The organism is Pararhizobium sp. DWP3-4 (assembly GCF_049898205.1).
In the GTDB taxonomy this organism is placed as follows: Bacteria; Pseudomonadota; Alphaproteobacteria; order Rhizobiales; family Rhizobiaceae; genus Pararhizobium.
In genome coordinates, this window is the sequence record NZ_JAFCXF010000001.1 from 225,580 (window position 1) to 450,290 (window position 224,711).

Sequence of the window (224,711 nt, forward strand, 5' to 3'; positions counted from 1 at the left end):
GACAGCGACGGGATTGCCGATATCGACACGGCGGTCTTCTCGGGTGCCCGTGCCGAATACGACATCGCCTTCAACACCAACGGCACGGTCACAGTCGCCCATGTCGGCGGGTTGGCAACCGACGGTACGGACACGATCCGCAACGTCGAGCTGCTGGACTTCACCGACCAGGACATCTCGCTCCAGGCGCCGACGCTGGATCTGCACGGCCCCTCGACCACCTCGACTACCACAACGGTCGCACAGGCCTATCGCGATACGTTCGATACGGCTTCGCTAAGCAACAGCGATGGCACGGTCAACTGGACAGCGACGCCATGGGTGGAAAGCGGCGATAGTGGCGACGTTACCGCCGGTCAAATCCAGATCGACGCTGGTAACTCCAATGAACTGCGTTTCATTGGCGGTGGCGCCTCGGACGGTGCTTCCATTGCCCGTACGGTCAATCTCAGCGGCCTCACGACCGCTACCTTATCATTCGACTATGACCGCCTGAACGGGATTGATAACATCGACACCGGCGAGACGGTTCAGGTGCAATATTCACAGACGGGATCCTTTGCAGCCGGGAGTTTTACCGTTTTGCAGACGATTACCGGCGCTTCCGGGAACGTTCTCTCGGGGGCGGGGTCGAGTTCTTTCAACCTCAACCTGACGGGAGCGGGGCCGAATTCTGCCATCCGATTTGTCTCATCCGCAATTAATGGCGCGAATGAACGGGTCACTATCAACAACCTCAATATCGCAACGACAACTACAACCACGACAACGGTTCCCGGCACAGCAGGGAACAACTACCAAACCACCTACACCGAAAATGCTGCCGGCGTTGCGATTGCGGTTGCTCCCGTGATCACGGACGACGGTACGACCTTGGCCTCCGCCCGGGTTGTTCTGACCAATGCCAACCCCGGTGACGTCCTGTCGGCGGCCGGCTTGCCGGCGGGCATTACCTCGTCGGTGGATAGTTCGGTTGCCGGACAGATCACCTTGAACCTGACTGGCACATCGTCGATTGCCAACTACCGGACGGCGATCCAACAGGTGCGGTACTCCAGCACGTCGGAGAACCCAAACACGACCGCCCGTGTCATCCAGGTAACGGTCAACGACGGCCTATTGACCAGCAATATCGCAACGGCGACCGTCAACGTCATCGCAACGCCCGACGCTCCAGCGGCCAACAACGATACGGTCATCACCAACGCCCTCCAAAACGAGACCTTCTCCATCTCGCAGGCAGCCTTGCTTGCAAACGACATCGATCCGGAGGGAGCGGCTGTCACCATCACGGCAGTTGGAACGCCGGGCGGCGTATCAGCTCCAGTGCTTGGGGCAGGTGTCGTGACGCTCGCCGATACCGGCGCTGCAGGCGGAGCGTTCGTTTATACCGGAAGCGACGGGACCCTCACGGATACGGCGACCGTCACCATCAACCGTGTCGCCGGCAATATCACCGGCACCGGCGGCGCCGACATCATCGTCGGCAATACGGCGGGCACCACGATCAACGGCGCAGGCGGCAATGACAACATCGATGCCGGCGACGGCGGAGACACCATCAATGGCGGCACTGGGAATGACATCATCGATGCAGGTACCGGTAACGATACGATCACCATGAACTCCACCGACGGGTTTGACCGGATCGATGGCGATGCCGGCACAGACACCTTCCAGTTGGTCGGCAATGGCGAGGCCGAGACCTTCCGCATCTATGCAAAGGCCGCGGCCATTGCTGCGGGGGTTCCGGTCACCGGGGCGGATGCAGAAATCATCATCACCCGCACGGTCGGACTGACCACCACGGTCATTGCGGAACTCGACAATATCGAAGAAATCACGGTCAACGCTCTCAATACGACCGCGAACAACGGCAACAACCCGAACACGCCTGACGGCGGAGCCAGCAATGGTGATACCATCCAGGTGTTCGGCAACTTCAATGCACCGTTCACCAGCTTGAACTTCAGCACGATCACCATCGATGGCAATGCCGGGAACGACACCGTCGACATAACCGGGCTCAGTTCCGAGCACCGGATCGTCTTCCGGTCGAATGGTGGCAACGACACGATTATCGGCCAACTGCGTTCGCAGGATGTGATCGAGCTCGGGGGTACGCTGACTGACTTCGTGACCACTGAAGCCGATGGCAACGTCACGGTCAGCAACGGCGCGAACTCCGTGACGTTCAAAAAACAACAAGCAGGCGGGCCGCAGATCACCGGGGCGGACGACGATACCGATGAGACACCGACGCCAACTCCAAGCGCCGGCGCACCGATCGCCGGCACAGCAAGCGCAGACGTGCTGCTTGGCACCGCAAACGCGGAAACGATCGTAGCTCTTGCAGGCAACGACACCGTTATCGGCGGCGACGGGGCTGACGTCATCAGAGGTGATGAAGGCAACGATTTCATCACGGCAGGTGCCGGCAACGACATGGTGTTCGGCGGTGACGGCGATGATGACATGCTCGGCGGTGACGGCAACGACATGCTGTATGGCGATGCCGGATCGGACCGCGTTTTCGCCGATGCCGGCAATGACATGATCCAGACAGGTGCCGGCAACGACTACGCCTATGGCGGTGCCGGAGACGACATGTTCGTGGCAGCCAAAGCTGACGGCGACGACATCTATTACGGTGATGCCGGCAGCGACACTTTGGACATGTCTGCCATCACCGCCAATCTTACCGTCGATATCGGTGGTGGCTTCATGGGCCAGGGCAGTGCCTCAAGCAATCAGTCCGGCCATGATACCCTCTGGGGCTTTGAAAATGTCGTGACCGGATCCGGGGACGATACGATCGTCGCCAACGCCTCCGTGAACGTCATCGAAGGTGGAGCCGGCAGGGATACCTTCCGTTTCCAATCGGAAGCCAATGCCGATGGGGACACGATCACCAGCTTCCAGGCCGGCGACAAGATCGACCTCAGCGGAACCGACGCTAACAACGGGGTGGCGGGAAACCAGTCCTTCACCTTGATCGCGGGATCGTCACTGAGTGGAGCGGCCCAGCTGGCCGTTACCCATGAAAGCCGATCCGATGGCGACTACACGGTCGTTTCGGGCAGCACCGACAGTGACGGAACGGCGGAATTCCGCCTGAATATCAAGGGAAACCACAATCTCACCAACTCTGATTTCAACTTGTAATCTGCAGCTACCGGCGCGCCGATCATGGTGCGCCGGCCTGCTCGCATCAACTCGAATCGGTGAGTATCATGCGCTCAAAGACACCCCTTACTGGCACGAAACGTAAGAACGCCGAGAAACTGACCCAGAGATTCAAGGGGATATTCCTCTTCCTCTTCATCACGTCCGGCATGATCAATATTCTGGCCCTGACCGGCTCCTTCTACATGTTGCAGATTTACGACCGGGCTTTAACCAGCGGTAGTATTCCGACCCTTCTCGGGCTCTCGATCCTCGCGATCGGGCTTTATCTGTTTCAGGGCTTTTTCGACATCATACGTTCGCAAGTTCTGGTGCGGGTCGGGGCGAGACTTGATGCAAAAATTGCACCGCTTGCCCATCAGGTTGCCATCGACATGCCCCGTTTTGGTTTCTCCACGGCGGAAGCCCTTGAGCGTGGCCGGGACGTCGATACGGTCAGAGGATTTCTCGGCGGCCAGGGCCCGATCGCTTTTTTCGACCTGCCTTGGATGCCGCTGTACCTGATCTTCGTCTACATGCTGCATCCCTATCTCGGGGCACTGACATTTGGCGGCGCATTTATTCTGACCATTCTCACCGTCTTGACCGAGCTGATGACGCGCCGGTGGGCCGCCGCCACGCACAAGTCCGGCATTGAACGCAACGCCATTGCCGATTCAAACACACGCAATGCCGAGGTGCTGAAAGCAATGGGTTTTGCGGAGCGTGCCGTGGGCCGTTTCAATCTTGCCAACCAGGAGCACCTGGCACTGCAAACCCGAACAAACGATATCAGCGGCACCTTTAGCGCTATATCACGCGTGCTTCGGATGGTCCTTCAGTCTGCGGTTCTTGGTCTTGGGGCCTGGCTGACGATCCAGGGCGAAATGTCTGCCGGCGCCATCATCGCGGCCTCCGTTGCCTCGGCGCGCGCACTTGCGCCTGTCGATCTGGCCGTCGGCAACTGGAAGAGCTTTGTCGCAGCGCGAACCGCCTTCAGCCGCCTCAAGGAAACGGTCATTGCATTGGCAGGAAACACCGCCCCAATGGATCTGCCTGCTCCGTCGAGAACGTTGAAGGTCGAAAGGCTCACCGTCGCGGCACCCGGTTCCGGGCGTGTTCTTCTGAGCGACGTCAGTTTCGAAATCGCCGCCGGGCAAGCTTTGGGCATTATCGGCCCCAGTGGCGGCGGCAAGACCACGCTTGCCCGCGCCCTGACCGGCATTTGGCCGCCCCTTCGCGGCGGCGTCCGGTTGGACGATGCGGAATTGACCCAATGGTCGGACAGCTGTCTCGGCCAGCATATCGGCTATCTTCCGCAGGATGTGGCTCTGCTGGATGCAACGGTTGAAGAGAACATTTCCCGCCTTGAAGCCAACGTCGATGCACGGGCGATCGTCGAGGCCGCACAAACCACCGGAATTCATGAAATGATCGTGCGTTTGCCGGATGGCTACCGCACCTCGCTCGGCCCGCAGGGTGCGTCCCTGTCCGCCGGTCAGAGACAACGGATCGCGCTGGCGCGTGCCCTGTACCGCAATCCCTTCATCGTCGTCATGGACGAGCCCAACTCAAATCTCGACGGGGAAGGCGAATCTGCACTGACCCAAGCCATACAAGCGGTGCGGGCGCGCAATGGCATCGCCATCGTCATCGCGCATCGTCCCAGTGCGCTGACCGCCTGCGATCTGATCGCCGTGGTTCAGAATGGCAAGATGGTGGCGTTTGGGCCGAAAAATGAAATCCTGAAACCCGCCGCGATCGGGGATGCCATTGGCCGCCCCGCTGTAACCGCGCGCATGACGTCAAAGGTGTCGGAATGATCGAGGCAAAGGGAACAAAGTCCGTCAAGGAAGACGATCCGCATCAGCGTTACGCCCTGAAGAACGAGGAAGCCTCATCAAGAAGCCCGGCTGCTATCGCGTTGTTTCTGACCGGCTTTGCGCTCTATCTCAAGAGTGCCTTCAGCACCGCGCCGGAGCCTGGAGAGGGCCGTCCAGAGGTTGACGCGCCGCCAGAAGAAAACCTCCCCCCCTCGCAACTGATCACCGGGAGCATCCCCGCGCAGGTGGAGGACAAGGAGCAAGAGCCGCCAATCGAAAAGAAGACAGGCGGCGGAATGCGGGCTGATCGCTTTGAGGGCGAGGCAATCGAACCCGTTGATTCTCAACCTTTCGTATTCCAGACGATTGACTTCCCGAAACCGGCTTTTCAATTGCGCGAGCAGGGGGACCCATTGCCGTCGCTTCGTGCTTCAAACGACAACGCCGCCCCACGGGACGCGGCCGTTGGCTCGCCAGCAACACCATCCTACGCAGACCCCGATGGCGATGACGACGAGCCAGATGACGACCCTGACGACCAAGACGACGATGACGACGATGACGATGAAGATGAAGATGACGACGACGACGGTGTAAGCCCGATCAATGGCGCACCCCGGGTGAACGGTACGCTCATGCTGATGGACGTTTCGGGCTGCGCAGCGGTCCTGATCGGTCTTTCCGATCTCCTGCGCGGTGCGTCGGATCCGGAGGGAACGCCGCTGACAGTCACCGATATCGCCGTCACATCGGGCAGCATCACATCGACAGCAGACGGCTGGCTCTATGATTGGACGGAGCTCGGCCCGGTCACGGTAACCTACCAAATCAGCGATGGTCAGCTCTCCATCGCCCAAACAGCGCATTTTTCGGTTGTCAAAGCTCCTCCGATCATCGGGACGGCAGGCGACGATATGCTCCTGGGTACCAATTGTGGGGACGCCATCGACGGCTTGGCCGGCGATGACAGCATTGACGCTCGGGGTGGGGCCGACACCGTGGATGGAGGAGCGGGCAACGACAATATCGCAGCTGGCGCGGGTGATGACATCATTTTTGCCGGCATCGGAAACGACGTGGTCGTTGGTGGTTCCGGTCACGACCAGATCCACGGTGGCAGCGGCAATGACAGGCTTTTCGGCGATGATGGTCGCGACATCCTGTTCGGCGATGAGGGCGACGACGCCTTGAATGGAGGCGCGGACGACGACCTGCTCTTCGGCGGCGATGGACATGACATGGTTGCCGGCGATGAAGGTCATGATGTCCTGGACGGCGGTACCGGCTCCGACGAGCTGTCCGGTGGAATCGGGAACGATACCCTGCTTGGGCAAACGGGCGACGACAGGGTTGCCGGCGGTGACGGTGACGACATTTTGGTGGGGGGTGCCGACCGGGATCGGGTTGACGGCGGTGCGGGCGATGACACCGTTGCCGGCGATGGCGATCAAGTCGCGGATCTCTATGACGGCGGCGAAGGCTCGGACATTCTCGACTATTCCAGCATGGTGCAGGCCATCCAAATCAACCTGAACACAGGCACGGCATCCGGGCAGGAAATCGGTGAGGACACCATCTGGAATTTTGAGGTCATTCTTGCCGGTCATGGCGATGACAGCGTGATCGGCAGCGACGAGGCCGAACGGATAGAGGCCGGGGCCGGGGATGATTTCGTGGAAGATAACGGAGGCGGCGACGTCGTCGCCGGCGGCGCGGGAAACGATACGGTCTTGGGAGCCGCCGATGGTGCCGACGACCACTATGACGGCCAATCTGGTTTTGACACCCTGGATTACTCCCGTGCGGCGCACGGCGTGGTCATCGATTTTGAAAGCGGGGTCGCAACCGGTTTGGACATCGGCAGTGATGTTCTCATGAGTTTTGAGCAGATCATCGGCAGCGCGCAGGCGGATGTCTTCAGCGTGAATGTTTCAGCTGCGGTCCTTGAGGGCGGCGCTGGTGACGACATCTTCCGGTTCAGCATGCCGGCCGGTTCGTCCAGCGGCGACGTCATCCATCAGATCTTGGATTTCATGGTAGGCGACCGGATCGAAATGTCGCGATATCAGATATTCGAAGAGATCGTCGATAATCTCGAGGACCATTTCGAGGCAGTTTACGGGGTGGACGTCGATGAAGATGCCTTGCCCATCAGAGTGCGGCACGAGGGAACCGACGAACTCGGCCAGACGCTTATCGAAATCGACGCGGACAACGACCTGAAATACGAGATGACAATCAACCTGAGCGGTCATCACGTGTTGATGATCATCGAGGCGGCCTGAGGAAAGTTCGGGGAGGGTGGAGTGAACCAATCAGATAGACGAGATTCCGTCACGCGCGGAGAGGATACGGATGCCGCGTTTCCGGTGGCCTTCCGGGTCATTGCCGGGGCCATGCTCGGCCTTCTGCTGTTTGCAGGCGCCGGCGGATGGGCCGCCACGGTGCAGCTTACCGGCGCCATAGTGGCGTCGGGAATGGTTAGGGTCGAACAGAACCTGAAAGCCGTGCAACACCGGGACGGCGGCATCGTCAGCGAGATCGCGGTCAAGGAAGGTGATTTCGTCCGCAAAGGCGAGATCATGCTGCGGCTTGACGATGTGCAGACGCGCGCTGAACTTTCGATCGTCAAGAACCAGCTCAACGAGTTGATGGCGCGAAAAAGCCGGTTGATTGCCGAACGGGACAACGTCTTCGAGCTGACGTTTCCGGCCGAACTGAATGACGCGATCCGCGCGCTTCCTGCCGTCTTCATGGGAGAGGCGCGACTCTTTCTCGGCAATCGCCAAAATCGCGAAAGTCAGAAAAAACAGCTGCAATGGGGGATCTCCCAGCTGGAAGAGGAGGTGAAGGGCCTGTCTGCTCAACGGTCGGCAAAGCAGGACGAACTCGCACTCGTCAAAACCGAGCATCAGAAGATCACACGCCTTACCGACAAAAATCTGCTGGAAACGTCCCGCAAATACATTATCGACCGCGAAATGGCGAAGATCATCGGCGAAAGCGGTGAGATATACGCAAACATCGCGCGGTCTCAGGCGCGCAAAAGCGAAATCGAACTGCAGATCATTTCCATCGATGAGGCGGCGCGGACCGAGGCGCAGCGTGAGTTGACGACGGTGGAGCAGAAGCTCTCCGAGCTCAACGAGCGAAAGATTGCCGTTGAGGACAGGTTGCAACGCACCGACATCCGTGCCCCCCTGTCAGGAACAGTCAACGAGCTTTTCGTTCATACAATTGGCGGTGTGGTCACCCCGGCGGAAAAACTGGTCACCCTCGTGCCGGCTGATGCTGTCCTCAAGATTCAGGCCCGCCTTTCTCCAACCGATATCGATCAGGTCTTTTCAGGTCAGCCGGTAAAGCTGCGTTTTTCGGCTTTCAACCAACGCACCACTCCGGAGCTTTCCGGGCACATCACCTATGTGTCGGCTGCCACAAGCAATGACCCTGCCACCGGCGAGACCTATTACCTGGCGGATGTTGGAGTTGCCAACACGGAACTGACGAAGCTCGGCGATAACAAGCTCCTACCCGGCATGCCGGTGGAGGTTTTCATTTCCACCGAGGAACGGACGGCGTTCTCGTTCTTGTCAAAGCCGCTCACCGATCAGTTCAGCAGGGCCTTTCGCGAGCAATGAGACCCTAAAGCCTAACGATCTTTAGACAAAGGGAGTAAGCTGGCTACTCCCTTTGTTTGCTGTCTGCCGCGCCAATCCGGTTCCACTATGGCGTTATTGCCTTTTGCCAAGCTTAGCCTCCAGGGTATAAGCACACCTGGGCGGGAAATCAGGATGAAAATCTTCTATACATTGGATTTATGTCGAAGCAGCCTTGCTTGCGCACGAATACCTGAACCGGAAAAAATGACGGGTGTGAGATCATGCGAGCTGCCAGCATGCTGCTGAGCAAATAGTGGAACTGTTCAACCTCGGTATCACCGATGAGTGGAGACTGGTGACAGAAACGGTTTCAAGCCTCCCAAGTCGCGGCCGGCATTGATTTTACCGGTAGTGCGGCTTGATGGACATGGGTGGAGGTGTTGCTGTCGGCGGACGTCAGGTGTGTTTGGAGCGAGGCTGAACCAAGAGATTTTGCGCTGTCGTGGGGCCTATGGAGACACCAGAGCTGCGAAGCGCTTCTTGGTTTGGGTTAGAAGGAACACGGATGTTCTGTCGAACCATATCGTGACAGACGAGCTTTCCATGGCGCGGCATGATGCACTGTGTCCATGCTCCAGCGTTACCGATCCTCCGCCTGACGGCATATGATGGCCATTGGGCAGATGGGGCATCGGCTCGAAGCAGAAAAACCGAGGCTAATCGTCGTCCAGAGAAACGGGAATGACCAGCCCGCGTTTGATGACGCCAAGCGCAACATTGGTGGTGAAGCGGCGGATATTGGCGTTTTCGGCGATCAGCCGGGACATCAGCGCATCATAGGCATCGACATCGGGTGCCGTGACGATCAGCACGAAATCCGATCCGCCGGTGATGTAAAAAGCCTGCTGGATCATCGGCTCGTTCGCCAGCCAGCGGCGCAGCTGGGCAAGCAGTTCCGGCCGTTCCCGCTCGACATCGAGAGCGACGATGAAAAATGTCGGCCGCCCCACCTGTTTGGGGTCCACCACCGCAATGTCCCGCTGGATAATCCCCGTTTCGCGCAGGCGTTTCAGCCGGCGCTGGATTGCGGAAACGGAGAGCGGTACCGCTGCAGCAAGCTGTTCGGCGGTCTGTGATGCATCTTCCTGCACCAGGTTGAGCAAATGTCGGTCGAAGCGGTCGAGGTTCATGCAGGCATATTACAAGCATATTGCGCGGGAAAAAAGCGATCTGGAATTACCTATCGCGGTGAAACGGCGCCGCGCTCCTTTACAACTTGACCGGATGATCCGGGACGTTCGGTCCTTTTTGTGCCGTGGGATTGATGCAAATGAAGCTCCTCTACCAGACCCATTCGCCCTTCGCCCGCAAAACGCTGGTCTTTGCTCATGAGGTGGGCATTGCCGATCAGTTGGTTGTCGAGCATCACGAAACCAGTCCGACAAATGCCAATGCCATTGTTTTCAACAGCAATCCGCTCGGAAAGGTGCCGGTTCTGCTGCGCGACGGCCTGTCGCCGCTGTTTGATTCCGACGTCATCTGCGCCTATTTCGATACGCTGCACAAAGGCCCATCGCTTTTCCCCGAAGACACCGAGCGCAGATGGGCGGCGTTGCGCTTGCAGGCCCTGGCGCAGGACATGGCCTATGCGGGCATCGGCATTCGCTGGGAAACGGCACGCCGCCCCGAGCATCTGCGCTATCCGGAACTGCAGGCCGGCTATGAGCGAAAGCTCGCCGAAAGCTATCGTTGGCTGGACCGGGAAATCCAGAGCGACGAGGCCTTGCACATCGGCCATATCGCCGTAGCAACGACGCTGGACTGGCTCGCCTTCCGCTACCTTCCGTCCTTTCGCGCGCATGCCAATCTTACCCGCTGGTTCGATGCGTTTGCGCAGCGGCCGTCGATGATAAAGACGCCGCTTTCCGGCGAAACGCAGGATTAGAGAGTTATCGGGCTCTCACCCGATCAGCACGAACTTATCGACATCCACCAGCCCCATATCCGAAATCTTCAGATGCGGAATGACCGGCAAGGGCAGGAACGCCAGCTGCAAAAATGGCTCCTGCAGCGTTGCCCCGAGCGCAAAGGCCGCCTGGCGCAGATGATGCAGCGTGTCGCGCACGCTCTCATAGGGTTCAAGGCTCATCAGGCCGGCGACCGGCAGCGAGATTTCGCCGGTGACCTTGCCATCTTCGACGACGACAAAGCCGCCCTTGATCTGGCCGAGCCGGTTGGCGGCCAGCGCCATGTCGTCCTCGTTGACGCCGACGACGCAGATATTGTGGCTGTCATGGCCGACGGTGGAGGCAATGGCGCCTGTCTTCAGCCCAAAACCTTGGACGAAGCCGTTGGCATGGTTGCCGTTGATGCCGTGGCGCTCGATGACGGCGACCTTGATGATGTCGCGGCCAAGATCGACGCCGGCCTGATTGCCGGATGCCGGCAGCTTGTAGCGCCGGTGTTCGGTGATGATCTTGCCGGGCAGCACGCCGATGACCGATGTCTCGCCTTCGGCATAGGGCACGCCGAAATCGGCGGCATTGATATGGCCTGCCTTGACGCTGTCCAAACCAACGGGTGCGACCGGGCGGCGGGTGGCAAACAGCGCATCATCGACGAGACGGCCACCGGCAAACACCATCTGGGCTTTGCAGTTTTCCAAGCTGTCGATCACAACGAGATCGGCGCGCCAGCCGGGCGCGACAAGGCCCCGGTCGCGCAGGCCGAAGGCGCGGGCAGCCGAGATCGAGGCGGCGCGGTAAACGGCGAGCGGTTCGACGCCTTTGGCGATCGCTTCACGGATCATATAGTCGAGATGGCCTTCTTCAGCGATGTCGAGCGGATTGCGGTCGTCGGTGCACAGCGCCAGGAACGGCGACAGGCGTTCCGTCAGGATCGGCATCAGCGCGTGCAGATCCTTGGAGACGGAGCCTTCGCGCACCAGGATGTGCATGCCCTTGCGGATCTTTTCGAGCGCTTCCTCCGCCGTGGTGCATTCGTGATCGGTGCGGATGCCGGTGGAGAGATAGCCGTTGAGATCAAGGCCGCTCAAGAGGGGAGCATGGCCATCGATGTGGCCGCCCTGGAAGGCGTTAAGCTTGGCAAGGCAGACCGGGTCCTTGTGGATGACGCCCGGAAAATTCATGAATTCCGCCAGGCCAATGACCTTCTCGTGGTCGCGGAAGGGCAAAAGCTTTTCGATCGGCAGGTTGGCGCCGGAGGTTTCCAGATGGGTCGCCGGCACGCAGCTCGAGAGCTGCACGCGGATGTCCATGATGGTCTGGCGCGCCGAATCGAGGAAGAACTGGATGCCTTCGGTGCCGAGCACATTGGCGATCTCATGCGGATCGCAGATCACGGTGGTGACGCCATAGGGCAGGACGCAGCGGTCGAATTCATGCGGGGTGACCAGCGAGGATTCGATATGCAGATGCGTGTCGATGAAACCCGGCACGACGATCTTGCCGGTGATGTCGATTTCGGTGGTTCCGGCGTAAGTGCCGTAGGTGCCAACGACGCGATCACCGCAGATGGCGATATCGGAGGCGACGAGGTCGCCGGTGACCAGATCGAAGAAACGGCCGCCCTTGAGCACGATATCGGCCGGAATGCGGCCGGTGCCCTGATCGATCAGCTGTTCGAGTTTTTCGCTCACGGGGTTCTGCCTCTTGGATGCTTGGTCTAAAATACGGTTCGCCGGAGCATAGAGGTTGATCACCGTCATTGCACACCCGGATCCGCCAAATCTTTGATTGCGGCTGTGGATCGTGGCTCTTTGTTACAGATCCGCCTGTTCAAACGAAATCGGGCGCCGAAGCGCCCGATCCGTCATTGGTCGATCTGCTTACTCGGCCGAAACGATCTTGCCGTTTTCCCACTTGTAGAGCGAGAAGCTCTGCGAGGTGAGGTCGCCGGTTTCACCATAGGTGACGTCGCCGATGGCGGTCTTGATCGGCTCGCCGGTCTTCAGGGCAGCGGTAACGGCTGCGGCGTCTTCGGCACTTCCGGCTTTCTCGATGCCGGCCTTGATCACTTCGACGGCTGCATAGGCATTGAGCGTAAAGGCTTCCGGCGGGATATTGGCGGCCTGAAGGGCTGCAACGGCAGCTTTCGAGCTGTCGTTCTTCAAAGCGTCGGCCGCATTGGTGAAGACCGTGCCTGCACCAGCGTCGGCGCCGATGGCCCAGAATTCGGTGTTGGACAGGCCGTCGCCGCCGATGATCTGGATCGGAGCGCCGATATCATGCAGCTGGCGCACCAGAAGACCGGCTTCCGGGTGGTAGCCGCCGAAATAGAGTACATCGACCTTTTCAGCCTTGAGGCGGGTGGTGAGCGCGCTCAGATCCTTGTCGCCCGGTGTCAGGGAGTCGTTGAAGACTTCGGTAAAGCCACCGGCATTCAGTGTCGCCTTGAAGGAATCGGCGAGACCCTTGCCGTAGGCGCCCTTGTCGTTGAGGATGCCGATGCGCTTGTCCTTGAACTGCTTCAGGACGTAAGCAGCGGCGACTTCGGCCTGCTGGTCGTCACGGCCGCAGGTGCGCAGGATGGTGGCAAGGCCACGCTTGGTCAGGTCCGGTGTCGTTGCGGTCGGTGTGACCATCAGGATGCCGTTTTCGGCCAAAACGTCGGATGCCGGCATGGCAACGCCTGACGTGACCGGGCCGACGACAAAGCGGATGCCTTCGCCGACGATCTGGTTTGCTGCCGAAACACCCTGCTTGGGTTCGCCGGCGTCGTCGGCCAGCTTCAGCACGACCTGTTCGCCGAGAATTCCACCGTTCTTGTTGATCTGATCAACGGCAACCTGGGCGCCGTTCTTGACCTGGTCGCCGTAAGCGGCGACGGGGCCGGTCAGCGGCGCGATCAGGCCGATCACGATCTCGGCATGGGCCAGCGGCGCAAAGGCCAGCGAGGCTGCGAACGTGGCGCCCGTCAATGTCTTGAAGTTCATCTTGCTTCTCCTTTTGTGGGTTGGTTCCCCGCAGTGCCAGCGCTTCGGTTGCCGGGCCGGGAGGGTGAAACCTGCCAGCCGAAAAGCAACTCCAGTTCCGTCGAGTTGTCCGTCTTCTGTGAACGGATCGATCCCATGCTTCTCGTCTATGAAGCTCCCCACGATTCCGCAAGGCGATTTTTTGGGCAATGTGCAAAATAATTGTTCAGATATGACGCCAAACGGGGCCGGGACATGTGTCCCAGCCCCGTTTGGTTACCGTTTACGATGGAATATCGTTCGTTTATGCGTTGGCGATCAGCACCTTGCGAATGCCATCGACCAGTTCGTCGATCTCAGCCTTGGTGATGATCAGCGGTGGCGAAAGCGCGATGATGTCGCCAGTGGTGCGGATCAGGTAGCCGCTTTCATAGGCCTTCAGGAAAGCCGAGAAGGCGCGTTTGGTCGGCTCTCCGGCAATCGGCGCGAGCTCGATCGCACCGATCAGGCCGATATTGCGGATGTCGATGACATGCGGGCAATCGCGCAGCGAATGCAGCGCATCGCCCCAGTAGGAGGCAAGCTCAGCGCCACGCGTGAGCAGGCCTTCATCGCGATAGGTGTCGAGCGTGCCGAGCGCTGCGGCGCAGGCGATCGGGTTGCCGGAATAGGTGTAGCCGTGGAAGAACTCGATCATGTGCTCCGGGCCGCTCATGAAGGCATCATGGATTTCGGCGGTGACGAAGACGGCACCCATCGGGATGACACCGTTGGTCAGGCCCTTGGCTGTGACGATCATGTCCGGCATGACGTCGAAATACTGAGCTGCGAACGGCGTGCCGAGACGGCCATAGCCGGTGATGACTTCGTCGAAGATCAACAGGATGCCGTGCTTGGTGCAGATATCACGCAGCTTCTGCAGGTAGCCCTTCGGCGGAATGAGCACACCCGTGGAGCCTGCGACCGGCTCGACGATGACGGCGGCGATGGTCGAGGCGTCATGCAGCGTGACGATGCGTTCCAGTTCGGTCGCAAGATCGGCGCCGTGTTCCGGCTCGCCCTTGGTGAAGGCGTTCTTTTCCGGCAGATGGGTATGCGGCATGTGATCGACGCCGGAGAGCAGCGTGCCGAACATCTTGCGGTTGGAGACGATGCCGCCGACGGAAATGCCGCCGAAATTGACACCGTGATAGCCGCGTTCGCGGCCGATCAGGCGGGTGCGGGAGCCTTGGCCCTTCACCTTGTGGTAGGCGAGCGCCACCTTCAGCGCGGTCTCGACCGATTCAGAGCCGGAATTGGTATAGAGTACGTGTTCCATGCCATCCGGCGCGATGTCGATCAGGCGGTTTGCCAGCTCAAAGGCCTTCGGATGCCCAAGCTGAAAGGCCGGAGCATAATCGAGTTCGCCGGACTGTTCGCGAATGGCCTCGGTGATCAGCGGTCGGCAGTGTCCGGCATTGACGCACCAGAGGCCGGCCGTGCCGTCGAGCACCTGGCGGCCGTCATGGGTGGTGTAGTGCATGTCCTTCGCCTTGACGAACATGCGCGGTTCTTTCTTGTACTGCCGGTTGGCTGTGAACGGCATCCAGAAGGCGCTGAGGTCGTTGGGGGTGGCATTGAGGCGGTTCGACATCATATTCTCCGTGGCACGTACTGTCTGGCGGCCAAATCCAGTGGGTTTCGGTGAATCTTTACCTGATGGTCAAACTAACAGGGCGCTTTTCGGGGTCAAGCTCGGCCTGCGACGGCCAAATGCAGTTCACAAGCATTAACCACGGAGTTTCGCCGCCCGGAAACATTTGGAAACAGGGTTGCATCCAATCTTTTCCGAAGGTTAACCTGTTTGAAGCAGAGTGGCGCCGCGTTCCCGCAACACGCGCTCAGGATAAAGATCTTGCCAAAATTTGCAGCCAGCCTGGCGCTTGCGCTAATCGTCAGTCTTCCAGTGCAAGCAGGCGCGTCCGAGATGATCGCCGATGGTGCCTTTGCGAAAGGCCAGGACGGCTTCTGGGCCGCCGGCGGCGTCGCCCTGGCGCGCGAACGCGGCAAGCTCTGTGTCGATATCGAGGCGGGCGGCAACGCCTGGGACCGGCTGCTCGGTGTCAATGACCTGCAGTTTCAGCCGGGAACATCCTATCGCCTGACAATGATGCTCGAAGCCGGGGATGCCCATACGTTCCCGATCACGATCCAGCGCAATGCGGAGCCGTGGACCCCACAGGCAGCCTTCGATGCGAAGACCAAGGCCGGGAAGGTAGAATTTTCGGCCGTCTTCACGGCAACGGAGAAAGATCCGGCCCAGATCATCTTCCAATTGGGTGGGTCTGAAAAGCCTTGGCGCGTTTGCCTGGATGACGTGGCGATGCGGGAAACAAAGCCCGACAAGACCGCAGCGGCCGCACAAAAAACGATGTACGCGCTACCGGCATTGGTCAATCAGACCGGATATTTTCTCGACGGACCCAAGCGGGCGACCCTTCTGTCGGAGGCTAATGGGCCGCTGCCCTTCAAGCTGGAAGACGGGAACGGCGTTGCGGTCGGCGAGGGAATGACTGCGCCTGCCGGTTTTGACCCGACCGTTAGGGCGAACAGCCAGATCGCCGATTTTTCGGCCTTTGCAACGGCCGGGGAGGGCTACCGGCTGGTCGTCGGCGAGAAGAAAAGCTTGCCGTTTTCGGTTGGCCACGACGTCTATGGCAAACTGCGCGTCGATGCTTTGTCCTGGTTTTATCCGCAGCGCAGCGGCATCGAGATCAAGGGCGATATCGCTGGTGAGGCCTATGCGCGGCCGCCCGGACATGTGCAGCAAAGCCCCAACCAGGGCGATACCAAGGTGACCTGCCTGACCGGCAAGGTCGCCGCCAAACTTTATGGCAAGGACTGGACCTGCGACTACACGCTGGATGTCTCGGGAGGATGGTACGACGCGGGCGACCAGGGCAAGTATGTGGTCAATGGCGGCATCGCCGTGTCGCAACTCCTGAGCACGTTCGAACGCGGACTGGTGTACGGCGACGGCGCTTCGCCTGTGTTGAGCGACAGCCTGTCGCGCATCCCTGAAAACGGCAACGGCATTCCCGATATTCTCGACGAGGCGCGTTGGGAACTCGAGTTCCTGATGAAGATGATGGTGCCGGACGGTCAGCCGCTGGCCGGTATGGTTCATCACAAGGTTCACGATACAAAATGGACCGGGGTGCCGATGCTGCCGCATCTCGATCCGGAACTGCGCGCGTTGCACCGGCCATCGACGGCAGCGACGCTCAACCTTGCTGCCGTGGCCGCCCAAGGCGCCCGGCTGTTTGCGCCCTATGACAGGGAATTTGCGCAGCGCCTGCTTGCCGCTGGCCAAAAAGCCTGGTTAGCCGCCGCCGCCAATCCGGTGCTGTTCGCCCCGGATTCGGATGGGTTGCAGGGCGGCGGCGACTATGGCGACACCGACATCAGCGATGAAACCTACTGGGCTGCTGCCGAACTGTTCATCACCACCGGAGAAGCCCGTTACCTCACCGCACTGAAATCCTCGCCCCATTGGGCAGGCCCGGTCTTTCCCGCCGCTGGTGCCTTCGATTGGCGCAGTGTCGCCGGTCTCGGGCGTCTCGATCTTGCACTCTATGGCGATAATCTTGGCAAGGACGACAAGGCGATGGTCATGGCCTCGGTCGTCGCTGCCGCGAGAAACTTCATCAGCCTGCAGGCAAAGGAGCCGTTCGGGCAGATCTACAAACCGGCCAACAACCGTTACGACTGGGGATCGAACCAGCTCATTTTGCAAAACATGATCGTCGTTTCCGCCGGCTATGACCTGACAGGCGAATTGCCGCTTCTCAATGGCGTGCGGGAAAGCATCGACTACATTTTTGGGCGCAACGCGATGAACACATCCTATGTCACGGGATATGGCAGCGTCTTTGCCAGGAACCAGCATAGCCGCTGGTATGCGCATCAGGCCGACAGCACGCTGCCCAACCCGCCTGTCGGTACACTGGCGGGGGGGCCGAATTCGACGCTGGTCGACGATGTCGCGCGCGCGAAGCTCAAGGGTTGCGCGCCGCAGACCTGCTATATCGACGACATCATGGCCTGGGGCACGAACGAAATGACGATCAACTGGAATGCCCCGCTGGTCTATATCGCGTCTTTCCTGGCGGATGCGCGATGAGCGGACAGACGGGCATCGCCTTTATCGGCACGGGCTTCGTTGCCGATTACTACATGACGACATTGGCCAACCACCCGCAATTGCGGTTGGCGGGTGTCTGGGACATCGACCCCGATCGCTTAAAGCAGTTTTGCACCTACTGGAACATTCGCGCGTATGCCTCCGAAGCAGAATCGCTTTCCGATCCTGCCGTCACCATCATCGTCAATCTGACGACGCCGGAAAGCCATCATGCCGTCAACAGGGCGGCGCTATCGGCGGGCAAGCATGTCTATTGCGAGAAGCCTCTGGCCATGGCGGTAGACGAGGCGCGCGAGCTGCTATCGCTGGCCACGGAGCGAGGCCTTGTCCTTGCCGGCGCGCCAGCCAATGCGCTTAGCGATGCCTGTAACCACTGCGCCGACATCCTCCGCTCCGGCGTCATCGGCACGCCGCGTCTGGCCTATGCCGAAATGGAGGATGGGCCGGTTTTCCGCGACAAGTGGCAGGAATGGCGCAGCCGCTCGGGCGCCAAATGGCCGGCTGTCCACGAGTTCGAAATCGGTTGCACCCTGGAGCACGCAGGCTATGCGGCAAGCTGGCTGGTGTCGCTGTTCGGGCCGGTATCCAATGTTGCGGCCTTTTCCGCGCTGACGTTTCCCAACAAAGGACCGGGAACCGAAAACCTTGTCCTCGGGCCGGATTTTTCCGTTGGCTGTCTGACCTTCAAGTCGGGGCCTGTCGCGCGTCTGACCAGCGGTCTGGCAGCGCCCCGCGACCGGTCGCTGACCATTGTCGGCGACAAGGGTACGATCGTCGTGCGCGACCTCTGGGACAATCGCTCCCCGATCCATGTCGAACTGGCCGGCAGCAAGCGGCCGCTGTTGCATCGGCTGATCGAACGCCTCGAGTGGCAGCTTCAGCGGAAATTCCCGTTTCGCCTCACTGCCGGCAAACCGGTGGCTTATCCGCAGGCAGCGCGGAAGAACACCCTGCCGGCCTATCCGTCGCAAATCGATTTTGTGCGCGGGATCGCAGCGCAGGCGGATGCGGTCAAGACCGGCACGCAGCCGCTGTTTTCCGGCGAGACGGCTTTGCATCTGACGGACATCGTGCTGGCGCTCAACGCCGGCAAGCGGGACTATACGCCAACGGCTCTATGAGGGCGGTCGTGACCGGATGGTCTCGATGATGCCGAGTGCCTCGGCGCTGGCGGTGAGCGGCATCTGCGATTGCTGATGTTGTCCCGCGAGGATGGCGCGGCTGGCAGCCGCGATCTCGAACTGCAATCCATCACCGGGAAAGCCGTGCCGATAAACCGTGAGGCCGGGCAGGGGCAGCCGGCCGGCAATCTTTCCGGCGACGCGCGACAGGCGGCCCGACCCGGACGGTACGGCGAGATGATGGGCGATCGGGTTTCTCGTCAGGATGATCCGGCTTGCCTTCAGAAACGGAGCATCGATCACCAGGCTGCCGGTTTCGCCTTCGATGATGAAACGATTGCTCCCGGTGTGATCGAAGCCGACGGACAGTTTAGCCTGGAAGCCCTCATAGCCGAGCGTAACATCCGCCGACATATCAACGCCCGTGGGGGCAGCCGACCAAGTGCCTGCAACCGTGTGCGGTGAGCCGAACAGCGAGAGCGTGAGCGCGATCGGGTAAACGCCCAGATCAAGCAGCGAACCGCCGCCGAGCGACGGTGCGAAAAACCGGCTATTGCCATCGAAGGTCTTGGCATAGGCAAGTTCGGCGCGGATGCCGGTGACGGCGCCGATCACCTTATCGGCCAGAAGCTGCCGTACGTGGTTGATCGCTGGCAGGAAGACGGTCCAGAGCCCTTCCATCGCAAACGTCTGTTTTTCCGCAGCCAAGTCCGCAAGTACCGTTGCCTGGGCTGCGGTCGTCACCAGCGGTTTTTCGACCAGCACAGGCTTTCCAGCGCCGAGCAGCGTCCGGGCCTGATCGAAATGAGCGGTATTCGGTGTTGCGAGGTAGATGGCGTCGATCAGCGGATCAGCGGCCAGGGTGCCGATATCCGCAATGATGCGCAGTCCGCCGAAGCGTCTTGAAAAAACGGTGGCGGCCTCGAGCGTACGGGAGCACACGGCTACAAGTGCCGCATTGTGCGTCAGCCTGATATCGTCGGCAAAAGTCGTTGCGATGGAGCCCGTGCCAAGCACAGCCCATTTGACGGGGAGTGTGGAAGGCCGATCTTTGGTTGTCATGTTCATGGCGCCGATACTGCAACACCAAGTCTCAAAGGGGCGTAAACGTCACCGAGAGACAGGTCGGGGCCGGCAAGCGGCCCCGATCCGTATCAGGCGGTAAGGCGTTGCGGGATCTTTTCCATCGCGCTGGTTTCGTCGCCGTAGATTTCCTTCAAAGTTTTTAGAACTTTCAGTACTGCATCCGAAGAACTTGAATAATAAATCGTCTGGGCATCTCTACGGGTGGTCACGAGATTTTGGGCACGTAGCTTCGAGAGATGTTGCGACAGGGCAGACTGGCTGAGGCCGACCTGGTTAGCCAAGGCGCCGACTGCCATTTCCTCGTTCACCAGTGAACTGAGAATCAGCAGACGCTTTGGGTTGGCCATAGCCGACAGAAACTCCGCAGCTATTTCAGCCTTGCCGTGTTTCTGAGGAGAGATCGTTTGCATTCCATACTCCATGCGAAGTTCACATCACGCTTGGTTATGAATGTGAATAACTGATAATTAGACGTGATGAATAAAAGGACAACTGCCTACTGCAAGAAATCGGGGTAAAAGGCCCCATATTTAACGGTAAAGTTTTACTAGCGTGGCCCGTAACTCCCCTTTTGATTGCAGCGGCGCGTCATATTCCAGTCGCCTGAGCTGATCGCCGAGCGCTAAATCGACTCCGCCGGCATCAAGGCCACAGATTCGCCAGCCGCTTCCTTTTGCCTTGCAATAGAGTTGCGCATACTTGCTTGCGGCATCGGCATGATCGGAATTCATGTGATCGATGGCGCCTTGCTCCATCGCGGCAAGATCCTTAACCGCCGGAGAACGAATCATCAAATCCTCGCCGGTGAGGACATAAGCGCGGCCAAAGCCGCCATTCATGCTTGCTTTCAGCGGCGCCAGCCTGAAAAACGCGAAATCGGGAAAGTCGACATAGAGTTGCGCTTTCGGATGGCGGCGGATGAAACGTTCGCGAATGCGCGCATGGGCGTCGCCGTCGCGGTCTATTTTTTCCGCTTCACACTGAACCGTCAGGCGCGCATGGGCGAGTGGGTCACCCTTGCCGATTTCGCCCGTCAACAGCGAGCAGCGCCGGTCGGTGGACAGAGCCTGCGTGTGGGCCGAAAGGGCGGAAACCAGGATGACCGGCGTGCCGTCGGTATCGATGCCGACGAGCACGCGGCTGACAAAGGGGAAACCGTCGCTATTTGGCTCGATCACCGCAATGGCGGCACTGCGGGCGGAGCGCAGGATGATGCGGGCAAGCTTGCGCGCCTCATCGTCGGTTTCGCGTAGAACGGAAGGTTTGTCGGCCATCGGATTGCCTCTCGTCTTGAATGCCAAACGCCCGGATGCTGCCGTCCGGGCGTCCCTATAACGACATCTTGATCGCAACCGTCAACTTTTGTTCCGATGCCTCGTCAGGCCTTCCACGACGTTCTGCGCATTGATCGTGCCGATAATGGCGCCGTTATCGACGACGCCGATGCTGCCGGGCTGACGCGACATCGCATCGAGGATGTCGATCAGCGGTGTTGTCGGCTTGGCCGTTGCCGAAACGCCGGCGGCACCGTCATTGCGGTTAACGCCCTCGCTCATCACGTCCATCGCCGTCAGCATGGTGATCGGGTTCATGTGCTGAACGAAATCGGCCACATATTGGTTGGCCGGGTTCTTGACGATGTCCTGTGGGGTGCCGCACTGGATGATCCGGCCGCCTTCCATGATGGCGATGCGGTTGCCGATGCGAAAGGCTTCGTCGAGATCGTGGCTGACGAACAGAATGGTCTTCTTCAGCCGCCGCTGGAATTCCAGCAGTTCGTCCTGAAGGCGGGTGCGGATCAGCGGATCGAGTGCCGAGAACGGCTCGTCCATCAACAGGATCGGCGCACCGGTGGCAAAGGCGCGGGCCAAGCCGACACGCTGCTGCATGCCGCCGGAAAGCTCCTTGACCTGGCGTCCTGCCCATTTCGTCAGGTTGACCAGTTCCAGCTGTTCGGCAACGCGGTCCTTACGCTCCTTGTCCGGCACACCGGCGAGTTCCAGCCCGAAACCGACATTGTCCTCCACCGTGCGCCAGGGTAAAAGCGCGAACTGCTGGAACACCATCGAGACATCGTGCATGCGGAAGTCGCGCAGCGACTTGGCTGATGTCTTGTACGGATTGATGTTGCCGTGGCGGGTCTTGACCTGGACTTCGCCGCGCACCACCGGCGCCAGCCCATTGACGGCGCGCAGAAGGGTGGATTTGCCCGAGCCCGACAATCCCATCAAGACGAGAATTTCGCCCTCGGTAATGGTCAGCGATGCATCGGCGACGCCAAGCACCAGACCTGTCGCCGCCCCGATTTCGTCGCGGGTCTTGCCCTGATCGACCATGGCGATGGCGGTTTCCGGCTTGTTGCCGAAGATGATGTCGACATTCTTGAAAATCACGGCATCGGTCATGCGCCTTCTCCTTCATCGGACGAACGGAACAGGCGGTCGAGAATGATCGCGAGGATGACGATACAGAGGCCGGATTCAAAGCCCATGGCGATGTTGACGGTGTTCAGCGCCCGCACGACCGGAACGCCGAGACCGGCAGCACCGACCAGCGCCGAAATCACCACCATGGACAGCGACAGCATGATGGTCTGGGTAAGGCCGGCCATGATCTGCGGCATGGCGAAGGGCAGCTCGATCTTTCGCAGCACCTGCGACGGTGTCGCGCCGAAGGAAACGGCCGCTTCGACCAGCGAAGGCGGGGTCGAGATGATGCCGAGCCGGGTGAGGCGGATTGGCGCGGGAATGGCGAAGATCACGGTGGCGATCAGACCCGGAACCATGCCGAGCCCGAACAGTACGAGGGCCGGGATCAGGTAGACGAAGGTGGGGATGGTCTGCATCAGGTCGAGGATCGGCCGCATCACGGCATAGACCCAGGCGCGCCGGGCAGCGGCGATCCCCAAGGGAATGCCGACCGCCATCGAAACGAAGCTGGCCGCCAGAACCAGCGCCAGCGTCTCCGTCGTTGCCTTCCAGTAACCGAGATTGATGATCAAGAGCAGACCGAACAGCGTGAACAGGGTGACGCCTATCGAGCGGCGGAACCAGTAGGACAGCGCGGTGACGATCGCTACGACGATCAGCGGATGCGGCGTCTGCAGGACCCAGAGGATCGCATTCACGACACCGGCCAGGATCGCCGAGACCTGGTCGAAAAAGCCGGTGAAATTGGTGGTCAGCCAGGTGAAGAAACTCTTCGCCCAGCCGCCTATGGGGATGCGTCGATCAGGATTGGTTAGCCATTCCACGGGAAAATCGCCTGGTTCTTGGAGCCGATGATAGGAGCGGAAGCGCGTGACATCTGCCTAAACGTGACATGCGCTTAAAAAAGGCGGGGTTTGAGCCCCGCCTTGATCAGCCGGTCAAAGACCGAGTGCTGTCTTTACGGCAGGCAATCCTTCAGCGCCGTCCTTGGTGGTGACGCCGGCAAGCCAGGGATCGATCGCCGCCGGGTTCGCCTTCAGCCACTCGTTGGCCGCCACTTCCGGGTCCTTGCCGTCGTTCAAGATCTTGCCCATGATCTCGTTTTCCATCGGAAGCGAGAATTTCAGGTTGGTGATCAGCTTGCCGACATTCGGGCACTCCGCCGTGTAACCGGCGCGAACATTGGTGAAGATCGTGGCGCCGCCCAGATTGGGTCCGAAGATGTCGTCGCCGCCGGTGAGGTAGGTCAGCTTGAAATTGGCATTCATCGGATGAGGTTCCCAGCCGAGGAAGATCACCGGCTTGCCGTCCTTTTCAGCGCGGGCGACCTGCGCCAGCATGCCCTGCTCGGAGGATTCGACGACTTCGAAGCCCTTCAGGCTAAACGTGTCCTTGTCGGTCATGTCGATGATCAGGCGGTTGCCGTCGTTACCCGGCTCGATGCCGTAGATCTTGCCTTCGAGCTCATCCTTGTGAGCGGCAATGTCCTTGAAGTCCTTGATGCCGAGTTCGGCACCCTTGGCATTCGTCGCCAGCGTGTACTTGGCGCCTTCCAGGTTCGGGCCGAACGATTCGACCGACTTGTCGTTCAGGAAGGGGCGAACGTCGGCTTCCTGCGTCGGCATCCAATTGCCGAGGAAGACGTCGATGTCCTTGTTCTTTAGGGATTGGTAGGTGACCGGAACGGACAGGACCTTGATGTCCGTCTGATAGCCGAGGCCCTTGAGGATCGAGGAAACGGTCGCGGTGGTTGCGGTGATATCCGTCCAGCCGACATCGGCGAAGCGGACGGTGGCACAGCTTTCAGGCTCGGCAGCATAGGCGGATGTCAGCGCGCCCAGCGATACGGCCGCGGTCAGCATGAATTTCAATGTCAGTCTGGTCATCGTGATTATTCCCCTGCCTTTTGATTTTAGCCAATCACCAAATGTCCGCCAATTCAAGCGCCCTGGTGTTGTCCTGAGTGTATTGGGACATTCGCCGGACACGCCCGCCTAAAGCGACGCGGGATGTCGCATTGCCAAATGTTGTGGCGCTTGCCGACGATTTTCTGTGACTTTCGCGTTCGCGCTCTGGCCTTCCTCGCCCGGTCTGTTCATGAACAACCGACAGCATACAGAAGAGGACGCCATGGCAAAACTGTATTTCAGCTACGCCACGATGAACGCAGGCAAATCGACCATGCTCCTGCAGGCGTCGTACAATTATCGCGAACGCGGCATGCGCACGGTGATCCTGATCGCGGCGTTTGATGACCGGGCCGGCCAGGGCCGGGTGTCCTCGCGCATAGGATTGAGCGAAGACGGTATCGCGTTTACGCATGCCGACGACCTTTATGCCCTGGTCGAGCGGCTGCACGCTGAAGAGGCGATCGCCTGCGTTTTCGTCGATGAAGCTCAGTTCCTCGGTGAAGATCAGGTCTGGCAACTCGCCCGTGTCGCCGACCGGATCGGTATTCCGGTGATGGCCTACGGTTTACGCACGGACTTCCAGGGCAAGCTGTTTCCCGGCTCGATGGCGCTGCTCGCCATTGCCGACGAGATGCGCGAAGTCCGCACCATCTGCCATTGCGGCCGCAAGGCGACCATGGTGGCGCGGATGGATGTGGCCGGCAATATCGTGCGCGAAGGCGCGCAAGTCGAGGTTGGCGGCAACGAGAAATACGTCGTCTATTGCCGCCGTCACTGGGAAGACAAGATGAACGAAGCGTGAGGCAGGCTATCGCCGGTCCGGTGCGTCGTGCCATGATGGCGCCATTGCGTCCGCGTTCCGGGAAGCCATCCATGTCTTTGTCTCTGCGTTTCGTTTCATTCAGCCTTTTCCTCTGTCTCGGGACAAGTCTTGCCCATGCCGCCGGCGACGCTGCGGCGGGCGCACAGGTTTTTAGGAAGTGCGGCGCCTGTCACACGGCGACCGAACCGATGAACCGTGTCGGTCCGAGCCTGCAGGGCGTCATCGGCCGCCCGGTCGCGACGTTTGCGGGTTACACCTATTCAAGCGCGATGACGGCTTTCGGTGAAGATGGCAAAGTCTGGGACGAGGAGCGGCTGTCGGAATATTTGATGGCCCCCAAGGCGATGGTGCCCAGCACCAAGATGTCCTTTCCGGGCCTGAAAAAGCCGCAGGACATCGCAGATGTCCTTGCCTATCTGAAGACAGCGGTGGCCAAATAGCGGCGCATCTGCGGCCTGAGTTATCCCTCGAAGTGACTGGCAGTTTAAAATCCGTGGATTGGCCACTTGTGCTTCATTTTACCGCTCCCATTATATAAGCTGATGTCACGACTGAATAATTTGGCTACGCGGCGCGTCTGCACCGGAGCAACGAGGGGGAAAAACCGATGGCGACACTTCAGAATTTTGAGAGCGAAATCGAGAAAACCCGCGGCATCGTCGAGCAGATGCGCGGCAAGATGAACCAGTCGGCTGTCGTGCTCGACCAGTTCGCCAAATCCGACACGAAACTGGGCGATGCCAATTTTGACATCGAGAATGCCCGTATCCAGGATGTCATCAACCAGCAGAAGGTTATGGAAGGCAATATTGCCGACCTGATCATCGGCCTGGAAGACGCCACCAACGCCTTCGGCTCGGAATTCGAGAGCATGAAGAGCTATACCGGCTACGAAAAATTCATCGGCATCTTTTCCAAGCAGAGCGCCCAGCGCATGCGCACCGACCGCGTCCGCAACATGTCGCTTGCGGGCAATCTGCAGGAACTGCTGTCCAAGTCCGACACCATCGTCGGCATCCTGAAGGAACAGAAGAGCGTTCTCGACCAGCGTTACAAGACGTCCGAGGCAAGCCTTTTGCAGGTGATCGAGCGGCGCAAGGCGACGATTGCCAATCTGCAGGAAACCCAGAAGCGCATCGAGGAACTCAACCCGATGCTGATGGACATCGAAAACAGGATCGCCGCCTCGACCGACCAGATCTCCCGCACCCAGCTTGAAGGCGAGCGCTCGGTGCTGGCAACCGAGTATAACGAGAAGCAGGCCAAGGAACAGGAACTGCTGGCGGAGAGCCAGACATACGAGCGTTACACCTCGATGTTCCAGACCTTCGTCGATTCGCTGAACAACCAGATCGCCGCGCAGAACACGCTGATCAACAAGCTGACCATCGATACCGAGCAGCGCATCGTGCTTTACAAGGCACTTGAGGATTCTTTGAAGACGGCGGCCCAGCAGGATGTTGCCCACAAGATCAACACGCTCGGAAGCCAGGTCGATACGGCGGCCGAAGAAACCATGGCCGGCATCGGCTCTGCTTCGCAGCGCCACATCGGCGATCTCCTGGAAATGCACGAGAAGAACATGCTCTCGACCCAGGACATCCAGCGCCGCAAGAAGCTTGCCGACGATGCCTTTGCACGGCGATTCAAGGATGTCATGGACAAGCATAATACGGCGAATTACGTGAAGTCGTGATGCTCCAGATGCCGTCGTGCACCAAAATGGTTGATATGCTTGGCTATCATAGCCGTAGAGCGGTCCATACCTCCCCCTTGAGGGGGGAGGTCGCGCGGAACGCGCGGGCGGGGGTGATCGTCAGGGGCGCCGCAAGGTCACCCCACCCCGGAGCTTCGCTCCGACCCTCCCCCTCCAGGGGAGGGTGGAAACCATGAACGCCGCATCCGAAGGGGCCGTTGGCCAGTATTTCGCCTCGATCCGGGCCGCACTTGGTGGTTTGGAGATTTTCCTGGGGGATCGCAACTCGCCGCTCTACCGCGATACGGTGGTGGGCGAGGTCGTCATTCCCTACCTGTCGCGGCTGAAGGCATCGTTTTCCTGCTGGGAAAACCGCATCGGCTTTATCGAGCAGTTCCGCATCTCGCGGGCTGAAAGTGGCTTTCCGGTGTTCCAGAATGTGCTGGAGCTGGAAAACGACCGGCAATCGGCGGAAAAGCGGCTTGCCGGAATTCCGGTTGCCGATGCGCTGCGTCAGGAAATGGCCGATTTCATTCTGCGGCAGAAGACATTTCCGGCTGAATTGCAGTCGCGCATGGCCGAACGGCTCTATCTCGAACAGATTGGCAAGGGTGATATTTTTTCGCCCTTCATCATGCCCGAGACCATTCGCGTTGGTGTGAACCCCAAGTCCCAGCGGCCCTATTACGTTGTCTGCTGGGGCGCCTTCGATGGCGCCAGCACCTTGCCGATGGTCTATATGTCTGTCATCGAGGATTCGTCGGAAAAGATCGTCAAGCTTCTGGTGACGCCGGACGGCAAGCTCAATCCCGACACGGATATACCGCTGCCGATCGGCGGGCTGCTCAATCCCGATCTCGCCAGCCGTTTCGACGATTTCGCCCTTAAGAACAGCGCCTATTCGCTGACGCCGGTGACGATCGCCACCAATCTCGACAAGGATTTCGAGGAACTGCATCCCAAGCAGGTGCGGCGTATCGTGCTCGGACCGTTCTATTCGGCCGGGATTACCGAGAACAATGCCAAGATCAACGACATCCTCTCCAAGGTCCGCAAGGCGGAAAACGCCTGGCTGTTGACCTGGACGGTGCAGGAGGTGTTCTCCAAGGCCGAGCGGCCGGCCCAGCGCGGCTTCTTTTCTTCGACACCGGCCTCGGAAGAATTCCATATCGACACCGACAATCTCGAGGCGACCCGCATGGGCGTGAGCTCGTACGAGAAACATGCGCTGGTGCCGCACGACGCCTATCAGGCGCTCTATGCCGCCGGCGACGCAGCAACAATCTTCGGCGATTACAAGGTGCACGTGATTTCCGGAAACCAGGTCATCAGCGAGGTCTAGACAATGTCATTGAACGCGGGCTTGACGACGCTGCACGAAGACGATATCGCCAAGCATCAGGCGGTCGCACAGGGGCTGGTCACCCGGCTGATTATTCTTGAGGCGGATGATCCTTCCGCAGGCACGGCTTTGGCCGGAACCGGGCGCCGCTTTGTCTCCACCGTTTCGACCGGCGGTCAGCGCCGCACGCGTGAAGTGGAGCTGACGAAGACCATTCAATCGATCCGCGCTGCAGATCCGCTGTTTTCGCCAGCCCAGCACGCTCTCCTCTACCGCTCCCGCCGGGGCATTCAGGTGGCGCTGGCGGTTGCCGATGTTTTTGCGCGTCAGACCAGTCTGGAAAGCCTGCAGTCGCGCAATGCGACAGCGCCGCTGTCGGGCGAGGACGCAAGCCAGTTCAAGGCGCTTCTGTCGGCATCGGCTTACATCGCCGCTTTCACCTTCGCGGCCTATATCGGCGCGACACTTGCTGGCGAAGGCGAGCCGGTGGAAGACGGAACGGAGCCGGATTTCCTTTTCGATACGCCGCAAGATGCGCTGAAGGGCATGATCTCGGCGCTCGACAAGACGATTGCCGGTGCCCCCGATGACAGCGCCTTGACCAGCCGCGCCCGCGCTTTTGCCCGGCTTGCCATCGAGGGTTTGATCGGCCGCAAGACACGCTTCACCGGACTTACCAGCTTTGAGAACGTTCATATCCGTCTCGATCAGGACGATTTTACGCTGAACGGTTTCGACGTGGCGCCCGGCGCCAAGCGCAAGCCGTTGGTGATGACCTTCAAGAAGCCGGAAGAGATCATCGGTAACCACATCGCCAAGTATCAGGCGCTGAAGCTGGCCAAGATGCTGATGGCCTATGATTTCGACCGGCAGATGAACCCGTTCGTCGAGCTCGGCGGCTTTCTGTTCACCTTCATCGGCGACGGCATGCCCGGCACCGGCAAGACCATCCTCATCCAGATGCTCGCCGGTCTGCTCAATGATTATTGCGAGATCGCCGGCTACGCCTTCCACTACGAGAATTTCGGCGTCGACCAGATTTCATCCTACCAGGGCAAGTCCGGCCAGAACTGCAAGGCCTTCGTCAATAACGTCATCAATCCGCGCGCCATTGGTTTCGGTACGATCGACGATGTCGATCAGGTCGCGGCCAAGCGCTCCGACGACCGCGCGTCTGCCGGACAGCACGAGGTGACGGCGGTGCTGATGGAGAGCTTTGCCGGTGCCTCGACGGTGATACGCGGCAACTGCACCTTCGGCATGTTCTCCAACTATCCGGAAAATGTCGATGATGCGCTGCGCCAGCGTGCCGGTGCCCGCTGGCTGGTCGATGGGCCGCAGTCGGAAGGGGATTATATCGATATCTTCGCCATGCTGGTCGGCAAGAACCACAAGATCCCGCTGGGAGAACACCAGCTGTTTGCCGGTCAGGAGATCAAAAAAGCCGTTTCGCAATCCTATGCCGAACACTCCCGGCCGAAGGAAGAGGGGCTGCTGGCCGTCTGGGAACGGCACGAGAAGCAAGAGGGCAAGATCGAGACGCTGGCCGATGTCGGCTCCTATCTGCACATGATCAAGGAAGCGGAGCCGCGCTTCACCGGCCGGGCGATCAAGAACATCACCGATGCGGTCAAGATGCGGGCTATGGACGTGGACCTGCCCGACGACTGGTTTGCGACGCCGGAAGCTTTCATGCACAAGGCCTATGACGAAAAGAAAGCCATGATCGAGACCCTGCGCGGGCCGATCACGCTCGATATGGTCATGCAGGAGATCAACCGCTACGCCGACAGCGAGTTCCGCTATACCGACAAATCCGACGATGCGGCCGTGACCGACATCATCCGCCGCGAACGCCAGCGGGAGAAGGCGATCCGCGAGATCGAGGCGATGAAGGCCGATGGGCGGTGGTAATATTACATCTCGACCATGGTCAGTCAAAACCTACAATGCTAAGATGGGATACGCGTATCCCATTGAGGTTGAAAAATGACACGTCAGACAGCAATTCGGCTCCCCGACGAAACTTACGAACGGCTTCAGACTCTCGCTGAACGTACAGGTCGCACCGCGACTTACTATATTCGTGAGGCGATCGAGCAGCATCTTGAGGATCTCGAGGATATCTATCTCGCCGAGCAGGCACTTGGAAAATTAAAGCGGGGCGAGATGGGTACTCAAACACTTGAGGAGGTGGAGCGTAGACTTGGGCTGGACGATTGAACTAACCGATGATGCTGTCCGGCAACTTGAGAAACTGGGGCGACCCGAGGCAAAGCGAATACGCGCATATTTACGCGGCAAAGTCGCTTCTCTCGACAGCCCTCGTCTCATTGGTCGTGGTTTGACGGGAAGTGAATTTGGCCATCTGTGGCGATACCGCGTAGGCGACTACCGTATTGTTTGTGAATTGCGCGACAAGCAACTTGTTGTTCTCGTGGTGGAGGTCGGACATCGAAGCAAGGTTTACAAGTGACCTACCAATGATAAGCGGAACTGCATGAAACTCCTCCTCGAAGCCGAACTGATCTATGGACGCCTGCTCGAGATTTCCGAGCCGCATCTGATTGCGCGTTACAACAAGGCACTGCAGGGTTTTGGCTTGCGCCCGACGGCGCTGCCGTCCTTCCAGATCGACATGACCGGGTTTTCGCCGGAAATCGCCGACGAGCTTGGCGACCGCGACTATCTCGATCCCAACCGCGTCAACCGCCGCTTCATCATCATGACGCCGGATCAGGAAGAACTGCCGGTGGTTCATACCAGCTTTTCCAACACCGCCGGCTTGATGCACGAGTTTTTCGGCGCCAACAGGCGTGCGATCAATGCGGTGACGATCAAGGATGCCCTTTACGGCGAAATCGAAGATTCCGTGTCAGTCGTCAACGATATCGACGACCTTTTGTCGATCAACGAAGTGCGGTTTCGCGTTTTGTCGGCCGAAGACATGCTCGGCAAGGCGGCCGAACTGCGCTCGCTCGTCGATCGGCTGAAGACGGTTCCGACAGCCTGGGCCGACGATGCGCTGCTCAACCGGATGGTCGAGCTGGCAAAAGTCACCGGCGATATCCGCGAGAACGCCTTGGTGCCGGACAAGCTGGTGTTTCGCCATGATGCCTTCTGGGCCAATCATTTCGGTGGCGTCTATGTCTTTCTGGATGAAAAGACCACGACGGTGATCTGCGACCCCTCGGTGCCTGGATTTAGGCGTTCGAGACCTTGGCAGGTCGGCTATATCAGCCTGTCCGACCATCAGCGCATCTATGACTTTCTCGCTTCGACCAACCGGCTGCAATTGCCGCAGGCGTCCTGGGTGCAGGATAGCGGCCTCTATCAGCATCGCGCCGACATGGCCCTGCGCAGTTTGGTCAATCAAGCTGACCCGACGGCGGATATCAATGCGATCGATGCAATCTGGCTGCAAACCTGGATACACCGCAATTCGGCACTGGTGTCCTCGGATGGCACCTATCCGTTCCTGCAGACGATGTTGCGTACAGTTTTGGCGTCGGGCAGCATCAAGATGCAGGATGTTGCTCCGGAAAACCGCTTTCTGCTGGTGCGAGCCGCACCAAATCATCCAGACCAATGGCTCACAAACCGGCTGATCTCGCAACTTTGCCCGAGCGATTTCGTCTCCCGCTTCGTCTTTGACAAGCAGGGGTTTTATGCGGCCTATGAACATTACAGCGAAAAGTTCAGGGAATATGTTGTGGCGACACTGACCAGCACATATCTCAGGGACAAGGTGGCGTTCCGAAAACGCCTTTATGGCCTCAAGGAGGATAATACGAATGCTTGATCCGATCGTTGCGTTTTTTCAGCGTGTGTTTGCAGCGATCGGCCGGGGCATTGGCCTGGTGGTGTCCTGGATACTTTTTCCGTTCATGCTCGTTGCCAACTGGTACAGAGGGCGCGCCTGGATCATCAAGGGCCCGATTGGCCTTGGTCTGCTGCTGCTCGTCGCGCTCTATGGCTATTTCATCTGGCAGACCCAGGTCTGGACCAATTTCGATCCGGACTATCCAAACCGGTATAATCTTGCCGAGCGCAAGAATGACGCCGGCCTGCCTGTCAAGGCCGCTGCCGGCCAGACGGCGCCAGCCAATGCCTGCGAGCGCTCTGCTATCGTCGATGTCACCGCCGATCTCATCGACTACAATGTCAACCAGAATGCCTGGATCTCGTCGATGGTGCTCTACAAGGCCGGTCTGTTCGGCATGGATTGGGACCGTACGCCATGGCTCGACAACAAGGCTTCTTTCCAGCGCGGCGTCAATGAAGCGGTGCGCCGCACGACGGTCGAACTGGTCGATTCACTGGTGCGCATGCGCGGCACGTCGGGCATCAATCCGCAGCTGCAGAGCGTGCGCAGCAAGATGCAATACGAGGAAACCAACTGGTATTTCGGCCTGTCGCCCTTCGGCTTTCTAACGCCGACACCGACGCAATATCGCGCGGCCATGGTAGACCTTCGCTCGTTCAACGATCAATTGGCCACGTGTGCTGCAACATTCGATGCGCGCGCCGACAATTTCCTGGAATTCATGGACCGTGTTTCAAGCTCGATCGGCAGCACGTCGGCGATGCTGCGCGAGCGCTCGGAAAACTACGATGGCGGCTGGTTCGACACGCGTGCGGATGACCGGTTCTGGTTCGCCTACGGCCAGCTCTACGGCTATTATGGTATCCTGTCGGCAACCGGCGCAGACTTTGACGGGGTCATCAACCAGCGCGGCCTGGCGCCGATCTGGAATGAAAGCATCAAGCAGATGCGCGCTGCGCTGCGCATCCAGCCGCTGATCATTTCCAATGGCCAGGAAGATGGCTGGATCATGCCGACGCATCTGGCAACACTCGGCTTCTACGTTCTCAGGGTTCGCTCCAACCTTGTCGAAATGCGTGACATCCTGGCGCGCTGAGCCTTTTTTCCATCATGGAGACGGGAGAACGCTGTTCTTCCGTCTTTTTCTTTGGTTTTTCAGAAAATCATCGAATTTCTAAGTTTCCCGGCGTCATTTCCCAACAAAATGATGGAAAGCGTCTTCGGTTCACGCTCATATGCCCTCAGACCAAGAAAAAGGTGGAACGGGAGAGACACCATATGGCCGACGTGAAGTCCGATATCGAAATTGCCCGCGCAGCGACGAAAAAACCGATCCTCGAGATCGGCGCCAAGCTTGGAATTCCAGCCGAACATCTGCTTCCCTACGGTCATGACAAGGCAAAGATCAGCGCCGAATTCATCGCCCAGCAGAAAGGCCGTCCAGACGGAAGGCTGATCCTGGTGACGGCGATCAATCCGACGCCGGCCGGCGAGGGCAAGACGACCACCACGGTCGGCCTTGGCGACGGGCTGAACCGCATCGGCAAGAAGGCGGTGGTCTGCATCCGCGAGGCGTCGCTCGGACCCTGTTTCGGTGTCAAAGGGGGGGCAGCCGGCGGCGGTTATGCGCAGGTCGTGCCGATGGAAGACATCAACCTGCATTTCACCGGCGATTTCCACGCCATCACCTCTGCCCACAATCTCCTGTCGGCGCTGATCGACAATCACATCTATTGGGGCAACGAGCAGAATATCGACATCCGCCGTGTCGCCTGGCGCCGGGTGATGGACATGAACGACCGTGGCCTTCGCCATATCGTCGGTTCGCTCGGCGGCGTTGCCAACGGCTTTCCGCGGGAAACCGGGTTTGACATCACCGTCGCTTCGGAAGTGATGGCGATCCTGTGTCTCGCCACCGATCTGAAGGATCTGGAAAAACGCCTCGGCGACATCATCATCGCCTACCGGCGCGACAAGACGCCGGTGTTCGCCCGCGACATCAAGGCGGATGGGGCGATGACCGTGCTGCTCAAGGATGCGATGCAGCCGAATATCGTCCAGACGCTGGAGAACAACCCTGCCTTCGTGCATGGCGGCCCGTTCGCCAACATTGCCCATGGCTGCAATTCGGTGGTGGCGACGACGACGGCGCTGAAACTTGCCGATTACGTCGTCACCGAAGCCGGCTTCGGCGCCGATCTCGGGGCGGAAAAATTCTTCGACATCAAGTGCCGCAAGGCGGGGCTGAAGCCGGATGCGGCGGTGCTGGTAGCGACAGCCCGGGCGATGAAAATGAATGGCGGTGTCAAGAAGGAGGATCTTGGCCAGGAGAATGTCGAGGCGGTCAAGAAGGGCTGCTCCAATCTCGGCCGCCATATCCAGAACGTCAAGAAATTCGGCGTACCCGTGGTGGTGGCGATCAACCATTTCACGCTGGATACGGAAGCCGAGATCAAGGCGATCAAGGATTACGTCGCCACGCTCGGCACTGAAGCGATCCTGTGCAAGCATTGGGCGGAAGGCTCCGCCGGTATTGAGGATCTTGCCCGCAAGGTCGTCGCGCTGGCGGAGAACGGCCGCTCGCAGTTCTCGCCGCTGTACCCCGATGATATGCCGCTGTTTAAGAAGATCGAGACGATCGCCAAGGACATCTATCACGCCGACGCCGTCATCGCCGACAAGTCGGTGCGCGAGCAGTTGCACACATGGGAAAAGCAGGGCTACGGCCACCTGCCGATCTGCATGGCCAAGACCCAGTATTCGTTTTCGACCGACCCGAACCTGCGCGGTGCCCCGACCGGCCACACCGTGCCGGTGCGCGAGGTCCGGCTATCGGCCGGCGCCGGCTTCATCGTCGTCATCACCGGCGAGATCATGACCATGCCGGGTCTGCCGCGGGTGCCGTCGTCTGAGAAGATCTTCCTCAACGCGGACGGGTTTATCGAGGGGCTTTTCTAGCGGGATATCCGCAGGATTGTCGAGATCCTGCGGGCGTTCCGGACCCTTAGCCGTAGGGGCCGAGGAAGTCGATCTTGCCAACGGCCACGCCTTGGTTGCGCAGGATGTCGTGTGCCGTTGTGACGTGGAAGAAGAAATTCGGCAGGGCAAATTTCAGCACATAGTCATCGCCGGCAAAGGTGAAACTCAGCTTGCCGAAGGTGATGGTAATCTCCCTGGTATCGCTGTCGTCCAGATCGGATGGCTTGACCGTCTCCAGATAGGCGATCGTCTTGGCGATACGTTCGCGCAGGTCGGCAAACGTCTTTTCATCATCGGGAAAACTGGGTGCAGCGACGCCCGTCAGCCGGCCGATGGTATTTTTCGACGTATCGCTGACCCGCTGGATCTGGGCGGACAGGGGCAGCATATCCGGGGCGAGCCGGGCGTTGAACAGGTCGTCAAGCGGGATTTTTTTCTGCGCGGCGTGAGATTCTGCCTTGTCGAGCAGACCGGCGAGCACGTTGAGGCCGCGAATAAAGACGGGAACCGACAGTTTGAACATGGAGACGGGCATGGAAAAATCCTTTGAGCGGAAGCCGTGAGTGGCCCGGATGTCCTGAGCAGATGGGACGTGGCCGAGCCTGGGGCAAGATGCTGCAGATAGTTTTCTGCGGCCATGTCGTCATCAGAGTCGCTATCGGCAGTAACGGTACCCACCCTTGCGCTCGATCACGTCGAAATGCAGATGGTTTTCGTGGGCTTCGTCGCTGCCGGGATCGAGCACGGTTTCGAAATACAGGCAGCCGGTCGCCGTTACGGCACGCTGGAAAGCCCCGGCCAATGTCGAATCCTCGTCGCGCGGCTGGATCTCGATCGATTTTCCGTTCTTGAAGGTGAAGGAAGCGATGTCGATGGCGTTGCCGCGCGCGTGTTCGGAAATCTTTCCGGTCTTGGCGTTGTTGCGCAGGCGGCAGATATAGCTGGATGCCTGGTTGATGGTGGTGAGCTCTCCCTCGCTTTCGAGCGCAACCTTGGCTGCGGGCAGAACCGCATCCTTGGTCCATCGCGCCAGTTCCAACGCCGTTTCGCACCGCATCTTGCCCTCTGGCTTCAAGGCGATCCCTGGAAGTACGATCGACAGCGTCAACGGTTTGTCGATGCCGCAACCCTTGCCGTCGTCGATCCGCGGCTCTTCCTTGAAGATGGCGCCGATGGCTTTCAGGTCGGCAAGGCAAGCTGAATGTTCGTTCTCGTCTTCGGGCTCGATGGTCAGCACGGGCTCTGGTTCCGGCGCCGGTTGAACCGTCGCGGGCTTTGGGTCCACAGGGTTTTCCTCACCGGCTGGCGCCTTCTCGTCTTTCTTTGCTTGCGGCTTTTCCTCCGGTTTGACCGCTGGTATTACCTCGGGTTTCACGTCTGGTTTTTCCTGCGGGGTTGCAACCTTCGCATCCTGGTCGGGTTCAGCCGTGACCGGCTTGCTCTCCGGAACGGGAGCGTTTTCAGGAAGGCCGGCGCCCGCCAAAAGGAGGATCGACAGGAGGGAGGCGAGGAATCGAAGAGGCATGGATGGTCTCCGGTTCTGCCGGAGGCGGCAGGGGTTCGAATTCACAACGCATTTGAACAGGAAAGGGTTGCATTTAAAGCCGCAGGGTGCCGGATCGTTGCCAATTCGAAACACTTGCGGTGAGGAAGTCATAATCTGACAAAAGTAAGACAATTATTTGTTGACAATAAGGGTCATGTTTTTTAACCGATGCATATAAGCAGTCTTCGCGGCTGCTCCCAAATGCTTCAAAGCCAGTACCCAGCCAGCCCGTTGAGCAGAATGCCTCATTAGCCAGCCCGGTGACATTATCAAAGGATTGATCCATGATTACCCGGCATCACTGCGCGGCTCTTTTGGCATGCGTGGCGTTTTCTTCCGCTCTTCTTCCGGCACATATTTCCTTCGCGCAAGACGCAGTTGCCACGACGGCTGCCGAGACGGACGCGGGCACGACCACGCTGAAAAAGATCGTGGTCAAGGGTCCCCGTAGCACGACGACAGCGCCGGTGGGCAGTATCGCAGACACGCCTTTGGCGACCGAAATCGATGAAAAGACCATTGAGGAGAAGCAGGTTACGGACCTGGATGATCTCGGCCGCAGCGTCGATCCGGGTATCAATGCCTCGCGCGCCGATGCCGGTATCAACCTGCGCGGTCTTTCCGGCCCGCGCATTGTGACGGTGATTGACGGCATCCCAATTCCTTATCTCTCCAACAGCGCACGCCAGGGCGCCTTCGCGACCATCAACGCCAACGGCGGCGGCGATACATTTGATTTCTCATCTCTGTCAGCGCTCGACGTGGTCCGTGGCGCGGATTCGAGCCGGGGTGGTTCGGGCATGCTGGGTGGCGCCATTGTGCTGCGGACACTGGAGCCTGAAGACCTTATCGGCGAAGACCGCGATTGGGGTGGGATCGTCAAGTCTGTCTACGACAGCGAAGACGAAAGCCTTTCCGGTTCTATTGCCGGAGCGAAGAAGTTCGGCAACACTTCGGTTCTGTTCCAGGGCGGTTATCGCAAGGGCCATGAGCGTGACAACCGGGGAACTGTCGATAGCTACGGCAATACCCGTACCGAACCAAATCCGGCCGATTTCGATCAGAGCAACTTGCTTTTCAAGGTACGTCAGCAACTCGAAGGCGGCCACCGCATCGGCCTGACGGCAGAAAATTTCCGGCGTGATGCTGATTTCGATCAGAGGACGGAGCAGGGGGCTCCCCGTGCGTATGCCATCGGTAACTACAACAGTTTTGAAGACCGTTCGCGCAAGCGCGTTTCGCTTGATTATGATTACGAGGCATTGTCATCCGACGAAGCCTTCCGCGTTGCGCGTGCTACGCTTTACTGGCAGGAGCTGGAGCGGTCGTCCGGCTCGAATGGCCGCACGACGGCGAATGTGGCCTACGGCCGCGACAATTCGATCAGCAACAAGACCTTTGGCTTCAGCGGCAGTGCTACCAAAGAGTTCGAATATGGCGGTTTCGATCATTCCGTGACCGTTGGTCTGGATGCGGCCCGTTCCAAATGGAACCAGTATACCTGGGCCCTGTGCACGACGACTTGCCCGTCTTTGAACAATCAGTCTGAAATCCCGAATGTGACCAGCACAACTGTCGGTGCTACCATCGAGGATCGTATTTCGATGGGCGAGAGCGCCTTCGCGCTTACACCTGGGCTGCGCTTCGACTGGTTCGACTATGATGCGTCGGCTGGTGGTGGCTTCCAAAACAACTCTGGCGCTGTTTTATTCGGTGCGCCGAAGGATCGTGATGGAGCGCGTATCTCACCGAAGCTGCTCGCCACATATGATGTGACACCTGAAGTCGAGCTGTTCGCCCAATGGTCGATGGCCTACCGTGCTCCGACCGTCGACGAGCTCTACGCCCGCTTCTACAACCCCGGTGGCCGCTATGCCCAGCTTGGAAACCCCAACCTGAAGCCGGAAACCGGCAACGGGATCGAGATCGGTACAAACTTCGAAACCGGTGGTCTGACAGGGCGCGTTGCTGCATTCCACAACACCTACGATAACTTCATCGAAACCGTCACGACCACCAATCCTTCGACGGGGATCATGGAGTTTAAATACACGAATGTGAGCAGCGTCAGAATCTCCGGCATTGAAGCCAGTGCGGTGAAAACCTTCGACAACGGCTTCAACATTCACGGTTCGCTGGCCTATGCCTATGGCAAGAATGAAGACACAAACCAGCGTCAGCGTTCGGTCGCACCTTTCAAGGCGATCATCGGTGCTGGCTACAGCCAGGATACGTTCGGGGTCGATCTTTCGATGACGGCCTCTTCCGCGATGCCGGATGACCGAGTTGCCTCGACCTTCGACGCGCCGGGCTATGGTGTCGTCGATTTCACAGGATGGTGGACGCCGGAGGAAGTTTCTGGCCTTCGTGTTCAGGCTGGTGTCTACAACATCTTCGACAAAAAGTACTTCAACGCACTGGGTGTCCGCGATGTCAATCTGGCATCCGCAGCCTCGCAGCCGCGCGATTTCTATTCCGAGCCGGGCCGGACCTTCAAGGTCTCGTTGACGCAGCGTTTCTAACTTCAGGTTCAAGCCAAAACGTACATCCCGGAAGCGGCCCATCCAGGCCGCTTCCTTTTTCGTGGCTGGTCCGATTGACAAAGTGCATATGCACATATATCTTGGAACGATGAAGCCGCAATCCTCCATCACCACCTGCAACTGCTTTGCCATTCGCCAGGCTGCGCGCTTCGTGTCGCAGCTTTACGAGCGGCATTATGCGCGGGCAGGGATCACGGCGGCGCAGTTTTCGTTGCTGGTCTATATCGCCGAGGCGGGAAAGGCTGGCATGGCTGATATCGCCGAAGCGATGGTGATGGATCGCACGACATTGGTGCGGGCGCTGAAGCCGCTGGAGCGCGACGGTTATGTGGCCAGCGAACCGGAAGGCAAAGGATCGCGCAAGCTGTTGCTGACGCTTTCCGTCAACGGACAACGGAAGCTTTTGGAAGCCGTCGAATGCTGGCACGCGGCGCAGGCAGAATATGTGGAGCTTGTCGGAGCCGAGCGCGCCGACGAGCTACGCCAGATGCTGCTGACCATCCCGTCCGGCAAGGCCGCCTGACGAGTAAAAGCCGGATCTGTTTCCGGCTTTTTAACGAGCAATATTGTGCATATGCACTTGTAGAAGGAAGAAAACGATGTCCCAGAAAATCGAAAATGCCGTTGCTCTCGTCACCGGTGCCAATCGTGGCATCGGCCGCGAATTCGTCACTGAGCTGCTCCGCCGTGGCGCCAAGAAAATCTATCTCGGCGCCCGCAATCCGGCCTCGCTCATAGATCTCGTCGCGCTTGATCCCACGCGCCTGGCGCCGCTCAAGCTCGACGTGACCAATGCTGCCGATGTCGTTGATGCCGCCAAGATTGCAACCGATCTCACCCTGTTGATCAACAATGCCGGTTTTGCTGGCGGGCAGGGGGTTATCTCCGCTCCCGATCTTTCAATCGCCCGGCAGGAAATGGACGTCAACTATTTCGGCGTGCTGACGCTGTCGAAGGCGTTCGCGCCGATCCTCGCCAAGGCTTCTCAGAGCAGCATCGTCAATGTCCTGTCCTTCCTGTCGCTGGTAACGTTGCCATCGGCCGGCACCTATTCGGCGTCGAAGGCCGCAGGTCTTGCCGCCAGCCGCTCGATCCGGGCGGAACTGCTCGCCCAAGGCACGCAGGTTGTCGTCACCATGCCGGTGCAGGTCGAGACCGACATGGGCCGCAGCCTGCCGGAACCGCGCCTGCAGCCGCTGGATGTCGTCAGCGAAACGCTCGATGCGGTCGAGGCCGGCGTAGAGGAGGTTTTCCCGGGCGAACTGACCCGCACCGTCGCCACAGCCTTCGCGGCCGACCCGAAGGGCGTACAGGCGCATATGTCCACCCGGCTACCGGCATAATATGCAAAAGGGCGCGGCGGAAATCGCGGCTCCATTTTTCCGCGCACGCCCGCTTGCACAATCCTCTCTCTCACGCTAACAATTCCGCCATGACACAGGCACGCAACATTGCAATCTGGTGGTGGGCTCGCTAAAGCGGCCTTGACCAGTCATGCGTGATTGAGACGATAAGCCGCCCGGAAGTTTCGAGGCGGCTTTTTTGTATTCGGGCCGCGGGAATGACGGGCCTGAACGGAGCGACAGATGGCGACGACAATTCTTGCAGACGGTGCGGAAGCCTATACCACCAAGGGCGGCATTTCCGTCACCCGCCGGCGGCGCGAGGCCCCTTATGGCGAAGCGATCTCCAGCTATGTCGATAGGCTCGACGAACGCCGGGGCGCGGTGTTCTCCTCCAACTACGAATATCCGGGCCGCTACACGCGCTGGGACACGGCGATCATCGATCCGCCACTGGCCATCTCCTCTTTTGGCCGCGCGCTGTGGATCGAAGCCTATAACGAGCGCGGCGAAGCGCTGTTGGAGATGGTCACGGCGCATCTGGCCAGTGTTGCCGATATCACGCTCGGCACTGCGACGGCGCGCCGTCTCGATCTGACCATCAACATGCCGGACCGGGTATTCACCGAGGAAGAACGCTCGAAAATGCCGACGGTGTTCACCGTCCTGCGCGCCGTCACCAACCTGTTCTATTCGCAGGAAGACGCCAATCTCGGCCTCTACGGCGCCTTCGGCTACGATCTTGCCTTCCAGTTCGATGCGATCGAGCTGAAGCTGAAGCGTCCCGACGACCAGCGCGACATGGTGCTGTTCCTACCGGACGAAATTCTCGTCGTCGATCACTATGCCGCCAAGGCCTGGATCGACCGCTATGACTTCTCCAAGGACGGCAAGACGACTGACGGCAAGGCCGGCGACATCGCTCCCGAACCCTTCCAGACCGTCGATAGCATCCCGCCGCATGGCGACCATCGTCCCGGCGAATATGCCGAGCTGGTCACCAAGGCCAAGGAAAGTTTTCGCCGCGGCGATCTGTTCGAAGTGGTTCCGGGCCAAAAATTCTATGAGCGCTGCGAAAGCAAGCCATCGGAGATTTCAAACCGGCTGAAGGCGATCAACCCGTCGCCCTATTCCTTCTTCATCAATCTCGGCAATCAGGAATATCTGGTCGGCGCCTCGCCGGAAATGTTCGTGCGCGTCTCCGGCCGCCGCATCGAGACGTGCCCGATCTCCGGCACGATCAAGCGCGGCGAGGATCCGATCGCCGATAGCGAACAGATCCTCAAGCTGTTGAATTCCAAGAAGGACGAGTCCGAGCTGACCATGTGTTCAGACGTCGATCGCAACGACAAGAGCCGCGTTTGCGTCCCGGGCTCCGTCAAGGTCATAGGCCGCCGCCAGATCGAGATGTATTCGCGCCTGATCCATACTGTCGATCATATCGAGGGCCGCCTGCGCGACGATATGGACGCTTTTGACGGCTTCCTGTCGCATGCCTGGGCCGTCACCGTCACCGGTGCACCAAAGCTGTGGGCGATGCGCTTCATCGAGAGCCATGAAAAGAGCGCCCGGCTCTGGTATGGTGGCGCCATCGGCATGGTCGGCTTCAACGGCGACATGAACACGGGCCTGACGCTGCGCACCATCCGCATCAAGGAAGGCATTGCCGAGGTGCGGGCCGGGGCGACGCTGCTCAACGACAGCAATCCGGAAGAAGAAGAAGCCGAAACCGAACTGAAGGCATCCGCCATGATCGCAGCGATCCGCGACGCAAAGTCAGCCAACAGCCGTGGCACCGGCCGCGATGTCGCCCCTGTCGGTACCGGCGTCAAGATCTTGCTTGTCGATCACGAGGACAGTTTCGTTCATACGCTGGCCAACTATTTCCGCCAGACGGGCGCGACGGTCACGACAGTACGCTCGCCGGTCTCCGACGAGGTTTTCGATCGGGTGAAACCCGATCTCGTTGTTTTGTCGCCTGGCCCTGGCAAGCCGAAGGATTTCGATTGCAAGGCGACGATCAAGAAGGCGCGCGCCCATGATCTGCCGATCTTCGGCGTCTGCCTCGGGCTGCAGGCACTGGCCGAAGCCTATGGCGGCGATCTGCGCCAGCTGGCAGTGCCGATGCACGGCAAGCCATCGCGTATCCGCGTGCTGGAGCCCGGCATCGTCTTTTCCGGTCTCGGCAAGGAAGTCACCGTTGGCCGCTATCACTCGATCTTTGCCGATCCCTCGACCTTGCCGCGTGATTTCATGATCACCGCCGAGAGCGACGACGGCACGATCATGGGCATCGAACATACCAAGGAACCGATCGCAGCGGTGCAGTTCCACCCGGAATCGATCATGACGCTGGGCGGCGATGCCGGCATGCGGATGATCGAGAATGTGGTGGCGCATCTGGCCAAGCGGGCAAAGATCAAGGCTGCCTGAGCCAGCATGGACGCAGGTTGAAAACCGCTGCGCCCGAAATGGCGCGGCGGTTCTTTTTATGGGACGAAGGAATAAGCGATGGCGACTGAAATTCAGGGAAACAAGGCACAACGCCTGGCGTTCTGGGGCATCCCTCTGGCAATCGCCGTGCTGGGTCTGAAGATGCTTGCCTGGTGGGTGACTGGCTCGGTGGCGTTGCTGTCGGACGGTCTGGAATCGATCGTCAACGTCGTTGCCGCCATCGTCGCCTTCGTCGTCATCGGCTATGCCGCCAAGCCGGCAGATGCCGGACATCCGTTCGGCCACTATAAGGCCGAGTATTTTTCCGCCGTCGTCGAGGGGGTGCTGATTGTCGTCGCGGCCCTGTTGATCGTCGCCGAAGCGATCCCTGCGATCCTGGCGCCAAAGCTGCCGGAAACGCCGGTGCTTGGTCTGGCGATCAACCTTGTGGCCGGTATCATCAATGCGATCTGGGCCTATACCCTGATCCGCGCCGGTGCTGCCTTGCGCTCCCCGGCATTGACCGCCGACGGACATCATATCTTCTCCGATGTCATCACCTCGATCGGCGTCCTCATCGGGTTGGTGCTTGCCATTCTCACCGGTTATGCCGTGCTCGATCCGCTGCTTGCCGTGCTGGTTGCCTGCAACATTCTCTACCAGGGCTGGAAGGTCATTGCCCGTTCGGTCGACGGTTTGATGGATAAAGCCGTTCCGGCCGACGAGGAGGAAGCGATCAAGACGGCGATTGCCGCCAATGCGATGGGCTCTCTCGGCGTGCATGACCTGAAGACCCGCGAGGCGGGCGCGGCGATTTTCGTCGATTTCCATATGGTCGTTCCGGCTGCCATGCCGGTGGGTGAGGCGCATGACATCTGCGACCGCCTTGAAGACGCCATCCGCGAGGTTCATGCCGGTGCCAAGATTGCCATTCACGTCGAGCCGGAAGGCGAAAAGGCCCACGGCATTCGTGTCAAAGTCATCGAAGGATTGAGATCATGACAACAACCGACGTTTCCGGTCTATCGCAACTCGGACAGAATGTAGCGGCACCTCAAAATCCTGAAGAGGCCGTACTCGAGCGCGTTCCGACCAGCCATGCCGGCACGGATTTCGTCGTCCGCTTCACGGCACCGGAATTCACTTCGCTTTGCCCAATGACAGGGCAGCCGGATTTCGCCCATATCGTCATCGACTATGTTCCGGATGGCTGGGTGGTCGAATCCAAGTCGCTGAAACTCTATCTGCATTCGTTCCGCAATCATGGTGCGTTCCATGAGGATTGCACGCTGGATATTGCCAAGCGGTTGGTCGATCTTCTGGCGCCGAAATGGCTGCGGATCGGCGCCTACTGGTATCCGCGCGGCGGCATCCCGATCGATGTCTTCTGGCAGACGGGCGCGCCGCCGGAAGGGCTTTGGCTGCCGGATCAGGGCGTGCAGCCCTATCGAGGACGCGGCTGAAACGAAAAAAAACGGCGGGCTTTTTGCCCGCCGTTTCCCGCTGAAGTGCGGATCAGTTGAAGATCAGCGCCAGCCCGGCAAATGCGGTGAGACCGCCGAGAATGCGCGAGATGAGCCGGCCGGAGGACAGCCGGCCGATGCCGAGTCCAAGGCCCATTCCGGCAATATGCAGGAGCGCGGTGGCCATCACGAAACCGGCGCTGAAGGGCAGGGCGCCGGCGGATCCGAGCTCGCCGCCATGGGCATACCCGTGGAAGAGCGCGAAAACGCCGACGACGGCGGCGCAGGCAGCGGTTTCCATGCGGACGGCCATGGCAACCAAAAGGCCAAGGGCGACGACGGAGGCGAGAATGGCGGGCTCGACGAATGGCAGGTGGATACCGGCCATCGCCAGCGCAAAACCGAAGGCCATGGTGCCGACAAAGGCGCAGGGCACCACCCACAGCGCGCGTCCGCCGATCTGCGCTGCCCAGAGGCCGACGGCGAGCATCACGAGAATGTGGTCGAGGCCTGACAGCGGATGGGTAAAGCCAGCCATCAACGATCCGTGTTCGGCGGGATCGAGATGGGCAAAGGCAGGCACTGTCGAAGCGGCAAAGCTGGCTGCGGCGAGAAGAAGGCGTCTTTTCATTGTTGTCCCCATTGGTGGGCGGGGAATGTGGGAGGCAGCCCCGCCGGATGCGAATTCATGACCTGAGCATCTTATTTGGCGATATTTCGCTGTCCATACGGCAATTGCCTTAACCGGCATCTTTACCATAGCCGCAGGGTGTTGCGGATTGAGCTTTCATCCGTATCCGCTTTTGTTGCATTGTTTTCGCAGTCGAGTCGCCTTATCTGACAGCGGCAGAACATTTGAATTTATTTCGCGGGAGAGTTCGCATGATGAACGAAGAAGACGACGACAAGGTCAAGGAATTGACTTTGGGCAAAGAGACTGAGGCGAACCTTTTCAAGTCTCGCTCGATTTTCATCTATGGCCCGATCAATCAGGAGCTGGCTCAAAAGGTTTGCTCGCAGCTCGTTGCGCTTTCCGCAGCCAGCGATGATGATATCCGCATCTTCGTCAGCTCGCCGGGTGGACACGTCGAATCCGGCGATTCGATCCATGACATGATCAAGTTCATCAAGCCGAAGGTCTGGATGATCGGAACGGGCTGGGTGGCTTCCGCCGGTGCGCTGATCTACGTGTCGGCTCCGAAGGAACGGCGCATTTGCCTGCCGAACACCCGTTTCCTGTTGCATCAACCCTCCGGTGGCACGCGCGGCATGGCGTCCGACATCGAGATCCAGGCCCGTGAAATCATCAAGATGAACGAGCGTCTGAACCGGATCTTTGCCGAAGCCACCGGCCAGCCGGTCGAAAAGATCGCCAAGGACACGGACCGCGACTACTGGCTCTCCGCCGAGGAAGCCAAGTCCTACGGCCTGGTATCGCGCATCGTCAAATCGGCTGCCGATATCTAAGGCTGATCGATATCCGAAGCATTCAAGCCCCGCTGGTCGCCCAGCGGGGCTTTTTATTGCCAGATTGCGCTTAGCGCTTTGGTGCCGGCGATGGTGTCAACGGCTCTTCGGGATGGTTGGAGCCGACGCTTCGTTTCAATGGAACGAGGTCCATGACCGGCTTGCCAAAGCGAGTAATCGTGATCCTCTCTCCGGCTTCGGCACGGCGAGCAAGCTCGGAAAATTTGTCCTTAGCGATGCTGATCGGAATTTCGCTCATGTGGATATTGTAACTGCATCTGCCATATTCTCAATCGGATCGAGCTCCTGCGCGCGCCTTTTTCCAAACACCTCTCTTGCCCTGAAATTTATCTGCAGCTATACAAGCCTCATGTTGAAGACAGGCGCCATCATCGTCGAACAGGTTTCCCGCAGGCACATTGCCATCGCGGAGCGTTCGCGCGCCTTTACATCGCTTCTTCTTCTCGGCCTTACACGCGGTTGCCGGGTTCTTTGAAGGAGCGCCCGGTGGCCGAAAGCCCACCGGCCCCAGCTCCTTGCCTCCTTTGAATTCCAGACACGAAAAGAACCCGAGAGCCAGCATTTTGCCGTCGCAATGCGACCGTCGATCGGTTATTGCATGCGGGCCATGCGCCTCACAGATGAAGAGAAGCCGCAATGATCATGAAGTCCCACACCGTCAAGCAAGGCATGCCTGAAGCGGCGGTCAAGTATCAGCCCTATCCGCAGATCAACATTCCCGACCGGACGTGGCCGGGCAACACCATCACCAAGGCGCCGGTCTGGTGTTCGGTGGATTTGCGCGACGGCAACCAATCGCTGGTCGATCCGATGGGTCACGACCGCAAGGCCCGGATGTTCCAGCTGCTGCTCGACATGGGCTTCAAGGAAATCGAGATCGGCTTCCCATCTGCCTCGCAGACCGACTTCGATTTTGCCCGCTGGTGCGTCGAGGAAGGCAATGTTCCCGCCGACGTCTCCTTGCAGGTGCTGGTTCAGTGCCGTCCCGAGCTGATCACCCGGACGTTCGAATCGCTGCAGGGCGCCACCAAGCCGATCGTGCATTTCTATAATTCGACCAGCGAGCTGCAGCGGCGTGTGGTGTTTGCCAAGGACGTCAAGGGGATCAAGCAGATCGCCACCGACGCCGCCAAGATGATTGCCGACATGGCCGCCAAGGCCGGTGGCGGTTTCCGGTTCGAATATTCACCGGAGAGCTTTACTGGCACAGAGCTGGAAGTGGCGCTGGAAATCTGCAACTCGGTTGCCGAGATCATCCAGCCGACGGCGGACAATAAGTTGATCCTCAACCTGCCCTCGACCGTCGAGATGGCGACGCCCAACGTCTATGCAGACCAGATCGAGTGGATGTGCCGCAACCTCGACAATCGCGAAAACCTGATCATTTCCCTGCACCCGCACAATGACCGCGGCACGGGCATCGCTGCCACCGAGCTGGCGCTGATGGCTGGCGCCGACCGTGTCGAGGGCACGCTGTTTGGCAATGGCGAGCGGACCGGCAATGTCGATGTGGTGACATTGGCGCTCAACATGTTCACACAAGGCATCGACCCGGAACTGGATTGCTCCGACATCGAGCGGATCAAGGAAGTCTACGAATATTCCAACCAGATGGTCATTCCCGAGCGTCATCCGTATGTCGGCGAACTGGTCTATACGGCCTTCTCCGGCTCGCATCAGGACGCCATCAACAAGGGCATGAAGGCGATCAAGGTTGCCAACAAGCCATTGTGGGAAGTGCCCTATCTGCCGATCGACCCGCAGGATGTCGGCCGGTCCTATGAGGCGATCATCCGCATCAACTCGCAGTCGGGCAAGGGCGGCATTGCCTATATCCTGCAAGCCGATTACGGCATCAACCTGCCGCGCAACCTGCAGGTCGAGTTCCGCGAGGATATCCAGCGCATCACCGACGAGTTCGGCAAGGAGTTGCCGTCAAAGGCGATCCACGGGCGTTTCATCGAGCGTTACGTCGATCAGCCGGATGCGCGCATCCGCTTCGTCGACCACCACACCTATCCGGTCGGCGAGCACAAGGGCGTGCGCGTCGTTGCCGCCGAAATCACCGACAATGGCGAAACCAAGCGGATCGAAGGCAAGGGAACCGGTCCCATCGACGGCTTCATCAATGCGCTGTCGATCTATCTGGGCGTAGACATGTCGGTCGCCGATTATTCCGAGCATTCGCTGCAGCACGGCTCGAATGCGGCCGCCATCGCCTATGTCGAGGTCGAGTATCCTGGTGGAAAGCTGTTTGGTGTTGGCATCAACACCAATATCGTCGCAGCCTCTCTCGAGGCCATTGTTTCGGCAGCGAACCGGGTGCTGGAACTGAAGGCCAAATAATTCAGCCGTTTACGCGGCGTCTTGAAAGAGTTGATTCAAACAGAAAGGGCCGCTTCCTGCGAGGATGCGGCCCTTTGCACATGGCAAGGCAAAATTCAGATCGCGGTCGAGACCGCTGTCGCCAGTTCATGCAGGCTTGCATCGGATGAGGGGCCGACCACGACGTAGGACGCGCCGGCCTTCTGCCATGAAATCATTGCGATGTCGTCGCGCATGCTTTCGGTCATCTTGCCGTCGGTGCTGCCGGGCGTGCTCTTCAGAAAACAAATCGCAAAGACGTCGCCGTCCTGGTCCTTGTACATCAGCTGCGCCACCGGCTTGCCGGTTGCGACCAGCAGGCGGGCGCCTTCGAAGGTCAGGCCCTTGTCGCTCAAGTCCGGCAGCGCAAAGTTCACGCCGACGTTCGAAGCCAGCCAGCCCTCGATCTTGCCGCCCGCAGAGGCTGGTACCTCGACCAAATGTTCCGCTGTCTGGCGCGCATAGATGCGGTGATAGTCAGCGATATCGTCGAGCCATGTGCGGGCAGCGGCCATTTTCAATGGCTGGTCATCGTCATTGCCAGTCTTGCCGATGATGAAACCGGTCGAGCCGCCGACAAGCAGCAGGGCCGCGGAGGCGGCGAGCGCGCGCGGCCACAGGCGCTGCTTTGCCTGGCGCGGCGTCGCGGTCACGACCCGCTCGGTCTTTGGATTGACGCCCGGCCCCTGCTTGATCCGGCGAACCAGCGACAGCGGCACCGGATCGTGAAGGAATTCCTCGAACGCCTTGTTGCCGAAGGCATTTCCCGCCTGAAGCATGTCAAAGACCCGCCGGGCCTCGTCATCGCGCGCCACCAGCTGTTCCAGTTCCTTACGTTCCGCCTCGTTGACTTCGCCGTCGAGATAGGCCGACAGCCGAACGTCGAGCGGGAGCCCCTTCGTGCTTTGCAACATTCAGGCCCTCCTTTCCGTCGTCTCTGTAATCATTGCGGCCAGGCGCAGGCGCGCGGTCGAAAGCCTGCTCATCACCGTTCCGATCGGTATCTTCAGGATGTCGGCTGCTTCCCGGTAGCTATGCCCTTCGACATTCACCAAAAGGAAAACACTTGCCAGCCCCTCCGGCATCGAGAGGATCATCTTCTGCAGCTGGTTGAGATAGACAGCCTTTTCGCCGGATGCCTCGATCGAGAGTTCATCCTGCTCGGAAGCATCGACCGTTCCACCGCCGGTGCGCACCCGGCGCTTTCTGATCTCGTCGATCCAGAGGTTGCGTGTCATTGCATATATCCAGCTCTCAAGCCGCCCTTCGCCGTTCCACAGGTGGTAACGGGTGATTGCACGCTCGCAAACCTCCTGCACCAGATCATCGGCATCGGCCGCCTTGCGCGTCAGCGTCATCGCGAAACGGCGCAACTTGGGCAGCACGCTGACCAGGTCCCGTCGGAATTCGTTCGATTCTGCCGCTTGACGCATTGCTCTTCCAAAGAAAACGTTCCGGATCGGGGCTTTATTCGTCCGGTCTAAATAGACGCCGGTTGATATGAAACATTTGAACCATGGTCTGCAAGTCGGCAGCGTATTGGAAGGGCATATTTTGCCACTTCAGGGACGTTTCTCAACGTCAAATATCAGGCCGGGCAATGCGTTAGCGAAGCCCGGCCCGATTGCCGTCAATAGTGGCGGACGCCGCCGAGCGATTCGAGCAGCGCACGATAGGCCCAGCTGTTTTCGCCGCCGCGGTCGCGGATCTCGATCAGTTGCGCCTTGGCTTCCTCGACCTTGCCCTGTTCAAGCAGCGCCTGGCCCATGTAGGAACGGGCAAGGATATAGTTTTCGTCAGCCTGCAGCGCGCGCTTGTAGAAGCTCATGCCGACTTCCATGCGCCCGGCCTTGCGGTTGGAGTAGCCGCGATAGTTGAGAATGCGGGCACTGTTCTGGTCCTTGACCGCGTCGAGCACCTTGAGCGAATTTTCATACTGGCCGGCATAGGCCAGTTCGCGGGCCGCCTTGAACAGGATATCGTCGTCAAGCCCGCTCTTTTTGGCGTTTACGCATTCCTTCTTGGCCTTGTCCCAGATCTTGCCGTCCTTGCATTCGGTGGAGGTCTTGGTCTTTTCCGGCGGCGCGGTCGTGTCCTCGCCTGCACCCCAGGCCGCTTGGCCGAGCGAAAAGAAAGAGGCGGCTGAGAATAAGGCAATCATTGCAGTCTTGCTGTGGATCATGGTCATCTCCCTGGCTGAAACTGATACCGGCAAGCCGATCGCGCATGACATTTGCCGATGTCAGCGTTCTCCTTCTTACGGTCAGCCTTGTGGGACGGATGACCAGCACCGATTATTTCGCGAGCATAGTCTTTTTTCGCTGCTTGGCGAGTAACGATAGGGCGATCAGAGCCGGGTGGTTTCGACCAGCGTCACGGTGCGGCTGTCCATCGTCAGTTCGAACCGTTCGCGAATGACGTTCCATTGTCCCGGGCTGCCGGAGATCGAAAACAGGTTGAACCCGGCTGGCGGCTTTTTGCCCCCACGGCCCTGCGAGGCCGATGCGATGCCGACGACGGGCACGGGCTTGACCTGACCCTTGAGGGAATAGACCGTGTTCAGGTGCGTATGCCCGTGCAATACCAGTTCGGCCCCGCCGGCGGTGATCGTCGCGGCAAAGCGGCGGATGCCGAGCATGCGCTTGTGCATGGATGTGGCACCGCGGATCGGGGGATGGTGGATCATCACGACGCGGAAGAGACCGGCCTCGCCTGCCGCACGCAGCAAATTAACGGTCTCGCGCGCCTGGCGGCTGCCGAAATAACCGCTGGCGGCAAAGGGCGGCGTGGCTACTGCCGTCGAGCAGCCGATCAGCGCCACGGGGCCGCGAACCCTAAGATAGGGAAAGCAGTGAAAATCCTCGTTCCATTCCGCCGGTCCGCGCTCGCCGCGCATATACGGATACCAGGCCCTGGTGGTCTTCTCATAGGCACCCGGCACATAGGCATCGTGATTGCCCGGAACGATCGAGATGTTTTCCGGTTCTCCCGCTTCGCGCAACCATTCCGTCACGACCTCGATCTCGCGTGAGGAGGCAAGGTTGACCAGATCGCCTGTTATCGCCAGATGATCCGGATCGATCCGCTCGATTTCGTCCATCAAAAGGTTGAGCGTGTTGCCGACCAGATGATTGCGCCGGTTGCGGTGCCAGTTGACGAATCCGGTAATGCGTTTCGATGCGAGTTCACGGAAGGAAAGGTCGGGCAGGGGGCCGAGATGGATGTCGGAAATATGGGCGAGTTTGAACATCCTTCGTACCTAGCGCATATTCCCGAAAAGGGGAATCATTCCAGACGCTTTATCCTCGGCGTGACACAACGAAAGGAACCGGACCGGCATGAGTGCAGCGCCGCCGGAAATGCGAAGCTGGAGATCATGGCTCCTGACACGCTTGGCCCACAGCTATTTCGCCATCGCACGCGGCATGACGATGGGGGTTCGTGCTGCCTGCTTCGATGCCGAGGGCCGGGTTTTTCTGGTCCGGCATTCCTATCTCCCCGGTTGGCATATGCCGGGTGGCGGGCTGGAGCGGCGCGAGACGGCCTTGCAGGCACTCGTCAAGGAGTTGCGCGAGGAGGGCAATCTTGAAATGAGTGGTCCACCCGAGCTTTTCCATGTCTATTTCAACCGGCAGACCAGCAATCGCGACCATGTGATCTTCTATCGCTGCCGCAATGTCCGGCAGGTTTCGCCGAAGAAACCGGATATGGAAATCGTTGAGAGCGGCTTCTTTGCGCTTGATGCCCTGCCGGCGGAAACGACGCCTGCGACGCGCCGGCGCCTGGCGGAACTCTTGGAAAGCGCTCCGCCAGCCGACGTGTGGTAGTTAGGCAGCCAGTTTTTCGCGGCCGTGCGGCGCGTCGAGGGCGAGCACCGGCCCAACGGGCACGACGCCAGTCGGATTGATCATCGTGTGACTGCGGTAATAATGCTCCTTGATGTGGCGCATGTTGACCGTCTCGGCGACACCGGCCACCTGATAGAGATCCTGCAGATAGGCTTGCAGGTTCGGGTAATCGGCGATGCGGCGAATGTTGCACTTGAAGTGTCCGACATAAACAGGATCGAAGCGCACCAGCGTTGTGAACAACCGCCAATCGGCCTCGGTGATCCGTTCGCCGCTCAGATAGCGGCGGGTGGACAGGCGCTCTTCCAGTTCGTCCAGCGCCTCGAATACCGTCGTGACGCTTTCCGCATAGGCGTCCTGCGCCGTGGCAAAGCCCGCCTTGTAGACGCCATTGTTGACGGCGCCATAGATACGCTCGTTCAGGGCATCGATTTCACCGCGCAGTTCTTGCGGATAGAAATCGTCGTTGGACCCGGTCAAGCCGTCGAAGGCCGAGTTGAACATGCGGATGATTTCCGCGGATTCGTTGGAGACCATCTTGTTCTGCTGCTTGTCCCAGAGCACCGGCACGGTGACGCGGCCGGAATAATGCGGATCAGCCTTCACATAGACCTGCCAGAGCGCCTCCGAGCCGAACAGGTGGTCGACGGTGCCGCCGATCTCGTTCTTGAACTCCCAGCCCTTCGACAACATCAACGGATCGACGATCGAGACGGTGATCAGGTCTTCCAGCTTCTTCAGCTTGCGGAAGATCAACGTGCGATGGGCCCAAGGGCAGGCAAGCGATACGTAGAGGTGGTAGCGCCCTGGCTCTGCCTTGAAGCCTGCTTCACCCGTCGGGCCGGCCGAACCGTCGGCGGTGATCCAGTTGCGGAACTGCGATGCCGCCCGCTTGAAATGTCCCTTGGTTTCCTTGGTATCGTACCAGACGTCCTGCCAGACGCCATCAACCAGCATGCCCATCGTCAATCTCCTGCGGCGAAAGTGCCGTTTGTTTGTGAATTCATGATCCATAGATAGCGCATCAGATCGGCGCATATAGTGCGCAAAATCTGAACAGTGCGTTTTAGGCTTTGACGCGGCGCGTTTTTCTGCTATCCGGCCTTGCAGAATTTTTCTGAACACGGATCAAAGTTGATGTCTTTCCCGGGAAGCCCACGACGACGCTGATGCTGCAAACGCCCCTGAGGGCGAAGCCATCATATTTTTGTCTCGTATGCCCGGTTTTCCGATGTTCATGAAAAAGCACGATCTCGTCTATCTTACCGAAGACGCTTCCCACGACGCAGCCATCGAAATCATCAATGAAGAAGCGTTCGGCCCCGGCCGGTTCGCCCGCGCCGCTGCCCGCATCCGCGAGCAGGGGCCGCACGATCTGGCGCTATCGTTCGTCTGCGCCGACGATGGTGAAACCATAGCCTCCGTGCGGATGACCCCTGTGATGGCCGGTTCGATCAAGGGTCATCTGCTCGGACCGCTTGCCGTTCGCCCCTCGCACAAGAACCGCGGCATTGGCCGCGAGCTGGTGCGCATCGCGGTGGAGGCGGCGCGGCGCAAGGGGTCGCAATGTGTGATCCTCGTCGGCGATCCGCCCTATTACCAGCCGCTCGGTTTCGAAAAAGTCGCCTATGGCGCGCTGACCTTTCCGGGGCCGGTCGATCCCAATCGGGTTCTGGTCGTGCCGATGGTCGAGGACGCTCATGCCGGCCTGAAGGGCGATATCCACTGGCGGGCGTGATTTCCAGGCCGGGGATTATCGGCGAATAACGCCGCCGCCTTCCCAATTCCGCCACAGTGACTGCGAATATCCCGGCCATCGCAACCGGGATATTTTGAATGCGTCTGCTGCCCGCCGTCTTCGCCTCGCTTCTCCTTGCCACATCCGCTTCCGCCGCCGATCTCATCCAGTTCTGGGACAAGCCGCAGCACGGCGGCAACAGTTTCAACCGGCTGCCACCGGATCAGGCCTATTTCGATGCCCTCAAAGGCTACGGCGCCACCTGGGTGCGGCTGTCCTACGACAAGTGGAAGCCGGCTAAACGCGACTTCCTGATCGGTGACGCCGACAAATACGAAGGTATTCCGGCGCAGGACCTGGCGACGCTGAAGGCTGCGCTCGACCGCGCCGGGAAGGCAGGGCTGAAGGTGGTGATCACGCCGCTGTCGCTACCCGGCATGCGCTGGGCGCAAAACAACGGCAACAAGTTCGATGGCCGGATCTGGCAGGACAAGCGCTTCTGGGCACAATCCGCCGCTTTTTGGAAGGATCTGGCTGCAGCCCTCAAGGACCATCCGGGCGTCGCCGCCTACAACATCATCAACGAACCGGCGCCGGAAAAGAACAATGGCGTTGCCGAGCATGGCGGCACGGAGGCAATGAAGGAGTGGTATGCGAAGCAGACCGATACCGCTCGTGACCTTCCGGCCTTTTACGACACCGTGATCAAGGCCATCCGCGAGGTCGATCCGTCAACCCCGATCATGGCGGATGCCGGCTGGTATGCGGCGGCCGACGCTTTCAGCTATTGGCCAAAGCCGCTCGCCGACGAAAAGGTTCTCTACAGCTTTCATATGTATGAACCTTATGCCGCGACCAGCGCGCCAAACATGAAACGTGAAAAACCCTATGCCTATCCGGGCAAGGTTCCGTTTGGCGAGATGGAAGAAACCTGGAACCGCGAACGGGTCGCCGCCTATCTGCAGCAGCCGGTCGACTGGGCCGACAGCCACGACGTGCCACGCAACCGCATGGTCGCCGGCGAATTCGGCTGCATGCGCCGCTGGGACGGTTGCAAAACCTATCTCGAGGATGTCTTGACGTCGCTCGACGGCAGCAAACTGCACTGGGCCTTCTACAGTTTTCGCGAGGACAGCTGGGACGGCATGGACTACGAACTCGGCTCGCAGAAGGTCAATTGGAAATACTGGGAGGCCATCGACGAGGGCAAACCCGATCCGGTCAAGCGCAAACCGGGGCCGGAATTCGATCCGATTCGCAAAAGGCTTTAAGGGCTTAGCCCTTCGGCTCAAAGTCAGTGTGAATGACGGCTTGTCAAAACTATCCTCCGTCATTCCTGTGCTTGTCACAGGAATCCAGCCACGGCGCGTCTGCGCCGTGAGGGGACAGTTACTCCGCTTAGAAGAAGAGTCTTACGCGCCCGCAGACGCGGCGCACTGGATTCCTGTGACGAGCACAGGAATGACGGAGGCTATGGCGGCTTTGATACTGCAAAACGGAGAACCGCAGCAAATGCCCCTTACCGTCCCTCGCGATGCCACGTGGCCGAAAGCACGAACAGCAGCGCCGCCAGTCCAAGGAAGCCGGCGAACAGCGAGAGCGAATTGATGCCCTTCAGCACCGTTTCGTCGGTCATTCGCAGCGACATGCGCTGATCGTCGGCAACGCGGACGGTGCCGCGGACCGGCAGGATCTGCGGCATATCCACCGGCCCATCGGCATTGGCGAGGCGCTGCACCAGACCCTTGGTCTTTTGCGCCCAGGGGGCAAGCGTCTCGGTGGTCGAGATGGTTGCCTTGAACTCGGGCGCATCGACGCTGCCGACATGCACCAGCGTGTTGAGTTCACCATTGGTGACTTCGAACAGGCCAGTTTCGGCGGTGCGGACACTGGCCTTATAGAGGCCGGGTTCGCCTTCGTTGAGCGTGATTTCCTCGGTCTTGCCGGAAGGGTAGGTCAGCGTGGCGGCGCCGGGATCACCGGCGATCGTCTGCCGGGCGATTTCCAGTGTTCTACCGCTGGCATGCGCCGTCAGCGCTTCTTCCTCCAGCGCCGGTTCCTGCATCAGCCAGTGGGCCGTGCGGCGGTAGAGCGAAACGCTCGGGCCGCCGCCTTCAAAGCCGCGTGCCCAGAGCCAGCCTTGGTCGGAGAGCAGCATGGCGACCCGGCCCTTGCCGACGCGGTTCAGCACCAGCAGCGGCTTGCCATCGGCGGCCTGCATGACGGTCTGGCCGAGCGGTGTATCGACATCAACCGTTCGGAACCAGCGGCCCCAGTGCGGCGGCTCGCTGTCGGCGCCTTCAAGGCCGCGGGTCACCGGATGTTTCTTTCCTTCTTCCGACAGCCGCGGATAGAAGGCCTTTTCGTTCATAAAGCCGGTCGGGCTGGCAGGCAGCACTGCCGACAACGGGGTCGTTGCAATCGAATCATCGCCGGCATGTTCTGGGCCTGCAGCAATCAGCAGCGCGCCGCCGTTTTCGACATATTGGGCGATGTTGTCATAGTAGAGGATCGGCAGAACGCCGCGATGCTGGTAGCGGTCGAAGATGATCAGGTCGAATTCCTTGATCTTGTCGACGAACAGCTCGCGGGTCGGGAAGGCGATCAGCGACAATTCGTTGATCGGCGTGCCGTCCTGCTTTTCCGGCGGCCGTAGAATGGTGAAATGAACCAGATCGACGGCGGCGTCAGATTTGAGCAGATTGCGCCAGGCCCGTTCGCCGGCATGCGGCTCGCCCGACACCAGAAGTACGCGCAGGTTTTCGCGGATGCCATCGATGACGTGGACGGCGCGGTTGTTGGCTTCCGTCACTTCACCGGCGACAGGTGCTACGGCAAATTCGAGAATGTTGTTGCCGCCGCGCGGCACCGTGAAGGCGAAGGGTACATCGGTGCCGGGCTCGGCCATTTCCATGGCGATCTGATTGCCGTTCAGGCTGACGGTGACTTCCGCGGTGCCGCCGGGCGCCTTTCCGTCATCGGCGATGCGGAACGTCACTTTCTGCTCTTCACCGACAATGCCGAAGCGTGGCCCACTGACGATCTCGACGCGGCGGTCGAATTCGTCCGGTTCGCCGGTGATCAGCCCGTGGATCGGCGCGTCGAAGCCGAGCGGCTGGTTGATATCGGGAACATCATGGATCTGGCCGTCGGTGATGAAGATCGCCCCGCCGACGCGGGCGGGCGGCACGTCGGCCAGCGCCGTCTGGAGGGCCGTGAACAGTTTGGTCGATGGCGTTTCGGTGTTCTCGTCATCGGCGGCTTCGACGATGCGGGCCTCGATCTGCGGGAATTTGGCCAACCGCTGTTTCAGCGTCGCCAAGGCTTCGTCGGTCATGGCGCGGCGGCCGGCATTGTCCTGGCTCTGGCTGCGATCGACGACAACGCCGACGATGGTGGAGAGCGGCTCGCGTTCCTCCTGAAAGAACACCGGATTGGCGACGGCAAGGATCAAGGCTGCAAGTGCTGCCGTCCGGAAGGCGGCACCGCGGACGCCACGCCAGAAGCCGAGCGCCGACAGCAGGATTGCAATAAGTGCAAGCACGGCAATGAAAGACCATGGCAATAGCGGCTGGAAATAGAGTGTCATGGGTGTGCCCTCACTGGCCAAGCCGTTCGAGCAAAGCAGGGATATGCACCTGGTCGGCCTTGTAGTTGCCGGTCAGCATATACATCATGATGTTGACGCCGGAGCGGAAGGCGAGTTCGCGCTGCTGCTCGTCCGGCGGTACGGTCGGCAGAAGCGGCATGCCGTTGGTGTCGATCGCCCAGGCGCCGGCAAAATCATTGCCGGTGATCATGATCGGCGACACGCCGTCGCCTGAACGCGCCGGCCTGCCGGTTGGCTGGGAGCCATTGTCCGGCTGCGCCTCGATCCACAGCGGGCTGCCATTGTAGCGGCCGGGAAAGTTCGAGAGCAGATAGAAGGACTTGGTCAGCACGTTGTCGGTCGGCACCGGTTCCAGCGGCGGGATATCGAGATCGGCAAGGATCGCCTGCAACCGTTCGGAATTGGGGCTGGTGCCCGAACCGGATGATAGCGAGGAAAACTGGTCGCGCGTGTCGAACAGCACGGTGCCGCCGGAACGCATATAGGCATCGATCCGACTGATCGCCGCCGGGCTCGGCATCGGCGCATTGGCGGATATCGGCCAATAGATCAGCGAGTAGAACGCCAGTTCGTCCGAAGCGATGTCGAGACCGATCGGCGGGCCGGGTTCGAGCGTCGTGCGGTAGGTGAGGAAGTCGGTGAGGCCCGCGAGACCGCGTTCGGACATACGATCGACATCGGCTTCGCCGGTGATGACATAGGCGAGATGGGTCTTGTCCAATTGCCGCAGGATGATGTCGTCGCCCGGCTTGCTATCATCGGCCAGCGATTGGCCGGGGATCGCGACCAGTAAACCTGCCGCGAGCGCCAGCGCGATCGCCGCTGCTGCCGGCATTCTCAACCGGGCAAAGGCGCCGCCCATGAACAGAACCACGGCGGAATCGATCAGCAGCAGTATAAGCGCTGCCGCAAACAGCCATGGCTTCAGCGACCAGGCCTCTGCACCGATCAGGGGCTCCGATGTGTACGGAATGGACAGGCCGGTGGCATCGATCGCCTTCAACTCCGTATCGCGGGGCAAAAGGTTCAGTGCGGCAAATTCTTCTTCAGAACCATAGAGACCAGGCGGATGCTCTGCGCTTGAGACCGGGGTGGTCCCAGTGGCAATTTCCAGCGGCCGCGCCTTGCCGGTCTCGCTGATTAGCACGCCATTGGCATTCAAGAGGCGGTATGGCGCCAGTGTCTGGCCCTTTGCCGTCGCTTCGCTCGCCACGCCGCCGCTGCGCGACAATTGCACGCTGCGGCGCAGCATCTCGACGAAATCACCCGAGATCGGCAGGTTCGACCAGGTCGCTTCGGCGCTGACATGGAACAGGATGATGCGGCCAGCGCCTTGGGTCTTCGTTGTCACCAGCGGCGTGCCATCGGCAAGGCTCGCCCAGGTACGCGATGAAAGATCGGCAGTCGGCTCGGCCAGCACCTGACGCTTGACGAGAATGCCCTGCGGTTTCGGCATGCCGGCAAACGGGCTGAGCGCCGGATAGTCGGCAAGCGGCTGTGGTTCCGACCAGGAGAGGGCGCCGCCCAATGCGCGTTCGCCCTGCCGCAGCGTTACCGGCACCAGCGGATCGTCGGCCGGGGCTGCGGCCAGACGCGGACCGGCAAAGCGAACCAGCGTGCCGCCGTTTTCGATCCACTTGGTGATCGGTGCATAGGTTTCTTCTGGCAGGCGGCCGATATCGGCCATGATCAGCATTGACGGCTTCTGGGCCAGAAGTTCGGGGATCGAGACGGCGAGGTCGGCTTCGGCCGGCTGGATCAGATCTGCGTACGGGGCGAGTGCCCGGTTGATATAATAGAGCGGCGAGAGCAGCGGCTGCGACTGGTCGCGGGCTTCACCGCTGAGCAGCGCCACCCGGCGGCGGCGAAAGCCGTCATCGAGCAGGAAGGTGCCGCCGGCTGTTGCCGCGCCATCGATGGCGACGCGGGCAAAATCGTTGCGCAGTTCAAAGGGCGCGGCGAGCGTTCCCTTGGCGATGCCTTCACCGGCTGCAAATGCGACGGAGCCATTGGCGATCGCCCGGCCGCGCGTGTCGTAGGCGGTGACCGGCAGCGTGCGCGCAGTGGTGGTATCGAGGCGGGTGGCGCTGACCACCATCGATTCGGCATCATTGGCGGAATTGCTGATCGCCACGGCCTGATCCTTGCCGCCTTCGATTAGCCTGAAATTTTCGGGCGAGAGCGCCGCAAGCTCGGCCATGATTTTGCCGTCACCCGTCTCGATACCATCCGAAAGGAAGGCCAGCGTACCGGGGGCAATGCCATTGAGCGCGGTCTTCAGCGCGTTGACCGCCGCTTCCCGATCCGGGCGCAGCGGTTGCGGTGCGGCGGCGGCCAGGCGGTTGCGGGCAGTGACGGCCGATCCGGGTACGGCATTGTGGTCCTGATCTGCGGTGAAGACGACGGCGACCGGGAGGTCCTTTTCCTCGGCGTCAATGATCAACGCATCCGCCGTCTCCACCCGGCGCTGCCAGTCGGTCGATGTCACCCAGCTATTGTCGATCACCAGCGCCAGCGGGCCGTTGCCGGCCAGCGTGTTGGAGCGTGGATTGAACACCGGATCGGCTATGGCAAAAATGATGGCGGCGGCCATCAGCATGCGCAGCAGCGTCAGCCACCACGGGCTTTTCGACGGCGTTTCCTCGCGCTTCAGGACGCTGGCGAGAATGCGCAGCGGCGGAAACACCTCGGTGACGGGTTTCGGCGGCGTCATGCGCAGAAGCCACCAGATCGCCGGAAGGGCAACGAGGGCGGCGAGCATCAGCGGATTGGCGAAGATGAACGGCAGGAAGCTCACAGCTGGCCTCCATGGGTGGCGCGCCCGGGCATGCCGGAGAGGTACATGTGCACGGCGACCAGCGCCTCGGAGGCGAGGTGATCGGTGCGGTGCGGCGTAAACGTCCAGCCGAGATGGCGCAGGTTTTCGCCGAGACTGTCGCGCCTTGCGATATAGGCGCGGCGATAGTCGTCGCGGACGATTTCGGCACGGCCGGCGGTCAGCTTCTCGCCGGTTTCCGGATCGGTGAACTCGGTACGCCCAGCATAGGGAAAGCTTTCCTCGGCCGGGTCGGCAATCTCGATGACATGGCCGCGCAATCCGCGCCGGGCCAGCGGCCCGAGCTGTGCCATGATCGTATCGGCCGGATCAAGGAAGTCACCGACCAGCACCAGATCGCTGGCGCCACGGATCATCGCCGTCTGCGGCAGGCCGCCGGAAAGCGGCGTGTGCATCAGGGCGGTTGCCAGCCGTTCGGCGGCATTGCGGGCCGACACCGGCTCCATCACGCCGGGGCAACCGATGCGCTCGCCGGAACGGGCCAGAATTTCGGCAAGCGCCAGCATCAGCACCAGTGCCCGGCTTTCCTTGGAGACCGAGCCGAACTTCGATTTGTACATCATCGACGGCGATAGGTCGGCCCAGAGCCAGATCGTGTGGGCGGCCTCCCATTCGCGGTCGCGCACATAGGTATGATCGTCGCGGGCGGAGCGGCGCCAGTCGATACGCGACAGGCTCTCGCCGTCGCTATAGGGCCGGAATTGCCAGAAATTCTCGCCGATGCCGCGCTTGCGGCGCCCGTGCCAGCCGGAAATCACCGTATTGGCGATGCGCTTGGCCTCGACCATGCAGTCCGGGATCAGCCGGGCGCGGCTCTGCGCACGGGAAAGCACGTCTCCTGAAGGCGTCGGCTCGACGATTTGGCCTATGGCAGCCATTCATTATCCCTTGGCTTGCTTGACCAGGCCGGTAATCACGTCACGTACCGTCATGCCTTCGGCCCGGGCTGCGAATGTCAGCGCCATGCGGTGCTGCAGCACCGGTTCAGCCAATGCCATGATGTCATCGATGGATGGTGCCAGCCTGCCGTCATAGAGGGCACGGGCGCGGGCGCACAGCATCAGCGACTGGCCGGCGCGCGGACCGGGCCCCCAGGCGACGTTCTTGTCGGTAGCGGCGTTGCCGTTTCCGGGGCGGGCCGAGCGGACCAGCGACAGGATGGCATCAACGACTTTCTCGCTGACCGGCATCTGGCGGATCAGGTGCTGGATAGCCCGAAGCTGTGCGGCATCGATGACGTCGCGCGCCTCGGATTCATGCGTGCCGGTGGTTTCGAGCAGAATCTGCCGTTCCGCCGCCAGTTCGGGATAGCCGACATCGACCTGCATCAGGAAGCGGTCGAGCTGGGCCTCGGGCAGGGGATAGGTGCCTTCCTGCTCCAGCGGGTTCTGCGTCGCCAGCACATGGAACGGCTGCGGCAGGTCGTTGCGCTGGCCGGCAACGGTGACGTGATATTCCTGCATGGCCTGCAGCAGCGCCGACTGCGTGCGCGGGCTGGCGCGATTGATTTCATCGGCCATCAGAAGCTGGGTGAAGATCGGGCCGGGCACGAAGCGGAACGACCGGCGGCCGTTGTCGTCCTGGTCCATCACTTCGGAGCCGAGAATATCGGATGGCATCAGGTCGGGGGTGAACTGGATGCGGCTGGAATTGAGGCCGAGCACGGTGCCGAGCGTCGATACCAGCTTGGTCTTGGCAAGGCCGGGAACGCCGACCAGCAGCGCATGGCCGCCCGACAGGACCGCGAGCAGCGTCTGCTCGACGACGCTTTCCTGGCCGAAGATCACCTTGCCGACTTCCTTGCGGATCAGGGCGATCTCGCCCAGCGCCTTTTCGGCGGCGGCGACGATCGCCTTGTCGTCGACCGCGCCGTCTGTGGTTTTCATCACACCCATTGTCTGTCTCCAGTGGCCGGCAACGGTGCCGAATCGCGAAAAGCGCGCTTTTCGTCTCTGATTTTCAATCTATGCTCCGCCCGGTGGCTGACAAGACGGGGGCAACGCACTATCTCGTGAGCCAGTGCTCGATAAAAAGCAAGAATAGGGCCAAACGGGACGGAACGATGGCGGATGCGGAAATACATGGAACGGGCGATGCGGCGGGACTTGCGGCGCTGATCGCCCGCGCGGCCGGGCAAACCAACGGGCAGACCAAGGGCTTGCCCCCCGTCGAGCGCTGGAATCCGCCGTTTTGCGGCGATATCGACATGGAGATCCGCGCCGATGGAACCTGGTTCTACATGGGTACGCCGATCGGCCGGCTGCCTCTGGTGCGGCTGTTTTCCACGGTTCTGCGCAAGGACGAGGACGGCAACACCTATCTGGTAACTCCTGTGGAAAAACTGGGCATCCGCATCGTCGATGCACCTTTTGTCGCCGTCGAAATGAATGTGACGGAACGCGACGGCACGCCCGTCCTCACCTTCCGCACCAATGTCGGCGATGTCGTCGAGGCAGGCCCGGATCATGCGCTTCGTTTCGTCGTGCATGGCGAAAACCGCGAACTGAAACCCTATCTGCATGTACGCGGCCGGCTGGAGGCGCTGGTCTCCCGCGCGGTCATGTACGATCTGGTGGCACTTGGTGAGACGATCGAGATCGACGGTATCGAGATGTTTGCCGTACTTTCCTGTGGCGTGACCTTCGCCATCATGCCGGCCCAAGAACTCGAAGCGCTGTCGGTATGACGGGCATATTGTTTTCAGCCGACGATTTTCGCCGCCGCGCGCTCCAGCAATCCGGCAGTCCCGCCGAGGAGGCCTGGCGCGACCATGGCGATTTTCTGCTCAATCCGGATACGGTGCCTTACCTTGAAACCCTGAAGCTTAGGGATGCTGCCGTTCTCGTGCCGGTGATCGACGATGGCGATGAGGCGCGGGTTATCTTTACCCGGCGCACGGCGACGCTGCGCAAGCACTCCGGCCAGGTTTCCTTTCCCGGCGGCGCCATCGATCCCGAAGACGATACACCGGAGCGTGCGGCTCTGCGCGAAACCGAGGAAGAAATCGGCCTCGACCGCCGCTTCGTCGAGACGGTCGGGCGGTTGCCCTATTACATGGCGATGTCCGGCTTTCGCATCACCCCCATTCTGGCCGTGGTCCAGCCCGGTTACGATCTCATCCCCAATCCTGCGGAGGTCGCTGCCGTTTTCGACGTGCCGCTGTCCTTCCTGATGAACCCTGATAATCACGGCCGCGGCCAGGCGACCTGGAAAGGTGCCGAGCGGCATTTTTACAGCATGCCCTATGGCGAGCAGCATATCTGGGGCATTACTGCGGGCATTGTCCGCATGTTGTATGAAAGGCTTTACGCATGACCTCCGTTGCCACCGAGGCCTGGTTTTCGGCGCCCGCGCTGACGCGCATCTTCGATCTTCTCAATGCCGATGGCGGCGAGGTGCGCGTCGTCGGTGGTGCCGTGCGCAACAGTCTGATGGGCCTTGCCGTCGCCGATATCGACATGGCCACCACGCTCCTGCCGGAGGTGGTGGTTGCCCGTGCCAAACTGGCTGGTATCAAGGCGGTGCCGACCGGCATCGAACACGGCACGGTGACGCTTGTCATTGATGGAAAACCGTACGAAGTCACGACCTTGCGCCGCGATGTGGAGACCGACGGCCGCCATGCCGAGGTCGCATTCGGTACCGACTGGACGGTGGATGCGCAGCGGCGCGACCTGACGATCAACGCACTCTATGCCAATGCCAAGGGCGAGGTGATCGACCTCGCCGGTGGTCTGCCCGACATCGAGACGCGCACGATCCGCTTCATCGGCAATGCCAGCGAGCGGGTGGCCGAAGATTATCTGCGGGTGCTGCGTTTTTTCCGTTTCTTCGCTCATTACGGCTCAGGCCGCCCGGATGCCGACGGTCTGCGGGCCTGCGCCCAGGCGCGCTCGAAGCTTTCGACACTATCGGCTGAGCGGGTCTGGTCGGAACTGAAGAAGCTGCTTTCGGCGCGCGATCCGGGCCGCGCCCTGCTGTGGATGCGCACCTCCGGAGTACTGAGCGAAATCCTGCCGGAAAGCGAGAAATGGGGTATCGACGCAATCCCGGGTCTGATTGCCGCCGAACAGACTTTCGGCTGGTTGCCCGATCCGCTGCTCAGGCTGGCATCCATCGTTCCGCCGGATGCGGAACGGCTCGATGCGATGGCCAAGCGGTTGCGGCTGTCGAAGGCTGAAGCGGCCTATTTTATCGCCTGGACCAAGGCACCGCGCCTGCCTGCCGAGATTGCCGATACCGCATTCGACAGGTTGCTTTACCGGAACGGAGAGAAGGGTTTGGCGACGGCGCTGCGGCTTTCGCTCGCCTCCGCGCGCCAAAAATCCGAAAACGACCCGTCGCAGTTGCCCGAGACGGCGCGGCTTCAGCGGTTGCTGACGCTAGCGGAGAAATGGCAGAAGCCGGTGTTCCCATTGACTGGAGCCGATGTTCTGGCAATCGGCATTCCTGCCGGCCCGCGCGTTGGGGAAATTCTGGGGCAGCTTGAGGACAAGTGGGTGGACGGAAATTTCAATGCCGACCGGGCAACGCTGGTTGCCCGGCTTCAATCGCTGACCTGAAACTGACGATGGTCTGAAACTGACGGCTGAGGCTCAGGCGACCTTCGCCTCCTCGACAATCCGCGCCTTGATGTTGTCGACCATGTTTTCGCGAATCAGCGTTTCGCCATGCGTCGAGCGCATGTGCTCCACGGCACGCCGCACGACTTCGGCGTCGCTGTCGGCGTGGGTGTGCCAATCGCAGCCGGGCACGAGGGTCCCGCATTCAAACAATCGCATGATGCTCCTCCTTGCGTTTGCATATTCTGCCCGGCCTGGATTTCGGCCAGGCGGAACGGTACGACTATAACCGAAAACGCGGGACGATGGTTCCGCCGATTGCTCGCTGGCGCTCACAATGTTGACCGGACCCTTTTGGCGAATGCCCGTTTTCTAAACGCGACATCGCCTTGATGCTTCCTTTTCAGGGTCACATTGTCGCCCGATCCATCCTCAACCCTTGGGGTCGGGGTTCGCCCCTTTTGGAAAGGACGGTGAAAATCGTCTTGAGACTGACTTAAGGAAGGACACGCATATGACCATTCGCCACATGCCCGTTGCAGCCCTGACCGCTGCCGCTCTCAGCCTGATCGTCATCAATTCGCCCGCCTTTGCCCAAGGCGCTGCTGAGCCACAGGCAACCCAGCCGATGCAGGGCACGGCACCCGCCGCCATCAGCGACCAGAAGATCGAAGCCTTCGCCGTCGCCTATCTGCAGGTCGACAGGGTGCGGCAGGACTATGCCGCCAAGATCGGCGCCGAAAAGGATGCGGTGAACAAGCAGAAGCTTCAGAACGAAGCCAACAAGCAGATGATCAATGCGGTTGAAAAATCACCCGACATGTCGCTTGACGAATACAAGACCATCATCACAGCGGCGCAGACCAATCCGGATGTCGCCAAGAAGGTGCAGGACAAGCTCAAGACGAGCGATACCGCCCAATAGGTTGGGATCGCGGAGCAGGGCAGTTTCGGTCCTGCTCCCCGCCGATTTCGATCAGAAAGCACTATAGAAAACCCGGGCTTTGATGCTATGCCTTCGTCTCCCTGAGACCTCCGCAAAGGCATGCCCACCATCATGAGCTCTTCTCTTCAGCAGGAACTGATCGCTTCCATCCGCAACATTGCGGATTATCCGAAGCCCGGCATCATGTTCCGCGATATCACCACGCTGCTCGGCAATCCGCGCGCTTTTCGCAGCGCGATCGATGCGTTGATCCAGCCCTTTGCAGGTACCAAGATCGACAAGGTTGCCGGTGTTGAGGCACGCGGCTTCATCATGGGCGGCGCCATGGCGCACCAGATGTCGGCCGGTTTCGTGCCGATCCGCAAGAAGGGCAAGCTGCCGCACGATATCGTCCGCATCGCCTACAGCCTAGAATACGGCGTCGACGAGATGGAAATGCACCGCGACGCCATCAAGCCGGGTGAAAAGGTCGTTTTGGTCGATGACCTGATCGCCACCGGCGGCACCGCCGAAGGCGCGACCAAGCTTCTGCAGCAGATGGGCGCCGATATTGTCGCCGCCTGTTTCATCATCGACCTGCCGGAACTCGGCGGCCGCAAGAAGCTCGAAGCCCTCGGTGTCGAGGTTCGCACGCTGATCGAATTCGACGGCCACTGATACACCAGGAAAACACACATGGTTTCGATACGCGATGCGCTCAGCTCCGCCGCTGACGAGGGGATTATCACGCCCGCACAGGCTGAAAAGCTGGTGCCGTTTCTGCTTGCCACAGACACTGGCGCGAGTGACGAAAAGCGTGCCGCAGCTGGCTCAGCCCTGCTGGCCTACGATGCGCTTGAGGCCGAAGAAAGCGAACAGCCGCGCTTCGTTCGCGGCTTTCACGATATCCTGATAACCATCGGCGTCATCGTAGCGCTGGTTGGGCTCTGGGGTATCGGCAGCCTGTTCGCGGTCTTCCCGGCCATCGTCATTCTGGCTGAAATTCTGATCCGGCGGCAACGTCTGGCGCTTCCGGCTGTGGCGCTGACGGTGGCTCTGGCGCACTGGACCGTCATGTTTGCCCTTCTGGTTGTCGAAGTGGCGGCCCCCGAGGGGCTCGACACCTTGACCGACTGGCTTATGGTACTGCCGATCTTTACCGCTGTTATGGCGGCATTCTACTGGCGATACCGGGTACCGTCGGCCCTTGCGGCGACGCTTCTGTCTCTGTTCTTGCTGGCCATGGATATCGTGCTTGTCCTGCTCTCCAAGGTCTTGGGCTCGGCCGAGCTCATCACTGAGCATACAGGCCTCACTGCGAGCATATTCCTGATCAGCGCGCTGGGCATCTTTTCGGCGGCAATGTCCTACGATATTGCCGATCCAACCCGCAAGAGCCGTCAATCCGACGTAGCGTTCTGGCTGCATCTGGCGGCTGCTCCGGCGCTGCTCTATGCCATGCTGTCATTCATCTTCCTGCGCAACGTGTCGGGAGAATGGTGGGGGGATGCGACATCGCCGAGCGATGCCGCAGCCGTGCTGGCGATCGTCATCGCGTTCATGGCTGTCGGCCTGATCATCGACCGGCGCGCCTTCGTCACGTCCGGGCTACTGTCGCTCGGATTGGCGATCTGGACGATCCTTCAGCGCGGCGGTGTGGATTTCAGCGATTATTTTTCCGTCACCGTGCTTGCGGTCGGCGTTGTCGTGCTGATGATCGGTATCTTCTGGCAGGTGCTGCGGCGGGCCATCGTTTCGGTCCTGCCTGCCGGCATTACCTCACGCCTGCATCCGGTCTACCGCGCGAAGGGCTGACGACGGGTTATCTCAAGGGAACTCGATGACCTTGCTCTCGAACCGGATGACCGGCTGGCCATCCTGATTTTCGCCTTCGCAGAGGATGGTGTTGATCCGCCATCCCGGCCGTGATTCCAGATCCTTTGCCGTGACGAACGTGACGAAGTAGGTGATCGTGTCGCCGGCAAAGACCGGCCGCAGCCAGCGCATGTCGCGAAAACCGGGCGACGGGCCAAGTTTTGGCGCCACGATGCCTTCGGCCGCCAGCCGCTTCATTTCGCCCAACCAGTAAGGGACAAAGCATTTCATCCAGCCGGCACAGGTATGCCAGCCGGATGCACAGAGCCCGCCGAACAGCGACTGTTTGGCTCGTTCCTCGTCAAGATGAAAGGGCTGCGGATCGAACTTTTCGGCGAAATGGATGATGTCCTCAGCCGTGAAAGTCACCGTGCCGATGGTTTCCCGTATTCCCGCAGGATGAAGGTCCGACAGCTTCATGGTTTTTCTCCCGCCGTTTGTTCTCCCGTCGGCTGGCAGCGGATCATGTTGGCATACTCGCAGATCGCCACCGTCTCGCCGCGTTGGTTGGTGACGATGGCCCGCAGCCGCACGATGCCGATCTCGGGTCTTGAGCGCGAGACCCGCGCATCGACGACGGTGCAGCTGCCAGACAGCGTATCGCCGGCAAGCACCGCCTTCTTCCACTCCATGCTGTCGACGCCGGGAGAACCTTCAGACGCCGTCTCGTGGATATAACTGTCGCACAGCATGCGCATCATCATCGCGCTGGTATGCCAACCCGAGGCCGCAAGTCCGCCCAGGATGCTGGCCTTGCCTCCGTCTTCCGATAGGTGCATCGGCTGCGGATCGAATTCCGACGCAAAGGCGATGACCTCCTCGGCCTTGACCTCGATCGGCTTGAAATCGAACCGTTTACCGGCCGGAAAATCTTCAAAGTGAAGCATGGTCAAAGGTCCTCCAACACGCACGTTCTAACATCCGTGCGTGTTCTGGGAAATGAAAACAGCAATGCGATGGCGTTCCGGGTCAAGGCTGGAAAGGCAGGTCCTGGCCGTTGATCTTCACCTTCTTGTTTTCGTCGACAACGATGTTCCACATATCACGGCCATCCGGCGCCCGCTTGGCGAAGCCCTTGACCATCAACAGCATGAACGCGGCCTGACCGAATTCCGGCACGGTCGCAGCATTGTTCTGCAGGTAGGAGATCGTCTTGTCGAAATCCTTGGCATAAAGGGTGATGTCGGTGTTCTGGCGGCCCTGCTGTTCGGGATAGACGGTTGTGGTGCCCGACAGGCTGAAATCGTAAACGGCGGAGCGGGCCGAAACTTCGTCATACTTGATCGTCATGGCACCGCCCGGCAGAAAGATGCGGCCGGCTTCCGCCGATTGTTCGTCGGTCAGCGGCTTGTCGGCGTCGAAATTGGCGCGGTCGATCAGATAGGTGATACCGCTTGCCAGGTTGAGCTTTTCCAGCGAGATGCGGGTGGTCACGGTTTCGGGCAGCGCCGAGGCAAAGGCATCCGGAACCAGGCCAGGCGGCAGCGAGGGCTTGTCGATGGTGACGCCGAAGCCGACCTTCGCGTCATCCTTCAGGCCGTTGGTATCGATCGTGTAGCGCAGGGTTTCGGCGCCATAGGTGCCGGTCGGGGTAGCGACCTTGAGATTGGCGACCTCGATCGATTCCAAAAGGTTGTCAAACATCGGCAGGTTGGCCCGCACCAGAGCCTTGAGGCGGACCTGCTCGGTCGGCAGCAGCTTTTCCTTCTTCACATTGTCGAGGACGAAGAAAACCAGATCCTGCACCGGGCGATAGGTGAGCCCGTTGAACGCGACATCCGCCGTCATGCTATCGGCGGAGATATCGACCTTCATTTTTGCGGGATCGATGATCGTTTCGGTAAAGCCCTTCATCGCCATGTTGGAGCGGATGTCGATGGTCTCAGGCGTTGTCCGCGTCGCATTCATCGTCGATTTCATCGACCCGAACCGCGCCTCGACCGACTGCTGCGGCGATGTCGATGTCATGAAAAGGCCGTCTGCCGACATGTCGGCGGATTTGAAATAGAGCAGATCGGGATCGACGATGCCTTCGGTACGCATCGCGTCGACCTTGTAGGTGAAATCTGTCTTTTCGGTTCCTGCGGTGAACTGTCCCTTCACATCGAGATCGGCTGCCTGGGAGAAGTGCCAGAGCCCGTCTTCCATCGGCCGGATCAGCGACAGAAACGGCTTCAGGCCCGAAATGCTGAAGGTCTTTGGATCAACGTCCTTCAGGAGCACGGTCGGATCGAAGGTCAGCTCGTAATCGGCAGTCCCGGGGCGGACCTTGATCAGGCCGGACTTCGCCAAGGTTTCCGGCAGGTAGGCGGTGAATTTCTGCTCGAGTTCCTGAGCGCCCTGATGGCTGATATCTGCGGCCTGCACCGGCTGGGCGACGAGGGCGGTTGAAAGCAGAAGGGCAGGTAGCAGGCGCATGGAAAACTCCTTGAGTGATTGCGAGGCAAACATAGAGCCGCACGCCGGAAGGGCAAGCGCCAATGGCCGCTGCCATCGCCACAGACGGCAACGCCGCTCGCTAGAGTTAACGAACGGCGTTGTCATGTCTTGAAGTGTCTGTCGCAGGCGGAGCCACTTGGCTGGCTTGCCGCTTGGTTTAGGTGTTGAAGCGGAAGTGGATCACGTCGCCGTCCTGAACGACATATTCCTTGCCTTCGTCGCGCGCCTTGCCGGCTTCCTTGGCGCCGCTTTCACCGCCGAAGGCGATATAATCGTCATAGGCGATGGTGAAGGCGCGGATGAAGCCGCGTTCGAAATCGGTGTGGATGACGCCGGCTGCGGCCGGTGCCTTGGTGCCGCGCGGAATGGTCCAGGCGCGGGTTTCCTTGGGGCCGACGGTGAAATAGGTGATCAGGTCGAGCAGCTTGTAGCCAGCACGGATCAGCTGGTCGAGACCGGCTTCGTGCAGGCCGAGCGCCTCCAGGAATTCCTTGGCTTCCTCTTCCGGCAATTGCGCAACTTCGGATTCGATCGCAGCCGAGATGACCACGGTTTCGGCGCCCTGCGCCTTGGCCATTTCTTCAACGGCCTTGGTGTGGGCATTGCCGGATACGGCATCGGCTTCGGCGACGTTGCAGACGTAGAGAACCGGATGGGCGGTCAAGAGATTGAGGCTCTGCAGCACCAGCTTTTCTTCCGCATCCAGCGTCGGCAAGAGCGTGCGTACCGGCTTGCCGTCCTGAAGCAGCTTCAAGGCTGCATCCATGACCGGCAGCAGGGTGACCGATTCCTTGTCCTTTGCGGCGGCGCGCTTGCGCGTCTGCTCGGTGCGGCGCTCCAGGCTTTCCAGATCGGCGAGCATCAGCTCGGTTTCGATCGTTTCGGCATCGCCAACCGGATTGATGCGGCCTTCGACATGGGTGATGTCGTCGTCTTCAAAGCAGCGCAGCACATGCACGGTCGCATCGACTTCGCGGATATTGGCGAGGAACTTGTTGCCGAGGCCTTCACCCTTCGACGCGCCACGCACGAGGCCGGCGATATCGACAAAGGAGATACGGGTCGGGATCAGTTCCTTCGACTTGGCGATATCGGCCAGCTTGCGCATGCGCGGGTCCGGCACGGCCACTTCGCCGGTGTTCGGCTCGATGGTGCAGAACGGATAGTTCGCGGCCTGCGCCTGCGCCGTCTTGGTCAGCGCGTTGAAGAGTGTGGACTTGCCGACATTCGGCAGTCCGACGATACCGCATTTGAAACCCATGGTCTTGAAACCTGTCCAATCGAATTCTGTTGCAGTGCCTTTTGCGGAAACTTGGGCCGAGGTCAAGCCTCAGAGCTGTTAAGGTGACACCTGATGGCATTTCGACTTGCAGGTAAGGCTGTTTTACCTTACTTTCAAGGCTGTACAGGAGATAAACATGGCGATGCTAAAAGTCACTTCGAAAGGGCAGGTTACGCTTAAAAAGGAAGTTTTGCAGCATCTCGGTGCTCAACCGGGCGATAGCCTCAATGTCGATCTTTTGGCGAACGGCAGGGTGTCCGTTAGCATCGTCAAGCCGGAAAAACAGAGTATCGAAGGGCTGTTCGGGATGGTAAAAAATACGACCGGCAGAGTTCCGACGATCGATGATATCAATGAAGCCATTGCGGCAGGCTGGGCAGGCGAGGTCAAGTATTGAAGCTGATCGCCGACACCAACGTGCTTATTCGCAGCATTGTCGATGACGACAACAGCGAAACTCGTCAGGCGAGAAACGCGCTGACAACTGCGGACTGCATCGTCATTCCATTGGTAACGCTCTGCGAAACGGTGTGGGTTCTGCGCAGTTCCTATCGACTGAGCAGAGAGCAAGTGATCGCTGTCATCGTCCGGCTTCTGGGAGCGGAAAAGATCGTCATCGAACGCATGGCAGCCGAAGCGGGACTCGCCGTCATGAATGCTGGTGGCGATTTTGCCGATGGCGTCATCGCGTTCGAGGGACGCAGGCTTGGTGGCGTGGTTTTCGCAACATTCGACAAACGAGCGGCGGCAATCTTGAAAAAGACCGATCAGGCCGTCCTGTTGCTCGCTGCGGACTGACGACCCGTTGTCCGTCTTGTCTCGGCGCTGGTCACGATGCACAATGTCTCCATCCTCCACTCCCCTGCGAAAAGTGTGGATTTCCGATGGCGGACAACGACACCAGTCTCAAGCCGAAAACGACGACCAAGCCGAAGCTGGAAAGGCCGAAGCTCTACAAGGTCATTCTGATCAACGACGATTATACGCCGCGCGAATTCGTCATCATGGTGCTGAAGGCGGTGTTTCACATGAGCGAGGAGACCGGTTACCGGATGATGCTGACGGCGCACAAGATGGGAGTCTGCGTCATCGTCGTCTGTGCCAAGGATATTGCCGAAAGCAAGGCCAAGGAAGCAACCGATCTCGGCAAGGAAGCGGGCTTTCCGTTGATGTTCACCACCGAGCCGGAAGAATAGGGGAGGCGCTCTTCGGGAGCGTCAAATCCCGGGCGGACGCCGGATCTGGAAGCCGGTCTTGTTCTGCGTGAAGCCGCAGCCCTCATAAAATTTCAGTGTCGGTAGTTCTTTGGAACCGGTCAGCAGCATGACCTTGTAGCAGCCCTGTCGCCAGGCGCATTCGAGCGCGTTTTTGATCAAGGCCCTCGCATGGCCGCGCTTGCGGTATTCCGCGTGCGTGACGACATTTTCGATCAACGCATAGGGCGCGCCGCTGCGGGTGAGGTTGGGGATTACCACAAGCGTCACCGACGAGGTTAAGGCTTCGCCCGAGAGACCGATCAGCACCGTCATGCCGGGCTGGGCGGTGATCTCGGCGAAGCGCTCAGTTGCGATATCCGGCACCATCTCCGGATCGTCTGGGTTGAGCTGGCGGTAGAGCGCAAGCAGCGCCGGAAGGTCGCCTTGTGCTGCCGGCCGGATACGGAAATCGTCGGCCTGCACGTCTATTCGTCCTTGTTGCCGAACAGCTTCTTCAGCATATCGGCCATCGGTCCGGTTGTCGGCAGGATCTTTGGCTGGGCGCTGTTGCGGGCCTGGCGGATATGCGATTTTCCAGCCGGTTTGGCGGGTGCCGGTTCAGGTTCCGGCTTGCCGCCGGTGGCCAGCGTCAGCTTGTTGAGAAATTGCGAATCGTCTGATTTGACCAGCATCCCGGCATTGTCGGCAAGTGCATCGAGCAGTGGCTCCAGCCAGACCTTATCGGCCTTGGAAAAATCGCCGAGCACGTGGTTGTTCACCTTCTCCTTGGAGCCGGGATGGCCGATTCCGAGGCGCAGGCGACGGTATTCCCGGCCGCAATGGGCATCGAGCGACTTGATACCGTTATGGCCGCCATGGCCGCCGCCGGTCTTGATCCGCGCCTTGCCCTCGATCAGATCGAGTTCGTCGTAGATCGCCAAAATGTCCTTCGGCTCCAGCTTGTAGAAGCGCATGGCTTCGCCGACCGCTTCGCCCGACAGGTTCATGAACGTCTGCGGCTTCATCAGGAGCACCCGTTCGCCGCCGATCTCGCCCTCCGAAATCAGCGCCTTGAACTTCTTCGACCAGGGCGAGAAGCTGTGCCGCCGCTGGATCGCGTCGACGGCCATGAAACCGATATTGTGGCGGTTTCCGGCATAGTCGGCGCCGGGATTACCAAGACCTGCGAAAATCTGCATGGATGTATCTCTAACAGTCGGACAGACCCGTCTTGCACCGTGTTGGCGGCCGGATGTCAACTGTTTGCGCTACGGGTGCAAAGATTTCCGGTCAGACCCTGGTGCGTGCAGGGGAGACCGGCACAGGTGCCCTCCAGAGAATGTGAGGCTTGGTTTGGCTGGCCTAGCGGTTCCCGCGCAGTCCGTATTTGGCGAAAATCCGGTCCTGCGTGCCGTCGGCGATGAGTTTTTCGAGCTGTGCCTGCATCTTTTCCACCAGGGCGTCGGGCAGGTTGAGGTTGCAGGCGAAACCATAGAGCTTGCCTTCAAGGACGAGCGCGGGTTCAAGCGCCTTTCCCTCGTCGCGCATCGCCTCGAACGTCTTTTCGGAGGTCATCATCAGATCGATGCGCCCTCCGAGCAGCTTCTTGACGGTGGTTTCCATGTCGGCAGCGAGATCAATTTTGAGAAAAGCGTGGTTCTGCAGATAGGTGGCGGAAAAATCCCCACGCTGCGTCCCCACAGTAAAACGCTTGGCTTCTTCGATGTTGGCCGGATTGACGCCGGAGCTCGTCTTGCGCACCATGACCATGCGATCGACGAGCAGCGGCTCGACCCATTTGAAGCGTTTGTCCCGCTCATCGTCATGCCCTGTCGTGAAGACGCAGGTCCATGGCTGATTTTCCGCAAGCGACAAGGCCCGCGCCCAAGGGAGGATTTCCAGCGAGTAGGGCGTCTCGAGGCCCTTCATCATCAGTTCGGCCTGCTCGACGGCAGCACCGCTGATGACCCCATTTTTGCTGAAGTTGTAGGGAGGATATTCCTCCGTCAGCAATTTCAGTGTTTCGGCATTGGCGGTGTCCGACACAGCCGTACCTGATAGAAGGAGGGCGAGTGCGAACGCAATGTGTCTCATACCCGTTCTCCCGTCATTGTCGTTGTCATCATGCGAGACTGGTGGCCTTCGCTTCCGATTCCATTTCCAGCATCAGCAGCATGTTTTCGATCGGCATCGGCCGGCTGAACAGATAGCCCTGGCCATAGTCGAGGCCGAGCTTGCGCAGCAGTTCCCATTGCTCCTTGGTCTCGATGCCTTCGGCAACCACGGTACAGCCCATCTGGTGCGAGATCGTCCGGATGCCCTTGATCAACATCCGGCTCTTGCGGCGGACGTCGGCAGTTCCTGTCGTCAGCGACCGTGTGAAGGACTGATCGACCTTGACGATATCGACGGGGAACCGGTTGAGGTAGCTGAGCGAGGAATAGCCGGTACCGAAATCGTCGAGCGCGATGCGGCAGCCGAATTCGCTGAGCTGCTTCAGCACCGCGTGTACATCGGGATTGTCGAGCATCAGCACGGCTTCGGTGATTTCGATGACGATGCGGGCTGGCGAGATATGGTGTTTGAGCAGCAGTGCCGCCAGCTTGTGCGGCAACGTCTCTTCGAACTGGAGCGGCGAGAAATTGACCGCGAGATAGGTGGTCTCTGTCCCCTCCATCCGCGTCAGCCGGGCCAGGTGGCTGATCGCCTTTTCCAGCACCCGCTCGCCGATGCGGGCGATCGTGCCGGTTTCCTCGGCAATGCCGATGATCTTGGCGGGCGGCAGGATGCCCTTTTCCGGATGGTTCAGGCGCATCAGCGCTTCGAAGCCGGCAATGCGGCCATCGCTCAAGCTGACGATCGGCTGCAGATAGGCTTCGAACCAGTCGTCCTTGAGGCCGGCCTCGATATTCTGTTCCATCTCATGGCGTTCGCGGGCGATGTCGAGCATGCTGGTATCGAACAGCAGCATGCCGTTCTTGCCGTCGCGCTTGCGCGCATACATCGCCATGTCGGATTTCAAAAGCAGTTCCGCCGCGTTTGCCGCGTGGTCGGGATAAAGCGCGATACCGACGCTGGCGCTGACCGAGAGCTCCGCACCTTCGACGAGGATCGGCTGGCGCAGGCTGGCGCAGATGCGGTCGCCGATTTCGCTTGCCAGGGCCTCGACATCCTCGGCGCTGACGAGGATGGCAAATTCGTCGCCGCCGAGCCGCGACATCGTATCTCCGGGGCGAAGGGTTGTGCGGATGCGGGCAACCACCTGGCGCAACACTTCGTCGCCGGCGGCATGGCCAAAATTGTCGTTGATCCATTTGAAGCGGTCGAGATCGATGAAGATGCAGGCGAGCTGCATCCTGTTCTCGTCTGCCTGATGGATGCCCTCATCGAGGGCTGCTTCGAAACCCTGGCGGTTCAAGAGGCCTGTCAGATGATCGGTGATGGCCTGCGCGTGGTTGCGGCTTTCGGCCTGCTTCAGTTCGGTGACGTCGGTCATGACGGACAGAGAGAGGCCGCCGCGCTCGCCGCTGGTGGCACTTTTCATTTCAAGGATGAGAACGGTCATCGTGTCACCATTCGCCTTGATGAAGGGAACCGTGACCTCGCAGATATTGGCATGGGTGGTGTTGCCGTTGCGGCGGCGCGCCCGGTAGGTTTCGTGCCAGTGTTCATCGACGAAATCGGTAAAGACACGTCCGATGACATCGCTGCGCGCATAGCCAGTGGCCGTCAGCCAGTAGTCGCTGACGGCGGTGAGGCAATTGGCCGGATCAAGGGAGAACAGCATGGAAGGGGTAAGGTTGTAGATGTCGGTCGCCCGGCTATGGGCGAGCTTCAGCTCGGTTTCCTCACGCTCCAGCTTGCTCTGCATCTCGTTGAAATTATGGGCCAACGCTCCCATCTCGTCGTCCGAAGTCCAGTCGACATGGTGGCGCGAACCGAGCCTCCGGGTGGCTTCGATCGCTGCCGTCAACCGCATCAGCGGCCGGATGACGGTCAGGCGGTTGCCGAGGATGGCTGCTGCAAAGACGATGCCGACGGCGACGATCAGGATGAAGAATACGCTTAGCTCATCCCTGCTGAAGCGCGACAGGAGGCCGGGCGTGGAGAGCCATATCTCCAGAGTGCCGACAGATTTTTGGCCGTCCTTCGAATTATAGAGGATTTCCCTGGTGAGAACCTTGTGCGGCAGGCTGGCATCCACTGGGCCGGTGGGAAGAGTGACGGAGATCGATTGGGAACTGTCTTTTACCTGCACCGACATGATCGCCGCATCGCCGATCAGCGATTTTGCAATCTGCTCGATACCGTCCTTATCGAAATCCCAAAGCGGCTTGGCAAGCGCCTGAGCACCTGCCTCCATGAGAACCTGCGTGTTCTGCAGGCTGTCACGCGCAACGCGCTCTGACGACAGGGTCAGAAACAACACGATCAACGGAGCGATAAAGACAAGCATCGCACCACAAACGATCGCAATAAAACGATTTTCAACAGAGTGCATCATCGGATGCACCCGGTCGCTTTACCAATCTTACGTCCCATTAGGATTCTCGTACACTGAAGCCGGAAAAATCCCCCAGCGACAACACATCATGAAAATCTTAAATGTTGCTGAAACCTCTGGACAAAAGCCGGGTTGGTCCACCGTACTGGACCGGTGAGGCGCGCACTACGCAACAAAAAACCCGCCTCACGCGGTGTGAGGCGGGTTCACAATCCAGGCCGTCAGGCCCCGATTTTTACTCGGAAGCTGTTTCTTCTTCTTCCGTCGTGCCGCCGGCAGGCTGCGCGATGGTAGCAATGGTGAAGTCGCGGTCGGCGATAACCGGTGTCGCGTTCTTCGGCAGCTTGATGTTCGAGATGTGGATGCCGTCGCCGATCTTGAGGCCCGACAGGTCGGCCGTCAGGAATTCCGGAATATCGTCGGCCGGAACAACCAGTTCGACTTCGTGACGAACGATGTTCAAAACGCCGCCGATCTTGAGGCCCGGGGACTTTTCTTCGTTGACGAAGTGAACCGGGATTTCAACGGTGACGACGCTATCCTTCGAAACGCGAAGGAAGTCGACGTGCATGGTGAAGTCACGGACCGGATCCAGCTGGTAGTCCTTCGGCAGGACGCGGATCTTCTCGCCGCCAACGTCGATCGTGGCGATGGTGGTCATGAAACCACCGGCGTGAATCTTCTGGGTGACTTCCTTCGTGGAGAGGGCGATGGAAATCGGTGTCTGCTTGTCACCATAGATGACTGCAGGAATAAGACCGTTGCGGCGAAGTTCACGGGAGGACCCCTTACCAACCCGTTCGCGCGTTTCGGCCTTGAGCTCGTAGGATGCATGGCTCATGGTCGTACCTTTCTGGTGTGTTTTGGAGAGCTCATCCGCTTGATTTGTAAAGACAGGATGAACCGAGACGTTTGACCGCCTCATCCGCGTTTGCCTCCAAGGGTGTCTGCGCGGACGCGCGTCCATAGCCGAGAATACCCGTAAATGCAAGCAAAGCCGGTTTTTCGGGAAAAAGCGCCGCTTTGCCTCAAAATCCGCCTGAAAGTAGCGCTGCAACCGCCGTTGCACGCAACGCGCGATATCGTTCAGGGCTTGATAACCGTCAAATTATGGAAAATCCGCCCCGTTAATCTCTCTTAGCTGTTGCATGGCACATTGCGGCCACGTTCAAAACAGGTGTTTTATGATCAAGGTTCTCTCCTGCATCGCAACAGACCATCATTATGGCTTGTTGTCGCTTGCAACTCTCGTCTGTGTTCTCGGGTCCGTCCTGACCATACGGCTCTATGCCCGTGTCAGGCGTACCGTCGGTGTGCAGAAGCTGAACTGGCTGTTTCTGGGCGGCGCGATCGGCGGATCGACGATCTGGACGACGCATTTCATCGCCATGCTGAGTTTCAGGCCCTCGCTGGCACATGCCTATGAGCCGATCCTTACCCTGGCATCGCTGGGCGTGGCGATCGCCGTCACCACATTGGGCTTTGCCGTCACGGCGATGCGCAAGACCGGTCCGACCATCGAGCTTGGTGGTGCGATCGTCGGCGCCGGCATCGCCATCATGCATTACATGGGCATGATGGCCTACCAGATCGCCGGCCGGGTGGAATGGGATTTCACCTATTATGCCGCTTCGATCATTCTGGGCATCGGTTTCGGGGCTCTGGCCACCAGCCGGGTTGCGCGTCCGGTAACACGCTTTTGCAAATACGGCGGTGTCTTAGCGCTGATCCTGGCAATCGTCAGCATGCATTTCACCGGCATGGCCGCGATCACCATCGTTCCCGATCCGATGATCCAGCCGTCTGCGGCTCTTATTCCGGACAATCTGCTGATCATCATGGTCATGGCGATGATGTGCCTGATGCTCGGCCTCGGTGCCTCGACCTATGTCATCGATCTGCATTCCAGCCATCTGGCCGCCGAGCGCTTCCGTCACCTGTCCCTGCACGATCCGCTGACGGCCCTGCCGAACCGGGTTGCCTTCGGCGAGCATCTCGAAGACATTATCCGGCGCCAGAAGGACGATACCGCACGTGTCGCGGTGCTCTCCTTCGACCTCGACCGGTTCAAGGATGTCAACGACGTCCACGGCCATGCGGCCGGTGATGCGGTTTTACGCACAATCTCCGAGCGGATGTCACAGGTCTTGGGTGAGGGGGAATACGTCGCCCGCATCGGCGGCGATGAATTCGTCGCGCTCACGTCGAATTTCTTCATGAAAAGCGAGGCCAAAACCTTTGCTTCGCGGCTGATCGCGGAGATCGGCAGGCCTGTCGAATGGCAAGGGCAGACACTCTTGGTCGGCACCAGCGTGGGCATTTCGCTTTTCCCTGTTGATGCGGGCACGCCTGAAGAGCTTTTGGCGCAGGCGGATCTCGCAATGTACCGCGCCAAGGCGGCCGGTTCCAATTCGATCCGACTCTACGAACCGTCGATGGACGATGCCGCTCGCAGTCGCAGCGTCCTTGCCATGGATATGCGCCAGGGTATCGAGCGCAACGAGTTCGAACTCTATTACCAGTACCAGAACAACTCGGTGACACGGGACGTCATCGGATTTGAAGTTCTGTTGCGCTGGAAGCATCCCGTGCGCGGCATGGTTCCGCCAATGGAATTCATCCCGATCGCCGAGAAGAACGGCTTCATTCACGAACTCGGGGACTGGGTTCTGTTGAGCGCCTGCCGTCAGGCGGCCTCCTGGGAAAATCCCATCAAGATTGCCGTCAATGTTGCCCCGGCCCAGCTGGCCGATACCAATTTCCCCAACCGCGTCAGCGAAATCCTGAAGGAAACGGGCCTCGACGCAGCCCGCCTGGAACTGGAAATCACCGAATCGGGCATCATCGCCGACCAGCAGCACGCGCTGCACATCATCCGTCAGTTGAAGCAGCTCGGCGTCAAGATCGCCATGGACGACTATGGAACCGGCTATTCGTCGCTTTCGACGCTGCAGAATTTTCCGTTCGACAAGATCAAGATCGATCGTGCTTTCATCGATGGGGTGACCAGCAACCGGCAGTCGGCCGCGATCGTCCGCTCGACCATCATCCTCGCCCAGAGCCTGGACATTCCCGTGCTTGCCGAAGGGGTGGAGAACGAGGAACACATGGACTTCCTGCGCAGCGAAGGCTGCCTGCAGGTGCAGGGATATCTGTTCGGACGGCCGATGCCGCTCAGCGAGATCGACCATGTGGTGAACAATACGCCACTGCTGCTTCCAGCCCCTGCGCAGGCGCCCGAAAGGGACGGGGAAAACGCCGTCGCTGCATGATTGACAAAGTGCGGACGCACCAAAATCGGACAATTGCGGCCTGCGCGTTGCACAGGCCGGGTCAAACACCTTAAAACTGCACGTTGTACGAGTGCATTTTTCGGTTCAGTGGTGTGAACGGCGCCGCATCTGGGACGATACGCCGAACCGAAGAACACATATTTTCCGAGGTTTACGTCATTGCCGGACATCCAATTCCCGGGGTGCCGTTCCCATGGCAGGTTGCGGCAATGTCATTTAAGGATTATTAGTGGTTGCGTGAGACGATGCTTTCGTATCAGTACGAGTGGTGTCAATGCTCAAGGTTCTTTCTTGTATAGCCACCGACCATAGTTACGGACTTCTCGCGCTCGCAACTCTTGTTTGCGTACTGGGTTCGCTTTTAACTGTCCGGCTCTATGTCCGGGTTCAGCGCAGCGGTGGGATGCAGAAGCTGAACTGGCTGTTCATGAGCGGTGTCGTCGGTGGATCGACGATCTGGATGACGCATTTCATTGCCATGCTGAGTTTCGATCCGCCCCTGGCGCATGCCTACGAGCCGACGCTGACGATGGCATCGCTGGCTGCTGCGATCGGCGTCACCATTTTGGGGTTTCTGATCACGGCGGCAGGCAAGCCCGGCTTTCTCATCGAATTCGGCGGCGGCGTCGTCGGGGCAGGGATCGCCATCATGCACTATACAGGCATGGCCGGTTACCAGATCGCCGGCCGGATGGAATGGGATCCAGGCTACTACGCTGCCTCGGTGTTTCTCGGCATCGGCTTCGGCGCCGTTGCGATGAGCCTGATTGCAAGACAAGGTGCGCCGCTGCGTCAATATCTCGGTATTGCCGCCCTGATCCTGGCGATCACGACGATGCATTTTACCGCGATGAGCGCGATCACGATCATCCCGGATTCGCTCATTGTCACCTCCAATGACATGATCCCCGACAGCCTGTTGACGGTCGTGGTTGCAATCATCGGCATGATGCTGGCGCTCGGCGCATCGACCTACGCCATCGACCTTCAATCGACCCGGGGAACGGCGGAGCGGTTCCGCTATCTGTCGCTTCACGATCCGTTGACCGGATTGCCAAACCGCGTCGCTCTCGGAGAACATATTCAGGAGATGATATCCCGGCAGAAGAATGACGCGCCGGGGATTGCGGTCCTGTCCTTCGACCTCGACCGGTTCAAGGACGTCAACGACGTGCATGGGCATGCGGCCGGCGATGCGGTCTTGCGCGGCGTGGCCGAACGCATGTCGAAGGTGTTGGGCGAGGGGGAGTTCATCGCCCGCATGGGGGGCGACGAGTTTGTTGCCCTGTCCCGCAATCTCGCCGGGGATCATGCCGCGTCCGCCTTCGCGTCGAGGCTGATCGAGGCGATCATCAAGCCCGTCGAATGGCAGGGGAAAAATCTGCTTGTCGGCACCAGCGTGGGTATTTCCCGCTACCCCGCCGACGCGCCCAAACCCGAGGAGCTTCTGGCCCAGGCGGATCTTGCGATGTACCGTGCAAAGACTGTCGGATCGAACGCCGTTCGGCACTACGAGCCGGCGATGGATGATGCGGCCCGCGACCGCAGCGCACTGGCGATGGACATGCGCCAGGGGATCGAGCGCAATGAATTCGAGCTCTATTACCAGTATCAAAACAACTCGCTGACCCGTGACGTCATCGGCTTCGAGGTTTTGCTGCGCTGGCATCATCCTGTGCGGGGCATGGTGCCGCCGGCGGAATTCATTCCGATCGCCGATAGGAACGGCTTCATTCACGAACTGGGCGATTGGGTCTTGCGCACGGCCTGCCAGCAGGCGGCATGCTGGAAGAACCCGCTGAAGATCGCGGTGAATGTCGCGCCGGGACAGCTCGCGAATGCCAACCTGGCGGCACGGGTCCACGAAATCCTTCTGGAAACGGGCCTTGATCCGTCGCGGCTGGAGCTGGAAATCACCGAATCCGGTATTATCGCCGACCATCAAAATGCCCTGCGCATCATCCGGCAGTTGAAGCAGCTCGGCGTCAAGATCGCCATGGACGACTATGGCACCGGTTATTCCTCTCTGACGACCTTGCAGAACTTTCCGTTCGACAAGATCAAGATCGACCGTGCCTTCATCGATGGCGTGACGACCAATCGCCAGTCGGCGGCCATCGTCCGCTCGACTATCATTCTTGCCGACAGTCTCGGCATTCCGGTTCTGGCCGAAGGCGTGGAACGCGAAGAGCATATGGACTTCCTGTTGAAGGAAGGCTGTCCGCAGGTGCAGGGCTTTCTGTTCGGCAGGCCGATGCCATTGAGCGAGATCAGTCATGTGGTGAACAGGCCGGGCGGGGAGCGACCCTGCGATCAGACCGGCCAGACGGAACCGGAAACCATCCACATCCGTTCCGCCGTCGCGTGATCGGCTGTTTCAGCCTTTCCTTGACCGGGTGAACCGGGCGATTGCGAGCATCAGGCCGCCAGCCATCAGCCCCCAGAAGGCACCGGAGACCCCTGCGAAACTGACGCCGGACGCGGTGACCAGAAATGTCACGGCCGCCGCTTCCCTGCCGTCGGCCTCCTTGAATGCGGCCATGGCCGATCCGGCAAAGGCGCTGATCAAGGCAAGGCCGGCGACCGCCTGGATGAGGATCGGTGGGGCGAGGCTGACAAAAGCCGTCACGGTCGCCGCCAAAAGCCCGAAGACGATGTAACCGGCACCGGCGACGATCGCCGACCAGTAGCGCCGGGTCGGATCGCGATGCGCGTCCTCGCCGGCGCACATGGCAGCGGTGATCGCCGCCAGATTGACCGCGTGGCCGCCAAACGGGGCGCTCAGGATTGAAAACAAACCGGTTGTTGCAAACAGCGGGCCGGGTTGCGGTTCGTAGCCGTTGACCTTCAGGACGGCGATGCCCGGGATGTTCTGCGACGCCATGGTGACGATGAACAGCGGCAGCGCGATGCTGACAAGGCCGGCGACTGTGAAAGCCGGGGTAACCCATTCCATATGCGGAACCAGCGTCGCCGAAAGCCGCGCCATCGCATCGGCCGGCATATCGACCCCAAGGGCCAGCACCAGCACGAATGCCAGAAGGGCGGCAGGCACCGCAAACAGCCGGTTGATGCTACTGACAACCACCCAGGCGGCAACGATCGGCAGGCCGAGGAGCGGGTTGAAGGCGATGGCCTTGACCGGTGCGAAGCATAACCCGATCAGCACCCCGGCGAGCATCGCATTGGCCAGCGCTGCCGGGATTGCGGCGACCGCCCGCCCCAGCGGCTTCCACAGTCCGGCAAGGACGATCAGGGCGCCGCAGATCAGGAAGCCGCCGACCGCCGTGTTGAACCCGCCAGCCACAGCACCCGAACTGGCCAGCAGTGCCGCACCCGGCGTCGACCAGGCAATGCTGACCGGCAGTCGCGTCGAAAGGCTGAGCACGATTGCACACAGACCCATCGATACCGACAGCGCCATCAGCCCGGAAGCCGCCTGCGCCTCGGTTGCGCCGACGCCGGTCAATCCATGCAGCACGACGGCAAAGGAACTGGCGAAACCAACAAAGGCAGTGAGCAGGCCCATGAACAGGCTCTGAAGGGAGAAGTCACGAAACATTGTACGGGGACCATGGCTGCGGGGCGTGTCTGGACGATAGATTCGCCTATCATATCGTCATGTTCGTGCAATACTATCTGCCTTGCACCGCCAATAATTGGTGCACCTGCCGTTTTGTCTTTGACCTTGTTCAACTGGACGTTTTACTGCCATTCTATCTATGGTGAGGTTCGCGTCAGCCCTCAGGGAGGAGAGCCGATGAAACATTCCGATCATGTTCAGGCCGTTGCACACCACATGTCGGCCGCAGCCAGTTCGCCCGTCGCCGCCTCATGGCGCCGCTGCCTGACCGTGCATGGACTGTCTCCCGAGGATGCCCGTTCGCCGCTCAGGCTATCGCAACAGGAGTTCCAGGCCGCGCGGGAAAAATCCGGGCACCTGATCGAGGAAGCACAGGGCGAACTCGACCGGCTGTTTTCAACGGTTGGCAAGGCGGGATGCTGCCTGCTGTTGACCGACGAGAACGGCATTGCGCTCGAGCGCCGCGGTGCGCCTGGCGACGACCATGATTTTCGCGGGCTGGGTCTCTGGTCTGGCACCGTGTGGAGCGAGGCAAGCGTCGGCACCAACGGCATCGGCACGGCCATCGCCGACGAGCGCGCCGTCGTCATCCAGCGCGACCAGCATTTCCTCAGCTGCAACACCGGGCTTTCCTGCGTCACTGCGCCGATCCGCGATCATCTCGGACGGATCGCCGCCGCCATCGATATCTCCACCTGCCGCGACGATGCCGGCGAAATGGCCATGCTGCTGTTATCGCAAGCGGTGCGCGACGCTGCCGCCCGGATCGAGGCCAATCTGTTCCACCGCGCCTTCAACGGCGCGCGCATCCTTTTGGTGCCAGCCGACGGCAAGAGCAGCCCGGCACTGATCGCCATCGACCGCGACGATCTCGTACTGGGGGCAACCCGCGCCGCCCGCCTCAAGCTCAATCTCGACGACCGGCGCATTGCCGGTGGCGTGCCCGCTGCCGATCTCCTGAACGAGACGCCGACCGGGCAGGGCGAGGATCTTGTCGATGCCGAACGTGCCGCTCTTCGCCGCGTGTTGTCGCGCGCCAATGGCAATGTATCTCTGGCGGCCGATACTTTGGGGATCAGCAGGGCGACGCTGTACCGGAAGATGAAGAAACTTTCGGTCAACTAATACTGCCGGTCCCGGCTCAACGTCATTTGCCGCGCTGCAGCACGTTTGCTGCATTTCACCTGTCGCACATCTGAAACACTTGGCGCCCTGCGCAAGCAGGGTTGCTATACGCGTTCTGAAAGTTCCGGCGCACCTTTCTCCTCAGCAGATGTTGGAGTCTGTTCAGGAGGAGAAATCACATGTTGCATCAAAAGATCGTCGAGAATCCGTTCAAGCAGAAATATGGCAACTATATCGGTGGCGATTGGCGCGAGCCGGTGAGCGGCCGCTATTTCGACAACACCACACCGGTCACCGGCGGCGTGCTCTGCCAGATCGCCCGGTCGGAGGCTGCCGATATCGAGCTTGCACTGGATGCCGCCCATGCCGCCAAGGAAAAATGGGGCCGGACCTCCTCGACCGAGCGCGCCAACATCCTGATGAAGATCGCCCAGCGGATGGAAGACAATATCGAGCTTCTGGCCAAGGCAGAGACCTGGGACAACGGCAAGCCGCTGCGCGAAACCATGGCCGCCGACATGCCGCTCGCCATCGACCATTTCCGCTATTTCGCCTCCTGCGTCCGCGCCCAGGAAGGCACGATCGGCGAGATCGACCATGATACCGTCGCCTATCACTTCCATGAGCCGCTCGGCGTCGTCGCCCAGATCATTCCGTGGAATTTCCCGATCCTGATGGCGGCCTGGAAGCTGGCACCCGCGCTTGCCGCCGGCAATTGCGTCATCCTGAAACCGGCCGAACAGACACCGGCCTCGATCCTCGTCTGGATTGAACTGGTCGGCGACCTTCTGCCGCCCGGCGTGCTCAACATCGTCAATGGTTTTGGTCTCGAGGCCGGTAAGCCGCTGGCCACCAACCCGCGCATCAACAAGGTCGCGTTTACCGGTGAAACCTCCACCGGCCGTCTGATCATGCAATATGCCAGCCAGAACCTGATCCCGGTGACGCTGGAACTCGGCGGCAAGTCGCCGAACATCTTCTTCGAAGACGTCATGCGCGAGGACGACGATTATCTCGACAAGGCGCTCGAAGGTTTTGCGATGTTCGCGCTCAACCAGGGCGAGGTCTGCACATGCCCGAGCCGTGCGCTGGTGCACGAAAAGATCTATGACCGCTTCATGGAAAAGGCGATTGCGCGCGTCGCGGCCATCAAGCAGGGCAACCCGCTCGACATGTCGACGATGATCGGCGCCCAGGCCTCCAGCGAACAGCTGGAAAAGATCATGTCCTACATGGACATCGGCAAACAGGAAGGTGCGGAGGTCTTGATCGGCGGACAACGCAACAATCTTGAGGGTGAACTTTCAGGTGGCTTCTACGTCAAGCCGACGGTGTTCAAGGGCCACAACAAGATGCGCGTGTTCCAGGAGGAAATTTTTGGGCCGGTGGTATCGGTGACGACCTTCAAGACCGATGAGGAGGCTTTGGAAATCGCCAACGATACCCTCTATGGCCTGGGTTCCGGGGTCTGGAGCCGCGATGCCAATCGCTGCTACAATTTCGGCCGCAATATCCAGGCCGGCCGCGTCTGGACCAATTGCTACCACGCCTATCCGGCAGGTGCGGCCTTCGGCGGCTACAAGCAATCCGGCATCGGCCGCGAAACCCACAAGATGATGCTCGATCACTATCAGCAGACCAAGAACATGCTGGTGAGCTACAGCCCGAAAGCGCTGGGTTTCTTTTGAGGTTACCCCTCCCCCTTGTGGGGAGGGTCGGAGCGAAGCGACGGGGAGGGGCTCTTTCTTTTCAAAAAAAAAGAAATCCCCTCCCCAACCCTCCCCACAAGGGGGAGGGAGTTATCCGAGTGCGCCGCCGATCCGGGCGGTCCGGAAGGAAATGACAATGACCGACACCATCCACGGCGAACCGCGTGTGCTGGCCACCGATGCGGCGCTGGCGTTCATCAAGGAGATCCAGCAGGATCATCCCGATGTGCTGTTTCATCAGTCAGGCGGCTGTTGCGATGGTTCATCGCCGATGTGTTATCCGGCGGACGATTACATCGTCGGCGACAACGACGTGAAGCTTGGCGAGATTGGTGGTGTGCCCGTCTATATCAGCGCCAGCCAGTTCGAGGTCTGGAAACACACGCAGCTGATCATCGACGTCGTGCCGGGCAGGGGCGGGATGTTTTCGCTCGACAATGGCCGCGAACGACGGTTTCTCACCCGCTCACGATTGTTTGCCGGCGGCGAGGCCTGTGCCATTCCGATTGTCAAAAGAGCGTAAAGCGGTCCGGGCCGCCGATTGAGTGGATCAATCGAACAGGCTGGAGACCGATTCTTCCTGGCTGGTGCGGTTGATCGCTTCGCCGATCAGGCTGGCGGTCGAGATGACGCGGATATTGTGCGCCGACTGGACAGCCGTGGTCGGCTGGATCGAGTCGGTGATCACCAGTTCCTTCAGCTTCGACGAGGTCACGCGGGCGACCGCACCGCCGGACAGAACGCCGTGGGTGATATAGGCCGTAACGCTGGTGGCGCCGTTCTTCAACAACGCCTCGGCGGCATTGCAGAGCGTGCCGCCGCTGTCGACGATATCGTCGATCAGCAGACAGTCCTTGCCGGTGACATCACCGATGACATTCATCACCTCGGATTCCCCGGCGCGCTCGCGGCGCTTGTCGACGATGGCCAACTGGCAGTCGAGGCGCTTGGCAAGAGCACGCGCCCGGACCACGCCGCCGACGTCGGGCGAAACGACCATGACGTTTTCGAGATTGTAGTTTTCCTTCACGTCGCGCGACAGGATCGGCACGGCGTAGAGGTTGTCGGTCGGGATATCGAAGAAGCCCTGGATCTGGCCGGCATGCAGGTCGAGTGTCAGGACGCGGTCGGCACCGGCTTCGGTGATCAGGTTGGCGACCAGCTTGGCCGAAATCGGCGTGCGCGGAGCGGATTTGCGGTCCTGGCGGGCATAGCCGAAATAGGGGATGACGGCGGTGATGCGGCGGGCTGAGGATCGGCGCATGGCGTCGGTCATGATCAGCAGTTCCATCAGATGGTCATTGGTCGGAAAGGACGTCGATTGAACGAGGAAGACATCCTCGCCGCGCACGTTTTCCTGAATTTCCACGAAAATTTCCTGGTCTGCAAACCGTCTAACGGTTGCTTTGCCCAGGGGCAGGTTGAGATAATTGCAGATCGCTTCGGCCAGGAGCCGGTTCGAGTTGCCTGCGAAAACCTTCATCGATGGTCCGCCTGTGCTGGCGCGGGTTTTTCGTCCGCGCAAATTCCGTAAGCCAGCCGGGGTCTCGATCGTCCCAAGCTTATGCGCGCTTCTTAACGCCCTTGACTTTGAATGCAAGGGGATTGCCGCGTTGCAGCGTAGTTTATCCTAAAAAGATTTGTCCAAACGTGGCGAAGTAACGACATTTCGCCTCAAAGGGCCAGATTTTCCGTTCTGCGCGGTGCTTAGCCGGCATTGCCGTCGCGCCAGCTCAAATACTCGTTGATGGTCTTCGTGGCGATCGCCTGCATCGTCTGTGGCGGTACGACGGACCAGAGATTGGCGGCTGTCGCGTTCACCGTATCCTGTCCCTGGATGCGGTGCAGCCGGTTGCCTGTGCCGTCAAGCACGTCCCAGACATAGACGACCGTCGTCTTGCCGCCATCGTTCAGTGCCGAGAAATAGCCCTTGAGGATATGCTGGCTGCTGGTGTCGGATGCAGCCTTGATCGTCAGGCCGTGAGAGCGGGCCTCGGCGCCCAGCTGTTTGGAGAGCGGCGTGACGACCTCGACCGGCGCACCGATGATCGGCAGGAAGCGGATCGTGCCGGCTGTCGCCGCAGGGGCGATGGCTGCAGACTTTTGCGGCGGCTGGTCCTGAGGCTCCTGCTCGGCCACCTGCTGTTCGGGTTCGCGTACCTGCCCGTTCGCCGCAGTATCCCGGTTATCGGCCGTGTCTGCGGGTTCGGCGGCGACCGGGCGGCGCGACACCTGCCGCTCCTGCACCGGGATCTCGCCTTGCTGCAAACGGCTGGCCTGCGCATCGAGCGATCCGGCCGGATCGGTATAGTCGGAATCGCCCTGCGCCATCACGGTGCCGCTCGGGCCTTCCGAAAATCCCTCCTGCTCGGGTGCTGAAAGCTGCGTGCTTTGCACCGGCGTCGATGCCTGTGGCGCGACGTCAACCGTCTGCATGGAATCGAGATCGGACTGGTTGACCGGAGGGGAGCGGAACGTGCCTGCACCGACATCGACCTGCGGGGTCAGGTCGTCCATGCTGTTGCAGCCCGTCAGGGCGGCAATCATTGCAAGGCTCGCAAAAAGCATGATCAGCTTGTGCATTGTCCTACCGTCCGGTTCCTCGGTGACGGAATGCCTTGAAGGCCCCAGCTTCTTCCGCCGTTCAAAAGGACGATAGATCAATTTTCCTAAGCAGAGATGAAGTCCAGCCCATAGCGCGACAATGCCTTAGGCGCGCCGTCCGTGGTCAGGTAGGTCTGACCGAGCGTCATGGCCGCGCCGCTGTCACTGTCCATGATGATCATATGGACGAACAGCGACATGTCGGGCGTGATCTCCTGCGGATTGCCCATATGGAACATCTGGTGCTCCATCCATGACGGCGAGAAGCGGGCGCCGAGCGAGTAGCCGCAGGCGTTCAGCCGGTGCCGGGTGAGACCGCGCTCGTCCATGATCTTGGAGTGCACGTCGAACACGGTGCCGAACGTATTGCCGGGGCGGAGAACCATCTCGATGGCCTGGATGGTGTCGCGGCAGGCGCTGTACAGTTCGCGGTGGCGGTTGGTGGGCTCGCCGATCACGACGGTGCGCATCATGGCGGCGTGATAGTGGGCGCTGACGCCGGCCCATTCCAGCGTCAGCTGGTCCTGCGCGTCCAGCGTCCGGCGGCCGGCCTTGTAGCGGCAGAGCAGGGCGTCGGCACCGGAGCCGATGATGAATTCGTTGGCGGGGTAGTCGCCGCCGCCGGCAAAGACGGCCCCTTGCATCGCGGCCAGGATAGCGGCTTCGCTGCCGCCGGCATGGATCAGCGGAATGGCGGCATCCAGCGCGTCGTCGGCAAGGCTTGCCGCCTTTTCGACATAGACGATCTCTGCGGCGCTCTTTACCAGGCGGAGGCGGCTGACCAGCAGCGAGGCATCGACCAGTTCGCCGAAACTCGTCAGCTGCTGGTCCAGCAACCGGGCAGTGCGGCCGGTCATGCCATGGGTATCATATTCGATGCCGATGCGGGTGCCGAGCAGGTCGAGATCGCTGAGCAGGTTCTTCAGGTCCATAGTCGGATCGGCGTTGACGCGATCCACCCAGACTTCAACGCGCTCGATGTTGGATGTGTGCTTGGCCTGGCGCAGATCGGCCGAGCGGGTCAAAAGAACCATCGAACCGTCGGCCTTGACCACCAGCGTCTGGAAGAAACAGTAGCCGAACGTGTCATAGCCCGTCAGCCAATACATGCTTTCCTGCGCAAACAGCAGCATGGCGGCCAGCTTCTCTTCCTTCATCTTGGCCGTCAGCCGTTCCAGCCGCGCCGAAAATTCGTCCTGCGTAAAATGCAGTGCCATGTCATGCCTCCCGTATGGATATTGCAGAAATCTGCCGGCCATAATCCGGCTCGCTGCGATGGGTCGTGCGGCGGTAGGAGAAAAAGCGCTCCTCGTCCGCATAGGTGCAAAGGTCGAGATTTTCGGCCGTGACGCCTGCATCTGTCAGCCGCCTGGTGGTCAGTCCCGGCAGGTCGAACATGGCGTGGCCCTCGCGCGGCGAGGGCGTGAAGAAGGCCGCGTAGCCGGGATCCTTCTCCAAAAATCGCTCGACGAATTCGGTGCCGACTTCGTAGTTCCGGCGGCTGATCGATGGGCCAAGGCTTGCGGCGATATGTTCGCGGCGGGCACCCAGAGAGATCATCGCCACGATCGTGCTTTCGAGCACACCAGTCAGCGCGCCTTTCCAGCCGGCATGCGCGGCGCCGATCACGCCGGCCTCGGCATCGGCAAACAGGACGGGGCCGCAATCGGCCGACAGCACGCCGATGACGAGGCCGGGCGTCGCGGTCACCAGAGCGTCGGCCTCAGTGCGCCTGCCGTCATAACTGGCATCGACGATGATGGTGTCGGGCGAATGGACCTGATGCACCGTTGCCAATTTTTGTGGCGCAGCACCGAACCAAGCGCTGACCCGGGCGCGGTTTTCTTCGACGTGGGCGCGGTCGTCGCTCGATCCGAGCCCGACATTGAGGCCCTGATAGATGCCGCCCGAGACGCCACCTTCACGGGTGAAATAGCCATGCCTGATGGCATTTCCGGCTCGTGCGGAGAGAAGCGGGCTTTGCACAGGGGAGAGCAAGGCATCATCCTTCATCGGTTGCTTTGCCTTTTCGATATGCTGCAATGCGGTGGGTTTTCCGGGCGTGGCGGCTGCGTCAGCCCAGGTGATTTGGCCGGATGTTGGCCTTAAGGGGCGGCCTCTGTCAATCCACCGAAACGACAGCGGACGTCGCCGGCGCTTCCTGGCAGCGGCTATTTTTGGAAGGGCACCAGCGCCACATTCGGGCTGCTGACAACCAGAACCTTGAACAATTCGCCCATTTTCCCTTCGCCAGCGCCGGCCAGCCGTTCGGCGTCAGCACGGATGTTTTCCTGTGTTTCGGCACTCTTGTCGCGGCCAAGCGCTGCGGCCCGTTCGGCAAGGCCAAGTGCGATCAGAAAATCGCCCTGATAGGTCAACCCGTTGATCTGCAAGCCCTCGGTCACCGCTCTGCGGGCAAGCTGTTCGAAATCGACATGGCTGGTAATGTCGGCCAGCCCCGGATGGGCAAGCGGCGGATCGAACTGATGATCGCGCACCGCCTGCAGCGTGTCGCCGAGACCGGTTGCCAAATGGCCGTAATCGATGATCACGGCCGTTCCGCCATGGGTGCGGATACGCTCGCTAAGCGCTGCCATCACCGCATCGCGGGCTGGGGCGACTTCGAACACCGTCGCGGGAGGCGCTGCCGGTGCAGATGCGGGAAGCCGGTCCGGTTCGATGCCGGCCACGCCCGCCGCAAACGCCAGTTCGCCGTCCGCATCAAGGCCGACGAGCCGCTCTTTGAACCCTTGCGCCGTCTTGACGAACTGCCGGATGGGGATGGCGTCGAACAGTTCGTTGGCCACCAGAAGCAGAAAGCCGTCCGGCAACGTGTCGAAGCCGTCATGCCAGGAAATCTTGAACTTGTGGGCGACCAGCGTCTGCTGCTGAACCTTCTGCAGCCGCTCGCTGGTTTCGACCAGATGGACATTGGCCGCTTCATAGAGACGGGGGGACAGTTTGGCGACGACGCGCAGGATGTCGGCCATCATCGTGCCACGGCCAGGGCCGATCTCGACAATATTGACCGGTATGGGTTCACCGTGCCGCTGCCAGGTCTGGACGAGGAAGATGCCGAGCATTTCCCCAAACAGCTGGCTGATCTCCGGCGCCGTGATGAAATCGCCGGATTGGCCGAAGGGTTCCCGCGTCCTGTAGTAGCCATGTTCCGGATCGGCCAGGCAAAGCGAAAAATAGTCGGTGACGCTGATCGGGCCGTTGGCAAGAATGATGGCCTTGATCTTTTCCGCAAGCGGCGTGGTCATGTCGGCCCCTTCACGCGGTCGCGGCAGTGGCGCGGCGGGCCCGCAGGATGGCCCACAGGCCGATCATCACCATCGGCACCGACAGCAGCATGCCCATTGTCAGCCAGCCGCCCAGAAGATAGCCCAGCTGCGCGTCCGGCTCGCGGAAGAACTCCACGAAGATGCGTGCCAGACCATAGCCGGTCACGAAGATGCCGCAGACCAGCCCCGGGGTTTTCAGTGCGTGGCGGTAATAGATCATCACGGCAAGGACCGTCAGCAGCACGAGGCCTTCGAGCGCAGCCTCGTACAGCTGGCTCGGGTGACGGGCGAAAGGGCCACCTGTCGGAAAGACGACGGCCCAAGGCGCAGACGATAACCGGCCCCACAATTCGGCATTGATGAAATTGGCGACACGGCCGAAGAACAGGCCGATCGGCACGACGGCGGCGACGATATCGAACAGGCTCCAGACGGCAATCCTGTTGCGCTTGGCAAACAGGATCATGGCAATCATCGTGCCGATCAGGCCGCCATGGAAGGACATGCCGCCATTCCAGATTTCCAAGGCCCGGATCGGGTTGGCAATCACGCTTTGCAGGTCGTAGAACAGGATATAGCCGATGCGCCCGCCGCCGACGATACCGGCTGCAACCCAGAGCAGGAAGTCATCGAGCTGCGCTTCGGTGACGGCCTGCGACCCGTTACGCCACAATGCGGTGTTGCGTGCCAGTCTGCGGGCATATTGCCAGCCGATCAGGATGCCCGCCACGTAAGCCAGGCCATACCAGTGGATCTGCAGCGGGCCAATGGAAACGAGCACCGGATCGATTTCCGGAAAGGGCATGATCGAGAAGAGTGTCGCTATTGTTTCCAAGGTCTTGCTTCATTTCCACTGGTTGTTTGCCGGAACATGGCCTTGCGGCAAGGCAGGGTCAAGGCGAGCCGCGTTCACGAAAGGCTGACATCACCGGTATTTTTCCTTGCATCGGTCCGCATGTGCTCCTACCTCCTCTTCAAGCCCGCATGGTGGGCGATGGACGCCAAACACCGGAGACCGAGACGATGAGCACAGGCGCAAACCGCATTCTGGATGATTTTGCCAAGCTGATGACGGACGCTGCGGGTGCGGCCCAGGGCGTGCGCAAGGAAATGGAAACCGTTTTTCGCGCTCAGGGCGAACGGCTGCTGAATTCCATGGATATCGTCAAGCGCGAGGAGTTCGAAGCCGTGCGCGAAATGGTTCTGAAGGCGCGCGACGAAAACGACGCGCTTCTGGCCCGCATCGCAGCCCTTGAGGCGCGGCTCGCCGATACCGGCAAGTAAGCAGAATCAACGCGGTGGCCCCCACTGGGCCACCGCGGCTGATCGATATTTGGGGCAGGTGTCCCGGGACGGTACAAGGGCGCTCTTTTTCAGGGGCGCCCGGGCGGCATTTTTCATAAATCTTTCACCCTGTGGACACTGCCGAAAAACGCTTATGGCAGAGTCGTTTAAGAACGGGTGCTGAATCAATTTAAGAGAGCCTATCCACAACCACCGGCGCTATTTTTCACCCGGGGGGCTTTCATGCGGACTCCGGCATTATACACTGATTTTAAATGATGATTCGAAACGGATCACGCAAGCTCCGGGCAGGGTATGTCAGCCAGGATGGTCGTGTTTCCGGTAATCATAAGTGTTTGTTTCTGGTGTTTGAGTTTGCAGCCTTGTGTGTGAACACGATGATGCATGTCTGCACCAGGACTTTTGGGGTGATGCATGAGCCTGATGGAACTGGAACTTGAGCGCCAATCGAACCCGGTCGATATGATCGAGTTCGTCGCGGCCAATAATGATTGGTCCTTCGAGCGCTCCGGCGAGGACGAAATCGCCATGACAGTGGAAGGGAAGTGGACCGATTACCACGTCTCCTTCTCCTGGATGGAAGAGTTCGAGGCGCTGCATCTTGCTTGCGCCTTCGACATCAAGGTTCCCGAAAGCCGCGTCAACGAAGTGATCCGGCTGCTCTCCCATATCAACGGTCAGGTGCTGATGGGTCATTTCGATCTCTGGCGCCAGGAAGACGTGGTGATCTTCCGCCAGTCGCTGCTGCTTGCAGGTGGCGCCGAGCCGACCAACCAGCAGGTCGAAGTTCTGCTGTCGAGCGCGCTTGAAGCGTGCGAATCCTATTTCCAGGCCTTCCAGTTCGTCGTCTGGTCGGGGGTCGATGCACAGACCGCCGTCGAGGCCGTGATGTTCGAAACCGTCGGAGAGGCATGACGATGGCTGTGCGTGCGTCGGGTCCGATCGTTCTCATCGGTGCAGGCAATATGGGCGGCGCGATGCTCGCCGGCTGGCTGAAGAGCGGCATCTCCGGTGCCGATCTGCTGGTGATCGATCCCGGTCCGCCGCCTGCCATGGCCAAGCTGATCGCCGACAACGGCGCGCGCCACGCAACTTCCGCGCCTGCGGACCTCAAGGCCGGCGTTCTGTTCCTCGCGGTCAAACCGCAGATGATGGGCACCGTGCTGCCGCCGCTGAAAGGGCTTGTTGGCCCTGAAACGGTAGTGGTTTCCGTTGCCGCCGGTACGACGCTGTCCTTCATGCAATCGCATCTCGGCGATGCCGCCATGGTGCGGGCGATGCCGAATACGCCGGCGATGATCGGCCGTGGTGTTACCGGCGCCTTTGCCAATGGTGCAGTATCAGCGGCTCAGCGGGACCTCGTTCACAACCTGTTGAAAGTGTCGGGCCCGGTCGAATGGGTCGAAACCGAAGCCGATATCGATGCCGTTACCGCCGTCTCGGGCAGCGGCCCGGCCTATGTATTCTATCTCGTCGAGTGCATGGCGGAGGCTGGCCGCAAGGCCGGTCTTCAGGCGGACCTTGCCATGCGGCTCGCACGGGAAACCGTCGCGGGGGCTGGTGAGCTTTTGCACCAGTCCCCCGACGACGCCTCAAAACTTCGCCAGAACGTGACGTCTCCGGGCGGCACCACGGCGGCGGCGCTCAACATTCTCATGGCCGATGATGGCATGCAGCCTCTGTTCGACAGAGCGATTGCCGCAGCCCGCAAGCGGGCGGAAGAACTGGCCGGTTAATTCAGGACTTTTTCCATGACCGAGACCATCGCTTATGCCGATTTCGAGCGTGTCGATATTCGCACCGGCACGATCGTCGAGGCATCGCCTTTTCCGGAGGCGCGCAAGCCGGCCATCAAGATCGTCATCGATTTCGGCCCGGAGATCGGACTCAAGAAATCTTCGGCGCAGATCACCGCCCACTACACGCCGGAAAGCCTCGTCGGCCGCCAGGTGCTCGGCGTCGTCAATTTTCCGCCGCGCCAGATCGGCCCGTTTCGCTCTGAAGTCCTGACATTGGGCTTCGAAGATAAGGCCGGCGCGATCGTGCTTGCCGCCACCGACAAGCCGGTGCCGAACGGCAAACGGCTGCTGTAGAAAATTTCTTCCAGGGATATTGCTGATGAACCTCTGTGCCGTTCGAGACTTCGTCCGTGTCACCTGCCTGCGCGATGCGGCCCTGGTCGCGGGCAACTGGTCGGCCTCGCATGTCGTTTCGCTGCTCGATCCGGAACTGGCCGAAGAGCACGTTCCGCGCATTACCAATGCGAAGCATCATGTGGTGCGGCTGCGCGATCAGGAAAATGCGCTGGCGACTGGTCATTTTCCGGATGCGGTCACGGCGTTCTTCGATGCCGTTCTTCCTGCCATCGAACGGGAGGACAGCCGCATCCTGGTGCATTGCCATGCGGGCGTCAGCCGCTCCACCGCCTTTGCCTACGGAATCCTTGCTCACCGCTTTGGCGCTGGCCGCGAGGAGGAGGCTTTTGCGGCGCTGCTGTCGATCGTCAACAAGCCATGGCCAAACCGCCGCATCATCGAGATTTTCGACGCGCACTGGCAAAGGGAAGGGCGGCTTCTCGCCCCGCTCGACGTCATGCGGTCAAAACACCCGAAACGCATCGACGCCTGGCACCGCTTCAACCAACGGCGCGGAATGATCGGCACCTATTCGCGGTGAAAAATTGCCCGCCGCAAATTGATCCACGATGGATTTGACAAGCCATACTCTGTCCATACAATAGTGCGATGGCAAGATTTCTTTGGAGCATCGATAAAAACCGTGCCCTGAAGAAGCATTCGGATCGGCATGTCTGTTTCGAAGATATTGTTGCCGCGATCGATGCCGGTGGCTTGTGGATGACGTAGAGCATCCGAATGCCGAAAAATACCCGAATCAACGAATGCTCGTCGTGTTGTTCTCGGGGTATGTGTATGCGGTTCCCTATGTGCAGGATGCGGATGGTAACCTATTCCTGAAAACCGCGTTTCCAAGCCGACGGCTTAGGCAGGTTTATGTGCCGGAAGAAGATGATGTCGAAAAGGCCTGAAATCGGTGTTTATCTCGACGACGAAGAAGCGTCGCTGATCGAGGCACTTGAAAACGGTGCCACGCCCTTGGGCAGTGTGCTGACAGCAGAACGCCGTGCCGAGTTGGAAGCAATGGCGCGGACGACATTCAGCGAGGATCGTGAAAAGATTTCCTTACGCGTCCCGCGGTCCGACCTGGCGCGCCTGAAGTCGCGCGCGCTTCAGGAAGGTATCCCGTATCAAACCCTGATCAATTCCATTATTCACAAATACGTTTCGAGCTGATCAGGCCGGCACCTATTCGCGGTGATCATACGGGAACCCGGACCACGGCTCTCAATCCACCCATCGGGCTATCCGACAGCGTGACATTGCCGCCATGGCTTCTGGCGATGTCCAGCGCAATGGCAAGGCCGAGGCCCGTTCCTGAACTGTCGAGATTGCGGGCCTCGTCGAGCCGGAAGAATGGTTTGAAGACGTCTTCGCGTGATCGTTCGGGGATGCCGGGACCGTCGTCGTCGACGGTGATGGTCAGCCATTTGCTGCTGTGCTTGGCATCGATATGGACGGTGCTGGCGTAGCGGTAGGCGTTGGATGCCAGATTGGCAACCAGCCGGGTGAAGGCGTTGGGACGGACGCGAATATTGTCGTCGCCTTCCACCGAGGTCGTGACCGCCTTTTCATGCAGTTCGCCCTCGAGCGTCAGCCGGTTCATGAGGTCGCTGAGTTTCAATTGCCCGACATCCTCCTCCGCTTCGCCGCGCGCGAAAGCGAGGTAGCCTTCCAGCATGCTCTGCATATCCTCGACATCCTGGTTGAGGTTGTCGAGATCGGCGCTGTCGCCGGCAAGGGCCAGTTGCAGCTTGAACCGGGTGAGAATGGTTCTGAGGTCGTGGCTGACGCCGGTCAGCATTGCCGTGCGCTGCTCGATCTGCCGCTCGATACGCTCGCGCATCTGGATGAAGGCGAGGCCGGCCCGGCGGATTTCTTCGGCGCCGCGCGGAGAAAAATCGTCGATCTTCTGGCCCTTGCCAAAACTCTCCGCCGCTTTGGCGAGCGCCAGGATCGGCCGGATCTGGCCGCGCAGGAACAGGATGGCAATGGTCAAAAGCACCAGCGAGGCGCCGACCATCCAGACGATGAAGATATGGGTGTTGGACGCATAGGCCTGGCTGCGGCGCGCATAGACACGCAGGATACGCTTGTCGTCGAGCTTGATGCGGACTTCGACGAGGTCCGAATTGCCCACCGTATCGATCCAGAACGGCTTGCGGATCTGGTCGGAAATCTCCTCGCTGAGGATCTGATCGAGAATTTCGAAGAAGGGTTTTGGACGGGGCGCCGGCAATTCGCCATCCGGCTCGATCGAGATACGCAGGTTGAGCCGGTCGCGAGCGATCTGGATGACATCGGCATAGTCGCTAGCCGGCATTTTATCGATCAGGTCGATGACGGCGGCGATATCGCCGGTCACCGCGGCAGACAGCCTTTGGGTCACCAACTGCCAATGCCGCTCCATGAAGACGAAGGCAACGACAGACTGCAGCAGAACCATCGGGATGATGACGATCAGCAGGGAGCGGGCATAGAGCCCTATCGGCAATCGCCGGCGCAGCCAGCGCATGGAGCGCTTCCAGGTGCTATCACCGGTTTGCGCGCGGGAGCGCCGCAGGATGTCAAAGCTCGCCATGGATACCCAGCCGGATGCTCATAGGATTAGTCCACGCTCAGCCGGTAGCCGATGCCGCGGACCGTCTGCAGCCAGACGGGATTGGACGGGTCATCCTCGATCTTGCGGCGCAGGCGGTTGATCTGCACGTCAATAGTGCGTTCACCGACTTCCGACTCGTCGCTGACCAGCTCATGGCGCGGGATGGTCTCGCCGGCGCGCTGCGAAAACAGCATCATGATCTCCTGCTCGCGATCGGTCAGCCGGATATGGTCGGCGCCGCGTCGCAGTTCCTTGCGCACCACCGAGAAGGTGAAGGGACCGAAGATGACCTGTTCGACCTTGGGCGCCTTTGCCGGTGCATTGCGCCGCAAAATATTATTGATGCGCAGCACCAGTTCGCGCGGATCGAACGGTTTGGGCAGGTAATCGTCGGCGCCGGCCTCCAGGCCCTCGATGCGCGCATTGGATTCGGCGAGCGCCGTCAGCATGATCACCGGCACGGTCTTGATCTTGCGCAGGCTCTGGGTCAGCGAAATCCCTGTCTCGCCGGGCATCATCACATCGACGATCAACAGGTCGTAGTCGATGCCTTCGAGCTTGCGGCGCGCCTGGTCGGCATCCGCGGCCGTGGTGACGCGAAATCCCTTCTCCATCAGATAGCGGTTGAGAAGATCACGGATCCGGCGGTCGTCATCCACGACCAGCAGATGGGCGGCATCGTCGTCGATCCTGATCGTCTTTGTCATCTGTCGTGGGCCCTGTCATCTGGTATAGGCCGGCTGTGGCTGCCGGGCGTCAATTTTCATCGGCATTTTTCATGCCGGCCAGGAAGCGTTTGACCAGTTCGCGTGCGCCGGGACCGGTTTTTTCCATGGCCTCGGCGATGCGCCGCGATTGTGGCTCGGCCAAGGCTCTTGCGAACGTCTTGCCTTCCTTCGTTGTATAGAGCTTGCGCTGCCTGCGATCCTCCGGCCCGGCGACTTGATGAATATACCCTGAATCGATGAGCTGTTTCAAAACACGGGCGAGGCTTTGCTTGGTGATCCGCAGCGTCTCGAGCAGGTCGGCAACCGTCATGCCAGGTTCGCGATCGACGAAGTGCAGGACACGGTGGTGCGCGCGCCCGAAGCCTCGCTTTTCGAGAATTACATCGGGGTCGGAGGTGAAATCCCGATAGGCAAAGAAGAACAGCTCGATAATCTCGAAATCGACCGCTTCGATCGTGTCTGTCCCGGCTGCGGACGTTTCGGTGTCGGTTTTCTGGTTCGGCTGTCCTGCCACGCAGTCGTTTCCTTTCAATTACAATGCACTTTACGAAACATTCGGAAAAATATGTCAGTCATATTGACATATTTTTTCGTCATTGTTAAGCCTTTGACCGCAGAAGGGCGAACTCCCGGCGTTTGCTTGTCCGTGAAGATAGGCCGCGCCGCGCCGATCGCCAATCCAAATTCATCATAGCGGATTTCCCTGGCTGGCGTTTGCCGATAAATGGAATCAGGGAAGACAATCAACACAAGAATGGCGCGTGGACGCCAAGGGATGAGACGATGGCATCAGTTCCTTTTGATCAGTTGGACGGGCAAATCTGGTTCAACGGTGAGTTCGTCGACTGGAAGGATGCCAAGATCCATGTGCTGACCCATGGGCTTCATTACGCCAGCGCCGTGTTCGAAGGCGAGCGCGCCTATGGTGGCCGCATCTTCAAGCTCACCGAGCACAACAAGCGCCTGCACAAGTCGGCTGAAATTCTCGGGTTCACGATACCCTATTCGGTCGAGGAACTGGATGTGGCGACGGTTGAACTCCTGAAGCGCCAGGGCTTCTCCGAGGCCTATGCCCGTCCGATCGCCTGGCGTGGGTCGGAAATGATGGGCGTTTCGGCCCAGAGCAACCGCATCAACGTTGCCATCGCCATCTGGCAGTGGGGCAGCTATTTCAATCCGGCCGAAAAGCTGAAGGGCATCCGCCTCGACATCGCCGAATATCGCCGCCCTGATCCGAAGACCGCACCCTGCGCCTCCAAGGCCGCCGGCCTCTACATGATCTGCACGATTTCCAAGCATGCCGCGGAAGCCAAGGGCTACGCCGATGCGATGATGCTCGATTATCGCGGACAAGTGGCAGAGGCGACCGGCGCCAACATCTTCTTCGTCAAGGACGGCGTCATTCATACGCCGGTTCCGGACTGCTTCCTCAACGGCATCACCCGCCAGACGGTCATCGAGCTTGCCAAGCGCCGTGGCTATCAGGTGGTCGAACGGGTGATCATGCCGGAAGAGCTTGCCGATTTCTCGGAATGCTTCCTCACCGGATCTGCAGCCGAGGTGACGCCGGTCTCCGAGATCGGCCCCTATACGTTCAAGCCGGCGACGATTTCCGAGACGTTGATGAACGACTACATGAAGGAAGTCTATCCGGTCGCTGCCGCCGCAGAATAATCGGCGGCTCCGATGCGCATTAAGAAAAGGCGGCCGATGAGCCGCCTTTTTTGTTGCTGAGATTTGGTTCGTTGACGCGATCGGGTACGGATCGCAATCCGCGTGTCAGGCTCGGCTTTTGCCCATGACCAAGCCGGCAAGCCCGGTCAGGACACCACCGCCGACAAGTCCGCCGATGGCTTGGGTGATCAGCCCGGCGGCCGCAGCTTCGCCACCCAGCATCTGGACGAGAAACCCGCCGCCAAGGCCGCCGATCGCACCGACGATGGTCCGTACGACGACGCTGAGTGCCTGTTGCTTGAGAACGGCGCCGGCCGCGTTTCCACCCGCTGCGCCGGCAATCAATTGCGTAATGATAGGCAGTAGTGCTTCCATTGCTTGCTGCTCCCGTGTCCGCCAGCGGCGTCCGGCCCCCCGGACTCACCTGGCACGCCGTCGATCCGGCATGTGCAGGTTGAGGCGAAAATTCGCACGAGTCAATTTCGCAACTGCGAAAAGAGATTTTTGCCGAGAGTCGCCTTCAGGTGGAGAGCCTGTGCATCCGTTCTCCTGGGAATAGGATGGTGAGGCGGACGCGTGTTTTGCCCAGGCACCGGCGACAGATTTCCCAGTTGCCGAATTTCCCGCGCGATCCGTTTCCAGTGAAGCAGGCGGGTCTGTCGGACGAGGCTTTGTCCATTCCGCTGTTCCCATTGGAACTGCGCATATCTCCAAATTACAAAATATTGAAATCGTTCCGCTTTATCGGAACTTTTGGGAAATCCCGGTGTTTACACGCCACAAGAGAGGGTACGAACATGCAGCCGACCGTTTCCGAAGACCACTATTCGACCGCGCGCCAGCTGCGCCCGGTCGTCGTCACCGTCATTGCCGCCAAGCTCGCGGTTTTCGCGCTGTTGATGACGACGATCAATTTTCAGGCGCCGCTGCCGGTAGCCGTCGAACTGGCGGACATACGCTAAGCGATTTCGCCTGCGTCAGCCGCGCCTGATTTCTCTCGCGATTACTCTGTGCTTTTGCACCTGTCTTTGCCGTTTTCATTGCAGCGCGTCCGTTCTATATGCTGTTCAACGAGTGAGACAGCGAGGCATAGCGGCATGTTACAGGCGGGCATTATCCCGGTTACCCATTTCCAACAGAATTGCACTGTTTTGTTCGATACCGAAACCAAGGAAGGCGTTGTCGTCGATCCGGGCGGCGATGTCGATCTGATCCTGCAGACCATCAAGGAAAACGGCATCACGGTGAAGGCGATCTGGCTGACCCACGGCCATATCGACCATGCCGGCGGTGCCAAGGAACTGAAGGACGCCCTGAACCTCGATATTATCGGCCCGCACAAGGACGATCTGCCCCTGCTTGAAAAGCTGGAGACACAGGCTGAAAAGTTCGGACTGGCGATGAAGGTCGAGAATGTGCTGCCGGACCGGTGGCTGGAGGATGGCGATACCGTGTCCTTCGGCGAGCATGTCTTCGAGGTTCTGCATTGCCCCGGCCATGCCCCTGGGCATGTCGTCTATTTTAACCGCGAACAGGGTTTTGCCCATGTCGGCGACGTGCTGTTTCGCGGCTCCATCGGCCGCACCGATCTGCCGGGCGGCAACCATCAGCAGCTTCTCGATTCTATCCGCGACAAGATCCTGCCGCTTGGCGATAGTGTCGGCTTCATCTGCGGTCACGGCCCGGGCGGTCAGATCGGCGAGGAGCGCCGGACCAATCCTTATCTGCGCGGCCTTTAAAGACAGGCATCGATCCTGTGCCGCGGGCCGGGACAACAAAAAAGGCACGTGCCGGTCAGCGCGTGCCTTTTCAGTGAAGTATTGCTTTTAGCCTCAGCCAGCCTGGCAGAAATAGTCCCGGCCGTCATAACCGCGGAACGTGCCGGACTGCGAATCGAACGAGCGGTAACGCTGCGAGCAATACCGGTACCAGCCGGGTGTCCAAGGCTCCAGTCCGCCGTAATTGCGAACGACCACCGGGCGTGGGCGGCGATAGACCGGACGGGGCTCATAATATTCGGGTTCCGGATCGATATAGACCCGTTCCTGATAACGCGGCTGGCTGGCAATTGCGCCGCCGATGATCACGCCGGTAGCCAGGCCAAGTGCGCCGAGCGCAACAGCGTCGCCGTTATTGTGGCGGCGATAGTCCCGGTCGTAGCCACCATGACGATAGCCGCGGCGGCCCCAGTCCTCAGCCTGTGCGGACGATACTGTCGGGATGACCGTCGCTGCGGTGGCGAGGGCAAGAACGGCAGCTTTGATAACCTTGTTCATTGATTCGATCCTGTTTTCGGCCGGACACTTCAGTCCTTGATGCTGAAGCCAGATTACTATGGCGAAACTGAACGCAGGCTGAATAAAAAAACCCGGCTACGAGGCCGGGCTTCAACGTCGATCTGTTGCACGAAACCCGGCTGTTTAGCCCGAAACCTGCAGGTTGACCGCCTTCGGGCCTTTGCCGCGGCGATCCGGTTCGGTGTCGAAGCTGACCTTCTGGTTCTCCGATAGTCCGTTCAGGCCCGAAGCCTGTACTGCGGAAATATGCACGAAGATGTCTGCCCCACCATTATCCGGCTTGATGAAACCAAAGCCCTTGTCGGTGTTGAAGAATTTAACAATGCCAGTCTCGGCCATACGTCAGGTCCTTTTTCCTCTGCCCGGATGCGGCGGGCAGCATTACAATGTTTTGCCCCGAAGGGCGCGCGGCAGGCAGTTCTCGACTATGAGGAAAGGGTCCTGTTATTGCAGCCAGTCATCGAAAAACTCCGTTTTTGCCCAACTGCCCGGAATATTGTGCGTGTCCGGCGCGCGTGAATATAAAGGTCTTCCCGTGTTCGCAAATTGCCCGAACACAGTAAGCTTGCTGTGTTTATTTTAAATTGGCAAGCAAAAGTTTTTTGAAACAAGTGTGCCGTTTTGGTTTGTTTAAAAAGCAATCAACTGCCGAAAAATGTGGTTCTCCTGATGATATACTGTAAATAACTGAAAATATTAGAATTTTTATGTAGATGCACGTTTTTGAGCCATTTGCGGCCGAGAGTGTCGCAGCCGGCCAAGGTAACGCAGGCTGCTCCATTGCGGATTTTGAATATTAACCGTTTGATAAAACTTGGTACGTGTCGGCATCCTAATGCAATACGCCCGAAGGCGAGAACGCTGTGCCCATACTACTGGCGCAGTATCAGGCGCCGGCGGCGATGCGCTTGGATTTCGTCAATTCGGGCACGATCTCGGCAATCAGCATGGCGGCAAAGATCGTCGCGCACCCGATATAGCCCACCATGGTAATGGTTTCGCCCAGAAGCAGAACGCCGAGCAGGGCTGCAAACAACGCTTCCCTCGACAGGAAGATCGCTGCCTGCGGCGCGGTCGTGTAGCGCTGGCCGACCACCTGGCAGATGAAGCCGATACCGCTGGAAAAGAGGCCGGCATAGAGGATTTCGGGTAGTGCGTTGGTGATCGCGGTCATATCGAGCGGCTCGAACATCGCCCCGGCCAGGCAGCCGAGAACGGCACAGACGGCAAATTGCACCACGCAGAGCAGCATCGGCCGGCCGGTACTGCCGACGAAAATGCCGACCAGCATCACCTGAAGCGCCCAGAAGGCAGCGCAGATGATCGTCAGAAAATCGCCGTTGTTCAAACCGGAAAGCGTACCGCCGCTGAGAAGGAAGATGCCCAACAGCGCCAATCCGGCCGCCGGCCAGATGACCCAATGCGGCTTGCGGCGCAGGAACACGACCGTCAGGATCGGCACGAACACGACGTAAAGACCTGTCAGGAAGCCGGAATTGGTGACGCTGGTGGTCATGAGACCAAGCTGCTGCGTCATCGCGCCGGCAAACAGCGCCAGCCCGATCCAGAGAAAATTGCGGATGCTTGATTTGGGCATCGGCACTTCCGCCTTGCGATGCTCCCACAACGCCAAGGGTGCCGCGACCGCTGTTGCAATGGCAAACCGAAGACCGATGAACCACATCGGACCGATCGAATCCATCGCCGTCGATTGGGCGACGAAACCGGCTCCCCAGATGGCGCCGGATAGAAGCAGGAAGAGATTGGCCTGGATGCGGGTCACGGTGCTGGTCCTGATGTCTTGGCACGAGGGCCACGCATCGGAACGATTTCAGGGCAGCGGTGCGGTGGATCCTATGTGCACCTGAGCTAACACTTGCATCGATTTTCGGCAAGCGGAGACCTGCCGCAAAAAGGGTGGGCCATCAGCTCCGGTTGCCCGGCGCGGAAACCCGCAGCAGCGCCCCGCCGTCTCCATCGGTGAGCATCAGAATCGACCCGTCGGGTGCGACCTTGACGTCGCGGATCCGTCCGAACTCACCTTCAAACAGGCGCTCCTCCGCAACAACCGCGCCGCTTTCATCCCGCTCCAGCCGTGCCAGCAACTCCGATTTCAGCGCCGTGACCAACAGGTTTCCATTCCATTGTGGAAACATCGCGCCGCGATAGACGTCGATGGCGCCGGGGGCGATCGATGGATCCCAATAGTGGAGGGGCTGTTCGTAGCCGTCAGCGGCCTGTCCGACGCCGATTTTCACGCCGGAGTAATCCTTGCCGAAGGTGATGACGGGCCAGCCATAGTTCTTGCCTGGTGCCGGCATGTTGATCTCGTCGCCGCCGCGCGCGCCGTGTTCGACGGTCAGCAGCTGGCCATTGGCCGGATCGGTGGTGATTCCCTGCGGGTTGCGGTGGCCTTTCGACCAGAGCTCTGCAAGTCCGGCCTTGCCATCCTTGTAGGGGTTATCCGCGGGAACGCTGCCATCCGGCTGAATATGCAGAATGGCGCCGGCATGGTCGCGCATGTCCTGCGCCCGGTCGCCTTCGCCGCGATCGCCGATGCCGAAGAACAGGCTGCCATCGGCGGCAACCGCGATCCGCGATCCGAAGTGCTGGCCCTTGCCGGTGAACCTGTTCATCCGGAACAGTTCCTGCACCTGCGTCAGGCTTTTCCCGTCCTTGGAAAGCACCGCGCGAACGATCGCCGTTCCGTAGCCACTGCCGTCTGCGGCGGCCAAGGCGAGAAACAGCGTGCGGTTGGTGGAAAATCCGGGATCGAGCGCAACATCCAAAAGCCCGCCCTGTCCCTGCCGGGCCACCTCCGGCACGCCGCTGATCGGCGCGGATGCCTTGCCGCCACTGATGATGCGAAGCGTGCCGCCAAGTTCGGTGACGATGTAAGCGCCGTCCGGCAGCACTTCGACGGACCATGGATTGTCGAGACCGGATGCGATCGTGTCGATCTGAACGGCGGCTTTTTCGGTCGTGAACTGCTTTGCATCCCCGGCAAGGGCAGGGGCCGCAGTCAGAGCCGATACCAATCCGGCGGATTTCAACAGGCTTGCAAATGTCATGGCCATCTCATTCTCCCAACGCATCCTTGTTGAAGCTGGGTTTTGAGGCGGGCGTATCAAGGTCGAGAGCGTGCTTTTGCGATCAAAAGGATTTGACCGTGAGTTTACCGGGGCTACCTTGCGCGGCGAGCGTCGATGGGCCTGCATCTTCAACGAGTTCGGCATTGACGATATAGCGAAGGGGGCCTTGCTCTGTGGCATCGAACGGCCAGCAGGTGGCGAGCGCCAGATTGCGGCCGGGCGCATCGGCATTGATGCCGCTCTCGTCCCAGCGGGCGATGCGGCTGGTGCCGGCACGGAAGGTGAGGTTGGCTCCATCCCTGCGGGTAATGACCAGAAGGTCGCCCTGCTTGACGTCTTTCAGCCAGCGGAAATGCGTGTCGCGATGGGCGGCGATGACCGATGTGCCAATTTCCCCCGGCGCCGGTGTATTGGCCAGGCGGGCCGGGCCGAAGGCCAGAGCCTCGCCGCTGGCGCCGGAAAGCACGACCGCGGTTTTGCCGATCCGAAGGGCGGTGATTTCCGCCTCGGTGGTAAAATCGGCCCAGGGCCAGGGCTTGGCATTGGTTTCGCCCTGTAGCTGCGCCTCGAAGCTGCGCTTCAGAAGAACCTGGGAAAACTCCGCCTTGGCCTTCATGTAAAAGCCTTTGCCGACCAGCATCAGGCCGGCGAGCGCGATCAGCAGGATGCCAGCCAGAACCACCGTCTCCAGCGCGTTGAGGCGCGCCAGAAAACCGGCGCGCCCTTCCTTGTTTTGTCCTTGCTCCAGGATCGCATCGTCGCCAGGCTTATCGGACACGGTCACGCGCCTCCGAAACCAGGCCACGCAGCTGCCAGCGCCAGAGGCTGAAGGTTGTTGCTGCCATCAGGGCAAAGGCAAGCAGCATCAGGCCGATCAGGATATGCCGGTCGGCGAGCGTCGCCGTCTGCGGCAGGTCCACCTGCTTGCCGGCATCGGCAATCATGCTGGCGGCACGCGCCGTCGGGGCTGCTGCCATCCGGTCGGCAACCACCATTGCCTGCTGCTCGCTTTGTTCCAGCGATGCCTTGCGTTGCCCTTCCGGAATGGCCTGCTGTGGCTTTTCGCCAAACACCTTCTCGAAATCCCAGCCCTCGGGCAGGTTGAGCGGCAAGTCGGTGCTTACGACAGGCTCGTTGACAGGACGGGACGGCGTCACATCGACGGCCACCAGACTGGTGACGCGGGAGACGAGGTGGTTGGCCAGCGCCACCGTCTCGATTTGCTTGTCGAGGGCGGCGGCATCGTTCACCGCATAGGCGTTGGCTTCCAGATCGTCGATCTTGCGGCGCGCCCAGAGCTTGGCAATGCCCTTGCCTTCAGACGCCTTGGCAACATCCATTTCGATGCGCCAGGGCTGGTTGCCGGTCTTGCTGATCTGCAGCTTGCCGGCGGGTGTTGCGCCATCCAGTTCCGCCGTCAGCACCACCGGCTCGCCGCGATAGAGGTCCGGCATCGGGTTCGGGGTGATATCCTGCGCATTGGCCCCATCGAAGCTGACGGCGATGTCGGTCATCACAGGATTTTCGAGCTTGGCGAACAGCTCACCCATGCGGGCTGCGACCTGGTCTTCCGAGCCGATCAGCGTGAAGGTGCCACGGCCGAGTTCTGCGGCCTTGGTCATGAAATGCGTGTTGGGCGCCGAGCCGATGCCGACGGTGAAGACGCGGGCATCGCCACGGTTCTTCGAAATCTCCTCGAACAGCTGCGCCTCGTTGCCGATCGCGCCATCGGTAAGGAACACCACCTGCCGCAGGGCGCCGGGCTCGACTGGCCCCTGGGTGCGAAGGGCCGCTTCCAGCGCCGGCAGCATTTCGGTGCCGCCATCGGCGGTCAGGCCGCGAACGAAGGCGATGGCATTCTCGCGCTTGTCCGGCGTTGCCTGGACGAGCGAGGGGAAATGCACCTCCATCGTGTCGTCGAAGCGGACGACGTTGAACTTGTCTTCCGGCCGCAGTTTCGAGATCGCCAGTGCCAGGCTGTCACGCGCCTGCTCGATCGATGGCCCGGCCATCGATCCGGAATTGTCGATGACGAAGACGACTTCACGTTTCGCTGGGGTTTCCGTTGCAGCGGATGCGGTGGGAGGCGTGACGAAACCGAGCAGATAGGTCTTGCCGTTCTGCGTTTCGCGGAACAGGCCCGCATTCGGCGTCTTGCCGGCGATGGCATTCCAGCTCAGTTCGAAATCCTTGTCGGCCGGTACGCTGCCGCCCTTCAGCGAAATCTTGCGGGCCATGTCATCGACCGTCTGCATCTCGGTCTGATGGAAAGGCGAGGTGACAGTGCCGAGCGGGAAGCCGGCATTGAGATTGACCGTCAATGTCACCGGATTGATCCTGGCATTTTCAGCGGGATCAAGCACAGGGGCCGTGATCTTGTCGCGGTCGGGAACCGGATCATTGACGGCATAGCCGGACTTCGGATCGAGATCGACCGTCTGGACGATCGGATCGGGATTGTAGCGCGGCGCCACCACCATCGGAAACCTCAGCGAGAATTTGCCGCCCGACTGGTGGACGCTGCTCTGGTACTCGATCTGCACGACGATGGTTTCGCCGGGACCGATATTGGCCACCTGGTTGGTAAAGATGTTGGGGCGCTGTTGCTCAAGAAGGGCGGTCTTCTTGCCTTCGGCCTTGGCTTCCTCGTAGACCCTGCGGGCCTCTTCGCGGGCTTTGATCTCACCCTCGATGAAGCGGTCGCCGATCTGCATTTTCAGCGTATCGACGGCGGAACTTTCCGGCAGCGGAAAGACATAGGTGCCCTCGACCCAGCCCTTGCTCGGGTTCTCAAAGCGCTGGGTGACGCGGGTGCGGACGATCGGGCCGTTGACGTCGATGACGACGTCGGTCGCAAGCCTCGGCGCCTCGACGAAGGATCCGGGCTCCTTCGACGGGAAGAGCAGGGCGCCGGTGCCCATGTCGTTGGGGCGGACATAGCCGGCAAAACGCTGCGGCTTGCTTTCGTTCGTCTCAGCCATCGCATGCGAGAAGAAGCCCATGGCAAACAGCAGGGCGAGTGTGACGGCAACCAGCATCGCCACGATCAGATACTCGATTTGCCGCCCGCTGATGCGGCTCGGCGGCTTGGCGGTGTTTTCGGTGTTCAGAAGCATTGCAGGCCCCCTCGGCGCAGATGGATTCGTCTGCCTTCAGAAAAGACTTCGAAATCGGCTGCACAAGGACGGAATTGCGGCAGGCCAAGGCATTTGTTGTGACCAAATCAAGGCTTTGCGGAAATCCGCCAAAGCGTTTGTTTTTGATGAATAAATCACGGTGGAAAAACGTTCTTGCCCTCATGTCCCGACTGATGGTGGAGGCTGGCATTTCTGCTTAGCCGGGTTCAAAAAGCAGAGTCGTTTCAGTCTTCTGCGCGGCAGAGCCGACAAACTGATTCATCTGAACCGGTGATGTCACCGATGAAACATTGTCATGGTTACGCATTTTGCAGGTTTTCTCGGCTCTTTGCGCTTGAAACCGGGGCGGTCTTTCGACATACACCTAACCGCTATGGAGCCCGGCAGAGCCGCTCCATTGGCCGCATGCTGTTTCAACCTGATCAGGACAAACATATCATGGCCTTTCTTGCCGACGCCCTTTCCCGTGTAAAGCCATCCGCCACCATCGCCGTTTCCCAAAAAGCCCGGGAACTGAAAGCCAAGGGCCGCGATGTGATCGGGCTTGGCGCCGGAGAGCCGGATTTCGATACGCCTGATAATATCAAGAAGGCTGCGATCGACGCTATCAACCGCGGTGAGACGAAGTACACGCCGGTTTCCGGCATCCCCGAACTGCGCGAGGCGATCGCCAAGAAGTTCAAGCGCGAGAACAACCTCGATTATACCGCTGCCCAGACGATCGTCGGCACCGGCGGAAAGCAGATTCTTTTCAACGCCTTCATGGCGACGATGAATCCGGGCGATGAAGTCGTTATCCCGGCACCTTACTGGGTTTCCTATCCCGAGATGGTGTCGATCTGCGGCGGCACGCCGGTGTTCGTCGAAGCGACCCAGGCCAACAATTTCAAGCTGACCGCCGAAGACCTCGACAAGGCGATCACCGACAAGACCAAGTGGTTCATCTTCAACTCGCCGTCCAACCCGTCGGGCGCGGCCTATAGCCATGCCGAACTGAAGGCCCTGACCGACGTGCTCCTCAAGCACCCGCATGTCTGGGTCCTGACCGACGACATGTACGAGCACCTGACCTATGGCGACTTCAAGTTCGCCACGCCGGTCGAAGTCGAGCCGAAACTTTATGACCGGACGCTGACCATGAACGGCGTCTCCAAGGCCTATGCCATGACCGGCTGGCGCATCGGCTATGCGGCCGGGCCGCTGTCGCTGATCAAGGCGATGGACATGATCCAGGGCCAGCAGACCTCGGGCGCCTGCTCGATCGCGCAATGGGCGGCCGTCGAGGCGCTGAACGGCACGCAGGATTTCATTCCTGAGAACAAGAAGATCTTCGAAGGCCGCCGCGATCTGGTCGTGTCGATGCTCAACCAGGCCAAGGGCATCGAGTGCCCGTCGCCGGAAGGTGCGTTCTACGTCTATCCGTCCTGCAAGGGCCTGATCGGCAAGACTGCGCCGTCGGGCAAGGTCATCGAGACAGACGAGGACTTCGTCTCCGAACTGCTCGAATCCGAAGGCGTCGCCGTCGTCCACGGATCGGCCTTCGGTCTCGGTCCCAACTTCCGCATCTCCTACGCGACCTCGGAAGAACTGCTTGAGGAAGCCTGCAAGCGCATCCAGCGCTTCTGCGGCGCCTGCAAGTAAGCAGCTCTAACGAACGATAACGAGCCCGCCGGTAACGGCGGGTTTTTTCGTTGGGTTTTCAGCGGTAGTCATGGCCGAACACCAAATTCCCTCATTACCGCCCTTGTTGTAAAGCCCGGTAATGAGGGGAGGATTAGGATGACCGGGTGAAAGGTGGCAGAGGCGGAGAGGCTGTGCGCCTGCGCGCAAGCTGTTACAAACCAAGCAGATATTGCGAAATATACCCACACTCAGGAAGCTTTGCCTCAATCAGGTTTAACCTCCACGACCAATGGCTTTGCCCAAGTAGCGACATCTAGCCACCGGCCGGAAAATTGGGACTTCTAACACACCAAGCGGCTTCCGCTCCCGCCCAAATCCCGTTACACAACGGCCTATCGAGGAGCCCAGCCATGACCATTGCGCCGCATCACAGGATCTATACCTGTTTCTTCCTGTTTGCCGTGTCGCTCGGCGCGTTGCTGGCCCGCATGCCGGATCTGCAGGTGGCGCTTGGGGTCAATAAATCCGAGCTCGGGCTGACCCTCATCGGCATGGCGATCGGGGCGCTGATCTCGCTGACATTCTCCTCGCCGCTGATCGCCCATCTTGGCGCACGGACGACAGCGTTCATCACCATTCTCGGCACGGCCGCAGCGTTTGCGATCGTTCCCTGGGTTGGTGCTGCGCCGCTGGTGTTCTGCGTACTGTTTGTCGCCGGCCTGCTTGCCGGCGCGCTTGAGATCAATCTCAATGTCGAGATCGACCGGCTCGAAGCGCGGCTCGGGCGTGGCATCATGAACAGGGCGCACGGGTTTTGGAGCCTCGGGTTTTTCGTTACCGCGCTGATTGCGTCTGGCGTGCGCCAGGGGGAAATCTCCATGCAGTTCCATCTCGCCGTGACGTTCGCCGTCGTACTTGTCGTCGGCCTCTTTGCCATTTCGGGTATCCGCAACGCACCGGCGCGCCCCGTTTCGCATGAGGCCAAGGCCCCATTGTTCGCCGTGCCAACCCTTGGCCTGCTACCGCTCTGCATCATCGGCATCGCCGCCTTTCTCGTCGAAGGGGCGGGGATCGACTGGTCGGCGATCTATATGCGCGACGTCTTTGCCGTCGAGCCGTTCATCGGCGGTCTCGGGCTGACGCTGTTCACGTTCTTCATGGCGATCGCCCGGCTGTTCATCGATCCGGTCGTCGACCGGTTCGGCGCCCGCAACGTCGCCTCGGTCCTGCTCGTCCTGTCGGCCATCGGCCTGACAGCCGTCTGGCTTGCGCCGCATGCCTATATCGCGCTGTTCGGTTTTGCCCTGATGGGCGGCGGATGCAGCGCGGTCTATCCGCTGGCGGTCTCGGCCGCCGCCCAGCGCACCGACAGGGCCGCACAGGTCAATGTCGCAGCACTCGGGCAGGTGACGTTCATCGTCTTCTTTCTCGCGCCACCGCTGCTCGGTTTCATTGCCGAACATGCCGGTATCCGCACGTCCTATCTCGTCTGCCTGCCGTTGATCATCTATGCGCTGTTTTCGGTCAAGGCGCTGGCACCGCGGCGGGGATCGCAAGGGTTGACGCAGGCCCCAGCCGGCGGCGTGCCGTCCGATCATCTGCCGATGTAGGCCAAAAATCCCTCCACCAGCGCATCGAAAGTGGCGCGGCAACGCGGCGTGGTTTTCAGGTTTTCGTGCATGACGACAAAGGTTTCGAGCGGCAGCGTGAACTCTTGTTCGAACAGCCTGACGATATCCGGATCACGCGTGGCGAGCTGAACCTGACAGACGCCGATGCCGAAGCCGGCGCGGATGGCCGCCAGCTGGGCCAAGTTACTGTCGGCCCGGAAGGACGGACGCATCAGCTCGATCAGCGGCACGCGCTTGCGGATGGCCCGGACAAATGCGCTTTCGCGATCAAAGCCGATGGTGCGGTGCTGAAGCAGGTCTTCGAGCTTGTCCGGGGTCCCGTGTTTGTCGAGATAGCGCCGATGGGCGTGCAGTCCCAGCGGAATGCCGCCGATACGGCGGGTAATCAATGCGTCCTGTTGCGGCTCGACCATGCGCACGGCGATATCGGCTTCCTGGCGCAACAGGTCCTCGACGGCATCCGACAGCGACAGCTCGATGACGAGGTCCGGGTGACGGTCACTCAGCGCCGTCAGCATCGCCGGCAGTACCTCGATGCCGATCACTTCGCTGGCGCTGATCCGCACCGTGCCGCGCACGCCGCCGCCCTGTCCGGTCGCGGCCCGAAGCAGCGCGGCGGCATTCGCGGCCAGCTGCTCGGCATGGGGTTTAAGGTCGATCGCCGCTTCGGTCGGGATCAACCCCTGCGGAGAGCGGGTGAACAGCTGGAAGCCGATAATGGTTTCCAGCGCATCGATATGGCGGCCGATGGTCGGCTGCGTCAGCCCCAGCTCGCGGGCGGCGGCCGACAAGGAGCCTTCCTGCAACACGGTCAGGAAGGTCCGGTAGAAATCCCAGCTTGGCTCGTTTCTGTCCATCTATTTTTGTATATCAGCTAAATAGTTTTCGGCAATTCCGTTTAATTGGAAAGAGTTCAGGATGGTCTGCATCGAACAAGGAGATCAGACATGACTGAGCAGGGAAAACAGATCGCTCTCATCCTCGGCGCCACCGGCGGTATCGGCGGCGCGGTTGCCCGCAACTTGAAGACCCGTGGCTGGACGATCCGGGCGCTGCATCGCGATCCCGCCAAGGCGGCCGCGAAAAGCGAGCATTTCGATTGGGTGCAGGGCGATGCCATGCGGGCGGACGATGTGCTTGCCGCAGCAGATGGGGCAAGCCTGATCGTCCATGCCGTCAATCCGCCCGGATACCGCAACTGGGGTACGCTGGTCCTGCCGATGATCGACAACACGATCGCGGCGGCCAAGGCAACCGGCGCGACGGTGCTGCTACCCGGCACGATCTATAATTTCGGCCCCGACGCCTTCCCGCTGCTGCATGAAAAATCGCCGCAGAACCCGGTCACCGCCAAGGGAAAAATTCGCGCTGAAATGGAGCGCCGTCTGGAAACGGCGTCGCGGGAAGGCGTTCGCGTCATCATCGTCAGGGCAGGGGATTTCTTCGGCCCGGGCGCTGCCAACAGCTGGTTTTCGCAGGGCATGGTGACGCCGGGCAAGCCGGTAACCGCCGTGACGTATCCCGGCCGCAAGGGTACCGGTCACCAATGGGCCTACCTGCCGGATGTGGCCGAGACGATGGCGCGTCTTGTCGATCGCCGCGAAACCCTGGCACCATTCGCCGTCTTTCATATGCAAGGCTTCTGGGACGATGACGGTACGCGTCTCACCGCTGCGATCCGGCGCGCCAGCGGCAATCCGAACATGAAGGTCAAGTCCTTCCCGTGGTGGATGATGCGGTTCGCAGCACCGTTCGTGCCGTTGCTGAAAGAGCTGCGGGAGATGCGCTACATCTGGCAGCAGCCGTTGCGCATGCCCAATGACCGGCTGGTCGCCGCTATCGGTGCCGAACCCTGGACCCCGATCGACGAGGCGGTACGCGCCTCACTTGCCACCCTTGGCTGCCTGCCGCCGGAACTGGCGATGCCGCAAAGGGCTTTGCCGGCGCCCCGTCAGGGCGAGATGGGAGAGGTGACGGCATGAGCGCTTGCGCTGCACCCCGCCGGTCTTGCCGCGCGGGGGGCCGAGATGAAACGCCCTAGTTCTTGAAGACGATGCAGGCGCCGCCGGTCTTGCGGATTTGCGTACACACGGCGTCGGCGTCGGCCCGCGTCTGGCGGCCGATCCGGGCGGTATAGCGCAGCCGGTTGCCAAAAGCCCGGTTGCGCTCACGCTGGATCAGTGGCTTCTCCGCATTGAGCGGCGAGGGCATGCGGCTGACTGTTGTCAGAAACAGGCGCTGCGCCACGCTCTTTTGAAAATGTGCCGATAGCTGCGCCCCCCAGGGTGCCCAGGTGCCTTCCCCTTCGAACGCCACGTCCTTGAGGCGCCGCTTGTCGGCAAGGGCGGTGCAGGCATCGTAGAAGGATTTGTCCTTGTCGAGCCTGAGATCGAGCGCCGCCGGCGGATTGTCCTTCCATTCCTCGATCGGATGGGCGGTGATGGCCAGCACATAGGCGCGGGTTTCAGAGGGCAGATTGCCAGTCTCAAGAAAGCTACTCAGCCCGCCTTCACCGGCATTGTAGGCAGCAGCGGCAAAGCCGAGATTGCCGAAACGGTCACGCAGCACATCGAGATATTCCGCCGATTTTTCCAGAGCCTCCAGCGCGTCGAAACTGTTGGTGAGGCCGCGCAGTTTGGCGGTCGAGGGAATGAATTGCGCGATGCCTTCGGCCCCCTTGGGGCTGACCGCATCCGGACGGAACAGGCTTTCCTTCCAGATCAGCCGCGCGAAGAAATCCGGCGGCAGTGCATTGGTTTCGGCGAAATGACCAAGTGCCGTGCAGATGTCGCGGCTATAGCTGCGCGCCCGCACGCAGAGTGTCGCAGTCCTGGTATTGGCTGAGTAAACGCAAGGCGGTGCGCGCCATTCCGGCTGCGCAAGGGCGATCGTGTTGTCCGAAAACGTTCCCAGGAACAAGGCGGGGGCAAACAGCGCTGCCAACCATGCCGCTCGTCCGTGTCGCCGTCTTTTGTGTTTCATACGCTCAGGGGCCATCCGTCTCGACGGTCCTTGATAACACTGTTTCACCGAGATCGGGAGCCGCTTACGGTTTTTCCGGCAGGGTCAGCTGCATGAAGGTGAGGTCCAGCCAGCGGCCGAACTTGGTGCCGACTTCCTTCATCTGGCCGGTGATCTCGAAGCCGAGCTTTTCGTGCAGGCGGATGGAGGCCGCATTGTTGGCCTCGATGCCAGCCACCATCACATGCTTGCCGCAGGCCGCAGCACGCTCGATCAGGGCCTGCATCAGGAGCTTGCCGATACCGCCGCCGCGCTGGTTCTTCTCGACATAGACCGAATGCTCGACCGTATGGCGATAACCGTCGAAGGCGCGCCAGTCGCCGAAGGAGGCATAACCGGCAATCGTGCCGTCATCGGTCACCGCCACCAGCACCGGATAGCCGAGACGCTTGCGCTCGGTGAACCAAGCGGCGCGGTTTTCGAGATCGACCTGCGTGTCGTTCCAGATCGCCGTCGTGTTCAGCACGGCATCGTTGTAGATGTCGCGGATGGCGGGCAGGTCGGTCTCTTCGGCGTCGCGCAGGTGCATCAGGGGTCTCCAGCAGTTTGCCGAAGCTCTAAGCCGCGAGATCGGTGTTGTACAGCCGGTAAATCAAGGATCGGCGGAAACTGTTCAGGCACTCTTGTTCAATTCCGCAGCGGCGATTTCGGCAACATGAAGAGCCGGCGCCGGATCGCCGCCGTACTCGAGAAACCAGGCGGCGGAAAGGCCCGCATAGGCGATGATCCAGCGCAGCAGCCGATCGGGCGCAAGGCCGGATTCCTTTGCCACGATGGGAAGCTGGCGGCGCAGTCTTGCGGGGTCCTTCGTCCTCGGCAGGTCCGGATTGCAGAACAGGTTGGCATAATCGTAGCCACGCTCGCCAAACAAGCCCTTCGGGTCGATCGCCAGAAAGCCCCGGTCTTCGAAATCGAGAATATTGCCGTGATGGATATCGCCATGCAGCACGCCGACTTCGCGGGGTTCTGCAAGCAGCGCTTTTGCGGCAGTGTCTGCGGTGTTGAACGAACCGCCATGGGTCGAGGATGCCGCGTCCAGTGCGCGGAACCATATATCGAGGGGCATAAGCTCGGGATAGGGTTTTGCAGGCGGCCTGTGCAGGGTTCGAATGGTCCCGCAGATGATCCGGCTTGCCACGTCGTCTTCGCCGTTCATCGCCATGGTCAGCAACGAGCGCTGGCCTTCAGCCCGCTCAAGCAGGATCGCATCCCCCTCCTGCGCATAAATTTTGGCGGCACCTTCGCCGTCCCACCATTGAATCAGCAGGCCGCCGCGTGTTTCCTCGGTGACTGTCGCAATCTTCAGCATCGCTGGCAGACCGCGCCAAAGGACGGGGAGGAGGTGGCTGGAATGCGTGACGATCGGCGCGCCGTCGGGCACGAGCGCCCATGCCTGGATGAAATGGTCGAACATTGCACGCCCCGTCACTCGATGGTTCCCCTGATTAGAGAAGCGGTGGTTCGCGTCCTCTTCTCCCCATCGGGGAGAAGGTGGCCCGCAGGGCGGATGAGGGGGCGGCTGGCTCCCAAATCGCGGAGGGCCCCTCATCGCCTCGTTTCACTCGGCACTTCTCCCCGCTGGGGAGAAGAGGCAGGAAACGTCACCCGCGAGGCATGCGGTACACCAGTTGGCGACGGAAATCACCCCCCGGCACTCACGTGCCGACCCTCCCCCTCAAGGGGAGGGTGGATGTTCAAGCGACCTGCTGTTCGAGCGCCGGATAGTCCGTGTAGCCCTTGGCACCGCCGCCGTAGAACGTCGCCTGGTCCGGTGTGTTGAGCGGCGCGTTGTTCTTCAGGCGCTCGACCAGATCCGGATTGGCGATGAACGGCTTTCCGAAGGCGACGAGGTCGGTCTTGCCGTCCTTGACGGCCTGGATGGCGAGCTCGCGGTCGTAGCCGTTGTTGGTCATCCACGCGGCCTTGCCGCCGGCCTTTTCATAGGCCTGGCGCAACGCCGTATAGTCGAACGGCTTGTCGCCCTGCTGGAAGTCGCGCGGACCGCCGGTCGCACCCTCGATGATGTGGATGTAGGACAGCTGGTACTTGGCCAATCCCTCGACGACATAGGTGAACAACGTCTGCGCATCCGGATCGGACGAGTCGTTGGCAGGTGTTACCGGCGAAATGCGGATGCCGGTGCGGCCTTCGCCGATTTCCTTGGTGATCGCATCGACGACCTCGAACAGGAAGCGGGCGCGATTTTCGATCGGGCCACCGTATTCGTCGGTGCGGACATTCGAACCCGACCGCAGGAACTGGTCGATCAGATAGCCGTTGCCGGCATGGATTTCGACACCGTCAAAACCCGCATCGATCGCCGCGCGGGCGGCCTTGCGGTAGTCTTCGATAATGCCCGGGATTTCGGAGAGTGCGAGCGCGCGCGGCTCGGAGGTTTCGGCGAACGTGCCGGTGCCGTCCTCATTGATCAGGTAGGTCTTCGACTTCGCCTGGATGGCGGATGCCGATACCGGCTTGCCGCCGTCCGGCTGCAGCGTGGTGTGCGAGATACGGCCGACATGCCACATCTGCACGACGATCTTGCCGCCGGCGTTGTGCACGGCTGAGGTCACCTGTTTCCAGCCGTCCAGCGCTTCCTTGGTGTAGAGGCCGGGAACATCAGCATAACCCTGGCCCTGATGGGTGATGGCGGTCGCTTCGGTGATCAGGAGACCGGCTGAGGCGCGCTGTTCGTAATAGGTGACGTTCAGCGTGTTCGGCACGGCGCCCGGCGAGCGGTTGCGGGTCAGGGGCGCCATCACGATGCGGTTGGCAAGCTCGATGTCGCCGATCTTGATCGGGTCGAAGAGGGAAGTCATGGGAAGTCCTTTTCGTTCGTTGCGGGAATGTTGTCTTGGGAGGATAAAACGTTGGGCAACGATGCCGGTCACAACGTGTTGCCGATGTCTTTCAGGAATGCCTCGATCGTGTCTTCGTTCCGCCGGTAGAAAATCCATTGGCCGACACGTTTGGTGGTGACGAGATCGGCACGCTGCAGGATCGACAGATGGCCGGAGACGGTCGATTGCGACAGGCCGCAGCGCTCGAACTGGCTGGCGCAGATGCCCATCTCCAGCGGATGATGCTGGCTGGAAAAGTGCACGTCCGGCTCCTTCATCCAGCCGAGCATCTCGATGCGCTTGGGATGCGCCAGGGCTTTCAAGATTTCGTCTTTGTCCATCGGTCTACTCTGTATCGCTAAATTCCGATATGGCGATAGGTATATCGGTCTTTTCCGATATTCAAATCACGTCTTTGTGAAGGGCATGTCGAGGGGAATTTGGACAAAAAAAGAGGGCCACTGGAGGACAGGGCCCTTTTAGATGTGAAGGTTGTAAAACCTCCAGAGGGGAACAGCTGCTGCGGTGGCACTGGGAGGAAAAAGACCACCATGTGCATCAGCTGAATTGGATGTGGGAAGGGTATTGGAAAAATTCAATGCCGCATGCCAAGAAAATATTGCAACCATAGGGATGTTGTTGAAATCTGGGCAAAAAAAGAGGGCCACAAGAAAAACTTGGGCCCTTTATAGTTATGAAGGTAATTAAACCTCCAGAGGGGAACAGCTGCTGCGGTGGCACTGGGAGGAAAAAGCCACCAAGATGCATCAGCTGCAGTCGGTATGATGGTTTTTTGGGCTGTTCGCAATCATTTAATATGCATGACAGCCATGTGCCGGACGCAGCCCTGCGCAATTTTAGGGCTATTTCAATATCTTGCGCTGCCTGCAAATATCAGGATGTGGCGAAAAACAAGCCAAAACAACAGTTTGTCTAGGGGAAGGGTGGAGTTCGTTTTTTGTGCAGGTGCGAAGGCCCTATCAGAAGGCCCAGTTGCGGGCCTTAGCGACGATGAAATCACGGAAGACTTTCAGCTTGGCAGCGTTCTTCATCTCGTCCGGATAGCAGAAATAGGTATCGAAGGATGGAATCTCGGCACCGATCGGAAGTTGAATCAAGCCCGGGTCGCGGCCGACGATGTAGTCCGGCATCATGGCGATGCCGATGCCGAGCAGGCAGGCGCGCTTGATCGAGGTCTGGCTGTTGATCTGCAGGTGGGAGGGGCGGGGATTGTCCGAATCCCGGCCGGCGATCTCCAGCCAGTTGACGTCGAGCAGATAGTTCGGTGCCGGTTCGCCAAAGGTGATGATCCGGTGGTTGTCGAGATCCTCGACCGACTGCGGCTCGCCAAACTTGTTGATGTAGGAGGGCGCCGCATAGACGTGCATGTGCACGGTAAACAGCTTGCGCTGGATGAGGTCGGACTGCTGCGGCTGGCGCAGCCGGATGGCGCAGTCGGCATGGCGCATGTTCACATCCAGTTCCTCGTTGTCGAGGATCAGCTGGACCTGCATATCGGGATAAAGCGCCAGGAATTCCTGCACCTTGTCGGTCAGCCAGCCCTGGCCGAGGCCGACCGTCGTGGTGATGCGCAGCTTGCCGGACGGCTTGTCGGTATTCTCGGTCAGCTGGACCTTGACGCTTTCCAGCTTCATCAGCACTTCATGGGCGGTGCGATAGAGGATTTCGCCCTGTTCGGTGAGGATCAGGCCGCGGGCATGGCGGTGAAACAGCTTGATGCCGACATCCTGCTCCAGAGAGCTCACCTGGCGGCTGATGGCCGATTGGGACAGGTGCAGCTTGTCGGCCGCATGGGTGAACGATCCCGCTTCCGCCGCCGCATGGAAAATGCGCAGTTTGTCCCAGTCTAGCGGCATGGTGTCCCCCAAAGGTGCTCGTGGCGGAAAACGGCCTGGTGTTTTCCGCCATAAGGCTGATTGTCTGTTCCCACTCAGGAGCGGCCTTTGACCGCTCCCATTCTTCGCGGCTTCTATTCGGCCGCAATTGCGACAGGCATATGGCCCGCCAGATATTTTTCAGCTTCAAGAGCGGCCATGCAGCCCATTCCGGCAGCGGTGATCGCCTGACGGTAGATATCGTCGGTCACATCGCCGGCCGCGTAGACACCAGCCACATCCGTGGCCGTCGAATCCGGCGCCGTCCAGAGATAGCCGTTCGGCTTCAGGCGCAGCTTGTCCTTGAATAGTTCGACCGCCGGCGCGTGGCCGATGGCCACGAACACGCCGTCGATCGGCATGTCGCTCGTTGCGCCCGTCCTGGTGTTGCGCAGCTTGACGCCGCTGACCGAGGCAGGCATCGGCGGCTTGGCGGCAGCACCGGTATATTCGGTCACTTCATGATCCCAGATGATCTTGACGTTCGGCTTGGCAAACAGCCGCTCCTGCAGGATCTTTTCGGCGCGGAAATGATCGCGGCGGTGCACCACCGTCACGGTCTTGGCGAGGTTGGACAGGTAGAGCGCTTCCTCGACGGCAGAATTGCCACCGCCCACGACGATCACGTCCTTGTTGCGATAGAAGAAGCCGTCGCAGGTGGCGCAGGCCGAAACCCCAAACCCCTGGAAGACCGGCTCGCTCTCGATGCCCAGCCACTTCGCCTTGGCACCGGTCGCGATGATCAAGACGTCGGCCGTCCAATCGGTGCCGCTGTCGGTCTTTAGCCGGAACGGGCGCACCGACATGTCGACATCGGTGACGAGGTCGTTGACGATTTCGGCGCCGACATGCTGCGCCTGCTTGAGCATCTGCTCCATCATCCACGGTCCCTGGACCGGATCGGCATAGCCCGGATAGTTCTCAACATCGGTGGTGATCATCAGCTGGCCGCCCTGTTCCATGCCGGCGATCAGAACCGGATTGAGCAGCGCACGCGCCGAATAGATGGCAGCGGTATAGCCGGCCGGGCCGGAGCCGATGATGAGAACTTTGGTGTGTCGGGCAGTCATGGTCCGGGTCCTGTCTTTCCCATGCATTCGCACGGATTATCCGTCGTCGGTGAAGCCTCCATTTATGAACGGAGGCCCTTCATATTCAAGTGCGGGTCCCACTTTACCAACAGTACATGCTGAGCGAGCGTACTTTTTTATCGCGAAAGCGAAATTTTCTTGCGAGTTAGGCCCGATTTCGGGCAGATAAGACCGACTCATTTGAACAAGGGGCGCACGTGTTTCGCACTGAACTGGATGCCATCGACATAAAGATCCTGCGTGAATTGCAGGGTGATGGGCGTATGACCAACGTCGAACTTGCGCAGAAGGTTGGAATCTCCGCGCCCCCGTGCCTGCGGCGCGTTCGCAAGCTGGAGGAGGGAGGCGTCATCAAGGGCTATCACGCCCTGCTCAACGCGCCTTCGCTCGGCTTCGATCTGGTGGCGTTCTGCATGGTCGGTTTGAAGCACCAGTCCGAAGCCGATCTCAAGGCTTTTGCGGCGGCGACGAATGCCTGGCCGCTTGTTCGCCAGGCTTGGATGGTTTCAGGCGAAAGCGATTTCCTGCTGCACTGCGTCTCGGAGAACCTGACCGTCTTTCAGGACTTCGTCATCGAGGTGCTGACCGCCAACGACCGCGTCGATACCGTCCGCACCATGCTGACGATCCGCCAGGTGAAAAGCGTCGGGCTGGTGGCGATTTGAGGAAACCGAAATCAGCGGCGAAATCTCACCCTGTTTCCAGCGAACAAACGCACAGGGCTGGCTTAGCGAAATCCTAGCCCGACCCGCGCGCTGGTTCGCAGGCTTCTCCACATTCTCGCCACCGCTGTTTTGCGGCGAGCAGCCGTCTTCAGCTGCCGAATGTGTGCTGCGTCGAGTTGCCGATGCTGTCGGGGGGCCCAAAGATACTCGATATCCTCGGCACTTGCGGTCCAGCGGTGCGGGATACAGTCATAGAAACGATAACGCTCATCATTTTCCGGCAGAAGATCGATATCCGGTCTCTGCTGCGGGTTGAGGATGCCGCAGAGCGGCACATGAATGACCTGCGCCTTTGACAGCCAGGCCGCAACCCAGGAAAACGTGCTGACGGCAACAGCGATCTGGTGGGACCGGCGCAGCACCTCGAAATCGATCAGAGCCCCACGGCTCTGTTGAAAGATCGAGCCCGCATACCGCTCCCGGAGCTTCTGCGAATAAAAATCATCGCCCAATTGCCCCATGAACACCGGCTTTGCGCCGGTTGTCTCGATAACCTGGTCGATGAACGACAGAGGCACAGGACCGTAGTCACGGTGTTTACGGTCGAGGATTTCAGCTCCGCGAACGTTGAAGACCACATATTCAGGCCCATACCCGGCGGCATCGACCGTCTCGGCGTTGAACACGGCCGCGTATCTTTCGTGGTGGCCGTAATTGCTCATCTGGAAGCCCAGGCCGTGCAGTTCGCAGTCGCGGATCTTTCCGGCACGGATCCAATGGGCCACCTGTGTGGCATCGATGTATTGGTGGCCCCGCAAGATCAAGGGTGAGGATGAAAAATCAGCGGGCACAGGTGCTTTGATGTTCCAGAAGGGAATATCGTGACCGAAGATTTCCAGTTCTCCGGCCCGATCGCGCACGCTGAGAGCAAACATGTACTGCAGCATCTGGTTGCCCATATTTCCCAACGGGCGGATATTCATTCGTGCAGTCATTTCGAATTATTCTCGATTTTTTGATATCGGTCTCCGCCTTACAAGAAGGCCGTCGGCAAATCCATGGAAACTCAACGACCCTCCGGCTGCTTACCGTAACTTCGGTTTTTTAAGTATATGTCCGATATAGACCCCAATGCCCCTTCCGCATCAGCACCGCCTGGAGTGCCGTAAAGCGGGTAATCTCGAGCGAAAACAATTTTCCGTTCGACTGCGTGTCAAAAAGCCCGTGATCGCGCAGGCCTCGTCGCCGAAGCACGAACCCGTCGAAACGGTGCGCAGCCACTTCCTGGCAGAGGCGTTGTCATCCCGCCCTCGGCCGAAATCGCCGCTTCTGGCGCCAGGCAATCAGTTTGTCCTGCATCAGGCGGTATTGTTTGGCCAGGCCGTAATACCATTTTCGCTTGTTGGTCTTTCTGCCGCGTCCAGCACTTGCAAGGATCTGGCTCGTCGCTTCGGTCGTTGTTACCGGCGGCGGCGTGAAGGAATAGCCGTGACCGGTGCGGGTCAGCCAATGGCGGAAATAATTGTCCACCGGCGCGAATATCTTGCGGTGCTGCTCGATGAACAGCCGCGCGCCTTCGCGCGACCAGACGATGGCGCTGGTGGTCATCGGGAAATAATGGGCCGCAACGAGTTCGCATCGATGCCCGCCGACCTCGTAGCGTGACAGCGGCGTGGCGATCTTCAGTTTGCTGTTGCCGACATTGATCAGCAGCCAATCAGGGTCGGTTGCGTCGAGATCGCCCAGCGCCTTTTCAAGCAGTTCTACCGGATTGCAGAGCGGCAGCGCGTCGTCTTCCAGAACCAGCGCATAGTGGGCGTCCGATTGCAGGAAGCGGGTGGCCACTTTCAAATGGCTGTGATAGCAGCCGATTTCGCCGCCGACCAAGCCTCGGCCCATGTAGCGCTCGGCATGCGCCTGGTCGTAATCCGCGACCGTCGAAAGGTCGAGGGGGCGGCCATCGACTGCCGGGATACGCTCGAAGGCGATGCCGAAAGCGGCCAGGCGGGCGCTGATGGCGTCCAGACGGTCATTGCTGCCGTCCAGATTGATGACATAGGTTTCAAGCGACTGCATTTTACCCTTTCCGGTGGAGAGAGGCCAGGCTGCCGGTGCACGCAACCGTCATCCGTTGATATCTCCCGGCGACGTCAGGACGTAATCCATGGCTTCTCCACTTGCAAGATCGCGGTGGAACAGTTGGTCACAGGGCGGATACCATCTGATCCAGGTCCCGGCGATGTCATTGCTGCAACATGCGCGCGGAGTTTGACCTGCGGCAGCGCAAGCAAGTTTTCCAGTGCAGCAGAGGCGTTGCACTTGTGTTGGTGCCCCAAGCGTAACATAAAGACGAAATTGCCTGCAGACACGGATTGCGTGTCGCAACGGGCGCGAAACACAATGCGGGATTAACACCAATGCGGGTTCATCAGTATATTTTCGGCAAGGATGGCGGGGCGGAGAAATTCTTTGTCCATCTGGTCGGAGCCTTGGCACGGCGCGGCGTCGAGCAGACCGCCGTCATGCGCTGGAACCGCAGATGGCGCGAGGATGTCGAACCGCATGCGCGGGTAATCCAGAGCAATTTCCGCAATCTTTCGGTCGATCGCCTGCTCTTGCCGATGAAGGTTCTGTCGATGGCGCGGCGCGACAAGGTGGATGCGATCATTTCCTGGTCGACCCGCGGCGCCCGGCTGATGCCCGCCTATAATGGTGCGATCAAACTGTCGCGGCTCGGCGACTATCCGACCCATCTCGGCTATTTCAAGAATACCGACATCCTAGTGTGCAACACGCCCGGCATCGGCGATCACGTGCGCAGGCTCGGCTGGACGCGCGGCGTCGAGGTGATCTCGAACTTTACCGACACGACGCCTGTCGCGCCGGTCGACCGCGCCTCCGTCAATACGCCCGAAGGCGTACCTGTTGTAATGACCATGGGGCGTTTCGTCCTGCGCAAGCGCTTTCACCTGCTGATCAAGGCCATGGCGGCGGTCCCGGACGCGTTTTTGTGGATCGCTGGCGACGGCGAAGAACGCAGTGCAATCGAGGCGGTCATCCGCGAGCACAAGATGGAAAACCGCGTGCGCCTGCTCGGTTGGCACAAGGACACACGACCCTTTGTTGCCGCAGCCGATATCTTCGTCATGCCGTCCAGCCATGAGCCGCTGGGCAACGTCATTTTCGAAGCCTGGGCACAGAAAAAGCCGGTCATTTCCTCACGTTCGGAAGGCCCGTCCTGGTTTGTCCGCGACGGCGAAAATGGCCTGCTGGTCGATATCGATGACGTCGCCGGCTACACGCGTGCGATCAACCAGCTGATCGCTCAGCCGCAGCTGGCTGCCAGCATTGCCGAAGCCGGCCGCAACACGCTGGTCGGCCAGTTCTCCGAAGAGGCCGTGGCCAACGCCTATATCGATCTGTTCAAGCGCAAGCCCTAGTTCGCGGACGACAGAAGTTTTTCGTAGATTTCACCGATTGTTGTTGCTTCGCGTTCGATGCTGAAGCTGGTGATCGCGCGGGAAAGCCCGTGTGCGCCAGCATGCTTTGTCCGTTCCGGATCATCCATGAACAAGGCGGCAGCTTCAGTCATTTCCGCCAGAGACCCGGCAGGGATCAGGATGCCGGTTTCGTCCTTGCCCGTGGCGAGCAGTTCGGAAAATGCCCCGACATCGGTCGCCACGACCGGTACCTGCGTTGCCATCGCCTCTAAGGGGGTAAGGCCAAAGCCTTCCCAGCGCTGGGGTGCGATAAACAGGTCGAGCGCCCGGTACCAGTCGGGAATGTTGGTATGCTCGCCGACAAACAGGATCCGTTCGCCAAGGCCGGCAGCTTTGACCTTTTCCTTCAGTTCCGTCTCGAACGCCTGATGCGCTGGCGTGGCGCGGCCGGCGACGATGGCAATCCAGTCCGGCCGCTGGGGCAGGAGGCCGATCATGCTGTCGACGAAAAGGTCGGTGCCCTTTTGATGGCGCACGCGGCCGAAGCAGCCGGCAATTTTCCTGTCTGCGGGAAGGCTGACCGCCGTCTTTGCTGCGGCCTTGTCTGCCGCCGGAAAGAAGCGCTGCGTGTCGATGCCGTGCATGATCGTCGTGCTCGGTACCTCCAGATAGGCGGCGGTGCGATTGCTGGTGGCAATCACGGCGTCCATCCGGCTGACGAGGAATTTCGTCCAGCCGGAATGCTTGCGCTGCGAGGCGGAGGTGAAGACGATCTTCAACTTCATCCTCAAGATGTCGCGCATAAAGATCGCCGGCAGCATTTCGATGTTGCGGCGGGCATGCCAGACGCGCAGCGCCCGGTGGTTCGGGCGGCGCCAAAGGCGAAAAAGCGATAAATAGCCGATATGCGGCAGGCTTTCCGGCAGGCCGGGGCCAAGCGTTGCGACCTTCTGGCCAAGCGCCCGCTGCACCGGGATCAGCTGGATGATGGTTGACGTCACGCCGGAAAGGCGGCGCTTGAAATTCGGCGCAATGATCTCGACGTCGCTGATATCTTCCACTTGCCAGCCCTTGTTCGTCATCTAACGGAAAAAGCCCGGAGGCAGCCTTGCGCGCCGTCCGGGCTTTTCAATGCACTTGCCGGGGATCAGCCCCAGTTGATCGCGAGGATTTCGTAGGCTTTCGAGCCGCCAGGCGCAACAACCTCGATCGAATCGCCGACTTCCTTGCCGATCAGCGCGCGGGCGATCGGGGAGGAGATCGAGATGCGGCCCTGCTTCACGTCGGCTTCCTGGTCGCCGACGATCTGGTAGGTCTTGTTCTCTTCGGTGTCCTCGTCGATCAGCTTGACGGTGGCGCCGAACTTGATCTTGGAACCGGACATCTTCGACAGGTCGATGACTTCGGCGCGTGCGACGTAGTCCTCGACTTCGCCGATACGGCCTTCATTGTGGCTCTGGGCTTCCTTGGCCGCATGATATTCGGCGTTTTCCGAAAGGTCGCCATGGGCGCGCGCTTCGGAAATCGCTTCGATGATCCGCGGGCGCTCTTCCTGCTGACGCCAACGCAGCTCTTCCTGCAACTTGGCGAATCCGCTTTGAGTCATCGGTACTTTTTCGACCATTTCACTGTCCTTCATAGTCCATGCGGTGCCCGCTCAGGCAGGCTTCAGCACAAAAGAAAACGGTCACCGGAGCGTTAACTCCGGAACCGTCGGAAACATTTGAACATCGCTTATAGCAGAAAGCGGAGTGCAAAAGCCAGATTAATCGCATGCGGACCTGCGCCGTCAGACGCCGATGCCGCACCGGAAACGGTTCAACGGAACAATTCATGGCAGCGCCCGTTGGTTCCTCAAGACGAGGACGAGACCATGCAGAACCTATCACCCGAACAGCTTGAAGGGCGGCTCAATGCCCATCGAAAGCTCTTGCTCGCCCTGACTGCATTTGTCGCAGGCGGCGTCGAGGGCAGGGCGTTTCTGGAGCGTTTGCGGCGCGATGCCGAAACCGTTTCCGATCACGAGGAAGATCCAGGAGTGGAGCCCAACGGCAGTTTTGCAACCCAGCGGATCGCTGACGACGAGATCGAATCGATTGTCGCCGCCGCGCTTTTGCGGGTGCAGGCCGTTGAACGTCAGGAACAGGCGCGCACCGCCACCGCGCCGGAAAGCGAGACTTGATGAAGCAGGAAAACCGTCGCCCACAGGACAGACTGAAGCTTTACCGGCTGGTTCCCGTTGCAAAGGCCGGTGACCCCACTTGGGACGGCGCCGAAAATCCGGGTGAGATCATCGTACGTGCATTCTCGGCGCCCGACGCCCGCGTCGCGGCGGGGGAAGCAGGCTCCGATGTTACCCAGATCGATGCATCCCCCACCGACGCCAATGCCAGCCGCGACGCCAGCGCCTTTTGCAACGAGCGGCTCTATGCCGTTGTCGAGATGCTGGACCATCTGGGCATTGCGGCAGCCGGCCCGCGTGGTGTCGTCGAGGGCATCGTTTTGGTTGGTACGGCCAATCCAACGCTGATGTCATAGAAGAACCAAGGAGAGAAACCATGGCCGAACGGCTCGATACAGCCGCCCTCACGGCGGAAAAGCAGCGCGATATCCAAGACGAGGTCGCCAATGCCGATGCCAGGAACAAGGAGAATAAGCCTTCCAAGCCGAAAGCCATGCAAGCCGGTGCGCGGGTTTATCCGGTGCCGCCGTTTCCCAAACAGCATCAACCCAAGCCGGGTGCCGAACACAAGCTCGAACCCGCACCGCTTTATGAAGCGCCCTATTACAAGGGCTCCGGCAAACTCGAAGGCAAGGTGGCATTGATCACCGGCGGCGACAGCGGCATCGGCCGTGCGGTGGCGGTGCTGTTTGCCCGCGAAGGGGCCGACGTGGCGATCCTTCACCTAGCCGAAGGCAAGGATGCCGACGATACGGTCAAGGCGATCGAGGCGGAAGGGCGCAAAGCCATGACCTTTTCCGGGGACGTAAAAGACCGGGCTTTCTGCCAAAAGGCGGTTGCGGCAGTCGTCGAAGTTTTTGGAAAGCTCGATATCCTCGTCAACAACGCGGCTTTCCAGGTTCACACCGCTGATCTGCTTGACCTAACGGAAGAGCATTTCGATGAGACGCTGAAGACCAATCTCTACGGCTATTTCTTCATGGCGCAGGCGGCTGTGCCGCACATGAAAGAGGGCAGTGCGATCGTCAATACCGGGTCGGTGACCGGCATTCAGGGCAGCAAGCAGCTGGTCGATTACTCAATGACCAAGGGTGGCATTCATGCCTTTACCAAGGCACTGTCCGGCCAGCTCATCGATAAAGGCATCCGCGTCAACGCCGTGGCCCCCGGCCCCGTGTGGACGCCGCTCAATCCTTCCGACAAGGAGGCAGACGATGTCGCCACCTTCGGTGCCGATACGCCGATGAAGCGTCCCGCGCAGCCGGAAGAAATTGCCCCGGCCTACGTTTTCCTGGCATCGCCGCAATGCTCCAGCTACATCACCGGCGAAGTGCTGCCGATCATCGGCGGATATTGAGCGACGCAGGCTATGGTTTGCTGTTGCGGCCAACCATCGACAGGATGATCTGGTAAAGTTCTCCCTCGGCCTGACCGGCGGTGATGTCGCCGGTCACGGCGGCATAGGACAGGGCTTCGGCGGCCCCGAGCATTCCCCAGAGACCGGCTGACGCGATCGTGCCGGCACCGGCAAAGGGAGCGAGTGCCGTCCGGCATTTTTGTGTGAAAGCCGTCTCATAGTCCCGCTTGATCTTTTCCAGTTCCGGCGAGCCGGCCAAAGCTGCGCTGACGCCGGGAATTTCACGGCCCTGCCGAAGCACGCATTCGATATAGGAGGAAGCAATCACCCCTGCCTTGCCGGCAAGGGTCGGCTCGCTGTCCTCAAGCGCCTTGTCCATCAGCGCCGTCTGGCGCGTGTCGTATTCGCGGTAGAGCATCGCCAGCAGTCCCGGCCGCGTGTTAAAATGGTCGTAAACCACGGGCTTCGTCACGCCCGCCTGCTCGGCAAGGTAGCCAAGCGTCAGCGCCTCCGTCCCCTCCGTGCGGACCACCCGCCATGCGACATCCAGCAGTTGCCGAAGCCGTTCCTCGCGCGACAGGCGGCGGCGGGTGGAGGGGATTTGATCGGTGTGTTCCATGCTTGACATCGCTATATACTAAAAGTAACTTACTAAAAGTATATAAGCTGCGGCTCTCATCCGCAATGGCCAAGCAGGAGTTTTCGACATGCACGCACTCATCGTTGTCGCCCATCCCGATCAGGGTTCACTCACCCATAGCGTCGCACGGCATCTCGCCGGGGGGATAGCCCAGCCAGGTGAAGCGCATTCCTTCGAAATCGCCGATCTTTCGGCCGAAGGTTTTGATCCCGGTTTCAAGCTAGCCGATCTCGCTGCTCACCGCCGGGGGGCGCCTATTCCGTCAGATGTTGCCGCCGAACAGGCACGGATCGATCGGGCCGATGCTCTTGCGCTTGTGTATCCCGTCTACTGGTGGTCGATGCCGGGGCTTCTCAAGGGATGGATCGATCGGGTCTTTTCCAACGGCTGGGCCTATGACGACAGCCAGGGCGGCAAAATTGTCAAGAAGCTGGGTCACCTGAATGTGCATCTCGTGGGTATCGGTGGTGCCGACGCGAGAACCTATGCGCGACGTGGTTACGACGCCGCCATGAAGACCCAGATCGACCACGGTATTTTTGACTATTGTGGCGCACCGGTGGTGGCATCCGAACTCCTGCTCGGATCGGAGGCCGCAGAGGTTTCGGTGCATCTGGAGACCGCGCGCAGTATTGGCCGTGATCTTTTCAGGGCGTCGTCAAGCCAGGTGACAGAGATCGCCTGACGGCGTGAAAAATCGCTGGCGATCGAAAAATAGGGCTTTACCTCAACAGCGCTTGAGGTTGTAACAGTCACGCTTTCTGACTGGAGACGGAAGCATGACGACTGACAATATACCCTACACCGAAGAGCCGGCGAGCGGCATACCCGCGGAACTTGCCGGAGGATGGGGCGAGCTGATGCGGCCGCGTTATCTCGTATCGACGATAACGCTCTGCCTCGGCGTCGCCCTGTTCGCCTTCAACGAGTTCTTCATCTCCACGGCCTTGCCGACGGCCGTCGAGGAGCTCGGCGGCGCGTCCCTTCTGTCCTGGGCCTTCACCCTCTATCTGGTGTTTGCGATCATCGGCGGCCTTGTCTCTGCCAATCTGAAGCAGCGGTTCGGCGCCAGGAACACGCTGCTTGCCGCCGCCGTCGTCTTCATCGCCGGCACTATCCTTGCGACCTTCGCCACCGATATGTCCCAAGTCTTGGCCGGACGGCTGCTGCAGGGAGCGGGCGAGGGCGTGGTTGCAGCGCTGTGCTATGCGTTGATCCCCGAGCTTTTCCCCTCGCGTCTTGTGCCGAAAGTGTTTGGCGCCGAAGCAATTGTCTGGGCCATGGCGGCGTTTTCCGGACCGCTGGTTGCGGGTGGATTGACCGAGCATTTCTCCTGGCGCGCCGCCTTCTTCGTCAGCATTCCGGCTGCGGCGATTTTCATCATCCTCGTTCTCGCCATCGTCCCGCGTGGCGTCTCCGGCTCGGAGCAGGCGTCAAGCATTCCTTTCGCGCGCCTGATTGCGGCCGGGGCAGGCATCCTGATGATTTCGCTGTCCGGTATTGCCGGTGGCACCCTGCCGATGGCTGCCCTGCTAACCGGCGCGGCGGTGGTTCTGGTCACCGTCGTTCACCTCGACCGGCGCTCGCCCAATCCGGTCCTACCAAGGGCAGCCTTTACCGTCCGCAAGGCGCTCGGCACGGGATTGTGGGTGATCCTTTTGATGCCGCTGGCGCAGGCGGCGGGCTCGGTCTTCCTCGTCTACAGCCTGCAGCATCTCTGGCACCTCGGGCCGACTGCAGCCGGTGCGCTCAGCGCCGTCATGGCGATATCCTGGAGCCTGTCTGCCATCGGCGTCGCCAGCCTGCGGTCACTGGCATTGCGCAACCGGATCATGCTGCTTGGCCCGGTGCTGCTGCTGATCGGGCTTGGCGCGGTGGTGATCGCCATCGCCACAGACATGCTCTGGCTCGTGCTGCCGGGACAGGCGATGATCGGCGCCGGGTTCGGCATCTCCTGGGGAACGCTTAGCCAGCTGATGATGGACGTCTCCACCGACAACGAACGCGACCGCACATCGGCCATGCTGCCGACCCTGCAATCGGCCGGCTACGCGATCGGCGCTGCGGTCTTCGGTCTTGTGGCCAATGTCATGGGTTTTGGCGCGGCTGCGTCCGCTGAAACCATGCGCCACGCCATGCTGCTGGTCTTCGGCAGCGGCTGCGTCATCGCCGCCGTGTCGGTTTTCTTCGCGATGCGGACGGCCGGGCTGGCGCGCAGTCAGCAGACGGTTTGAGATCGGGTAAAAGAGAAGCGGCGCCCTTTCGGGCGCCGCTCACGTTTATCAATCCTGGAAATAGCTCTGCAGCGTGCGCACTTCCAGGCTTCCGGCCTTCAGGGCCTTGATCGCCCGGGCAGCCGCTTCGGCACCCGCCATCGTGGTGTAATACGGCACCTTCTGCATCAGCGTCGCGCGGCGCAGCGACTTCGAATCCGAGATCGCCTTGTTACTGTCCGTCGTGTTGATGACGAGATGGACCTGGCGGTTGCGGATGGCGTCCTCGATATGCGGCCGGCCTTCCTGGACCTTGTTGATCTTGGTGGCGGTGATGCCGTTTTCGCCGAGGAAGCGGGCCGTGCCGCCGGTCGCCAGCACCTTGAAACCGATTTCGGTCAAATGACGGATGGCGGGCAGGACGCGTTCCTTGTCCTCGTCGCGCACCGACACGAACACCGTGCCTTCGCGCGGCAGATCGACGCCGGCGCCGAGCTGGGCTTTGGCGAAGGCCAGCGCGAAATCGGTGTCGAGGCCGATGACTTCGCCGGTCGAGCGCATTTCCGGGCCCAGCAGGATATCGACGCCGGGGAAGCGAGCGAACGGGAACACGGCTTCCTTGACGGCGATATGGTTCAGCTTGCGCGGATCCGGCTTCTTGCCATAGGCGGCAATCGCGTCGTCGAGCTTTTCGCCGGCCATGATGCGGGCGGCGATCTTGGCGATCGGCGCGCCGATGGTTTTTGCCACGAACGGCACCGTGCGCGAAGCGCGCGGATTGACTTCGAGCACGTAGATCGTGCCGTCCTTGATGGCGAACTGCACGTTCATCAGGCCGCCGACCTTCAAGGCCTTGGCCATCGCCTTGGTCTGGCGTTCCAGTTCATCGACGATCTCGTCGGACAGCGTGTAAACCGGCAGCGAGCAGGCACTGTCGCCGGAGTGAATGCCGGCTTCCTCGATATGCTCCATGATACCGGAGACGAACACCGTCTCGCCATCGGAGAGTGCATCGACATCGACCTCGACGGCATTGGTCAGGTAGCTGTCGAACAGAAGCGGGTTCTTGCCGAGCAGGGTGTTGATCTGGCCGGTCTTGTCGTTCGGGTAACGCTGCTTGATGTCTTCCGGCACGAGGCCCGGAACGGTGTCGAGCAGATAGGTCTGCAGCATCGATTCCGAATGGATGATCTGCATGGCGCGGCCACCCAGAACATAGGACGGGCGCACGACCAGCGGGAAGCCGATTTCCGAGGCCACGAGGCGGGCCTGTTCGACCGAATAAGCGATGCCGTTGTTCGGCTGGTTGAGGTCGAGCTTCATCAGAAGCTTCTGGAAGCGGTCGCGGTCCTCGGCCAGATCGATCATGTCCGGTGCTGTGCCGAGGATCGGGATGCCGTTCTTTTCCAGCGCTTCGGCAAGCTTCAGCGGCGTCTGGCCGCCGAACTGGACGATGACGCCGTGCAGCACGCCGTTTTCCTGCTCGGCCCGCAGGATTTCGATCACGTCTTCGGCCGTCAGCGGCTCGAAATACAGCCGGTCCGACGTGTCGTAGTCGGTCGATACTGTTTCCGGGTTGCAGTTGATCATGATCGCTTCGTAGCCGGCATCCTTCAGCGCGAAGGCGGCATGGCAGCAGCAATAGTCGAACTCGATGCCCTGGCCGATGCGGTTCGGACCGCCGCCGAGGATGACGACCTTCTTGCGGTCGGAAATCTGCGCTTCCGAGCGTGCTTGCCCATCAAACGGCGTCTCGTAGGTCGAGTACATGTAGGCGGTCGGCGAGGCGAATTCGGCAGCGCAGGTATCGATGCGCTTGTAGACCGGGCGAACGTTCAGCCGGTTGCGCAGCTCGGCGACTTCCTTCGGGCGGCTCTTGGAGAGCGTCGCGAGGCGTGCGTCGGAAAAGCCCATGGCCTTCAGCATGCGCAGGTTTTCAGCGTCATCCGGCAGGCCGTGCTCGCGCACGCGGGCTTCCATGTCGACGATCGCCTTGAACTGGGCAATGAACCAGGGATCGATCTTCGAGCCGTCATGCACGTCGGCTTCCGACATGCCCATGCGCAGCGCCTGGGCAACCATGCGCAGCCGGTCCGGCGTCGGCGTGCCGATGGCGGCGCGGATGGCATTGTGGTTGTCGCCGGTGTCTTCGAGGCCGGGGATTTCGATTTCGTCGAGACCGGTGAGGCCGGTTTCGAGACCGCGCAGCGCCTTCTGCAGCGATTCGGCAAAGGTGCGGCCAATCGCCATGACTTCGCCGACCGACTTCATCGCGGTCGTCAGCGTCGTGCCGGCGCCGGGGAATTTTTCAAAGGCAAAGCGCGGGATCTTGGTGACGACATAGTCGATCGACGGTTCGAACGAGGCAGGCGTCGCACCGCCGGTAATGTCGTTGTCGAGTTCGTCGAGCGTGTAACCGACCGCGAGCTTGGCGGCGATCTTGGCGATCGGGAAGCCGGTGGCCTTCGACGCGAGAGCAGACGAGCGCGACACGCGCGGGTTCATCTCGATGACGACCAAGCGGCCGTCCTTCGGGTTGACGGCGAACTGCACGTTCGAGCCGCCGGTTTCGACGCCGATCTCGCGCAGGACCGCGATCGAGGCGTTGCGCATGATCTGGTATTCTTTGTCGGTCAGCGTCAGGGCAGGGGCAACCGTGATTGAATCGCCAGTGTGCACGCCCATCGGGTCGATGTTCTCGATCGAGCAGATGATGATGCAGTTGTCCGCCGTGTCGCGGACCACTTCCATCTCGTATTCCTTCCAGCCGAGCACCGATTCTTCGATCAGCACTTCGGTGGTCGGCGAGGCGTCGAGGCCGGAGCCGATGATCTCGAAGAATTCCGAGCGGTTATAGGCAATGCCGCCGCCGGTGCCGCCCATGGTGAAGGACGGTCGGATGATTGCCGGCAAACCAATGGTGTCAAGCGCCTGCGCACCGATCGCCATGGCATGGCTCATGTAGCGCTGTTTGCGGTCGGTCTCGCCGAGGTTCCAGGTGTTTTCCAGATCGTCGAGCGCCTTGTCGAGGGCGGCGCCGGAAAGCTGCGCCTTCAGCTTGTCGCGCTCAGTGACGTGCAGCTTGCGATCGACATCCTTGATCTCGGTGGCATTGGCCAGCAGCGATTTTGGAGTTTCCAGCCCGATGCGCGACATCGCTTCGCGAAACAGCGCGCGGTCTTCGGCCATGTCGATGGCTTCGGGCTTGGCGCCGATCATCTCGACATTGTAGCGGTCGAGAACGCCCATGCGCTTCAGGGACAATGCCGTGTTCAGCGCCGTCTGGCCGCCCATGGTCGGTAGAAGCGCGTCGGGGCGTTCCTTGGCAATGATCTTGGCGACGACTTCCGGGGTGATCGGCTCGACATAGGTCGCATCCGCCATGTCCGGGTCGGTCATGATGGTGGCCGGATTGGAGTTGACCAGAATGACCCGGTAACCTTCCTCTCGCAGCGCCTTGCAGGCCTGTGTGCCGGAATAGTCGAACTCGCAGGCCTGTCCAATGACGATCGGCCCCGCACCGATGATGAGGATCGATTTGATGTCTTGGCGCTTTGGCATGGTCTCTATCCGCTTTTTCCGGCTGCGCAAAAAACCGGCCAGGGTGGGAGATCACCGGTCGGGGCGCGCAGGCTTGGTCTTTTCAGGCTAGAAGCGGCTTATAGGGAAATGTGGCGCCAAGCGAAACCCCGAAAATGCGGGAATCGACAGGAAAGTTCGCGGTTTTACCTGCCATACCGGCAGTCTAAACGTTCGTTTCGCCGCGAGTTCGCAAGCCGGCAGGCGAATGGCTCACGGAATCGTAAAAATGTCGATCTGGTCGGTAATGCCGCGAAGAGCGACGTTGTGCGATGTCGGTGTCACACCGCGCTGTGTCAGCAGGTGCAAGGCGCGGGAATCCTGAAGGACGGAGCCCGTAGCGAAGATTTCGCGGGACGTGGCGAGATGCTGCACCCGCGAGGCGATGTTCACGGTCTGGCCGAAATAGTCCTGCCGCTCGTTCAGGCTCACCGCAATGCACGGTCCCTCATGAATGCCGATCTTCAAGAGCAGATCCTCGTTGCCGTGCTCTTCGTTCAGTGTGCGCATCGCATCGCGCATTTGCATCGCAGCGGCCACGGCCCGGTCCGGGGTCGGGAAGGTGGCCATTACGGCATCGCCGATCGTTTTCACGATGGCACCGGCCTCGGCTCCGACGATCTCGTTCAGAATGCTGAAATGGGTCTTCACCAGATCGAATGCTGCCAGATCGCCGACGCGTTCGTAAAGCTCGGTCGAGCCACGCAGATCGGTGAAGAGAAAGGTGAGGCTGGTGATCTTCAGCCGCTGATCGACATCGATCGTGTCGGTTCGGTAGATGTCGCGGAACGTCTGGTTGGTGAGCAGGCGTTTGGCGGTCAGGAACGGGCGGCGGCGCCCGAGCAGATCGTGGAGCGCATCGTTTGCCAGGCATACAGACGGCAACGTGCGAACTCCGGTATGATTTTCCACCATGATCCGCACGGGGCCGGGCCGTAGCTCCAGCGTTTCGCGGTGCTGGAATCCGCGGTCGAAAACCAGCGAAAGGCTGGTTCGCTCCTTGGTCGGCTCGCCTTTCACGTCGAGGAATTGCGCCGCATGTGTCACGGGTTCGAAGACCATCACGAAGCCTTCCGGCAATTGCAGCGAGATGACGGCCTTTTCGCCTGATGGCAGCTCAAGCGCTTCGAGAATGAACTCATCGACCTTTGTCTCGTAATCGTCCTCGGGCAGGTCGATCCCCGAGCCCCAGTAGATCTGGCGGAAATATTCCAGCGGCGGCAGTTCGTGGGGATTATGGGCTTCGATATGGCGCACGCGCGGATTGACCGTGAAGGTCACTTCGACCATTTCGTCCAGCGTCGGTTCATAACCGGCGGCACAGAGCGCACAGATATATTCGTCGCTCTGCACCGTCTTCAGCGAGGTGTTGGCATCCAACACGCCACCACATCCGGGACAAAGGACGTTCCACGACATCTCGAACAGTCCGAGCCGCGAGGCGTGCAGGAACCCGTTGATCGCCTGTTCCTCGTCAAATCCCTCCCGTGAGGCGAATGCCAGCGCGTTCACCCGGCCGAGCTGGCGGTCCGGCGCGTCATGGACGAGCCGCTCGATGGCATCGACGATATCCGGCTTTGCCGATTGGCGCAGCGCCGCAAACAGGGGCTGGGTTTGGCTCATTCGTGCAGTTTACACCCAAATCCGGCTGGCCGACAGCGGCTCGCTGTTTTTCTCTCGCGCTCCGTGCACATCACGCGCCTGGCGCCGGCAGCTTGGAGCGGGCGCCTTCGTCCGGGTCAGTTCCCGCCGGCGACGGACTGCCGGCCGGTGACGCTGTCGATATGAATGGCAAAGAAAACCGGCGTGGTGTGTCTCGCCTCGGCTGCAGCCGCGCCAGGCTTCCAGGAGCCGGGCTCCCACCAATTGCTGCGCTTTTCCAGCAGCGACCAGGCGTGAAGCCGCTCGTTGTGCCATTGCTCGTCGTCCGGGAATTCCTCATATCGTCCCTCGACGACGACGCTTCGCCAAGCCTCGTTGTCCTTGATTTCGCCTACCTGAATGCAGACCAGCGGGTTGGCCCGCAACCAGTCGATTTTCTGCCCCGGCATCGAAAAGCCGTAGAGGCTCGGCGATTCGAATGCGTACTGGATCGGCACCACGTACGGGCGATTGTCCTTGGCGCAGGCAAGATGGGCAATGTGGCCCCGCGAGAGGACGTCAACGCAGTCGTCGCTGGTCATCTCTTTCAAGATCATCGGATAAATTCCTTCCGGACATCGATTGCCCATCGGCAATTGTAACACGGTTCGCAGCCCGGTTTTTCGAAATCCGGCCCAACAGGGCGAACTGTCGCAGTCAGACGGGCCTATCGTCCCTCAGGCCTTAACCGGCTGTTGCCATCACCAGCACCTTGACCTCTCCAGCGGCCGGTGGATTGCGGATCACCTCCGGTGCTTCCGAAAGCGTGATTGTCCGAGAGATCAGCTTTTCCACATTGATCACGCCGGAGGCGACCAGATCGGCGGCGCGGCGGTGGGTGAAGGGATTGATGAAGGAGCCGAGCACGCGCAGCTCTCGAAAGAGAATGTCGAACGGCTCGATCCGAACGGTCTCGCCCTGCGCCATCACGCCGAGAATGACGACGGTGCCGCCGGCCTTGGCAAGCCGCGTCGATTGCTCGACCGTTTCGGCGACGCCGGCGCATTCGATCACCACATCGGCACCGCCCGGAACGAGTCCGTCCGGTCCGGCGATCTGCGCAAGAATGTCGCCGCTGGATGGATCGACGCTGGCGGTCGCCCCCAGTTCCTCGGCCAGTTTTCGTTTGGATTCCTGCCGGGTGGAGAGAATGACCGTGGTTGCACCGGCCAGCCGTGCCCGTTGCACCGTCAGCAGGCCGATGACGCCGCCACCGAGCACGACGACGGAGGAGCCAGCCTTGATCCGGGCGATGTCGATGCCGTGCAGGCAGCAGGCCAGCGGTTCGCAGAAGGCGCCGTGCGCTGCGGGCATGTCGAGCGGGATCTCGAAGGCCTGCTTCTGCGGCACGATGACATAATCGGCAAAGCCGCCATCGCGGCTGATGCCGATGGCCTTCAGGTTGCGGCAGAGATTGATCCGGCCAGCCTGGCATTGCGGGCAGCGGCCGCAGGAAATATTCGGGTCGCCGGTGATGCGGGCACCCAGTTTGAAGCCTTTCACGTCCGTGCCCACAGCCTCGACGATGCCGCAGAATTCGTGGCCGAGGGTGACGGGCGGCGTCGAGGGAAACTCGCCGTGCAGGAGGTGGCGGTCGGTGCCGCAGATGCCGCAGGCCTCGACGCGTACCAGCAGGTCGTCAGGCCCGGAAACCGGCGTCTCGATCTCGCGCACGAACAGATTGCCGATCGATTCCAGACGCATGGCTTTCATAGGCTCGTTCCTCCCAAAACAATGAGGGCCATTGTGGCACGCCCCGTCACCGGCTGCCAACGGCCGGCCTGAATTTTAGCGACTGAAAAACTTTGTCATTTGGGTCTTGTACAAAATCGCGTCTGGCGCGTTATATGGTCTTGAAATGCTTGATAGCCGCAGCGGCTAAGACGGGGAGACCAAATCATGGAATGGAAGGGCCGGCGCCAATCGGGCAATGTCGAGGACGAGCGCGGAGCAGGTCCGGTGCGGGGCGGTATGGGCGGCAATCCGTTCGGCCGGGGCGGCGGGTTCCGTCTTCCCACCGGCGGCGGTGGTCGCGGCGGCGGCATGAGCATCGGCACGATCATCTTCCTCGTCGTAATATATTTCGGCCTCAAGATGGTCGGCATCGATCTCTTGCAGGTGCTCGATGGCGGCCAGTCGACGGGGCCGTCCGGCTACGAGCAGACCCAGTCACCGTCGCAGTCGCCACAGGGCACGGCGCAGGAGGAGGAAACCAAGGCGTTCGTCTCCACCGTGCTGGCCGAGACCGAAGATACTTGGAACGGCATCTTCCAGGCGAGCGGTGAAACCTATGTCGAGCCGAAGCTGGTGCTTTTCCGCGACGGCATCAATTCGGCCTGCGGCTCGGCTTCGTCCGCCAGCGGCCCGTTCTATTGCCCGGGCGACCAGAAGGTCTATCTCGACATGGCCTTCTTCGATGAACTGGCCCAGAAATTCGGCGCGTCCGGCGATTTCGCCGAGGCCTATGTCATTGCGCACGAGGTTGGCCACCACGTCCAGAACCTGCTCGGCATTTTGCCGAAGGTGAATGCACAGCGCCAGCGCATGAGCGAAGCCGATTCCAACCAGATGTCGATCCGGGTGGAACTGCAGGCGGATTGCTTTGCCGGCATCTGGGGCAAGTATACCGAGCAGAAAGGCATTCTGGAGAAGGGCGACCTTGAAGAGGCGCTGAACGCCGCCACACAGATCGGCGACGATACGCTGCAGAAGCGCACCCAGGGCTATGTCGTGCCCGAAAGCTTCAACCACGGCACCTCGGCGCAGCGCGCGACCTGGTTCAAGCGCGGCTTCGACAGCGGCAAGCTGTCTGCCTGCGATACGTTTAACAGCAATATCTGAGCAGACGGCGGCGCGTTCGCTTGCGGACGCGCCGCTGCTTCATGACCGGCGCGAAAAAGTTCGTCCGTCTTGATGCCGCCGTTCGCAAAAGGAATGGGACAACCTATATCTCTCCTATCGGGACGGAAGCTGGCGAAAAGCCGGATCTGCCGGACGGCCAGTGAAGGAGAACAAGCATGCGAAAGATCATCCCCCTGACATTTGCGGCAGCAGCGCTCGCCCTATCGGCCGTGCCGCCTGCATCTGCGGCCGAAACGGTCGGCACCATTCTGTTCGGTCATCCCATGGAACCCGGCATAGCCGTCATCATGATCAAGTCCGGCGATCGCGGCGGTGATCGCGCACCGGTCATATACCGCGATCCGTCGGCGGAGACGCGGGAGCGGGCGCAGGCGGAGATTGCCGCCAATCCGGTCATCAAGGCCTCTCTGGAGCGCCGCAATATCCGGCCGCACAACGTCCTTGCCATTCAAACGGCGCTGGATGGCAGCAAGATCATTTATGCCAGATGACATCAGCATGTTGCGGCGAAGACGTTGCAACGGTGTTTCCTGAAGGAGAAAGACAGTGAAGAAGATCGTCATGTTTGTTCTCGCCGCAGCCCTTCTGGCTCCGCTTGGCGCCGGGCTGGCGACGGGAACCGCCCATGCGCAGACGGCCCGCCAGGCCGCCAATACCAATCCGCGGGTCACGGTGATCATCATCCGCGATTATATCGGCCCGGACGACTTTCAGCAGGTGCCGCGAACATATCGCTATCCGTCGGCGCAGACCTATGCCAAGGGGCAGGAGGAAATCCGCAACACGCCCAACATCCGCGCCGCCCTGCAGCGGCGGGGCATTCCGGCGCGCAATGTCAACGGCGTCCAGACCGCCTTCAACGGCGGCAAGATCGTCTATGTGAAGTGATCGGGATGCCAACGGCGTCCGGTTGCATCAAACAGCTTGGCACGGGTGAAACTATCGCATGGCCCCGCCCGTTATTCGTTGCGTCACCGATATGTAACCGCCTGGCGCTTGCACCAAACGGGCACCGGCCTTTTTGAGGAAGAAACAATGCGCAAACTCATCATGCTCGCGTTTGCCGTCCTGATCGGGACCATGTCGCTTGGCAGTGTCGCCAGCGCCCGGGACGCGCGTTCCGGAACGGTCAGCATCACCGTCATTATCATCAAGGATGAGGTCGATGACGACGACCAGACGCAGCAGGTGCCCCGGGCCTATCGCTACCCCTCTCCACAGACCATCGCGAAAGCCCAGAACGAAATCCGGTCCGATGCCTATTTGCGCGGGTTCCTGCAAAACAAACGCGTCCAGCTGCGCAACGTCGTCGGCATCCAGACGGCGTTCAATGGTGGCAAGATCGTTTACGTGCGGTAGGCGCCGCGTGTGGAAGAGCTTCCCATGTGACCCAGGGCTTCGTGTTTGTTAGCAAGCGATTAGCCCCGAACGATCAGCCTTTTCCCGCTGGCGGATGCTGAGCACCGCGCTGGTCGGGTAAGTCGTTTGTCTCCTGTCTGAAGAACCGGTCGCGGTGTGAGCCTGCCCGGGTCATCAATGTTCCCGAGGCAATCATCACGAACTTTGAAATGTTCACGTATTGTTTCCGTGAAAATTTTCCGATACAGACGAATTGCCAGTCATGTTCGCGTTCTGTATCCGCAGTGCCGCCGGATGCCAGTGAGGTTGTTCGATGATCGATCCGAAGTCAGCGCGGCGCGGCCTTTTCTTGGTTTTCCTCATCCTGTTCCTCGATATCATGGGCATCGCCATCATCGTACCGGTGCTGCCTGCCTATCTGAAGGAACTGACCGGCGATACGATCAGCGAAGCGGCTGTGGATGGCGGCTGGCTGCTGCTGGTCTATTCGGGCATGCAGTTCCTCTTCGCGCCGTTGATCGGCAATCTGTCGGACCGTTTCGGCCGCCGGCCGATCCTGCTCGCCTCCGTTCTGACCTTTGCGCTCGACAATCTGATCTGCGCGCTTGCGGCAACCTATTGGATGCTGTTCGTCGGCCGGGTCCTGGCCGGTATCAGCGGTGCCAGCTTTTCCACCGCCGCCGCCTATATCGCCGATGTCAGCGATGACACCAATCGTGCGAAGAATTTTGGGCTGATCGGCATCGCTTTCGGCACAGGCTTCGCGCTCGGTCCGGTCCTTGGTGGGCTGCTCGGCGAATTCGGCCCGCGCATTCCCTTCTATGGGGCCGCCGCCCTGTCCTTCGTCAATTTTGTACTGGCCTGGTTTCTGCTGCCCGAAACGCTGGAAAGCCATAACCGCCGCCGTTTCGAATGGAAGCGCGCCAATCCGCTCGGAGCGATAAAGCAGATGCGCAATTATCCCGGCATCGGCTGGGTGCTGCTCGTCTTCTTCCTGTTCTGGCAGGCGCATGCGGTCTATCCCGCGGTCTGGTCGTTCGTCGCCTCCTATCGCTACGAGTGGAGCGAGGGGCAGATCGGCCTGTCGCTCGGTATCTTCGGGATCTGCGGTGCGCTCGTCATGGGTTTTATCCTGCCAAAAGCCATTCCGCTTCTGGGCGAATGGAAGGCAGGCGCGGTCGGGCTGATTTTCACCGGGCTGGGCCTTGCCGGTTATGCCTTCGCCTTTCAGGGCTGGATGATCTATGCCGTCATCATCGTCACCTGCCTCGAAGCGCTGGCCGATCCGCCCCTGCGCAGCATAGCCTCGGCCAGGGTACCACCGTCGGCGCAGGGCGAGTTGCAGGGCGCCTTGTCGAGCATTTCCAGCTTCACGACGATCCTCGGTCCGCTGATGTTCGCACAGATCTTCAGCATCTTCACCGCGCCATCGGCACCCATCACGTTTGCCGGCGCGCCCTATCTTCTCGGCGCCGTTTTCGTCGTGCTGGCGGTGACCATCTATCTTCTGAAGGTTCGCCCGATAGCCCCGGCAGCGGAAACCGACGCCGGCGTAGTGCAGGCGTCCTGAACCGGTCCTTGTTGCCGGCGCTTGGAAAACGATCAAATCTTGTGATGTTTGGATGAAAAAATAAGCACTTTCGCCGTTCTGGCTGGTGCTTTTCAAGCGGTTGTTCTATTTCCCAATCTTCCGTCTTGCGGCCCATACCGGTTGTGACGAAGCCAAAGGCCTATCCTCACCATGCTGACTTCACCCCCAGTCGATACGGGCGTCCGCACCGATAATTCCTGGTCGGCGCATTATCGCGCCACCATCGCGCTTGGCGTGCCCTTTGTCGGCGCCCAGCTGGCGCAGTTCGCCATTCATGCCACCGACGTGCTGATGGTCGGCCGTCTCGGCACGACCGAGCTTGCGGCGATGGTACTGGCAGCCCAGATGTTCTTCACCATCTTCATTTTCGGGTCGGGCTTTGCCAATGCCGTCGTGCCGATCGTGGCGCAGGCCGAAGGCCGGGGCGACCGCGTCGCCGTGCGCCGTGCCGTGCGTATGGGCATGTGGGCGGTGCTCGGCTACGGCGTCGTCATGGCGCCGGTGCTGTGGCAGGCCGAGCACGTGCTGTTGTTGCTGGGGCAGAAGCCGGAAGTCGCAGCCCTTGCCGGAAGCTATCTGCACATCGCGCTCTGGGGCATGTTCCCGGCGCTGCTGTTCATGGTTCTGCGCGGTTTCTTGAGCTCTCTGGAGCGCGCCGGCATCATCCTCTACGTGACGATCATCGTGCTGCTGACCAATGCCGTCCTTTGCTACATCTTCATCTACGGTCATTTCGGCGCCCCGGCGCTCGGCATCGTCGGTGCCGGTATTTCGGCGCTCATTGTCAATACGCTGAGCTTCGTGCTGCTCTATATCTATATCCAGGCGCAGCCGCAGACCCGTTCCTACGAGATTTTCGTGCGTTTCTGGCGGCCCGATTGGCCGGTGCTCAAGGACGTCGTCAAGCTCGGCCTGCCGATCGCCGTCACCATCCTTGCCGAAGTCAGCCTATTCACCGTCGCCTCGCTGTTGATGGGCATGATCGGCACCGTCGAGCTTGCCGCCCATGGCATTGCGCTGCAGTTCGCTTCCGTCGCCTTCATGGTGCCGCTCGGGCTGGCGCAGGTCGCGACCGTGCGCATCGGTCTTGCCCACGGCCGCCGGGATGCCGAGGGCATCAAGCGGGCGGCAATCGCCGTTTTCGTCGTCGGCTGCGGCTTCGCGCTGATCGGCAGCGTCGTTTTCGCGGTGTTTTCGCATGAACTGGCGGCGATGTATCTGGATATCAACCGGCCGGATGCGGCCCAGGTCCTGGCCTTTGCCGGTCCGCTGATCGTCATTGCCGGTGCGTTCCAGCTGGTCGATGGCGTGCAGGCGCTGGCCGCCGGCATGCTGCGCGGCCTGAAGGACACCACCGTGCCTATGCTTCTGGCGCTAGTCTCCTATTGGGCGATCGGCTTTGTCGCCGCCTATCTGCTCGCCTTCCACTTCGGATTCGGCGGTGTCGGCGTCTGGTACGGTTTCGTGCTCGGCCTTGCCGCCGCCAGCGTCTCGCTCACCTGGCGCTTCTTCATCTTCCTGAAACGGGAGCGGAAGCTTTTGGCCTTGCCACCCGGAACGGTTTTATGACCCGCTCCATGCCGGAAAACGCTTTGAACTTTCAGCTGGAATTGAGGGGAGAAACGCTTCTTCTGCGTCCCTTGAAGCCCGAGGATTTCGACGGGCTCTATGCGGCCGGCAGCGATCCGGCCGTTTGGGCCGGGCATCCGGCCAGGGAACGCTACAAGCCGGAGGTCTTCCGCCAGTATTTCGATGCCCAGATGGCGAGCAAGAGCACGCTGGTCTTCATCGACCGGGCTACCGGGAAACTGATCGGCTGCTCGCGCTATTACGTGGCGCCGGACCAGCCGCAGGCCGTCTCGATCGGTTTTACCTTCCTCAACAATGCCTATTGGGGTGGGGCAACCAATTTCGAGATCAAGCGCCTGATGCTCGACCATGCCTTCCTGAGCGTCGACGATGTCTGGTTCCATATCGACCCGACAAACATCCGATCGCAAAAGGCGACTGCCAAACTCGGCGCGGTGCATGCCTATGATGCGGTGCTGGATATTTCCGGTTCTCCGCTCAACTGGATGTGCTTCCGGCTGACCCGCGATGCCTGGGCCGAGGTAAAGTCCGCGCAGGGGCACTGAGGCTTAAGATCCAACCGGTCGGCCGATTGCATCTGCGCCACGTCATTTTGTTCTTTATTTGTTCTGTTTTTCTGCTTAGTTTACGGCGATCAATGGAGGGTAAAAAATGACCGCTTATGCAACTGTTGGAACATTGGATCATGCCGCGTCGGTGCGCTTCTACGATGCGGTGCTTGCGACGATCGGCTGGAGCGCGCATGTAAAATATCCGGGCTGGCACGGCTATACTCTGGGCGGGACGGGCGAAGGTTTCCTGCTCTGGGTCTGCGAACCGTTCAACAAGGAACCGGCGACACCCGGCAACGGCACTATGGTCGGCTTCATGGTGAAGTCGCATGATGAGGTCGAGGCCTTCTACCACGCGGCGTTGGCCAATGGCGGCACTGGCGAAGGTGCTCCGGGCGCCCGTCCGCAATATGGTCCGGACTGGTATTCTGCTTATCTGCGCGATCCGGCCGGCAACAAGCTTTCCGTGGTCTTCAACGGTTAAACGCCGTCAAGGGCTGAATGCAAAAGCCCCGGTACTCCTTTGAGAGACCAGGGCTTTCAGCGTTTTACCAGGGTATAATATCAGCGTTCGGCCAGCGCCGGTTCGCCCTTCTTTTCGCGCACCAGATTGATGAAGCGGCGGAAGAGATAGTGGCTGTCCTGCGGGCCGGGCGAGGCTTCCGGGTGATGCTGGACCGAGAACACCGGCTTGCCGGTCAGGCGCAGGCCGCAATTGGTGCCGTCGAACAGCGAAATGTGAGTCTCTTCAACGCCTTCCGGCAAGGACTTCGAATCCACCGCGAAGCCGTGGTTCATCGAGACGATCTCGACCTTGCCCGTCGTGTGGTCCTTGACCGGATGATTGGCGCCGTGATGACCCTGGTGCATCTTCTCGGTGGTGGCGCCGAGTGCCAGGCCGAGCATCTGGTGGCCAAGGCAGATGCCGAACAGCGGGATATCGCTCTTGATCAGTTCCTGGATCACCGGAACCGCATACTCGCCGGTTGCCGCCGGGTCGCCCGGGCCGTTCGACAGGAAGATGCCGTCCGGCTTCTGGGCAAGCACATCTTCGGCCGACGTCGTTGCCGGCATGACGGTGACCTTGCAGCCGAGCCCGGTGAACAGGCGCAGGATGTTGCGCTTGACGCCGTAGTCGAGCGCCACGACATGATACGTCGTGTCGGCGTCCGCCAGTTCGTCATAGCCTTCGTTCCACACCCAGGGCTTTTCGCTCCAGCGCGAGGTCTGGCCGGAAGAGGCGACCTTGGCGAGATCGAGACCTTCAAGGCCGCTCCAGGCCTTGGCTTCCGCCTTCAGGGTGTCGATGTCGAAAACGCCGTTCGGGTCATGGGCGATCACCGCGTTCGGCGCGCCGTTCTCGCGGATCCAGGCGGTCAGCGCGCGGGTGTCGATGCCGCACATGCCGATGATGCCGCGTGCCTTCAGCCAAGTGTCGAGATCTCTTGCGGCGCGGTAGCTGGAAGGGTCGGTAATGTCGGCCTTGAAGATGACGCCGACCGCGCCGTGGCGTGCTGCCGGCGTCAGGTCTTCGATGTCTTCGTCATTGGCGCCGATATTGCCGATATGCGGGAAGGTGAAGGTGACGATCTGGCCGAGATAGGACGGATCGGTCATGATCTCCTGGTAGCCGGTGAGGGAGGTGTTGAAGACCACTTCGGCCTGCACCTTGCCGGTGGCGCCTATGCCCTTGCCTTCGATGACGGTGCCGTCGGCCAGAACGAGCAGGGCGGTTGGTTTTGCGGTGGTCCAGGGGGCTGTCGCGGTCATTGTCTTCATCCCGTTCAGGCGGCGCGTCGCGGACGTTCCAATGGAACGCCGGCCGGCCGTTATGGTTTGCAGGCGGGCAGATGCGGGCGATGGGCGCGCGCTGTCAGGCCTGGTCACGATGTTGGTGCAGGTGACGGTCAATACCTGCAGCGCCCGGCAAGGTCAATCTTGAAGACGGCGGGATCGGGCTTTTCCTGCGGCTTTTACCGCGGATTCACGCAATTTGTTTGCCCCGGTCTGTCCGGCTGGTTTATGAAGCGCCATCAAACAGGAGTAAGACAATCATGCGCGATCAACTCGCTGCCGCCCTCAAGGATGCGATGAAAGCCAAGGATGCCCTTCGGCTTTCCACCGTCCGTCTCATTCAGGCCGAGATCAAGACCCGCGATATCGCCAACCGCGGCACCGGCAAGGGTGACGCCACGGACGACGAAATCCTGCAGCTGATGGCCAAGATGGTCAAGCAGCGCGACGAATCGGCAAAGATCTACGAAGACAATGCCCGCCCGGAACTCGCCGCCAAGGAACGCGCCGAAATCGTCGTCATTCAGGATTTCATGCCCAAGCAGCTGAGCGAAGCCGACGTGCGCGCCAATGTCGCCGCAGCGATCGCTGAAGCCGGCGCCAGCGGCGTAAAGGACATGGGCAAGGTCATGGCGGTGTTGAAGGAGCGTTATGCCGGGCAGATGGATTTCGCCAAGGCCTCGTCCGTGCTCAAGGAACTGCTGTCCGCTGCCTGACGGTTGATCTGACCGTGATGTCCGGCGCGGCCTGCGCGTGAAAGGCCGCGCCGGCGCCGCCGATTTTCCGCAGCGCCCTGAAGCTATCCGTTCTTCCGGCTCTTCTGCTCGGTCATGAAATGCCGCAGCACCGCATTCATCCGGGTCTGATACCCCTTGCCGCTCTTCTTGAAGAAGTCGATGACATCCTCGTCGAGCCGGATCGAAACGGCTTTCTTCGGGGTCGGGTAGACGATCGTCGCTTTTGACCAGTCGACATCCATGAATTCCGCCCAGTCGGGATCGTCCCGCATGGCCGCCATGATGTCCTCGTCGGTCAGGGCTGCGACGCGCGCCCAGTCGGTCAGGCTTTTTTCGCCGCGTGCCCGCTTATCGAGGATTTCATCGAGGGAAACTCTGGTAATAGATTCTTTGCTCATTCTTGTGTGCCGGACGGGCGGAGATGATTCTGCAGATTTCCGCTCGCATCGTGTAGACGACAGTGATGATGCGGTTGGTGTCTGGGCAAATCGCTAACGTCCGGACTTCTCCGTTTCTGATGGATTGAAACTCGATCCTGGATGCTTGCAGAGCAAGAATGGCATCTTCAAAGTCGATGCCATGCTTTCGGATATTGTCGAGGCGCTTTTGGTCATTCCAATCAAAAGACGTCAATGGTTGCGGGTCTAACATCATAATGCCCCACTGGCTTCGCCAGACCCAACGATAACAATACAGATTGTATATACAGTTGCGGAAACCGTCAACCTGTGAATTGCGGGTATGACGTATCCCCTCTGTAGCGCGGGCGCGGTTTGCCGCCTATATGGAAGCCAGCCCAGAGGTATTCATGCGATTTTCCAACTCCTTTCTTGACGAGATCCGCGACCGCGTTCCCATTTCGGACGTGATCGGCAAACGCGTCACCTGGGATCGCAAGAAGACCAATGCCTCGCGTGGCGACTATTGGGCCTGCTGCCCGTTCCATGGCGAGAAATCGCCGAGCTTTCACTGCGAGGATCGCAAGGGCCGGTATCACTGCTTCGGTTGCGGCGTCTCCGGCGATCATTTCCGCTTCCTCACCGATCTCGACGGAATGGCCTTTCCCGAGGCCGTGCAGCAGATCGCCGATCTCGCCGGTGTCGCTATGCCGCAGCCGGATGTCGAGGCCGAGAAGCGCGACCGCCAGCGCATCGGCCTGCAGGACGTCATGGAAGTGGCGACGCAGTTTTTCCAGGACCAGCTGCAGACGGCAAACGGCGCCAAGGCACGCGCCTATCTGCGCGACCGGGGTCTGACCGGCCGCACCATCGAGACGTTCCGCCTCGGTTACGCGCCCGAAAGCCGCAATGCGCTGAAGGAGTTTCTGGCCGGAAAGGGCATACCGAAAGACCAGATCGAAGCCTGCGGCCTGGTTGTCCACGGCCCCGATATTCCGGTCTCCTACGACCGCTTCCGCGACCGCATCATGTTTCCCATTTTGTCGTCGCGCGAAAAGGTCATCGCCTTCGGCGGCCGCGCCATGTCGCCGGATGCGCCGGCCAAATATCTCAATTCCAACGAGACCGAGCTCTTTCACAAGGGCAACGTCCTTTACAATTTTTCGCGCGCCCGCAAGGCGATGGGTGGCGCCGACGGCGCAGGGACCATCATTGCCGTCGAAGGCTATATGGACGTGATCGCGCTGCATCAGGCCGGCATCGAAAATGCCGTGGCACCGCTCGGTACCGCGCTCACCGAAAACCAGATGGCGCTGTTGTGGAAACTCACCGCGCAGCCGGTGCTCTGCTTCGATGGGGACAGCGCCGGTATCCGTGCCGCCAACCGCGCCGTCGATCTGGCCCTGCCGCATCTCAAACCCGGTTTCTCGGTGCGCTTCGCCATGCTGCCGGACGGCAAGGATCCCGACGATCTCGTCCGCAACGAGGGCCGGGCGCCGTTCGACAAGGTCATGGCATCGGCCCGGTCTTTGTCGGAAATGGTCTGGCTGCGCGAGGCCCAGGCAGGGTCCTTCGATACGCCGGAAAGCCGCGCCCAGCTGGAAGCAACCCTGAAACAGGTCGTCTCGGTGATATCAGATGAAAACGTCCGCCGCCACTATGGCCAGGATGTGCGCGACCGGCTCAACCAGTTCTTTCAGGGTGCCTCGCGCCAGCAGAACGGCCAGCGCAATTTCGACCGCAACCAGCGCCAGGGCGCCAACCGCAATGGCGGCCAAGGGCAGGGCCGCAGCGGACAGCAGGGCGGACGCATGTCGGAACGCTCTGGAATTTCCGATAGGCTTGCCCGCTCGTCGCTGGTCAGCGGCCATCAGGCGCTGCCGCCCTTGCGCGAAAGCGTGCTGGCGCTGACCATCGTCAATCATCCGCAATTGCTGTTTGAGGAATATGATGAGATTTCCGCGATCGAATACGACAATCGCGATTTGCAGCGCTTCTGGTCGTCGGTGCTCAACGCCGCCGCCGCCAAAGGCCCGCGCCTGTCGCGCGAAATCCTCGTCGAGCAGCTGGAGGCCGAAGGTTTCGATACGCTGTTGAAATCGCTCGACCAGCAGATCCGCTTTGCACGCCTGTGGACCGCCACCACGGCCGCAGCGCCCGAAGATGCCCGCGAAGGCTACCTGCAGGCACTCGCCCTTCACCAGCGCACCAAGGCGCTGCTGTGGCAGCGCCGTGAACTGGAAAGCGAACTGGCCTACGCAACCGAAGAAGGCGACGACGACACCGTCAGCCAGATCCTGCGCAATCTCCAGGAAGTACAGCTGGAAGTGACCCGGCTGGAAAACCAGGAAGCGATCATTGACGGTTTTGGCGTCCTGTCCGGACGCGTGAAGGGCCCTGCGGGCAAGTAGGAGAGCTTTGGCCGGCACAGGCGTTTTCCGCCTCAACTGACGGGCGGCGCAGGGGTTTGCGAGCCTCGTGCCATCGCGCCCGGCAATTGCAAAAGTCTGGTCTTCGTCGTTGGGCCTGCAGGCGCCCATCCGCAGGGGCGTGCGAACGTTTGATTTCTGTCGGAAATTCCGGATTGCTGCCGGATAAATACAATGCCGCAAAAAGCCGAAACAGATTTTTAATGCAACCTTGGCATGAGTCTCCCTGAGCTCATCGCGGGGTTTGTGAAAAATGGATAGGCGGCGTTCCCGCATTATCGCGGTTGCTGTTTTTCTGGGTCTTTTCGGCGCGCTGATCCCGATCGTCGCGATGGCCTATATGTCATGGGTCATCGCGGTTGAGAGCAGGCAGGATCGTCTGGCGCAGTTCTCCCGGGGGACACTTTTGCGGGCGACGCACACGTTCGCCGATGCGAAGGGCGCGCTCGACGCCATGGCGGCGGTATCCTTCATACCCTGTTCCGACGTTCACATCGCGCGTATGCGCGCCCTGACCTTCAACACCATGTCCGTCGAAGAGATGGATTATTTGGAGGATGGTCTGGTCAAATGCACGTCCTGGGGCAGATCCGTCGGCGAAATCCCCAAGCCGCATGTCGACTATGTGACGCCTGACGGTATGGAGGTGACGATCCGGATTCAGCCCGCTATCAGCGGTGGCGAGCAGATGATGGCTCTGCATGAGGGCGCACACAACGTTCTTGTCGCTCCGTCGCGGTTTATGGATACTCTGCTTGACGAGGGCATGTCCATTGCCTTGGCAAACGGGCAGGGCGCGCTGCTCAACGCCGTGAACGCACCTGATCCGAAGCTTGTCCGCTCCCTTGTCCATGAGCCCCGTAAAGGGATGACGGACAGCGACCTGTTTGCTGCGGTGCGTGGTGACGGCCTGATTGCGGTTGCTACCGAGCCGCGATCCTTGCTCGCCTCTCAGCTGCGAAATGAGCAGATACTCCTCTTGCCGTTAGGCGCGTTCATCGCGGCCTTCATCGTCGGCATCGTCATATGGCTGTCGCGAAATGTTTCTCGCCGCTGGCAGACCTGGAGATCGCCGTCCGCAACCGCGAATTCATCGTCCACTACCAGCCGATCGTCGAGCTGAAAACCGGCATCTGCTTCGGTGCCGAAGCGCTGGTGCGCTGGCGCAGGCCGGACGGTTCGCTTGTCAGGCCCGATCTTTTCATCCCGCTTGCCGAAGAGAGCGGCCTCATCATGCCGATCACCGACCAGGTCATCGAGGCAGTCATTATGGATCTGAACGGCACCCTCGTTCAAGACCGCACCCTGCATATCGCCGTCAATCTATGTGCCGCCGATATCAAATCCGGCCGCATTCTCGACGTTCTCGAGGCCAAACTTGCCGACACCGGCATCCGGCCTGAGCAGATATGGCTGGAGGCGACCGAGCGCGGCTTCATGGATATAGACGCAGCGCGCGTGACGCTCACGAAAGCCCGCGAACGCGGGCATTCCGTCGCCATCGACGATTTCGGCACCGGCTATTCCAGCCTGCAATATCTGCAGGGCCTGCCGATGGACGCGCTGAAGATCGACAAGTCCTTCATCGACACGATCGGCAGGGACACGGCCACCAGCTCCGTCACCCCGCACATCATCGACATGGCAAAGACGCTCGGGCTCTACACTGTCGCTGAAGGCATCGAGGTGGAGGAGCAGGCCGGTTATCTGAAAGCCCACGGAGTCGATTTCGGGCAAGGGTGGCTTTTTTCAAAAGCACTGCCGGCCGCCGCGTTCATTGCCTATCAACGGCGGACGAAGGAAAAATATGGCGCGGCGCCGGAGGTTGCTCAGCTGGGTGCGGAGTGAGCCGGCGGCTTCTGTGCAGCCCGCCTGACAATCCGAATTTGGGATAGCCAGGATATCCTGGGCCTACGCAACCGAAGAAGGCGACGACGACACCGTCAGCCAGATCCTGCGCAATCTCCAGGACGTACGGCTGGAAGTGACCCGGCTGGAAAACCAGGACGCGATCATCGACGGTTTTGGCGAGCTGTCGGAACGCGTGAAGGGCCCGGCGGCGAAATAGCAAGGCACCGGCAGGCAAGCAGGATGAGTTGGCCGTCCCGCCCGGCAAAAGGCTGCTTTGCAAGACGGACGGCTGTCCGTTTTCGTGCGGTGCGGGCGTGCCGTCAATGTGCATCGGGGCCGGACATGTGGCAAAACCCTCGCACCCGCCACGCGATCTGTGCCATAGTCGGCTTTCCCCACGAAGGCGATTCCATGCTGCAGACCAAAGACCGTATCGATCCCCTGTTTGACACTGACGGTGCGAAAAATCCGCTATCCGTGTTGAAAAGGGTCTACGGTTATCCCGCCTTTCGCGGCAAGCAGGCGGCGGTCGTGGAGCGGGTGGTGTCCGGCGGCGATGCCGTGGTGCTGTTTCCGACCGGGGCCGGCAAGTCTCTCTGCTTCCAGATCCCGGCGCTGTGCCGCGATGGCGTCGGCATCGTCGTGTCGCCGTTGATTGCCTTGATGCGCGATCAGGTGGAGGCGCTGAAGCAGCTTGGGGTCAGGGCTGCCGCGCTCAATTCCTCGCTGTCGCGCGAAGAATTCGTAGATGTCCGCCGGGCGATTGCCAATGGCGAACTCGAACTTCTCTATGTCACGCCGGAGCGTATCGTCACCCCGGGCTTCAAGGAGATGATCGGCAATGCGAGGATTTCGCTGTTTGCCATCGATGAAGCGCACTGCGTCTCGCAGTGGGGACATGATTTTCGCCCGGAATACCGGGAGCTCGGTCAGCTTGCCGAACATTATCCCGGCGTGCCGCGCATGGCGCTGACGGCAACGGCCGATCCGCACACCCGCGAAGACATTATCGACAAGCTCGGCCTACGCTCCGCCGAAGTCTTTACCACCTCGTTCGACCGGCCGAACATCGCCTATGAAATCGTCGAGCGTGACCAGCCGCGCCAGCAGCTCCTGCGCTTCCTGTCGCGCCACAAGGGCTCCAGCGGCATCGTCTATTGCCTGTCGCGCGCCAAGGTCGAGGATACGGCCGAATGGCTGAACGGGCAGGGTGTTCGCGCGCTCGCCTATCATGCCGGCATGGACCGCGCCGTGCGCGATGCCAACCAGGATGCCTTTTTGAAGGAAGAAGACCTCTGCCTGGTGGCGACCGTCGCCTTCGGCATGGGCATCGACAAGCCGAACGTGCGCTATGTCGCCCATCTCGATCTGCCGGGTTCGGTCGAGGCCTATTACCAGGAAACCGGCCGTGCCGGGCGCGACGGCCTGCCGTCGGACGTCTGGATGGCCTACGGCATGGCCGATGTCATCCAGCGCGGCCGGATGATCGATGGCGGCACGTCGGGCGACGATATCAAGCGGGTCGAGCGCGCCAAGCTGAATGCGCTGCTGGCCATCTGCGAAACGCCGGGCTGCCGGCGGCAATCGATCCTTGCCCATTTCGGCGAGGCGCATGGCGGTAGGTGCGGCAATTGCGATACCTGCATCAATCCGGTCGAAACCTGGGATGGAACAGACGCTGCGATCAAGGCGCTGGCGGCGATCTACCGCACCGGCGAGCGGTTCGGCACCGGCCATCTGATCGATGTGCTCTTGGGCACCGAAAACGAAAAGACCGAGCGCTTCGGCCATAGCAAGATGCCGGTCTTTGGAGCCGGCAAGGACATCCCGTCGAAAACCTGGCAATCGGTCTATCGCCAGCTTCTCGCCGCCGGCCTGATCAGCGTCGATCATGAAGCCTTTGGCGCACTGAAGCTGGAACCGGACGCCCGTACCGTCTTCAAGCGCGAGCGCGAGGTCCGGTTCCGCAAGGACCGTCCCGCGACAGGCAAGGGCAAGAACGCCCGGCAGTCGGCCGCGTCCGGCGCCAAATCGGCTCTGTCCGGTTCGGATGCGGAGCTGTTCGAGGCCTTGCGCCGGGCCCGTTCCGGCATCGCCAAGGAACTCGGCGTGCCGCCCTATGTCGTCTTCCCGGATACGACGCTCATCGCCTTTGCCACCGCCCGCCCGCACGATCACGACGCCCTGCTTGGCATTTCCGGCGTCGGCCAGTCCAAGCTGGAACGCTATGGTGACGCATTTCTCGATGTCATTCGCGGATTTGATTGACGATTTGGGTGTCTGCTGGCAACCGCTTACGTGCTGCGCGGCTTACCCCCCTCTGTCACTCCGTGACATCTCCCCCACAAGGGGGGAGATTGGCCGTTTGCTGCTGCGCCCTCCTAACGAGTTCGCGATTTTATATGATCGCCTAATTTGCATGATCGTTTGAGGGAAAAGGATGATCTCCCTCCTTGTGGGGGAGATGTCACGGAGTGACAGAGGGGGTGAGCCGCAAGGCACGTAAGCGGTGACGTGCTTGGTGCCGCGAAATCTACCTCGAATGCCAGTATCGCGCCGTCTACATCCTGACCGTCATGCCGCCGTCCACCGTCAGCACATGGCCGTTGACGAAGGAAGCGGCGTCGCTGGCGAGGAACAGGGCCGCGCCGGCGAGCTCGTCCGGCCGGCCCCAGCGTTGCGCCGGGATGCGCTGGCGAACGAAGGGCATCAGGTCCTCATTGGCGGCCATCGCCGCATTGGTTTCTGTGGCAAACCAGCCCGGCGCGATGGCGTTGCTGGTAATGCCATGCGGACCAAATTCGACCGCCATCGAGCGCATCAGGCCGGTCAGTCCCTGCTTGGCGACCGGATAGATGCCGTCGCCCGGCATCGCCACCTGGCCGTTGATCGAGGTGATCGAGATCAGCCGTCCGTGCGCGTTCTTCTTCATGATCGCGGCTGCATCGCGCGACAGGGTGAGTGCCGCGATCAGGTCTGTTTGGATCAGGTCGATCACCGCATCGTCGTCGAATGCGGCCAGCGGCCGCCGGTCGCGGGCGCCGACATTGTTGATGAGAATATCGAGCCGTCCATGCCGCTTTTCGATCCCGGCAAGCGTGTCGCGCTGCGCTTCGCGGTCGGTGATGTCGAAGGCCGCCGCCTCGGCGCTGCCGCCAGCCCTGGTGATCGCGGTCACGGCATCATCAAGCGTCGCCACAGTGCGCCCATTGATGACGGCATGCGCTCCGGCCTCGGCCAGGGCCCGGGCAATTTCCAGCCCAAGCCCGCGCCCGCCGCCGGTGACGAGCGCGACCCGGCCGTTCAGGGAAAATCTGTCGAAGATTGTCATGGCTTCCTCGCCGTGGAGAAGAGATTGCCCATCGACCCCAAGATACTTGACTTGGTCAACTATTTTTTCTGCCCGTGAACGTTTTGCCGAGGCTTGCGGCTGGCTTCATACGATCATTGCGCCGATGGAACGGGGCAGCTCAGATCGCCTTCCTCACAGGCAAGATAGGTCTGCAGATCCTTCGCCCGCGTCTGTGTCAGCCCGTCGAGGCACATGGAATGGATCATCGGATAGGCGCTTGCGCCTGCCACGCCCGAGGATGAGAAAGCGCATTCGGCATCGCGGAAGGCAACCCAGGCGCGTTGCCCCGCCACCAGAAGCTTGGTCTTGTCCGCGTCGTCCTTCAGCCGCGTCCCGATCTGTTTATAGAGATCGTTCAATTGCTTGTCTGACTTTTTGAAGGACTCGCTGGCGCAGACGTCCATCGTCGTCTGATCCTGCGCATTGGCACAATCGTCGGCGGCATGTGCGGTGCCCGTCGCAAGCATTGCCAGAGCGGCAAGCAGGAAAGTGCGTGTCATTGGCGGCCTCCCATGTATCGGTGCGGCAGGTGCCGCGTGCCGCAATCTCAGCATGCATGCAACGGCGCGGCAACATAAAACGTCCATCAGCCTTTCCGGGATGTTGACCGGTCTGTTGCAGGCCTGCCGGGGTCGAAATAATCCGCGTCGCGGATGGACGACAGCAATGGATCATCCTGTCGTGCAAACGCCGCGTCCTGACGCTGTCTTTCGCTGTCATGTGGATCGGAATATGGTAGGTCTCTATCGCAACCCGATCTCAAATCCTGGAAAGCGGCCTTCATGACGTCAGCCTTCATCACTCACCTTTCCTCCGAACTTGAGGGACTGAAGTCCGCCGGGCTTTACAAGTCCGAGCGGGTGATCGTGTCCAAGCAGGCTGGCGAAATCGAGGTTGCTTCTGGCGCGAAAGTGTTGAACTTCTGCGCCAACAACTATCTTGGCCTTGCCAATAACGAGGAACTGGCTGAAGCCGGTAAACGGGCGCTGGACCGGTACGGCTACGGCATGGCATCCGTCCGTTTCATCTGTGGCACGCAGGAGGAGCACAAGCAGCTCGAGGCGCGCATTTCCTCGTTTCTGAGGCTTGAGGATACGATCCTCTATTCCTCCTGTTTCGACGCCAATGGCGGCCTGTTCGAGACGTTGTTGAACGAAGAAGACGCGATCATCTCCGATGCGCTCAACCACGCCTCGATCATCGATGGCGTGCGTCTCTCCAAGGCGAAACGCTTCCGCTATGCCAACAATGACATGGCGGCACTGGAAGAAGAGTTGAAGAAGGCCGAGGGCGCGCGCTTCAAGCTGATCGCCACCGATGGCGTGTTTTCGATGGATGGCATCATCGCCAATCTGCAAGGCGTGTGTGACCTTGCCGAACAATACGGTGCCATGGTCATGGTCGATGACAGCCATGCCGTCGGCTTCGTCGGCAAACATGGCCGTGGTTCGGCCGAATATTGCGGCGTCGAGGGCAGGGTGGACATCATCACCGGCACGCTCGGCAAGGCGCTCGGCGGCGCATCCGGCGGTTACACCTCGGCAAAGGCAGAGGTGGTCGATTGGCTGCGCCAGCGCTCGCGCCCCTATCTGTTCTCCAATACGCTGGCCCCGGTCATCGCTGCCGCCTCGCTCAAGGTCTTTGACCTGATCGACAACGGCGACGCGCTGCGCGCCCGGCTCGAAGCCAACGCCGCTTTGTTCCGCACCGAAATGAGCAAGCTTGGCTTCACGCTGGCCGGCGAAGGTCATCCGATCATCCCGGTTATGCTGGGCGATGCGTCGCTGGCGCAGGCTTTTGCGGCAAAAATGCTGGAAAAAGGCGTCTATGTCGTCGGCTTTGCCTTCCCGGTCGTGCCCAAGGGCCAGGCCCGCATCCGCACCCAGATGTCGGCGGCGCATAGCGAGGCCGATGTCCGCCGCGCCATTGCGGTGTTCGAAGAGGTTGGCAAAGAGCTGGGTGTGATTTGAGACCCTTACCTCCCCTTGAGGGGGGAGGTCGCAGCGAAGCTGCGGGTGGGGGTGACCACCGCGAACACCAAGGTCAACTGCATATGCCGCAGATCACCCCACCCCGTCGCTGCGCGCCGACCCTCCCCCTCAAGGGGAGGGTGGAAGACATTCGCCGCCGATGACAAAAACATTCTGAGGAACCACCGATGACAAACATGATGAAGGCGCTCGTCAAATCCAAAGCTGAAGTGGGCCTGTGGATGGAGCATGTGCCGGTGCCGGAGCCCGGCCCCAATGACGTGCTGATCAAGGTGAAGAAATCCGCCATCTGCGGCACCGACGTGCATATCTGGAACTGGGACCAGTGGGCGCAAAAAACCATTCCGGTGCCGATGGTGGTCGGCCACGAATTCGTCGGCGTCATCGCCGAGGTCGGCTCGGCCGTTACCAAATACCATGTCGGCGAGCGTGTCTCGGGCGAGGGCCATATCGTCTGCGGCAAGTGCCGCAACTGCCGCGCGGGCAGGGGGCATCTGTGCCGCAACACGCTCGGCGTCGGCGTGCACCGCCCCGGCTCCTTCGGCGAATATGTCTGCATTCCGGAATACAATGTCGTTGCCATTCCCGACGAGGTGCCGGACGAGGTCGCCGCGATCTTCGATCCGTTCGGCAATGCCGTGCACACAGCACTCTCCTTCGATGTCGTCGGCGAGGACGTGCTGGTCACCGGTGCCGGGCCGATCGGCATCATGGGCGCCATGGTCGCCAAGCGGTCTGGCGCGCGCAAGGTGGTGATTACCGACATCAATCCGGTGCGGCTGGCGCTGGCCGAAAAGATGGGCATCGATTATGTCGTCGATGCGTCGAAGGAAAACCTCTCGGATGTGATGAAGCGCATCGGCATGACCGAGGGGTTCGATGTCGGGCTGGAAATGTCGGGGGCGGCGCCTGCCTTCCGTGACATGATCGACAAGATGAACAATGGCGGCAAGATCGCCATTCTCGGCATCGCGCCGACCGGCTTCGAGATCGACTGGAACAAGGTGATCTTCAAGATGCTCAACCTTAAGGGTATCTATGGCCGCGAGATGTTCGAGACCTGGTACAAGATGATCGCCTTCGTGCAAGGCGGCCTCGACCTGTCGCCGATCATCACCCACCGCATCGGCATCGACGATTTCCGCGACGGTTTCGAGGCCATGCGCTCGGGAAATTCCGGCAAGGTCGTCATGGACTGGTAGGGCGCAACCGGTCCCGTGATGCTGCGGGGCGGGTTTCCAGGTGCACCACGTCAAACCCGTGCAGCGGCTTCGCCCAAAATGTGTGAAGCGGCCGCACCGCCTGAGGCGTCCGTGGCGGGCATCCGGCCCCATCACAAGCCGTTCACGTTTGCGTTGGGTGGCTTCCCATGCCTGCCCGCGCATGGCAAGCGGGGGACCTTCGACAAGCAGATGAGGTTTCCCCGATTGATTGATTTGAATGTGTCCCGCCGAACCTTCCTGCAGGCGGGCGGCGCCTTTGCAGCGCTCGGTCTTACCGGCTGCGCCACCACCGCCCGGCCTGTCGCCGCCGAAGCCGAACCCGTCGCACTGCCCACCGCCGAAAGCGAAATGTACGGCGCGAGGCCCGACGAGCAGTTCCCGCTGCCGGCCATCCCATACCAGAAGGTGCCGCCGCGCTTTCGCCGCCAGTGGGTCGACAACACCACCGGCGAACGGCCCGGTACGCTGGTGGTCGATACCGCCAATCATTTCCTCTACCTGACCTATGAAAACGGCAAGGCGATGCGCTACGGCGTCGGGTTGGGCCGTGCGGGCTTCGAATGGGCAGGCCGTGGCGTCATCCAGTACAAGCGAAAATGGCCGCGCTGGACCCCGCCTGACGAGATGGTGGCCCGCCGCCCCGATCTTAAACCCTACAGCATTGCCAATGGCGGCATGGACCCGGGCCTGAAAAACCCGCTCGGCGCCCGCGCGCTCTATATTTTCAAGGACGGCATCGATACGATCTACCGCATCCACGGTTCGCCGGAATGGTGGACGATCGGCAAATCGGTGTCGTCCGGCTGCGTGCGCATGCTCAACCAGGATGTAATCGATCTCCATGACCGCGTGCCCAACCGAACCGAAATCCTGGTGATCGGCGCCACGATGGCCTAGCCGTACGCGGCGTTGGAATTTGCGTCTTTTTGGGTGGCGATGCAGGCAAGACCTTGACATCGCCACCTGCGGCATCATCTCTCAAGCTGTCCGACTTGGGAGGGTTTGATGATCTATTCGGGAAGCTGTCATTGCGGAGCCATCGCCTTCGAGGTCGAGGCCGAGATCACGCAGGCGATGGATTGCAATTGTTCGATGTGCCGTCGGCGGGGCGGCCTTCTGGCCTTCGTGCCGCGCGAAAAGCTGACGCTCAAGACACCCGTCTCGGCCGTATCGACCTATCAGTTCAACAAGCACGTCATCCAGCATCATTTCTGTGCCAACTGTGGAATTGCGCCTTATGCCGACGGGGAGGGTAAGACCGGGCCGATGGCGGCAGTCAATGTCCGCTGCCTGCCGGATGTCGATCTTGAAACCTTGACGATCACCAAGGTCGATGGACGGAGTTTTTGATGGAAAGGAACGTTTTGACGGAGAAGCGGCGGCTCATCCACAAGCGGCGATTCTTTTCACCCTTGTCTTTCCATCAACACTTCCTACATTTCGGCCATGGAACTGAATCTTTGAAGCTCTCTGCTTGATTCGGTCTTTTTTGCCGATTTGAACGGTTTTTCACCGGAAATGCTTGACGGGACCGAAAATTGTGGGAATCACCATTTCTGATACAGTGAGTGAAATGGGTACGGCGGACAGATCCATCATGCAAGTGATGTCAAAACGGCGCTGCTGTCGCAGCTGGCCGGTTTAACCGCGGTGACTGTCGTGGTTAATCAGGAATTAAAGATCATCCCGTTACGTCAGGGGTAATGATTCGCGGTGGGGAGCGCTTGACGCCCCCGAGCCTCGAAAGAGTTTTGCACCGCGCACGCGTTGAGTGCTGTCCAAGGAAAGCGACGATATAAATGGCAACCAAAGTCAAAGAGAACGAAGAAGCAGAAGCCGAACGCGAAGGCGCACCCGACGGCCCGCTTCTCGATCTCTCGGATGACGCGGTCAAGAAGATGATCAAGGCCGCCAAGAAGCGCGGCTATGTGACCATGGACGAGCTGAACGAGGTTCTGCCGTCCGATCAGGTTGACCCCGATCGTATCGAAGATATCATGGCGATGCTCAGCGAAATGGGCATCAATGTCGTCGAGGACGAGGAAGCCGACGAAGGCCCGGCCGCGTCCGAGGAAGAAGACAGCGATTCCGATGGCGAGAGCGAAGGCAGCGAACTGGCCCCTTCGAGCGGCACCGCGCTTGCGACCGCCAAGAAGAAAGAACCGACCGACCGCACCGATGATCCGGTGCGCATGTACCTGCGCGAAATGGGCTCGGTGGAGCTTTTGTCGCGCGAGGGCGAAATCGCCATTGCCAAGCGCATCGAGGCTGGCCGCGAAACGATGATCGCCGGCCTCTGTGAGAGCCCGTTGACGTTCCAGGCCATCATCATCTGGCGTGACGAACTTAACGAAGGCAACACGCTTCTGCGCGAGATCATCGATCTCGAAACCACCTATTCCGGTCCGGAAGCCAAGGCCGCGCCGCAGTTCCAGAGTCCCGAGAAGATCGAGGCCGACCGCAAGGCTGCCGAGGAAAAGGAAAAGAACCGCAAGCCGCGCGCCGGCGACGACGACGTGACCAATGTCGGCGGCGAGGGCCTGCCGGCTGAGGAAGAGGAAGAGGACGACGACGAATCGAACCTCTCGCTCGCCGCGATGGAAGCGGAACTGCGTCCGCAGGTCATGGAAACGCTCGACATCATCGCCGAGACCTACAAGAAGCTGCGCAAGCTGCAGGACCAGCAGGTCGAAGCCCGGCTGGCTGCCACCGGCACGCTGTCGCCCGCCCAGGAGCGCCGCTACAAGGAGCTGAAGGACGAGCTGATCACGGCCGTAAAATCGCTGTCGCTCAATCAGAACCGCGTCGATAGCCTTGTCGAGCAGCTTTACGACATCTCCAAGCGCCTGATGCAGAACGAAGGCCGTCTCTTGCGTCTGGCGGAATCCTACGGCGTCAAGCGCGATAGTTTCCTGGAACAGTATTCCGGTGCCGAGCTTGATCCGAACTGGATGAAGTCGATCGCCAATCTGGCCGCCAAGGGCTGGAAGGAATTCGCCAAGAACGAAGGCACGATGATCCGCAACATTCGCGGCGAGATCCAGAATCTCGCCACGGAAACCGGCATCTCGATCTTCGAATTCCGCCGCATTGTCTCGATGGTGCAGAAGGGCGAGCGCGAAGCCCGCATCGCCAAGAAGGAGATGGTCGAAGCCAACCTTCGCCTCGTCATCTCGATCGCCAAGAAGTACACCAACCGCGGCCTGCAGTTCCTCGACCTCATCCAGGAAGGCAATATCGGCCTGATGAAGGCGGTCGACAAGTTCGAATACCGCCGTGGTTACAAGTTCTCGACCTATGCGACCTGGTGGATTCGTCAGGCGATCACCCGCTCGATCGCCGACCAGGCCCGCACGATCCGTATTCCGGTGCACATGATCGAGACGATCAACAAGATCGTGCGCACATCGCGCCAGATGCTGCACGAGATCGGCCGCGAGCCGACCCCGGAAGAACTGGCCGAAAAGCTGGCCATGCCGCTCGAAAAGGTCCGCAAGGTCCTGAAGATCGCCAAGGAGCCGATTTCGCTCGAAACCCCGGTGGGTGACGAAGAGGATTCGCATCTCGGCGATTTCATCGAGGACAAGAACGCGCTTCTGCCGATCGACGCCGCTATCCAGGCGAACCTGCGCGAAACGACGACTCGTGTTCTGGCCTCGCTCACCCCGCGCGAAGAGCGCGTGCTGCGCATGCGCTTCGGCATCGGCATGAACACCGACCACACGCTGGAAGAAGTCGGCCAGCAGTTCTCGGTCACCCGCGAACGTATCCGCCAGATCGAAGCCAAGGCGCTGCGCAAGCTCAAGCACCCGTCGAGAAGCCGCAAGCTGCGCTCGTTCCTCGACAGCTAAGCGGCGGCATTTGCGAGATGAAAAATTGCAACCCGGTCAGTGAAAACTGGCCGGGTTTTTCGTTGGGCAGGCAGAGTTTACAGCGTGCGCCCCTCTGCGGTCACAGCCCTTGCTTGTTCACTTAAGCCGACAGGAATATACTTCAGCCCTCGCTAAAACCTCTGGGCTTCAATCGTACGCGTTCTGTTGACTGAGATCGGCCGTCCGCTTTGCCGGATGGTGTGTCCGATGAGGCGGGGGTGGAGGCATCAATCGCGGCGCTACCTTCAAGGCCGTGCCGCATGGGAGGTGTGCCATGACCATGTATATCGTGCTGATCAACTGGACGGAGCAGGGTGTCAAGAATGTGCGCGATTCGCCCAAGCGTCTCGACGCCGCGAAGAAGCTGCTGAAGGATATGGGCGGCTCGTTCAAGGAGTTCTACCTGACCATGGGCGATCACGACATGGTGGCGGTGTGTGAAGCGCCTGATGATGCGGTGATGGCGCGGTTTTCACTGTCGCTCGGCATGGGCGGCAATGTGCGCACCCGCACCTTGAAGGCATTCCCGGAGGCCGCCTACCGGGAGCTGATCAGTTCGCTCGGATAGGGCGTTCGATCGGGTTGAGCGGGGTAAACCGGGCAGGCTTGCAGGCATCTGTCTTGCGAGAGCGCATGACCTTGATTCTTTCTCGTGGCGACCCAATGTGAAAGAGGCAAAGCCGCTTCAAACGCTTGGAGTTTCCCATGCTCGACAAGCCTGTCAAATTACCCGGTCCGGATCATCCGATCGTCATCACACCCAATCCCGGCCGCGTCGTCGTTAGACAGGGCGGGAAGATCATTGCCGACAGCCGGAGCGCGCTGACATTGCGCGAGGCGTCGTATCCGGCGGTGCAATACATCCCGCGCACCGATGTCGATATGGCGCTGCTTCTGCCGACCGATCACGCCACCTATTGTCCCTACAAGGGGGATGCGTCCTATTTCAGCGTGCTTGCCGAAGGCGTCCGGCTGGACAATGCCATCTGGTCCTACGAGGCGCCCTATGATGCGGTTGCCGTGATCAGGGACCATCTGGCTTTCTATCCCGATCGTTTCGAGATCACGGACGCTTGAGGTGGTGTCTGCCGTGCTAGGAACGGCGTTGCCCGCGTGTTAGGAAGAGCCACCAACCGTTCAGGCTGGCGATTTCGATTGTCTCATTGTCCGCCGGTCACGATCCGGTCAGTATCCGGCTCTATCGACCATCCTATGCAGCAGAATTCGGAAAAACGGCGGGGTACATTCGGGGCGGGGCTGTTCGCGTCCGTGGCCGTGCATGTGGCCGTTGCCGCATTTCTGCTTTTCCAGCTGCCGGTAACACCGCCAAAACCTGCAGAGGAAGAGGTGGTCAAGGTCGAGATGGTGCAGGAGCCGGAGAAAAAGCCCGAGCCGGAAAAGAAACCGGAGCCCGAGAAAACGCCGGAACCTGAAAAAAAGCCAGAACCAGAGAAAAAGCCGGAGCCGGAGAAGAAGCCCGAGCCGGAAGAAAAGCCTGAAGCCAAGCCTGAGCCGGAGAAGAAACCGCAGGAAGACGCCAGGCCGATCGAGACGCCGATCGAAAAACCGGCGGAGAAGGCGCAAGAACAGCCTGAGCAGATGCCTGCGGATAAACCGGAGGCTGGGCAGGCCGACGACCAGAAAGCCGCAGCCCAGAAGGCTGAAACTGAAAAAAGCGAAACCGCAAATATCCCGCCGCTTCAGCCGCAGGCCCTCGAATCCGCAGCCAAGGAGGGCGGCAAGGACGCAGGCGGAGACCGTCCTTCGGAGCCGGAAAAACAGGTCGAGCCGGAGCCGCGCGCTGAACGCGCCGCTGCAGTGGCGAGCGAGCAGGCGCCGGAAGAGGTCGATCCACAGCTGCCCAGCCCGCTGGACAAACCGGCCGAGACCCCGGCTGCTGCAAAGTTGCCCGAGCTCAATCTTCCCGAGGCCACCAATGCCAACCCGGTGCTTAACGAAGGCGAGGCGCTGATCGAGACCGTGCCAATTCCACGAGCCAAGCCGCAGGACCGGCCGGTGGATGTTGCGGTGTCCGATCCGCAAAAGGTCGCATCGGCAGACAATCTTTCAGCCGATAACAAACCCGGCCGCCCGCCATCGGAGTTGAAGAAGGCAAGCGAACTCTATTCCGCCGATACGCTGTCTGATCCGCGTGTGCGCCAGGCGCTCGGCAAGCTGCCGAAGGACCGGCGGATCGTGCAGATGTGCATGATCGAAACGCTGGAGCAGGTGCGCCGTGCCCGTCCGGATACCGTGCCGCAAGGGCTGTTTTTCGATCCGCGCAACGGTTCTCCCATTTCCGGGCAGGTGATGACGGCCACGGGTGCCGCCTACAAGACCGCGCAGGGGTGGATCGATGTCGACTTCAAATGCTCCGTCAACAGCGATGTTAACGGGATCGCCGCCTTCAGTTTCGCGGTCGGCAGCGCGGTGCCGAAAAGCCAGTGGCAGGCGCGGCGGTTTCCGAAGAACTGACATGCCGTGCCCGCCGGTCTCAATCCGCTACTTGTAGAACCCTTCGCGCAGGTTGATGCCGTGCTCCAGCCAGGCCTTCATGGCGCACAGTGCGCCAGTCCAGCCCTCGCAATTTCCGTAGGAGCTTTTGAGCCCGGTTTGCGTCTGGCGCCAGCCTTCTTCTGATATCGTCACCAGCGTGCGGCCGGGTTCGACAGGTTGGAAGGCCATGGTCACCGTGGTGTCGTATTTCGGTGCATCCGAGCCTTTGCCTTCATCCGCCGCCCACTGGAAAACGATTTTTTCGTCCTTGTTCACCTCGATCACCTTGACCGGGAAGGCGCCGGGGAAATCGTGAAAATCCCAGGTGACGGTGGCGCCGGTCTCAAGCCTGCCCTTGGCGCCGCCGGTGGTGAAATAGCGCGACAGCTGCTCCGGGTTGACCACCGCTTCGAAAACCTCCGAGACCGGCTTGGCGATGTGGCCGGCGACCCTGAATTTCAATTCCATGTTCATTCCTCCTTTTTCGCTTGTTATGGCAGCCATTATGTTATAAAAACATAACATGTCAAGTGATGATGAAAATGACCGAATCTTCAAGGCCTTGGCGGCGCCCAGCCGGCGCGCCATGCTCGATGTGCTGAAGGATCAGCCGCAGACGACGGGGGATTTGTGCGCACGGTTTCCCGCCCTTGATCGCTGTACGGTGATGCAGCACCTGAAGGTTCTGGAGGCGGCGGATCTGGTCATCGTCAAGCGCGAGGGCCGCGAGCGCTGGAACTATCTCAACCCGCTGCCGATCAAGCATATCCACGACCGCTGGATCGGCCCCTATGCCGCCCAGGCCGTCAATTTGCTCAGCCGGTTGAAGGACGATTTGGAAGGGTAGGGGTTTACCCGGCGGCGGCCTTTTCCAGCCCCGCCACGTCGATCTTCACCATCCGCATCATCGCGTCGCGCACCTTGCCAGTCTTGGCGGGGTCGGGGTCGCTCATCAATTGCATCAACGCATCCGGAATGATCTGCCAGGTGACGCCGAAGCGGTCGGTCAGCCAGCCGCATTGCTGTGCCTGCCCGCCGTCCAGTAGCCTGTCCCAATAGTGATCGACCTCCGTCTGATCGGCGCAGGCGACGAAGAAGGAGACGGCGGGCGTCAGCTTGTAATGCGGCCCGCCGTTCAGCCCCATGAAGCCTTGCCCCTCCAGTTCGAAGGCGGCGGTGAAGGTTTTGCCGTCCGGCCCCTTCTGCTGATAGGTCACCTTCGCCTGCCGGAAAATCGACAGATAGAAGGCAAGGGCCTCATCGAGAGTGTTGTCGAACCAGAGAAAGGGCGTGATCTTCTGCATGAGCGTTCCTCCTGTTAGCTTGGACATTTCCTTCTAACGACGAACGGCCTGGCGCCAATTCGACAAGGCCTGCGAAATTTTTTCCCGCCCGAAGCCTTTGGGTCTGCAGCGCTTTTCTGCAGTCCGTGCCCGTCACTGTAGCAAAGTCCTCCGGAATGCGGACAGAGCCGCTTGCTTATCGAAAAATATATCTTAAGATATGTCTAGTGTTATATCTTACGAAGGAAAATCCCATGTTTGGACGTCATCGCGGCCATGAGCACCGCACTCACGAGGAATCCTGCCGCGAGCGGCATGCCCATGGTGGCCATGGCCGCCACGGTCCCGGCCGTTTCGAAGGCGGCTTTGCGTCGCGCGACGGTTTTCGCGCCGGCCGCAAGCTGTCGTCGATCGATCTGCAATTGCTGATCCTGGCGCTGCTCGCCCGCCAGCCCGCCCATGGCTACGAACTCATCCGCACCATCGAGGAAATTTCCGGCGGTTTTTATGTGCCGAGCCCCGGCATGATCTATCCGGCTTTGACCTATCTCGATGAAATCGGCCATGCGGTGGCGGAAGCCGATGGCAACAAGAAGCTGTTCACCATCACCGAGGCCGGCCGCGCCGCCCTGGAGACCGACCGGGCAGGAGCCGATCGCATCATCGAAGGCCTTGGCCGTATCGGCTCGAAGATGGATGCGGTGCGCGATGTCATGGAGGGCCGGGGGCAGGTGCCGAGCGAAGATCCGGAAGCCCATGGTCACCATGCGCTGGAAATTGCCCGCCAGGCGATCAAGGCCTCGCTGTTCCACAAACGCGGCTGTTCCTCCGAGGAGGCGACACGGCTTGCGGATATCCTCCGCCGCGCCGTCGACGAGATCAATCGCGGCTAGCGCCGCCCAAGCTAAAGGATTTTTCATGACCGAAAGACACGCCGTCGCGCGCGTCCGCCACGAGTTGCGCCGCCGTCTTCTCACCGTGAAGACGGCCGAGCGGCTCACCCCGCAGATGGTTCGCGTCACGCTGACCGGCGACGACCTCAAGGGCTTCGTCAGCGCCGGTTACGACGATCACGTCAAGCTGTGCCTGCTGCTCGCAGGTCAGGACGCCCCCGTCTGGCCGGTAGGGCCGGATGCGCCCGCTTTGCCGGAAGGCACAGTCGCTTCGCCGATGCGGGATTTCACGCCGCGCCGTCATGATCCGGCAAAGGGCGAACTGGTGGTCGATTTCGCCATCCATGCCGCTGGCCCGGCCACCGAATGGGCGTCTGCCGCGAGGCCCGGCACCAAGCTCGGCGTCGGCGGACCGCGCGGCTCCTTCGTTGTCACCGATGATTTCGACTGGTACCTGCTGATCGGCGATGAAACGGCTCTGCCTGCGATCGGCCGCCGACTGGAAGAGTTGCGGGCAGACGTGCCTGTCATCGTCCTCGCCACCGTGGCCGGGTCTGAGGAGGAGCAGACCTTCGAAACGACCACCCGCCTCGACACCCGCTGGGTCCACCGCCCGCTCGACACTGCCAGCGATCCCGCGTTCCTGCTCGATGCCGTCACGTCGCTGCAACTTCCAGAAGGTGACGGCTATATCTGGATCGCCGGCGAAAACGACACGGTGAAAATCCTGCGCAGGCATCTGGTCGAGGAACGCGGCCACAACCGCTCATGGATCAAGGCCGCCGGCTATTGGCGCAAGGGCAGCGCCGGGTTCCACGAGAACCACAACGAGGGCTGACGAACTCGACAGCAACGCTGCGGCGGCCTGCGGACATGTGCGATGTCCGCGGCTGCCGTCCTGTATCTTCGGCATGGTGGGGCGCTTGCGAAAATCCCGCAGATTTCAATGGCAACTTTTCGCCATTTGCAGCCGTATCATCAGCGATATAGTCAGGTGCTTGGCGGATTGTGGAATGGATCATGATGGGCCGACGCAAGGAGACATGTGCCAATGGCGGTCGTACGCGCATTCGGAAAATCATCTACCGGCATGATCCAGCGGGAAATCGACCGCCTGGCGGCGCTGGACGCCTTCGATTTGCTCGATACGCCCCGCGACGAGGGGCTGGACCGCGTGGTCGGACTGATCAAGGAAATCTTCACCGTCGAGATCGGCATCGTCTCGCTAATCGACGCCCACCGGCAATGGTACAAGTCATGCTCTGGTCTTTCAGCCGAAGAGGTTCCGCGCGAAGACACGTTCTGCCGCTATGTCGTCGATATCGAAGAACCGCTTGTCGTCCAGGATGCCACCAAGGATCCGCGGTTTGCGGAGCATCCGGCCGTGACGGGCGAAAGCCATATCTGGTTTTATGCGGGCGTGCCGCTGAAAACCAAGGAGGGTCATACGATCGGAACGGTCTGCGCCATCGATCGCCAGCCGCGCTCGTTCGGCCGCCGCGATCTTAAAATTCTCACGGAACTCGCCGGCGTCGCGATGGACCGGATTTCTCTGCTGCAATCGGCCGCGACCGACGGCCTGACCGATGCGCTGACCCGGCGCGCCTTCAAGCAGGAGGCGGACCAGCTGATTTCGCTGGCCTTGCGTCACCGGCACGATGTCTCCTGCATCGTTCTCGATGTCGATCATTTCAAGACGGTCAACGATACCCATGGCCATGCCGCCGGCGATGCGGTGCTGAAGAGCGTCGCTGCGACCTGCAAGGCGGCGTTGCGCGCAGGTGACCTGTTCGGCCGCCTCGGCGGCGAAGAGTTTGCCATCCTGTTGCCGCATGTGGACAGGGATGGGGCTGTTGCGGTCGCCGAAAAGGTCAGAAGCCTGATTGCCTCCCATAGCGTCGGCGAGCGCCAGTTGAAGGTCACGGCGAGTTTCGGCATCTCGGCGCTGTCGATCGTCGGCAAGGATATCGAGACCCTGCTCGCCCAGGCCGATGCGGCGATGTACAGGGCCAAGAACACCGGCCGCAATCGCTGTGTTGCGTGGAGTTCGTTGCAGACCGATCAGACAGCGGGGGCCCGGCGGCGGGTGCTGAAGGCGGGCTCGATCGTCTTCAACGACCGGCGCTCAAGCATCGACTGCACCGTCAAGTCGCTCGGCAGCGACAGTGCCGGCCTGTCCGTTTCCAATTCCGCCGGCATTCCCGCCGAGTTTCTGCTGTCGATCAAGGGCGAGGGGTTTGAAACCCGCTGCCAGGTGATCGCGCAGGACCGGCAAAATCTGGAAGTGGCGTTCCGGTAAGCGGATGGCGGCCAGCCTCCGGGTTTGGCCGGAGCGAGGATCGCCGCCGGAGCGCCGCTGTTTCCGATGGACCCAGTGGCGCCATGACGTGACCGGCGACTGGCGGCGGAAAAGCCGTCAGCCGCGCGACGTTATCCAGACGCCGGCAAGCGTTACCGCCAACCCGATGAACATCGCCAGTGTCAGAGGTTCGGAAAACAGCGCCCAGGCCCAGAGCATAGTGACCGGCGGGCTGAGATAGATCGCGGCGCTGACCTTTGCCACCGGGAACATGCGCAGGCTGGTATAATAGATGGAATAGGCTGCAAAGGTGGCGAAGACCACGAGCCAGACCATTCCGACGGCGAAATTGACGGTCAGGGGCGGCGCGATATCACCTTGGATCATCGCACACGGGCCAAACAGCACGGCCCCCGTCAGCGTATGGATGCAAAGGCTCTGGTGCACCGGCATATGTTCAGCCCGCCGCCAGCGGAACAGCACCGAGGCAAGCGCGAAAATCAGCATGGAACCGATGGTCACCCCGTAGGCCCAGACGGGAGCCGTGCCGAAGCTCAGGCTATCGACCGAGACGACCAGCACGCCCACTACTGCGACAGCCGTTCCCAGCCATTGCCGCGGGCTCAATCGCTCCCCCAGAACCGGTTGAGACAAGGCGGCGATAGCGAGCGGCACCAGATCGGAAATCAGCGCGACGAGCCCTGTCGGCACGCGCTGTTCGATCGCCAGCGCAAACCCGCCCAGATACAGGAACACCGACATCACGCCGAACAGCATCTGCTCTCCTATCCCGCGCAGCCGCATGCGCGGTCCGATGGCCAATGCGAAGGGCAGCAGGATCAGGCCCGCCAGAAGCGTGCGCCAGAACAGGACCAGCGTGACGCTCGCCTGTTCGCTGGCATAGCGAATGCCGACGAAGCCGGAGCTCCAGCTGATCACCAGCAATGTCGCCATCAGCGGCCACAGGAAGCGGCGCTGGTTTCGGGCGGGCTGGGATAGGGCTTGATCGGTCATCGGTGTCTCACAGGCATGGTGTTTGCCGTTCAGCCAATAGGGCCGCAGAGATCAGGTTGCACATGACAAATATGAATTGCTGCATGACATTCTATGTGTCCACGTCATCGAATGTTGCTCAAAACGGCCGGGCGCTGCATAATTTCCGGAAACAACATCGAACTTGGGCAGGGTCCATGACTGACTTCACCACCCGGCGTCTGGAAATCGATGCGCTGCGCGCGCTCTGGGCGATCCGCCATCATGGCGGCATCACCCGCGCCTCCGAAGCCCTCGGCCTGTCGCAATCCGCCGTCAGCCACAAGATCAGGAGGCTCGAAACCAGCCTCGATTGTCACCTCCTCAGCCGCAAGCCGGGAGCGCCGATGTTTACCGCAGCCGGAGAGGATTTGCTCGACTATGCCGGCCGCATCATCGGCCTGCATGACGAGGCGCTTTTGAGCCTGTCGAAAACCTCCATCGCCGGCCGCATTGCGCTGGGCTTGACCGAGGACACGACCTGCACCGACCTTGCCCGCATCCTCGGGCGATTTCGGCGTCTGCATCCGCATGTATCCGTCCGCACCAAGGTCCGCATGAGCCTGGTTTTGCGGGCCATGCTGGAGCGCGGCGAACTGGACGCTGCGATCGTACAGGTGTTTGCCCATGAGGTTCGCCCCACCGATCTGGTGCTTTTCCGCGAGGATCTTCATTGGGTGAAGCACGCTGATTTTCCCGTTCCGCAGAACGGCCCTATCGCTTTTCTGTCCTTCGACGACGCGTGTTTCTATCGCAAGTGGGCTTTCGATATCGGACAGGACGGGGGAGCGGCTCTTGAAACTGTCTTTGAGTGTTCGAGCGCTGCGGGAATTGTTGCGGCGGTCACCGCAGGCATGGGGATAGCGCTTCTCAGCGCGCGCCATCTGCGCCCCGATATGCAGGTCATCACGGACCGCCTTCCGGCACCGCCTTCCCTGGCCTATGTGGTGCGCCGCGCAGGAAAGGCAAGAAACGCGGCTCTCGATACGCTCATCACCGAAATCGGCAATGAAATCAGGCGTTACGGTGGACTGACGATCGCCAGTTGAGGTGACCGCATCGTTGCGAAAAAAGCGGTTCTGAAGGCGCGGCTATTGCTTCAGGCGGGTGTCTACGGCACGCCCCCTGCCGCCCTTTGGCGCACTTTCTCCTTAAAAAATTATCCCCGCAAATCCCCGCCCTCAAAACCCGTGCCATACTTCTTCCCGTCCCATCACGGATACACCGGAAAGCGTTGCCGGCGAGGTGGGGCCGGTGCCCGGACGATTTGGCGAAACGCGCGCAAAATCCCCGGGGCTGCGTGAAAGGCGGTTCTCCTCCGGTTCGTGAAAGCGGGCCGGGCGTGCCGGGTAGCCACACCGTCCTTGGACGGTCCAGGGCTAAACCCCGCCGCATTGAAAAGCCCAGCGGATAAGCGGCCGGGCTGGGGCATTGGAGGCTTTCCTGTCAGAGAGGAAAGCGCAGAAAAACCTGAGAAGCGCGGCAAAAGACACTGAAGCGGGGCACATCGCGTGTCACCTACTCCTACTTACCTGCGGCACCCGATGTGCCCCGGCCGACCCTGCCAGGCAAAAGCCCGGCAGACATGCAGATGACGCAAACCACGGGCGAAAACAGCCGCCGCGTGACGGGAAACCCGTACCCATTATTCCGATCCCTCCACCCCCTATCCTGGAAAAGGCGAAAAACATGCCACCAGTCTGTGGACCTGAAGAACTGCCGCTTCATCCCGTTCTGTTCGAGATGCTTTGCCGTGTTGCCGCGACCCGGATGGATATTCCCTCCTTCTGCCGTGTCCGCAGTTGCGGCCGGCAAGGCGAATGCGTGGGCAAGTTGAAGCTGCGGGAAATTCCGCCGCACTTTCGCGGCCTTGCGGATGCCGATGCCTTGCTGCCGGCGATGCCTGGTTCCATGAATTCGTCATTCAATGGATCCTGTGCAGGGAAGATTATTTCGGCCGCGTCCGGCCGCCCGAAGCGGTTCGCAGCCTGCTTGCCCTTGACGAGCAGTGGCCGGTTTCCATCTATGTCGATAAGCAAGAGCAAACGCCGGCTGCCGCATGCTCATACCCTTTAAGCCGGGACTTGCTCGATACGGTGCAGGCCTCCCTGGAGGCAACGATTGCCCGGATCGATGAAAGAGCCGCATCTCGAGGAGGAGACTGACATGCCCTATGTCGATGGATTCATCGTCGCCGTCCCGAAAGACAGTATCGAAGCCTACAAGGACCTGGCGCGCACAGCAGGCGAGGTCTGGAAGGAATACGGTGCGCTCTCCTATGTAGAGTGTATCGGTGACGACGTGCCTTACGGCGAGCTGACGTCCTTTCCCCGTGCGGTGAAGGCCGGCGACGACGAAGTGGTGGTTTTTTCGTGGATCACCTATGCCTCGCGCGAGCAGCGCGACGACATCAATGCCAAGGTCATGGCTGATCCACGCCTCAGCATGGACAACTGGCCCATGCCCTTCGACGCCAAACGGATGATCTATGGCGGCTTCAAAACTTTTCTGGAATTGTAACGCGGCAAGCCGCCAAGCCGCACCGGCCCGAAAGGATTTTATGCCCCAGACGATCATCAGCCTGCCGACCCGCGGCGCCGGTCTCTACGAGTTCACAGACGAGGCGCAGGCCTTCGTCCGCAGGGCCGGTGTGGAGGAGGGCCTGTTGACCGTCTTCGTGCGCCACACCTCCTGTTCCCTGTTGATCCAGGAAAATGCCGATCCCGATGTCAGGCGCGATCTCGACCAGTTCTTCAAACGCCTCGTGCCACCGTCCAGCGATCCGTCGATGGGCTGGGTCATCCACGCCGCAGAAGGCCCCGACGACATGCCCGCCCATATCAAGGCAGCGCTGACCCAGGTCTCGATCGGCATTCCGGTCGGAGAGCGGCGCCTGCTGCTCGGCACCTGGCAGGGTCTCTACCTGTTCGAACACCGCGACCGCCCCCACCGCCGCGAGGTGGTGCTGCATCTGGGGGGATGAGAGTGGGGGAGGAATTGAAATTACAGGAACAAAACAGTTGTTTGGGCGCTACGTGGTTTCTTCTGGGGTGATTGCGTTCAAGCATACCCACGTCCTCCGTCATCCTCGCCCTTGTGGCGGGGATCCAGTCACGGCGCGTCCGCGCCGTGAGAAGACTCTTCCACGCGACGGACGTCGCGTGACGGGATTCCTGTGACGAGCACAGGAATGACGGGGAGAGAAGGAGCGAACCCATTAAATTTTACAGGCAAAGGACAGAAACAGTGACCGACGCGCAGACCATTGCCAGCCGCTTCATGCAGGCGCTCAACGAACGCGATTTCGACACGATCGGCACATTCCTCGACGAGGACGTGGCGCTCGATACCCTGACCGGCCAGCGCACCATCGGTTCCGGTCCGTTGCGCATGGCGGTGATGAGCTATTTCCGCCATTTCGACGAAAGCTTCAGCGACATGGTGCTGATGCACGATGCCTTCGGCCAGCGCGTCGCCGTCGATGTCACCGCGCGTGGCCATTATCGCGAAACCATGCCGGGCCTGCCGGAGGCCAACGGCCAGTCCTATTCGATCCCGAGCGTGCTGGTGTTCGAATTCGAAAACGGCGCTGTCACCCGTCTCAGTCATTACCGCAATATCCGCGTGTTTGAGCAGATGCTCGCCCGCTGACCGCGCCGGCCGCCTTGTTCCTGCCATTCGAACACGGTCTTGCTCCGGCTGAACCCCGGATGAACGGCCGATTCGGGTTCCGTTCAGCCACGCCGGATTAGGGTGTCTTCAATGCCCCGGAACAGACGGCGGGCGGACATCTCAAAGTTTTGGACCATAAGGAGAAACAGTCATGAAACAGATTTTTGCAAAGCTGGCCCTTGCCGGCATGATCGGTCTGACCGGCTTTGGTGCCAGCCTTGCACCGGTAGCAGCCGAAACGCTGACCTTCGGCATTCATTCCGGCGGCGTCGTGGACGTTCAGTATCGCGATCGTGACCGCGACCGCGACGGATATGGCGATGAGCGCGATTGGGATGGCGACCGCCGTCATCGCCCGGGCTGGGGCGAGAATCGCCGCGGCCGCTGCGACCCTTGGCTTGCCCAGGAAAAGGCCCGTGATTTCGGCATGCGCCGGGCCCGCGTGGTCGATGTGACGCCCCGCCGGGTGGTCGTCGAAGGCGTGCGCCGCGGCGACTATCGCAGCATCGTGTTCGCCAATGCCCGCGGTTGCCCGGTGATCGGCCGCTAACAAGGCCCGGTCCTTTCAATTCTTTCCGCCTTGTCTCCCCCGGCCGGCGGAAAGTGTCGCCCCTCGCGGTTTTCTGCGGGGGGTGTTTTCGTTTTGGGCACCGTCAAGCCTGCCGGGTTGATCACGCCCCGTGCCGGGATGCTGCATCTGCCATCGTCCAGATCATTCCCATGAAAAAACCCCGCCGGAGCGGGGTTCGATCGTCCACGGCGCTTGGCGATGCGGTATTATTGCTTGATCGCGAAGGTGACGTTGACGGTGACGTTATAGCTGTTTTCTCCCGTGGCGATCGGTACGGCATCCGCGGCATATTCCTTAGCCATGGTGCGCATCATCGGTATCGGTTCGGGCCGGGATGAATTCTCTGAAATCTCGACGATACGGCCAATCGAAACGCCGGCGGCTTCCGACAGCACCTTGGCCTTGGCAACGGCATCCGTCACCGCCGACTTGCGGGCTTCGGTGACCGTTGCTTCCGGCTTGTCGTTGGAAAACTGGATCGAGCCGCCCTGGTTGACGCCGAGCGTCACTGCCTGGTCGATGATCGCGCCGAGCTTGGCCAGGTCGCGCACCTTGATGGTCAGCGAATTGGCCACCTGGTAACCGGTCAGCACCGGCTGGCGATTGCCGCCGTCGCTGTTGTCGGGATACTGGTACTGCGGGTTGACGGCGAAACCGGATGTCTGCAGATCGCGATCGGCAATGCCACCGGCCTTCAGCGCGTTGAGCACGTCGGCCATCGCCTTGTTGTTGGCGTCGAGCGCTTCCTTGGCGGTCTTGGCATCCTTGACGACGCTGAACGACAGGATCGCCAGGTCCGGCGCAACGCTGGCGCGGCCTTCGCCCGAAACGGTGATCACGGCTTCACGCGGCGCGGTGTCCTGCGCAAAGGCCGACGTGCCGGCAATCCCCGCAAAAGCGGCGGCCAGAACGGCGGTTTTCAGCCGGCGGGGGAAATAGGTGGATGTCATGGATGGTTTCTCTCCAGTTGTGTTTCGTCCCTGCCACCTTATTGCGGATTGATTGTGTAGGGATTGCGGCAACGTCTTGTGGGAAAACCAGTTTTCCGCTAGAGCCAGTCCCACCCGCGGACTGCCATTGGCCCGCGGCGCACCGGATCCGTCCGGAAGGGCCTGTAGCTCAATGGTTAGAGCCGGCGGCTCATAACCGCTTGGTTGGGGGTTCGAGTCCCTCCGGGCCCACCATATTTTCTAGGCGTTACAGCCGATTTTCAATGTTGCGGCGGTCGCTGGGGCAACATTCTGGGCAACATTCGCGGGGCCGATCCGCTTGTAGGTTAGATAATTCTTAATTAATTGGAGGGTGCTAATGACTGAAAACTTTGCGAACTCGATCAGAGAAATGGCTTCAACCTACGACGCGAAAAGCGGTGACCGCGAAACGGAGACGGCGGCCGCTAACGCGCGGGCTGCTGCAATCGTCCAGAGCTTCAATAAGGCGCGGACGGACTTCATTCGGCCGGCAATAGAGGCTGCGAAAGTTACCTTGGAAGAAATTGGGCACGCAGTCTCCATCATCACAGAAACCGACCCCGGAAGCGCATCAGTAAGTCCCTCGGCTTCATTCATCCAGATGAGGGTCGCGCTGAAAGGCCAGCCGGCCAATACCAGCCCTATGCCTTTTGCACTCACATATTCGCTGGATGGCGAAGGCGGATCCCTGCGGTTAAAGACTTACGCCCATACGAGAACTGCCGCGTCGAGCTCCGAAGGTCATCTCGATCAGATTCGCGCGATTGATTTGGCTTATGTGGAACGGGACGTCAGCAATTTTCTCCACAACCTCTTTGAACTTCCGGTGAACCCATTTCCTTCATGATGAAGAGCCCCGGAAGCTAAATTCGGTCTACTCCTTCCCCGGGGCTATGAATAGCAATCCGGTGCGCGTTGGGCGCGCGCTCCGGCTCTGGCATCACGTCCCACGGTGGTTTTGTCAGACATCGGAACCCTCCTTCAGTCCTGCCGTGAGGGCAACAGCCTCGGCAATCAGGCTGTCGCCAGGCTGGAAGTCACCGTTGGAGGTCACGACCAGTAGTTTCATGGCGAATTCTTGGGCGGTCTCTGGAAGGATGGGCACGATCATCTTTTCGATTTGTACGGCTGAATCGAAGGCTTTTTCCGCGACTATGTCGGGATAGCTCATGTTGCTTGCCACGTCGTACAACGCTTTCCATTGTGCGAAGAGAGCCGGAATGGTCTTTGACACGGCTTCGGCACATGCTGCTCTGTCCGCGACGCCTTGATCGCGATCGAGAAAGCCCAGGGCTGCTTTGATCATGGCAGGGATGCGGGGAGTATCTCCCATCTCATAATCCTCCAACGCAAGCTGCAACGCCAGCGCCGCCTCTTGCTGGCTCTCCGCCGGACGGCTCCATTTCTCGATGACCTTCATCGAGGGTTTGAACATGTCCGCCAGGTCCTCGCCGCTCTTCGGCTCTTCTAGGCTCGCAGCCAAGAAAGCATTCCAATCCGACCGATAACGGAAAATGGCGGCGGAAAGTGAAACTTGGTGGCTACTCGGCACGCCTTCGGCGTCGGCCAGAACGAATTTGTTCGGCATTTGATTTCTCCGGTGCTTGCGTTAATCAATGCTTAAGGTATTATCTGATACCTCAGGTTTCGTCAATACCTGAGGTATTATTTAAGCGAGGATTCATGATCACGAGTGAACAGGTTCGAGCGGCGCGCGCGCTGTTGCGGTGGGAGCAAAAGGACTTAGCCGAGACCTCTAAGGTTTCGCTGCCATCTATCAAGCGACTGGAAGGACAGCCCGGCCCTCTCGCGGCGCAAGACCGCACGGTGGATGCTATAGAAGCCGCCTTCGTGACGGCCGGCGTCCTGTTTCTTGATGCTGGAGCCATGACCGAAGGCGGCGCAGGCGTGAGGCTGAAGCGATGAGCGACGTGCCGGCGTGGATACAAGCAATGCAAGCGCTCGCAACGCCAGCAATCGCCCTGGCTGCTGGCGTTATCGCGTATCGTCAATGGCGCACTGCACATGAGAAAGTCGTGCTCGATCTTTTCGAGAAGAGGTTTGAAGTGTTTATGTCGGTCAGAGAAATAGTCAGCAAGGGCGGCAATCGAAAGCTCTTCACCGATCTGGGTCTCGCGAACGAGGTCTTAGCGCGGGGTCGCTTCTTATTCGGAAGGGATGTTGTCGACGAGCTTGTGGAAATCCATCGCATTTGCGGTGAGGTGGACGTTGGATCGCAGACGGCATTCATGGAAATGCATCGCACGTACGATAGAGTTCTCAAAAAGCTGGAGCCCTACATGAACATGCACCAGAAGAAAGCCTCGTTCAGTGAATGGATCGCCGAGCGTAACCGCATCCGCCTCAGCTACGCCGACGCCAAGCAGAGATGAGCAAGACACCCGGGACCAAAACTTCGTTAAAGTGATTATGCCTTTTGAAAGACTCGCGCTATACGATCACCACAATCGCGTTCTATGGGGATAGGAATGCAAGTTTACCACTCAGACATTATAGCTGACTTCTTCCGGTCGCGGGCAAATCCCGATGTTGGAGATATCCTCTCCAATCTGAAGTTGCAGAAGCTTTGTTACTACGGTGCCGGCATTATGGCGGCAGTCCGCCAGGATGACTCACGCCCGCTGTTCTCCGATAGGATCGAGGCTTGGACGCATGGGCCTGTAGTTCCCGCCCAATATGGACGGTTCAAGCACTTCGGATCGAGCGAAATCCCACCGATCGACAATTTTGATGCCGAGCAGCTAACTGCTCGTGATCGCGCAGTCCTGGACAATGTGTATGATTTTTATGGCCAGTATTCGGCTTGGAAGCTTCGCAACATGACGCATGACGAAGCGCCGTGGAAAACCGCATTCGCCCGCGAAAACAAAATCATCACAACCAATGAGTTGACGGAATTCTTCTTGAATGAGGTCAATGAGGATTATGTGAAATCCTATCATGAAGCAGCGTAAGCAGGATTCCAAAAGCCCGTTTAACTCTGCTATGGGCTCGGCCGCGAGTGATAATGCGGATGCTCAGCCGCCCATCTTCTCATTCGAAAAAATGGCTGCCGATACCGGCTACAGCGTGACATGCTGCCAAAATGACGATCAAGCTGCTCTTTCGCGACAGCTTTTCACCCTATCTCGATTGACGTGGCGGGATATCAAATCTGCACCTCGCCACGGACTCGGGACGGAGAAAATGGACAGGGCGAGCATAGATGCTCCGTTGCCCAAATCCATCACCGAAGATGTAACCTTTTTGATTCTGCGCTTTAACGGAAAAAAGGCGATGATCGGCTATCGCGATGGCCGGACATTTCACATCCTCTTGTTAGATCACGATTTTTCAGCCTACAAACATGGTTAGGTTGAGCCTCCAAGAATTCGCCATCAGGCGTCAAGACGCACGGTAGGCCTGATCATTTCCAGTTCTCTTTGCCGTCGAGACCGGGAGGCGCTGAGCCTTCCGGACCCATGCCATAGCGGCCATCCAGCCACGCTTTCACAGCGGGCCAGTATCGACGATTGGCGAAAAGCGGGTCTGGCGTCGGAAGTCCAGACTTCGTCGCGCCAGGAAGCGCGATCTTGAATTGCTCGGTGGTGAGGCCCAGCCGCTCGGCGCATTGGCCCTCGGTAACGAAGAGTGCATCTGATTTTGCCATTGTGTCCTCCTTTTGACGGGAGGATCATTCAGGCCACCGCGCAGATGTCAACGACTTCAAGTGGGTCTTGGAGTTCTCCCGGCTTTGTCGCCCTACGAGGAAGGTCGACGAGGATTATGCCAACGCGTAAACCGCCCAACCACAGCGGAAAGGCTTCAGGCCCCATGCCGCGACCGTGTGGGCGCCCGAAATTCTCAAGCTTGTTGGAGTAGCTCTCCTGTAGTCCCGCTCGCGCGTCCAGCTCGATACATGTCATGCCGAGGGCGTGGCGCCGACGCACCATCGTCTCAACGAAATCGCCGTAGCTCTGGATGACCTGAGAAACGATAGGGAAGCCGAGCGCGGTTTCGGCCGGCTCGACGGTGTTCAATCCCTGCAGCCCGTCCCAGTGGTCCAGATCAGTGGCTTTGAAATAGTATCGGCGATTGATGCGAGAGGGCTTCGGAAAGCCCAGATGCTCATCTTTGAGCCAGCGACAAAGCGTCCGCCTTGAAATGCGGTAACGCTCCATCACAGCGATACTGTCAAAATGGATCGTCTGCATCTTCGTCTTCATGACTGACCTTAAGCAGCGGAGGCTTTGGAGCGGAGGTCCGCGATGGTAACGTCCAGGTTTCTGAAGATATGTGCGAAGAGATGCTCGAAGCCCGCATGCTCCTCAGCGGCCCAGTCTTCGTCGCGGACTTGCTCCGGGGTCCACTGAAACTGACCGTACATTCCAGCGGGCACGCCGTCGATCTTGGAGAGGGCTCGCCCAAGCCGGCCCGAAATGCGCATGATGACATTTGGGACCTGAAGATGTGAGATGTGTTTTTCCTCGGAGACAGACATCGCCAAGTCGTTCATCTCGGAGGAGATCGAGTTCAGCATGCTGAGGCCGGCGGCGAGGGAGTTTGCCAGAGCTTCGACGTCAGCCGTCTTATCGACGAACGATTTGACCTTGGCCCGGATCGCTGCCGCCACAGCTTCCTTTTGGTCGGCTTGCCAGGCGGCACGAGCACGCGCGTCGTCCTGTTCTGCCAACCGTCCAGCCAATACGAGCGCGTCGTCGATCGCTCCAAGTTCATCCGTCAGTTCAACGATGCGAGATGTCTTGGTGAACTTGACCCCGGCCATAAGGGCTTCGGCTCGCTGCGCCTTCAGCCCTTCAAGCTGAGCTGCAAGCTGCTGCTTCTGTGCGGTAAGTGAGTTGAGGCGTTCGCGGTTCGTCGTGTTCATTTTTCTTGATCCTTAGGTGCCATTTAAATGTGCCATAAGGTGACAAGAGAAAAGCGAGCGCACAAAGCACAACAAAAAACGCTGTAAAAACAACAAATTTAGTGCTCTGGATTAGAAGCCGCCGGCTCTTAGCTGCAAGCGCAGGTTTGCGGGAGGGATGGCGCATACCACTGCCCCCGAATATGTCTTTCCCTGGGTCAATATGGGTGAGAACCTCAAGCAACGGCCGATCCGGCCGCGTGGCATCAACCCACCGCTTGCCGTCGTGGCGAAGGCCGTTCAGCTGCGGGTGATGTTTCACATTGAGGTGGATATCATCATCCGGCATTTCGGTGGCGCTCGATCGCGGCGCTGAGTATGTTGAGGTCTTGCCCATAATTGGCGATGGTGGCGCTATGCGCGATCGACTGGCCAGCAAGCACGGCATTGATATCGTCTTCAACAAGGCTCGCAACTTCGCGTTCAACCTTGTTTCGCCGCGCTTCGAGTGCCTCTAAGCTGATCTTGGGCATGCGGCTTTCTCCAGTATCTCAATTCGTTGTTTTAGTTCGTCTATGGCCAGACTATGGAGGGCGGAAATCGGGCGATCACTGACCATCAGATTTTCCCCTGTGGCATCGACGCCCTCGGGGAACACCGACAAAACCCGTCCGGCCAGGTAGCCGAAGTGTTCGCGGTCATCTCCAATCATGCTGTAATGGCTGGATGCGCTCGCCAATCCGGAGACTGTGTCGAGAGCGCTGCGGCCAAATGGGCGGAAGTTTTCCTTGAGCCGCTCATCAGAGACGGACGAATATACCCCGGTCGCGGCGTTGAACTGCCCACGGTTTGTCCAGGTCGGGGATGCTGTCGTGTTTGTGTTGATCTCAAGGTAGAGGTTTGGGAAAGACGCATCGAACGTGGCGAGCCGAAATTGACGGGATGCGGTGGTGTTGCCGATATATGTGGCACCCGCGTCGAAGCCGCCATTTGTGTTAAGCGCGCGGATCTCATTGGTTTTCAAACGGAGCGTGGTCTGCGAGCCTGCGGACTGGTCCGCGTGAAAATATGCGCGTAACCCCTCAGCTGTGTACCATCGGAAGCCGTAAAGCGTTGGCATCAGGATTGCAGGCACCGTAGGGCCGTCCGCCGCCACCGAGCCGTTCCCGAAGACTATACCTGTCCGGTATTTAGCTCCATTGGCGATGACGTTCATCGCGTTGGAAATGTCGTGCTGTCCTGCACCCACATCGGGACGGCCGGCGCTCAACAACAGACCGTTGATTGAGTTAACCTGCGCATAGTCGTAAGGCGTCATCAACGAAACTTCAGGATCAACGCCTGCAGCACCCATATTGACAGAGCCGATTTCCACACCATGAGAGCGCCCGGACCCGTTGTCGCGACGGTTTTCGAAATAGCCGCCCCACCCCATGAAGGTGGTGTTAAAATCGCCCGTCCGCGCGCGGTTGTTGTGGCTGAACCCCCAGACACCAATGCCACTGAAGTAAGCCGGGGCAACCGCGTCTGAGGTGCGGGATGCGCCTGTTACCGCAAGAGCGGTGCCAGGCTTGCTAAGCGAGGTGAACATGCTAACGGTTTCAGCTTGCCCTGCAATTGCCTCCAGCCACCCGATCGAGCCAACTGCGGCGCGACCGTTTCTGTATAAGGTCAGGAGGTCAACTTCAGCGCTGCCAGCGGTCGTAATTTGAGACCAGACAAAAGCTTTGTTCATGCCGACGCCGTTGACGTACATGTTCCGAATGTTTGTCTCGCCATCAGCATTGGAACGATTGTGCGAAACGATCATGCCGATATTGTCGGCTGTCGTCGGGATTGTCTGCAGGTTCTTGAACGTCTTAAGCAAGCCGTCTGAGATGCGAAGATCGCCGGTTTTTACTTCATTGCCAGCGCGCTGAACTGCATTGTCCGCCTTTGCTCCCTGCGCTGCAGTCGCCGTGCCTGCCATGTTCACAAATTGCGCCGGGTCTAAATTCTGCAGATTGTTACCTACCCACCCAAGTACCATCTGATCTGACGGCTGGGGGACGGCAGGAGGCGTAACCCCATACGGCACTTTGAAGGAGCGCTCGATGTCCCGCCGAGCTTCCTGTATCTCCGCAACAATAGTGTTGAGGGCCAAATTTTGATCACGGATGGGAAGAGCCCCTCCTGCTTGAAACAAATTTGTCCGGCGCGGGTCGCGCGAACCAACGACTTCGACCTTGCCTGTTATGCCGACGGCGAAAACGGCTCTCGCGTTAATGGAGACCCCTTCGACATAGGTGGCCGAAATCGTAAAATCGACACGTTCGACCCCGTCAAGGTAGACGGCGATGTCATCGTTGTCGAACACAGGAAATCCCGCCGGGAAGTCGGTTGTCGCGACTACGGGATTATATTCGGAGATGCGATCGTCGGGCGATGTGATGGACATGCGCACGATAATCGTCGTGCAAAACCCTCGCCGCAAAGCACACTGCCATCCTTCATAAAATCAATGGCTTGCACCAGTTTGAGGCGGTAGTTTTTTCACTTCAGGTCGATTGCTTTACTGACATTCGGGCTGCGCGACGGGAGCGCGTCACCCGGTGCCCACCAGAACGATTGCCCGAATTCCTTCTTCATCCGCTTTTCATACCGGCCGAACGTCTGCCTGTAATTCGGGTCGATCATGGTCTGCAGCTGGTCGAAGATGATGCGATCCGTGGCGATCTTCGAGAACCAGAGCGAGGAACCCGGCGTCCAAGCTTTCATATATTGGGCGAGCGACCTCCCGGTAAATCCATTTTTCATGAAATCTGCGACCGACAAGATTGTGCCGGGACCTGGGCCGAGAAAATATTCGGTCAGACCTTCGCCGCCTTTTGCGGTGCCCGTTGCCACGATATCCGCGAGCATGCCGGCACCGCCGCCGCGCAGAAAAGCTGTAGTCCAGAATTCGGGGCTTTCCATGGGATTCATATTTTGCAGATCACGCCCAGCAATGATGGACTGCATCTGTGTCGTGACGGCGCCTGCCATGGTCAGGAGAACAACCAGCTTTGTGCCGTAGCCAATCTTATTCCAGGTACCGTCTTGCATGGCGGCGCGGGTAAGGTGCGTCATCATGTAGGTGATTGGAAAGCTTTTGAACTGCGCGGCGGAACGAACGATCTCGCCCATGAAGGTGCCGCGCTGCTGGCCACCGGACATCGCCCCGCGGATACGCGAGTCCGGCTCGATGACAGCGAAACGCCGCTCGTCGAGTATGGCCGACATCAGCCGGTCGCCTAACTCCTGATCCTCTACCCCGTTCACGTCGAAGAATTTCGCGCCGTCGGCTTCCAGTTGCGGCGTCACGCGCAGCTTGTCCCACTGCTCCGGCGTGAAGCCGTAGCGCTTGAGGAAGCTCTGGAAAGCAGGCTCCAGCTTGTCGAATGTGTGATCAGCCTGCCGAGCAATGAAGCCGTTGAACTCCATGCCCCATGCCCGCTTCAGGCCTTCAGTCCACACGTTGATGCCGGAAACCCGCATAATCAAGTCGGCAACGCGCCCGGTTGCCCCTTGGCCGACAACCTCGTCCGCGAACCGCTTCGAGCCGATGGCATGATCCATGATCGAGGCAGCGGTCAGGTTGATCTGTCTGGCAATGGCTTCCGAGCCTTCGCGGTTAATCGTGAGATCCTTCACCAAGCGGGCGAGGACGGCAGTTGCAGGAATACCGTTGTGGCTGGCGGTAAGGGTCGCTGTGACGCTGTCACCCGGAAGGGCGGCTACCACAGCCGATCCAAGGCGCGCAGCGGTTTGAAGGTTTCGGATGCCGCCGCCGATGCCTGCAATCAACTCGCTTTGAGCCACGCCGAGCTTGCCCGTGAGAGCGTCGAACGTCCGCTGGACCGCTGCCGGGCTGTTCAGCGTGACGGATCGGCGGAATGCCTTGCCAGCCGACCTATTTCTCACCGCGTCATCCTCTTTTGCGGCTTCGAGCAGTTTTTTGAACGTGTGCTCATAATTCGGGCCGAGTAGTTCGACGGTGGCAATCTCCTTACCCATGCCGCCGAGGTGGCCCATCATGGTGTTGTAGAGGCCGCCGTCGCCAATGCCATATTTCTGCATCATCCGGATGTAAGACTCCGGATCTTGGAACCGGAACACGCGGAGCTGATTGGAAAAGCCCCCGGTACCGCTGTTCGCCTTGCCGAGGGTGATGTCTTTATAGGCGTTGGCGATGATGCCGCTGACTGCCCCGCGTGGTGCATCGCCCTGACCAGCCTTGTCCATGACGCGGATATTTCCCGCCTCATATTCAGTCCCAGATCGTTGACGAACTGGGCTTGCGGGAATTTCTTCACCCGGCTGCTGTCCCAATTCTGTGGCAGGCGCCAGTCCTCCAGCACTGACAGAGGTTTGCCGGCGCGCTTCACCCGGGCCACTGCGTATTCCGTCGCCTGCTTCCATCCAGCCGTTGCCGACTTCGCGGCCTGATCGCCGGTATCCTTGCCGAATAGCTCACGCACGATGTTCCAAATGGATTCGGTGTCTTGGCTGAGACCGGCCATCCGAGAAGCATAGGGCTCCATCGCGCCGTTCATCATGCCAAGCAGGCGCTTTGTCACGTTCTCGCTGTGGCCGTCGATATGGATCGCATTTCCCATCGCTGCGCCGCCTTCGAGGTTGTCACGGACGAGAAGACTGTGCAGCCCGACTGTGAGCCCATTCGGGTGCTGCTGCATACGATTCAATGCATTGGAGTAGGCAATGGCTTGTTTCGCCGCCATTAGCTTGCGCTCTTGCGCCGCCTGCGCCATCACGCGGGCCGCCTCAAGCGCTCCGGCGGCTTCAGCCGACGCTGGCCCCATCGTGGGATAGAGACGCCCCTGTATGCCCTCATGCAGTGCCAAGGCATCATCAGCCGCCTTTTGGCTGATCCGGTTGGCTTGAACAAGGCGCGCAAGGCAGTTGGCAATGCTCATACTATTTCACCTCCCCGGCAGCAGATTCCATCATCGCCGCAACCGTCGCCTCGATAAGCCGTGCCGCGTCGATTTCCTCGTTCGCCTCCAAGAAAATCTCGTCCAGCCGGCGGCGGCCTTTGCCGTCGTTAAGGTCGGCCAACGCCGTTGCTGTGTTGACAAAATCTGGCTCGAATGAAGAGGGCCGATAGTTGGGGCTACCTGTGTCACGCTTGCTGGCGATTTCCATGATTTTCCTCGATCTTTCAGAGGTGAACAAATATTTGACAATTATCGTCGTGCGAGGAGAGGCCGGCAAACGCACTGGGGCAATTGACCAGCAGTCGAAGCCGTGAATAGTTGCCCGAAACGGAGGGGCTCATGAAATCAACTGCAATCGTGGCGGCTTTGGCTGCATTGATAACCACAGACGCCGGCGCTCAAACGCTCCTGGATACCGAATGCAGAGATTACCGCGAGCGCATGAGCATAAACAGCAAAACCATCGAGCGACCAGAGACGCCATACTGTGCGACATCGTTCGGCCCGTTCGACGAGTTTTCCTTCGAAACCTGCAAACGCAACATGGAAGAATATCAACGCAAAGTAGAAGGCTTCAGTGAATGCCTGGTCGCCGAAAATAAACGCGCTGTCTCTGAATTCAACGAGGCTGTTCGAAGTTTCAACCGTCGAGCCAGCAACTGATCGACGTTTGCTGAGAGTGGAAAATTTCTCAGCGGGGAAATTCATCGTACAAGGGTGGACTGGGAATATGGCGGCCATTTTTGCCCCCCACCCTCGGAAGAGAGACCTCCCCAGGAGCAAGGGGGGGAGGGGGATGAAACCGTTACCCGCCGTCAACACCATGCTGCTCAACTGGTAAGTCGATCACGGTATGATCAATGTGCCGATCGCGCGCGTGGTCATCAGGTCTGAGGTCCAGCACGTAGCCAGGCGTCACGTTCACCGTGTTGTTCACCTGCACATTGACCTGCTGACCGGGTGGATCGAACGCCAAGGTCTTCGCCGCTTCCAGTATGACCCGGGCGCCGGCGGCATTCGATTTCAACTTGGCATCGTCTCTGATCGCAGCAATCGCACGAATGCTGGCTGGACGTTCACCGTTGCGCATCGCTGCCATTTGCTGTTGGAAGTAGCCTTCGACCGCCGGCTTGAGCCGTGCAGCCCTAAGGGCTCGATCGGTAATTCCCGCACGCTCCGCAGCCGCTTCAAGGGTGACCGGTGCCGCGCGGTCTTCGTCGAGGCCGTGCACGAGGATCTCGATAGCCTTCTTCACACGAGGCGTAAGACCTGATCCGCGGCCGCTGGGTTTAGTCCGGCCGGGCTTCGACAACTCGCGGCGGCGAGCTGTCATAAGGGCTTTCGGATCGTGATCGTGCCGGGTAGCCATTGGGTGCGTCAGCTTTCGGCGGCAACTGTGAACGGATGCTGCATGGCGCTGTGACCAGAGGTGTAAGCCTCAGGCTTGTTGTAGGGAACGAAGAGCGGGTCGTTCAGCGCCGCCTTGCGGGCTTCAGGCGGGAAGGGCTCGTAGGACCACTCTTTGGGATGGTTCTGCACTGCCTGCCGGGCGTCGAGCCCAGTCATCGTTGCGGCTTCGCCGTTGATGCGGTGGATGGTTACTTGTACGGGCATTGGGGTGTCTCCGTTTGCGGTTTTCGATAGTAACGAATGCGCCGGCGGACGAATAACGTAGCTGAAAGTCGCGCTTCATGTTGCCCGTGGGTTGCCCGAAGCGCGACTCTCTATCCCGTCTATCACCTCAGGACTTCACGAAGATACTGTTTCGTAAGCTTTTTCGCAATACTGGCCGCGTTTTTGCAGGCGGATATAAACCGCTTGGTTTCTGATCGTGCCCTTTTCCGACACCGCGGATTTCTGCAGGGGCTGGCGGGACCGTTCACAACACCTCATTCCGCTGTTCGATCCTCACCTTTCGAAAGGCATTGAGTTGGTTATGGCCGGTAAGGTGGCGCTCTCCCGCGCTGTGCGCGGATGTGGATGTCAATTTATCTTCTCGATTTTCTTATCGATGTCGGTCTCGGTCTCGATATCCTTGTCGATATCAACTCTCCTTCTCTCTCTCCCTCTCTCCTTATGGGATCAATCACAGTGACAAAGACAGTATTGCGATGGGGTCGAGAGGGGGTCTAATACCCCCTGCCATTTCTCGCCAACGATGCCTGCAATCGGGGTGAAGCCGCTTGGTTGGGTGGCTGGTCCGTTTCCTCTTTCGGCTTGGACGACTTGCCGGAATCGCCCGCCCAACGTGCTTCTGCCGCCTGTAGGGCAGGGCCGATAACATCGAGCCTGAGTGTTTCGCTCTCCATGCTCTCGACCTGGCGAACGTAGCCTTGGAACACCTTTGGAGCGGGCTTCGTTGCAAACCGCAGCCACTGGTCGACATAAAGCTCCTCAGAGTCCTCGTCGTAGTGGATAAGGCCGACTTCCTGCAGGCGGTGCCTGCTCTCTGTGACGCGGGCGACTTCCCATTGCAGATCCGCGGCGGGCCAATGATCCGGGCAACGAAAGAAGCCCAGAGAGTTCTGGTTCTCACTGGTCATGTACCAGAATAGCAGGAGCTTATCGTCGCTCGTTTTGATTGATCGGAAGCGCTTGGAGCGCCAGATTACATGGTGGACTTGGTTAAAGGGCCATCCGGCGCTCATCGTGTTTTCCTCCCGCATCGGCAGGTGAAGGGACCGTCGCGGCGGGACAGTGCAATTCTAACTTTACCTTGGTGCCCGCACTGGCACCTGATGATTTTTGTGATCATTGTATCGGCCAACATGGCCTTATCCAAATCGGCTCGAATCGCCTCTTTTGAGACTTTCGGCCGACGTGGACCGGTGGCGATATACCCGCCATCGATCGGCTCATAGCCGCGGCCGGCAATGACCTGGCGAGATCTGTCTTTCGAAAAATCGCGCCGGGTCATGCGAAATCCTGCCTGCAGACTCGGAAGTTAGTCGCCAGCGCTGAAGCCTCGCACGCCTCAAGCGCCGTCAGGCCGAATTGGCGCCTCAGGTGCGGAATGATCGGATGCGGCGGCTCTCGCTGGTCAGCTAGCCATTGTGCCGCGAGGATCACAGCTTCGTTATGCTCGTGATCGGCGCCGGTCATGCGGCGGCACCATCGCGATGTGAGGCCAACTCTTCGAGGTACTGATTGATTTCAGCCTCGACCCACATCACGCGACGAGATCCTACCTTTACGGGCTGCGGAAATCTTCCAGCTTTGATGAGCTTGTCGAGCCATTGGCGCGAGAACGGGATTCCGCGCACATTAAGGTCTTTGAACGATAGGAGTCGCATTTTTCACCTCTATTTGACCGCCATTGCCCTTTCTGTCCGAACTAGACGCGCAGGATCTAATGCTCCGAAAGAGCGTAGATACCTAGTCGCGCGCAGGATTCTCGGACTTACTTATGCTGCCGTGGGTAGCTGGCGATGACTTTTGGACCTTGTTGTCCAGAGGGAAAATCGATGGCGTCTCCGTTGTTTTAAGTTGGCACTAGATTACCTACGTGAGCCAACACTTATTGATTTGTTCTCGCTTAGGGGATTCGTCAAGCGCTTTCTTTTGTAAATACCAAGACATTATCATCCGCTGACGGAGACACGATTTTCTTTAGTGCGGCCGCCCATCGGTCAAGAGCTTCTCGCATCTCTGGCTCAAATTCATAGTGGTCGTAAACTCGGCGAAGACCAGTCTTACCATGGCCAATCACCATCTCGGCTATGTCCGCGTTCACTCGCAGCGAAGAGAGCCGAGTGCGAACGGTTCGACGAACATCATGAAACACCCATGCGGGAAGCTTCGCTTCGGGATCATCCTTTTTCAGGATTTCGAGCATCGATGCATCGAGAGCGCTCTTAGCGCGGCTGAAGCCATTGATAGGCTTTCTCCCCTCGGTTGAGCTGAACAGAAAATCGCCGGCATCGTCGCCTGAAAACTCTGGCAGATCGTTGAGCAGAGCAAGAGCATCAACCGATAGCGGCACAATATGAGATTGCCCGGATTTGAAACGTTCCTCTGGGACAGTCCACAACATCCGGGTCTTGAGGTCGAACTCCGACCACGTTGCTTCCGAAACCTCAGATTTTCGCTGGCCCGACAGCATTAGCAGTTTGTAGAACGGCCCGAGAGGGTACGGCGTTGCGTCGGCAGCAGCCCAATAAGCTTTGATCTCATCATTGGACAGAACCCGCACGCTCGACGTTTTCGAGAGCTTGAAATGTTTTGGCTGCAGGTGCTGTGTGGGGTTCACCGTTAACCCGTAGCCCTGGCGCCGCTCCGGCCACATCGCCCAGGCGAAGATCGCCTTGATGTGTCCCCAAACGTTGTAAGCCATCCCCGGTGCCGGGCGATCACGGATTGCCCCAATCAACTCTGCGATGTCGGCGTCGGTGACATCGACGACTGGTTTCTTTGCCCAGCTGTTGGCCCAAATAACTTTGTCATCCTTATCCTTTCGCACGAGCAGCTCGCGCCGGATTTCACGCGCGTCTTGCTCAGCGTGCCGGTTACGTTTTCGAGTTGGTATGTCTTTGAGATAGTCCTCGACAACCGCGGAAAATGTGTTCTCTCGCTTCCGCGCCTGTTCTGTCCGCGCGCGAGCAAGTTCGTCTCGTGGGTCTATTCCTCGCTTCAACAAAAGGAGCCATGTCTTGGCTTCTTCGCGTGCAGCCTGAAGACTGATCGCAGGATACTCGCCGATCGCTCTGCGGGTCGGGTTCGAGCTTCCGGGGAAACGTGCGATCAAGACGAACGTTTTCTTCCCTTTCTCCGAAACTCGGATGGAGAGGCCGGAAACCAATTCATCCCGGATCTCGGTTCGCGAACCAGCCGCCGCGGGTTTCAGGCCTGCAATCAGATTGTCGGTCAGCCGCTTCTTGTCGGTCGGCATCTGTTTTCTCCGGGCAACATGGGGCAACATTTCACTGTTGATATCAGTTACATCCAGTTGGTAAAGTCAAGCCATAAGGAAGGGTGAAACCCCAGTATTTATGGGCTTTCGGAGAGAGGTGTTGATCTCAGTTAGCCTCAGTTTCGAGTAAAACTGGCGGCTCATAACCGCTTGGTTGGGGGTTCGAGTCCCTCCGGGCCCACCATTTTCCCCCTGATCCACCCTGCCGGTGCCTCACGCTCAGTTCGGCTTGGCACCGAGCGCGTGCAAAATGCCGCGCAGTTCGGCGAGGCCGCGCAGGCGGCCGATGGCGGGGTAGCCGGGGGTGACGGTCTTTTCCAGGTCGTCGAGCATGCGGTGGCCGTGGTCGGAGCGGAAGACGATGGTGTTTTCGGCCGAGCGGCGGCGGTCTTCGGTGACCAGTTCCTTCAGCACTGCGACCATGTCGACATCGCCGTCGAGATGTGCGCTTTCGTGGAAGCTGCGGCCATCGCCTTCTCTTGTGGTGGCGCGCAGATGGGCGAAATGGATGCGCGCGGCAAAGCGGCGGGCAATCGCCGGCAGATCGTTGCCTTCGCGGACGCCAAGACTGCCGGTGCAAAAGCACATGCCGTTGGCGGGCGAGGGGACCGCGTCGAACAGGGCGGCATAGTCGTCTGCGGTCGAGGCGATGCGCGGCAGGCCGAACAGCGGGCGTGGCGGATCGTCCGGATGCAGGGTCAGTTTTACGCCGAGCGCCTCTGCCGCTGGGGTGACGGCCTCCAGGAATTCGATCAGGTTCTGGCGAAAACGGCTGGCGTCGATGCCGCCATAGGCGGCGAGGCGTTCGCGAAAGCCGGGGACCGTCATCGGTTCGGTGGTCGAGCCGGGCAGGGCGGAGGTGATGATGCGGGTGATCTCCGCCATCTCGGCTTCCGGCATCGCCTCGAAAACGGCTTTGGCACGTTCGCGATCTCCGGCCGAATAGCCGTTTTCGGCGCCGGGGCGCTTGAGCACGAAAAGATCGAAGGCGGCAAAGCGCTCGTGGTCGAAGCGCATGGCGGTGGCGCCGGTCGGGGTGACGAAGTCCAGCTCGGTGCGCGTCCAGTCGACCACCGGCATGAAATTGTAGCAGATGATCTTGATGCCGCAGGCCGCGACGGCCGCAAGGCTGGCAATCCAGGCTTCGATCTCGGCCCTCGCCTTGCCGCCCGTGCGCTTGACGGCATCGGGGATGGGGATGCTTTCGACCACGGACCAGGTGAGCGGCGAGCGCCCAGTGGGCGTGGTTTCGATCAGGTTTTGGCGCTCGCGCACTTCGCTTTCCGTCCAGGCGCGGCCGATCGGCACCTGATGCAGCGCCGAAACGATATTGGTTGCTCCGGTCTGGCGCACATCGTCCAGCGTCACCGGCGCATCCGGCCCAAACCATCTCCATCCCTGACGCATGCCTGCTTCTTCCTCCGGTTCGTTCAGTTTTGTTCTTATTCAGCAAAAATAATCGGGATGCATGATCCGCAATTCGGCAACGTCGGGAATGACGGCGCCCAGATGGTGCATCATGGCAGTGCGGGCGCCTGCGACATCATGGGCCGCGATGGCATTGCGGATCGTCACATGCTCTTCGATCACGCTCTCCATGCGTCCAAGCGCTGGCAGGGTCAGGCGCCGGGCGCGGTCGATCTGGATCTTGACGGTTTTCAGAATGGCCCAGATACCGGGATAGCCGGCGATGCCGGCGATCGTCTCGTGGAAGGCCTCGTCCTGTTCGTGGAACAGCGAGGTCTCGTTATGGGCGGCATGGAGGCGCTGGCGGGCGATGATCGCGTCCAGCCTGGCGATGTCGGCTTGTGTGGCGATCGCGCTTGCCGATTCCACCGTCGTTCCCTCCAGCGACTTGCGGATCACCACGGCTTCGGGAATGGCGGCGACCGGCACCAGCGATACGAAGGTGCCGGACTGGGGAAAGATATCGACAAGCCCGGCCTCCGCCAGCCGCAACAGCGCCTCGCGCACCGGCGTCCGGCTGACGCCGAATTCCTCGGCGATCCGTTTTTCCTGCAGCGGCATGCCGGGCGGCATCTGCAGCGAGGAGATGGCCGAATGCAGCCTGTCGTAGATCGCCGACCCGGCCGTGACACGCCGAAGCTTTGCTGTCGCCGGCTCTGCAAGGAGGGACACGACGACGGGGCTTGGGGGTGATGACGGCATGAGGTCTCTCGAAGCGTTGACACTGTTGTGAATACTAGTATATCAGTTTCACAACGTTGCCAAGACGTGAAGCGGAGGAGCGACAAGGAATGGCATTGCACCCCGACAGGCTGTTTCCTGCCGACCCCGGCACGCGGGCGATCGCTAGGCAGCTTTACGATACCGTTCAGGGACTGCCGATCATATCGCCGCACGGCCATACGGATCCGTCCTGGTATGCGGAAGACAAGCCGTTTCCCGATCCTGCCGCGCTGTTCATCACCCCCGATCACTATGCGACGCGCATGCTCTATTCGCAGGGCGTGCGGTTGGAGGATCTGGGTGTTGCGCGGCGGGACGGCGCACCGGTCGAAGCCGATCCGCGTGCGATATGGCGGCTGTTTGCCAAGCATTTCCATCTGTTTGCCGGAACGCCGACCCGCATCTGGTTCGAGCATTCGATGGAAACGGTGTTCGGGATTACCGAGCGCCTGTCGCCAAAAACGGCGGACGCCCTGTTCGACCGGATCGAGGCGGCGATCCCGACGCCGGCGATGCGGCCGCGCGCTCTGTTCGACCGCTTCGGCATTGAAGTGATCGCCACGACGGATGGCGCGCTTGACGATCTCAGGCATCACGATGCGGTGCACAATTCGGGGTGGCATGGCCGCGTGGTACCGACATACCGGCCGGATGCGGTGGTGGATCCGCAGATGCCCGGATTTGCGGGAAACCTTGACCGTTTCCTTGCCATGACCGGTGAGGCGGCGACATGGGATGGTTATCTGAATGCACACCGGGCGCGCCGCAGCTTTTTCAAACAGCGCGGTGCAACAGCCACAGACCACGGTCATGCCAGCGCCCGGACGGAAAACCTGTCGTCCGGCGATGCGGCGGCACTCTTCGACAAAGTGCTTTCCGGCCGAACGGATGCGGCAGAAGCCGCTGCCTTCCGCGGCCAGATGCTGACGGAAATGGCGCGGATGAGCCGGGATGACGGGCTGGTGATGCAGATCCATCCGGGTTCCTATCGCAACCACAATCCCTCGCTGTTTGCGGATTTCGGCCCCGACAAGGGGGCGGATATCCCGGCGGCAACCGATTACGTGCAGGCGTTGAAGCCGCTGCTCGACGCTGTCGGCAACGACCCGGCGCTGACGGTGATCCTCTTTACGCTCGATGAAACCGCCTATTCGCGCGAATTGGCGCCGCTTGCCGGGCATTACCCCGCCCTGAAGCTTGGGCCTGCCTGGTGGTTCTTCGATAGCCCTGAAGGCATGCGCCGCTACCGCGAGACGACCACGGAAACCGCCGGGTTCTACAATACGGTCGGCTTCAACGACGACACCCGCGCCTATCTGTCGATCCCGGCCCGCCACGACATGGCGCGGCGGGTGGACTGCGCCTATCTCGCGAGGCTCGTGGCAGACCACCGCCTCGACGAGGAAGAGGCTTCCGGTCTGGCGCGCGCACTCGCCTACGGGCTGGCAAAGAGGGCCTATCGACTGTGACTATCTGGCAGACGGGCGCAGGAGGCGCCCGCTGCACAACAAGGGAGGAGAACGACATGAACGTTACGCGCAGGACTTTTGTCGGCGGAGTTGCCGGCTTGACCGGTCTGGGCTTTTTGCCCGGCCGGCTTTTTGCACAGCTCAAGGCGCCCGCCAGCCCGGTCGCCATCACCGTGGTTGATGTTGCCGGCAATCTGGCTTTGACACAGGGCATGCTCGAGGCCTATGCGGCGGCAAAGCCGGAATGGGTATCGAGTTTCGCCTTCACCAAAGCCCCGGCACCCGAACTGCCCGCCAAGCTCAAGGCACAGCAGGCCGCCGGCAAGGTCGATATCGACCTTGTCCTGACCGGAACCGATGTGCTCGCCGCCGGTCTCGACCAGGGGCTGTGGATCGATCTTGCTGCTCATAAGGGCGACCTGCCCAATCTGGAAAGCATCCTTTTGCCGCAGGCCTTCAAGATGCAGGCGCTGGCCAAGGAACAGGGTGTCGTCGTCACCTATTACCCATCCGGGCCGCTGATCGAATACATGCCTGACAGGGTTGCGACACCGCCAAAGACGGCTCAGGAACTCTTGGAATGGTCAAAGGCCAATCCGAAGAAGTTCATGTATGCCCGCCCGGCCAATTCCGGCCCCGGCCGCACCTTCCTGATGGGGCTTCCCTATATTCTTGGCGACAGCGATCCGCGCGATCCGGTCAAAGGCTGGGCAAAGACCTGGGAATACCTGAAGGCTCTGGGTGAAAACGTCGAATATTACGGCACCGGCACGACCCAGACGATGAAGGAACTCGGCGAAGGCACCCGCGACATCGTCGTTTCAACGACGGGGTGGGATATCAACCCGCGTGCACTCGGCATCGTTCCGACTGAGGCCAAGGTCGGCAAGCTCGAAGGCTTTCACTGGGTGACGGATGCGCATTACGCGGTCATTCCGAAAGGCGTTTCCGACGAGAAGGTCGCCGTTCTGCTCGATATCATCAACTTCATGCTGCAGCCGCAGCAGCAGGCGATCGCCTATGACCAGGGCTATTTCTACCCGGGCCCGGCCGTCAAGGACGTGACGATCGAGATGGCGCCGCAGGAGAGCCAGGACGCCATCAAGGAATTCGGCCGTCCGGAATATGCCGATTGGATCGCCAACAATCCGCTGGAAGTGCCGCTGGAGCCTGCCCGGATCGTTGAGGCATTCCGCATCTGGGACGAACAGATCGGCGCCTCCAAGGGCTGAGCCCTGGCTCCGCTGGTACGAGCTTTGACGATTGGGCGATCGAGGTGGATTACCCCCCTCTGTCGGCGACGCCAACATCTCCCTCGCAAGGGGGGAGATCACCCCCAATCCTTCGAGCACATCAACGAAGGAATGATCTCCCCCCTTGTGGGGGAGATGTCACGGAGTGACAGAGGAGGAGAAATCCGAGCCTCTGAATCATTCACGCATGCCCCTTGCCGTTGCACAAGACTTGAAGGAGACGACCTTGAATTTGCCGGTTCAGACCGCAGCGGCGGTACTTTCGCCCAAACAGACGGCTCGTCTTGAACTGGATGGCCTGCGCCGCTCGTTCGGCGCCTATACCGCGCTCGACGGCATCGATCTTGCCATCGAGCCCGGCGAATTCATAGCACTGCTCGGCCCCTCCGGTTGCGGCAAGTCGACGGCTCTCAACTGCGTTGCTGGGTTGCTGGCCCTGTCGGGCGGCGAAATCCGGCTGGGCGGCGAGCGCATCGACCAGCTGGAGCCGGAAAAGCGCGGGTTCGGCATGGTGTTCCAGAGCTATGCGCTGTTTCCGCATATGAGCGTGCGCCGCAATGTCGGCTTCGGGCTGACCATGCAGGGCATTCGCGGCTCGGATGCCGACCGCCGCATTGAGCAGGCCTTGGCGCTGGTAAGGCTCGAAAGCCAGATCGACAAGTTGCCGGGGCAACTGTCCGGCGGACAACAGCAGCGTGTGGCGATTGCCCGCGCCATCGTCATCCGGCCGCCGGTCGTGCTGATGGACGAGCCGCTGTCCAATCTCGATGCCAAGCTGCGGCTGGAGATGCGCGCCGAAATCCGCGGCATCCATGACCAGATCGGCTCGACAACCATTTACGTGACGCATGATCAGGACGAGGCGCTGTCGCTGGCCGACCGGATCGTCGTGATGAACCAGGGCCGGATCATGCAGATCGGCTCGCCGCAGGATCTCTACCAGCGGCCCAATCATATCGACGTTGCCGATTTCATGGGTTTTCGCACCCGCATCGCCGGGCGGGTGACCGGCATATCCGGTGATGAAGCCCGGATCGAGGTGGCGGGGGCGCAGTTGACGGGCACGATGCGGGAGCCGCTTGAGGTCGGCGATTTAGCGGTGCTGTCGGTGCGGCCCGAAGATCTCGTCGCCGTCGAGGATGGCAACGGCATGCCCGCCACGGTGGTCAATATGGAATATCGCGGCCGTGCCTTTTTCGGGCTGGCCAAGTCGGCTGATGGTTCCGATCTCTATTTCCGCGCCGAACAGGCTCTGCCACGCGGCGCATCGGCAACGCTGCAGCCGGCTGCAGGCCGGGCGCTGCTGTTCAAGGGGACGGGCGCATGAGCACGCCGTCGCTTCGCACCCGGCTTGCCGCGCGCGGTTTCGATGGCACGACGTTGCTGGTTCTGCCGGGGCTCGCGGTCATGCTCGGACTGTTCATCTATCCGTTCTTCTACGGGCTTGCCGATTCGGTGATGCCGAAGGAGGGGGCCTGGTATGCCAATTATGTGACGTTCTTCAGCGATCCCTTTCAATACCGAACGATTGCTTCGACGCTCTGGCTGGCGCTGCCGGTGACGATCGTCAATCTCGCCTTCGCCGTGCCGATTGCCTTCCGCGTCCGGCTGATGACGCGGCAACGGTTGCTGACGACGATCCTGGTCCTGCCCATCACGCTCGGCACGGTTTTCGTGGCAGACGGGCTTTTGACGTTTCTCGGGCCGCAGGGGTGGTTCAACCGGGTGCTGGTCCTTGTCGGTCTGCTGGATGCGCCGATGAAGCTGACCAACAATTATTGGGGCGTGTTCGCCTCGCTGGTGATCACCGGGTTTCCCTTCGCTTTCCTGTTGACGCTGTCTTACGTGACCGGCATCGATCCGGCGATAGAACAGGCCGCCGCCACGCTTGGCGCCAACGCGCGTCAGCGGTTCACGAAAGTCTTCCTGCCGCTGCTGGTGCCGGGGCTTGCTGTCACCTTCTGTCTTGCTTTCGTCCAGGCCTTTGCCGTCTTTCCATCCGCCGTCCTGCTCGGGGCGCCGGCGGGTCCGACGCGGGTGATCTCGATTGCGGCCTATCAGGCAGCCTTCGAACAATATGACCATTCGCTGGGAACCGCGATCGCCATGGTCATGGGTGCGGTGGAGCTGATCGTGGTGCTGGCCGTTCTTGGTGCACGCTCGCTGTTCTATCGCGGTCCGACCGGGGGGACGAAAGGATGACGAACCTTAGAAATCCTGCGCCCGACCACTCATTCCTCCGGGAGATGCCGCTATGATCCGTGATCAGGGCCTCGTATCGAAAATCTGGCGTTTTGCCGTCTGGGCGGTTGCCGGCCTGTTCATTCTCAATCTCATCGGCGTGATTGCCGCCGTGGTGGTCAATTCCTTTGCCACCCGCTGGCTCGGCACCTGGCTGCCGATCGGCCTGACGACAAAATGGTATTTCAGCGCCTGGAAGGAATTCCAGCTGTCGAGCGTCGTGTTCGTGACCTTCCAGATCGTCTTTACCGTGGTTCTCATTTCCGGGGCGCTTGGCGTGACCGCGGCCTATGCGCTGGCGCGGCGGGATTTTCCGGGCAAGCGCCTCGTCGTTCTCCTTTTCCTCTTGCCCCTGCTCATTCCGCCGCTGACCTATGGCATTCCGCTGGCGACGGTGCTCTACCAGCTCGGTCTCGGCGGCTCCTTCTGGGGCGTCGTGCTGATCAATCTCGTGCCCTCGCTGCCTTTCGTCGTTCTGGTGATGATCCCCTTCATCGAGCAGATCGATCCGCGCATCGAAGCGGCGGCGCGCGTCTTCGGGGCCGGTACCGGCAGCCTGTTCCTGCGCATCCTGTTGCCGCTTCTGCTGCCCGGCATGCTGGCGGCGTTGCTTCTGGTGCTGGTGCGCACGATCGCGATGTTCGAGCTGACCTTCCTGATTGCCGGGCCGACAAGCCAGACGCTGGTCGTTTCGCTCTACTACGCCGTCTTTGCGTCAGGCGTGCGGGCCGGACAGTCGATCGACGCCATGGCGGTGATCTATATGGTGACGACGCTGTTCTGGCTGATCCTTGCCCTGCAATTCGTCAACCCCTCGCAGATCGTCGCCCGCGCCAAACAGCAGCCCGCATCATGACCAGATTATCCAACGACACCCTGCCACATCTGCCAAAGACGATCGCAACGCCGGATTATGACCGGACCAAGGTGACGGTCGGCATCGTCCATCTCGGGATCGGCGCCTTCCACCGGGCGCATCAGGCGGTGTTTACCGATGAGGTCTTGGCGCGCGATCCTTCCTGGGGCATTTGCGGGGTTTCGCTGCGCAGCGCCGACACCCGTGATGCGCTTGAACCTCAGGACGGGCTCTATACGCTGAAGGTTCAGGATGGCGGGGGCGAGACGCTGCGGATCATCGGCAGCGTTGTCGAAACCCTCGTTGCGCCGGAGGACCCGCAAGCCGTTCTGGCGCGGATGGCCGATCCGGCGACCCGCATCGTCTCCCTGACGGTGACCGAAAAGGGCTATTGTCACAATCCGGCGACCGGCATGCTGGACGACAATCATCCGGATGTTCTCCACGACCTGCAAAATCCGGGAGATCCGAGATCTGCCATCGGCTTCATCGTCGAGGCTCTGGCCCGAAGGCAAGAGGCAGGCGTGGCAGCGTTCACGCTTCTGTCTTGCGACAATCTTCCGTCGAACGGCCATGTGCTGAAGCGTGTCGTCAGCCGTTTTGCCGAGCTCAGGGATCCGCAGCTTGCCGCTTTCGTCGCCGGGGTCGCTTGCCCATCCACCATGATAGACCGGATCGTGCCGGCAACGACGGATGCCGATCGTAACGTGATTGCGGGTGCTCTTGGTGTCGGGGATGCCTGGCCGGTGGTGACCGAGCCATTCCGGCAATGGGTTATAGAGGATCATTTTCCGCTGGGCCGGCCGGCTTGGGAGGCGGCGGGCGCCGTCTTCGTGCCCGAGGTTTCGGTTTTCGAGACGATGAAACTGCGGCTTCTCAACGGCAGTCATTCGACCCTTGCCTATCTGGGTTATCTGGCCGGCGCTGAAACGGTAGCGGAGGCGATGGCCCTGCCGGGCATGCAGCCGCTGATCGAGGGACTGATGCGCGAAGAGGTTTCCCCGACGCTGCCGCAGCTTACCGGCTTCGATCTGGTTGCCTATCGTCTGGCGCTGATTGCGCGGTTCAAAAACCCGGCGTTGCGCCATCGCACCTGGCAGATCGCCATGGATGGATCGCAAAAGCTGCCGCAGCGGCTGCTCGGCACGATCCGCGACCGCATCCGGGCAGGAGCTTCCTATGACCGGCTGGTGCTTGGGGTTGCCGCATGGATGTATTACGCACGCGGCCTTGACGAGGCGGGGCAGGCGATTGACGTTCGCGATCCGCTCGCCCGGCGTATCGCGGCAATGACGCAAGGTCTGGACGATCCGGGAGAGATCGTCGCGGCGTTTCTCGGTCTGGAAGACGTCTTCGCCGACGATCTCGGGCGCGATGCCGGTTTCCGGGGCGCGCTTATCGGCGTTTTGTCGCGTCTCCTTGCCACCGGGAGCGCCGCAGAACTGGCCGGATGGCAAACACCAAGTCCGTAAGATCTCTCTCTCTAAGGTGTTGCGGCGACGGCCCAGAGGCATCCGGGTCGTGGCTCATCGATATGCAGAGGCTCCAGTCAACTTAAATACATCCCAGGTTGTACATCAAATAATATATGTATTATTTGATGCGCTCTTCCACTACCTTGTATTCTTTTCTGCCTGAGTGCCCTGATATCCTTGCGGCGCAGGTTAAGCGTTGCGTTTTTCTGCCAAATCGACCGGCCCTTGCGGTAATTTATTAAAAACACGTTCTGCTCAATTACGTTTCGATTAACTACCGCTTTTTACCACCATTTAGAGTTTCGCAATTACTGTCCATCGTCTGAGGAATGCATCTACGCCAGGCGACGCCTGGTGCGGAGACGGGGGATCACAGTGCGCATCTTGAAGAAGCTCCTTGCCGACCGGGCTGGCAATTTCGCCATCCTAGGCGCCATCGCCATCGTTCCCATTCTGGGCTCTGCCGGCATGGCGGTGGATATCAGCCGCGCCATGGAGCTGAAATCGAGGCTGCAGGATGCTGCCGATGCGGCAGTGCTGGGATCGATCGCCGAAAGATCGGCAGGTGTCACCCAGGCCGTCGGCATGACCATGGACGGTCACGTATCCATCAGCGAGGCGGAAGCGGAGGCTTTTTTCAAAGCTCAAGCCGCAACCAATGCGAGCTCGGTGCAAGAGGACGGTCTAAAGAAAGAAAAAGTCGAGTCGCAGGATATGAATCTCGATGTCGTCAAGGTGTCGGTCACCAAGGACGGCAAGGATATCAAAGCCAAGCTGACCTATCAGGCAACCTTGAAGACATCTTTCCTGCGCATTCTCGGAAAGGAAAGTATTACGATTTCAGGCAGCGCCAACGCTGTCTTTCAATCGCAGTCCTTCATGGATTTCTACCTGCTGCTCGACAATACCCCATCCATGGGCGTGGCTTCGACAACGGCCGATATCGACAAGATGATCAAGGCGACGAAGAACGTCGCGGACTCGGGTTCGAGGAACTGTGCTTTCGCGTGTCATATCGTATCGGAGAAGGGCGTGATCGACGGCGGCAGCAACTATGCCGTCGCCAAGCTCAACGGCATCTCGATTCGCATCGATGCGGTGGCAAAAGCGGTGGTGGAACTCACCAAGGAAGCCACCAGACAGCAGAGCTATCCCGATCAATTCCGCATGGCCACCTATACGTTTGGCGAGACTGCGATGGATACCAAACTGCTCAAGGTGGCCGGCCTGAGCGGCGATCTTTCAAAGGTACAGAAGACTGCGGAGGGTATCAAATTGATGAGCATACCGAAGCAGGGTTACAACAACGACCAGCAGACCGACTTCGACAATGCACTGAGCAAGATCGGCGACGAAATCGGCACGCCGGGCAATGGTCTGGCAGCCGCAACTCCGGAAAAAATCGTATTCTTCGTGTCCGATGGTGTCGGCGATAGCTATAAGCCGAAAGGATGCACGGCGAAATTGAGCGGCAGCCGCTGTCAGGAGCCGATCGATACGAAAAATTGTACCGCCTTGAAAGCGCGGGGTATCAAGATCGCGGTGCTTTATACCACCTACCTGCCGCTGCCGACCAATGACTGGTACAATTCGTGGATCAAGCCCTTCCAGCCCACGATCGGTACGAAGATGCAGGAATGTGCGTCTCCCGGCTTCTATTTCGAGGTGCCGCCGTCGCAGAATCTCGAGGGTGCGATGAAGACACTGTTCAACAAGGTGGTGCATACACCGCGTCTGACGAGCTGAGCAGCGCCTGCACCGACGAGATCCTTAAAACTGAACGGCCATGCCTTCAATGACGGAGATATGGCCGTTTTCTCGTCTATCAAACCGCTTGCCTGATGGTATTCTCTGGCGTTTTTGCAGCGCAGCATCGTGACGCTCTGTACAATTGCGCTCAGGCGCAGTAAGAGGCGCGCATGTATTGGCTGGCGACGTGCCGGCTGCGGGGACTGCGATTACCCTCATCGACCGAGGAACGCATGACATCCGAATTCCGAAAGATAAACATATGGTAGAGTTAGACGGCATCGCTCCGGCGATCGCTCAGGCATTGAGCAAGCGCGGTTATTCAGAGTTGACGCCGGTTCAGAAGGCTGTTTTGGGCCCTGAACTCGAAGGCAGGGACGCCCTGGTCTCGGCGCAGACCGGTTCGGGAAAGACCGTGGCCTTCGGTCTGGCGCTTGCCTCGACGCTGCTTGAAGGCAAGGACCGGTTCGGCCAGCCAGGCGCGCCTTTGGCGCTCGCCGTCGCTCCGACCCGGGAACTGGCGCTGCAGGTCAAGCGCGAACTGGAATGGCTCTATGAACTGACCGGCGCGACCGTCGTCTCCTGCGTCGGCGGCATGGATATGCGCAGCGAACGGCGCGCGCTCGATCGCGGCGCCCATATCGTCGTCGGCACGCCTGGCCGTCTCTGCGACCATATCCGCCGCAACGGCCTCGACATGTCGAGCCTGAAGGCCGTCGTTCTCGACGAAGCCGACGAGATGCTCGATCTGGGCTTCCGCGAAGACCTCGAATTCATTCTTGAGGCAGCGCCTGCCGACCGCCGGACGCTGATGTTTTCGGCAACCGTGCCACGCTCGATCGCCAATCTGGCGAAGAGCTACCAGAAAGATGCCATTCGCATCTCGACCCAGGCCGAGCAGAAGCAGCATCTCGACATTGAATACCGGGCGCTAACCGTTGCGCCGTCCGACCGCGAAAATGCGATCATCAACGTGCTGCGCTTCTATGAGGCAAAGAATGCGCTGGTGTTCTGCTCGACCCGTGCTGCCGTCAACCATCTGACCGCGCGCTTCAACAATCGCGGTTTCGCTGTTGTTGCCATGTCCGGCGAACTCAGCCAGAACGAGCGCACCCATGCGCTACAGGCGATGCGCGACGGACGCGCCCGCGTCTGCATCGCCACCGACGTCGCTGCCCGCGGTATCGATCTGCCGGGCCTCGAACTGGTGGTTCATGCCGATCTGCCGACCAACCCCGATACGCTGCTGCACCGGAGTGGCCGCACGGGCCGTGCCGGACGCAAGGGTGTCAGCGCGCTGATCGTGCCCAACAGCGCCCGCCGCAAGGCTGAACGCCTGCTGCGCGATGCCAATATCAATGCCGAATGGGGCCGTCCACCATCGGCCGACGAAGTCAGCCGCCGCGATGACGAGCGGGTTCTTGCCGATCCGGCGCTGACCGAAGCAATCACGCCCGACGAGGCCGATTTCATCCGCGAACTGCTGGAAAAGCATGGTGCCGACCAGGTGGCTGCGGCTTTCCTGCGACAGGCGCGTGCGGGCCGTTCGGCACCGGAAGATCTGATGGATACGCCATCCTACACCCCATCCGGCGATCGTCCGGACCGTGGCGACCGTCCGGAACGCAGCGAACCGCGTGCTCCGCGTGGCGATTTTGGCGACAGCGTCTGGTTTTCTCTGTCGGCTGGCCGCAAGCAGAGTGTCGAACCGCGCTGGCTGATCCCGATGCTGTGCCGCATCGGTAAGATCACCAAGCAGGAAATCGGCGCCATCAAGATGCAGACCGAAGAAACCTATATCGAGATCGCGCGCGACTGGGTGGATCGTTTCGTCGAGGCGATCGGGCCGAAGCGGGCGCTCGAAAAGGGCATCACCGTGACGCAGCTCGACGGCATGCCAGACCTGTCCGGCGGCTCGCGCGGCGCACCGTTTGCCGGCAAGAAGCCATATCCGGCCAAGCAGGCCGACTGGAACGGCGAAAAGCCCAAGCGCAAGTTCGAGGGCAAGCCCGATTTTGCGAAGGCCGAGAACCGCCCGGCCGAAAAGACCGACAGCAAGCCCTGGACCAAGAAGGCCGGCAAGCCTGCTTTGGATAAGCCGAAATTCGATAAACCGAAATTCGACAAGCCGAAGTTTGACAAGCCTGCGACCGAGGGCGTCAAGCGCAAGCCGTTCAAGAACAAGACGAACTGATTGAATTATCTGGCGAGTAGGTACAGCCTGCTCGCCAGAGACTGAAAAATCCGCGTATCGAAAGATGCGCGGGTTTTTCGTTGGAAGAGAATGCGTGCTCTATGCGCTTGCTGTGCCAAGCCGCTTGATCTTGCCGGCAAGCGTGGAGGCGAGCCGTGTGCTGGCGCCGCAGGCGATGACCATCTGCGGCAGGATCATCCATTCCAGGGTCCAGGCGGCCCCCGACCGTTCCTGTTCATGCACCATCGACTGGTGAATGCCGGAAAGCTGGACGGCATTGAAGCGGGCCAGCGACACAAGCGTTTCGGCATTGACCGGGTTCTGCTTGTGCGGCATGGCCGACGAGCCGCCGCCGCCCGAAAGCGTAATTTCGGTTCCCGATTGAGCGAGCAGGGCGATATCCTGGCCGAATTTGCCAAGGCTGCCTGAGATCAGCGACAGGAGGTGGGCGAGATCGCCGATGATAGCGCGCTGGCTTTGCCATTGCGGGCGATCGGAAAGGCCGAGGGTTTCGGCCAGCGTCGCCCGAACGGCGGACGCCTTGTCGCCCAATTTATCGAGTGTTCCTGCGGCTCCGCCGAATTGTACCGGGAACGACGTTTTTTGCAGCCTGTCGCCATAATCGGCAAGCGGCGATGACCATGCGGCGATGCGATCGGCGACGGTGATCGGGATCGCGGCCTGCATGCGCGTGTGGCCGATCAGCTGGCTTTTGCCCCAATCGTGACCCAGACCGTCGAACGAACATAGCAGTTGCGACAATCGATCGGAAAGGATGGCGCAGGCCGCCTTTAGCCGCAGCATCAGGCTGGTATCGAGGACATCCTGGCTGGTGGCGCCGAAATGGATTTTTTCCGCAGCTTCACCACTAATTGCCTTGCGCAATTGCCGGACAAGCTCGGGGATCACCACGCCATCCGTCGCGACGGCGTGGCGCAAAGCAAGGACGTCGGGCTGAAACGTGCCGCAGGCCTCAGTGATACGAACAGCCGCTTCCTTTGAAACGACACCGTGATCCGCTTGCGCCTGTGCCAAGGCCGCCTCGAAGGACAGCATGGCGCGGATATCCGCGTCCGCCGAGAACAAGGCGGAAATTTCCGCGTCGCCGAGAAGGCCCGAGAGATAGGGATGGTCGAAGGCCGAGGCGGTCATGTCTGTTCCTTATTCCCGGGCTTGGTTCCGGGACTAGATGTCGAGGAACACGGTTTCCTTGTCGCCCTGCAAATGGATATCGAACGTATAGACCGATCCGTCGCGCGGCGCGACCAGGGTCGACACGCGGTGGCGGTGTTCGATGCGGGCAAGCAGCGGATCTTCGGCATTGGCTTCCGGCTCATCGGCAAAATACATGCGGGTGTGCAGGCCGATATTGATGCCGCGGGCGACGATCCAGACGGTGATGTGCGGCGCCATCTTGCGCCCGTCCTTGTAGGGCGCGCGTCCGGGCTTGATGGTTTCGAACGTGAAGACACCGTCCTCAGTGCCGGTCGGGCAGCGGCCCCAGCCGGTGAAATTGGGATCGGCGGTGCCGCGCAGGTCCGACGGGCTGTTGTAGAACCCGGCAGCGTCTGCCTGCCAGATTTCGACGAGCGCGTCCTTCAGCGGCACACCGGCGCCGTCGATGACGCGGCCGCGCACGGTGATGCGTTCTCCCAGCGTCCGGTCGTTGACCATCGTGATGCCGAGATCGGCCTCATAGACACCGGTAATGCCGGCGAAATTCGGGGTGCAGCCGATATGGACATAGGGGCCGGCGGTCTGCGACGGCGATTCTTTTAGGTAGCCGAGATCCTGGACCATCAGTTTCCCTCCATCCGGTTTTCAAACAGCGTCGAACGGCGGCCGCGCAGAACGATGTCGAACTTGTAGGCGCGCGCGTCCATCGGGATGGTATTGGCCCAGTCGAGCGGCGCGATCAGCTGTTCGATGGCGCGTCTGTCCGGGATGGTGGTGACGATCGGACACTTCCAGATCATGGGATCGCCTTCGAAATACATCTGGGTGATCAGCCGCTGAGCAAAGCCATGACCGAAGATCGAGAAATGGATATGGGCCGGACGCCAGTCGTTGACGCCGTTTGGCCAGGGATAGGCGCCGGGCCGGATGGTGCGGAACCGGTAGCTGCCGTCCTCGTCGGTGATCGCACGGCCGCAGCCGCCGAAATTCGGGTCGAGCGCGGCGAGATAGCTTTCCTTCTTATGACGGTATCGTCCGCCGGCATTGGCCTGCCAGAATTCCAGCAGCGCGCCGGGAACGGGTTTGCCGCGTTCGTCGAGCACACGGCCATGGACGATGATGCGTTCGCCGATGGCGCTCTCGCCGGGCTTGGCGAAATTGTGGATGAGATCATTGTCGAGTTCGCCGAGCAGCGAATGGCCGAAGACCGGGCCGGTGATCTCGGACAGCGTGCCATCAAGCGACAGCAGCGCCTTTTGCGGCGAGCGCAGCACCGAGGTTTTGTAGCCCGGGGTCAGGGCAGGGGCATGCCAGGCGCGGTCGCGCTGGAAGAATGCGCCGGTCTCAGGCTTGTTGTTGGAAAGATCGGACATGTCATTCTGCCTCATGCCGCCTGTTCGGCGTCCATCTGTTCGAAAACCTGCTTGGCGATCTTGATCGCCCGGTTGGCGGCGGGAACGCCGGCATAGATCGCCACATGCAGCAGCGCTTCGCCGATATCCTCGCGGCTGGCGCCGGTATTGGCGGTGGCACGCACGTGCATCGCCACCTCCTCGTCATGGCCAAGGGCAGCCAGCAGGGCGATGGTGACCATCGAGCGCTCGCGTTTCGTCCAGTTCGGCCGCGACCAAAGGTTGCCCCAGGCGGCCTCGGTGATCAACTCCTGAAACGGCTGGTCGAAATCGGTGGTCGCCGACTGTGCCCTATCGACATGACGGTCGCCCAGCACGGCACGGCGGGTGACCAGGCCCTGACGGTAACGTTCGGTGGGAACTGCGGCCTCACTCATGGGCTTTTTCTCCAGACAGGACGGTATCGATGAAAGCGCGCAGCACGGCGGTCAGCGCCTCCGGTTGCTCGACGCAAGGGATATGGCCGGCATCCTTGATAACTTCGTAGTGCGCGCCGGTAATGAGTTTTGCGGTCGACAGAACGAGATCGGGCGGCGTCGAGCCATCCTGATCGCCGACGATGCAGATCGCCGGAACGGCGATGCGCTTGGCTGCGTCGGTAAAGTCGGCATCGCGGATCGCAGCGCAGGTGCCGGTATAACCGGTGACGGGCTGGCGGATCAGCATGTTGCGATAGCCGCGCAGGGCGTTATTTTCCGGCCGGCGGAAGGCGGGCGTGAACCAGCGTTCGAGAATGCTGTCGGTAATGCTGGCTATGCCATTCTGTTCGATGGCGGCGATGCGGGTGTTCCACAGATCCGCCGTGCCGATCTTGTGGGCGGTATCGCAGAGTGCCAGCGCCCGTACGAGGTCGGGCCGGACGGCATAAAGGCCCTGCGCGATCAGGCCGCCGACCGAAAGGCCGCAGATGATCGCCTGCTTAACGGCTAGGAGATCGAGCAGGCCGGCGAGATCGGCGACGTGCAGGTCCATCGAATAGGGCATGTCGCCGACATCGGAGAGGCCATGGCCGCGCTTGTCATAGAGAACCATGGCAAAGTCGCCGGCGAACCGCACGATCACGTCGCGCCAGATGCGGAAATCCGTGCCGAGCGAATTGGCAAAAACCAGCACCGGCTTGCCATTGGCAGCGCCGATGACCTGATAGTGAAGCGTGACGTCGTTGATGCGGGCAAACTGCACGGGAACTCTCCTCGGGAAACAGATTGGAACTTTAATCTGGTTCGGTAAAATGACATTTTATTGCCTATCATTAACTTGTGAGTTATGAGTTTCCATGATCGACGCTCGCGTGAAATTCCGCCATCTGCAGACCTTTGTCGAGGTCGCCCGCCAGAAGAGCGTGATGAAAGCCGCTGGTCTCCTGCATGTCAGCCAGCCGGCGGTGACCAAGACCATCCGCGAGCTGGAAGAGGTTTTGGGCGTTTCCGTCTTCGAACGAGACGGCCGCGGTATCAAGATCACCCGCTACGGCGAAGCCTTTCTGCGGCATGCGGGGGCGGCGCTGACGGCGCTCAGGCAAGGGCTGGATTCGGTGTCGCAGGTGCGCTCCGGCGATGGGCCGCCGGTTCGGATCGGTGCGCTTCCGACTGTCTCGACCCGGATTATGCCGCGCGCCATGGCGAATTTTCTTAAAGAGGAAACCGGCAGCCGTATCAAGATCGTCACCGGCGAGAATGCCGTGCTTCTGGAACAGTTGCGGGTCGGTGATCTCGATCTGGTTGTCGGGCGGCTTGCGGCACCGGAGCAGATGACCGGGTTTTCCTTCGAGCATCTCTATTCCGAGCAGGTCGTCTTCGTCGTGCGGACCGGCCACCCGCTGCTGTCGGCCAAACAATCGGTTTTCGACAATCTCAGCGTCTATCCGGTGCTGATGCCGACACGCGCCTCGATCATCCGGCCGTTCGTCGAACGGTTCCTGATCACCAACGGTATCGCCAGCCTGCCCAACCAGATCGAAACCGTGTCGGATTCCTTCGGCCGGGCTTTCGTGCGGGCGAGCGATGCCATCTGGATCATTTCGGCTGGCGTCGTGGCCGGCGATATCGAGGATGGAGTGCTGGCGGCCTTGCCGATCGATACCAGCGAGACCAAGGGTCCGGTCGGACTGACGATGCGGGCCAATGCCATTCCCTCGATGCCGCTGGCGATCCTGATGCAGACGATCCGCGAGGCTGCGGCCGACGTTTCGGCTGCTCCGGTTGAGCGCCGGTAGGCTGCCCCAAGGCTGCCAGCAGCCGGATGGTTTGCCTGTACGAAAACGCCACCGGCTGATAATCTGCATTCAACTCCAAGTTTTGGATTTCATTGGCGTTTAGGGGTCAAAGGAAAAGCATGTCAGAAGCAATGGGTGAGCCTGCCGCAAACGGCCGGCCGACGGTCTGGACAAAGCCGCTGAGATCGCTTCTGGGGCTTGCCATGGCGGCTCTGCTGATCGCCGTATCGGGAACGCTGATCAGTCTGGGCTATGTGCGGGCGCGCGACGCGGCGCTGACCAATGCCGAGGCCGACATGCGGGCCTTTTCCGAGCGGCTGATCGACCGGTTGGGCATTCTTTCCGGGCGCACGACGGCGCTGGTCGGGTTCACGGCGTCGATCGCCAATTCCTTTCTGGTGCCGCCACCAGAACGTATGACCGACAAGATCAAGCTGCTGCGCGAGATCATTGCTCAATCCTCCAATCTGGACGGCATTTACGCCGGCTACCCGGATGGCGAGTTCATCCAGGCGGTCGATCTGAGAGCGCCGGCCTGGCGCACAGCTCTTGAGGCGCCGGACATGGCGGTGATTGCGGTTCGCTCGATGCAAATGGAACAGACGGGCGACCGCAGCAACCGGCTGATCTTCCTCGACAAGGACGGCAATCAGATATTGGAGCGGCGTCTCCTTTCAACCGGATTCGATCCGAGGAAACGTCCCTGGTATCAGGCTGCAGTCAACGGCACGATGCCGGCAGCGATCGGTCCCTATACGATGGTGACGACCGGCGCGTTGGGCATGAGCATTTCCCAGGCGCATAGCGGCAATGGCGGCATCGTCATTGGTGCCGATATCGACCTTGGAACGATTACCGAATTCATGGCGCGCGAACGCCTGACCGCCGAAACGGTCGCTTTTGTCATGGACGCCGCCGGAAAACCGATCATGCATTCCGATCGCGGGCTTATGGCGCATATGGCGACGCAGAAGGAAAAGGGGGAGCTGGATGTTTCAAAGCCCGTCGATCCGCTGCTGACCGGCATCAAGGCCAATCTTCCGGCTGGCAACGGTGTGAGTTTCGCCGATATCGAGGGCCGCACCTACATCATCCTGGCGACGTCGGTAAAATCCGTGCTTTTGCTTGCAGGACACCGGACCGTGGTGGCAGCCCCCCTTGACGAATTGACGGCCACTGCCAATCGCAACCTCTATCAGGGGCTTGCCATCGCCGCTGCCATCGTCATTCTCGGACTGCTCGCAGCGCTGTTCCTGGCGCGGCTGATCACGCAGTCGCTGAGCCAGCTGACCGCCAATGCCAACCGGCTGCAGGATCTGGATTTCACCGCGCCGAGCCACGTGTCCTCGCATGTCACCGAGATATCGACGCTGGGGCGGGCGATGAACCGGGCGCGCGATGCGATCTTCACCTTCGCGCTCTATGTGCCGAAGGAACTGGTGCGCAAGGGTATCGAATCCGGGCAATTTGCCGGGCGCGGCGCGCGGCGCCAAGAGGTGACGGCCTGGTTTACCGATATCTACGATTTCACCACGCTCAGCGAGCAGCGGACACCGGAAGAGGTGGTGGCGCTGCTGTCGGACTATTTCGATATCTTCAACGAGACCGTCGGCGCCCATGGCGGCGAGATCATCCAGTTTCTCGGGGATTCGGTGTTTGCCATGTGGAATGCGCCGGTGGCCGATGAGCACCATGCGGAAAACGCCTGCCGCTGCGCTCTGGCGGTCGAGAGAAAACTTAAAGTATTCAATGCCGATCTGAAGGCGCAGGGGCTGCCGGAATTGCGCACCCGCTTCGGCATTCACACAGGCACGGCGGTGGTCGGCAGCGTCGGCGCCAGAGATCGGCTGCAATATACCGCGATGGGCGACACCGTGAACGTGGCGTCGCGGCTCGAGGGAATGAACAAGGTCTATGGCACGGCGATTCTCGCCAGCAGTGCCGTAGTTGCACTGTGTGGTGACGCAATCGCCTTTCGTCCGCTCGGGGAGGCGCAGGTCAAGGGCCGGGCGACGGCGTTGCAACTATTCGAGGTTGTCGGTGAAAAGACCGAAGCGGACTGTTCGCAGACGCAAGCTGCACTCCAAACCTGACGATCAGTCGTCCGAGTAGCGCTGCTCGCGCCAGGGATCGCCGAGCATGTGATAGCCGTTCTTTTCCCAGAACCCGGCCTGGTCACCGGCAAGGAATTCGATGCGGCGCAGCCATTTGGCGCTTTTCCAGAAGTAGAGATGCGGGATGACGAGGCGCATCGGGCCGCCATGGTCGCGCGTCAGCGGTTCATCTTCCCAGGCTGTTGCGAGAATGCCGTCTTCGGAGGCGAAATCGGCGAGCGGCAGGTTGGTGGTGTAGCCGTCATAGCTGGTCAGCATGACGAAATTGGCCTCTGGTCTTGGCATGACCAGATCGAGCAGATCGTGGGTCGAAACGCCCTGCCAGCGATTGTCGTAGCGCGACCATGTCGTCACACAATGGATGTCGGACAGCTTGCGGCTTTGCGGCAGCCGGTGGAACGCATCCCAGTCGAGTTTGACAGGATTTTCGACACCGCCGACGATCTGCAGCGTCCACTCCGCCTGTGGGATGAGCGGCTACTGGCCGAGGTCAAGCACCGGCCAGTTGGTGACCAGATGCTGGCCGGGCGGCAGGCGGTCGGTTTCCGGGCGTGAGATTTTTCCCGTCAGGAACTTGCCTTGCTCGGCCCAGCGGCGTTTGGACAGCGTCAGTTTCGTTTCCGGGCTTTCATCGGTCATGATGGGAACTCGCTGCTTGTAACTTGCCTGTCGATGGGCAGCCGAATTACAGGTTTAATGGCCTGATGTGTCAAGGCATCCCGCAAAGCCAGCCGCACTTCTGAAATGAACAAGGCCGCACAGCTTTCGATGCGCGGCCTTGTATTATCTTGCTCCGATCAGATCAGACCGGCAGCTGGAAGTAGGCGTTTGCGGCGAGAACGACGGCGAGGCCGCCGGCGAGCGCTACATAGGGCAGGATACCGGCTTTCTTGACGCCGAGGTCTTGGCCGACGAGGCCAAGGTCTTCCATTGCGCCTGCCGGGAATTTTCCGCCGTCACGCACATAGTGGCGATAGGCAAAGACCGGCAGGATGAGGGCGGCGAAAATGAAGCCGACCCAGAGTGCGTTGGAATAGCCCCAGACCTTGGCACCGGCGCCGAGGAACAGCGCGTTGACAAAGGCAAGAACGGTGTTGAGGCCGATCAGCCAGGTCGGTGCCTTCCAGGGGCGCTGGATGTGGCTGGAGTCCATCCGGTGGATCCAGCCGGCATTGAGGTTGAGGAAGTTGAAGATGATGTAGCCGACATTGGAGACAGCCAGCACGAAGAAGTAGCCGGCCACGTCGGAGGCGATGGCAAGCAGGATCAGGTTGAAGGCGAAGTCGGTCCACATGGCGCGGGTTGGTGCGCCGTGTTCGTTGACGTGGTCGAGATATTTCGGCAGCCAGCCATCCTTCGAGCCCTGGTAGAGGGTGCGCGACGAACCGGCCATGGCGGTCATGATAGCCAGGAACAGCGCCATGATCATCAGGATGACGAGGATCTGGGTGACGATCCGGCCGCCATGGACGAGGCTTGCCAGTGCTTCCGCAACACCCGTTCCATCGACGATGCCGGGTGCGAGCATGCCGGCATGGCCGAGAACGCCCTGGAAGGTGAAGGGGATGAGGAAGAAGAACAGGCAGCAGAGCAGGCCGGAATAGAAGATCGCCTTGAACGTATCGGTTTTTGGGTTCTTCAGCTCGCGAGTGTAGCAGACCGCGGTTTCAAAGCCGTAGGTCGACCAGGCGGCGATATAGAGGCCGCCGAGGAACAGCGTCCAGCCGCCATTGCTCCACACGCCGTCAATGCCGGAATAGCCGGCGGTCGGCGGAACCAGATTGGTGATGTTGGCGCTGTCGATCTGGCCGGAGAAGATCGGATAGAGGCCGATGATCAGCAGCGGCAGGAGAACGATGATGGCGAGCCATTTCTGGACGCTGGCCGTTCCCTGGATGCCCCGATGTTGGATCGCGAAGATCACCAGCATCAGGATGCCGCCGATGACGAAGGTGGCGTTGAGATTGGCCTTGGCGAGGAAGGGAATGTCGAAGGTGATCAGCGACCAGCTGCGGATCGCCGGGGTCAATGCCGCGATCGCATCGGTCGAGAGCAGAGCGGAAATCGCATCCTGTGGAGCCTTGCCGGCATTGGCAGCAAGCCATTCCGCAACGCGCGGGCTTTCGGCCGTCAATGTGGCCATATTGGCGTTGATCCATTCCATCACTACCGGGCTATCGGCACCGGGAATGGGGAACAGGGCGTTGAGGATATAACCCGCCGCGATGGCGCAGCCGAGCGACAGGACCGGCGACCAGGCGAACCAGTTGCACCATACAGACAATGGCGCGATGAATTTCGAATAGCGCAGCCAGGCGGTGGCGCCATAGATCGATGCGCCGCCGGATTTGTTGCCGAACATGCCGGCGATTTCAGCGTAGGTGAAGGATTGCAGGAAGCCCATGACCATGGAAATGATCCAGACCACGAAGGCAAGCTTGCCTGTCGTGCCGGCAATGCCGCCGATGGAGAAGAGCACCAGCGGCGGTACGCCGGCAGCGACCCAGAATGCCCCTTTCCAGTCCAGCGCGCGGATCAGGCCGGTGCTGGGCGCAGCGGTCGACCCGTCGGTCTCAACGATAGATGCCATAAACAGTCTCCTCGACCAGTTTTGTCTTGAAGCGCGTTGCCGCGCGTTCCCTTAAGGATGGTTATCGCTGCGGCTTCTTCGCTGGATGGCGCCTGCGTTTTCGCAGTGTCACCACCTGTTCCCGTTTGTATTTCGCGGCCGCAACTTATCTTCATAGTGAATTTTTTTTCTTCTCGGTCAAGTCTCTCTTTACTTTCGACGGCCTCCCATAGGATAGTTTGGCCATATTGCCGGTGCATAAAGTGGTGCTTATAGACCACTGAGCCGACTGTGCCTTCGGGTGGGAGCTGAGATGAGCGATTCCGGACAATTTGCCGGCACCTTGATGCCGCCGCGGCCCAGCACGATTCTGCGGCCGGGTATCCCGGCGCTTGCCCCGGGCGTCGAGCGTTACCGCGTCAAGGGGCGCGGCACGACGGTCGTCAAGGTGATGGCCGGCGATCGGATCAGCATCAAGGATGTCGAGGGCGGCCAGCTTTGCGAGGTGAGCTTCATCGATGCGGGAGGCCGTTTCAATGCGGCCGGCCTTGGTGTCGGGTTCTCACGGCCTGCCTTTGGGCTACAGGAAATTCTTGCCCGCGATGAGGACAGCGCGCGGCGAACGCTCAGCGCTTTGAAACGGCGAAACGTCGATCCGGCTGGAGCCCAAGCACTGGTATTGTTCGGTGAAAGTTCGTCGCCGGGTGTTTCGGCCGAATTGACCATCGGACTTGACGGGCTGCTGATCGTCGCGGCACCGGCGCCACCGATGGATGCGGCGGCGCAGAATACCGCGACGGCGCTGGAACTGCGGGTGACCCGCTCTCGAATTGAACGCACCTACGAGGAAATGCTGCCGGAACCGATGGCCGATCCGGTGCAGGAGCTGCGCATCAAGGCTGCGCGGGCTTCGGCTTATTTCGTGCGGGCGGGTGAGTTCATTCAGGTCATCGACGTCTCGGGCCGGCAATGCACGGATTTTCAGGCTTTTTCGGCCCGCAAGGTCGACAAGGGGCTGGATTTGGCGCTCGATGCGACGGTGACGCGCACGCTTCTCGGGCGCAGCTACCCGACGCCCGGATTGCCGTCAAAGGCGTTCGACCGCGATTTCGAGCCGCTGGTGGAGATCGTTCAGGATACGGTCGGGAGACACGACGCCTTCGCCACCGCCTGCAATTCGCGTTACTACGACGACATGGGCTATCCGGGGCATGTCAACTGCACCGATAACTTCAACCATGCGCTGGCCCCCTACGGCATTGCGCCGCGCAAGGGTTGGGAAGCGCTCAATTATTTCTACAACACCAATGTCGATCATCACAATCAGCTCTATCTCGACGAGCCCTGGTCGCGGCCGGGCGATTATGTGCTGATGCGGGCGCTGACCGATCTGGTCTGCGTGTCGTCGTCCTGCCCCGACGATATCGATGCGGCCAATGCCTGGAACCCGACCGACATTCATGTCCGCACCTATTCGGACACGGAAAAATTCTCGCGCGCCGTCGCTATCCGAATGACCCCTGATGCAGAGCCCGAAATGACCCAGGAAACCGCCTTCCATCCGCGCTTATCGGCACTGACGCGCAACCACACCGAATATCGCGGCTATTGGCTACCCAACCGCTTCAACAACGAAGGGCCGATCGAGGAATACTGGGCGTGCCGGGAAAAGGCGGTGGTGATGGACCTGTCGCCGCTCAGGAAATTCGAGGTGACCGGGCCGGACGCCGAAGCGCTGCTGCAATACTGCTGCACACGCGATATCCGCAAGCTGTCGCCGGGGCAGGTGGTCTATACGGCGATGTGCTACGAGAATGGCGGCATGATCGATGACGGCACGGTATTCCGCCTGGGCGAGAACAATTTCCGCTGGATCGGCGGCGACGATGTCAGCGGCATCTGGCTGCGCGAGCAAGCGGAAAAGATGGGCTACAAGGCCTGGGTGCGCTCCTCCACCGACCAGATGCACAATCTGGCGGTCCAGGGACCGATGAGCCGCGAGATCATCAAGGAGATCATCTGGACCGCACCATCGCAGCCGTCGATCGGCGAGCTCGAATGGTTCCGCTTCGCCATCGGCCGAATTGGCCATTTCGAAGGTGCACCGGTTGTCGTCTCGCGCACGGGTTATACCGGCGAACTCGGCTATGAAATCTTCTGTCATCCGAAGGATGCGCTCGCCGTCTTCGATGCGGTCTGGGAAGCGGGCCAGAAGCACGGATTGAAACCGATGGGGCTGGAGGCGCTCGACATGGTGCGCATCGAGGCGGGGCTTGTCTTTGCGCATTATGACTTCTCAGACCAGACCGACCCGTTCGAAGCCGGTATCGGCTTCACCGTGCCGTTGAAATCGAAGACCGAGGATTTCATCGGCCGCGAGGCGCTGATCAAGCGTAAGGAAAACCCGCGCTACAAGCTGGTCGGGCTCGATATCGACGCCAACGACGCCGTCGGCCATGGTGACACCGTGCATATCGGACGCGCCCAGGTCGGCGTCGTCACCAGCGCAACCCGCTCGCCGCTTCTCAAGAAGATGATCGCGTTGGCGCGGATGGATGTGCTGCATTCAGAGGTCGGGACCGAGGTTGAAATCGGCAAGCTTGATGGTCAGCAGAAACGTCTACCCGCAAGGATCGTGCCGTTTGCCCATTACGATCCGCAGAAGCTGAAGCCTCGGTCGTGAGTTGGCGGCTGATTGTCGGTGAACCGTGACAACGTTCTTAAAGTTTCAGGAGGCGTACGCTTCTTGCCGGAACGACTGCGAGGATCACGACGGTACCGTTGGTCTCCTCATAGAGAATGATATGGCTCTGATGCTCGTGCCGCCGTACCCCTTCGCCTATTGATAGGGCGAGCCTTCCCATCTTTGGACGCGATGCGATCAGCCGGAAACAATGTCCAAGTTCGTCCTTGTAGCGACGCGCTTGGGACAGGCCGAACATCTCGATGCCATCGAGAAACAGAGCGAGCAAGTCATCTTCCGCCCGCTCTGTCAGGGTGTAGCTAGTCACGCACGACGCCCCTTGCTTTGGCAAGACGTTCGGCATTCTGGAAAATTTCGTCGATGCTCTGCTTGCCCGGGCCACTCGACCGGGATTCTGTCACGATCTGGCGCAAGTCTTCGATCGTCAGTTCCTGGTCCCGGCGGGATCGGTCGCGGCGCACGAGATCGCGGACATAGTCGCTGGTGCTTGCGTATTCGCCCTTGCTGATCTGGGCTTCGATCCATTCCTTCATGGGGTCGGGCAGGGATATGGTCATGGTTGCCATGATAGAACTCCTTTCTGCCGTTCTATCATGGATAAGAACAAATCACAAAAACGCTTATTATGCGTTCCGTCACCCGTCGGTGCATGCCTCCCGGATGCCGAACGTCATCAGCCTATTTACCCTGCGCAGTGGCGATCTGCCGCGCGACCGCTTCTGAATCGTTGGCCAGCGTGCGCATTTCCGAAGCAAGCACGGCAAAGCCGGCGCCGGCTGTTCCGGCCCGGGCTGCTTCGATGCCCGCGTTGACGGCAAGCAGTTTCAGGTAGCGCAGGGAATGGAGGATTTCGGCGGTACGCGAGGCCGTGGCGCGCATGTCGGCGGTCTGTTCGTCTATGCGCTGGTAGAGGGATTCAATATTGACGATGCTGCCTTCGAGATAGAGCAGCTCGCCGTTCTCGTCCCAGACACCACCGCCTGTTTCCGTCACCCAGATGAAATGACCGCTGTTGTGGCGGATGCGGTATTCGAGCGTCCAATCGGTGCGGCTTTCCAGCGCCTTGCCGACCACCGCGTCCATGGCGGGCACGTCGTCTTCGCACATGATCGAGGTGAAGGTGCGCACGCGATTGCCGACGATCTCGTCCACCCGGTAGCCGAAGATCCGCTGGATGCCGTCGGTCATGTCGAGCATAGTGTAATGTTCGTCAGCTCTGCACCGGTAGAGAAACCCGTTCATGCGGCCGAGAACGCTGCTCAGAAAGTCCATGGCTAATCCGGTCATGGCTGGAGGGTGGGCAAAAAGACGAATGAATTTATCTTGGAATATGTCGGCACTCTAAAAACGCAGCGCCGAAGGCCGCAGAACTGGCCTTCGGCTGTATTATAGGCAAAGCGCGATCAGTTCTTTAGATAGACTTCCAGCGTATCGTCCATCGCTTCGAGCCACGGCGTATGGTGCTTGGGCGCCATCGTGCCGGTCATCAGCGATTTGTAGGCATTGTCGCGGAAGCCCATGATGTTTTCGCCCTTGTGGTGCTCCCATTCCATGAAGGTCTTGTTGGTACCTTCGACGTCGAACTTCGGATAGTCGGTATCCTCGAGCAATTCGATGACGTAATCGCCCTGGAACCAGATCATCTGCTCGGCATCCTCAAGCGTTTCCTCGCGGGCGCGCCACGCGTCGAAATGTGCCTTCATCTCCTCCTTCGAGGGGAGCTTGATGCGGTCCATGATCACGTCGCGGGCAAACCAGGCCTGCGCGTCGAACATGTTGAACGTGTAGAACTGATCCTGCATGCCGATGTACATCAGCTGCGGATTGTCCTCGTAAACCACGCCCTTGTAGAGATTGTCGGACCACAGGCGGTTGGCGGTCTTCAGGCGCAGGTCGTCCGGCAGGAACGGGAAGTGGTGGAGATAGCCGGTGCACAGGATCAGCGCATCGACTTCCTTGGTCGATCCATCGGCGAAATGCGCCGTCTTGTTGACGAGCTTCTGCAAGAGCGGGCGTTCCTCAAAACGCTCCGGCCATTTGAAACCCATCGGCTTGGAGCGGTAGGTGGTGGTCACCGACTTGGCACCGTATTTCCAGCATTGCGAGCCGATGTCCTCGGCCGAATAGCTGCGGCCGACGATCAGCACATCCTTGTCCTTGAACTCCAGCGCATCGCGGAAATCATGGGCATGCAGGACGCGGCCGCCGAAGGTTTTCACACCTTCGAAATAGGGGACGTGCGGGGTCGAGAAATGGCCGGAGGCGACGACGACATAATCGAAGATTTCGTCATACATGACGTCGTTGACGCGGTCGTGGGCGGTGACCGTGAAGGTCTTGGATTCCTCATCGAAGCGGACCATGCGCACCGGCGTCGAGAAGCGCACCCATTTTCGCACGTCGGCCTTTTCGACCCGGCCCTTGATATAGTCCCAGAGCACGGCGCGGGGCGGGTAGGAGCCGATCGGTTTTCCAAAGTGTTCTTCAAAGGAATAGTCGGCGAATTCCAGGCATTCCTTCGGTCCGTTCGACCAGAGGTAACGGTACATGCTGCCATGGACCGGTTCGCCATATTCGTCGAGGCCTGTGCGCCATGTGTAGTTCCACAGACCACCCCAGTCGGCCTGTTTTTCGAAGCAGACCACTTCGGGGATATCGGCGCCCTTCTGGGCAGCGGACTGGAAGGCTCTCAATTGAGCGAGGCCCGAGGGTCCCGCGCCGATCACGGCTACTCTGCTCATGTCTGTCTGTTCCCTTTGTTTTTGTTCGTACGTGCATTGCTTGTGGAGAAGACCCCTCCCAACCCTCCCCACAAGGGGGAGGGCTAACCTGCCGGACCCTCTCGCCAGCGCATTCCAGCGCCGCTAGTCCTTGTGACTGCCGAAAAGAACATCGGCGGAGCCCAGAAAGAGGTCGCTCCCTCCCCCTTGTGGGGAGGGTTGGGGAGGGGCCTTAAACACCCTTAATCCGGATAGATCCCCGCACTTGTCGGCGCCCCGTCGTCGTATTTCGCCAGCCAATCGATCATGATCGGCCGGTTGCGGGTCAGGCCCTTGTAGTCGATGATCTCCGGCGGCAGGGTTTTCAGCACGCGCGGCAGGCGGCGGGCCCATTTGGGGACGGTGACGAGCTCATCCAGGCTGATCAGGTAGCAGCGGATGACGAAGAGGATGGCGTTGGAGCGCGGCAGGCGCCACAGGCTCTGCAACTCGACGCGCAGGTGCATCTTCTCGCCGACATTCTCCGGCGTCACGGTCAGGCGGTCGGGACCCCATTTGTGATAGTTTTCCGGGGAGGTATCGAGCCGCGGATTGACAGTCATCGTCCAGTTGAGGCGCCGCGTCGGCTTGCCCTGCTGCAGGTTGAGCAGGAATTTCAACGCCCGGTCGAACACGCCGATCTGGTGGGCGAGCGGCACGGGACCGTGCCATTCCATGAAATTCATGCCGATGTCGAAATCGAGCGACCAATCGGCTTGGGTGGTGACCATGCCGGCGTCCATCCAGAGGTTGTTGTCGCGCTGGTCGACGATGCAGAAATCGCCCTGGGCCTGGCGGGTGATATATTCCATCGGCGGATAGGGCAGGGTGGACGGGTCGCCGAAGGTGAAGGTGTCGTCGATACCCATCGGCCGGTTGATCCAGCGCCAGCGGTCGCCGTTCTTCGTCAGCGTGAAATGCTCGGGATAGTCCTGCGCCTGATGCTCCATCAGCAGTTCCAGCACATCCCACTGCGCCGCCATCATGTGCGGCAGGGCCTGGCAGCGGAGCGGATCCTCTTTCAGCACCATCGCCCGGTCCTGCATCTCGGCGACATAGTGCTCGTCAACATCGATCAGGTTTTCAAAGACGCTGTCGGCCTTGCCGCGGATATGCGGCTCCATGTTGACCGAATACATGTATTCGTCGCGGTCGAACGGGAAGGGAAAGCGCCTGATATTGGTGAGGCTGTTGCGGAAGGTGAAGTCGTCGCGGAACGTTTCGCTCCTGAACGTGATGGTCATCTGTCCGGTCCCCTTGATCTAGAGTTGAAGAACGAGTTGCTGGCCCTTGAACCGCGAGACGCAGATCATGACTTTGTTGTCGGACGCCTTTTCCTCGTCCGACAGGTAGATATCGTTGTGCTCAAGCGTTCCATCGCAGGACGAGACCGCGGTTTCGCACTGGCCGCAGGCGCCGCCGCGGCACATATACGGAGCATCGCAGCCATGGGCTTCGGCCGCTTCCAGAATGCTCTGGTGTTCGCCGACGGTCATGTGGATGTTGGATTTTTCGAGGAAGACCTGGAACGGCAGGCCGGCCGGTGGCGCCAGGAAGCGTTCCGAGTGCAGGTTTTCCTTCGGCCACCCGGCTTTCAGCGCCGTCATCAGCACGCCGTCGATCATGCCGGCCGGGCCGCAGACATAGAGATGCGTGCCGAGCGGCTGGTTGTCGGCGATTTCGGCAACGGGAATGTAGGTCTTTTCCTCGTCGACATAGATCTTGATGCGGCGCGGGCCGTAGCGGTCGAGCAGTTGCTGCCAATAGGCGCCGTGCGAACGCGAGCGAATGGCATAGTGCAGTTCAAAGGCGATGTTGTCGCGGCTGAACTGTTCCATCATGGCGATGAACGGGGTGATGCCGATGCCGCCGGCAATCAGGATATGCTTGCGGCCGCGATGATCAGGTGCAAACAGATTGACCGGCTGGCTGACGGTCAGCCGATCTCCGGGACGCACCTGTTCGTGCATGAAGATCGAGCCGCCACGGGAATTCGGAACCCTGAGCACGCTAATTTCATAAGCGCTGTTGTCGTCGGGATTGGACATCAGCGAATAGGGGTTGCGGCGCAAAAGGCCATTGTCGTTCATCGAGACGACGACATGGGCGCCGCCGGAAAAGAACGGCATGGGATGGCCGTCCAGCCGCTCGAAGCGGAAGCGTTTGACCAGATCGGTCACCTGCGTCACCGCTGCGACCCGGACAGGCATGTCGGTATTGAGGCTCACGGGAACATCTCCTCAGGGGCAGGCGCAGTACCCGGTTCTTCCGCATCGATGTTGACGCCCTGGAAGGCGCCGAGGCGTCTGGAGTAATGATCGCGCACCAACAGCGGCAAGCCGCAATGGCTGCAGGCAAAGGGGCTGGTGGTCACATTGTCGGTGATGCCCTTGCAGTGCACGCATTGCACCCGGCGCGCCGTGGAGCCACGATGTTCGGTGTGGATCGAGTTGAAATCGATGCCGAATTCGAGCGCCACCTGCATGATCTGGCCGATGAAGCCTTCGGTGCCGGCGATGTAGAGCCGCGTTCCCATCCGGGCCTGCTCAAGACAGGCGCGCAGGCGGAACAACAGCGGCTGAAGTGTCGGCGCCTGCCAGAAGATGTCCGGCGACAGAGCCGACAGCACCACGTCATAGGCTTTGGGCGCTGCCCCAGCGGCGAGATAAAGGATTTCCGATTTCGCCAGGAAATCCTTGCCCTTCACTGCCACCTGATCGGTGAGGGCAGCCGCCCCTTCGCCCTCGAGGACGAAGAGGTGGCGCTTTGCGTGGGGATCGATGTCGAGCCCCTTATATTCCGGCCTGCTTTTGATCCCTTGTACGAGCATGCCGTCAGCCTTGCGCCGTCCGTTTCGTCTTTTTCGGATCATCGAAGGTGATCGTGTGGGCGATCGCCGGTGCGTTGACCGTCTTGCCCTTCACCTGGAGCCTTGTGCCCTGGACGGCATAGGGAACCTCAACGCGCATGATCGCCATCGAGCGGTTGGTCAGCTTGGAATAGGACGGGCAGGTGATGACGCCCACCTTTTTGTCGCCATCCCAGACCTCGTCGCCGAGATCGGCCGGGCCATCGGCCTCGACCAGGAGCCCGAAGATCTTGAAGCGTTCCTTGCCTTTGAGACGGGCATGTTCCTCGGCGCCGCGAAAACCGGTCTTGCCGGGGCTGACGGTGAAATCGAGACCGAGTTCCCACAGGCTGTCGCCGGGCTGCTCGTTGGCAAAGGGATACATCTGCGAATTGTCGTAAGGATAGAACAGCAGGTAGCTTTCGACACGCAGCATGTCGAGAACGCTGAAGCAGACGGGGATGATGCCCATCGCCTTGCCTTCATCGACGATCCGGTCCCAGAGCATGCCGGCATCCTGGCCGCGCACGAAGATTTCGTAGCCGCGTTCGCCGGTATAGCCGGTGCGCGAGATCATCACCGGGGCGCCGAACAGGGTCGTCTGCATGTGATGGAAATACTTGAGGTCGCGGATGCCCGGCACGTATTTTTCGAGATAGTCAACGGCGAGCGGACCCTGCAGCGACAGGTCGTGCAGGTCGTCGTCGAACAGCACGGCGCAATTGCGGCCCTGTGCCTGCTTGACGATTTCCTCGAAGCCAGAGCCCGAGCCGTGCACCAGCATCCAGGAATTCGGGCCGGTGCGATAGACGATGCAATCGTCGGTGAAATGACCGCGATCGTTCAGCATGCAGGCATAGACCGACTTGCCGGGATAGACCTTCGTCATGTCGCGGGTGGTGATGTATTCCAGGACGGCAATCGCATGCGGGCCGACCAGATGGACCTTTTTCAGGCCGGAGACGTCCATGATGCCGGCCTTGGTGCGCACGGCGATGTGCTCTTCGGAGATATCCTTGTCGTAGGTCCAGGCGGTTCCCATGCCGCTCCAGTCTTCCAGATTGGACCCCAGTGCCCGATGCCGATCGCCCAAGGCGGAGAAACGCCAGCTAAGTGCCATGATTTGTTCCCTTATTTATTTCACTCTGTGGAAATAATTATTCCTGAGTATATTCGCGTTTTTGGGAACGGCAAGCCCGGGATGCGGATTTCTCGCCGGAAAGTGCGGTGTCGCGAACGGCGAAAACCATGCCGCATTTGTGCTTCGGCAGGCATTCAACGCCGGGCAGGCGGCATTTTCAAGCGGCAAATATTGGAGGGAGCCGAAAACAAAAATGCCCGGATCGAAGGTCCGGGCATCGGGGTCAATTGTGAGGCGGGGAATCAGGCGAGCATGCCTTCTTCCTTCATGGCAGCGGTAAACGAGGCCCAAGCCTTCTGCGGGCTGCGGATGCCATCGAGGGCATCAAGGCAATGCTGCAGGGCACGGCGATAGGCGAGGCCACGGTTGCCGGGCCAGCGGCGCAGGAACTCGACCGCGTCCCAGGCGGTCGCGATGACATTTTCCTGGCTCTGCTGGATGATCACTCTGACGGGGGTTGGAAAGCGTTTGTAGCTCACGTCGTCCTCATGCCTCTTCTTGAAATTGCAGCACTGGAACGTCCGGGATTCGAGAAGGTTCCTGCGCGGGATTCATTTCGAAATCTGCTTGTGAAACGATATTCTGAACAACAGCCGATAGGATCTTCGTGGGCGTGAGATCAATCGGTAGCCGACATCCGCTCCACCCATTCCGCGCCGATCTTCCATCGCCGCAGGACATCCAGCGGGTCTTCCGCATCAAGCCGCGAACAGATGCGGTAGACCTCCAGCACTTCGGCGCTCATCTCTCCCTGATGATAGAGGAAGGTGGCGGCGGCATAGCGGGTGCGGCCGGACCATTCGATGCCCGGCGGTGTTTTGATCAGCTCCCAGTTCTGGCGCGTTTCTTCGTCCATCCCGATACGGTCAGAACAGGCCGGGCGGGGAGGCGGCACGCCGGTCGAGCTTGATGAAGGGGCGCGGCACGATGCGGGCGCGTTTCATCATCTTCTCGTATTGCAGTTCGCGCAACGCGTAGATTTCCACCCAAAGGTCTTCGGTGAGGCGCGTGCCATAGGGCCGCGTCAGGCTGGCGATGGCGATGTTGCGCTTGGCAAGCGGCGACCAGATCGCGGCGCTGACGAGGCCGGCTTCGTGTTTTTTCCGATGATAGATGATCGCGCCGTCGGCTGGAATATTGCCTTCAATTTCAAGGCCGACGAGCACGTGCTTGAGAGTTTGATTCCGCCTTGCTTCAAGTATCGCTTTACGTCCGTTGAAGTTCACTTTTTCGGTATCGACCAGCCAATCGAGCCCGATCTCATCCGGCATACGGGCACGGTCGGCGCGTAGCGTCGTCTCCGCCGTCATGAAATCGGCATTGGCGACGATGAAGCCGGCTTCGATGCGGGCGCGGTTGAGGGCGGCATAGCCGATGGCGCGGATGCCGTGAAGCTGACCGGCCGTCCACAGGCGATCCCAGAGGCTGAGCGCAGCATCAGTGGGGACGAAAAGTTCGTAGCCGAGATCGCCGGTAAA

Annotated in this window: 218 protein-coding genes, 1 tRNA gene and 1 pseudogene (2 of these 220 only partly in view); 110 read left to right on the forward strand and 110 right to left on the reverse strand. The window is 60.3% G+C overall.

Annotated elements, in window-relative coordinates; all coding sequences use genetic code 11:
• From ACP7E6_RS01080 to ACP7E6_RS01095, 4 genes are all read left to right on the forward strand, one after another.
• On the forward strand, positions 1–3,165 hold the 3' portion of the coding sequence (locus ACP7E6_RS01080) for a peroxidase family protein (RefSeq protein ID WP_426227117.1). Its footprint begins 4,122 nt before the window's first position; only the last 3,165 of its 7,287 coding nucleotides appear in the window; the start codon falls outside the window, past its left edge; it ends in the stop codon at positions 3,163–3,165.
• Positions 3,166–3,233: 68 nt separating this feature from the next.
• Positions 3,234–4,988 (forward strand): type I secretion system permease/ATPase, encoded by a 1,755-nt coding sequence (locus ACP7E6_RS01085; RefSeq protein WP_426227119.1) that lies wholly within the window; start codon positions 3,234–3,236, stop codon positions 4,986–4,988.
• Positions 4,985–7,273: a cadherin-like domain-containing protein gene (locus tag ACP7E6_RS01090; RefSeq protein ID WP_426227121.1), complete on the forward strand. Its 2,289-nt coding sequence runs from the start codon at positions 4,985–4,987 to the stop codon at positions 7,271–7,273. The genes ACP7E6_RS01085 and ACP7E6_RS01090 overlap by 4 nt, the downstream gene beginning before the upstream one ends.
• Positions 7,274–7,294: 21 nt before the next feature.
• Entirely contained in the window at positions 7,295–8,626 is a 1,332-nt protein-coding gene (locus tag ACP7E6_RS01095; protein WP_426227123.1) for an HlyD family type I secretion periplasmic adaptor subunit, read from the forward strand.
• Positions 8,627–9,303: 677 nt separating this feature from the next.
• Here the strand turns inward: ACP7E6_RS01095 and ACP7E6_RS01100 are convergent.
• The gene (locus ACP7E6_RS01100) at positions 9,304–9,777 is read right to left on the reverse strand and encodes an Lrp/AsnC family transcriptional regulator (protein WP_426227125.1); all 474 of its coding nucleotides are present in this window, start codon (positions 9,775–9,777) and stop codon (positions 9,304–9,306) included.
• 140 nt (positions 9,778–9,917) lie between these two features.
• Between ACP7E6_RS01100 and ACP7E6_RS01105 the strand changes: the two genes are divergently transcribed.
• Positions 9,918–10,532, forward strand: coding sequence for a glutathione S-transferase family protein (locus ACP7E6_RS01105; RefSeq protein ID WP_426227127.1), 615 nt, complete (start codon positions 9,918–9,920; stop codon positions 10,530–10,532).
• A 15-nt stretch (positions 10,533–10,547) separates the two neighbouring features.
• Here the strand turns inward: ACP7E6_RS01105 and ade are convergent, their stop codons facing one another.
• The 3 genes from ade to ACP7E6_RS01120 form a co-directional block, all read right to left on the reverse strand.
• Entirely contained in the window at positions 10,548–12,245 is a 1,698-nt protein-coding gene (ade, locus tag ACP7E6_RS01110; RefSeq protein ID WP_426227129.1) for an adenine deaminase, read from the reverse strand.
• A 189-nt stretch (positions 12,246–12,434) separates the two neighbouring features.
• Positions 12,435–13,541: a branched-chain amino acid ABC transporter substrate-binding protein gene (locus ACP7E6_RS01115; RefSeq protein ID WP_426227131.1), complete on the reverse strand. Its 1,107-nt coding sequence runs from the start codon at positions 13,539–13,541 to the stop codon at positions 12,435–12,437.
• Between the two features lie 283 nt (positions 13,542–13,824).
• Positions 13,825–15,153, reverse strand: a complete 1,329-nt coding sequence (locus ACP7E6_RS01120) for an aspartate aminotransferase family protein (protein ID WP_426227133.1) — start codon at positions 15,151–15,153, stop codon at positions 13,825–13,827.
• A gap of 261 nt (positions 15,154–15,414) precedes the next feature.
• On the opposite strand from ACP7E6_RS01120, the gene ACP7E6_RS01125 reads away from it, so the two are divergent.
• Both ACP7E6_RS01125 and ACP7E6_RS01130 read left to right on the forward strand, forming a co-directional pair.
• On the forward strand, positions 15,415–17,682 hold the full coding sequence (locus ACP7E6_RS01125; RefSeq protein ID WP_426227135.1) for a glycoside hydrolase family 9 protein: 2,268 nt from the start codon (positions 15,415–15,417) through the stop codon (positions 17,680–17,682).
• On the forward strand, positions 17,679–18,824 hold the full coding sequence (locus ACP7E6_RS01130) for a Gfo/Idh/MocA family protein (protein ID WP_426227137.1): 1,146 nt from the start codon (positions 17,679–17,681) through the stop codon (positions 18,822–18,824). Before ACP7E6_RS01125 ends, ACP7E6_RS01130 begins: the two co-directional genes overlap by 4 nt.
• Here the strand turns inward: ACP7E6_RS01130 and ACP7E6_RS01135 are convergent.
• From ACP7E6_RS01135 to ACP7E6_RS01160, 6 genes are all read right to left on the reverse strand, one after another.
• Positions 18,819–19,886 (reverse strand): Gfo/Idh/MocA family protein, encoded by a 1,068-nt coding sequence (locus ACP7E6_RS01135; protein WP_426227138.1) that lies wholly within the window; start codon positions 19,884–19,886, stop codon positions 18,819–18,821. The two genes, ACP7E6_RS01130 and ACP7E6_RS01135, sit on opposite strands and share 6 nt — an antisense overlap.
• A gap of 92 nt (positions 19,887–19,978) precedes the next feature.
• Positions 19,979–20,320, reverse strand: coding sequence for an ArsR/SmtB family transcription factor (locus ACP7E6_RS01140; protein ID WP_426227140.1), 342 nt, complete (start codon positions 20,318–20,320; stop codon positions 19,979–19,981).
• 120 nt (positions 20,321–20,440) lie between these two features.
• Positions 20,441–21,184, reverse strand: coding sequence for a HugZ family protein (locus ACP7E6_RS01145; RefSeq protein ID WP_426227142.1), 744 nt, complete (start codon positions 21,182–21,184; stop codon positions 20,441–20,443).
• A gap of 81 nt (positions 21,185–21,265) precedes the next feature.
• Complete coding sequence (gene choV, locus ACP7E6_RS01150) at positions 21,266–22,315, reverse strand: choline ABC transporter ATP-binding protein (protein WP_426227144.1); 1,050 nt, start codon at positions 22,313–22,315, stop codon at positions 21,266–21,268.
• Positions 22,312–23,163, reverse strand: a complete 852-nt coding sequence (gene choW / locus ACP7E6_RS01155) for a choline ABC transporter permease subunit (protein WP_426227146.1) — start codon at positions 23,161–23,163, stop codon at positions 22,312–22,314. The genes choV and choW overlap by 4 nt, the downstream gene beginning before the upstream one ends.
• 114 nt (positions 23,164–23,277) lie before the next feature.
• Entirely contained in the window at positions 23,278–24,225 is a 948-nt protein-coding gene (locus ACP7E6_RS01160) for a choline ABC transporter substrate-binding protein (RefSeq protein ID WP_426227148.1), read from the reverse strand.
• Between the two features lie 244 nt (positions 24,226–24,469).
• On the opposite strand from ACP7E6_RS01160, the gene ACP7E6_RS01165 reads away from it, so the two are divergent.
• The 10 genes from ACP7E6_RS01165 to ACP7E6_RS01210 all read left to right on the forward strand — a co-directional run bounded on the left by ACP7E6_RS01165 (position 24,470) and on the right by ACP7E6_RS01210 (position 34,894).
• On the forward strand, positions 24,470–25,051 hold the full coding sequence (locus ACP7E6_RS01165) for a thymidine kinase (RefSeq protein WP_426227150.1): 582 nt from the start codon (positions 24,470–24,472) through the stop codon (positions 25,049–25,051).
• 71 nt (positions 25,052–25,122) lie between these two features.
• Positions 25,123–25,512, forward strand: coding sequence for a c-type cytochrome (locus ACP7E6_RS01170; protein WP_426227152.1), 390 nt, complete (start codon positions 25,123–25,125; stop codon positions 25,510–25,512).
• Positions 25,513–25,679: 167 nt separating this feature from the next.
• A complete protein-coding gene (locus ACP7E6_RS01175) occupies positions 25,680–26,768 on the forward strand; it encodes a hypothetical protein (RefSeq protein ID WP_426227153.1) in 1,089 nt (362 codons plus the stop codon).
• A gap of 193 nt (positions 26,769–26,961) precedes the next feature.
• Positions 26,962–28,110 (forward strand): hypothetical protein, encoded by a 1,149-nt coding sequence (locus ACP7E6_RS01180; RefSeq protein WP_426227155.1) that lies wholly within the window; start codon positions 26,962–26,964, stop codon positions 28,108–28,110.
• A 3-nt stretch (positions 28,111–28,113) separates the two neighbouring features.
• On the forward strand, positions 28,114–30,024 hold the full coding sequence (locus tag ACP7E6_RS01185) for an AAA family ATPase (RefSeq protein WP_426227157.1): 1,911 nt from the start codon (positions 28,114–28,116) through the stop codon (positions 30,022–30,024).
• 75 nt (positions 30,025–30,099) lie between these two features.
• On the forward strand, positions 30,100–30,333 hold the full coding sequence (gene relB / locus ACP7E6_RS01190) for a type II toxin-antitoxin system RelB family antitoxin (protein WP_426227159.1): 234 nt from the start codon (positions 30,100–30,102) through the stop codon (positions 30,331–30,333).
• Positions 30,317–30,586, forward strand: coding sequence for a type II toxin-antitoxin system RelE family toxin (locus ACP7E6_RS01195; protein WP_426227161.1), 270 nt, complete (start codon positions 30,317–30,319; stop codon positions 30,584–30,586). Before relB ends, ACP7E6_RS01195 begins: the two co-directional genes overlap by 17 nt.
• A 24-nt stretch (positions 30,587–30,610) precedes the next feature.
• Entirely contained in the window at positions 30,611–31,912 is a 1,302-nt protein-coding gene (locus tag ACP7E6_RS01200; RefSeq protein WP_426227163.1) for a DUF6638 family protein, read from the forward strand.
• Complete coding sequence (locus ACP7E6_RS01205) at positions 31,905–33,032, forward strand: DUF2333 family protein (RefSeq protein WP_426227165.1); 1,128 nt, start codon at positions 31,905–31,907, stop codon at positions 33,030–33,032. The genes ACP7E6_RS01200 and ACP7E6_RS01205 overlap by 8 nt, the downstream gene beginning before the upstream one ends.
• 182 nt (positions 33,033–33,214) lie before the next feature.
• On the forward strand, positions 33,215–34,894 hold the full coding sequence (locus ACP7E6_RS01210; protein ID WP_426227167.1) for a formate--tetrahydrofolate ligase: 1,680 nt from the start codon (positions 33,215–33,217) through the stop codon (positions 34,892–34,894).
• 46 nt (positions 34,895–34,940) lie between these two features.
• Here the strand turns inward: ACP7E6_RS01210 and ACP7E6_RS01215 are convergent, their stop codons facing one another.
• Both ACP7E6_RS01215 and ACP7E6_RS01220 read right to left on the reverse strand, forming a co-directional pair.
• On the reverse strand, positions 34,941–35,450 hold the full coding sequence (locus ACP7E6_RS01215; RefSeq protein ID WP_426227169.1) for a DUF1993 domain-containing protein: 510 nt from the start codon (positions 35,448–35,450) through the stop codon (positions 34,941–34,943).
• Positions 35,451–35,570: 120 nt separating this feature from the next.
• Positions 35,571–36,440, reverse strand: coding sequence for an extensin family protein (locus ACP7E6_RS01220; protein ID WP_426227170.1), 870 nt, complete (start codon positions 36,438–36,440; stop codon positions 35,571–35,573).
• Between the two features lie 305 nt (positions 36,441–36,745).
• On the opposite strand from ACP7E6_RS01220, the gene ACP7E6_RS01225 reads away from it, so the two are divergent.
• From ACP7E6_RS01225 to queF, 6 genes are all read left to right on the forward strand, one after another.
• Positions 36,746–38,983, forward strand: coding sequence for a TonB-dependent hemoglobin/transferrin/lactoferrin family receptor (locus ACP7E6_RS01225; protein ID WP_426227172.1), 2,238 nt, complete (start codon positions 36,746–36,748; stop codon positions 38,981–38,983).
• 88 nt (positions 38,984–39,071) lie between these two features.
• The gene (locus ACP7E6_RS01230) at positions 39,072–39,527 is read left to right on the forward strand and encodes a MarR family winged helix-turn-helix transcriptional regulator (RefSeq protein WP_426227173.1); all 456 of its coding nucleotides are present in this window, start codon (positions 39,072–39,074) and stop codon (positions 39,525–39,527) included.
• Between the two features lie 76 nt (positions 39,528–39,603).
• The gene (locus tag ACP7E6_RS01235) at positions 39,604–40,347 is read left to right on the forward strand and encodes an SDR family NAD(P)-dependent oxidoreductase (RefSeq protein ID WP_426227175.1); all 744 of its coding nucleotides are present in this window, start codon (positions 39,604–39,606) and stop codon (positions 40,345–40,347) included.
• Between the two features lie 243 nt (positions 40,348–40,590).
• Positions 40,591–42,780 carry an anthranilate synthase gene (locus ACP7E6_RS01240; RefSeq protein ID WP_426227177.1) on the forward strand — a complete coding sequence of 730 codons (2,190 nt, stop codon included), beginning with the start codon at positions 40,591–40,593 and terminating at the stop codon, positions 42,778–42,780.
• A 78-nt stretch (positions 42,781–42,858) separates the two neighbouring features.
• Complete coding sequence (locus ACP7E6_RS01245) at positions 42,859–43,782, forward strand: cation diffusion facilitator family transporter (protein WP_426227179.1); 924 nt, start codon at positions 42,859–42,861, stop codon at positions 43,780–43,782.
• A complete protein-coding gene (gene queF, locus ACP7E6_RS01250; RefSeq protein WP_426227181.1) occupies positions 43,779–44,243 on the forward strand; it encodes a preQ(1) synthase in 465 nt (154 codons plus the stop codon). Before ACP7E6_RS01245 ends, queF begins: the two co-directional genes overlap by 4 nt.
• A 52-nt stretch (positions 44,244–44,295) precedes the next feature.
• Here queF and ACP7E6_RS01255 read toward each other — a convergent pair whose 3' ends face one another.
• On the reverse strand, positions 44,296–44,874 hold the full coding sequence (locus ACP7E6_RS01255) for a HupE/UreJ family protein (RefSeq protein WP_426227182.1): 579 nt from the start codon (positions 44,872–44,874) through the stop codon (positions 44,296–44,298).
• 254 nt (positions 44,875–45,128) lie between these two features.
• Here ACP7E6_RS01255 and ACP7E6_RS01260 point away from each other — a divergent pair, with 254 nt between their 5' ends.
• Entirely contained in the window at positions 45,129–45,710 is a 582-nt protein-coding gene (locus ACP7E6_RS01260) for an ATP-dependent Clp protease proteolytic subunit (protein ID WP_426228486.1), read from the forward strand.
• A gap of 70 nt (positions 45,711–45,780) precedes the next feature.
• Here the strand turns inward: ACP7E6_RS01260 and ACP7E6_RS01265 are convergent, their stop codons facing one another.
• A complete protein-coding gene (locus ACP7E6_RS01265; protein WP_426227184.1) occupies positions 45,781–45,969 on the reverse strand; it encodes a type II toxin-antitoxin system Phd/YefM family antitoxin in 189 nt (62 codons plus the stop codon).
• A 398-nt stretch (positions 45,970–46,367) separates the two neighbouring features.
• Between ACP7E6_RS01265 and leuA the strand changes: the two genes are divergently transcribed.
• Positions 46,368–48,077: a 2-isopropylmalate synthase gene (gene leuA / locus ACP7E6_RS01270; protein WP_426227186.1), complete on the forward strand. Its 1,710-nt coding sequence runs from the start codon at positions 46,368–46,370 to the stop codon at positions 48,075–48,077.
• 95 nt (positions 48,078–48,172) lie between these two features.
• On the opposite strand, the gene ACP7E6_RS01275 is transcribed toward leuA, so the two are convergent.
• The 4 genes from ACP7E6_RS01275 to ACP7E6_RS01290 all read right to left on the reverse strand — a co-directional run bounded on the left by ACP7E6_RS01275 (position 48,173) and on the right by ACP7E6_RS01290 (position 51,345).
• A complete protein-coding gene (locus tag ACP7E6_RS01275; protein ID WP_426227188.1) occupies positions 48,173–49,009 on the reverse strand; it encodes an anti-sigma factor family protein in 837 nt (278 codons plus the stop codon).
• The gene (locus tag ACP7E6_RS01280; protein ID WP_426227190.1) at positions 49,010–49,528 is read right to left on the reverse strand and encodes an RNA polymerase sigma factor; all 519 of its coding nucleotides are present in this window, start codon (positions 49,526–49,528) and stop codon (positions 49,010–49,012) included.
• Positions 49,529–49,725: 197 nt separating this feature from the next.
• Positions 49,726–50,283, reverse strand: coding sequence for a tetratricopeptide repeat protein (locus ACP7E6_RS01285; RefSeq protein ID WP_426227191.1), 558 nt, complete (start codon positions 50,281–50,283; stop codon positions 49,726–49,728).
• Positions 50,284–50,442: 159 nt separating this feature from the next.
• Complete coding sequence (locus tag ACP7E6_RS01290; RefSeq protein ID WP_426227193.1) at positions 50,443–51,345, reverse strand: metallophosphoesterase family protein; 903 nt, start codon at positions 51,343–51,345, stop codon at positions 50,443–50,445.
• Between the two features lie 88 nt (positions 51,346–51,433).
• Between ACP7E6_RS01290 and ACP7E6_RS01295 the strand changes: the two genes are divergently transcribed.
• Positions 51,434–51,922 carry an NUDIX domain-containing protein gene (locus ACP7E6_RS01295; RefSeq protein ID WP_426227195.1) on the forward strand — a complete coding sequence of 163 codons (489 nt, stop codon included), beginning with the start codon at positions 51,434–51,436 and terminating at the stop codon, positions 51,920–51,922.
• Here the strand turns inward: ACP7E6_RS01295 and ACP7E6_RS01300 are convergent, their stop codons facing one another.
• A complete protein-coding gene (locus ACP7E6_RS01300; RefSeq protein ID WP_426227197.1) occupies positions 51,923–52,906 on the reverse strand; it encodes a glutathione S-transferase family protein in 984 nt (327 codons plus the stop codon).
• A 274-nt stretch (positions 52,907–53,180) separates the two neighbouring features.
• On the opposite strand from ACP7E6_RS01300, the gene ACP7E6_RS01305 reads away from it, so the two are divergent.
• Together ACP7E6_RS01305 and ACP7E6_RS01310 are read left to right on the forward strand one after the other, a co-directional pair.
• On the forward strand, positions 53,181–53,681 hold the full coding sequence (locus ACP7E6_RS01305; RefSeq protein WP_426228487.1) for a GNAT family N-acetyltransferase: 501 nt from the start codon (positions 53,181–53,183) through the stop codon (positions 53,679–53,681).
• 98 nt (positions 53,682–53,779) lie between these two features.
• A complete protein-coding gene (locus ACP7E6_RS01310; RefSeq protein ID WP_426227199.1) occupies positions 53,780–54,952 on the forward strand; it encodes a glycoside hydrolase family 5 protein in 1,173 nt (390 codons plus the stop codon).
• A gap of 248 nt (positions 54,953–55,200) precedes the next feature.
• On the opposite strand, the gene ACP7E6_RS01315 is transcribed toward ACP7E6_RS01310, so the two are convergent.
• The 4 genes from ACP7E6_RS01315 to ACP7E6_RS01330 are packed head-to-tail and all read right to left on the reverse strand — an operon-like array spanning position 55,201 to position 62,022.
• The gene (locus ACP7E6_RS01315) at positions 55,201–57,270 is read right to left on the reverse strand and encodes a hypothetical protein (protein ID WP_426227201.1); all 2,070 of its coding nucleotides are present in this window, start codon (positions 57,268–57,270) and stop codon (positions 55,201–55,203) included.
• Positions 57,271–57,280: 10 nt separating this feature from the next.
• On the reverse strand, positions 57,281–60,052 hold the full coding sequence (locus ACP7E6_RS01320) for a DUF4159 domain-containing protein (RefSeq protein WP_426228488.1): 2,772 nt from the start codon (positions 60,050–60,052) through the stop codon (positions 57,281–57,283).
• Positions 60,053–60,084: 32 nt separating this feature from the next.
• Positions 60,085–61,005 carry a DUF58 domain-containing protein gene (locus tag ACP7E6_RS01325; protein WP_426227203.1) on the reverse strand — a complete coding sequence of 307 codons (921 nt, stop codon included), beginning with the start codon at positions 61,003–61,005 and terminating at the stop codon, positions 60,085–60,087.
• 3 nt (positions 61,006–61,008) lie between these two features.
• Entirely contained in the window at positions 61,009–62,022 is a 1,014-nt protein-coding gene (locus ACP7E6_RS01330) for an AAA family ATPase (RefSeq protein ID WP_426227205.1), read from the reverse strand.
• A 167-nt stretch (positions 62,023–62,189) separates the two neighbouring features.
• On the opposite strand from ACP7E6_RS01330, the gene ACP7E6_RS01335 reads away from it, so the two are divergent.
• From ACP7E6_RS01335 to ACP7E6_RS01345, 3 genes are read left to right on the forward strand one after another with little or no spacing between them, the layout of a single operon-like run.
• Positions 62,190–62,813, forward strand: coding sequence for a DUF1285 domain-containing protein (locus ACP7E6_RS01335; protein ID WP_426227207.1), 624 nt, complete (start codon positions 62,190–62,192; stop codon positions 62,811–62,813).
• Entirely contained in the window at positions 62,810–63,442 is a 633-nt protein-coding gene (locus tag ACP7E6_RS01340; protein ID WP_426227209.1) for a CoA pyrophosphatase, read from the forward strand. Before ACP7E6_RS01335 ends, ACP7E6_RS01340 begins: the two co-directional genes overlap by 4 nt.
• Positions 63,439–64,689 (forward strand): CCA tRNA nucleotidyltransferase, encoded by a 1,251-nt coding sequence (locus ACP7E6_RS01345; RefSeq protein WP_426227210.1) that lies wholly within the window; start codon positions 63,439–63,441, stop codon positions 64,687–64,689. The genes ACP7E6_RS01340 and ACP7E6_RS01345 overlap by 4 nt, the downstream gene beginning before the upstream one ends.
• Positions 64,690–64,722: 33 nt before the next feature.
• On the opposite strand, the gene ACP7E6_RS01350 is transcribed toward ACP7E6_RS01345, so the two are convergent.
• Positions 64,723–64,908, reverse strand: coding sequence for a DUF1059 domain-containing protein (locus ACP7E6_RS01350; protein ID WP_426122341.1), 186 nt, complete (start codon positions 64,906–64,908; stop codon positions 64,723–64,725).
• Positions 64,909–65,203: 295 nt separating this feature from the next.
• Between ACP7E6_RS01350 and ACP7E6_RS01355 the strand changes: the two genes are divergently transcribed.
• From ACP7E6_RS01355 to ACP7E6_RS01365, 3 genes are all read left to right on the forward strand, one after another.
• Entirely contained in the window at positions 65,204–65,614 is a 411-nt protein-coding gene (locus ACP7E6_RS01355) for a DUF4168 domain-containing protein (protein WP_426227212.1), read from the forward strand.
• Between the two features lie 132 nt (positions 65,615–65,746).
• On the forward strand, positions 65,747–66,292 hold the full coding sequence (locus tag ACP7E6_RS01360) for an adenine phosphoribosyltransferase (RefSeq protein WP_060506056.1): 546 nt from the start codon (positions 65,747–65,749) through the stop codon (positions 66,290–66,292).
• Between the two features lie 18 nt (positions 66,293–66,310).
• Positions 66,311–67,429 carry a hypothetical protein gene (locus ACP7E6_RS01365; RefSeq protein WP_426227214.1) on the forward strand — a complete coding sequence of 373 codons (1,119 nt, stop codon included), beginning with the start codon at positions 66,311–66,313 and terminating at the stop codon, positions 67,427–67,429.
• 12 nt (positions 67,430–67,441) lie between these two features.
• Here ACP7E6_RS01365 and ACP7E6_RS01370 read toward each other — a convergent pair whose 3' ends face one another.
• From ACP7E6_RS01370 to ychF, 4 genes are all read right to left on the reverse strand, one after another.
• Complete coding sequence (locus ACP7E6_RS01370; RefSeq protein WP_426227216.1) at positions 67,442–67,909, reverse strand: MaoC family dehydratase; 468 nt, start codon at positions 67,907–67,909, stop codon at positions 67,442–67,444.
• The gene (locus ACP7E6_RS01375; protein WP_426227218.1) at positions 67,906–68,376 is read right to left on the reverse strand and encodes a MaoC family dehydratase; all 471 of its coding nucleotides are present in this window, start codon (positions 68,374–68,376) and stop codon (positions 67,906–67,908) included. The genes ACP7E6_RS01370 and ACP7E6_RS01375 overlap by 4 nt, the downstream gene beginning before the upstream one ends.
• Before the next feature lie 82 nt (positions 68,377–68,458).
• Positions 68,459–69,907, reverse strand: a complete 1,449-nt coding sequence (locus ACP7E6_RS01380; protein ID WP_426227220.1) for a hypothetical protein — start codon at positions 69,905–69,907, stop codon at positions 68,459–68,461.
• Positions 69,908–70,085: 178 nt separating this feature from the next.
• Entirely contained in the window at positions 70,086–71,189 is a 1,104-nt protein-coding gene (gene ychF / locus ACP7E6_RS01385; protein ID WP_426227222.1) for a redox-regulated ATPase YchF, read from the reverse strand.
• A 157-nt stretch (positions 71,190–71,346) separates the two neighbouring features.
• Between ychF and ACP7E6_RS01390 the strand changes: the two genes are divergently transcribed.
• The 3 genes from ACP7E6_RS01390 to clpS all read left to right on the forward strand — a co-directional run bounded on the left by ACP7E6_RS01390 (position 71,347) and on the right by clpS (position 72,406).
• Positions 71,347–71,607: an AbrB/MazE/SpoVT family DNA-binding domain-containing protein gene (locus ACP7E6_RS01390; RefSeq protein WP_426227224.1), complete on the forward strand. Its 261-nt coding sequence runs from the start codon at positions 71,347–71,349 to the stop codon at positions 71,605–71,607.
• A complete protein-coding gene (locus ACP7E6_RS01395; RefSeq protein WP_426227226.1) occupies positions 71,604–72,008 on the forward strand; it encodes a type II toxin-antitoxin system VapC family toxin in 405 nt (134 codons plus the stop codon). The genes ACP7E6_RS01390 and ACP7E6_RS01395 overlap by 4 nt, the downstream gene beginning before the upstream one ends.
• An 86-nt stretch (positions 72,009–72,094) precedes the next feature.
• Positions 72,095–72,406: an ATP-dependent Clp protease adapter ClpS gene (gene clpS / locus ACP7E6_RS01400; RefSeq protein ID WP_426227228.1), complete on the forward strand. Its 312-nt coding sequence runs from the start codon at positions 72,095–72,097 to the stop codon at positions 72,404–72,406.
• A gap of 21 nt (positions 72,407–72,427) precedes the next feature.
• Here the strand turns inward: clpS and ACP7E6_RS01405 are convergent, their stop codons facing one another.
• The 5 genes from ACP7E6_RS01405 to ACP7E6_RS01425 form a co-directional block, all read right to left on the reverse strand.
• A complete protein-coding gene (locus tag ACP7E6_RS01405) occupies positions 72,428–72,889 on the reverse strand; it encodes a GNAT family N-acetyltransferase (RefSeq protein WP_426227230.1) in 462 nt (153 codons plus the stop codon).
• Positions 72,890–72,891: 2 nt separating this feature from the next.
• Positions 72,892–73,605, reverse strand: a complete 714-nt coding sequence (gene pth / locus ACP7E6_RS01410) for an aminoacyl-tRNA hydrolase (protein WP_426227232.1) — start codon at positions 73,603–73,605, stop codon at positions 72,892–72,894.
• 163 nt (positions 73,606–73,768) lie between these two features.
• Complete coding sequence (locus tag ACP7E6_RS01415; RefSeq protein WP_426227233.1) at positions 73,769–74,500, reverse strand: substrate-binding periplasmic protein; 732 nt, start codon at positions 74,498–74,500, stop codon at positions 73,769–73,771.
• A 28-nt stretch (positions 74,501–74,528) separates the two neighbouring features.
• On the reverse strand, positions 74,529–76,910 hold the full coding sequence (locus ACP7E6_RS01420; protein WP_426227235.1) for an EAL domain-containing protein: 2,382 nt from the start codon (positions 76,908–76,910) through the stop codon (positions 74,529–74,531).
• A gap of 235 nt (positions 76,911–77,145) precedes the next feature.
• Positions 77,146–77,751, reverse strand: coding sequence for a 50S ribosomal protein L25/general stress protein Ctc (locus tag ACP7E6_RS01425; RefSeq protein WP_209855063.1), 606 nt, complete (start codon positions 77,749–77,751; stop codon positions 77,146–77,148).
• Between the two features lie 343 nt (positions 77,752–78,094).
• Here ACP7E6_RS01425 and ACP7E6_RS01430 point away from each other — a divergent pair, with 343 nt between their 5' ends.
• Together ACP7E6_RS01430 and ACP7E6_RS01435 are read left to right on the forward strand one after the other, a co-directional pair.
• Positions 78,095–80,182, forward strand: coding sequence for a putative bifunctional diguanylate cyclase/phosphodiesterase (locus tag ACP7E6_RS01430; protein WP_426227237.1), 2,088 nt, complete (start codon positions 78,095–78,097; stop codon positions 80,180–80,182).
• 424 nt (positions 80,183–80,606) lie between these two features.
• Positions 80,607–82,571 (forward strand): bifunctional diguanylate cyclase/phosphodiesterase, encoded by a 1,965-nt coding sequence (locus ACP7E6_RS01435; protein ID WP_426227239.1) that lies wholly within the window; start codon positions 80,607–80,609, stop codon positions 82,569–82,571.
• Positions 82,572–82,580: 9 nt separating this feature from the next.
• Here the strand turns inward: ACP7E6_RS01435 and ACP7E6_RS01440 are convergent, their stop codons facing one another.
• Positions 82,581–83,765 carry a benzoate/H(+) symporter BenE family transporter gene (locus ACP7E6_RS01440; RefSeq protein ID WP_426227241.1) on the reverse strand — a complete coding sequence of 395 codons (1,185 nt, stop codon included), beginning with the start codon at positions 83,763–83,765 and terminating at the stop codon, positions 82,581–82,583.
• 198 nt (positions 83,766–83,963) lie between these two features.
• Here ACP7E6_RS01440 and ACP7E6_RS01445 point away from each other — a divergent pair, with 198 nt between their 5' ends.
• From ACP7E6_RS01445 to ACP7E6_RS01455, 3 genes are all read left to right on the forward strand, one after another.
• A complete protein-coding gene (locus ACP7E6_RS01445; RefSeq protein WP_426227243.1) occupies positions 83,964–84,911 on the forward strand; it encodes a helix-turn-helix domain-containing protein in 948 nt (315 codons plus the stop codon).
• Positions 84,912–85,090: 179 nt separating this feature from the next.
• Complete coding sequence (gene adh / locus ACP7E6_RS01450) at positions 85,091–86,599, forward strand: aldehyde dehydrogenase (protein WP_426227245.1); 1,509 nt, start codon at positions 85,091–85,093, stop codon at positions 86,597–86,599.
• 157 nt (positions 86,600–86,756) lie between these two features.
• A complete protein-coding gene (locus ACP7E6_RS01455; protein ID WP_426227247.1) occupies positions 86,757–87,143 on the forward strand; it encodes a DUF779 domain-containing protein in 387 nt (128 codons plus the stop codon).
• Positions 87,144–87,170: 27 nt separating this feature from the next.
• Here the strand turns inward: ACP7E6_RS01455 and ACP7E6_RS01460 are convergent, their stop codons facing one another.
• From ACP7E6_RS01460 to lgt, 6 genes are all read right to left on the reverse strand, one after another.
• On the reverse strand, positions 87,171–88,103 hold the full coding sequence (locus tag ACP7E6_RS01460) for a ribose-phosphate pyrophosphokinase (protein ID WP_426227249.1): 933 nt from the start codon (positions 88,101–88,103) through the stop codon (positions 87,171–87,173).
• A gap of 224 nt (positions 88,104–88,327) precedes the next feature.
• Positions 88,328–89,203 (reverse strand): hypothetical protein, encoded by an 876-nt coding sequence (locus tag ACP7E6_RS01465; RefSeq protein WP_426227251.1) that lies wholly within the window; start codon positions 89,201–89,203, stop codon positions 88,328–88,330.
• 86 nt (positions 89,204–89,289) lie between these two features.
• Entirely contained in the window at positions 89,290–90,441 is a 1,152-nt protein-coding gene (locus ACP7E6_RS01470) for a M24 family metallopeptidase (protein WP_426227253.1), read from the reverse strand.
• A gap of 1 nt (position 90,442) precedes the next feature.
• Positions 90,443–91,237, reverse strand: coding sequence for a peptidoglycan editing factor PgeF (gene pgeF, locus ACP7E6_RS01475; RefSeq protein WP_426228490.1), 795 nt, complete (start codon positions 91,235–91,237; stop codon positions 90,443–90,445).
• A 158-nt stretch (positions 91,238–91,395) separates the two neighbouring features.
• Entirely contained in the window at positions 91,396–92,490 is a 1,095-nt protein-coding gene (locus ACP7E6_RS01480; protein ID WP_426227255.1) for a class I SAM-dependent methyltransferase, read from the reverse strand.
• A gap of 10 nt (positions 92,491–92,500) precedes the next feature.
• Complete coding sequence (lgt, locus tag ACP7E6_RS01485; protein WP_426227257.1) at positions 92,501–93,346, reverse strand: prolipoprotein diacylglyceryl transferase; 846 nt, start codon at positions 93,344–93,346, stop codon at positions 92,501–92,503.
• Positions 93,347–93,534: 188 nt separating this feature from the next.
• Here lgt and ACP7E6_RS01490 point away from each other — a divergent pair, with 188 nt between their 5' ends.
• The 7 genes from ACP7E6_RS01490 (at position 93,535) to ACP7E6_RS01520 (ending at position 97,127) form a co-directional block, all read left to right on the forward strand.
• Positions 93,535–93,795, forward strand: coding sequence for an accessory factor UbiK family protein (locus tag ACP7E6_RS01490; protein WP_426227259.1), 261 nt, complete (start codon positions 93,535–93,537; stop codon positions 93,793–93,795).
• A 435-nt stretch (positions 93,796–94,230) separates the two neighbouring features.
• A complete protein-coding gene (locus ACP7E6_RS01495) occupies positions 94,231–94,731 on the forward strand; it encodes a YbjN domain-containing protein (protein ID WP_426227261.1) in 501 nt (166 codons plus the stop codon).
• Between the two features lie 2 nt (positions 94,732–94,733).
• The gene (gene proC / locus ACP7E6_RS01500) at positions 94,734–95,552 is read left to right on the forward strand and encodes a pyrroline-5-carboxylate reductase (RefSeq protein ID WP_426227263.1); all 819 of its coding nucleotides are present in this window, start codon (positions 94,734–94,736) and stop codon (positions 95,550–95,552) included.
• A 15-nt stretch (positions 95,553–95,567) separates the two neighbouring features.
• Positions 95,568–95,909 carry a tRNA-binding protein gene (locus tag ACP7E6_RS01505; RefSeq protein ID WP_426227264.1) on the forward strand — a complete coding sequence of 114 codons (342 nt, stop codon included), beginning with the start codon at positions 95,568–95,570 and terminating at the stop codon, positions 95,907–95,909.
• Between the two features lie 25 nt (positions 95,910–95,934).
• The gene (locus ACP7E6_RS01510) at positions 95,935–96,492 is read left to right on the forward strand and encodes a protein tyrosine phosphatase (protein ID WP_426227266.1); all 558 of its coding nucleotides are present in this window, start codon (positions 95,935–95,937) and stop codon (positions 96,490–96,492) included.
• A gap of 175 nt (positions 96,493–96,667) precedes the next feature.
• Complete coding sequence (locus ACP7E6_RS01515) at positions 96,668–96,862, forward strand: hypothetical protein (RefSeq protein ID WP_426227268.1); 195 nt, start codon at positions 96,668–96,670, stop codon at positions 96,860–96,862.
• Positions 96,843–97,127, forward strand: a complete 285-nt coding sequence (locus ACP7E6_RS01520; RefSeq protein WP_426227270.1) for a CopG family antitoxin — start codon at positions 96,843–96,845, stop codon at positions 97,125–97,127. The genes ACP7E6_RS01515 and ACP7E6_RS01520 overlap by 20 nt, the downstream gene beginning before the upstream one ends.
• 25 nt (positions 97,128–97,152) lie before the next feature.
• Here the strand turns inward: ACP7E6_RS01520 and ACP7E6_RS01525 are convergent, their stop codons facing one another.
• Genes ACP7E6_RS01525 through ACP7E6_RS01535 form a run of 3 tightly spaced genes read right to left on the reverse strand, consistent with a single transcriptional unit; the run spans position 97,153 to position 99,735 of the window.
• Positions 97,153–98,532: an ATP-binding protein gene (locus tag ACP7E6_RS01525; RefSeq protein WP_426227271.1), complete on the reverse strand. Its 1,380-nt coding sequence runs from the start codon at positions 98,530–98,532 to the stop codon at positions 97,153–97,155.
• A gap of 26 nt (positions 98,533–98,558) precedes the next feature.
• Entirely contained in the window at positions 98,559–99,260 is a 702-nt protein-coding gene (locus ACP7E6_RS01530; RefSeq protein ID WP_426227273.1) for a response regulator, read from the reverse strand.
• Positions 99,261–99,309: 49 nt separating this feature from the next.
• Positions 99,310–99,735 (reverse strand): MarR family winged helix-turn-helix transcriptional regulator, encoded by a 426-nt coding sequence (locus ACP7E6_RS01535; RefSeq protein ID WP_426228492.1) that lies wholly within the window; start codon positions 99,733–99,735, stop codon positions 99,310–99,312.
• A 329-nt stretch (positions 99,736–100,064) separates the two neighbouring features.
• On the opposite strand from ACP7E6_RS01535, the gene ACP7E6_RS01540 reads away from it, so the two are divergent.
• Entirely contained in the window at positions 100,065–100,955 is an 891-nt protein-coding gene (locus tag ACP7E6_RS01540) for a branched-chain amino acid aminotransferase (RefSeq protein ID WP_426227274.1), read from the forward strand.
• Positions 100,956–101,060: 105 nt separating this feature from the next.
• Here the strand turns inward: ACP7E6_RS01540 and ACP7E6_RS01545 are convergent, their stop codons facing one another.
• Positions 101,061–101,330 carry a hypothetical protein gene (locus ACP7E6_RS01545; protein WP_426122376.1) on the reverse strand — a complete coding sequence of 90 codons (270 nt, stop codon included), beginning with the start codon at positions 101,328–101,330 and terminating at the stop codon, positions 101,061–101,063.
• A gap of 422 nt (positions 101,331–101,752) precedes the next feature.
• Here ACP7E6_RS01545 and ACP7E6_RS01550 point away from each other — a divergent pair, with 422 nt between their 5' ends.
• Entirely contained in the window at positions 101,753–101,917 is a 165-nt protein-coding gene (locus ACP7E6_RS01550; protein ID WP_426227276.1) for a hypothetical protein, read from the forward strand.
• Between the two features lie 135 nt (positions 101,918–102,052).
• The gene (locus ACP7E6_RS01555) at positions 102,053–102,694 is read left to right on the forward strand and encodes an MBL fold metallo-hydrolase (RefSeq protein ID WP_426227278.1); all 642 of its coding nucleotides are present in this window, start codon (positions 102,053–102,055) and stop codon (positions 102,692–102,694) included.
• A gap of 93 nt (positions 102,695–102,787) precedes the next feature.
• Here the strand turns inward: ACP7E6_RS01555 and ACP7E6_RS01560 are convergent, their stop codons facing one another.
• The 6 genes from ACP7E6_RS01560 to ACP7E6_RS01585 all read right to left on the reverse strand — a co-directional run bounded on the left by ACP7E6_RS01560 (position 102,788) and on the right by ACP7E6_RS01585 (position 109,460).
• Complete coding sequence (locus ACP7E6_RS01560) at positions 102,788–103,231, reverse strand: BA14K family protein (RefSeq protein WP_426227280.1); 444 nt, start codon at positions 103,229–103,231, stop codon at positions 102,788–102,790.
• A gap of 144 nt (positions 103,232–103,375) precedes the next feature.
• Positions 103,376–103,591 carry a cold-shock protein gene (locus ACP7E6_RS01565; RefSeq protein ID WP_037098666.1) on the reverse strand — a complete coding sequence of 72 codons (216 nt, stop codon included), beginning with the start codon at positions 103,589–103,591 and terminating at the stop codon, positions 103,376–103,378.
• A gap of 547 nt (positions 103,592–104,138) precedes the next feature.
• Positions 104,139–105,035, reverse strand: a complete 897-nt coding sequence (locus ACP7E6_RS01570) for a DMT family transporter (RefSeq protein WP_426227282.1) — start codon at positions 105,033–105,035, stop codon at positions 104,139–104,141.
• Between the two features lie 142 nt (positions 105,036–105,177).
• Positions 105,178–106,329, reverse strand: a complete 1,152-nt coding sequence (locus ACP7E6_RS01575; RefSeq protein WP_426227284.1) for a PQQ-dependent sugar dehydrogenase — start codon at positions 106,327–106,329, stop codon at positions 105,178–105,180.
• A gap of 76 nt (positions 106,330–106,405) precedes the next feature.
• The gene (locus tag ACP7E6_RS01580) at positions 106,406–107,092 is read right to left on the reverse strand and encodes a class GN sortase (RefSeq protein ID WP_426228494.1); all 687 of its coding nucleotides are present in this window, start codon (positions 107,090–107,092) and stop codon (positions 106,406–106,408) included.
• 19 nt (positions 107,093–107,111) lie between these two features.
• On the reverse strand, positions 107,112–109,460 hold the full coding sequence (locus ACP7E6_RS01585) for a marine proteobacterial sortase target protein (protein ID WP_426227286.1): 2,349 nt from the start codon (positions 109,458–109,460) through the stop codon (positions 107,112–107,114).
• Positions 109,461–109,919: 459 nt separating this feature from the next.
• On the opposite strand from ACP7E6_RS01585, the gene ACP7E6_RS01590 reads away from it, so the two are divergent.
• Positions 109,920–111,122 carry a pyridoxal phosphate-dependent aminotransferase gene (locus tag ACP7E6_RS01590; protein ID WP_426227288.1) on the forward strand — a complete coding sequence of 401 codons (1,203 nt, stop codon included), beginning with the start codon at positions 109,920–109,922 and terminating at the stop codon, positions 111,120–111,122.
• A 392-nt stretch (positions 111,123–111,514) separates the two neighbouring features.
• Complete coding sequence (locus ACP7E6_RS01595) at positions 111,515–112,714, forward strand: MFS transporter (protein ID WP_426227290.1); 1,200 nt, start codon at positions 111,515–111,517, stop codon at positions 112,712–112,714.
• Here ACP7E6_RS01595 and ACP7E6_RS01600 read toward each other — a convergent pair.
• A complete protein-coding gene (locus ACP7E6_RS01600) occupies positions 112,699–113,592 on the reverse strand; it encodes a LysR family transcriptional regulator (protein WP_426227292.1) in 894 nt (297 codons plus the stop codon). The genes ACP7E6_RS01595 and ACP7E6_RS01600 overlap by 16 nt on opposite strands.
• A gap of 90 nt (positions 113,593–113,682) precedes the next feature.
• Between ACP7E6_RS01600 and ACP7E6_RS01605 the strand changes: the two genes are divergently transcribed.
• Positions 113,683–114,717: an NAD(P)H-binding protein gene (locus tag ACP7E6_RS01605; protein WP_426227294.1), complete on the forward strand. Its 1,035-nt coding sequence runs from the start codon at positions 113,683–113,685 to the stop codon at positions 114,715–114,717.
• Between the two features lie 55 nt (positions 114,718–114,772).
• Here ACP7E6_RS01605 and ACP7E6_RS01610 read toward each other — a convergent pair whose 3' ends face one another.
• The 7 genes from ACP7E6_RS01610 to trxB form a co-directional block, all read right to left on the reverse strand.
• Positions 114,773–115,717, reverse strand: a complete 945-nt coding sequence (locus tag ACP7E6_RS01610; protein ID WP_426227296.1) for a lytic transglycosylase domain-containing protein — start codon at positions 115,715–115,717, stop codon at positions 114,773–114,775.
• Between the two features lie 64 nt (positions 115,718–115,781).
• A complete protein-coding gene (locus ACP7E6_RS01615; protein WP_426227298.1) occupies positions 115,782–116,285 on the reverse strand; it encodes a GNAT family N-acetyltransferase in 504 nt (167 codons plus the stop codon).
• An 84-nt stretch (positions 116,286–116,369) separates the two neighbouring features.
• Complete coding sequence (locus ACP7E6_RS01620; protein WP_426228495.1) at positions 116,370–117,170, reverse strand: aminoglycoside phosphotransferase family protein; 801 nt, start codon at positions 117,168–117,170, stop codon at positions 116,370–116,372.
• A gap of 280 nt (positions 117,171–117,450) precedes the next feature.
• On the reverse strand, positions 117,451–118,575 hold the full coding sequence (locus tag ACP7E6_RS01625) for an alkene reductase (RefSeq protein WP_426227300.1): 1,125 nt from the start codon (positions 118,573–118,575) through the stop codon (positions 117,451–117,453).
• Between the two features lie 68 nt (positions 118,576–118,643).
• Positions 118,644–118,937 (reverse strand): ArsR/SmtB family transcription factor, encoded by a 294-nt coding sequence (locus ACP7E6_RS01630; protein WP_426227301.1) that lies wholly within the window; start codon positions 118,935–118,937, stop codon positions 118,644–118,646.
• Between the two features lie 639 nt (positions 118,938–119,576).
• On the reverse strand, positions 119,577–120,473 hold the full coding sequence (locus tag ACP7E6_RS01635; protein WP_426227303.1) for a LysR family transcriptional regulator VtlR: 897 nt from the start codon (positions 120,471–120,473) through the stop codon (positions 119,577–119,579).
• Positions 120,474–120,586: 113 nt separating this feature from the next.
• On the reverse strand, positions 120,587–121,561 hold the full coding sequence (gene trxB, locus ACP7E6_RS01640; RefSeq protein WP_426122399.1) for a thioredoxin-disulfide reductase: 975 nt from the start codon (positions 121,559–121,561) through the stop codon (positions 120,587–120,589).
• 218 nt (positions 121,562–121,779) lie between these two features.
• Between trxB and ACP7E6_RS01645 the strand changes: the two genes are divergently transcribed.
• A complete protein-coding gene (locus tag ACP7E6_RS01645) occupies positions 121,780–122,247 on the forward strand; it encodes an Lrp/AsnC family transcriptional regulator (protein WP_113316992.1) in 468 nt (155 codons plus the stop codon).
• A 62-nt stretch (positions 122,248–122,309) separates the two neighbouring features.
• On the opposite strand, the gene ACP7E6_RS01650 is transcribed toward ACP7E6_RS01645, so the two are convergent.
• On the reverse strand, positions 122,310–123,242 hold the full coding sequence (locus ACP7E6_RS01650) for a hypothetical protein (protein WP_426227305.1): 933 nt from the start codon (positions 123,240–123,242) through the stop codon (positions 122,310–122,312).
• Positions 123,243–123,546: 304 nt separating this feature from the next.
• A complete protein-coding gene (locus ACP7E6_RS01655) occupies positions 123,547–124,323 on the reverse strand; it encodes a glycosyltransferase family 25 protein (RefSeq protein WP_426227307.1) in 777 nt (258 codons plus the stop codon).
• A 341-nt stretch (positions 124,324–124,664) separates the two neighbouring features.
• On the opposite strand from ACP7E6_RS01655, the gene ACP7E6_RS01660 reads away from it, so the two are divergent.
• Entirely contained in the window at positions 124,665–125,687 is a 1,023-nt protein-coding gene (locus ACP7E6_RS01660; protein WP_426227309.1) for a glycosyltransferase, read from the forward strand.
• On the opposite strand, the gene ACP7E6_RS01665 is transcribed toward ACP7E6_RS01660, so the two are convergent.
• Entirely contained in the window at positions 125,684–126,748 is a 1,065-nt protein-coding gene (locus tag ACP7E6_RS01665; protein WP_426228497.1) for a glycosyltransferase family 4 protein, read from the reverse strand. The two genes, ACP7E6_RS01660 and ACP7E6_RS01665, sit on opposite strands and share 4 nt — an antisense overlap.
• Before the next feature lie 86 nt (positions 126,749–126,834).
• Positions 126,835–127,311: a transcription elongation factor GreA gene (gene greA, locus ACP7E6_RS01670; RefSeq protein WP_037098620.1), complete on the reverse strand. Its 477-nt coding sequence runs from the start codon at positions 127,309–127,311 to the stop codon at positions 126,835–126,837.
• 249 nt (positions 127,312–127,560) lie between these two features.
• Between greA and ACP7E6_RS01675 the strand changes: the two genes are divergently transcribed.
• From ACP7E6_RS01675 to ACP7E6_RS01685, 3 genes are read left to right on the forward strand one after another with little or no spacing between them, the layout of a single operon-like run.
• Complete coding sequence (locus ACP7E6_RS01675) at positions 127,561–127,869, forward strand: hypothetical protein (protein WP_426227312.1); 309 nt, start codon at positions 127,561–127,563, stop codon at positions 127,867–127,869.
• Entirely contained in the window at positions 127,869–128,225 is a 357-nt protein-coding gene (locus ACP7E6_RS01680) for a hypothetical protein (protein WP_426227314.1), read from the forward strand. The genes ACP7E6_RS01675 and ACP7E6_RS01680 overlap by 1 nt, the downstream gene beginning before the upstream one ends.
• A gap of 20 nt (positions 128,226–128,245) precedes the next feature.
• Entirely contained in the window at positions 128,246–129,226 is a 981-nt protein-coding gene (locus tag ACP7E6_RS01685) for an SDR family oxidoreductase (protein WP_426227315.1), read from the forward strand.
• A 10-nt stretch (positions 129,227–129,236) separates the two neighbouring features.
• Here ACP7E6_RS01685 and ACP7E6_RS01690 read toward each other — a convergent pair whose 3' ends face one another.
• Entirely contained in the window at positions 129,237–129,854 is a 618-nt protein-coding gene (locus ACP7E6_RS01690; RefSeq protein ID WP_426227317.1) for a TetR/AcrR family transcriptional regulator, read from the reverse strand.
• Between the two features lie 79 nt (positions 129,855–129,933).
• Here ACP7E6_RS01690 and ACP7E6_RS01695 point away from each other — a divergent pair, with 79 nt between their 5' ends.
• The gene (locus tag ACP7E6_RS01695) at positions 129,934–130,551 is read left to right on the forward strand and encodes an NAD(P)H-dependent oxidoreductase (RefSeq protein ID WP_426227319.1); all 618 of its coding nucleotides are present in this window, start codon (positions 129,934–129,936) and stop codon (positions 130,549–130,551) included.
• A 94-nt stretch (positions 130,552–130,645) separates the two neighbouring features.
• Positions 130,646–132,100: an MFS transporter gene (locus ACP7E6_RS01700; RefSeq protein ID WP_426227320.1), complete on the forward strand. Its 1,455-nt coding sequence runs from the start codon at positions 130,646–130,648 to the stop codon at positions 132,098–132,100.
• 48 nt (positions 132,101–132,148) lie between these two features.
• On the opposite strand, the gene carB is transcribed toward ACP7E6_RS01700, so the two are convergent.
• The 4 genes from carB to ACP7E6_RS01720 all read right to left on the reverse strand — a co-directional run bounded on the left by carB (position 132,149) and on the right by ACP7E6_RS01720 (position 139,012).
• Positions 132,149–135,640: a carbamoyl-phosphate synthase large subunit gene (gene carB, locus ACP7E6_RS01705; protein ID WP_426227322.1), complete on the reverse strand. Its 3,492-nt coding sequence runs from the start codon at positions 135,638–135,640 to the stop codon at positions 132,149–132,151.
• Positions 135,641–135,871: 231 nt separating this feature from the next.
• On the reverse strand, positions 135,872–137,281 hold the full coding sequence (locus ACP7E6_RS01710) for an adenylate/guanylate cyclase domain-containing protein (protein ID WP_426227324.1): 1,410 nt from the start codon (positions 137,279–137,281) through the stop codon (positions 135,872–135,874).
• Positions 137,282–137,397: 116 nt separating this feature from the next.
• The gene (locus tag ACP7E6_RS01715) at positions 137,398–137,856 is read right to left on the reverse strand and encodes a pyridoxamine 5'-phosphate oxidase family protein (RefSeq protein WP_426227326.1); all 459 of its coding nucleotides are present in this window, start codon (positions 137,854–137,856) and stop codon (positions 137,398–137,400) included.
• A 127-nt stretch (positions 137,857–137,983) separates the two neighbouring features.
• Complete coding sequence (locus tag ACP7E6_RS01720) at positions 137,984–139,012, reverse strand: zinc-dependent alcohol dehydrogenase family protein (RefSeq protein ID WP_426227328.1); 1,029 nt, start codon at positions 139,010–139,012, stop codon at positions 137,984–137,986.
• 186 nt (positions 139,013–139,198) lie between these two features.
• On the opposite strand from ACP7E6_RS01720, the gene ypfJ reads away from it, so the two are divergent.
• From ypfJ to ACP7E6_RS01760, 8 genes are all read left to right on the forward strand, one after another.
• On the forward strand, positions 139,199–140,140 hold the full coding sequence (ypfJ, locus tag ACP7E6_RS01725) for a KPN_02809 family neutral zinc metallopeptidase (protein ID WP_426227329.1): 942 nt from the start codon (positions 139,199–139,201) through the stop codon (positions 140,138–140,140).
• Between the two features lie 176 nt (positions 140,141–140,316).
• Positions 140,317–140,652, forward strand: coding sequence for a hypothetical protein (locus ACP7E6_RS01730; protein ID WP_426227330.1), 336 nt, complete (start codon positions 140,317–140,319; stop codon positions 140,650–140,652).
• A gap of 55 nt (positions 140,653–140,707) precedes the next feature.
• Positions 140,708–141,049: a hypothetical protein gene (locus ACP7E6_RS01735; protein ID WP_426227331.1), complete on the forward strand. Its 342-nt coding sequence runs from the start codon at positions 140,708–140,710 to the stop codon at positions 141,047–141,049.
• 147 nt (positions 141,050–141,196) lie between these two features.
• Entirely contained in the window at positions 141,197–141,520 is a 324-nt protein-coding gene (locus ACP7E6_RS01740) for a hypothetical protein (protein WP_426227333.1), read from the forward strand.
• Positions 141,521–141,833: 313 nt separating this feature from the next.
• Positions 141,834–143,090 carry a TCR/Tet family MFS transporter gene (locus ACP7E6_RS01745; protein WP_426227335.1) on the forward strand — a complete coding sequence of 419 codons (1,257 nt, stop codon included), beginning with the start codon at positions 141,834–141,836 and terminating at the stop codon, positions 143,088–143,090.
• Positions 143,091–143,261: 171 nt separating this feature from the next.
• On the forward strand, positions 143,262–144,680 hold the full coding sequence (locus tag ACP7E6_RS01750; RefSeq protein WP_426227337.1) for an MATE family efflux transporter: 1,419 nt from the start codon (positions 143,262–143,264) through the stop codon (positions 144,678–144,680).
• Positions 144,677–145,246, forward strand: a complete 570-nt coding sequence (locus ACP7E6_RS01755) for a GNAT family N-acetyltransferase (RefSeq protein ID WP_426227339.1) — start codon at positions 144,677–144,679, stop codon at positions 145,244–145,246. The genes ACP7E6_RS01750 and ACP7E6_RS01755 overlap by 4 nt, the downstream gene beginning before the upstream one ends.
• A 106-nt stretch (positions 145,247–145,352) precedes the next feature.
• A complete protein-coding gene (locus ACP7E6_RS01760; RefSeq protein ID WP_426227341.1) occupies positions 145,353–145,736 on the forward strand; it encodes a VOC family protein in 384 nt (127 codons plus the stop codon).
• Between the two features lie 80 nt (positions 145,737–145,816).
• Here ACP7E6_RS01760 and carA read toward each other — a convergent pair whose 3' ends face one another.
• Positions 145,817–147,022 (reverse strand): glutamine-hydrolyzing carbamoyl-phosphate synthase small subunit, encoded by a 1,206-nt coding sequence (gene carA / locus ACP7E6_RS01765; RefSeq protein WP_426227343.1) that lies wholly within the window; start codon positions 147,020–147,022, stop codon positions 145,817–145,819.
• 281 nt (positions 147,023–147,303) lie between these two features.
• Here carA and ACP7E6_RS01770 point away from each other — a divergent pair, with 281 nt between their 5' ends.
• Entirely contained in the window at positions 147,304–147,762 is a 459-nt protein-coding gene (locus tag ACP7E6_RS01770; protein WP_426228499.1) for a GatB/YqeY domain-containing protein, read from the forward strand.
• Between the two features lie 83 nt (positions 147,763–147,845).
• Here the strand turns inward: ACP7E6_RS01770 and ACP7E6_RS01775 are convergent, their stop codons facing one another.
• Positions 147,846–148,181 carry a BrnA antitoxin family protein gene (locus ACP7E6_RS01775; protein WP_426227345.1) on the reverse strand — a complete coding sequence of 112 codons (336 nt, stop codon included), beginning with the start codon at positions 148,179–148,181 and terminating at the stop codon, positions 147,846–147,848.
• Positions 148,144–148,437, reverse strand: coding sequence for a BrnT family toxin (locus ACP7E6_RS01780; RefSeq protein ID WP_426227347.1), 294 nt, complete (start codon positions 148,435–148,437; stop codon positions 148,144–148,146). Before ACP7E6_RS01780 ends, ACP7E6_RS01775 begins: the two co-directional genes overlap by 38 nt.
• Positions 148,438–148,591: 154 nt before the next feature.
• Between ACP7E6_RS01780 and dnaG the strand changes: the two genes are divergently transcribed.
• The 4 genes from dnaG (at position 148,592) to recQ (ending at position 154,729) form a co-directional block, all read left to right on the forward strand.
• A complete protein-coding gene (gene dnaG, locus ACP7E6_RS01785; RefSeq protein ID WP_426227349.1) occupies positions 148,592–150,592 on the forward strand; it encodes a DNA primase in 2,001 nt (666 codons plus the stop codon).
• Positions 150,593–150,941: 349 nt separating this feature from the next.
• Complete coding sequence (locus tag ACP7E6_RS01790) at positions 150,942–151,733, forward strand: CSS-motif domain-containing protein (RefSeq protein ID WP_426227350.1); 792 nt, start codon at positions 150,942–150,944, stop codon at positions 151,731–151,733.
• On the forward strand, positions 151,637–152,458 hold the full coding sequence (locus tag ACP7E6_RS01795) for an EAL domain-containing protein (RefSeq protein WP_426227352.1): 822 nt from the start codon (positions 151,637–151,639) through the stop codon (positions 152,456–152,458). The genes ACP7E6_RS01790 and ACP7E6_RS01795 overlap by 97 nt, the downstream gene beginning before the upstream one ends.
• A gap of 414 nt (positions 152,459–152,872) precedes the next feature.
• A complete protein-coding gene (recQ, locus tag ACP7E6_RS01800; protein ID WP_426227354.1) occupies positions 152,873–154,729 on the forward strand; it encodes a DNA helicase RecQ in 1,857 nt (618 codons plus the stop codon).
• Between the two features lie 292 nt (positions 154,730–155,021).
• Here the strand turns inward: recQ and ACP7E6_RS01805 are convergent, their stop codons facing one another.
• The gene (locus tag ACP7E6_RS01805) at positions 155,022–155,792 is read right to left on the reverse strand and encodes an SDR family oxidoreductase (RefSeq protein ID WP_426227356.1); all 771 of its coding nucleotides are present in this window, start codon (positions 155,790–155,792) and stop codon (positions 155,022–155,024) included.
• A 113-nt stretch (positions 155,793–155,905) separates the two neighbouring features.
• Positions 155,906–156,313, reverse strand: coding sequence for a lysozyme inhibitor LprI family protein (locus tag ACP7E6_RS01810; protein WP_426227358.1), 408 nt, complete (start codon positions 156,311–156,313; stop codon positions 155,906–155,908).
• A 282-nt stretch (positions 156,314–156,595) separates the two neighbouring features.
• Here ACP7E6_RS01810 and ACP7E6_RS01815 point away from each other — a divergent pair, with 282 nt between their 5' ends.
• From ACP7E6_RS01815 to ACP7E6_RS01850, 8 genes are all read left to right on the forward strand, one after another.
• On the forward strand, positions 156,596–157,783 hold the full coding sequence (locus tag ACP7E6_RS01815) for a glycine C-acetyltransferase (protein ID WP_426227360.1): 1,188 nt from the start codon (positions 156,596–156,598) through the stop codon (positions 157,781–157,783).
• A 188-nt stretch (positions 157,784–157,971) separates the two neighbouring features.
• Entirely contained in the window at positions 157,972–159,006 is a 1,035-nt protein-coding gene (gene tdh / locus ACP7E6_RS01820) for an L-threonine 3-dehydrogenase (RefSeq protein WP_426227362.1), read from the forward strand.
• A gap of 225 nt (positions 159,007–159,231) precedes the next feature.
• Positions 159,232–159,924: a L,D-transpeptidase family protein gene (locus tag ACP7E6_RS01825; protein ID WP_426227364.1), complete on the forward strand. Its 693-nt coding sequence runs from the start codon at positions 159,232–159,234 to the stop codon at positions 159,922–159,924.
• 108 nt (positions 159,925–160,032) lie between these two features.
• Entirely contained in the window at positions 160,033–160,377 is a 345-nt protein-coding gene (locus ACP7E6_RS01830; protein ID WP_426227366.1) for a GFA family protein, read from the forward strand.
• 449 nt (positions 160,378–160,826) lie between these two features.
• Positions 160,827–162,878 (forward strand): RNA polymerase sigma factor RpoD, encoded by a 2,052-nt coding sequence (gene rpoD, locus ACP7E6_RS01835; protein WP_426227368.1) that lies wholly within the window; start codon positions 160,827–160,829, stop codon positions 162,876–162,878.
• Positions 162,879–163,173: 295 nt separating this feature from the next.
• Positions 163,174–163,467 carry a GYD domain-containing protein gene (locus ACP7E6_RS01840; RefSeq protein ID WP_426227370.1) on the forward strand — a complete coding sequence of 98 codons (294 nt, stop codon included), beginning with the start codon at positions 163,174–163,176 and terminating at the stop codon, positions 163,465–163,467.
• 137 nt (positions 163,468–163,604) lie between these two features.
• Positions 163,605–163,976: a DUF427 domain-containing protein gene (locus ACP7E6_RS01845; RefSeq protein ID WP_426227371.1), complete on the forward strand. Its 372-nt coding sequence runs from the start codon at positions 163,605–163,607 to the stop codon at positions 163,974–163,976.
• 135 nt (positions 163,977–164,111) lie between these two features.
• Complete coding sequence (locus ACP7E6_RS01850) at positions 164,112–165,374, forward strand: DUF930 domain-containing protein (protein WP_426227373.1); 1,263 nt, start codon at positions 164,112–164,114, stop codon at positions 165,372–165,374.
• 27 nt (positions 165,375–165,401) lie between these two features.
• Here ACP7E6_RS01850 and ACP7E6_RS01855 read toward each other — a convergent pair whose 3' ends face one another.
• Positions 165,402–165,863: an SRPBCC family protein gene (locus ACP7E6_RS01855; RefSeq protein ID WP_426227375.1), complete on the reverse strand. Its 462-nt coding sequence runs from the start codon at positions 165,861–165,863 to the stop codon at positions 165,402–165,404.
• 55 nt (positions 165,864–165,918) lie between these two features.
• On the opposite strand from ACP7E6_RS01855, the gene ACP7E6_RS01860 reads away from it, so the two are divergent.
• Positions 165,919–166,242 (forward strand): ArsR/SmtB family transcription factor, encoded by a 324-nt coding sequence (locus tag ACP7E6_RS01860; protein ID WP_426227377.1) that lies wholly within the window; start codon positions 165,919–165,921, stop codon positions 166,240–166,242.
• Between the two features lie 4 nt (positions 166,243–166,246).
• Here the strand turns inward: ACP7E6_RS01860 and ACP7E6_RS01865 are convergent, their stop codons facing one another.
• Positions 166,247–166,699, reverse strand: a complete 453-nt coding sequence (locus tag ACP7E6_RS01865) for a VOC family protein (protein ID WP_426227379.1) — start codon at positions 166,697–166,699, stop codon at positions 166,247–166,249.
• A gap of 233 nt (positions 166,700–166,932) precedes the next feature.
• On the opposite strand from ACP7E6_RS01865, the gene ACP7E6_RS01870 reads away from it, so the two are divergent.
• The 3 genes from ACP7E6_RS01870 to ACP7E6_RS01880 all read left to right on the forward strand — a co-directional run bounded on the left by ACP7E6_RS01870 (position 166,933) and on the right by ACP7E6_RS01880 (position 169,870).
• Positions 166,933–167,571, forward strand: a complete 639-nt coding sequence (locus ACP7E6_RS01870; RefSeq protein WP_426227381.1) for a PadR family transcriptional regulator — start codon at positions 166,933–166,935, stop codon at positions 167,569–167,571.
• Positions 167,572–167,596: 25 nt separating this feature from the next.
• Complete coding sequence (locus tag ACP7E6_RS01875) at positions 167,597–168,409, forward strand: siderophore-interacting protein (RefSeq protein WP_426227382.1); 813 nt, start codon at positions 167,597–167,599, stop codon at positions 168,407–168,409.
• A 213-nt stretch (positions 168,410–168,622) separates the two neighbouring features.
• A complete protein-coding gene (locus ACP7E6_RS01880) occupies positions 168,623–169,870 on the forward strand; it encodes a diguanylate cyclase (protein ID WP_426227384.1) in 1,248 nt (415 codons plus the stop codon).
• Positions 169,871–169,987: 117 nt separating this feature from the next.
• Here ACP7E6_RS01880 and ACP7E6_RS01885 read toward each other — a convergent pair whose 3' ends face one another.
• Positions 169,988–170,884 (reverse strand): DMT family transporter, encoded by an 897-nt coding sequence (locus tag ACP7E6_RS01885; protein ID WP_426227386.1) that lies wholly within the window; start codon positions 170,882–170,884, stop codon positions 169,988–169,990.
• A gap of 176 nt (positions 170,885–171,060) precedes the next feature.
• Between ACP7E6_RS01885 and ACP7E6_RS01890 the strand changes: the two genes are divergently transcribed.
• The 5 genes from ACP7E6_RS01890 to ACP7E6_RS01910 all read left to right on the forward strand — a co-directional run bounded on the left by ACP7E6_RS01890 (position 171,061) and on the right by ACP7E6_RS01910 (position 175,124).
• Entirely contained in the window at positions 171,061–171,951 is an 891-nt protein-coding gene (locus tag ACP7E6_RS01890) for a LysR family transcriptional regulator (protein WP_426227388.1), read from the forward strand.
• Between the two features lie 1,117 nt (positions 171,952–173,068).
• Positions 173,069–173,422 (forward strand): DUF1428 domain-containing protein, encoded by a 354-nt coding sequence (locus ACP7E6_RS01895; RefSeq protein WP_426227390.1) that lies wholly within the window; start codon positions 173,069–173,071, stop codon positions 173,420–173,422.
• Positions 173,423–173,462: 40 nt separating this feature from the next.
• A complete protein-coding gene (locus ACP7E6_RS01900; RefSeq protein ID WP_426227391.1) occupies positions 173,463–173,885 on the forward strand; it encodes a secondary thiamine-phosphate synthase enzyme YjbQ in 423 nt (140 codons plus the stop codon).
• Between the two features lie 263 nt (positions 173,886–174,148).
• A complete protein-coding gene (locus tag ACP7E6_RS01905; RefSeq protein ID WP_426227393.1) occupies positions 174,149–174,553 on the forward strand; it encodes a ketosteroid isomerase-related protein in 405 nt (134 codons plus the stop codon).
• Positions 174,554–174,725: 172 nt separating this feature from the next.
• The gene (locus ACP7E6_RS01910; protein ID WP_426227395.1) at positions 174,726–175,124 is read left to right on the forward strand and encodes a hypothetical protein; all 399 of its coding nucleotides are present in this window, start codon (positions 174,726–174,728) and stop codon (positions 175,122–175,124) included.
• Between the two features lie 227 nt (positions 175,125–175,351).
• Here ACP7E6_RS01910 and ACP7E6_RS01915 read toward each other — a convergent pair whose 3' ends face one another.
• Entirely contained in the window at positions 175,352–176,095 is a 744-nt protein-coding gene (locus tag ACP7E6_RS01915; RefSeq protein WP_426227396.1) for an SIMPL domain-containing protein, read from the reverse strand.
• Positions 176,096–176,253: 158 nt separating this feature from the next.
• On the opposite strand from ACP7E6_RS01915, the gene ACP7E6_RS01920 reads away from it, so the two are divergent.
• Both ACP7E6_RS01920 and ACP7E6_RS01925 read left to right on the forward strand, forming a co-directional pair.
• Positions 176,254–176,329: transfer RNA gene (locus tag ACP7E6_RS01920), tRNA-Ile, on the forward strand.
• A 124-nt stretch (positions 176,330–176,453) separates the two neighbouring features.
• On the forward strand, positions 176,454–176,963 hold the full coding sequence (locus ACP7E6_RS01925; protein ID WP_426227398.1) for a hypothetical protein: 510 nt from the start codon (positions 176,454–176,456) through the stop codon (positions 176,961–176,963).
• A gap of 114 nt (positions 176,964–177,077) precedes the next feature.
• Here ACP7E6_RS01925 and ACP7E6_RS01930 read toward each other — a convergent pair whose 3' ends face one another.
• A complete protein-coding gene (locus ACP7E6_RS01930; RefSeq protein ID WP_426227400.1) occupies positions 177,078–177,704 on the reverse strand; it encodes a hypothetical protein in 627 nt (208 codons plus the stop codon).
• A 95-nt stretch (positions 177,705–177,799) separates the two neighbouring features.
• On the opposite strand from ACP7E6_RS01930, the gene ACP7E6_RS01935 reads away from it, so the two are divergent.
• The 4 genes from ACP7E6_RS01935 (at position 177,800) to ACP7E6_RS01950 (ending at position 179,491) form a co-directional block, all read left to right on the forward strand.
• Positions 177,800–178,042 (forward strand): transcriptional regulator, encoded by a 243-nt coding sequence (locus ACP7E6_RS01935; protein WP_426227401.1) that lies wholly within the window; start codon positions 177,800–177,802, stop codon positions 178,040–178,042.
• Positions 178,039–178,509 (forward strand): hypothetical protein, encoded by a 471-nt coding sequence (locus ACP7E6_RS01940; RefSeq protein ID WP_426227403.1) that lies wholly within the window; start codon positions 178,039–178,041, stop codon positions 178,507–178,509. Before ACP7E6_RS01935 ends, ACP7E6_RS01940 begins: the two co-directional genes overlap by 4 nt.
• Positions 178,510–178,605: 96 nt before the next feature.
• The gene (locus tag ACP7E6_RS01945) at positions 178,606–179,091 is read left to right on the forward strand and encodes a Panacea domain-containing protein (RefSeq protein ID WP_426227404.1); all 486 of its coding nucleotides are present in this window, start codon (positions 178,606–178,608) and stop codon (positions 179,089–179,091) included.
• Positions 179,078–179,491, forward strand: a complete 414-nt coding sequence (locus tag ACP7E6_RS01950) for a hypothetical protein (protein WP_426227406.1) — start codon at positions 179,078–179,080, stop codon at positions 179,489–179,491. Before ACP7E6_RS01945 ends, ACP7E6_RS01950 begins: the two co-directional genes overlap by 14 nt.
• 52 nt (positions 179,492–179,543) lie before the next feature.
• On the opposite strand, the gene ACP7E6_RS01955 is transcribed toward ACP7E6_RS01950, so the two are convergent.
• From ACP7E6_RS01955 to ACP7E6_RS01985, 7 genes are all read right to left on the reverse strand, one after another.
• The gene (locus ACP7E6_RS01955; protein WP_426227408.1) at positions 179,544–179,786 is read right to left on the reverse strand and encodes a winged helix-turn-helix domain-containing protein; all 243 of its coding nucleotides are present in this window, start codon (positions 179,784–179,786) and stop codon (positions 179,544–179,546) included.
• A 28-nt stretch (positions 179,787–179,814) separates the two neighbouring features.
• The gene (locus ACP7E6_RS01960; protein ID WP_426227410.1) at positions 179,815–180,342 is read right to left on the reverse strand and encodes a helix-turn-helix transcriptional regulator; all 528 of its coding nucleotides are present in this window, start codon (positions 180,340–180,342) and stop codon (positions 179,815–179,817) included.
• 8 nt (positions 180,343–180,350) lie between these two features.
• Positions 180,351–181,004, reverse strand: a complete 654-nt coding sequence (locus tag ACP7E6_RS01965) for a hypothetical protein (protein ID WP_426227412.1) — start codon at positions 181,002–181,004, stop codon at positions 180,351–180,353.
• Positions 181,005–181,321: 317 nt separating this feature from the next.
• The gene (locus ACP7E6_RS01970) at positions 181,322–181,516 is read right to left on the reverse strand and encodes a hypothetical protein (RefSeq protein ID WP_426227414.1); all 195 of its coding nucleotides are present in this window, start codon (positions 181,514–181,516) and stop codon (positions 181,322–181,324) included.
• Positions 181,498–183,420 carry a tail fiber domain-containing protein gene (locus ACP7E6_RS01975; RefSeq protein WP_426227416.1) on the reverse strand — a complete coding sequence of 641 codons (1,923 nt, stop codon included), beginning with the start codon at positions 183,418–183,420 and terminating at the stop codon, positions 181,498–181,500. Before ACP7E6_RS01975 ends, ACP7E6_RS01970 begins: the two co-directional genes overlap by 19 nt.
• 95 nt (positions 183,421–183,515) lie before the next feature.
• Entirely contained in the window at positions 183,516–185,246 is a 1,731-nt protein-coding gene (locus ACP7E6_RS01980) for a hypothetical protein (protein ID WP_426227418.1), read from the reverse strand.
• 693 nt (positions 185,247–185,939) lie between these two features.
• Complete coding sequence (locus ACP7E6_RS01985) at positions 185,940–186,167, reverse strand: hypothetical protein (RefSeq protein WP_426227419.1); 228 nt, start codon at positions 186,165–186,167, stop codon at positions 185,940–185,942.
• A gap of 131 nt (positions 186,168–186,298) precedes the next feature.
• On the opposite strand from ACP7E6_RS01985, the gene ACP7E6_RS01990 reads away from it, so the two are divergent.
• Positions 186,299–186,622, forward strand: a complete 324-nt coding sequence (locus tag ACP7E6_RS01990) for a hypothetical protein (RefSeq protein ID WP_426227421.1) — start codon at positions 186,299–186,301, stop codon at positions 186,620–186,622.
• 142 nt (positions 186,623–186,764) lie between these two features.
• On the opposite strand, the gene ACP7E6_RS01995 is transcribed toward ACP7E6_RS01990, so the two are convergent.
• The 8 genes from ACP7E6_RS01995 to ACP7E6_RS02030 form a co-directional block, all read right to left on the reverse strand.
• Positions 186,765–187,292 carry a hypothetical protein gene (locus ACP7E6_RS01995; protein ID WP_426227423.1) on the reverse strand — a complete coding sequence of 176 codons (528 nt, stop codon included), beginning with the start codon at positions 187,290–187,292 and terminating at the stop codon, positions 186,765–186,767.
• A 44-nt stretch (positions 187,293–187,336) separates the two neighbouring features.
• Complete coding sequence (locus tag ACP7E6_RS02000) at positions 187,337–187,573, reverse strand: hypothetical protein (protein ID WP_426227424.1); 237 nt, start codon at positions 187,571–187,573, stop codon at positions 187,337–187,339.
• Positions 187,574–188,088: 515 nt separating this feature from the next.
• Positions 188,089–188,607: a hypothetical protein gene (locus ACP7E6_RS02005; protein ID WP_426227426.1), complete on the reverse strand. Its 519-nt coding sequence runs from the start codon at positions 188,605–188,607 to the stop codon at positions 188,089–188,091.
• A gap of 265 nt (positions 188,608–188,872) precedes the next feature.
• The gene (locus tag ACP7E6_RS02010) at positions 188,873–189,061 is read right to left on the reverse strand and encodes a hypothetical protein (protein ID WP_426227428.1); all 189 of its coding nucleotides are present in this window, start codon (positions 189,059–189,061) and stop codon (positions 188,873–188,875) included.
• The gene (locus tag ACP7E6_RS02015; RefSeq protein ID WP_426227430.1) at positions 189,058–189,252 is read right to left on the reverse strand and encodes a helix-turn-helix transcriptional regulator; all 195 of its coding nucleotides are present in this window, start codon (positions 189,250–189,252) and stop codon (positions 189,058–189,060) included. Before ACP7E6_RS02015 ends, ACP7E6_RS02010 begins: the two co-directional genes overlap by 4 nt.
• Positions 189,253–189,506: 254 nt before the next feature.
• Positions 189,507–190,847, reverse strand: coding sequence for a tyrosine-type recombinase/integrase (locus ACP7E6_RS02020; RefSeq protein ID WP_426227432.1), 1,341 nt, complete (start codon positions 190,845–190,847; stop codon positions 189,507–189,509).
• Between the two features lie 240 nt (positions 190,848–191,087).
• Positions 191,088–192,275 carry a mannonate dehydratase gene (uxuA, locus tag ACP7E6_RS02025; RefSeq protein ID WP_426227434.1) on the reverse strand — a complete coding sequence of 396 codons (1,188 nt, stop codon included), beginning with the start codon at positions 192,273–192,275 and terminating at the stop codon, positions 191,088–191,090.
• Positions 192,276–192,314: 39 nt separating this feature from the next.
• On the reverse strand, positions 192,315–193,037 hold the full coding sequence (locus ACP7E6_RS02030; RefSeq protein ID WP_426227436.1) for a GntR family transcriptional regulator: 723 nt from the start codon (positions 193,035–193,037) through the stop codon (positions 192,315–192,317).
• A gap of 89 nt (positions 193,038–193,126) precedes the next feature.
• On the opposite strand from ACP7E6_RS02030, the gene uxaC reads away from it, so the two are divergent.
• From uxaC to ACP7E6_RS02070, 8 genes are all read left to right on the forward strand, one after another.
• Positions 193,127–194,527, forward strand: coding sequence for a glucuronate isomerase (gene uxaC / locus ACP7E6_RS02035; protein WP_426227438.1), 1,401 nt, complete (start codon positions 193,127–193,129; stop codon positions 194,525–194,527).
• Between the two features lie 56 nt (positions 194,528–194,583).
• On the forward strand, positions 194,584–195,759 hold the full coding sequence (locus ACP7E6_RS02040) for an ABC transporter substrate-binding protein (RefSeq protein WP_426227440.1): 1,176 nt from the start codon (positions 194,584–194,586) through the stop codon (positions 195,757–195,759).
• 247 nt (positions 195,760–196,006) lie between these two features.
• Positions 196,007–197,107, forward strand: a complete 1,101-nt coding sequence (locus ACP7E6_RS02045) for an ABC transporter ATP-binding protein (protein ID WP_426227442.1) — start codon at positions 196,007–196,009, stop codon at positions 197,105–197,107.
• Positions 197,104–197,982: an ABC transporter permease gene (locus tag ACP7E6_RS02050; protein WP_426227444.1), complete on the forward strand. Its 879-nt coding sequence runs from the start codon at positions 197,104–197,106 to the stop codon at positions 197,980–197,982. Before ACP7E6_RS02045 ends, ACP7E6_RS02050 begins: the two co-directional genes overlap by 4 nt.
• Positions 197,983–198,034: 52 nt before the next feature.
• Positions 198,035–198,877: an ABC transporter permease gene (locus tag ACP7E6_RS02055; RefSeq protein WP_426227446.1), complete on the forward strand. Its 843-nt coding sequence runs from the start codon at positions 198,035–198,037 to the stop codon at positions 198,875–198,877.
• Positions 198,874–200,349, forward strand: a complete 1,476-nt coding sequence (locus tag ACP7E6_RS02060; protein WP_426227447.1) for a mannitol dehydrogenase family protein — start codon at positions 198,874–198,876, stop codon at positions 200,347–200,349. The genes ACP7E6_RS02055 and ACP7E6_RS02060 overlap by 4 nt, the downstream gene beginning before the upstream one ends.
• 387 nt (positions 200,350–200,736) lie before the next feature.
• Positions 200,737–202,098: a TadE/TadG family type IV pilus assembly protein gene (locus ACP7E6_RS02065; protein WP_426228501.1), complete on the forward strand. Its 1,362-nt coding sequence runs from the start codon at positions 200,737–200,739 to the stop codon at positions 202,096–202,098.
• 265 nt (positions 202,099–202,363) lie between these two features.
• Positions 202,364–204,295, forward strand: a complete 1,932-nt coding sequence (locus ACP7E6_RS02070) for a DEAD/DEAH box helicase (RefSeq protein WP_426227449.1) — start codon at positions 202,364–202,366, stop codon at positions 204,293–204,295.
• Between the two features lie 99 nt (positions 204,296–204,394).
• Here the strand turns inward: ACP7E6_RS02070 and ACP7E6_RS02075 are convergent, their stop codons facing one another.
• From ACP7E6_RS02075 to pcaD, 5 genes are read right to left on the reverse strand one after another with little or no spacing between them, the layout of a single operon-like run.
• Positions 204,395–205,447: a 3-carboxy-cis,cis-muconate cycloisomerase gene (locus tag ACP7E6_RS02075; RefSeq protein ID WP_426227451.1), complete on the reverse strand. Its 1,053-nt coding sequence runs from the start codon at positions 205,445–205,447 to the stop codon at positions 204,395–204,397.
• Positions 205,448–205,480: 33 nt separating this feature from the next.
• On the reverse strand, positions 205,481–206,095 hold the full coding sequence (gene pcaG / locus ACP7E6_RS02080) for a protocatechuate 3,4-dioxygenase subunit alpha (protein ID WP_426227453.1): 615 nt from the start codon (positions 206,093–206,095) through the stop codon (positions 205,481–205,483).
• On the reverse strand, positions 206,095–206,844 hold the full coding sequence (pcaH, locus tag ACP7E6_RS02085) for a protocatechuate 3,4-dioxygenase subunit beta (protein ID WP_426227455.1): 750 nt from the start codon (positions 206,842–206,844) through the stop codon (positions 206,095–206,097). Before pcaH ends, pcaG begins: the two co-directional genes overlap by 1 nt.
• 11 nt (positions 206,845–206,855) lie before the next feature.
• The gene (pcaC, locus tag ACP7E6_RS02090; RefSeq protein WP_426227457.1) at positions 206,856–207,260 is read right to left on the reverse strand and encodes a 4-carboxymuconolactone decarboxylase; all 405 of its coding nucleotides are present in this window, start codon (positions 207,258–207,260) and stop codon (positions 206,856–206,858) included.
• Positions 207,253–208,065 carry a 3-oxoadipate enol-lactonase gene (gene pcaD / locus ACP7E6_RS02095; protein WP_426227459.1) on the reverse strand — a complete coding sequence of 271 codons (813 nt, stop codon included), beginning with the start codon at positions 208,063–208,065 and terminating at the stop codon, positions 207,253–207,255. Before pcaD ends, pcaC begins: the two co-directional genes overlap by 8 nt.
• A 94-nt stretch (positions 208,066–208,159) precedes the next feature.
• On the opposite strand from pcaD, the gene pcaQ reads away from it, so the two are divergent.
• Together pcaQ and ACP7E6_RS02105 are read left to right on the forward strand one after the other, a co-directional pair.
• A complete protein-coding gene (gene pcaQ, locus ACP7E6_RS02100) occupies positions 208,160–209,098 on the forward strand; it encodes a pca operon transcription factor PcaQ (RefSeq protein ID WP_426227461.1) in 939 nt (312 codons plus the stop codon).
• A gap of 119 nt (positions 209,099–209,217) precedes the next feature.
• Positions 209,218–211,191, forward strand: coding sequence for an adenylate/guanylate cyclase domain-containing protein (locus ACP7E6_RS02105; protein WP_426227462.1), 1,974 nt, complete (start codon positions 209,218–209,220; stop codon positions 211,189–211,191).
• Positions 211,192–211,194: 3 nt separating this feature from the next.
• Here the strand turns inward: ACP7E6_RS02105 and ACP7E6_RS02110 are convergent.
• A pseudogene (locus tag ACP7E6_RS02110) lies at positions 211,195–211,851 on the reverse strand (sulfite oxidase-like oxidoreductase).
• Positions 211,852–212,014: 163 nt separating this feature from the next.
• Positions 212,015–213,802 carry an APC family permease gene (locus ACP7E6_RS02115; protein ID WP_426227464.1) on the reverse strand — a complete coding sequence of 596 codons (1,788 nt, stop codon included), beginning with the start codon at positions 213,800–213,802 and terminating at the stop codon, positions 212,015–212,017.
• A 292-nt stretch (positions 213,803–214,094) separates the two neighbouring features.
• Between ACP7E6_RS02115 and ACP7E6_RS02120 the strand changes: the two genes are divergently transcribed.
• On the forward strand, positions 214,095–216,464 hold the full coding sequence (locus ACP7E6_RS02120) for a DUF1989 domain-containing protein (protein WP_426227466.1): 2,370 nt from the start codon (positions 214,095–214,097) through the stop codon (positions 216,462–216,464).
• Between the two features lie 37 nt (positions 216,465–216,501).
• Here the strand turns inward: ACP7E6_RS02120 and ACP7E6_RS02125 are convergent, their stop codons facing one another.
• The 11 genes from ACP7E6_RS02125 to ACP7E6_RS02175 form a co-directional block, all read right to left on the reverse strand.
• Positions 216,502–216,792, reverse strand: coding sequence for a type II toxin-antitoxin system RelE/ParE family toxin (locus tag ACP7E6_RS02125; protein ID WP_426227468.1), 291 nt, complete (start codon positions 216,790–216,792; stop codon positions 216,502–216,504).
• A complete protein-coding gene (locus ACP7E6_RS02130) occupies positions 216,785–217,051 on the reverse strand; it encodes a type II toxin-antitoxin system ParD family antitoxin (RefSeq protein WP_426227470.1) in 267 nt (88 codons plus the stop codon). Before ACP7E6_RS02130 ends, ACP7E6_RS02125 begins: the two co-directional genes overlap by 8 nt.
• 112 nt (positions 217,052–217,163) lie before the next feature.
• Positions 217,164–217,757, reverse strand: coding sequence for a PAS domain-containing protein (locus ACP7E6_RS02135; protein WP_426227472.1), 594 nt, complete (start codon positions 217,755–217,757; stop codon positions 217,164–217,166).
• 131 nt (positions 217,758–217,888) lie between these two features.
• Positions 217,889–219,226: an NAD(P)-binding domain-containing protein gene (locus ACP7E6_RS02140; protein WP_426227474.1), complete on the reverse strand. Its 1,338-nt coding sequence runs from the start codon at positions 219,224–219,226 to the stop codon at positions 217,889–217,891.
• Positions 219,227–219,447: 221 nt separating this feature from the next.
• A complete protein-coding gene (locus ACP7E6_RS02145; RefSeq protein WP_426227476.1) occupies positions 219,448–220,488 on the reverse strand; it encodes a heme-dependent oxidative N-demethylase family protein in 1,041 nt (346 codons plus the stop codon).
• An 18-nt stretch (positions 220,489–220,506) separates the two neighbouring features.
• Complete coding sequence (locus ACP7E6_RS02150; RefSeq protein ID WP_426227478.1) at positions 220,507–221,472, reverse strand: PDR/VanB family oxidoreductase; 966 nt, start codon at positions 221,470–221,472, stop codon at positions 220,507–220,509.
• Complete coding sequence (locus tag ACP7E6_RS02155; RefSeq protein WP_426227480.1) at positions 221,469–222,074, reverse strand: dimethylamine monooxygenase subunit DmmA family protein; 606 nt, start codon at positions 222,072–222,074, stop codon at positions 221,469–221,471. The genes ACP7E6_RS02150 and ACP7E6_RS02155 overlap by 4 nt, the downstream gene beginning before the upstream one ends.
• Before the next feature lie 4 nt (positions 222,075–222,078).
• Positions 222,079–223,212, reverse strand: a complete 1,134-nt coding sequence (locus ACP7E6_RS02160; protein ID WP_426227482.1) for an aminomethyltransferase family protein — start codon at positions 223,210–223,212, stop codon at positions 222,079–222,081.
• A gap of 263 nt (positions 223,213–223,475) precedes the next feature.
• Positions 223,476–223,712: a DUF982 domain-containing protein gene (locus ACP7E6_RS02165; protein WP_426227484.1), complete on the reverse strand. Its 237-nt coding sequence runs from the start codon at positions 223,710–223,712 to the stop codon at positions 223,476–223,478.
• A 140-nt stretch (positions 223,713–223,852) separates the two neighbouring features.
• Positions 223,853–224,089 carry a hypothetical protein gene (locus ACP7E6_RS02170; RefSeq protein ID WP_426227485.1) on the reverse strand — a complete coding sequence of 79 codons (237 nt, stop codon included), beginning with the start codon at positions 224,087–224,089 and terminating at the stop codon, positions 223,853–223,855.
• A gap of 10 nt (positions 224,090–224,099) precedes the next feature.
• Positions 224,100–224,711, reverse strand: partial view of an aminomethyltransferase family protein gene (locus ACP7E6_RS02175; RefSeq protein WP_426227487.1) — the 3' portion only. 609 nt of this gene lie beyond the right edge of the window; the window shows 612 of its 1,221 coding nt (coding positions 610–1,221); the start codon falls outside the window, past its right edge — the gene reads right to left on this strand; its stop codon occupies positions 224,100–224,102.

Excerpts from the sequence above, each read along its gene's own strand:
- ACP7E6_RS01085 (WP_426227119.1), top strand. The coding sequence starts at position 3,234 with ATGCGCTCAAAGACACCCCTTACTGGCACGAAACGTAAGAACGCCGAG.
- ACP7E6_RS01090 (WP_426227121.1), top strand. The coding sequence starts at position 4,985 with ATGATCGAGGCAAAGGGAACAAAGTCCGTCAAGGAAGACGATCCGCAT.
- ACP7E6_RS01100 (WP_426227125.1), bottom strand. The coding sequence starts at position 9,777 with ATGAACCTCGACCGCTTCGACCGACATTTGCTCAACCTGGTGCAGGAA.
- ACP7E6_RS01105 (WP_426227127.1), top strand. The coding sequence starts at position 9,918 with ATGAAGCTCCTCTACCAGACCCATTCGCCCTTCGCCCGCAAAACGCTG.
- ACP7E6_RS01115 (WP_426227131.1), bottom strand. The coding sequence starts at position 13,541 with ATGAACTTCAAGACATTGACGGGCGCCACGTTCGCAGCCTCGCTGGCC.
- ACP7E6_RS01120 (WP_426227133.1), bottom strand. The coding sequence starts at position 15,153 with ATGTCGAACCGCCTCAATGCCACCCCCAACGACCTCAGCGCCTTCTGG.
- ACP7E6_RS01130 (WP_426227137.1), top strand. The coding sequence starts at position 17,679 with ATGAGCGGACAGACGGGCATCGCCTTTATCGGCACGGGCTTCGTTGCC.
- ACP7E6_RS01135 (WP_426227138.1), bottom strand. The coding sequence starts at position 19,886 with ATGACAACCAAAGATCGGCCTTCCACACTCCCCGTCAAATGGGCTGTG.
- ACP7E6_RS01140 (WP_426227140.1), bottom strand. The coding sequence starts at position 20,320 with ATGCAAACGATCTCTCCTCAGAAACACGGCAAGGCTGAAATAGCTGCG.
- ACP7E6_RS01145 (WP_426227142.1), bottom strand. The coding sequence starts at position 21,184 with ATGGCCGACAAACCTTCCGTTCTACGCGAAACCGACGATGAGGCGCGC.
- choV (WP_426227144.1), bottom strand. The coding sequence starts at position 22,315 with ATGACCGATGCCGTGATTTTCAAGAATGTCGACATCATCTTCGGCAAC.
- ACP7E6_RS01160 (WP_426227148.1), bottom strand. The coding sequence starts at position 24,225 with ATGACCAGACTGACATTGAAATTCATGCTGACCGCGGCCGTATCGCTG.
- ACP7E6_RS01165 (WP_426227150.1), top strand. The coding sequence starts at position 24,470 with ATGGCAAAACTGTATTTCAGCTACGCCACGATGAACGCAGGCAAATCG.
- ACP7E6_RS01170 (WP_426227152.1), top strand. The coding sequence starts at position 25,123 with ATGTCTTTGTCTCTGCGTTTCGTTTCATTCAGCCTTTTCCTCTGTCTC.
- ACP7E6_RS01175 (WP_426227153.1), top strand. The coding sequence starts at position 25,680 with ATGGCGACACTTCAGAATTTTGAGAGCGAAATCGAGAAAACCCGCGGC.
- ACP7E6_RS01180 (WP_426227155.1), top strand. The coding sequence starts at position 26,962 with ATGAACGCCGCATCCGAAGGGGCCGTTGGCCAGTATTTCGCCTCGATC.
- ACP7E6_RS01185 (WP_426227157.1), top strand. The coding sequence starts at position 28,114 with ATGTCATTGAACGCGGGCTTGACGACGCTGCACGAAGACGATATCGCC.
- relB (WP_426227159.1), top strand. The coding sequence starts at position 30,100 with ATGACACGTCAGACAGCAATTCGGCTCCCCGACGAAACTTACGAACGG.
- ACP7E6_RS01200 (WP_426227163.1), top strand. The coding sequence starts at position 30,611 with ATGAAACTCCTCCTCGAAGCCGAACTGATCTATGGACGCCTGCTCGAG.
- ACP7E6_RS01205 (WP_426227165.1), top strand. The coding sequence starts at position 31,905 with ATGCTTGATCCGATCGTTGCGTTTTTTCAGCGTGTGTTTGCAGCGATC.
- ACP7E6_RS01210 (WP_426227167.1), top strand. The coding sequence starts at position 33,215 with ATGGCCGACGTGAAGTCCGATATCGAAATTGCCCGCGCAGCGACGAAA.
- ACP7E6_RS01215 (WP_426227169.1), bottom strand. The coding sequence starts at position 35,450 with ATGCCCGTCTCCATGTTCAAACTGTCGGTTCCCGTCTTTATTCGCGGC.
- ACP7E6_RS01220 (WP_426227170.1), bottom strand. The coding sequence starts at position 36,440 with ATGCCTCTTCGATTCCTCGCCTCCCTCCTGTCGATCCTCCTTTTGGCG.
- ACP7E6_RS01225 (WP_426227172.1), top strand. The coding sequence starts at position 36,746 with ATGATTACCCGGCATCACTGCGCGGCTCTTTTGGCATGCGTGGCGTTT.
- ACP7E6_RS01230 (WP_426227173.1), top strand. The coding sequence starts at position 39,072 with ATGCACATATATCTTGGAACGATGAAGCCGCAATCCTCCATCACCACC.
- ACP7E6_RS01235 (WP_426227175.1), top strand. The coding sequence starts at position 39,604 with ATGTCCCAGAAAATCGAAAATGCCGTTGCTCTCGTCACCGGTGCCAAT.
- ACP7E6_RS01240 (WP_426227177.1), top strand. The coding sequence starts at position 40,591 with ATGGCGACGACAATTCTTGCAGACGGTGCGGAAGCCTATACCACCAAG.
- ACP7E6_RS01245 (WP_426227179.1), top strand. The coding sequence starts at position 42,859 with ATGGCGACTGAAATTCAGGGAAACAAGGCACAACGCCTGGCGTTCTGG.
- queF (WP_426227181.1), top strand. The coding sequence starts at position 43,779 with ATGACAACAACCGACGTTTCCGGTCTATCGCAACTCGGACAGAATGTA.
- ACP7E6_RS01255 (WP_426227182.1), bottom strand. The coding sequence starts at position 44,874 with ATGAAAAGACGCCTTCTTCTCGCCGCAGCCAGCTTTGCCGCTTCGACA.
- ACP7E6_RS01260 (WP_426228486.1), top strand. The coding sequence starts at position 45,129 with ATGAACGAAGAAGACGACGACAAGGTCAAGGAATTGACTTTGGGCAAA.
- ACP7E6_RS01265 (WP_426227184.1), bottom strand. The coding sequence starts at position 45,969 with ATGAGCGAAATTCCGATCAGCATCGCTAAGGACAAATTTTCCGAGCTT.
- leuA (WP_426227186.1), top strand. The coding sequence starts at position 46,368 with ATGATCATGAAGTCCCACACCGTCAAGCAAGGCATGCCTGAAGCGGCG.
- ACP7E6_RS01275 (WP_426227188.1), bottom strand. The coding sequence starts at position 49,009 with ATGTTGCAAAGCACGAAGGGGCTCCCGCTCGACGTTCGGCTGTCGGCC.
- ACP7E6_RS01280 (WP_426227190.1), bottom strand. The coding sequence starts at position 49,528 with ATGCGTCAAGCGGCAGAATCGAACGAATTCCGACGGGACCTGGTCAGC.
- ACP7E6_RS01285 (WP_426227191.1), bottom strand. The coding sequence starts at position 50,283 with ATGACCATGATCCACAGCAAGACTGCAATGATTGCCTTATTCTCAGCC.
- ACP7E6_RS01290 (WP_426227193.1), bottom strand. The coding sequence starts at position 51,345 with ATGTTCAAACTCGCCCATATTTCCGACATCCATCTCGGCCCCCTGCCC.
- ACP7E6_RS01295 (WP_426227195.1), top strand. The coding sequence starts at position 51,434 with ATGAGTGCAGCGCCGCCGGAAATGCGAAGCTGGAGATCATGGCTCCTG.
- ACP7E6_RS01300 (WP_426227197.1), bottom strand. The coding sequence starts at position 52,906 with ATGGGCATGCTGGTTGATGGCGTCTGGCAGGACGTCTGGTACGATACC.
- ACP7E6_RS01305 (WP_426228487.1), top strand. The coding sequence starts at position 53,181 with ATGAAAAAGCACGATCTCGTCTATCTTACCGAAGACGCTTCCCACGAC.
- ACP7E6_RS01310 (WP_426227199.1), top strand. The coding sequence starts at position 53,780 with ATGCGTCTGCTGCCCGCCGTCTTCGCCTCGCTTCTCCTTGCCACATCC.
- ACP7E6_RS01315 (WP_426227201.1), bottom strand. The coding sequence starts at position 57,270 with ATGACACTCTATTTCCAGCCGCTATTGCCATGGTCTTTCATTGCCGTG.
- ACP7E6_RS01320 (WP_426228488.1), bottom strand. The coding sequence starts at position 60,052 with ATGCTCGCCGCCCTCGTTGCCCTTCCGGCGATCTGGTGGCTTCTGCGC.
- ACP7E6_RS01325 (WP_426227203.1), bottom strand. The coding sequence starts at position 61,005 with ATGGCTGCCATAGGCCAAATCGTCGAGCCGACGCCTTCAGGAGACGTG.
- ACP7E6_RS01330 (WP_426227205.1), bottom strand. The coding sequence starts at position 62,022 with ATGGGTGTGATGAAAACCACAGACGGCGCGGTCGACGACAAGGCGATC.
- ACP7E6_RS01335 (WP_426227207.1), top strand. The coding sequence starts at position 62,190 with ATGGCGGATGCGGAAATACATGGAACGGGCGATGCGGCGGGACTTGCG.
- ACP7E6_RS01340 (WP_426227209.1), top strand. The coding sequence starts at position 62,810 with ATGACGGGCATATTGTTTTCAGCCGACGATTTTCGCCGCCGCGCGCTC.
- ACP7E6_RS01345 (WP_426227210.1), top strand. The coding sequence starts at position 63,439 with ATGACCTCCGTTGCCACCGAGGCCTGGTTTTCGGCGCCCGCGCTGACG.
- ACP7E6_RS01350 (WP_426122341.1), bottom strand. The coding sequence starts at position 64,908 with ATGCGATTGTTTGAATGCGGGACCCTCGTGCCCGGCTGCGATTGGCAC.
- ACP7E6_RS01355 (WP_426227212.1), top strand. The coding sequence starts at position 65,204 with ATGACCATTCGCCACATGCCCGTTGCAGCCCTGACCGCTGCCGCTCTC.
- ACP7E6_RS01360 (WP_060506056.1), top strand. The coding sequence starts at position 65,747 with ATGAGCTCTTCTCTTCAGCAGGAACTGATCGCTTCCATCCGCAACATT.
- ACP7E6_RS01365 (WP_426227214.1), top strand. The coding sequence starts at position 66,311 with ATGGTTTCGATACGCGATGCGCTCAGCTCCGCCGCTGACGAGGGGATT.
- ACP7E6_RS01370 (WP_426227216.1), bottom strand. The coding sequence starts at position 67,909 with ATGAAGCTGTCGGACCTTCATCCTGCGGGAATACGGGAAACCATCGGC.
- ACP7E6_RS01375 (WP_426227218.1), bottom strand. The coding sequence starts at position 68,376 with ATGCTTCACTTTGAAGATTTTCCGGCCGGTAAACGGTTCGATTTCAAG.
- ACP7E6_RS01380 (WP_426227220.1), bottom strand. The coding sequence starts at position 69,907 with ATGCGCCTGCTACCTGCCCTTCTGCTTTCAACCGCCCTCGTCGCCCAG.
- ychF (WP_426227222.1), bottom strand. The coding sequence starts at position 71,189 with ATGGGTTTCAAATGCGGTATCGTCGGACTGCCGAATGTCGGCAAGTCC.
- ACP7E6_RS01390 (WP_426227224.1), top strand. The coding sequence starts at position 71,347 with ATGGCGATGCTAAAAGTCACTTCGAAAGGGCAGGTTACGCTTAAAAAG.
- clpS (WP_426227228.1), top strand. The coding sequence starts at position 72,095 with ATGGCGGACAACGACACCAGTCTCAAGCCGAAAACGACGACCAAGCCG.
- pth (WP_426227232.1), bottom strand. The coding sequence starts at position 73,605 with ATGCAGATTTTCGCAGGTCTTGGTAATCCCGGCGCCGACTATGCCGGA.
- ACP7E6_RS01415 (WP_426227233.1), bottom strand. The coding sequence starts at position 74,500 with ATGAGACACATTGCGTTCGCACTCGCCCTCCTTCTATCAGGTACGGCT.
- ACP7E6_RS01420 (WP_426227235.1), bottom strand. The coding sequence starts at position 76,910 with ATGATGCACTCTGTTGAAAATCGTTTTATTGCGATCGTTTGTGGTGCG.
- ACP7E6_RS01425 (WP_209855063.1), bottom strand. The coding sequence starts at position 77,751 with ATGAGCCATGCATCCTACGAGCTCAAGGCCGAAACGCGCGAACGGGTT.
- ACP7E6_RS01430 (WP_426227237.1), top strand. The coding sequence starts at position 78,095 with ATGATCAAGGTTCTCTCCTGCATCGCAACAGACCATCATTATGGCTTG.
- ACP7E6_RS01435 (WP_426227239.1), top strand. The coding sequence starts at position 80,607 with ATGCAGAAGCTGAACTGGCTGTTCATGAGCGGTGTCGTCGGTGGATCG.
- ACP7E6_RS01440 (WP_426227241.1), bottom strand. The coding sequence starts at position 83,765 with ATGTTTCGTGACTTCTCCCTTCAGAGCCTGTTCATGGGCCTGCTCACT.
- ACP7E6_RS01445 (WP_426227243.1), top strand. The coding sequence starts at position 83,964 with ATGAAACATTCCGATCATGTTCAGGCCGTTGCACACCACATGTCGGCC.
- adh (WP_426227245.1), top strand. The coding sequence starts at position 85,091 with ATGTTGCATCAAAAGATCGTCGAGAATCCGTTCAAGCAGAAATATGGC.
- ACP7E6_RS01455 (WP_426227247.1), top strand. The coding sequence starts at position 86,757 with ATGACCGACACCATCCACGGCGAACCGCGTGTGCTGGCCACCGATGCG.
- ACP7E6_RS01460 (WP_426227249.1), bottom strand. The coding sequence starts at position 88,103 with ATGAAGGTTTTCGCAGGCAACTCGAACCGGCTCCTGGCCGAAGCGATC.
- ACP7E6_RS01465 (WP_426227251.1), bottom strand. The coding sequence starts at position 89,203 with ATGCACAAGCTGATCATGCTTTTTGCGAGCCTTGCAATGATTGCCGCC.
- ACP7E6_RS01470 (WP_426227253.1), bottom strand. The coding sequence starts at position 90,441 with ATGGCACTGCATTTTACGCAGGACGAATTTTCGGCGCGGCTGGAACGG.
- pgeF (WP_426228490.1), bottom strand. The coding sequence starts at position 91,237 with ATGAAGGATGATGCCTTGCTCTCCCCTGTGCAAAGCCCGCTTCTCTCC.
- ACP7E6_RS01480 (WP_426227255.1), bottom strand. The coding sequence starts at position 92,490 with ATGACCACGCCGCTTGCGGAAAAGATCAAGGCCATCATTCTTGCCAAC.
- ACP7E6_RS01490 (WP_426227259.1), top strand. The coding sequence starts at position 93,535 with ATGAGCACAGGCGCAAACCGCATTCTGGATGATTTTGCCAAGCTGATG.
- ACP7E6_RS01495 (WP_426227261.1), top strand. The coding sequence starts at position 94,231 with ATGAGCCTGATGGAACTGGAACTTGAGCGCCAATCGAACCCGGTCGAT.
- proC (WP_426227263.1), top strand. The coding sequence starts at position 94,734 with ATGGCTGTGCGTGCGTCGGGTCCGATCGTTCTCATCGGTGCAGGCAAT.
- ACP7E6_RS01505 (WP_426227264.1), top strand. The coding sequence starts at position 95,568 with ATGACCGAGACCATCGCTTATGCCGATTTCGAGCGTGTCGATATTCGC.
- ACP7E6_RS01510 (WP_426227266.1), top strand. The coding sequence starts at position 95,935 with ATGAACCTCTGTGCCGTTCGAGACTTCGTCCGTGTCACCTGCCTGCGC.
- ACP7E6_RS01520 (WP_426227270.1), top strand. The coding sequence starts at position 96,843 with ATGATGTCGAAAAGGCCTGAAATCGGTGTTTATCTCGACGACGAAGAA.
- ACP7E6_RS01525 (WP_426227271.1), bottom strand. The coding sequence starts at position 98,532 with ATGGCGAGCTTTGACATCCTGCGGCGCTCCCGCGCGCAAACCGGTGAT.
- ACP7E6_RS01530 (WP_426227273.1), bottom strand. The coding sequence starts at position 99,260 with ATGACAAAGACGATCAGGATCGACGACGATGCCGCCCATCTGCTGGTC.
- ACP7E6_RS01540 (WP_426227274.1), top strand. The coding sequence starts at position 100,065 with ATGGCATCAGTTCCTTTTGATCAGTTGGACGGGCAAATCTGGTTCAAC.
- ACP7E6_RS01545 (WP_426122376.1), bottom strand. The coding sequence starts at position 101,330 with ATGGAAGCACTACTGCCTATCATTACGCAATTGATTGCCGGCGCAGCG.
- ACP7E6_RS01550 (WP_426227276.1), top strand. The coding sequence starts at position 101,753 with ATGCAGCCGACCGTTTCCGAAGACCACTATTCGACCGCGCGCCAGCTG.
- ACP7E6_RS01555 (WP_426227278.1), top strand. The coding sequence starts at position 102,053 with ATGTTACAGGCGGGCATTATCCCGGTTACCCATTTCCAACAGAATTGC.
- ACP7E6_RS01560 (WP_426227280.1), bottom strand. The coding sequence starts at position 103,231 with ATGAACAAGGTTATCAAAGCTGCCGTTCTTGCCCTCGCCACCGCAGCG.
- ACP7E6_RS01565 (WP_037098666.1), bottom strand. The coding sequence starts at position 103,591 with ATGGCCGAGACTGGCATTGTTAAATTCTTCAACACCGACAAGGGCTTT.
- ACP7E6_RS01575 (WP_426227284.1), bottom strand. The coding sequence starts at position 106,329 with ATGGCCATGACATTTGCAAGCCTGTTGAAATCCGCCGGATTGGTATCG.
- ACP7E6_RS01585 (WP_426227286.1), bottom strand. The coding sequence starts at position 109,460 with ATGCTTCTGAACACCGAAAACACCGCCAAGCCGCCGAGCCGCATCAGC.
- ACP7E6_RS01590 (WP_426227288.1), top strand. The coding sequence starts at position 109,920 with ATGGCCTTTCTTGCCGACGCCCTTTCCCGTGTAAAGCCATCCGCCACC.
- ACP7E6_RS01595 (WP_426227290.1), top strand. The coding sequence starts at position 111,515 with ATGACCATTGCGCCGCATCACAGGATCTATACCTGTTTCTTCCTGTTT.
- ACP7E6_RS01600 (WP_426227292.1), bottom strand. The coding sequence starts at position 113,592 with ATGGACAGAAACGAGCCAAGCTGGGATTTCTACCGGACCTTCCTGACC.
- ACP7E6_RS01605 (WP_426227294.1), top strand. The coding sequence starts at position 113,683 with ATGACTGAGCAGGGAAAACAGATCGCTCTCATCCTCGGCGCCACCGGC.
- ACP7E6_RS01610 (WP_426227296.1), bottom strand. The coding sequence starts at position 115,717 with ATGAAACACAAAAGACGGCGACACGGACGAGCGGCATGGTTGGCAGCG.
- ACP7E6_RS01615 (WP_426227298.1), bottom strand. The coding sequence starts at position 116,285 with ATGCACCTGCGCGACGCCGAAGAGACCGACCTGCCCGCCATCCGCGAC.
- ACP7E6_RS01620 (WP_426228495.1), bottom strand. The coding sequence starts at position 117,170 with ATGTTCGACCATTTCATCCAGGCATGGGCGCTCGTGCCCGACGGCGCG.
- ACP7E6_RS01625 (WP_426227300.1), bottom strand. The coding sequence starts at position 118,575 with ATGACTTCCCTCTTCGACCCGATCAAGATCGGCGACATCGAGCTTGCC.
- ACP7E6_RS01630 (WP_426227301.1), bottom strand. The coding sequence starts at position 118,937 with ATGGACAAAGACGAAATCTTGAAAGCCCTGGCGCATCCCAAGCGCATC.
- ACP7E6_RS01635 (WP_426227303.1), bottom strand. The coding sequence starts at position 120,473 with ATGCCGCTAGACTGGGACAAACTGCGCATTTTCCATGCGGCGGCGGAA.
- trxB (WP_426122399.1), bottom strand. The coding sequence starts at position 121,561 with ATGACTGCCCGACACACCAAAGTTCTCATCATCGGCTCCGGCCCGGCC.
- ACP7E6_RS01650 (WP_426227305.1), bottom strand. The coding sequence starts at position 123,242 with ATGACTGCACGAATGAATATCCGCCCGTTGGGAAATATGGGCAACCAG.
- ACP7E6_RS01655 (WP_426227307.1), bottom strand. The coding sequence starts at position 124,323 with ATGCAGTCGCTTGAAACCTATGTCATCAATCTGGACGGCAGCAATGAC.
- ACP7E6_RS01660 (WP_426227309.1), top strand. The coding sequence starts at position 124,665 with ATGCGGGTTCATCAGTATATTTTCGGCAAGGATGGCGGGGCGGAGAAA.
- greA (WP_037098620.1), bottom strand. The coding sequence starts at position 127,311 with ATGGTCGAAAAAGTACCGATGACTCAAAGCGGATTCGCCAAGTTGCAG.
- ACP7E6_RS01675 (WP_426227312.1), top strand. The coding sequence starts at position 127,561 with ATGCAGAACCTATCACCCGAACAGCTTGAAGGGCGGCTCAATGCCCAT.
- ACP7E6_RS01680 (WP_426227314.1), top strand. The coding sequence starts at position 127,869 with ATGAAGCAGGAAAACCGTCGCCCACAGGACAGACTGAAGCTTTACCGG.
- ACP7E6_RS01685 (WP_426227315.1), top strand. The coding sequence starts at position 128,246 with ATGGCCGAACGGCTCGATACAGCCGCCCTCACGGCGGAAAAGCAGCGC.
- ACP7E6_RS01690 (WP_426227317.1), bottom strand. The coding sequence starts at position 129,854 with ATGTCAAGCATGGAACACACCGATCAAATCCCCTCCACCCGCCGCCGC.
- ACP7E6_RS01695 (WP_426227319.1), top strand. The coding sequence starts at position 129,934 with ATGCACGCACTCATCGTTGTCGCCCATCCCGATCAGGGTTCACTCACC.
- ACP7E6_RS01700 (WP_426227320.1), top strand. The coding sequence starts at position 130,646 with ATGACGACTGACAATATACCCTACACCGAAGAGCCGGCGAGCGGCATA.
- carB (WP_426227322.1), bottom strand. The coding sequence starts at position 135,640 with ATGCCAAAGCGCCAAGACATCAAATCGATCCTCATCATCGGTGCGGGG.
- ACP7E6_RS01710 (WP_426227324.1), bottom strand. The coding sequence starts at position 137,281 with ATGAGCCAAACCCAGCCCCTGTTTGCGGCGCTGCGCCAATCGGCAAAG.
- ACP7E6_RS01715 (WP_426227326.1), bottom strand. The coding sequence starts at position 137,856 with ATGATCTTGAAAGAGATGACCAGCGACGACTGCGTTGACGTCCTCTCG.
- ACP7E6_RS01720 (WP_426227328.1), bottom strand. The coding sequence starts at position 139,012 with ATGAAAGCCATGCGTCTGGAATCGATCGGCAATCTGTTCGTGCGCGAG.
- ypfJ (WP_426227329.1), top strand. The coding sequence starts at position 139,199 with ATGGAATGGAAGGGCCGGCGCCAATCGGGCAATGTCGAGGACGAGCGC.
- ACP7E6_RS01730 (WP_426227330.1), top strand. The coding sequence starts at position 140,317 with ATGCGAAAGATCATCCCCCTGACATTTGCGGCAGCAGCGCTCGCCCTA.
- ACP7E6_RS01740 (WP_426227333.1), top strand. The coding sequence starts at position 141,197 with ATGCGCAAACTCATCATGCTCGCGTTTGCCGTCCTGATCGGGACCATG.
- ACP7E6_RS01745 (WP_426227335.1), top strand. The coding sequence starts at position 141,834 with ATGATCGATCCGAAGTCAGCGCGGCGCGGCCTTTTCTTGGTTTTCCTC.
- ACP7E6_RS01750 (WP_426227337.1), top strand. The coding sequence starts at position 143,262 with ATGCTGACTTCACCCCCAGTCGATACGGGCGTCCGCACCGATAATTCC.
- ACP7E6_RS01755 (WP_426227339.1), top strand. The coding sequence starts at position 144,677 with ATGACCCGCTCCATGCCGGAAAACGCTTTGAACTTTCAGCTGGAATTG.
- ACP7E6_RS01760 (WP_426227341.1), top strand. The coding sequence starts at position 145,353 with ATGACCGCTTATGCAACTGTTGGAACATTGGATCATGCCGCGTCGGTG.
- carA (WP_426227343.1), bottom strand. The coding sequence starts at position 147,022 with ATGACCGCGACAGCCCCCTGGACCACCGCAAAACCAACCGCCCTGCTC.
- ACP7E6_RS01775 (WP_426227345.1), bottom strand. The coding sequence starts at position 148,181 with ATGAGCAAAGAATCTATTACCAGAGTTTCCCTCGATGAAATCCTCGAT.
- ACP7E6_RS01780 (WP_426227347.1), bottom strand. The coding sequence starts at position 148,437 with ATGATGTTAGACCCGCAACCATTGACGTCTTTTGATTGGAATGACCAA.
- dnaG (WP_426227349.1), top strand. The coding sequence starts at position 148,592 with ATGCGATTTTCCAACTCCTTTCTTGACGAGATCCGCGACCGCGTTCCC.
- ACP7E6_RS01790 (WP_426227350.1), top strand. The coding sequence starts at position 150,942 with ATGGCCTATATGTCATGGGTCATCGCGGTTGAGAGCAGGCAGGATCGT.
- ACP7E6_RS01795 (WP_426227352.1), top strand. The coding sequence starts at position 151,637 with ATGGCTGTCGCGAAATGTTTCTCGCCGCTGGCAGACCTGGAGATCGCC.
- recQ (WP_426227354.1), top strand. The coding sequence starts at position 152,873 with ATGCTGCAGACCAAAGACCGTATCGATCCCCTGTTTGACACTGACGGT.
- ACP7E6_RS01805 (WP_426227356.1), bottom strand. The coding sequence starts at position 155,792 with ATGACAATCTTCGACAGATTTTCCCTGAACGGCCGGGTCGCGCTCGTC.
- ACP7E6_RS01810 (WP_426227358.1), bottom strand. The coding sequence starts at position 156,313 with ATGACACGCACTTTCCTGCTTGCCGCTCTGGCAATGCTTGCGACGGGC.
- ACP7E6_RS01815 (WP_426227360.1), top strand. The coding sequence starts at position 156,596 with ATGACGTCAGCCTTCATCACTCACCTTTCCTCCGAACTTGAGGGACTG.
- tdh (WP_426227362.1), top strand. The coding sequence starts at position 157,972 with ATGACAAACATGATGAAGGCGCTCGTCAAATCCAAAGCTGAAGTGGGC.
- ACP7E6_RS01830 (WP_426227366.1), top strand. The coding sequence starts at position 160,033 with ATGATCTATTCGGGAAGCTGTCATTGCGGAGCCATCGCCTTCGAGGTC.
- rpoD (WP_426227368.1), top strand. The coding sequence starts at position 160,827 with ATGGCAACCAAAGTCAAAGAGAACGAAGAAGCAGAAGCCGAACGCGAA.
- ACP7E6_RS01840 (WP_426227370.1), top strand. The coding sequence starts at position 163,174 with ATGACCATGTATATCGTGCTGATCAACTGGACGGAGCAGGGTGTCAAG.
- ACP7E6_RS01845 (WP_426227371.1), top strand. The coding sequence starts at position 163,605 with ATGCTCGACAAGCCTGTCAAATTACCCGGTCCGGATCATCCGATCGTC.
- ACP7E6_RS01850 (WP_426227373.1), top strand. The coding sequence starts at position 164,112 with ATGCAGCAGAATTCGGAAAAACGGCGGGGTACATTCGGGGCGGGGCTG.
- ACP7E6_RS01855 (WP_426227375.1), bottom strand. The coding sequence starts at position 165,863 with ATGGAATTGAAATTCAGGGTCGCCGGCCACATCGCCAAGCCGGTCTCG.
- ACP7E6_RS01860 (WP_426227377.1), top strand. The coding sequence starts at position 165,919 with ATGTCAAGTGATGATGAAAATGACCGAATCTTCAAGGCCTTGGCGGCG.
- ACP7E6_RS01865 (WP_426227379.1), bottom strand. The coding sequence starts at position 166,699 with ATGCAGAAGATCACGCCCTTTCTCTGGTTCGACAACACTCTCGATGAG.
- ACP7E6_RS01870 (WP_426227381.1), top strand. The coding sequence starts at position 166,933 with ATGTTTGGACGTCATCGCGGCCATGAGCACCGCACTCACGAGGAATCC.
- ACP7E6_RS01875 (WP_426227382.1), top strand. The coding sequence starts at position 167,597 with ATGACCGAAAGACACGCCGTCGCGCGCGTCCGCCACGAGTTGCGCCGC.
- ACP7E6_RS01880 (WP_426227384.1), top strand. The coding sequence starts at position 168,623 with ATGGCGGTCGTACGCGCATTCGGAAAATCATCTACCGGCATGATCCAG.
- ACP7E6_RS01885 (WP_426227386.1), bottom strand. The coding sequence starts at position 170,884 with ATGACCGATCAAGCCCTATCCCAGCCCGCCCGAAACCAGCGCCGCTTC.
- ACP7E6_RS01890 (WP_426227388.1), top strand. The coding sequence starts at position 171,061 with ATGACTGACTTCACCACCCGGCGTCTGGAAATCGATGCGCTGCGCGCG.
- ACP7E6_RS01895 (WP_426227390.1), top strand. The coding sequence starts at position 173,069 with ATGCCCTATGTCGATGGATTCATCGTCGCCGTCCCGAAAGACAGTATC.
- ACP7E6_RS01900 (WP_426227391.1), top strand. The coding sequence starts at position 173,463 with ATGCCCCAGACGATCATCAGCCTGCCGACCCGCGGCGCCGGTCTCTAC.
- ACP7E6_RS01910 (WP_426227395.1), top strand. The coding sequence starts at position 174,726 with ATGAAACAGATTTTTGCAAAGCTGGCCCTTGCCGGCATGATCGGTCTG.
- ACP7E6_RS01915 (WP_426227396.1), bottom strand. The coding sequence starts at position 176,095 with ATGACATCCACCTATTTCCCCCGCCGGCTGAAAACCGCCGTTCTGGCC.
- ACP7E6_RS01925 (WP_426227398.1), top strand. The coding sequence starts at position 176,454 with ATGACTGAAAACTTTGCGAACTCGATCAGAGAAATGGCTTCAACCTAC.
- ACP7E6_RS01930 (WP_426227400.1), bottom strand. The coding sequence starts at position 177,704 with ATGCCGAACAAATTCGTTCTGGCCGACGCCGAAGGCGTGCCGAGTAGC.
- ACP7E6_RS01935 (WP_426227401.1), top strand. The coding sequence starts at position 177,800 with ATGATCACGAGTGAACAGGTTCGAGCGGCGCGCGCGCTGTTGCGGTGG.
- ACP7E6_RS01940 (WP_426227403.1), top strand. The coding sequence starts at position 178,039 with ATGAGCGACGTGCCGGCGTGGATACAAGCAATGCAAGCGCTCGCAACG.
- ACP7E6_RS01945 (WP_426227404.1), top strand. The coding sequence starts at position 178,606 with ATGCAAGTTTACCACTCAGACATTATAGCTGACTTCTTCCGGTCGCGG.
- ACP7E6_RS01950 (WP_426227406.1), top strand. The coding sequence starts at position 179,078 with ATGAAGCAGCGTAAGCAGGATTCCAAAAGCCCGTTTAACTCTGCTATG.
- ACP7E6_RS01955 (WP_426227408.1), bottom strand. The coding sequence starts at position 179,786 with ATGGCAAAATCAGATGCACTCTTCGTTACCGAGGGCCAATGCGCCGAG.
- ACP7E6_RS01960 (WP_426227410.1), bottom strand. The coding sequence starts at position 180,342 with ATGAAGACGAAGATGCAGACGATCCATTTTGACAGTATCGCTGTGATG.
- ACP7E6_RS01965 (WP_426227412.1), bottom strand. The coding sequence starts at position 181,004 with ATGAACACGACGAACCGCGAACGCCTCAACTCACTTACCGCACAGAAG.
- ACP7E6_RS01970 (WP_426227414.1), bottom strand. The coding sequence starts at position 181,516 with ATGCCCAAGATCAGCTTAGAGGCACTCGAAGCGCGGCGAAACAAGGTT.
- ACP7E6_RS01975 (WP_426227416.1), bottom strand. The coding sequence starts at position 183,420 with ATGTCCATCACATCGCCCGACGATCGCATCTCCGAATATAATCCCGTA.
- ACP7E6_RS01980 (WP_426227418.1), bottom strand. The coding sequence starts at position 185,246 with ATGGACAAGGCTGGTCAGGGCGATGCACCACGCGGGGCAGTCAGCGGC.
- ACP7E6_RS01985 (WP_426227419.1), bottom strand. The coding sequence starts at position 186,167 with ATGGAAATCGCCAGCAAGCGTGACACAGGTAGCCCCAACTATCGGCCC.
- ACP7E6_RS01990 (WP_426227421.1), top strand. The coding sequence starts at position 186,299 with ATGAAATCAACTGCAATCGTGGCGGCTTTGGCTGCATTGATAACCACA.
- ACP7E6_RS01995 (WP_426227423.1), bottom strand. The coding sequence starts at position 187,292 with ATGACAGCTCGCCGCCGCGAGTTGTCGAAGCCCGGCCGGACTAAACCC.
- ACP7E6_RS02000 (WP_426227424.1), bottom strand. The coding sequence starts at position 187,573 with ATGCCCGTACAAGTAACCATCCACCGCATCAACGGCGAAGCCGCAACG.
- ACP7E6_RS02005 (WP_426227426.1), bottom strand. The coding sequence starts at position 188,607 with ATGAGCGCCGGATGGCCCTTTAACCAAGTCCACCATGTAATCTGGCGC.
- ACP7E6_RS02010 (WP_426227428.1), bottom strand. The coding sequence starts at position 189,061 with ATGACCGGCGCCGATCACGAGCATAACGAAGCTGTGATCCTCGCGGCA.
- ACP7E6_RS02015 (WP_426227430.1), bottom strand. The coding sequence starts at position 189,252 with ATGCGACTCCTATCGTTCAAAGACCTTAATGTGCGCGGAATCCCGTTC.
- ACP7E6_RS02020 (WP_426227432.1), bottom strand. The coding sequence starts at position 190,847 with ATGCCGACCGACAAGAAGCGGCTGACCGACAATCTGATTGCAGGCCTG.
- uxuA (WP_426227434.1), bottom strand. The coding sequence starts at position 192,275 with ATGCGTCAGGGATGGAGATGGTTTGGGCCGGATGCGCCGGTGACGCTG.
- ACP7E6_RS02030 (WP_426227436.1), bottom strand. The coding sequence starts at position 193,037 with ATGCCGTCATCACCCCCAAGCCCCGTCGTCGTGTCCCTCCTTGCAGAG.
- uxaC (WP_426227438.1), top strand. The coding sequence starts at position 193,127 with ATGGCATTGCACCCCGACAGGCTGTTTCCTGCCGACCCCGGCACGCGG.
- ACP7E6_RS02040 (WP_426227440.1), top strand. The coding sequence starts at position 194,584 with ATGAACGTTACGCGCAGGACTTTTGTCGGCGGAGTTGCCGGCTTGACC.
- ACP7E6_RS02050 (WP_426227444.1), top strand. The coding sequence starts at position 197,104 with ATGAGCACGCCGTCGCTTCGCACCCGGCTTGCCGCGCGCGGTTTCGAT.
- ACP7E6_RS02055 (WP_426227446.1), top strand. The coding sequence starts at position 198,035 with ATGATCCGTGATCAGGGCCTCGTATCGAAAATCTGGCGTTTTGCCGTC.
- ACP7E6_RS02060 (WP_426227447.1), top strand. The coding sequence starts at position 198,874 with ATGACCAGATTATCCAACGACACCCTGCCACATCTGCCAAAGACGATC.
- ACP7E6_RS02070 (WP_426227449.1), top strand. The coding sequence starts at position 202,364 with ATGGTAGAGTTAGACGGCATCGCTCCGGCGATCGCTCAGGCATTGAGC.
- ACP7E6_RS02075 (WP_426227451.1), bottom strand. The coding sequence starts at position 205,447 with ATGACCGCCTCGGCCTTCGACCATCCCTATCTCTCGGGCCTTCTCGGC.
- pcaG (WP_426227453.1), bottom strand. The coding sequence starts at position 206,095 with ATGGTCCAGGATCTCGGCTACCTAAAAGAATCGCCGTCGCAGACCGCC.
- pcaH (WP_426227455.1), bottom strand. The coding sequence starts at position 206,844 with ATGTCCGATCTTTCCAACAACAAGCCTGAGACCGGCGCATTCTTCCAG.
- pcaC (WP_426227457.1), bottom strand. The coding sequence starts at position 207,260 with ATGAGTGAGGCCGCAGTTCCCACCGAACGTTACCGTCAGGGCCTGGTC.
- pcaQ (WP_426227461.1), top strand. The coding sequence starts at position 208,160 with ATGATCGACGCTCGCGTGAAATTCCGCCATCTGCAGACCTTTGTCGAG.
- ACP7E6_RS02105 (WP_426227462.1), top strand. The coding sequence starts at position 209,218 with ATGTCAGAAGCAATGGGTGAGCCTGCCGCAAACGGCCGGCCGACGGTC.
- ACP7E6_RS02115 (WP_426227464.1), bottom strand. The coding sequence starts at position 213,802 with ATGGCATCTATCGTTGAGACCGACGGGTCGACCGCTGCGCCCAGCACC.
- ACP7E6_RS02120 (WP_426227466.1), top strand. The coding sequence starts at position 214,095 with ATGAGCGATTCCGGACAATTTGCCGGCACCTTGATGCCGCCGCGGCCC.
- ACP7E6_RS02130 (WP_426227470.1), bottom strand. The coding sequence starts at position 217,051 with ATGGCAACCATGACCATATCCCTGCCCGACCCCATGAAGGAATGGATC.
- ACP7E6_RS02135 (WP_426227472.1), bottom strand. The coding sequence starts at position 217,757 with ATGGACTTTCTGAGCAGCGTTCTCGGCCGCATGAACGGGTTTCTCTAC.
- ACP7E6_RS02140 (WP_426227474.1), bottom strand. The coding sequence starts at position 219,226 with ATGAGCAGAGTAGCCGTGATCGGCGCGGGACCCTCGGGCCTCGCTCAA.
- ACP7E6_RS02145 (WP_426227476.1), bottom strand. The coding sequence starts at position 220,488 with ATGACCATCACGTTCAGGAGCGAAACGTTCCGCGACGACTTCACCTTC.
- ACP7E6_RS02155 (WP_426227480.1), bottom strand. The coding sequence starts at position 222,074 with ATGCTCGTACAAGGGATCAAAAGCAGGCCGGAATATAAGGGGCTCGAC.
- ACP7E6_RS02160 (WP_426227482.1), bottom strand. The coding sequence starts at position 223,212 with ATGGCACTTAGCTGGCGTTTCTCCGCCTTGGGCGATCGGCATCGGGCA.
- ACP7E6_RS02170 (WP_426227485.1), bottom strand. The coding sequence starts at position 224,089 with ATGGACGAAGAAACGCGCCAGAACTGGGAGCTGATCAAAACACCGCCG.